Annotated in this window: 200 protein-coding genes, 1 tRNA gene and 1 pseudogene (1 of these 202 cut by a window edge); 72 read left to right on the top strand and 130 right to left on the bottom strand. The window is 39.9% G+C overall.

The features are described 5' to 3' along the window. From ACED20_RS02810 to ACED20_RS02790, 5 genes are all read right to left on the bottom strand, one after another. A protein-coding gene (locus tag ACED20_RS02810; RefSeq protein WP_378103415.1) for a PD-(D/E)XK nuclease family protein crosses the window boundary here: on the bottom strand, nt 1-324 show its 5' end (the start). 2,373 nt of this gene lie to the left of the window's left edge; the window shows 324 of its 2,697 coding nt (coding positions 1-324); its start codon is at nt 322-324; the stop codon falls past the left edge of the window. After that, a complete protein-coding gene (locus tag ACED20_RS02805) occupies nt 321-857 on the bottom strand; it encodes a DUF922 domain-containing protein (RefSeq protein ID WP_294233320.1) in 537 nt (178 codons plus the stop codon). The genes ACED20_RS02810 and ACED20_RS02805 overlap by 4 nt, the downstream gene beginning before the upstream one ends. Nucleotides 858-861: 4 nt before the next feature. Continuing rightward, nucleotides 862-1,269 (bottom strand): hypothetical protein, encoded by a 408-nt coding sequence (locus ACED20_RS02800; RefSeq protein WP_378103412.1) that lies wholly within the window; start codon nt 1,267-1,269, stop codon nt 862-864. 131 nt (nt 1,270-1,400) lie between these two features. Beyond that, entirely contained in the window at nt 1,401-2,036 is a 636-nt protein-coding gene (gene rsmG / locus ACED20_RS02795) for a 16S rRNA (guanine(527)-N(7))-methyltransferase RsmG (protein ID WP_294200306.1), read from the bottom strand. Between the two features lie 279 nt (nt 2,037-2,315). Continuing rightward, entirely contained in the window at nt 2,316-3,137 is an 822-nt protein-coding gene (locus tag ACED20_RS02790) for a GLPGLI family protein (protein ID WP_294314528.1), read from the bottom strand. A gap of 132 nt (nt 3,138-3,269) precedes the next feature. On the opposite strand from ACED20_RS02790, the gene ACED20_RS02785 reads away from it, so the two are divergent. From ACED20_RS02785 to ACED20_RS02775, 3 genes are all read left to right on the top strand, one after another. After that, complete coding sequence (locus ACED20_RS02785) at nt 3,270-4,463, top strand: pyridoxal phosphate-dependent aminotransferase (RefSeq protein WP_378103409.1); 1,194 nt, start codon at nt 3,270-3,272, stop codon at nt 4,461-4,463. A gap of 64 nt (nt 4,464-4,527) precedes the next feature. Beyond that, nucleotides 4,528-7,467 (top strand): insulinase family protein, encoded by a 2,940-nt coding sequence (locus ACED20_RS02780; RefSeq protein WP_378103407.1) that lies wholly within the window; start codon nt 4,528-4,530, stop codon nt 7,465-7,467. 178 nt (nt 7,468-7,645) lie between these two features. Continuing rightward, nucleotides 7,646-8,074, top strand: coding sequence for a helix-turn-helix transcriptional regulator (locus ACED20_RS02775; RefSeq protein ID WP_294200300.1), 429 nt, complete (start codon nt 7,646-7,648; stop codon nt 8,072-8,074). 30 nt (nt 8,075-8,104) lie between these two features. Here the strand turns inward: ACED20_RS02775 and ACED20_RS02770 are convergent, their stop codons facing one another. Together ACED20_RS02770 and ACED20_RS02765 are read right to left on the bottom strand one after the other, a co-directional pair. Further along, entirely contained in the window at nt 8,105-8,926 is an 822-nt protein-coding gene (locus tag ACED20_RS02770) for a GLPGLI family protein (protein WP_294292737.1), read from the bottom strand. Nucleotides 8,927-8,986: 60 nt separating this feature from the next. Next, a complete protein-coding gene (locus tag ACED20_RS02765) occupies nt 8,987-9,184 on the bottom strand; it encodes a hypothetical protein (protein ID WP_294223945.1) in 198 nt (65 codons plus the stop codon). A gap of 146 nt (nt 9,185-9,330) precedes the next feature. Between ACED20_RS02765 and ACED20_RS02760 the strand changes: the two genes are divergently transcribed. Beyond that, nucleotides 9,331-9,699 carry a helix-turn-helix domain-containing protein gene (locus ACED20_RS02760; RefSeq protein ID WP_294223942.1) on the top strand — a complete coding sequence of 123 codons (369 nt, stop codon included), beginning with the start codon at nt 9,331-9,333 and terminating at the stop codon, nt 9,697-9,699. Between the two features lie 23 nt (nt 9,700-9,722). On the opposite strand, the gene ACED20_RS02755 is transcribed toward ACED20_RS02760, so the two are convergent. Continuing rightward, nucleotides 9,723-10,529: a GLPGLI family protein gene (locus tag ACED20_RS02755; protein ID WP_378103404.1), complete on the bottom strand. Its 807-nt coding sequence runs from the start codon at nt 10,527-10,529 to the stop codon at nt 9,723-9,725. A 210-nt stretch (nt 10,530-10,739) separates the two neighbouring features. Between ACED20_RS02755 and ACED20_RS02750 the strand changes: the two genes are divergently transcribed. The 3 genes from ACED20_RS02750 to ACED20_RS02740 all read left to right on the top strand — a co-directional run bounded on the left by ACED20_RS02750 (nt 10,740) and on the right by ACED20_RS02740 (nt 12,044). Continuing rightward, on the top strand, nt 10,740-11,372 hold the full coding sequence (locus ACED20_RS02750; RefSeq protein WP_294331065.1) for a peroxiredoxin: 633 nt from the start codon (nt 10,740-10,742) through the stop codon (nt 11,370-11,372). A gap of 115 nt (nt 11,373-11,487) precedes the next feature. Then, nucleotides 11,488-11,793, top strand: a complete 306-nt coding sequence (locus tag ACED20_RS02745) for a co-chaperone YbbN (RefSeq protein ID WP_294197612.1) — start codon at nt 11,488-11,490, stop codon at nt 11,791-11,793. Between the two features lie 2 nt (nt 11,794-11,795). Beyond that, nucleotides 11,796-12,044: a DUF6952 family protein gene (locus ACED20_RS02740; RefSeq protein WP_294197614.1), complete on the top strand. Its 249-nt coding sequence runs from the start codon at nt 11,796-11,798 to the stop codon at nt 12,042-12,044. Between the two features lie 146 nt (nt 12,045-12,190). Here the strand turns inward: ACED20_RS02740 and ACED20_RS02735 are convergent, their stop codons facing one another. The 6 genes from ACED20_RS02735 to ACED20_RS02710 all read right to left on the bottom strand — a co-directional run bounded on the left by ACED20_RS02735 (nt 12,191) and on the right by ACED20_RS02710 (nt 15,948). Beyond that, complete coding sequence (locus ACED20_RS02735; protein ID WP_294229042.1) at nt 12,191-12,877, bottom strand: Bax inhibitor-1 family protein; 687 nt, start codon at nt 12,875-12,877, stop codon at nt 12,191-12,193. Between the two features lie 37 nt (nt 12,878-12,914). Further along, complete coding sequence (locus ACED20_RS02730) at nt 12,915-13,223, bottom strand: hypothetical protein (protein ID WP_294263030.1); 309 nt, start codon at nt 13,221-13,223, stop codon at nt 12,915-12,917. Nucleotides 13,224-13,226: 3 nt separating this feature from the next. Continuing rightward, nucleotides 13,227-13,706: a hypothetical protein gene (locus tag ACED20_RS02725; RefSeq protein ID WP_294229035.1), complete on the bottom strand. Its 480-nt coding sequence runs from the start codon at nt 13,704-13,706 to the stop codon at nt 13,227-13,229. 198 nt (nt 13,707-13,904) lie between these two features. After that, complete coding sequence (locus ACED20_RS02720) at nt 13,905-14,372, bottom strand: peptidylprolyl isomerase (protein WP_294197619.1); 468 nt, start codon at nt 14,370-14,372, stop codon at nt 13,905-13,907. Between the two features lie 59 nt (nt 14,373-14,431). Next, on the bottom strand, nt 14,432-14,878 hold the full coding sequence (locus ACED20_RS02715; protein ID WP_378103402.1) for a peptidylprolyl isomerase: 447 nt from the start codon (nt 14,876-14,878) through the stop codon (nt 14,432-14,434). A 35-nt stretch (nt 14,879-14,913) separates the two neighbouring features. Further along, nucleotides 14,914-15,948: an acyl-CoA reductase gene (locus ACED20_RS02710; RefSeq protein ID WP_378103400.1), complete on the bottom strand. Its 1,035-nt coding sequence runs from the start codon at nt 15,946-15,948 to the stop codon at nt 14,914-14,916. A gap of 59 nt (nt 15,949-16,007) precedes the next feature. On the opposite strand from ACED20_RS02710, the gene ACED20_RS02705 reads away from it, so the two are divergent. From ACED20_RS02705 to ACED20_RS02680, 6 genes are all read left to right on the top strand, one after another. Continuing rightward, the gene (locus ACED20_RS02705; RefSeq protein WP_294200743.1) at nt 16,008-16,358 is read left to right on the top strand and encodes a 4Fe-4S binding protein; all 351 of its coding nucleotides are present in this window, start codon (nt 16,008-16,010) and stop codon (nt 16,356-16,358) included. A 120-nt stretch (nt 16,359-16,478) separates the two neighbouring features. Next, nucleotides 16,479-17,543: a 3-phosphoserine/phosphohydroxythreonine transaminase gene (gene serC / locus ACED20_RS02700; RefSeq protein WP_294200744.1), complete on the top strand. Its 1,065-nt coding sequence runs from the start codon at nt 16,479-16,481 to the stop codon at nt 17,541-17,543. A gap of 122 nt (nt 17,544-17,665) precedes the next feature. Continuing rightward, nucleotides 17,666-18,628, top strand: coding sequence for a D-2-hydroxyacid dehydrogenase (locus ACED20_RS02695; protein WP_294200746.1), 963 nt, complete (start codon nt 17,666-17,668; stop codon nt 18,626-18,628). Between the two features lie 3 nt (nt 18,629-18,631). Further along, nucleotides 18,632-19,876: a DUF1015 domain-containing protein gene (locus ACED20_RS02690; protein WP_294200748.1), complete on the top strand. Its 1,245-nt coding sequence runs from the start codon at nt 18,632-18,634 to the stop codon at nt 19,874-19,876. A 54-nt stretch (nt 19,877-19,930) separates the two neighbouring features. Further along, the gene (locus ACED20_RS02685; RefSeq protein ID WP_294263014.1) at nt 19,931-21,337 is read left to right on the top strand and encodes a M20/M25/M40 family metallo-hydrolase; all 1,407 of its coding nucleotides are present in this window, start codon (nt 19,931-19,933) and stop codon (nt 21,335-21,337) included. 522 nt (nt 21,338-21,859) lie between these two features. After that, nucleotides 21,860-23,212 (top strand): M28 family peptidase, encoded by a 1,353-nt coding sequence (locus ACED20_RS02680; protein ID WP_294323208.1) that lies wholly within the window; start codon nt 21,860-21,862, stop codon nt 23,210-23,212. Nucleotides 23,213-23,551: 339 nt separating this feature from the next. Here the strand turns inward: ACED20_RS02680 and ACED20_RS02675 are convergent, their stop codons facing one another. The 7 genes from ACED20_RS02675 to ACED20_RS02645 form a co-directional block, all read right to left on the bottom strand. Continuing rightward, complete coding sequence (locus ACED20_RS02675) at nt 23,552-24,703, bottom strand: hypothetical protein (RefSeq protein ID WP_378103398.1); 1,152 nt, start codon at nt 24,701-24,703, stop codon at nt 23,552-23,554. Nucleotides 24,704-25,202: 499 nt separating this feature from the next. Further along, a complete protein-coding gene (locus tag ACED20_RS02670) occupies nt 25,203-26,366 on the bottom strand; it encodes an aspartyl protease family protein (protein WP_378103397.1) in 1,164 nt (387 codons plus the stop codon). An 89-nt stretch (nt 26,367-26,455) separates the two neighbouring features. Continuing rightward, nucleotides 26,456-27,034: a hypothetical protein gene (locus ACED20_RS02665; RefSeq protein WP_378103396.1), complete on the bottom strand. Its 579-nt coding sequence runs from the start codon at nt 27,032-27,034 to the stop codon at nt 26,456-26,458. Between the two features lie 24 nt (nt 27,035-27,058). Then, nucleotides 27,059-28,462 carry a T9SS type A sorting domain-containing protein gene (locus ACED20_RS02660; protein ID WP_378103395.1) on the bottom strand — a complete coding sequence of 468 codons (1,404 nt, stop codon included), beginning with the start codon at nt 28,460-28,462 and terminating at the stop codon, nt 27,059-27,061. 69 nt (nt 28,463-28,531) lie between these two features. Next, nucleotides 28,532-29,569: a peptidylprolyl isomerase gene (locus tag ACED20_RS02655; RefSeq protein WP_294238779.1), complete on the bottom strand. Its 1,038-nt coding sequence runs from the start codon at nt 29,567-29,569 to the stop codon at nt 28,532-28,534. Between the two features lie 81 nt (nt 29,570-29,650). Further along, nucleotides 29,651-30,160 (bottom strand): FKBP-type peptidyl-prolyl cis-trans isomerase, encoded by a 510-nt coding sequence (locus tag ACED20_RS02650; protein ID WP_294238739.1) that lies wholly within the window; start codon nt 30,158-30,160, stop codon nt 29,651-29,653. Between the two features lie 140 nt (nt 30,161-30,300). Next, nucleotides 30,301-31,371: a branched-chain amino acid aminotransferase gene (locus ACED20_RS02645; protein ID WP_294201434.1), complete on the bottom strand. Its 1,071-nt coding sequence runs from the start codon at nt 31,369-31,371 to the stop codon at nt 30,301-30,303. An 84-nt stretch (nt 31,372-31,455) separates the two neighbouring features. On the opposite strand from ACED20_RS02645, the gene mnmD reads away from it, so the two are divergent. Further along, nucleotides 31,456-32,130 carry a tRNA (5-methylaminomethyl-2-thiouridine)(34)-methyltransferase MnmD gene (gene mnmD, locus ACED20_RS02640; protein ID WP_294238732.1) on the top strand — a complete coding sequence of 225 codons (675 nt, stop codon included), beginning with the start codon at nt 31,456-31,458 and terminating at the stop codon, nt 32,128-32,130. Between the two features lie 369 nt (nt 32,131-32,499). Here mnmD and ACED20_RS02635 read toward each other — a convergent pair whose 3' ends face one another. After that, on the bottom strand, nt 32,500-32,991 hold the full coding sequence (locus ACED20_RS02635; protein WP_378103392.1) for a hypothetical protein: 492 nt from the start codon (nt 32,989-32,991) through the stop codon (nt 32,500-32,502). Nucleotides 32,992-33,310: 319 nt separating this feature from the next. On the opposite strand from ACED20_RS02635, the gene ACED20_RS02630 reads away from it, so the two are divergent. Beyond that, a complete protein-coding gene (locus tag ACED20_RS02630; RefSeq protein WP_294238729.1) occupies nt 33,311-33,727 on the top strand; it encodes an NUDIX domain-containing protein in 417 nt (138 codons plus the stop codon). Between the two features lie 38 nt (nt 33,728-33,765). Here ACED20_RS02630 and ACED20_RS02625 read toward each other — a convergent pair whose 3' ends face one another. Then, nucleotides 33,766-34,470, bottom strand: a complete 705-nt coding sequence (locus tag ACED20_RS02625) for a DUF4294 domain-containing protein (RefSeq protein ID WP_294201430.1) — start codon at nt 34,468-34,470, stop codon at nt 33,766-33,768. A 51-nt stretch (nt 34,471-34,521) separates the two neighbouring features. Here ACED20_RS02625 and ACED20_RS02620 point away from each other — a divergent pair, with 51 nt between their 5' ends. Together ACED20_RS02620 and rpe are read left to right on the top strand one after the other, a co-directional pair. Next, nucleotides 34,522-35,595, top strand: coding sequence for a M28 family peptidase (locus ACED20_RS02620; RefSeq protein ID WP_294201429.1), 1,074 nt, complete (start codon nt 34,522-34,524; stop codon nt 35,593-35,595). A gap of 72 nt (nt 35,596-35,667) precedes the next feature. Continuing rightward, the gene (rpe, locus tag ACED20_RS02615; RefSeq protein ID WP_294201428.1) at nt 35,668-36,318 is read left to right on the top strand and encodes a ribulose-phosphate 3-epimerase; all 651 of its coding nucleotides are present in this window, start codon (nt 35,668-35,670) and stop codon (nt 36,316-36,318) included. Between the two features lie 351 nt (nt 36,319-36,669). On the opposite strand, the gene ACED20_RS02610 is transcribed toward rpe, so the two are convergent. The 8 genes from ACED20_RS02610 to ACED20_RS02575 all read right to left on the bottom strand — a co-directional run bounded on the left by ACED20_RS02610 (nt 36,670) and on the right by ACED20_RS02575 (nt 45,646). Next, entirely contained in the window at nt 36,670-37,086 is a 417-nt protein-coding gene (locus ACED20_RS02610; RefSeq protein WP_294201426.1) for a nucleoside-diphosphate kinase, read from the bottom strand. Between the two features lie 452 nt (nt 37,087-37,538). Continuing rightward, on the bottom strand, nt 37,539-38,465 hold the full coding sequence (gene rsgA / locus ACED20_RS02605; protein ID WP_294238726.1) for a ribosome small subunit-dependent GTPase A: 927 nt from the start codon (nt 38,463-38,465) through the stop codon (nt 37,539-37,541). A gap of 782 nt (nt 38,466-39,247) precedes the next feature. Continuing rightward, nucleotides 39,248-40,327: a chorismate mutase gene (locus ACED20_RS02600; RefSeq protein ID WP_294224072.1), complete on the bottom strand. Its 1,080-nt coding sequence runs from the start codon at nt 40,325-40,327 to the stop codon at nt 39,248-39,250. Between the two features lie 635 nt (nt 40,328-40,962). Next, nucleotides 40,963-41,283 (bottom strand): hypothetical protein, encoded by a 321-nt coding sequence (locus tag ACED20_RS02595; protein ID WP_294224075.1) that lies wholly within the window; start codon nt 41,281-41,283, stop codon nt 40,963-40,965. Nucleotides 41,284-41,579: 296 nt separating this feature from the next. Beyond that, nucleotides 41,580-42,665, bottom strand: a complete 1,086-nt coding sequence (gene dnaX / locus ACED20_RS02590) for a DNA polymerase III subunit gamma/tau (RefSeq protein ID WP_294201569.1) — start codon at nt 42,663-42,665, stop codon at nt 41,580-41,582. Nucleotides 42,666-42,762: 97 nt separating this feature from the next. Beyond that, entirely contained in the window at nt 42,763-43,392 is a 630-nt protein-coding gene (locus ACED20_RS02585) for a TetR/AcrR family transcriptional regulator (RefSeq protein ID WP_294201567.1), read from the bottom strand. A gap of 7 nt (nt 43,393-43,399) precedes the next feature. After that, nucleotides 43,400-44,659, bottom strand: coding sequence for an aminotransferase class I/II-fold pyridoxal phosphate-dependent enzyme (locus ACED20_RS02580; RefSeq protein ID WP_378103389.1), 1,260 nt, complete (start codon nt 44,657-44,659; stop codon nt 43,400-43,402). A 231-nt stretch (nt 44,660-44,890) separates the two neighbouring features. After that, complete coding sequence (locus tag ACED20_RS02575) at nt 44,891-45,646, bottom strand: response regulator transcription factor (protein WP_294315121.1); 756 nt, start codon at nt 45,644-45,646, stop codon at nt 44,891-44,893. 95 nt (nt 45,647-45,741) lie between these two features. On the opposite strand from ACED20_RS02575, the gene ACED20_RS02570 reads away from it, so the two are divergent. Both ACED20_RS02570 and ACED20_RS02565 read left to right on the top strand, forming a co-directional pair. Beyond that, nucleotides 45,742-46,389, top strand: coding sequence for a DUF1349 domain-containing protein (locus tag ACED20_RS02570; RefSeq protein ID WP_294263000.1), 648 nt, complete (start codon nt 45,742-45,744; stop codon nt 46,387-46,389). Nucleotides 46,390-46,822: 433 nt separating this feature from the next. After that, complete coding sequence (locus ACED20_RS02565; protein ID WP_294201562.1) at nt 46,823-47,152, top strand: hypothetical protein; 330 nt, start codon at nt 46,823-46,825, stop codon at nt 47,150-47,152. Here the strand turns inward: ACED20_RS02565 and ACED20_RS02560 are convergent. Then, nucleotides 47,138-48,721 carry a Na+/H+ antiporter gene (locus ACED20_RS02560; protein ID WP_294262994.1) on the bottom strand — a complete coding sequence of 528 codons (1,584 nt, stop codon included), beginning with the start codon at nt 48,719-48,721 and terminating at the stop codon, nt 47,138-47,140. The two genes, ACED20_RS02565 and ACED20_RS02560, sit on opposite strands and share 15 nt — an antisense overlap. Nucleotides 48,722-49,162: 441 nt before the next feature. Between ACED20_RS02560 and ACED20_RS02555 the strand changes: the two genes are divergently transcribed. Continuing rightward, complete coding sequence (locus ACED20_RS02555) at nt 49,163-50,356, top strand: MFS transporter (RefSeq protein ID WP_294331092.1); 1,194 nt, start codon at nt 49,163-49,165, stop codon at nt 50,354-50,356. 238 nt (nt 50,357-50,594) lie between these two features. Continuing rightward, nucleotides 50,595-51,014 (top strand): hypothetical protein, encoded by a 420-nt coding sequence (locus ACED20_RS02550; RefSeq protein WP_294223035.1) that lies wholly within the window; start codon nt 50,595-50,597, stop codon nt 51,012-51,014. Nucleotides 51,015-51,188: 174 nt separating this feature from the next. On the opposite strand, the gene ACED20_RS02545 is transcribed toward ACED20_RS02550, so the two are convergent. From ACED20_RS02545 to ACED20_RS02535, 3 genes are all read right to left on the bottom strand, one after another. Continuing rightward, nucleotides 51,189-51,605, bottom strand: a complete 417-nt coding sequence (locus tag ACED20_RS02545; protein ID WP_294223023.1) for a hypothetical protein — start codon at nt 51,603-51,605, stop codon at nt 51,189-51,191. Between the two features lie 7 nt (nt 51,606-51,612). Beyond that, nucleotides 51,613-52,326, bottom strand: a complete 714-nt coding sequence (locus tag ACED20_RS02540; protein WP_294201554.1) for a glycohydrolase toxin TNT-related protein — start codon at nt 52,324-52,326, stop codon at nt 51,613-51,615. A 118-nt stretch (nt 52,327-52,444) separates the two neighbouring features. After that, nucleotides 52,445-53,245 (bottom strand): HAD family hydrolase, encoded by an 801-nt coding sequence (locus ACED20_RS02535; RefSeq protein ID WP_294223017.1) that lies wholly within the window; start codon nt 53,243-53,245, stop codon nt 52,445-52,447. Nucleotides 53,246-53,718: 473 nt separating this feature from the next. Between ACED20_RS02535 and ACED20_RS02530 the strand changes: the two genes are divergently transcribed. From ACED20_RS02530 to ACED20_RS02510, 5 genes are all read left to right on the top strand, one after another. Continuing rightward, the gene (locus ACED20_RS02530; RefSeq protein ID WP_378103386.1) at nt 53,719-54,159 is read left to right on the top strand and encodes a hypothetical protein; all 441 of its coding nucleotides are present in this window, start codon (nt 53,719-53,721) and stop codon (nt 54,157-54,159) included. A gap of 420 nt (nt 54,160-54,579) precedes the next feature. Further along, nucleotides 54,580-55,023 carry a hypothetical protein gene (locus ACED20_RS02525; protein ID WP_294201550.1) on the top strand — a complete coding sequence of 148 codons (444 nt, stop codon included), beginning with the start codon at nt 54,580-54,582 and terminating at the stop codon, nt 55,021-55,023. Further along, nucleotides 55,020-57,083, top strand: coding sequence for a GMC oxidoreductase (locus ACED20_RS02520; RefSeq protein ID WP_294237769.1), 2,064 nt, complete (start codon nt 55,020-55,022; stop codon nt 57,081-57,083). The genes ACED20_RS02525 and ACED20_RS02520 overlap by 4 nt, the downstream gene beginning before the upstream one ends. A gap of 5 nt (nt 57,084-57,088) precedes the next feature. Then, complete coding sequence (locus ACED20_RS02515; protein ID WP_378103384.1) at nt 57,089-58,585, top strand: ferritin-like protein; 1,497 nt, start codon at nt 57,089-57,091, stop codon at nt 58,583-58,585. A 15-nt stretch (nt 58,586-58,600) separates the two neighbouring features. Further along, nucleotides 58,601-60,145 (top strand): peroxidase, FMP-type, encoded by a 1,545-nt coding sequence (locus ACED20_RS02510; RefSeq protein ID WP_378103383.1) that lies wholly within the window; start codon nt 58,601-58,603, stop codon nt 60,143-60,145. Nucleotides 60,146-60,576: 431 nt separating this feature from the next. Here ACED20_RS02510 and ACED20_RS02505 read toward each other — a convergent pair whose 3' ends face one another. After that, the gene (locus ACED20_RS02505; RefSeq protein ID WP_294201545.1) at nt 60,577-61,038 is read right to left on the bottom strand and encodes an Lrp/AsnC family transcriptional regulator; all 462 of its coding nucleotides are present in this window, start codon (nt 61,036-61,038) and stop codon (nt 60,577-60,579) included. 511 nt (nt 61,039-61,549) lie between these two features. Then, complete coding sequence (locus ACED20_RS02500; protein WP_294201544.1) at nt 61,550-62,608, bottom strand: cytochrome-c peroxidase; 1,059 nt, start codon at nt 62,606-62,608, stop codon at nt 61,550-61,552. A gap of 613 nt (nt 62,609-63,221) precedes the next feature. On the opposite strand from ACED20_RS02500, the gene ACED20_RS02495 reads away from it, so the two are divergent. The 5 genes from ACED20_RS02495 (at nt 63,222) to ACED20_RS02475 (ending at nt 70,784) form a co-directional block, all read left to right on the top strand. Further along, nucleotides 63,222-65,558 (top strand): TonB-dependent receptor domain-containing protein, encoded by a 2,337-nt coding sequence (locus ACED20_RS02495; protein ID WP_294220428.1) that lies wholly within the window; start codon nt 63,222-63,224, stop codon nt 65,556-65,558. A gap of 3 nt (nt 65,559-65,561) precedes the next feature. Continuing rightward, nucleotides 65,562-66,359 (top strand): DUF4249 domain-containing protein, encoded by a 798-nt coding sequence (locus ACED20_RS02490; protein WP_294220426.1) that lies wholly within the window; start codon nt 65,562-65,564, stop codon nt 66,357-66,359. Between the two features lie 160 nt (nt 66,360-66,519). Continuing rightward, nucleotides 66,520-68,682 (top strand): outer membrane beta-barrel protein, encoded by a 2,163-nt coding sequence (locus tag ACED20_RS02485; protein ID WP_294237763.1) that lies wholly within the window; start codon nt 66,520-66,522, stop codon nt 68,680-68,682. Between the two features lie 177 nt (nt 68,683-68,859). Then, nucleotides 68,860-69,867, top strand: coding sequence for an aldo/keto reductase (locus tag ACED20_RS02480; RefSeq protein ID WP_294237760.1), 1,008 nt, complete (start codon nt 68,860-68,862; stop codon nt 69,865-69,867). Nucleotides 69,868-69,881: 14 nt separating this feature from the next. After that, nucleotides 69,882-70,784, top strand: coding sequence for an AraC family transcriptional regulator (locus ACED20_RS02475; RefSeq protein WP_294237756.1), 903 nt, complete (start codon nt 69,882-69,884; stop codon nt 70,782-70,784). Nucleotides 70,785-70,886: 102 nt separating this feature from the next. Here ACED20_RS02475 and ACED20_RS02470 read toward each other — a convergent pair whose 3' ends face one another. Further along, nucleotides 70,887-72,113 carry a PQQ-dependent sugar dehydrogenase gene (locus ACED20_RS02470; RefSeq protein WP_378103382.1) on the bottom strand — a complete coding sequence of 409 codons (1,227 nt, stop codon included), beginning with the start codon at nt 72,111-72,113 and terminating at the stop codon, nt 70,887-70,889. Nucleotides 72,114-72,375: 262 nt separating this feature from the next. On the opposite strand from ACED20_RS02470, the gene ACED20_RS02465 reads away from it, so the two are divergent. Then, entirely contained in the window at nt 72,376-72,714 is a 339-nt protein-coding gene (locus ACED20_RS02465; protein ID WP_294237748.1) for a hypothetical protein, read from the top strand. 76 nt (nt 72,715-72,790) lie between these two features. Here the strand turns inward: ACED20_RS02465 and ACED20_RS02460 are convergent, their stop codons facing one another. The 9 genes from ACED20_RS02460 to ACED20_RS02420 all read right to left on the bottom strand — a co-directional run bounded on the left by ACED20_RS02460 (nt 72,791) and on the right by ACED20_RS02420 (nt 82,747). Continuing rightward, complete coding sequence (locus ACED20_RS02460; protein WP_294198989.1) at nt 72,791-73,153, bottom strand: response regulator; 363 nt, start codon at nt 73,151-73,153, stop codon at nt 72,791-72,793. 48 nt (nt 73,154-73,201) lie between these two features. After that, nucleotides 73,202-73,768 carry a chemotaxis protein CheB gene (locus tag ACED20_RS02455; protein ID WP_294220083.1) on the bottom strand — a complete coding sequence of 189 codons (567 nt, stop codon included), beginning with the start codon at nt 73,766-73,768 and terminating at the stop codon, nt 73,202-73,204. Between the two features lie 17 nt (nt 73,769-73,785). Continuing rightward, nucleotides 73,786-74,616 (bottom strand): protein-glutamate O-methyltransferase CheR, encoded by an 831-nt coding sequence (locus tag ACED20_RS02450; RefSeq protein WP_294199342.1) that lies wholly within the window; start codon nt 74,614-74,616, stop codon nt 73,786-73,788. Continuing rightward, entirely contained in the window at nt 74,617-74,982 is a 366-nt protein-coding gene (locus tag ACED20_RS02445) for a response regulator (protein WP_378103381.1), read from the bottom strand. It lies immediately after the preceding gene. A 15-nt stretch (nt 74,983-74,997) separates the two neighbouring features. Then, nucleotides 74,998-78,609, bottom strand: a complete 3,612-nt coding sequence (locus ACED20_RS02440; protein WP_378103380.1) for a response regulator — start codon at nt 78,607-78,609, stop codon at nt 74,998-75,000. Nucleotides 78,610-78,614: 5 nt separating this feature from the next. Further along, on the bottom strand, nt 78,615-80,090 hold the full coding sequence (locus ACED20_RS02435) for a response regulator (RefSeq protein ID WP_294293518.1): 1,476 nt from the start codon (nt 80,088-80,090) through the stop codon (nt 78,615-78,617). Nucleotides 80,091-80,884: 794 nt separating this feature from the next. Then, the gene (locus tag ACED20_RS02430; protein ID WP_378103378.1) at nt 80,885-81,247 is read right to left on the bottom strand and encodes a helix-turn-helix domain-containing protein; all 363 of its coding nucleotides are present in this window, start codon (nt 81,245-81,247) and stop codon (nt 80,885-80,887) included. Nucleotides 81,248-81,251: 4 nt separating this feature from the next. After that, a complete protein-coding gene (locus ACED20_RS02425) occupies nt 81,252-81,677 on the bottom strand; it encodes a transposase (protein WP_294234165.1) in 426 nt (141 codons plus the stop codon). A gap of 56 nt (nt 81,678-81,733) precedes the next feature. Then, nucleotides 81,734-82,747, bottom strand: coding sequence for a hypothetical protein (locus tag ACED20_RS02420; protein WP_294219945.1), 1,014 nt, complete (start codon nt 82,745-82,747; stop codon nt 81,734-81,736). A gap of 315 nt (nt 82,748-83,062) precedes the next feature. On the opposite strand from ACED20_RS02420, the gene ACED20_RS02415 reads away from it, so the two are divergent. The 3 genes and pseudogenes from ACED20_RS02415 to xth all read left to right on the top strand — a co-directional run bounded on the left by ACED20_RS02415 (nt 83,063) and on the right by xth (nt 85,596). Further along, complete coding sequence (locus ACED20_RS02415; RefSeq protein ID WP_378103376.1) at nt 83,063-84,292, top strand: phage integrase SAM-like domain-containing protein; 1,230 nt, start codon at nt 83,063-83,065, stop codon at nt 84,290-84,292. 90 nt (nt 84,293-84,382) lie between these two features. After that, complete coding sequence (locus ACED20_RS02410) at nt 84,383-84,811, top strand: hypothetical protein (RefSeq protein WP_294201113.1); 429 nt, start codon at nt 84,383-84,385, stop codon at nt 84,809-84,811. A 6-nt stretch (nt 84,812-84,817) separates the two neighbouring features. Next, nucleotides 84,818-85,596 (top strand): annotated as a pseudogene (gene xth, locus ACED20_RS02405) (exodeoxyribonuclease III). A gap of 247 nt (nt 85,597-85,843) precedes the next feature. Here the strand turns inward: xth and ACED20_RS02400 are convergent. The 7 genes from ACED20_RS02400 to ACED20_RS02370 form a co-directional block, all read right to left on the bottom strand. Continuing rightward, nucleotides 85,844-86,467 (bottom strand): DUF4142 domain-containing protein, encoded by a 624-nt coding sequence (locus tag ACED20_RS02400; protein WP_294237728.1) that lies wholly within the window; start codon nt 86,465-86,467, stop codon nt 85,844-85,846. 176 nt (nt 86,468-86,643) lie between these two features. Further along, nucleotides 86,644-86,805, bottom strand: a complete 162-nt coding sequence (locus ACED20_RS02395) for a hypothetical protein (RefSeq protein WP_294201109.1) — start codon at nt 86,803-86,805, stop codon at nt 86,644-86,646. Nucleotides 86,806-86,943: 138 nt separating this feature from the next. Further along, on the bottom strand, nt 86,944-87,651 hold the full coding sequence (locus tag ACED20_RS02390) for a lycopene cyclase domain-containing protein (RefSeq protein WP_294237725.1): 708 nt from the start codon (nt 87,649-87,651) through the stop codon (nt 86,944-86,946). A 3-nt stretch (nt 87,652-87,654) separates the two neighbouring features. Beyond that, the gene (locus ACED20_RS02385; RefSeq protein WP_294201106.1) at nt 87,655-88,110 is read right to left on the bottom strand and encodes a sterol desaturase family protein; all 456 of its coding nucleotides are present in this window, start codon (nt 88,108-88,110) and stop codon (nt 87,655-87,657) included. Between the two features lie 27 nt (nt 88,111-88,137). Beyond that, the gene (locus ACED20_RS02380) at nt 88,138-88,974 is read right to left on the bottom strand and encodes a phytoene/squalene synthase family protein (RefSeq protein ID WP_294201105.1); all 837 of its coding nucleotides are present in this window, start codon (nt 88,972-88,974) and stop codon (nt 88,138-88,140) included. Nucleotides 88,975-88,979: 5 nt separating this feature from the next. Further along, nucleotides 88,980-90,449 carry an NAD(P)/FAD-dependent oxidoreductase gene (locus ACED20_RS02375; protein WP_294237722.1) on the bottom strand — a complete coding sequence of 490 codons (1,470 nt, stop codon included), beginning with the start codon at nt 90,447-90,449 and terminating at the stop codon, nt 88,980-88,982. A gap of 2 nt (nt 90,450-90,451) precedes the next feature. Beyond that, complete coding sequence (locus tag ACED20_RS02370) at nt 90,452-91,120, bottom strand: MarR family winged helix-turn-helix transcriptional regulator (protein ID WP_294201101.1); 669 nt, start codon at nt 91,118-91,120, stop codon at nt 90,452-90,454. A 162-nt stretch (nt 91,121-91,282) separates the two neighbouring features. On the opposite strand from ACED20_RS02370, the gene ACED20_RS02365 reads away from it, so the two are divergent. Next, nucleotides 91,283-91,735, top strand: a complete 453-nt coding sequence (locus ACED20_RS02365; protein WP_378103374.1) for a PA2169 family four-helix-bundle protein — start codon at nt 91,283-91,285, stop codon at nt 91,733-91,735. A gap of 74 nt (nt 91,736-91,809) precedes the next feature. Here the strand turns inward: ACED20_RS02365 and ACED20_RS02360 are convergent, their stop codons facing one another. From ACED20_RS02360 to ACED20_RS02330, 7 genes are all read right to left on the bottom strand, one after another. Next, nucleotides 91,810-94,563 (bottom strand): hypothetical protein, encoded by a 2,754-nt coding sequence (locus tag ACED20_RS02360; protein WP_294237720.1) that lies wholly within the window; start codon nt 94,561-94,563, stop codon nt 91,810-91,812. A 46-nt stretch (nt 94,564-94,609) separates the two neighbouring features. Further along, nucleotides 94,610-95,647: a hypothetical protein gene (locus ACED20_RS02355; protein ID WP_294201094.1), complete on the bottom strand. Its 1,038-nt coding sequence runs from the start codon at nt 95,645-95,647 to the stop codon at nt 94,610-94,612. Beyond that, on the bottom strand, nt 95,637-96,443 hold the full coding sequence (locus tag ACED20_RS02350; protein ID WP_294201092.1) for a molecular chaperone: 807 nt from the start codon (nt 96,441-96,443) through the stop codon (nt 95,637-95,639). Before ACED20_RS02350 ends, ACED20_RS02355 begins: the two co-directional genes overlap by 11 nt. A gap of 94 nt (nt 96,444-96,537) precedes the next feature. Further along, a complete protein-coding gene (locus tag ACED20_RS02345; protein WP_294201090.1) occupies nt 96,538-97,062 on the bottom strand; it encodes a hypothetical protein in 525 nt (174 codons plus the stop codon). Between the two features lie 324 nt (nt 97,063-97,386). Beyond that, nucleotides 97,387-97,761, bottom strand: coding sequence for a hypothetical protein (locus ACED20_RS02340; RefSeq protein ID WP_294201088.1), 375 nt, complete (start codon nt 97,759-97,761; stop codon nt 97,387-97,389). 55 nt (nt 97,762-97,816) lie between these two features. After that, the gene (locus ACED20_RS02335; protein ID WP_294201087.1) at nt 97,817-98,521 is read right to left on the bottom strand and encodes an AraC family transcriptional regulator; all 705 of its coding nucleotides are present in this window, start codon (nt 98,519-98,521) and stop codon (nt 97,817-97,819) included. Between the two features lie 709 nt (nt 98,522-99,230). Then, the gene (locus tag ACED20_RS02330; RefSeq protein ID WP_294201086.1) at nt 99,231-100,103 is read right to left on the bottom strand and encodes an AraC family transcriptional regulator; all 873 of its coding nucleotides are present in this window, start codon (nt 100,101-100,103) and stop codon (nt 99,231-99,233) included. Between the two features lie 154 nt (nt 100,104-100,257). Between ACED20_RS02330 and ACED20_RS02325 the strand changes: the two genes are divergently transcribed. Continuing rightward, entirely contained in the window at nt 100,258-100,854 is a 597-nt protein-coding gene (locus ACED20_RS02325) for a hypothetical protein (protein ID WP_294315929.1), read from the top strand. 414 nt (nt 100,855-101,268) lie between these two features. Here the strand turns inward: ACED20_RS02325 and pgl are convergent, their stop codons facing one another. From pgl to gndA, 3 genes are read right to left on the bottom strand one after another with little or no spacing between them, the layout of a single operon-like run. Next, the gene (gene pgl / locus ACED20_RS02320) at nt 101,269-101,979 is read right to left on the bottom strand and encodes a 6-phosphogluconolactonase (protein ID WP_294222954.1); all 711 of its coding nucleotides are present in this window, start codon (nt 101,977-101,979) and stop codon (nt 101,269-101,271) included. 23 nt (nt 101,980-102,002) lie between these two features. Further along, nucleotides 102,003-103,484, bottom strand: a complete 1,482-nt coding sequence (gene zwf / locus ACED20_RS02315; protein WP_294233808.1) for a glucose-6-phosphate dehydrogenase — start codon at nt 103,482-103,484, stop codon at nt 102,003-102,005. A 15-nt stretch (nt 103,485-103,499) separates the two neighbouring features. Further along, on the bottom strand, nt 103,500-104,918 hold the full coding sequence (gene gndA / locus ACED20_RS02310; protein WP_294223161.1) for an NADP-dependent phosphogluconate dehydrogenase: 1,419 nt from the start codon (nt 104,916-104,918) through the stop codon (nt 103,500-103,502). Nucleotides 104,919-105,204: 286 nt separating this feature from the next. Between gndA and ACED20_RS02305 the strand changes: the two genes are divergently transcribed. Beyond that, a complete protein-coding gene (locus tag ACED20_RS02305) occupies nt 105,205-105,819 on the top strand; it encodes a DNA-3-methyladenine glycosylase (RefSeq protein ID WP_294223158.1) in 615 nt (204 codons plus the stop codon). A gap of 100 nt (nt 105,820-105,919) precedes the next feature. Here the strand turns inward: ACED20_RS02305 and ACED20_RS02300 are convergent, their stop codons facing one another. The 5 genes from ACED20_RS02300 to ACED20_RS02280 all read right to left on the bottom strand — a co-directional run bounded on the left by ACED20_RS02300 (nt 105,920) and on the right by ACED20_RS02280 (nt 112,222). Then, nucleotides 105,920-106,615 (bottom strand): ABC transporter ATP-binding protein, encoded by a 696-nt coding sequence (locus ACED20_RS02300; RefSeq protein ID WP_294233806.1) that lies wholly within the window; start codon nt 106,613-106,615, stop codon nt 105,920-105,922. After that, nucleotides 106,609-107,955 (bottom strand): DUF3526 domain-containing protein, encoded by a 1,347-nt coding sequence (locus ACED20_RS02295; protein WP_294233802.1) that lies wholly within the window; start codon nt 107,953-107,955, stop codon nt 106,609-106,611. The genes ACED20_RS02300 and ACED20_RS02295 overlap by 7 nt, the downstream gene beginning before the upstream one ends. Next, nucleotides 107,956-109,401: an ABC transporter permease gene (locus ACED20_RS02290; RefSeq protein ID WP_378103370.1), complete on the bottom strand. Its 1,446-nt coding sequence runs from the start codon at nt 109,399-109,401 to the stop codon at nt 107,956-107,958. A 2-nt stretch (nt 109,402-109,403) separates the two neighbouring features. Beyond that, complete coding sequence (locus ACED20_RS02285; protein ID WP_378103369.1) at nt 109,404-111,722, bottom strand: TonB-dependent siderophore receptor; 2,319 nt, start codon at nt 111,720-111,722, stop codon at nt 109,404-109,406. 146 nt (nt 111,723-111,868) lie between these two features. Continuing rightward, nucleotides 111,869-112,222 carry a hypothetical protein gene (locus ACED20_RS02280; RefSeq protein ID WP_378103368.1) on the bottom strand — a complete coding sequence of 118 codons (354 nt, stop codon included), beginning with the start codon at nt 112,220-112,222 and terminating at the stop codon, nt 111,869-111,871. A 296-nt stretch (nt 112,223-112,518) separates the two neighbouring features. On the opposite strand from ACED20_RS02280, the gene ACED20_RS02275 reads away from it, so the two are divergent. Together ACED20_RS02275 and ACED20_RS02270 are read left to right on the top strand one after the other, a co-directional pair. Beyond that, nucleotides 112,519-112,662: a hypothetical protein gene (locus ACED20_RS02275; protein WP_294199212.1), complete on the top strand. Its 144-nt coding sequence runs from the start codon at nt 112,519-112,521 to the stop codon at nt 112,660-112,662. A gap of 27 nt (nt 112,663-112,689) precedes the next feature. Further along, entirely contained in the window at nt 112,690-112,836 is a 147-nt protein-coding gene (locus ACED20_RS02270; protein ID WP_294199213.1) for a hypothetical protein, read from the top strand. Between the two features lie 117 nt (nt 112,837-112,953). Here ACED20_RS02270 and ACED20_RS02265 read toward each other — a convergent pair whose 3' ends face one another. From ACED20_RS02265 to ACED20_RS02250, 4 genes are all read right to left on the bottom strand, one after another. Continuing rightward, complete coding sequence (locus ACED20_RS02265) at nt 112,954-114,639, bottom strand: tetratricopeptide repeat protein (RefSeq protein WP_378103367.1); 1,686 nt, start codon at nt 114,637-114,639, stop codon at nt 112,954-112,956. Between the two features lie 105 nt (nt 114,640-114,744). After that, nucleotides 114,745-115,251 carry a hypothetical protein gene (locus ACED20_RS02260; protein ID WP_378103366.1) on the bottom strand — a complete coding sequence of 169 codons (507 nt, stop codon included), beginning with the start codon at nt 115,249-115,251 and terminating at the stop codon, nt 114,745-114,747. Further along, nucleotides 115,229-115,702 carry a hypothetical protein gene (locus tag ACED20_RS02255; protein WP_378103365.1) on the bottom strand — a complete coding sequence of 158 codons (474 nt, stop codon included), beginning with the start codon at nt 115,700-115,702 and terminating at the stop codon, nt 115,229-115,231. The genes ACED20_RS02260 and ACED20_RS02255 overlap by 23 nt, the downstream gene beginning before the upstream one ends. Nucleotide 115,703: 1 nt before the next feature. Then, complete coding sequence (locus ACED20_RS02250) at nt 115,704-116,192, bottom strand: hypothetical protein (protein WP_378103364.1); 489 nt, start codon at nt 116,190-116,192, stop codon at nt 115,704-115,706. Nucleotides 116,193-116,464: 272 nt separating this feature from the next. On the opposite strand from ACED20_RS02250, the gene ACED20_RS02245 reads away from it, so the two are divergent. The 6 genes from ACED20_RS02245 (at nt 116,465) to ACED20_RS02220 (ending at nt 122,375) form a co-directional block, all read left to right on the top strand. After that, the gene (locus tag ACED20_RS02245) at nt 116,465-118,153 is read left to right on the top strand and encodes a sensor histidine kinase (protein WP_378103363.1); all 1,689 of its coding nucleotides are present in this window, start codon (nt 116,465-116,467) and stop codon (nt 118,151-118,153) included. A gap of 48 nt (nt 118,154-118,201) precedes the next feature. Next, nucleotides 118,202-118,405, top strand: a complete 204-nt coding sequence (locus ACED20_RS02240; RefSeq protein WP_378103362.1) for a hypothetical protein — start codon at nt 118,202-118,204, stop codon at nt 118,403-118,405. Between the two features lie 5 nt (nt 118,406-118,410). Then, nucleotides 118,411-119,154, top strand: coding sequence for a LytR/AlgR family response regulator transcription factor (locus ACED20_RS02235; protein ID WP_378103361.1), 744 nt, complete (start codon nt 118,411-118,413; stop codon nt 119,152-119,154). A gap of 116 nt (nt 119,155-119,270) precedes the next feature. Continuing rightward, nucleotides 119,271-119,603, top strand: coding sequence for a DUF4870 domain-containing protein (locus tag ACED20_RS02230; RefSeq protein WP_294309444.1), 333 nt, complete (start codon nt 119,271-119,273; stop codon nt 119,601-119,603). Between the two features lie 51 nt (nt 119,604-119,654). Further along, nucleotides 119,655-121,019, top strand: coding sequence for a hypothetical protein (locus ACED20_RS02225; protein WP_294309442.1), 1,365 nt, complete (start codon nt 119,655-119,657; stop codon nt 121,017-121,019). After that, nucleotides 121,020-122,375 (top strand): hypothetical protein, encoded by a 1,356-nt coding sequence (locus ACED20_RS02220; protein WP_294237685.1) that lies wholly within the window; start codon nt 121,020-121,022, stop codon nt 122,373-122,375. 591 nt (nt 122,376-122,966) lie between these two features. Here ACED20_RS02220 and ACED20_RS02215 read toward each other — a convergent pair. After that, nucleotides 122,967-123,656 carry a LytR/AlgR family response regulator transcription factor gene (locus tag ACED20_RS02215; protein WP_378103360.1) on the bottom strand — a complete coding sequence of 230 codons (690 nt, stop codon included), beginning with the start codon at nt 123,654-123,656 and terminating at the stop codon, nt 122,967-122,969. After that, nucleotides 123,649-124,707 (bottom strand): sensor histidine kinase, encoded by a 1,059-nt coding sequence (locus tag ACED20_RS02210; protein WP_378103359.1) that lies wholly within the window; start codon nt 124,705-124,707, stop codon nt 123,649-123,651. Before ACED20_RS02210 ends, ACED20_RS02215 begins: the two co-directional genes overlap by 8 nt. Nucleotides 124,708-124,893: 186 nt before the next feature. Here ACED20_RS02210 and ACED20_RS02205 point away from each other — a divergent pair, with 186 nt between their 5' ends. The 7 genes from ACED20_RS02205 to ACED20_RS02175 all read left to right on the top strand — a co-directional run bounded on the left by ACED20_RS02205 (nt 124,894) and on the right by ACED20_RS02175 (nt 130,391). Then, on the top strand, nt 124,894-126,030 hold the full coding sequence (locus tag ACED20_RS02205) for an acyltransferase family protein (RefSeq protein ID WP_378103358.1): 1,137 nt from the start codon (nt 124,894-124,896) through the stop codon (nt 126,028-126,030). Between the two features lie 248 nt (nt 126,031-126,278). After that, the gene (locus ACED20_RS02200) at nt 126,279-126,662 is read left to right on the top strand and encodes a hypothetical protein (protein WP_294237675.1); all 384 of its coding nucleotides are present in this window, start codon (nt 126,279-126,281) and stop codon (nt 126,660-126,662) included. A 111-nt stretch (nt 126,663-126,773) separates the two neighbouring features. Beyond that, complete coding sequence (locus ACED20_RS02195; protein WP_378103357.1) at nt 126,774-127,229, top strand: hypothetical protein; 456 nt, start codon at nt 126,774-126,776, stop codon at nt 127,227-127,229. Next, nucleotides 127,226-127,426 carry a helix-turn-helix transcriptional regulator gene (locus ACED20_RS02190; RefSeq protein WP_294220584.1) on the top strand — a complete coding sequence of 67 codons (201 nt, stop codon included), beginning with the start codon at nt 127,226-127,228 and terminating at the stop codon, nt 127,424-127,426. The genes ACED20_RS02195 and ACED20_RS02190 overlap by 4 nt, the downstream gene beginning before the upstream one ends. Nucleotides 127,427-127,750: 324 nt before the next feature. Beyond that, nucleotides 127,751-128,644 carry a cation diffusion facilitator family transporter gene (locus ACED20_RS02185; protein WP_378103356.1) on the top strand — a complete coding sequence of 298 codons (894 nt, stop codon included), beginning with the start codon at nt 127,751-127,753 and terminating at the stop codon, nt 128,642-128,644. Between the two features lie 199 nt (nt 128,645-128,843). After that, nucleotides 128,844-128,931, top strand: a tRNA-Ser gene (locus ACED20_RS02180). Nucleotides 128,932-129,182: 251 nt separating this feature from the next. Then, nucleotides 129,183-130,391 (top strand): site-specific integrase, encoded by a 1,209-nt coding sequence (locus tag ACED20_RS02175; protein WP_378103355.1) that lies wholly within the window; start codon nt 129,183-129,185, stop codon nt 130,389-130,391. A 108-nt stretch (nt 130,392-130,499) separates the two neighbouring features. Here ACED20_RS02175 and ACED20_RS02170 read toward each other — a convergent pair whose 3' ends face one another. The 13 genes from ACED20_RS02170 to ACED20_RS02110 form a co-directional block, all read right to left on the bottom strand. Next, on the bottom strand, nt 130,500-130,898 hold the full coding sequence (locus ACED20_RS02170) for a hypothetical protein (RefSeq protein ID WP_378103354.1): 399 nt from the start codon (nt 130,896-130,898) through the stop codon (nt 130,500-130,502). A 12-nt stretch (nt 130,899-130,910) separates the two neighbouring features. Next, on the bottom strand, nt 130,911-133,952 hold the full coding sequence (locus ACED20_RS02165; RefSeq protein ID WP_378103353.1) for a DEAD/DEAH box helicase family protein: 3,042 nt from the start codon (nt 133,950-133,952) through the stop codon (nt 130,911-130,913). Then, nucleotides 133,945-135,936: a hypothetical protein gene (locus ACED20_RS02160; RefSeq protein WP_378103352.1), complete on the bottom strand. Its 1,992-nt coding sequence runs from the start codon at nt 135,934-135,936 to the stop codon at nt 133,945-133,947. Before ACED20_RS02160 ends, ACED20_RS02165 begins: the two co-directional genes overlap by 8 nt. Nucleotide 135,937: 1 nt before the next feature. Further along, complete coding sequence (locus ACED20_RS02155) at nt 135,938-137,065, bottom strand: hypothetical protein (protein WP_378103351.1); 1,128 nt, start codon at nt 137,063-137,065, stop codon at nt 135,938-135,940. A gap of 33 nt (nt 137,066-137,098) precedes the next feature. Further along, the gene (locus ACED20_RS02150; protein ID WP_378103350.1) at nt 137,099-141,955 is read right to left on the bottom strand and encodes an AAA domain-containing protein; all 4,857 of its coding nucleotides are present in this window, start codon (nt 141,953-141,955) and stop codon (nt 137,099-137,101) included. 12 nt (nt 141,956-141,967) lie between these two features. Beyond that, nucleotides 141,968-142,729: a hypothetical protein gene (locus ACED20_RS02145; protein ID WP_343662350.1), complete on the bottom strand. Its 762-nt coding sequence runs from the start codon at nt 142,727-142,729 to the stop codon at nt 141,968-141,970. Further along, nucleotides 142,726-143,430, bottom strand: coding sequence for an OmpA family protein (locus ACED20_RS02140; protein WP_343662352.1), 705 nt, complete (start codon nt 143,428-143,430; stop codon nt 142,726-142,728). Before ACED20_RS02140 ends, ACED20_RS02145 begins: the two co-directional genes overlap by 4 nt. Continuing rightward, on the bottom strand, nt 143,423-144,583 hold the full coding sequence (locus ACED20_RS02135; RefSeq protein WP_343662354.1) for a MotA/TolQ/ExbB proton channel family protein: 1,161 nt from the start codon (nt 144,581-144,583) through the stop codon (nt 143,423-143,425). The genes ACED20_RS02140 and ACED20_RS02135 overlap by 8 nt, the downstream gene beginning before the upstream one ends. A 95-nt stretch (nt 144,584-144,678) precedes the next feature. Continuing rightward, entirely contained in the window at nt 144,679-147,942 is a 3,264-nt protein-coding gene (locus ACED20_RS02130) for a DEAD/DEAH box helicase (RefSeq protein ID WP_378103349.1), read from the bottom strand. 622 nt (nt 147,943-148,564) lie between these two features. Then, complete coding sequence (locus ACED20_RS02125) at nt 148,565-148,741, bottom strand: DUF3606 domain-containing protein (RefSeq protein WP_378103348.1); 177 nt, start codon at nt 148,739-148,741, stop codon at nt 148,565-148,567. 134 nt (nt 148,742-148,875) lie between these two features. After that, nucleotides 148,876-149,061: a hypothetical protein gene (locus ACED20_RS02120; RefSeq protein WP_378103347.1), complete on the bottom strand. Its 186-nt coding sequence runs from the start codon at nt 149,059-149,061 to the stop codon at nt 148,876-148,878. Next, a complete protein-coding gene (locus tag ACED20_RS02115; protein ID WP_068942926.1) occupies nt 149,058-149,585 on the bottom strand; it encodes a hypothetical protein in 528 nt (175 codons plus the stop codon). The genes ACED20_RS02120 and ACED20_RS02115 overlap by 4 nt, the downstream gene beginning before the upstream one ends. A gap of 132 nt (nt 149,586-149,717) precedes the next feature. Further along, nucleotides 149,718-150,005, bottom strand: a complete 288-nt coding sequence (locus tag ACED20_RS02110) for a helix-turn-helix domain-containing protein (RefSeq protein WP_343662360.1) — start codon at nt 150,003-150,005, stop codon at nt 149,718-149,720. Between the two features lie 619 nt (nt 150,006-150,624). Here ACED20_RS02110 and ACED20_RS02105 point away from each other — a divergent pair. The 6 genes from ACED20_RS02105 to ACED20_RS02080 all read left to right on the top strand — a co-directional run bounded on the left by ACED20_RS02105 (nt 150,625) and on the right by ACED20_RS02080 (nt 154,081). Then, on the top strand, nt 150,625-151,038 hold the full coding sequence (locus ACED20_RS02105; RefSeq protein WP_378103346.1) for a hypothetical protein: 414 nt from the start codon (nt 150,625-150,627) through the stop codon (nt 151,036-151,038). 145 nt (nt 151,039-151,183) lie between these two features. Continuing rightward, nucleotides 151,184-151,558 carry a TlpA family protein disulfide reductase gene (locus tag ACED20_RS02100; protein ID WP_378103345.1) on the top strand — a complete coding sequence of 125 codons (375 nt, stop codon included), beginning with the start codon at nt 151,184-151,186 and terminating at the stop codon, nt 151,556-151,558. Next, nucleotides 151,497-151,886, top strand: a complete 390-nt coding sequence (locus ACED20_RS02095; RefSeq protein WP_378103344.1) for a hypothetical protein — start codon at nt 151,497-151,499, stop codon at nt 151,884-151,886. The genes ACED20_RS02100 and ACED20_RS02095 overlap by 62 nt, the downstream gene beginning before the upstream one ends. Beyond that, nucleotides 151,886-152,467 carry a hypothetical protein gene (locus tag ACED20_RS02090; protein WP_378103343.1) on the top strand — a complete coding sequence of 194 codons (582 nt, stop codon included), beginning with the start codon at nt 151,886-151,888 and terminating at the stop codon, nt 152,465-152,467. The genes ACED20_RS02095 and ACED20_RS02090 overlap by 1 nt, the downstream gene beginning before the upstream one ends. A 38-nt stretch (nt 152,468-152,505) precedes the next feature. Then, nucleotides 152,506-153,222: a restriction endonuclease subunit S gene (locus tag ACED20_RS02085; RefSeq protein WP_378103342.1), complete on the top strand. Its 717-nt coding sequence runs from the start codon at nt 152,506-152,508 to the stop codon at nt 153,220-153,222. A 688-nt stretch (nt 153,223-153,910) separates the two neighbouring features. Next, complete coding sequence (locus tag ACED20_RS02080) at nt 153,911-154,081, top strand: DUF4236 domain-containing protein (RefSeq protein ID WP_294224283.1); 171 nt, start codon at nt 153,911-153,913, stop codon at nt 154,079-154,081. 103 nt (nt 154,082-154,184) lie between these two features. On the opposite strand, the gene ACED20_RS02075 is transcribed toward ACED20_RS02080, so the two are convergent. Then, complete coding sequence (locus ACED20_RS02075; protein ID WP_294311692.1) at nt 154,185-155,984, bottom strand: hypothetical protein; 1,800 nt, start codon at nt 155,982-155,984, stop codon at nt 154,185-154,187. A 355-nt stretch (nt 155,985-156,339) separates the two neighbouring features. On the opposite strand from ACED20_RS02075, the gene ACED20_RS02070 reads away from it, so the two are divergent. Then, nucleotides 156,340-157,398: a 3-oxoacyl-ACP synthase III family protein gene (locus ACED20_RS02070; RefSeq protein ID WP_378103341.1), complete on the top strand. Its 1,059-nt coding sequence runs from the start codon at nt 156,340-156,342 to the stop codon at nt 157,396-157,398. A 187-nt stretch (nt 157,399-157,585) separates the two neighbouring features. Here ACED20_RS02070 and ACED20_RS02065 read toward each other — a convergent pair whose 3' ends face one another. The 6 genes from ACED20_RS02065 to ACED20_RS02040 all read right to left on the bottom strand — a co-directional run bounded on the left by ACED20_RS02065 (nt 157,586) and on the right by ACED20_RS02040 (nt 169,017). After that, complete coding sequence (locus ACED20_RS02065) at nt 157,586-158,590, bottom strand: SDR family oxidoreductase (protein WP_294222470.1); 1,005 nt, start codon at nt 158,588-158,590, stop codon at nt 157,586-157,588. A 650-nt stretch (nt 158,591-159,240) separates the two neighbouring features. Continuing rightward, entirely contained in the window at nt 159,241-160,662 is a 1,422-nt protein-coding gene (locus tag ACED20_RS02060; protein ID WP_378103340.1) for a sugar MFS transporter, read from the bottom strand. A 242-nt stretch (nt 160,663-160,904) separates the two neighbouring features. Beyond that, the gene (locus tag ACED20_RS02055; RefSeq protein WP_378103339.1) at nt 160,905-163,361 is read right to left on the bottom strand and encodes a glycoside hydrolase family 3 N-terminal domain-containing protein; all 2,457 of its coding nucleotides are present in this window, start codon (nt 163,359-163,361) and stop codon (nt 160,905-160,907) included. A gap of 9 nt (nt 163,362-163,370) precedes the next feature. Continuing rightward, the gene (locus ACED20_RS02050; RefSeq protein ID WP_294225648.1) at nt 163,371-164,246 is read right to left on the bottom strand and encodes an alpha/beta hydrolase; all 876 of its coding nucleotides are present in this window, start codon (nt 164,244-164,246) and stop codon (nt 163,371-163,373) included. A 202-nt stretch (nt 164,247-164,448) separates the two neighbouring features. Then, nucleotides 164,449-166,740, bottom strand: coding sequence for a glycoside hydrolase family 3 protein (locus ACED20_RS02045; protein WP_378103338.1), 2,292 nt, complete (start codon nt 166,738-166,740; stop codon nt 164,449-164,451). Nucleotides 166,741-166,749: 9 nt separating this feature from the next. After that, nucleotides 166,750-169,017: a TonB-dependent receptor gene (locus ACED20_RS02040; protein ID WP_294225654.1), complete on the bottom strand. Its 2,268-nt coding sequence runs from the start codon at nt 169,015-169,017 to the stop codon at nt 166,750-166,752. Nucleotides 169,018-169,582: 565 nt separating this feature from the next. On the opposite strand from ACED20_RS02040, the gene ACED20_RS02035 reads away from it, so the two are divergent. Further along, entirely contained in the window at nt 169,583-170,332 is a 750-nt protein-coding gene (locus ACED20_RS02035) for an NUDIX domain-containing protein (RefSeq protein WP_294262843.1), read from the top strand. Nucleotides 170,333-170,336: 4 nt separating this feature from the next. Then, nucleotides 170,337-170,798, top strand: a complete 462-nt coding sequence (locus ACED20_RS02030) for an NUDIX domain-containing protein (protein ID WP_294199186.1) — start codon at nt 170,337-170,339, stop codon at nt 170,796-170,798. A 61-nt stretch (nt 170,799-170,859) separates the two neighbouring features. Here ACED20_RS02030 and ACED20_RS02025 read toward each other — a convergent pair whose 3' ends face one another. Continuing rightward, nucleotides 170,860-171,093, bottom strand: coding sequence for a hypothetical protein (locus tag ACED20_RS02025; protein ID WP_294199185.1), 234 nt, complete (start codon nt 171,091-171,093; stop codon nt 170,860-170,862). A gap of 151 nt (nt 171,094-171,244) precedes the next feature. Here ACED20_RS02025 and ACED20_RS02020 point away from each other — a divergent pair, with 151 nt between their 5' ends. The 4 genes from ACED20_RS02020 to ACED20_RS02005 all read left to right on the top strand — a co-directional run bounded on the left by ACED20_RS02020 (nt 171,245) and on the right by ACED20_RS02005 (nt 175,892). Then, nucleotides 171,245-174,136, top strand: a complete 2,892-nt coding sequence (locus ACED20_RS02020; RefSeq protein WP_378103337.1) for an AsmA-like C-terminal region-containing protein — start codon at nt 171,245-171,247, stop codon at nt 174,134-174,136. 12 nt (nt 174,137-174,148) lie between these two features. Beyond that, nucleotides 174,149-174,775 (top strand): alpha-ketoglutarate-dependent dioxygenase AlkB, encoded by a 627-nt coding sequence (locus tag ACED20_RS02015; RefSeq protein WP_294230706.1) that lies wholly within the window; start codon nt 174,149-174,151, stop codon nt 174,773-174,775. Nucleotides 174,776-174,880: 105 nt separating this feature from the next. After that, a complete protein-coding gene (locus ACED20_RS02010; RefSeq protein ID WP_294199182.1) occupies nt 174,881-175,099 on the top strand; it encodes a hypothetical protein in 219 nt (72 codons plus the stop codon). Nucleotides 175,100-175,664: 565 nt separating this feature from the next. Further along, nucleotides 175,665-175,892: a glutathione synthase gene (locus ACED20_RS02005; protein WP_294230590.1), complete on the top strand. Its 228-nt coding sequence runs from the start codon at nt 175,665-175,667 to the stop codon at nt 175,890-175,892. 50 nt (nt 175,893-175,942) lie between these two features. Here ACED20_RS02005 and ACED20_RS02000 read toward each other — a convergent pair whose 3' ends face one another. Both ACED20_RS02000 and ACED20_RS01995 read right to left on the bottom strand, forming a co-directional pair. Further along, nucleotides 175,943-176,731: an SDR family oxidoreductase gene (locus ACED20_RS02000; protein ID WP_294230593.1), complete on the bottom strand. Its 789-nt coding sequence runs from the start codon at nt 176,729-176,731 to the stop codon at nt 175,943-175,945. 970 nt (nt 176,732-177,701) lie between these two features. Further along, nucleotides 177,702-178,706 (bottom strand): SDR family oxidoreductase, encoded by a 1,005-nt coding sequence (locus tag ACED20_RS01995; protein ID WP_294230596.1) that lies wholly within the window; start codon nt 178,704-178,706, stop codon nt 177,702-177,704. Between the two features lie 516 nt (nt 178,707-179,222). Between ACED20_RS01995 and ACED20_RS01990 the strand changes: the two genes are divergently transcribed. Beyond that, entirely contained in the window at nt 179,223-179,540 is a 318-nt protein-coding gene (locus ACED20_RS01990; RefSeq protein WP_378103336.1) for a hypothetical protein, read from the top strand. A gap of 285 nt (nt 179,541-179,825) precedes the next feature. Here ACED20_RS01990 and ACED20_RS01985 read toward each other — a convergent pair whose 3' ends face one another. Next, a complete protein-coding gene (locus ACED20_RS01985; protein WP_378103335.1) occupies nt 179,826-181,859 on the bottom strand; it encodes an ATP-binding protein in 2,034 nt (677 codons plus the stop codon). 220 nt (nt 181,860-182,079) lie between these two features. On the opposite strand from ACED20_RS01985, the gene ACED20_RS01980 reads away from it, so the two are divergent. After that, nucleotides 182,080-182,484 (top strand): VOC family protein, encoded by a 405-nt coding sequence (locus tag ACED20_RS01980; RefSeq protein WP_294333824.1) that lies wholly within the window; start codon nt 182,080-182,082, stop codon nt 182,482-182,484. A 363-nt stretch (nt 182,485-182,847) separates the two neighbouring features. On the opposite strand, the gene ACED20_RS01975 is transcribed toward ACED20_RS01980, so the two are convergent. The 12 genes from ACED20_RS01975 to ACED20_RS01920 all read right to left on the bottom strand — a co-directional run bounded on the left by ACED20_RS01975 (nt 182,848) and on the right by ACED20_RS01920 (nt 199,828). Then, nucleotides 182,848-183,912, bottom strand: coding sequence for a UDP-glucose--hexose-1-phosphate uridylyltransferase (locus ACED20_RS01975; protein WP_378103334.1), 1,065 nt, complete (start codon nt 183,910-183,912; stop codon nt 182,848-182,850). After that, nucleotides 183,881-185,068, bottom strand: coding sequence for a galactokinase (gene galK, locus ACED20_RS01970; protein WP_378103333.1), 1,188 nt, complete (start codon nt 185,066-185,068; stop codon nt 183,881-183,883). Before galK ends, ACED20_RS01975 begins: the two co-directional genes overlap by 32 nt. 82 nt (nt 185,069-185,150) lie before the next feature. Further along, nucleotides 185,151-186,134 (bottom strand): Gfo/Idh/MocA family protein, encoded by a 984-nt coding sequence (locus ACED20_RS01965; RefSeq protein ID WP_378103332.1) that lies wholly within the window; start codon nt 186,132-186,134, stop codon nt 185,151-185,153. Between the two features lie 50 nt (nt 186,135-186,184). Next, on the bottom strand, nt 186,185-187,138 hold the full coding sequence (locus tag ACED20_RS01960; RefSeq protein WP_294198643.1) for a transketolase family protein: 954 nt from the start codon (nt 187,136-187,138) through the stop codon (nt 186,185-186,187). A 611-nt stretch (nt 187,139-187,749) separates the two neighbouring features. Beyond that, nucleotides 187,750-188,595, bottom strand: coding sequence for a transketolase (locus tag ACED20_RS01955; RefSeq protein WP_378103331.1), 846 nt, complete (start codon nt 188,593-188,595; stop codon nt 187,750-187,752). 4 nt (nt 188,596-188,599) lie between these two features. Then, nucleotides 188,600-189,253 (bottom strand): fructose-6-phosphate aldolase, encoded by a 654-nt coding sequence (gene fsa / locus ACED20_RS01950; protein ID WP_378103330.1) that lies wholly within the window; start codon nt 189,251-189,253, stop codon nt 188,600-188,602. A 245-nt stretch (nt 189,254-189,498) separates the two neighbouring features. Continuing rightward, complete coding sequence (locus tag ACED20_RS01945) at nt 189,499-191,496, bottom strand: alpha-glucuronidase (RefSeq protein WP_378103329.1); 1,998 nt, start codon at nt 191,494-191,496, stop codon at nt 189,499-189,501. A 195-nt stretch (nt 191,497-191,691) separates the two neighbouring features. Beyond that, complete coding sequence (locus tag ACED20_RS01940) at nt 191,692-192,666, bottom strand: glycoside hydrolase family 43 protein (protein ID WP_378103328.1); 975 nt, start codon at nt 192,664-192,666, stop codon at nt 191,692-191,694. Nucleotides 192,667-192,778: 112 nt separating this feature from the next. Further along, nucleotides 192,779-193,900 (bottom strand): endo-1,4-beta-xylanase, encoded by a 1,122-nt coding sequence (locus ACED20_RS01935; RefSeq protein WP_294198650.1) that lies wholly within the window; start codon nt 193,898-193,900, stop codon nt 192,779-192,781. A gap of 125 nt (nt 193,901-194,025) precedes the next feature. After that, a complete protein-coding gene (locus tag ACED20_RS01930; protein WP_294198651.1) occupies nt 194,026-195,480 on the bottom strand; it encodes an MFS transporter in 1,455 nt (484 codons plus the stop codon). Between the two features lie 21 nt (nt 195,481-195,501). After that, nucleotides 195,502-197,466: a sialate O-acetylesterase gene (locus ACED20_RS01925; protein ID WP_378103327.1), complete on the bottom strand. Its 1,965-nt coding sequence runs from the start codon at nt 197,464-197,466 to the stop codon at nt 195,502-195,504. Next, nucleotides 197,447-199,828, bottom strand: coding sequence for a beta-L-arabinofuranosidase domain-containing protein (locus ACED20_RS01920; RefSeq protein ID WP_378103326.1), 2,382 nt, complete (start codon nt 199,826-199,828; stop codon nt 197,447-197,449). Before ACED20_RS01920 ends, ACED20_RS01925 begins: the two co-directional genes overlap by 20 nt. A 541-nt stretch (nt 199,829-200,369) precedes the next feature. On the opposite strand from ACED20_RS01920, the gene ACED20_RS01915 reads away from it, so the two are divergent. Beyond that, entirely contained in the window at nt 200,370-201,056 is a 687-nt protein-coding gene (locus ACED20_RS01915; protein ID WP_294198654.1) for an NUDIX domain-containing protein, read from the top strand. 57 nt (nt 201,057-201,113) lie between these two features. Here the strand turns inward: ACED20_RS01915 and ACED20_RS01910 are convergent, their stop codons facing one another. Beyond that, complete coding sequence (locus ACED20_RS01910) at nt 201,114-201,839, bottom strand: hypothetical protein (RefSeq protein ID WP_378103325.1); 726 nt, start codon at nt 201,837-201,839, stop codon at nt 201,114-201,116. A 258-nt stretch (nt 201,840-202,097) separates the two neighbouring features. Here ACED20_RS01910 and ACED20_RS01905 point away from each other — a divergent pair, with 258 nt between their 5' ends. Next, nucleotides 202,098-202,229: a hypothetical protein gene (locus ACED20_RS01905; protein WP_378103324.1), complete on the top strand. Its 132-nt coding sequence runs from the start codon at nt 202,098-202,100 to the stop codon at nt 202,227-202,229. A 101-nt stretch (nt 202,230-202,330) separates the two neighbouring features. Here ACED20_RS01905 and ACED20_RS01900 read toward each other — a convergent pair whose 3' ends face one another. From ACED20_RS01900 to ACED20_RS01835, 14 genes are all read right to left on the bottom strand, one after another. After that, the gene (locus ACED20_RS01900) at nt 202,331-204,238 is read right to left on the bottom strand and encodes a DUF294 nucleotidyltransferase-like domain-containing protein (RefSeq protein WP_378103323.1); all 1,908 of its coding nucleotides are present in this window, start codon (nt 204,236-204,238) and stop codon (nt 202,331-202,333) included. A 4-nt stretch (nt 204,239-204,242) separates the two neighbouring features. After that, nucleotides 204,243-204,887: a 3'-5' exonuclease gene (locus ACED20_RS01895; RefSeq protein ID WP_294230643.1), complete on the bottom strand. Its 645-nt coding sequence runs from the start codon at nt 204,885-204,887 to the stop codon at nt 204,243-204,245. Between the two features lie 256 nt (nt 204,888-205,143). Further along, nucleotides 205,144-206,601 carry a hypothetical protein gene (locus ACED20_RS01890; protein ID WP_378103322.1) on the bottom strand — a complete coding sequence of 486 codons (1,458 nt, stop codon included), beginning with the start codon at nt 206,599-206,601 and terminating at the stop codon, nt 205,144-205,146. Nucleotides 206,602-206,698: 97 nt separating this feature from the next. Further along, nucleotides 206,699-208,255 carry an AraC family transcriptional regulator gene (locus ACED20_RS01885; RefSeq protein WP_378103321.1) on the bottom strand — a complete coding sequence of 519 codons (1,557 nt, stop codon included), beginning with the start codon at nt 208,253-208,255 and terminating at the stop codon, nt 206,699-206,701. A 148-nt stretch (nt 208,256-208,403) separates the two neighbouring features. Beyond that, nucleotides 208,404-208,760, bottom strand: a complete 357-nt coding sequence (locus ACED20_RS01880; RefSeq protein WP_294213129.1) for a DUF4260 domain-containing protein — start codon at nt 208,758-208,760, stop codon at nt 208,404-208,406. Nucleotides 208,761-208,831: 71 nt separating this feature from the next. Then, nucleotides 208,832-209,410, bottom strand: a complete 579-nt coding sequence (locus tag ACED20_RS01875; protein ID WP_294213130.1) for a Crp/Fnr family transcriptional regulator — start codon at nt 209,408-209,410, stop codon at nt 208,832-208,834. A 55-nt stretch (nt 209,411-209,465) separates the two neighbouring features. Beyond that, on the bottom strand, nt 209,466-209,762 hold the full coding sequence (locus ACED20_RS01870; RefSeq protein ID WP_294213134.1) for a DUF2695 domain-containing protein: 297 nt from the start codon (nt 209,760-209,762) through the stop codon (nt 209,466-209,468). A 359-nt stretch (nt 209,763-210,121) separates the two neighbouring features. Continuing rightward, nucleotides 210,122-211,849: a sodium/solute symporter gene (locus ACED20_RS01865; protein ID WP_294221257.1), complete on the bottom strand. Its 1,728-nt coding sequence runs from the start codon at nt 211,847-211,849 to the stop codon at nt 210,122-210,124. A gap of 2 nt (nt 211,850-211,851) precedes the next feature. After that, nucleotides 211,852-213,012, bottom strand: a complete 1,161-nt coding sequence (locus ACED20_RS01860) for an aldose epimerase family protein (RefSeq protein ID WP_345765487.1) — start codon at nt 213,010-213,012, stop codon at nt 211,852-211,854. A 23-nt stretch (nt 213,013-213,035) separates the two neighbouring features. After that, entirely contained in the window at nt 213,036-214,532 is a 1,497-nt protein-coding gene (gene araA, locus ACED20_RS01855) for an L-arabinose isomerase (RefSeq protein ID WP_345765486.1), read from the bottom strand. Nucleotides 214,533-214,741: 209 nt separating this feature from the next. After that, nucleotides 214,742-215,440: an L-ribulose-5-phosphate 4-epimerase gene (locus tag ACED20_RS01850; protein ID WP_294274398.1), complete on the bottom strand. Its 699-nt coding sequence runs from the start codon at nt 215,438-215,440 to the stop codon at nt 214,742-214,744. 21 nt (nt 215,441-215,461) lie between these two features. Then, entirely contained in the window at nt 215,462-217,162 is a 1,701-nt protein-coding gene (locus ACED20_RS01845; RefSeq protein WP_378103320.1) for a ribulokinase, read from the bottom strand. A 287-nt stretch (nt 217,163-217,449) separates the two neighbouring features. Continuing rightward, nucleotides 217,450-219,429 (bottom strand): alpha-L-arabinofuranosidase C-terminal domain-containing protein, encoded by a 1,980-nt coding sequence (locus ACED20_RS01840; protein ID WP_378103319.1) that lies wholly within the window; start codon nt 219,427-219,429, stop codon nt 217,450-217,452. A 68-nt stretch (nt 219,430-219,497) separates the two neighbouring features. Continuing rightward, nucleotides 219,498-222,134: a glycoside hydrolase family 3 C-terminal domain-containing protein gene (locus tag ACED20_RS01835; protein ID WP_378103318.1), complete on the bottom strand. Its 2,637-nt coding sequence runs from the start codon at nt 222,132-222,134 to the stop codon at nt 219,498-219,500. A 567-nt stretch (nt 222,135-222,701) separates the two neighbouring features. Here ACED20_RS01835 and ACED20_RS01830 point away from each other — a divergent pair. Continuing rightward, complete coding sequence (locus ACED20_RS01830) at nt 222,702-224,420, top strand: S41 family peptidase (RefSeq protein WP_378103317.1); 1,719 nt, start codon at nt 222,702-222,704, stop codon at nt 224,418-224,420. 172 nt (nt 224,421-224,592) lie between these two features. Here the strand turns inward: ACED20_RS01830 and ACED20_RS01825 are convergent, their stop codons facing one another. The 4 genes from ACED20_RS01825 to ACED20_RS01810 form a co-directional block, all read right to left on the bottom strand. Continuing rightward, nucleotides 224,593-227,316, bottom strand: a complete 2,724-nt coding sequence (locus ACED20_RS01825) for a T9SS type A sorting domain-containing protein (RefSeq protein ID WP_378103316.1) — start codon at nt 227,314-227,316, stop codon at nt 224,593-224,595. Nucleotides 227,317-228,169: 853 nt separating this feature from the next. Continuing rightward, on the bottom strand, nt 228,170-228,556 hold the full coding sequence (locus tag ACED20_RS01820) for a VOC family protein (RefSeq protein WP_378103315.1): 387 nt from the start codon (nt 228,554-228,556) through the stop codon (nt 228,170-228,172). Between the two features lie 30 nt (nt 228,557-228,586). After that, nucleotides 228,587-229,354, bottom strand: coding sequence for a helix-turn-helix domain-containing protein (locus ACED20_RS01815; protein WP_378103314.1), 768 nt, complete (start codon nt 229,352-229,354; stop codon nt 228,587-228,589). Nucleotides 229,355-229,417: 63 nt separating this feature from the next. Continuing rightward, nucleotides 229,418-229,555, bottom strand: a complete 138-nt coding sequence (locus ACED20_RS01810) for a hypothetical protein (protein ID WP_294203659.1) — start codon at nt 229,553-229,555, stop codon at nt 229,418-229,420. A 598-nt stretch (nt 229,556-230,153) separates the two neighbouring features. Here ACED20_RS01810 and ACED20_RS01805 point away from each other — a divergent pair. After that, complete coding sequence (locus tag ACED20_RS01805; protein ID WP_345765476.1) at nt 230,154-230,576, top strand: endonuclease domain-containing protein; 423 nt, start codon at nt 230,154-230,156, stop codon at nt 230,574-230,576. Nucleotides 230,577-230,686 lie beyond the last annotated feature (110 nt).

Raw genomic sequence — 230,686 nt, 5'->3', positions numbered from 1 at the left:
CAGCATATCGTCCCAGTCTTTCTGCAGGGTCGGAAACCACTTGAGGAATTCGGCAAAATCATCATTCGGAATTAGATTTAGACCTTTATATACATCAAAAGCAAAAAGCCAGAGCGCAATACCCTGGATTTCCTGCAGATCTGCAATTTTATTAATCAGTTCTTCAATCGTAAAAAAAGTCGGGAGAAACCCTGAATACTTACGGTCTTCCAAGATCCGCCTGATGAAAACGACCGGACGCTTTCCGGGAAGCACAATATTAAACTCGGATAAATCCGCGTTTTGCTCTAAGAGTTCATGGATGACTTTATTGAGGAATTTCAAGATGTTTTAAAGCTTTTATAATTTTCTAATTCTTCAGCAATCATACGATTATATTCCGATTGTTTTTCTTCTATCATTCCGTTCTTTGTTTCACCGTCATAAGCCCTCTGGAAATCCTGATATTCTTTTAAGATACTGTTATAGATGGATTTGAAATATTTATCGAAATCCGCACCCGTTTTTATTTTTTCTGAAGTTTCTTTTCTGAGTTTGCGAGCAAAGACTTCGGCCACATCAAAGTGTTTCTGTTCGTGAAGCAGTACATAATCATTGATCCGTTTATCGTCTTTCCAGGATTTGTCTTCGTTGAAGATCGTTTCAATGTTTATTTTTACAGGAGCTTTGGGATTGGAGGACTTCACATACGAATAAGACCAGCCGCAGTTGGTGTAGGCCACCACGTTGGCTCCCCGCTGGTTGTTGACCCGGCTCTTAAAGTTGTTCCAGTTCAGTTTTTTTCCTTCTGCCCAATATATTTTCTGGGCAAAGATTGTATTGGAAATCAGGAAACAGGCTAAGAAAATTCTCTTCATGTATTTATTCAACAACTATTGTTTTGGTAATCCAGCTGTTGTCTCCGTTCCAGAACTTAAAGGTATAGATCCCCTTCTGCTGCGGACTGAAATTGATCTGGCTGGCTGCGGTGTAGCTACTTTGCGTGCACGGCCCGTCCGTAATGTATTTATAAGCGGTTACATTTCTGGTGAGATTATCGCCGTGAATATAATCATAGCCATAAAACCCCTGGCAATGAGACGGATACGTAGAATATGTTTTGATACTCTGCACCGTAAAGACATCCATCGTATCGTTAATGATCCTTACGCTGTCGATTTTTATACGGTCTACAGATTCAACCGTATTATAATTGTCATCGTTGTTGCAGGAAGTCAGAAATAATCCTAAAACCATTGCAGAAAACCCAATAGAGAAAGACTTTTTCATAGCTAAAAATTTGATTATTAAAAAATTAAACAAAAATTATTCCTCAGTGACGTTGGTTTGAACTTGCTTACTGTTTTATTAATTACAATAGATAATTATAAGATTAGATAATAAAGTTATGGTTAAAATTATTAGGAATTAAAATTCCCTTTTGACAGATACACTACTTTCTTAGTATCATAAAACTCTTCATCAAAATAAGTTTTAAGATTGAAGATTTCACATTTCAGACCGGCAAGTTCCTCTGCCAGGTCTCCGCCTTTCAGATAAAGAATTCCATTATGCTTGGGATTGAACTGTTCCTTTTCAAATTTACCTTTCAGCCATCTCAGGAACTCCGGCATCTGGGTAACCGCACGGCTCACCACAAAATGAAATTTCTCCTTCAGCTTTTCGGCTCTTCCGTGGATGGCCGTTACATTCTTCAGTCCCACTCCTTCTGCGACAGCATTTACCACCGTAATCTTTTTCCCGATGGAATCGATCAGCGTGAATTCGACTTCAGGAAAAAGAATGGCCAAGGGAATCCCCGGAAATCCGCCGCCGGTTCCGATATCCAGTACTTTCGTCCCGGGAGCGAATGCCATGACTTTAGCAATTCCCAAAGAGTGTAAGATATGCTTTTCATAGAGTGATTCCATATCTTTTCTTGAAATCACATTGATTTTTTCGTTCCATTCATGGTACAGGCTTTCGAGTTTGCTGAACTGATCGATCTGCGTTTCTGTAAGATCCGGAAAGTATTTTAATAGTAACGTTGTAGACATCTGAAATATTATAAAAGGCAAAAATAAGTTTTTTTAGCCGCTTTATTCAAAAATTAGAGATTTCAAAACATGAGATTCGCAAATAAAGTACCATCACCTGCTATCATTTGCTGAATGCAATGTGCCATGCTGAGCCTGCCGAAGTACTTTTACGACCGAAAGATCAACGGCTGGAATATAAACAATCCTCTGCGTTGACAGCTGAAGTTTCCCATACCCTTAGTTTTTCATAATTAAAGTAAACTTCCGGCATCTATCTTCCAGTCCTTTAGCCGGAAACTAATTTCTTTCAATAGAATTATCGGTTCTTTTCAACCGCTTGGTAATTGCTTCGTCGAGTTTCCGGACTTTTTTCATTTCATCTGCTCCGAATCTGGCGACATAACCATCCTTCAGGCGGATGGATACTTTATTATCCTGTTTGCTTACGTCCATGCCTTCAATATCTTCATTGGTAAACGAATAATTGGCCATGGCTTGTTTATACTCCGCACGGGTAATATGCTTCGGGGATTTTGGTAAAACCACAGACAAAGCATTGATTTTTTTAATCTGAATTAAATTAAAAACATGGTCACTTTCAGCATCTTCCAGCCTGATAATCAGTCCGGGTAAACCGCTGAATTTATAAGGGCCGTCGTTTACCGGATATTCTTTGCTAAACCAGGCTTCCCAGGTTCTCCCTTTGTAATCCGCTGTTGCTTTCTGGCAGTTCATCCCGTTGATTTTCTTAAACTCTTTTTCGATTTTCCATTTCGGGCTTTCGGTTTCAGGGATCAGGATGTTCACCGTCTTGAAGTTGTCGTAAAAATCCATTTTCCCGGTGGCGTAATCCTTTTGGATAATATAGCTCAGGTTCTGGTCGTATGATTTAGCCTGAAAAAGATCTTTGAAGTCCTTCGTTACGGCGTAGGCTGAATCCCGCTCATGCTTTGCCGAATTATAGAAATACGATTTTTTACCGTCCGTATCCAGGTTCATATAATCGACAATCACCGAATCCTTTTTAGCCGTGTCGGGCTTCATTTTGTATTCATAGACGAATCGGTAGCTTTGTGCTGAAACCAAGGACATCATCAGAAGAAAAAAGAGTTTATACATTTTTATTTTATTTAAAGCGAATTAATAACTACAAATATAGTGATAAACCACTGCACCTTATCATCGAAGTCGGTTTTATTTATTTTTCGAGAAATACTTTTTTATATATTTGTTAAAATTTGAAATCGATATATGGAGAAACTTTCAGAAAGAGTAAACAGACTTGGTTACTCGCAGACTTTCGTGATGTCCAACAAGGCCAGAGAAATGAAAGCCAACGGAATAGATGTAATCAGCCTTACCTTAGGCGAACCCGATTTTGATGTTCCGAACAATATTAAACAGGCTGCCTTCGATGCCATCAACGAGAACTACAGCCACTACTCTCCTGTTCCGGGATTCCTGGAGCTTCGCCAGGCCATTGTCCACAAACTGAAAAGAGACAACAATTTAGAATACAATCCTTCGCAGATCTGTGTTTCCAACGGTGCCAAGCAGGCGATTATTAATGTCCTCGCAGCACTGCTGAACGACGGTGACGAAGTGATCCTTCCGAATCCTTATTGGGTAAGCTACGACGAAATGGTAAAAATGATGGGCGGTTTTTCCGTTATGCTTCCGACTTCTTATGTTACCGATTTTAAGATCACTGCCGAACAGCTGGAAGAAGCCATTACCGATAAAACCAAAGCCGTTCTCTTCAGTTCGCCGTGTAATCCTTCAGGCGGATATTATACGTATGACGAACTGAAATCTCTTGCAAAAGTTATTGCAAAATATCCTCATGTTACCGTTATTTCAGATGAAATTTACGAGTACATCAATTATGAGACGAAAACAACTTCCATCGCACAGTTTCCTGAAGTATACGAGCAGACTGCCGTTATCAACGGGATGTCCAAAGCCTTCGCAATGACGGGATGGAGAATCGGCTATTCCGCATGCCCGGAATGGCTGGCCAAAGCCTGTGAAAAAGTTCAGGGCCAGATGACCAGCGGTGCCAATACCGTAGCCCAGAGAGCTTCGATTACGGCTTTAAAAGCTGATCCTTCAGAATATAAATACATGATTGATGCTTTTAAAGCACGTAGAGATCTTGTTTATGATTTAATGAAAAAAATCCCGGGATTCAAAGTATTGCTGCCCAAAGCAGCCTTCTATTTTTTCCCGGATGTTTCCCATTATATCGGGAAAACACTGAACGGTACGGAAATCAAGGATTCCGATGATTTCGCGATGTTTATCCTTGAAAATGCCCATGTCGGATGTGTGGGCGGTGTTTCATTCGGAAGCCCGGAATGTATCCGGTTTTCGTATGCCGCTTCTGAAGAAGATCTAAAGGAAGCGATGAGAAGAATCAAAACCCTTCTGGATCAGTTTAATTAAACTAAATGATCAAACCCCGTTAAACTTTAAATCTGAAACTTAAATTTTAATTCCAAATTCAACAATGAACATCTTAAAAAAACTAACCATTGCCACCAGCATTGCTGCCGCCAGCTACTGCGGATATGCTTACGGGCAGGATTTCCAGTGGAAAGAAGCACAATCGAACGGCTACACGTACAGATACGTAACGAATGACCCGACGGCAGCAAGATACTATACTTTAAAAAACGGATTGACCGTTATATTAAGTCCGACCAAAAAAGATCCTAGAATCCAGACCTATATCGCAACCAAGGCAGGAAGCAAAACCGATCCTTCCGACCACACCGGCCTGGCGCATTATCTTGAGCACATGCTTTTCAAAGGAACGGATTCTTTCGGTTCCAAAGACTGGTCGAAAGAGAAACCGCTGCTGGACCAGATTGATGCCCTTTATGAAAAATACAATTCAACGAAGGACGAAGCCCAACGAAAGGAGATTTATAAAGAAATCGATAAAGTTTCCGGAGAGGCAGCCAAATATGCCATTGCCAACGAATACGACAAGATGATGGCGGGAATGGGTGCCGACGGTACCAATGCTTTCACTTCCTACGAACAGACCGTTTACACGGAAGATATCCCTGCCAATGTAACGGATAAGTTTCTGGCGGTCCAGGCAGAACGTTTCAGGCAGCCTATTTTAAGGCTTTTCCATACCGAACTGGAAGCCGTGTACGAGGAAAAGAACCGTGGGCTGGACAACGACGGAAGAAAAGTATACGAAGCGATGTTTGCGGCGATGTTCCCGAATAACAATTACGGAAAGCAGACCACCATCGGAACGATTGAGCATTTAAAGAACCCTTCTTTAAAAGCCATCCGGGATTATTACAACAATTATTATGTTCCCAACAATATGGGAATCATCATGTCCGGAGATTTTAATCCGGATGAAATGATTGCCAAGATCGATAAGGCTTTTTCTTATATGAAAAACAAGCCGGTTCCGGTTTATAATCCAGGTCAGGAAAGCCCGATTGCCGCGCCTATCACCAGAGAAGTGTGGGGCCCGAATCCTGAAAACATCATGATCGGTTTCCGTTTTCCGGGAGCTACGACAAAAGACGCACGGATGCTGAATTTTATCGGCAGCATGCTGACCAACGGACAGGCCGGCCTTATCGACCTTGACCTTGTGAAAAAGCAGAAACTACTGAGTGCATACGCTTTTCCTTATGTCCTGAAAGATTATTCCGCATTACTTTTACAGGGGAACCCGACGGAAGGCCAGTCACTGGACGAGGTGAAAAACCTTTTGCTTCAGGAAATCGACAAATTAAGAAAAGGCGAATTCTCCCAGGATCTGATGCAGTCCATCGTGAACAACGAGAAGAAAAACATGATCCAGAAATACGAAAAATATACATCCAGAGCAGAATCGCTGATGGATGAATTCACCTCGGAAGTGGATCACAAAACCCAGCTGGAATATATCGAGGAGATTTCCAGGCTGACGAAAAAAGACATCATGGATTTCGCTGGAAAATACCTTAAAGACGACAATTATGTAGCCGTCTACAAAAGAAAAGGCGAAGACAAAAATATCGTAAAAGTAGATAAGCCTACGATTACCCCGGTTTCCGTAAATCGGGAAGACCAGTCGCCGTTCCTTAAAAAGATCGATGAAATGCCGGAATCGCCTATCGCTCCGGTATGGCTGAATTTCGACAAGGATATTGCTAAAAGCAAGGTAAAATCGGTAGACGTTTTGTCTGTGAAAAATACGGACAACGATCTTTTCAGGTTATATTATCATTTCGATGCCGGAAAATGGAACAATAAAATCCTTCCGATCGCAGCAGAATATCTTCAGTATCTGGGAACGAAAAACAAATCTTCGGAAGACATCAGCAAAGAGTTTTACAAGCTGGCTTCAAGCTTTAATGTAAGCGCCGGCAACGAAGAAACTTATGTCACTCTGGAAGGCCTGAATGAAAATTTCGATAAAACCGCCGCCTTATTTGAGGATCTTATTAAAAATTGTGTGGCCGATCAGAAAGCCCTGGATTCCTACAAAGCAAGACTGAAAAAATCAAGAGCCAACGCCAAGCAGAATAAAAATGCCATCATGAGCGGATTGAGAAGTTACGCCCAGTACGGACCTCAGAACCCTTTCAATAATGTGCTGAGCGATGCAGAACTGGATGCTTTAAAAGCGGAAGACCTGGTGAATATGCTGCACGGATTGTTTAATTTCAAACATAAAATCCTTCATTACGGACCAAAATCCGCCAACGAAGTCGCTTCTTCCCTTACACTGATCCACAAAGTGCCGAATGCGCTGAAGGAAATGCCTAAATCCAAGACCTTCACGCAGGTTCCGACGGATAAGAACAAAGTATTGTTTGCCCATTACGATATGGTTCAGGCTGAAATTTTCTGGGTCCGCAACAGCGATCCGTACAATGTAAGCATTACACCGACGGTTAATCTGTTCAACAATTATTTCGGTGGTGGAATGGGTTCTGTCGTATTCCAGACCATCCGGGAATCCAAAGCCCTGGCATACTCTACTTATTCCTACTTCTCTCTTCCGGGGAAAAAGCAGGACAAAGATATGATCATGGCGTACGTAGGAACACAGGCAGATAAATTCAACGAATCGACCACCGCAATGAACGAACTGCTGACGACCCTGCCGAAATCCGACCAGCTTTTTGAAACAGCAAAAAATGGCCTGAAAAAGTCGATTGCTGCAGAAAGAATAACCCAGGACGGCATTATTTTTACGTATCTGAGAGCACAGAAGCTCGGAAATAATTCAGACATCCGTAAAAATGTCTACGAACAGGCTCCGAAACTGACGTTTGCCGATATCAACAATTTCCACGATAAGGAAATGAAAGACAAAAGCTATACCTACTGCCTGGTCGCTTCGCAGGATAAAGTAAGCGAAGCCGACATGCAGAAACTCGGTGAAGTAAAAAAACTGACCCTGACTGAAATATTTGGTTATTAAATAAGAAAGAGGCTGTCGCAGGACAGTCTCTTTCAGTTTTAAATCAATTATTCTTTCAAGTAAAACAACCTAACCAACCTATACTTTCCACAAATAAATTACTCGTCTAACTTCTCCCTTGCCAAATCCCTCAATATTTTCTAAATTTACCCTTTACTAATCAAAAAAAACACCGGTCATGGAACAAAAAGTACATCAGGGGCGCAACGTAAAAAGATTCAGGGAGATGCTGGGCATCAAGCAGGAAGCATTGGCTTTCGACCTGGGCGAAGACTGGAACCAGAAAAAAATATCGCTGCTCGAGCAGAAGGATGTAATCGACGATTACTTACTGCAACAAATTTCAGAAGTCTTAAAGATTCCTGCAGAAGCATTTCGCAATTTCGATGAGGAGCAGGCGGTCCAGATTATATCGAATACTTTTAATGATCAATCCAATGGATATAATTATTACCCGACGATTCACATAAACCCTTTTGAAAAATGGTTGGAAACCTTAGAGGAAATTAAAAGGCTTAATGACGAGAAAGCGGCTTTGTACGAACGTATCCTTAGAGAAAAAAATCAGACCATTGAAATGCTTGAGAAGCTTATACCGAATAAATAATATAGAGACCTGCCTCAAAGCAGGTTTTTTTTATTTATACTCGACTCTATGATTAAGCTCTACCGGATTATTATTTTCCCTTATTATTTTCTTCAGTCTTTCAGATTCTTCTCTTATATTCATAGAAACAGCATTGCCTGCTCCGTCATCTTTTTTTATGGGAACTCCCATGGATTTCATACGTGCAAAGGGATCTGAATAATAATTCATCGCTAATTTCTGAAATTGTTCCCAGGTCAATTCAAGACCTTTATTTCTATAATAGATCCTTTCATTTCCGTTTTTTATTTCAGTTAAAGTGAAATGGTAATTATTGTTATCATCTGAAATTTTCACAATCAAGCCGGGCAAGCCATAGAAAACATAGGGTCCATCCTGAACGGGAATTTCAGTAGTGAACCACGCGGTCCAGTTTCTACCGCCATACGTCAATTTGCCTTTCTGAACTTCAAAATTGCCTATTCTACTTTTCTCCGGTAAGATCTCCCAATTAAGTTTTTCATCAATTCTTATGAAAAAGATTTCACTGAATACGGTCTGAATACTTTTAAAAACTTCTTTATTAGATAGATTTTTTTTGGTGTAAAACTGATCTTCAAACCTCATTTTTCTGCCCAAACCTAAACCCGTAAGAGCTATAAGTGAATCCGACTTTTTTTCGTTTTCAGTTCTGAAAATTGATATATGATCTTTAACCTCCAAAATGGTTTTTTCTGAAACAATACTATCTTTTAACAGATCTGGCTTATATTCCAGGTCATATTTAAAAATTTTACTTTGACCATATACATAAATAATACAATGAAAAACGAAAAAGAATGATAATCTTGTAAATACTATATTTCCTTTCATATGATAAATTTATTTAAAAATAATGAGACGTATCAATTATACGTCCCATTATATCTTACACTATAAACATCTATTACACCAATTCCCGTTCTTGTCCTGATAAAAGCCACATGTTAATCCATATTGCGCACAAGTATCACCCGAACCTCCAGTAGGAGTACACATATCAGCGCAGCCCCCGGCTCCACCACCATGATAAATTTTACCACCTTGCAAATTTTTCAATTCATTTCTCGAAAGTTTTTTTAAATTTTTCATAATTTAAATGTTTTAAAAATTAAAATTAATTTGTTACACTACAATTTTTTCCGGATCAATTGCTTGTTACGAATATGAAAAATTCTTTATACCTTTACCAAACAGGAAATTAATTATTTCAATTAGAAAATTAATTAAATCTAAACATGAACATCGGAACTAAAATCAAAAATTTAAGAGAAGAAAAACATATTTCCCAGAATGATCTGGCTTTTCAACTTGGCGTTTCCCAAGGAACTTTACATAATATCGAAAGCGGAAATTCTAAAAAGGTAGACTTTTTATTAATGGATAAAATCTGTAAATTTTTTGATAAGGATTTTGAATATTTTTTAGACTCAAACATTATAAACAAAGTCAAGAAAAATTCTGGATTGGTTGGACTAAATAATGTAGATACAATAAATAATAATTTCCCAGAAAATTTCCTTGAAGAATTCAAAAAACTGGTAGAGAAAAACCTGGTTAATGAAAAAATAATTCAAGACCTGAAAAATCAGCTCAATAGCCATTAGCAAAATTATAAAATCCCGAAATCTCAATCATAATTTACTCTGTGATTCAATTCGATTGGGTTGTTATTTTCTTTGATCTGTTTTTTAAGCTGTTTTGTTATTTTATTAAGATCTGTAGGAATGAGATTTCCTTTTTCGTCTCCGGCCTGCACTTTCATATTCCTCGCTTTAATTTCTGCAAAAGGATCGGTATAATAATCCGACTGAATTTTCTGAAAGACTTCCCATTTGACAGCCTTCGCCTTTTTGACTGCAAATAAATTATCTTTCTCGAATTCCTTCATTTTTATTAAATTAAAACTATAATCTGACTTATTATCTGAAATATTTACGATCATTCCCGGCAAACCATTAAAAACATACGGACCTTCCGGGACCGGAATGCTCTGGGTAAACCATGCCGTCCAGCTTCGGCCTCCATAACTTACCGTTGCCTTCTGACAGTCCAGACCCGCCACCTTTTGTTTATCCGGCAGAATTTTCCATTCCAATTTTTCATCAATGGTAATGGAATACTTATCATTAAAAAAGTTTGTGAAAATAATTTTCTGAATATCCCTGGTCTTCAGATTTTTCAGAGTATACAGCTGAGAGTTAAAAACCGGGTTTCTGCCCAGTCCGAGCCCGGTTCTTTGGATCAGAGAATCAGAAGCACGCTCGCGCTCCGACCGAAAAGCCGATTCTTCGCCTAAAACATCCAGATAATAATTTTCCGAACTAAAAGCGGGTTTATCCGGATTCGCTTTATACGTAAGCTCATAAATGAGGGTAATTTGCTGCGCCCGGTACAAAACCGTTGTAAGACTCAGAAGCAGAAATATTTTTTTCATAATGGTCATTCAATTTTCAGCAATCTAGTGAGATTCATGGTTATAAATTCCCTCAAATTTCTGCAGCAAACTATCCTTATTTCCGGGAGTTTTCCCTTAAACCAGCATCAAAAACCATCATAGATTTTATTTATCGGAAGACCTTTGACTGATAGACGAAGTATAACTATCTTTGCACCAGAAAATTTAATTATAAAAATATAACAAATTATGTCTTTAGTAGGAAAAAAATTCCCTAATGTAACAGTAGATGCAATGTCTGAAATGGGGGATGATCTTAGAATCAACATCTTTGAAGAAGCTACATCCAATCAGCAGAAAGTTCTTTTGTTCTGGTATCCGAAAGATTTCACTTTTGTATGCCCTACTGAACTTCATGCATTTCAGGAAGCTTTGCCTGAATTCGAAAAAAGAAACACAAAAGTAATCGGTGCTTCTTGCGACACGAACGAAGTACACTTCGCATGGCTGAACGTTTCCAAAGACGACGGCGGAATCGAAGGGGTAACATATCCTCTTTTGGCTGATACCCACAGACAACTGGCCAACATCCTTGGCATCGTAGACCAGGATTTCGAATATAATGAAGAAGGAGAAGAAGTTTTCACCGGTTCAAACGTAACATACAGAGCAACGTATCTTATTGATGAAACCGGAAAAATTTTCCACGAATCGGTAAACGATATGCCACTTGGAAGAAATGTAAAAGAATACATCAGACTGATCGATGCTTACACACACGTTCAGAAGCACGGTGAAGTTTGCCCTGCCAACTGGGAGGAAGGAAAAGAAGCAATGAAAGCAGACAGAACGTCTACTGCTGAGTATTTAGCTAAAAATTAATATAACAATGTAACAAATCTAGCAGTGTAACAATAATGCAGCAGGAAATTAATATTGGTAAACTGTTGCATTGCTAGATTGGTACATTGTTAAATTTTATTCTAAAATTTAACTTATGTATACCGAATTAACAGAAGATACGCTTCAGAATATCGTAAGCGAAAATGAAAAAGTAGTGGTACAATACGGCGCAACATGGTGCGGGAACTGCAGAATCATGAAGCCGAAGTTTAAAAAACTAGCTTCTGAGAACGACAGCATCCCTTTTCTGTACATAGATGCTGAAAAGCTTCCGGAAAGCAGAAAACTGGCTAAAGTGGATAATTTACCAACCTTTGCCATTTTCAGAAACGGCGAACTGGTAAACCAGGTGCAGTCTAACCAGGCAGAAAGTTTAATCAACTTATTTAACGAATTGTAATTATGAAGTTACCGATCATCAGACAGTTTTATCAGAATCAGACTCCTGAAAATCTTGAAAAAACGCTGGAAGTGCTGGAAAGCTTCACAGAATTCAGAGGAACATCCGAAGAAGATATGAATGTTGCCGGCGAGCTTATTACCAACATCTGCGGCGCTTTGGAAGTTCATGCCAGCGTACAAAGCGGAATGAGTGAAAAGGATGCTTTAAACTCGTTTGCCCAAAAAGTATTAGGTTCTATAGACAAATAATTTTAAACAAATTTCACGAATAACACAAATCATAAAACCCTGTCATTGTGCCAACATGAGTTCTATTTGTTTAAACCACTAAAAAACAAAATCCCGATGCCGAGACATCAGGATTTTTTGGGTTTACAACATTTCTTTTATTTTCATTAATTCCTTCTGCTCATCAGAATGCTCAGGATATACCAGAACAGCAGCATAATGGAAGCAAACAACTGCAAAGAAGCGCCTACGTACTGATTCGTGCTGTACGCATTTTTAAGAATACTCGTCTGATACAGGATCGTTGCAGAAGCCAGGATCACCATTCCTACTGAGAACCAAAGTCCGAGATCGAATCCGAAAAGCATTCCTCCTACAATTAGTCCCAGTGAAATAAATCCTCCGATAATAATGATATTTCTCAGGAACGAAAAATCCCTTTTGGAAGTAAAAGCGACAAGCGAAATTCCTGCAAACATCGCTAAGGTAAGCATGGCTGCCTGAAAAATGACGTTCGGCCCGGCATATAGTGTCGCGATTTTAATTAACGGCAGGAAAATAACGGCTTCCAGCAGGACATAAAATCCAAGCCCGAAATACTGAGTCGACTGGCTCTGTGAAAGCGACCACTTGGTTGCCAGCACTGAAGCCAGCCAGAATACCCCGATGATCAGCAGCCAGATATACCTTTGGGCAAACATGGCAAAGATCACCTGATCCGGAACCATTTTCAACAATACACTTTCTACCCCGATAAAAGCAAGGATCGATAAGGCTACATGAATATAGGTTTTCCTGTAAAACGCTGCTTTATCAACGTCATTGGCGTGCGCCACTAAAACATCTGTCATCATAGTTTTATTTTTTTATTTAATGTAAATTTAATCGTTTTTAATTCAATTGTTTCATAGGCTTTATTCCTAAAATATTTCCATTCTCATCAAAAAGGACAGATATTACTTCCTTAGGAGGAGAAATGTCATCCGTATATTTAAATTGAACCATCGGATGCTGATTCCCATCATCAGTGATCTGAAAGCCCGTCATGAAAATTTCAATATTCTTATCCAAATGAATGCTCCCGGCTAATGTTTTTAAAACATCATCTGTTGCGGAAACCTTTATACTTTCGACCAGAATATTTCTTGCTCCGGCGAAATCAGAAATTTTAAGCTTTTCAAGAAACTTCAGGAATTCCATCCGTTATAAACCTATCTTCTCTTTGCTTAAAGCATTACCGGCATCCTCCTCTTCTCTCTCATTCATTACATATAGTCTTATCTTATGAGTAGGAACAGTAGCCATCATTCCCTGCCTTTCATAATGCTCTGACAGGTCTATATTGGCTGAGATACTTATACTGTCATTAATCTTCCACTCATCACTTCGGTGAAGACCTTCGCTGGAATTGAGAAGATCGAGATTATCCAGATTCCCTTCCCGAATGCTTTTGCCATATTTTTTCGAAACTTCGCCGATAAGCTCAAGATATTTCTTGATCATGGCTTTATTAAAGGCGATAGCTTTCTTTACATTTTCACCTTTGTCAAAATTATGGACGTCCCACTCATAGAGAATTTCAGCAATGGCTGAATCTTTTTTATAGCCGTAATAAAATACCAGAAGGTTGGGAATATCTTTTTCTTTCCGTTCAAAAATAACCGGTTTAAAAACAGGTTTCACGGAAACATAATTTTCATCCGTTTTGAATAGTTTATTTTCCAGACGATTTTCCAATTGAATGAAATCGTTTAATTTTTTTCCCTGAATCTCAGTTTGAATGATGTTCTGAGAAAAGCATAACGGACTGAGTAAAAATAAACTTAAAACCTTTATTTTCATTATGTTTAAAAGGAGTATATGGTTTTATTTATTAATTTTTTATTTCACCGTCTTATACGGCTTGATACCCATTATTTTCCCATCCTTGTCAAATACGGCGGTAATAACCTTCGCTGGTTCAGCCGCTTTATCATCAGCATATTTGTATTGGATCATCGGCAACCTGCTTCCGTCGATAAAAGGCTTGTCACCGCTTTTGATAATTTCAAATGTCTTGCCGGTATCAATATCGGCAGCCAGCTTTTGAAAAACCACATCCGTGACCATTTTTTTCGCTCTCTCGGAAAGCAGGGCTTCCATTCCTTTACGATCCGAAGCCTTCAGCGCATTGATGAATTTCAGGAAGTTTCCGTTATAAAGGGCGATTTCTTCTTTCGTTAACTGCAGTGCAGGTTTTGTATCACTGCTGATGCTCTCCTTTTTGGTTTCCGGTTTAGGTGCTGCTTTTTTCTGGGAGAAAAAGAACGGCGCGGGTAAGACGGAAAGGATTAAAAATATTTTTCTCATGCTTAATTATGGCTTATAGTAAACAGAATTATACTTTACTTATTGCCTGCTGTTACCATTTATTTACTGTATTCCGGCTTCACACCCAGAATCTTCCCGTCATTCTCAAAAATAACGGTAATAATATCTCTTGGCGGATCGGACGGATCATCAGCATATTTATACTGGATGGCCGGATAGGTTTCGTTATCCAGCAGTTTCTGGTAACCCGATTTGTACACCTCGGTCTTCCGCTCAAAGCTGATGCCGCCGGATAGCTTCCGGATCACATCATCGGATACAATATCTTTTACCTTGTCGGAAATCAGACCATTAACGGCCTGCTTGTCCGAATTTTTCAATGCCGTCACAAACTTCGTAAAATACTGATTGTAAATGGCAATCTGGTCCTTGCTCAATTCGGACGTCAGTTCAATTTTTTTGCTTTCAACAATTTTGATCTGGCTCGCCTGGGAAAATCCCAGCTGAAATGCCAGTACGGTAAGAACCGCTATTATTTTTTTCATACGGATCAGGATTGGTAACGGCAAGATACGAAGAATTATATTACCGATAAAAATTTCATGGTGTCCACATTATCTGCATACGTATCCAGTCCAGGGTTCTGGGCTTCTCCTGGCTTTACGGAATTCAGGCCAAGCTCTTCTCCGGCAACAATGCATTGGATGTTTTCTTCATTCTCAGCAATAAAGCTCTTCACTTCATCCAGAGAAGAATAGCGGCTGAAATTAATAACGGAAAGCGGACTGAAAAGTTTTTCATCCTCCTTCAGCATCACGAAATTGTTGTCCCAGAATTTTTCCTGGTTTAATAAGTAAATGGCCCGGTTGTAATCGTAATTGTTGGCGTATTTATTATGGTTGATGATGTCCTGGAAGTCCAGGAAACTTTCAAAAAGCCTGTCGATGACAAAATCCTGAGGAATAAACAGCCGTGTCACGTTCCTGCATCCCAATCCGAAATAACGGAAAATATCCTCTGCCAAAAGTTTCAGGTCCTCTTCTGTTTCATCACCCTTTAAAACAGCGATTGATGTCCTGTTTTTCCGGATAATATGCAGATGGTTTTTAAAATAATATTCCAGGTACCGCGCTGTATTGTTGCTTCCGGTAGCGATCACCGCATCAAAATTCTCAAGCTTTTCCACAAATTCAAAAGGAACGCTGCCTTCTGAAAATTCATTCCACTTTTTTAATAAAAACGGAATCATATACTTATCTTTTGAAGAAAGCTTGATGACGGGAATATGATTGCTCAGCACAACGGAAATTACATCGTGGAATCCTACCAGAGGAATATTTCCGGCCAGGATAAGCCCTACCCTTTTTGATATTCCTGAGACCCGGTATTTATTCAGCCAGCTGCCGATGTTTTTCTCCGTCAGCAAATCTGCCCACTGCTGCATGGCAAATTTTTGATTTTCAATGGTAAACCACGGGTTTTCGATTTTGGATCTTTCTAACAACGATTCAAAACCGGCATCATCTTCGCTGTACGCTTCCTGATTTTTGGCTAAAAAGTCTTTTATGTATCGGCTAAGCCTTGTAAGTCCTAAAACTTGATTTTCGGTATTCATAATTACTGTAAAATTGGGGAATATTTTGTAATTTTGTGCAAATTTAAAAAAAATTAGCGATGGCTATTAAAATAACTGATGAATGCATTAACTGCGGAGCCTGCGAACCGGAATGCCCGAACAATGCAATTTATGAAGGAGCAGTAGACTGGAAAGCTTCTGAAGGTACCGAACTGAAAGGTACCGTAACCCTGACTTCAGGACTTACGGTGGATGCCGATGCGCCACAGGAGCCTGTAAGTGATGATGTATACTTCATTGTAACCGATAAATGTACGGAATGCAAAGGCTTCCACGAAGAACCGCAATGTGCTGCCGTGTGCCCGGTAGACTGCTGTGTACCGGATGAGGACCATATAGAATCTGAAGAAGCACTGCTTAATAAAAAAGCATTCTTACACGGAGAATAATAACTGCCGTCTCATTCATCATGAGACGGTTTTTTATATGCCCAAACCCTGATTTTTAATAAGAAACTATAAATGAAACGGTAAAGGAAACTTTACAGAAAATCCAAAAAAATAAATGATATGAGCAAAAAGCACAACTTCAGCGCAGGACCATGCATCTTACCTCAGGAGGTTTTCGAAAAATCGGCACAGGCGATTCTGGATTTCAACGGAATCGGCCTTTCCCTTCTTGAAATTTCGCACCGGAGCAAGGATTTCGTGGCGGTAATGGATGAAGCACGCGCCATCGTAAAAAGACTGATGAATCTGGGTGATGATTACGAAGTTTTATACCTGGGCGGAGGTGCCAGCCTGCAGTTTGCGATGGTTCCGTACAACCTGATGAAAGTAGGCGGAAAAGCAGCGTACCTGGATACGGGAACATGGGCTGCCGGCGCCATTAAAGAAGCTAAAAAAGTAGGAACTGTGGATGTGGTGGGTTCTTCCAAAGAAGAAAACTATTCTTTTATTCCTAAAGATTATACCGTAGGTGCGGAATACGATTATTTCCATTGCACTTCCAACAATACCATTTACGGAACCCAGATGAAATCCTTCCCGGAAGTAAATACACTGATGGTTTGTGATATGAGTTCCGATATTTTCTCAAGACAGCTGGATTTTTCGAAATTTGACCTGATCTATGCCGGAGCCCAGAAAAATATGGGGCCTGCGGGAGTTACGCTGGTGGTCATCAAAAAAGAAATTTTAGGAAAGACAGGAAGAGAAAATATGTTCTCCATCCTGGATTATTCACAGCATATCGCTAAAGAATCCATGTATAACACGCCGCCGGTTTTCCCTGTCTATGCTTCCCTGCTTACGTTGCAGCACTTGGAAAACAACGGGGGAATTGCAGCTGCCGAAGCCAGAAACGAAGCCAAAGCAAAATTATTATATGATGAAATCGACAGCAACCCTCTGTTTGAAACCTTCTGCGTAAAAGAAGACCGTTCTTTGATGAATGTTTCTTTCAAGATTACCGACGAGAGCAAAAAAGAGGAATTTGATGCCGCATGGAAAGCTTCAGGCATCAGCGGACTGAACGGGCACAGGAGCTTGGGCGGATACAGAGCAAGTTTGTACAACGCCATGCCAATCGAAAGCGTACAGGTTCTGGTGGACGTCATGAAATCTGTTAATTAATATAAAATACTAAAATTCAATCATTTAAACAATAACAGGTTTTATTTTAAATTTTCTTAATTTGCGCCACTGTTAAATTATTTAATAATTCACTTATTTAAATAATTAAAGAATATAAAAACATGAGAGTTTTAGCCAACGACGGAATTTCAAAAGCAGGTGAACAGGCATTGAAAAATGCAGGGATCGAGGTGCTGGACCACAGGGTTGCACAGGATCACGTCATCAGTTTCATCAACGAAAACAACGTAGACGTTCTTTTGGTAAGAAGTGCCACCAAAGTAAGAGAAGATCTTATCGATGCCTGTCCGGGACTTAAGATTATCGGAAGAGGTGGCATCGGGATGGACAACATTGATGTTGAATACGCGATTGAAAAAGGAAAATATGTGATCAATACCCCGACGGCATCCTCAAAATCCGTAGCGGAGCTGGTATTCGGACACTTCTTTTCGCTGGCACGTTTTCTCCATGAATCCAACAGGCTGATGCCGCTGGAAGGAGAAACGCATTTCAATGCCATGAAAAAGTCGTTTGCCAATGCATATGAGCTTTCAGGGAAAACCCTCGGTGTAATCGGTTTCGGAAGCATCGGCCAGGAAGTACTGAAGATGGGGATTTCACTCGGAATGAAAGTTAAAGTTCTTACGAGAAAGCCCATAACCAAATTCCTTACGCTGGAATTTTTCGACGGCCAGTCGGTGAACTTTGAGATCACTTCCACCAATGATACAGATGCTTTTCTGAAAGATGCGGATTTCATCAGCATCAATACGCCTAAAACGAACGAATATATCATAGACACGCCTCAGTTTGAGAAAATGAAAGACGGTGTTTACATCGTAAATACGGCAAGAGGTGGTGTGATGAATGAAGTTGCCCTGATCGATTTTATCGAATCCGGAAAAGTAGCGGGTGCTGCGCTGGACGTTTTTGAAAAAGAACCGAGCCCGGAAGTTCTTCTTCTGATGAACCCTGCCTTATCGCTTTCCCCGCACGTCGGAGGAAATACGGTGGATGCCCAGGAAAAAATTGGTGTCGAACTTGCAGAACAGATTATTAAGATTAAAGAAACTATATTATAAAGTATGCCTATTTTTAAACCTTTTCGTGGAATAAGACCTCATAAAGACTACGAGAGCACTTTCCCCACTCATCCTCTGGACAATTTCACCCAGGAAGAGATCGCGGAAAAAGCTCAGGTAGAAAATACTTACATCCATATGATAAAACCCTATGTTGTAAGTAAATCCAAAGATATCGACAGGAATTTACGAAAGATCCGGTCGACTTTTGAAGACCTGATGGAAGAGAAAAAACTCGTTCAGGACAATTCTTCCTATTACCTTTATGAGCAGATTTATCCCAACAAACAGGTTTTCAGAGGGCTCCTTGGTCTGGCGAGCATCGAGGATTTCTGGAACGGTAAAATCAAAAGGCATGAGAGTACCATCCCTCAGAAAAAGGAAAAGCTGGCGCACTACCTGGAAAAGGTAAATCTTCAGGCAGAACCAGTATTGCTGACCTATCCTGCCAATTCAAAGATCGAATTGCTGATGAACCATGAGGAAAAAAATGTTCCGATCTTCAATCACGTGGATACGAAAGGAATCCGGCATAAAATCTGGAGAATCGACAACCGCCTGAAACTGCAGCAGTTTAAGGAAGTTATTGATCAGATCGATGCATTCTACATTGCGGACGGGCACCACCGGATCGGTTCTACGGCTTTGAACGCCAAGCACCAGAAAGACAAAAACAAAAGGCATAACGGGACGGAACTTTATAATTTCGTCTACAGTTTTATTGTTTCCAACCAATCCATCAAAATTCACGATTATAACCGTATTTTATCGGATATCAACGGATTGTCGGACGAAGAATTTTTAAAGGAGCTGGAAAAGTATTTCCTGATTCATGAGAAAGGAGAAACCGCCTATTATCCTTCACAGAAGTTCCACATTTCGATGTATCTGGGTGGTAAATTTTATTCCCTTCACGTAAGGCATGACCTTCGTTCGCAGGAAATGTCTCTGGATAACCTGGATCATCATTTGCTGGACAAATATATTTTCAAGGATATTTTAAAAATCGAAGATCCGGACAGTTCTGAAAAGATTTCTTATATAAAGGGGACTTCCAATATTGAAGGCATCACTCATTTAAAGGAAAAAGTTGACAGCGGTGAAGCTAAGGCCGGATTCGGAATATATCCTGTAAGTTTCAATGATATGATCAGGATTTCAGACCTGAAGCTGAGCATGCCTCCGAAATGTACATTTATTGAACCTAAATTGGTTACCGCTTTGTTAATGTACGATATGAAACAATAAACTATTAGTGATTTTTCCTTACTTTTAGCATCGGAAAAGAAAGGTAAATAAAAAATGAAAAAAGCATTCATTATCATTCCACTCTTTTTGGGTGGATTTTTATTTTCTCAGAAAAAGCCCTTCAAAAGACCGGCAAAGAAAACATCGACGACCGTAAAATTAAACTATCCTGAAGAGTTTAAAAAGATCTCCGATGAAATTATGACCAACGGGACAGCCTATGAAAACCTGGGACAGCTTACCAAAGGCATCGGTCCACGTTTCAGCGGAACGCCCGGATACATGAAAGCGGTAGACTGGGCCGAAAAAAAATTGAAAGAAATCGGCATCGATATGGTGTGGAGAATGGAGGCCAAAGCCCCGGTATGGATCCGGGGAAGAGAATCCCTGCAGATCAAAGCAGGAAACGGTGACTGGAAAAACATCAGGATGCTTTCTTTCGGGAACTCTGAAGGAACCGAAGGCAAAGATCTTACCGGGGAAATCGTACAGATCAGCTCTACTTCCGAGCTTAACGCCATGGCGGTGGGACAGCTGAAGGGCAAAATCGCCTTCGTTAATCTGCCGATGGACCCGAAGATCATCAATACCAGCGATTCTTACCTGCTGACTGCCAAATCCAAACTGATTTCAGCTTCAGTGATTGCCAAGACCGGAGCGAAAGCTTTAATCATAAGATCTTTAACCACCGCTTCCGACGATACGCCGCACGCCAAGATGGTGTATTATGAAGAAGATGACAAAATAAGAATCCCCGCCCTTTCCATCGGTGTGAAATCTGCAGACGAGCTCGAAAAACTAGTAAAAACCCAGAAAGTTACCGCCAAGCTGAACATGACCGCCCAGTCCAAAGGCGACACTACAAACCCGAACATCATTGCTGAAATTCAGGGTAAAAAAGATTCAAAAGTGATCGTTTTGGGTGCCCAGCTGGATTCATGGGATTTCGGGGAAGGGGCGATCGATGACGGTACAGGAGTCGCCCAGTGCATGGAAGTATTAAGAACCTTTAAAGCATTGGGTATCGAAAATAACCATACGATACGGGTGGTATTTTATGCCAATAGCGAAAATGGAGGTCAGGGCCGCGAAATGTATGCTGCGTATGTGAAAAAGAAAGACGAAAAGCATGTCTTCGCTTTAGGAACGGATGCCGGAGGATATTCACCGAGAGGATTTTCCCTGGATATGCCGCCCCAGAGAAGAAAGCTGATCTTTGAATGGAAAAATTATTTCCTTCCGTACGGCGTTTATGATTTCGACCAGACCGATGCGATCCAGGATATTTCCCCGCTGAAAAAGCTGGATATTCCATTGGCTGAGCTTGTGGTGGATACCCAGCGGTATTTCGATTACCATCATTCCGAACAGGATACTTTTGATAAAGTGAATAAAAGAGAACTTCTTTTAGGAGCGGTCGCGATGACGCAACTGGTATTTATGATTGATAAAAACTGGTAAATGATTTATTAAGCTGAATGGACATTTAGGAAATTTGCAAACATATTTCAACAGATTTTAAAAAGAAAACTTGAAGAAAATCGATATTTTAATGTAGAAGAATATTTGCGGAATTTTTTTGATTATTATGAAAAATACAATGCTCATAAATTCTTTAATAATGAAGAGATCATTCTTGACTCCCTGCATTTTCATTTGTATCGAAATACAATTCATGTTGAACGAATTATAAAAACCGAAGGTATTGACGAAGATTTTCAATTGAAATTTACCTTATTTCTGGAATCAATAGTCCAAAGCCAAAACAGTATATTTTACGATATTGAACGGGATTTGTATGGTAAATTTTTTTAATTCTGATATAGGATATTTCTATTTTTCAGATTTTAAAGAGGATGTTTTAAATTCATATGAAATTAGTAATCTACTGCCCATCTTGCCACAAGATACTGCCTTGGAAATAAATATTGATCTCTGAAAAGTCATACCATCTAAATTACACGTATTTCTTATCGTAGCATTATGAAAAAAATTCTCACCTGCTCCATTATATTTTTAAGTCTGAATATATTTTCGCAGACCAAAGAAGACTCTGTACAATTTGCCAAAATTTCCAGGGAAATACTGAATAACGGAAAAGCATACACCGAATTACGGGACCTGACCAAAAATATAGGCCACCGTCTCAGCGGCTCCGAATCATATGAAAAGGCCGTTCAATGGGCAGCGCAGGAACTCCGTAACGCGGGAGCCGATAAAGTATGGCTGCAGGAAGTGATGGTTCCGGTCTGGGTAAGAGGAAAAGAGTCTTTGCAGATCAAAAGCGCCGGAAAATGGACAAGCCTGAAAATGCTTTCATTGGGGAACTCCGAAGGAACCGGTGGAAAAGATGTGACGGGAGAAATCATCATGGTGAAATCTATGGAAGAATATGATAAGCTTACGCCGGAGCAGGTGAAAGATAAAATTGTCTTTTTCAACTACCCTTTCAGCCAATCCTTTGTGGAAACTTTCAAAGGTTACAGTGATGCTTCTAAATACAGGACGACGGCAGCTTCGTTAACGGCGAAAAAAGGCGGTAAATTTGCCATCATCCGTTCGCTTTCTTCAGCATTTGATGATGTTCCGCACACCGGTGCGATGCGGTACAGTGGCGATCAGAAAATTCCTGCGGTTGCAATCGGAAGCACCACTGCCAATGAGCTGGCCCGACTTTTACAATCCGGAAAGGTAACTGCAAAACTCAACTCCAACTGCGGCATGAAAGGGGAAAAGCTTTCCCATTCGGTTATCGGGGAAATTACAGGCAAAAAAGACAGTCAGGTCATTGTTGTGGGCGGACACCTGGATTCCTGGGACGTTGGCGAAGGTGCCCACGACGACGGAGCCGGAATCGTGCAGAGTATCGAAGTGATCCGGACTTTTAAAAAGCTGGAAATCCGGAACAGCCATACGATCCGGGTAGTTTGCTTTGCCAATGAGGAAAACGGCGTAAAAGGCGGCATCCAGTATGGAAAAGCAGCAAAGGAAAACAACGAGAAACATATTTTTGCCATAGAGACCGATGCCGGAGGATTCAGCCCGAGAGGAATTTCCCTGAATATGGAAGAGGTCCAAAGGAAAAAGATCCAAAGCTGGTCGGAACTGTTTTTACCTTACGGAATTTACGATTTTACAGGGAATTTTTCCGGTACGGATCTTTATCCTCTTCACGATATGGGTGTTCCCACAGCCGAACTTGTACCGGACTCCCAGCGGTATTTCGATATCCATCACACGGAAGAAGATACGTTTGAAAAAGTGAACCGGAGAGAGCTGTTGCTTGGAGCCAGTGCTTTGACGCAAATTCTGTATATGGTGGACAAGAATTGGTGATAATGCCTGACAGTGGAAGTTTTAGAAGTTATACAATCCCCTAAATTATTGGCATCTAGAACATTAATGAATGTCGTTTTTTAATCATAATGCTTACATCAGCATTCATTTGTCATTTCCGCAGGAATGTCAGCCACTGAAAATAAAATGATTTAGGCCCGTGCCGGAATTAGCAAACAAACCGTTGAAAACCAAATCATCACTAATTGCAGATATTCATAAAAAAAGTTTATTGAGACGGATCTCAATAAACCTTCTGTTTAATTGATCGTGATCTTTAATAGAAGCATTTTACCAACTATTTCTGACCATTATGTTTTTACTGCTTTAATAAACCTTTTAGAATTTATAGGCTACAAAACGATCGATGGCCAGTCCACCCGGAATCGACTGATACGGCGGGTTTTCTGCCGTACCGCCCCAACGCTGAAGTTTGGTTGCTATAGCTCCGTTATTGGCAGGCTGTCCTGCGATCGGCTTAATGGTTAAGAACAGATCCTGAGGGCCTGTAGTTACGATAAAAAAGGTATTATTAACGGTAAATCCTCCCATTCCCGAAGTTACGGAGTTATACAGACTGTTCCAGGTACCCGGTACCGCACCTATTGCATTCGCCAGATTGGTTTCATTATTAATAGCTCCACGGGTAATCAGATATTCTACCTGCCCCGGGATTGAGACTGCATTATCAAAACCGAAATCTGCGTTCAGGAACACCAGATACGTTCCTGCTGCCGGAAGAGAAAGCCTGGCAACCGAACTGTAACGGCCTGTCGGAATAGAATTATTCGTTGATGCCTGGACATTATTTATCAGCCAGGTTCCTTCTACATTGCTTGAAAAAGCCATTGACCTCCATGTGCCCACTCCGTTTGCATCACTCGTCAGTACTTTCCCTTCTCCCTGTGTACCATCCACAATCTTTACGGCTCCCGGAGTGCTTCCGTTATTAACCTCCAGTCTGGCAGCAGGACTGCTGGTACCAATACCTACTCTGTCATTAACGGCATCAACATTAAAAGTCGCATTGTCTACGGTAAAATGACTGGTCCCGCTGGTTGCAGAAGACGTGAAAGCCATGGTATTGGTTCCCTGGGAGACTGTACGGTTGGAAGTAAGCGTACCGTTGTTTTTGTACAGATCACTTCCTGCCCCTACTTTCTGCCAGAGGCTTCCGTCGAAGAAGTAATAGCCTACTGCTGTAATATTTACCCTTTGTGAATTTACATCTCCACCGGTAACATCTGTAATATAAATAATAGCTCCCGTGTGGTCTGTTCCGTACAGACTATTGCCTTTAGCCGTAAGTTCTGCTCTGGTAAGGCGCGGGGCCTGAAGGCCGTCCGCATCGGTACTTCCTAGTTTTGCAGCAATATCAAGCGTTGTTTTGGGCGATGATGTGTTGATACCTACTCTCCCCTGCTGTGCTGATGCATTTGCAGAAAAAAATATCAGGGAAAGCGTAATCCCTAAGACAAATCTGTTTTTCATTCCTACTGTTTAATCTGAGTTGTTGATTTTAAAGTGGCAAATATAATTTAATTTAAATATTTTTCACTTATAATTAATTATTATTTAACCAAAACTTATTAAACCCCTCAAAATACAAACATTACATAATTAATAAACACATTATTAATATTCATTCAAAATAAAATTATACAAATTGTTTTTTCTCAAAAAGCTTGAAAACGCAAAATACTACGATACTGAGGATTGCTAAGGATGCTTATAAATTAAAAGCTGAAAATCTGCAGATTGCCTTATCAAAGATTTAGGTGAAAAATTAACATCTGAATGACTTGCCTATTTAAAAAATATGAACTACCGGAATGAACTGCACTCCATTTCTGAAATAGCCGGTAAATATCAACATGGCAGGTCATTGATCATAAAAAAGACGGCAAATGAATATGTCGTCTTTTTTAAATATTAAATTAAATAGAATCGGGGAAATCGATGGATGATCAGCCTGATTTTTAATTAAAAATCAATTAAGATAAGCTTTTCTTTCCAGCTTAAAATCAAGTATATTGCCATCGCGGTTTATTTTCACCAGGATTGCCTTCTGATCCCTTTCCACACGGTTCATAAAATAATGACATGCCGTCGCTTCGTCCAGATGATCCAGCATAACACCGTTGATACTGATAATGGAATCTCCAATTTTTAAAGGAAAATTTTCATCCTTAAAGATAAAGGCAACCACAGGTTTTCTTTCTACAAAACGGTATGTAAAGCCGAAAGATTCCAGCCTGGCAGGATTATGGCGGACCGGTTTCATATAAATTCTATTATTTTTCCAATCCAGGATAAAAGAAAAATCCCTGAGAAATTCATTCCCGATAAGGTTTGAAGTACCCGTAGAGATAATCTCATCGGTGAAAATCTTATTTCCCAATGTGAGAGAATCCAGCCGGAAAACAGCGCCGGCCACCGGCACTGCCGCACCGAACGCCCCCGTTGAATGGGTGCCGAAAGTTTCTATTTTACGCACGGCCTTGGCAGGATCGAAATCCTTTTCAGTGATTTCAAATCTACCGGAAAAACCGGTATCAAATGTAAGCTCGATATTCTTATCCCGGAATGGGGTCTTTATGACTGGCGTTTTCTGAGCTCTCTGCTCAAAAGGCACTATAACGGGGTAGTCTTTCAGATCAAAAAAAGAAAGGTCAGAGGTGGCTTCTAAAGCATTCTCAGCATAATTGACTCTCCAGAAAAGGTTGGCCATCTGGTTGGCCCCAATGATTCCATCTACTTTCAGGCAGCTCAGCTCAGCTGAATCAAGATCCAGCACGATCGCACCGATGTTTTTGAAAATCAGCTGGTCAATAACCATTTCAGGAAGTTCGGTAAAGATCTGCTGCTTTTTGCTGTTGTTGGAATCCCCGACAAATCTTTTATACTTTTTCTTCAGTTTCAGTTCATCATAAATGGCACTGGAAATAACCGTTGGTGCCCCGGAATCAAACAGGAAATTGTAGGTTTTTCCTTTGATACTCACCTTTACAAACGGAAGGTTGTTATCAAATCTTAGATTTACTTTCTCTACAGGATGTTTAAGCTGTACCTCTCCTTTTGCAAAAAATTTCTTGGTCTGCGCATTCATTGTCATGATTGAACATAAAAAGAGTGAATACAGAATCTTTTTCATGAACTTATTTTAGACGAAATTAAGGTTTTTTGCGGGGATAGGGAAATTTTCAAACTTTCAGATGGATTTATGCAATTAAATAGTAAGCTTTAAATCTTATCCAGAATCTTCTTCGGCAACACTTTCACCAGCTGAGATTTATACTCCTTCTCAAGAATGACGAACTTCCAGCTTTTTCTATCCTGGGAAACGGCACAGGCTCTCATATTCGCATGGACAAGATAAGTGCTTTCATTGGCTAAATATTTTACATTATTTTTACCGTATTTTTGAGTAAAGGCCGCACCGATTTTCTTTTTCATATCGTCATTTATTGAACTGACATTGCATCTCAGCGAAAAAAAATAAGGCGCAAGGGCGAAATATTCATTGCCTATCTTTTCCGGTTTTTCAATATTTCCGAATCTGAGATTGCTCATATCGATCTTCATGAATGGATTGTTGTAGGTCATCGTAAGGATCTGGACCATCTGCTCTTTCGGAATAATGGTAAAGAATTTCGGATAGATATGGTTTACGCCCTGCTCGATCTTTTTTTTCTTAATGCTGTTTACAAAGCCGGTAAGCGATTTTTTAATCGCAGCATCGTCAGGATTGGACTGGGCTTTAGAAAAGGTTACAAAAGAAAGCAATACAAAGAGGAATAGGAATGATCTGGTTTTCATCATGATCGGATTATTAAAATTTCTGCGTTATTTTTTAATAAAAGAAGTCATGACGCGCCCGTTGTTCTTTACGGTATGCAGTCCTAGAATGTACTTTCCGGCTGATAAATTCCTTACATCGATCTCACTGCCGGACAGAATTCCTGAAGCGATCATTCTTCCGGATACATCGTAAAGCTCGTACCTGCTAACCAGGACCTCTCCTTTTATTCTGATAAAATCAGTCGCTGGATTGGGATAAATTGTTACACCATAAGCCTTTTCCGTTTCATCTACAGACAGAACTGCGCTGGTATTGTATAAAATATCCAGCCCTACATTATAATCGGCGATAACAACATCTTTTTTCCCGTCGCTGTTGATGTCGCCTACCGCAAGCCCGTCTTCATTATAACTGGTAGCATAGGCTACCGGAAAAAGCTGATACCCGTTAACATAATTTCCGGAGACGTTCTGGGAATACACCGTTACCCTGCTCCAGCCCCCATGAACAGCCACGATTTCATTTTTACCGTCGTTGTTGAGATCTGCCACCCTTAAAGCATCCGGCAGCTCATAAGCAGGCATTTCCCCCTGATCCGCATACACTGAACTTCCCGTTACCTGATGCAGAATCCTGACCTTTGAAGTTCCGTTCGGTCCTCTGCATAAAAGAAGGTCCTGCTTTCCGTCATTATTTACGTCACCGAGCGTCATGCCGTCGTAGGTCTGTCCGGTATCTAAAACGACAGGACTTGGATTTATAGTATTTCCGGTTGAAAAATACGTATATACTTTTTTAAGATTTGGAATATGGATTACGAGATCATTGCTGCTGTCATTGTTCATATCGGCAATTTCCATCATCGGAGCAGGATAATAGTAGGCATTGGCAGGTTTGGGAATGCTTATTCCCTGAAAAGTGCCGGCTGTGTTCTGTTGGTAAAGAACCTGAATATTCTGCCAGTTGGAAAGAATAATATCGTTTCTTCCATCGCGGTTCATATCGGCAATTCTCACCCTTTCAATAGTTTCGGTAATCGGAGTGGAAACGATGGGATCCAGTGTTCCGGATGCGTTCTGATAAAATATCCCGTAAAAGGAAGACGGCGACTTTATTCCGACAATAATATCATTTTTCCCGTCCTGATTAAGATCCCCGATGTCAATGGAACCGATGATTTTATAATCGGTAGCATAAGGATATCTTACAGGTGCATCCAGTGTTCCGTTTGCATTTTGCAGATATACCAGAATGGAATGGTTATTTACGCTGGAACCGTAGGCCTGAAGCCCGAGAACAAAATCATTTCGTCCATCGTTGTTTACGTCTCCTATTTTTACTACTTCCGGCCAGGATCCGGTCCATTTATTTTCATACGGCAAAAAGCTGATCTGGCTAAAAGCTTGAAAAGAAATTAGCAGCAGGAATAAAAAATATTTGTTTTTCATGGTTTATTGATTTTAGGATAATGCTAAAAAAGCCATCCTTACGGACGGCTTTTTTATATGAAAATTCGCTTATTTCACTTTTACCAGCTCTACATCGAAAACCAGCCATGCGTTTGGCGGGATTACGCCTCCTGCACCTCTCTCTCCGTAGCCCATTGCCGGCGGGATCAGTAAGGTAGCAGTCTCCCCTTCTTTCAATAATAAGATTCCTTCATCCCATCCTTTGATTACTCTACCCATTCCGATTGGAATTTCGATCGGCTCATTTCTTTTGAATGAAGAATCGAACTCCGTTCCGTCAACCAACTTCCCCGCATAGTGTACGGAAACATTGTCACCTGCTTTCGGTGCTTTTCCTTCCGTTGTTTTGGTGATTTTATAATAAAGACCGGATTCGGTTTTCTGCATTCCCGCTTTCAGGTTTTCAACCATTTTTTCCTGGTTTGCCTTGAATTCTTCTTCCTTTTTCTTCTTGTCAGCTTCTTCTTTTGCAGCCGCTGCTTTGTTATTTTCTGCGATCTTTGCCTTGCCTTCAGTAAAAGTTTTTGCAGGATCGTAGTTTTTGTACTCATCTCCTTTGCTGAATACAGAAACCTTTTCTAAAACGATATCGGTTTTAGGCTTGTCCTGAGGGCCTTTCTCTACATTTGCAATTGCATCGATCACTTCTTCTCCTTTTACTACCTTCCCAAAGATCGTGTGTCTCCCGTCCAGCCAAGGAGTAGCAACCTCGGTGATGAAGAATTGGGAACCGTTGGTATTCGGTCCTGAATTGGCCATAGAAAGGATTCCTTTTCCGGTATGTTTCAGATCATTTCTTTCATCCTCGAATTTATATCCGGGATCTCCCATCCCTGTTCCCTGAGGATCACCTCCCTGGATCATGAAATCCTTGATCACCCTGTGGAAAATAGTTCCGTCATAATAAGGAACTCCTTTCGCTTTTGCTTTGTTATCGATTTTCCCTTCTGCAAGTCCGATAAAGTTAGCTACCGTTACAGGGGCTTTTTTGTCTTCAAACTTTACAATCATATTGCCTTTTGTGGTCTGAAGATTTGCGTAAAGTCCGTCATGAAGACCTTCGTAAGTTTCTTTGTCTACGTTCATTTTTTTATAAATTGGTGTACAACTCATCAGCGATACACTTGCCGCTGCCAGAATTATATTTTTGTTAAACAATTTCATGGATTATAATGCTTTTAATTTTATAATTAAAGGAATATCATTATCGATCTTCTTTTCGTCGCCATACGTTCCGTAAGCCAGTGCAGAAGGAACCAGCAGGGTAACTTCCTCCCCATCGTGGATAAAACGCAAAGCATCCTCCACCGCCTTTAGCTCATCAAAGTGTCCGAATTTGGCATCCTTCCTTTCGACCGGCTGATCATAGATTTTGGTCTGGTCAAAATCGTACAGGTCATAGGAATAAGAGATCAGGCTGTTATCCTGCCTTCTCTGTCTCTGGTCGAAGCCTTGGGCATCAGTCCAATAATTAAGCTGGGTAGGATAAAACTTTATAGGCTGCCCGCCGATCCAGTCCTGGATCTGCGTTCTTTCCAGGGTGTTCAGGTTTTTCATCCTGTTCCGTGAAACCTCAAGATCGTTCTTGCTGAGAACACCGCCTACAGGAGGATGGGTCTGCGCATTTTTGCTGCAGCTGACGATCCCCAATATCGATATGAAGAGTATTTTTTTCATAAACTTTTGCGAAAATACACATTTCGGGAATCATTAACAAAACTTGGAACCAAAGTTTAATGATTTTCACTGTCGCTCAAGAAAAAACAAAAAAGCCGGAAAGAATTTCCCGGCCCTTTGTTTGTTATGTAATGATAAAATTAAGCGGTTTCCAAAACATGGTCAACCTTTACTCTCCATCCGAAAGGATCATCGGAAAGGTTGGTCTGAAGATTTACCAGATCATTTTTAAGAATTACGGCGAAGCTTTCTTCATCCGATAATCTCGGCAATTCAAGTTTCTCCCCGTTGTATCCTAAAGCCTGGAATACGGTAGTTACGACTGCGGTTCCAACACCCCATACCTCTTTCAAAGTACCGTTTTTCTGAGCATCAACCACATCTTTCACTTTGATCGGCTCCACTTTCACATCAATTCCTCTCTGTTTAGCCAAGTTGATAAAACTGTCTCTGGTTACACCGTCAAGGATCTTCTCAGACGTAGGAGGCGTATAGATCGTATCGTTGATTCTTACAAATACGTTCATCGTTCCGCTTTCCTCGAAATATTCGTGGGTAGCATCATCCGTCCAGATAATCTGCTCATAGCCTTCTTCAATCGCCAATTGCGTAGGATAGAAAGAAGCGGCATAGTTTCCAGCTGCTTTTGCAGAACCTACCCCACCGTTGGCCGCTCTGGAATAGTGGTCTGAAATTTTCACCGAAACAGGTTCCGTATAATACATTTTGGCAGGGGTTGCCACGATGGCGAACATATATTTATTGGCTACTCTCGCTTTCAGAGCTTCTTCAGTAGCGAAAATCAACGGTCTTATATATAAAGACATCCCTTCTCCTTCAGGGATCCAGTTTCTGTCGATATCCACCAAAGCTTTCAGCCCGTCTATAAACATTTCTTTAGTTACTTCAGGCATCGCCAGACGCTTTGCCGATTTATTGATACGTTCAAAATTCTTTTCAGGCCTGAAAAGGAAAACCTGTCCGTCTTTGTCTTTATAGGCTTTCATGCCTTCAAAACAAGCTTGTCCATAGTTTACTCCCATCATAGCGGGTGTAAAGGCTAAAGGACCATAAGGAACCAATTTTACATCACCCCACTTTCCATTCTCGTACTCACAGATGATCATGTGATCGATAAATGTGTTTCCGAATGAAAAGTTGTTTGGGTCGAATGTAGAAATTCGGGAGTTTTCAGTTTTTTGAATTATCATTTCTAAAATTTTTTATGAGGTTCTACAAATTTAATATAATTTTCTAAATATAAAAATTTTAGAGTAAATTTGTAAAAAAATAGCTTGAAAAGAGAAATCAAGACCACAAACGACGGCAGCAAAACATTGTTTATCAATGAATTGAACGAAAATTATCATTCACACCATGGTGCATTACAGGAGGCAGAACATGTGTTTATCAAAAACGGATTAAATCTTATAAATCATTATGAAATTAATATTTTAGAACTCGGTTTTGGAACAGGTTTGAATGTTTTGGTAACAATTAATGAATATTTAAAAACTGACAAAAGTCATGTCATCAACTACTTCACGCTCGAAAAGTATCCCGTAAATGAAGCTGAAATAAATGATTTGGCCTATTTTGACCTCTTCGATAACCCTGAATTCAAAAATATTTATCAAAAAATTCATCTTGCAGACTGGGAAAAATCAACTGAAATTATTAAAGGCTTCAACCTAAAAAAGATTCAATGTGATTTTTTCGATCTGAAAAATATTGATTTACCGGCCATTAACCTTGTTTACTACGATTGCTTCGGCGCAAGGGTCCAACCGGATCTCTGGGAAAAGCCTCTTTTTGAAATGGTGTCGGATAAAATGGCGGTAAACGGTTTATTAACAACTTATTCTTCCAAAGGCAATGTCAGAAGGATTCTTCGGGATCTGAATTTTCAGGTGGAAAAGAAGCAGGGTCCTCCGGGGAAAAGAGAGATGATCAATGCGGTGAAGCTGTAAATTTTCGGTTCACATTGACTTCGATGCGTACTATTACTACAGAGCATTTTATATAACGAATTAGTTTTACGTATGGATAATTAACAAATAGAGTAAATTGGCTTCAGGATCTTTATATCAGAATACGGGAAAAATAGCAGTTCCTAATTTATTTTATGGATAAAAATTCAAGAGAGATTTTTCTTAAAAATGAAAAAAAAGGATAATACACCTGTTAAAATTATCTTAGATTGAGGTAAAAATTATAACAGAGCGAAGTTCGTAAATATTCACATACTAAAAAAAATAAAGCAGGAATACTTCTGCTTTATTTTTTAATACGTGTCATGAATCCTTTATACCGATCCCCAATCTTTTACCATTCGTAAATCAATTGACTACCGCATCTATATTGATACTGTATTCATTGTTCCCGACTTTTGTAATCGTGTAAGATCCGGCGATGAGTACTATATTGCTTGCGTTACCGGAAACAGGTAATATATAATTACTAGTTATGTCAAAAACACTTCCTGCATCATAACCATCATTGACAATAACATTCATATTTACTTTGGTATCAGTTATTGGTGTAACTTTCACCTTGAAAGTATTGTTATCAATCTGCATAGTGCTGTACTGACTAAAACTTTCCTCCATTAGCTTTGAACTTGGGCAGAATCCGATACCACTATTACAGGCTGGCTTAAATCTTCTCATTTTTATTCCTGCATAATAGGATACAGTATACTCTTTGGCTGCTAAAATACTTTTTGAGATGACCTCATTATTGTACTGAGCTGAATTTTCTTCTTCCTGACAGGAAGTTGTAGAAGTTAACATTGCTAGAATCAGCAAACTACATGAAATTAGTTTTTTCATAATAAAAATGGTTATTGGTTTGTAAATGCAATATACAAAATAGAACTCAACAAATAGTGATTTTTTATCGATTTCTTAATAAATTGTTTTTAAGTATTTTACATGCTATTTTTTATCACTTATTTATCTCAGTATACTGAATACAAATTGTATAAACAACACAAAGTAATTTTCACAAAGCAATTACCTTCTTGAGCAACAGTAACTGCTTTGCTTAAGAGCTGAATCCCGTTGATGGATTTTCAAATTAACCACCAGTAATGCGAAAGAATTGATTCTTCATCCAAAATTCCTAAATTAGCCATACAAATTATTAGATATGATAGACAAGATCAACATTAGGGTGTATGCCTGTGCCGTAAAGAACAGGAAAGTTCTTGCTTTGTTTGAAGAATACGCCGGCGAGCCATTAATGAAGTTTCCGGGTGGCGGACTAGAATTCGGGGAAGGATTAATAGAGTGCTTACACCGTGAATTTGATGAAGAACTAAACGTAAAAATAGAGATTACAGAACATTTTTATACCCAGGAAGATTTCATGGTATCACGCTTCAGAGAAAACGAACAGCTGCTTACCATTTATTATCTTGTAAACATCATCAACGAAGAAGACTTTCTGATCCTCGATCCGTGTATTGAAAGAACAGATTGGGTGAGTATAGACCAGCCGGGCAACCCGTTTCCGCTACCGGTAGACCAGATTGTCTTTGATAAATTGAAAGAAAAATTCCTGTAAGTTCGCTTACAGGAATTTTTTATATTTACTTGATTTATTTACCGGGATACCCTAAAAGTACCGGCACCCGGATAAGGCTGCAGATAGCCGGAGTTCCAGTTCGATTGCAAAAGAGATTCAAGGTATTCATCGGTGCGGTTTCGGTGCGGATTGTACTGATCCTTCAGATCGATGTCTGCCATCTTACCTTTTACATTCCACCAGAACGCGCTCCAACCGCCTCTTAATTCCTTGATGATTTCATAAACGTTTTTGCCTGTTGCGCGGTTCATCAGCTTGGCAAACACCTGACCTTCGGTAGTGGTTAGATCCCTTAGTTGCTTTTCATACTGGTCTGCCAGGATATTCTGACGGTCGCGGATGTATTTTCTCCTGGATTTATCATCCATGTTCGTCATTTCACCCTGGATGTCGCGGTACTGCTGTAAAGCCGTTAAAAAAAGAGGGTATACGCGGTACAGCTTTTTATTAAGGAAGTAATAGTAATTTCTATCCAGCTGGTTGTTGAATTTCGGTTTATTAAGCAGAACCAGTTCATCCATTACCACTACGGTTTCCCCATTGATCTCATAAATCTTGGCCTTCTGCCGTTCATCATAAAAATATTTATTTCCGAATTCGTCTGTTTTCAGCAGTTCCTGAGGGTATTGGCTTAACGGTTTCGCAATCACAGAATCTTTCTGACCGAAAATGCTGATCCCAAAAAAGAAAAGGAAAAGACAGATAATCTTACTAAATTTCATTATTTTTACACTTATTAGAACAAAAATTGAACGCAAAAATCATTCCTTTTTATGAAATTTGAAAAGAAATCTTTGAAATTTTTAGAAAAATATTTAAACACCTCATCTCCAACAGGATATGAGCATGAAGGCCAGAAAATCTGGATGGATTACATCCGTCCTTACGTTGATAAAGTAGAAGTGGATCATTATGGCACCTGCTACGGAATCATCAACCCGGAAGCCGAATTCAAGGTGGTGATCGAGGCGCATGCCGATGAGATTTCATGGTATGTGAATTATATTACGGATGACGGGCTGATTTACGTAATCAGAAACGGAGGTTCCGATCAGACGATCGCCCCGTCTAAAGTCGTTCATATCCATGGTGAGAAGGGAATTGTAAAAGGCGTTTTCGGATGGCCGGCGATTCACACCCGAAGCAACCAGAACGAGCCGACTCCGAAAATTGAAAATATCTTTATCGATTGTGGCGCGACCACCAAGCAGGAAGTTGAAGAAATGGGAATCTATGTAGGATGCATGATCACTTATCCTGATGAATTCTTCGAAATGAATAACCGCTATTTTGTCTGCCGCGCATTGGATAATAGAATCGGAGGATTTATGATCGCGGAAGTGGCAAGACTTTTAAAGGAAAACAAAAAAACGATTCCATTCGGATTATACATTACCAATTCCGTCCAGGAAGAAGTCGGGTTGTACGGCGCGGATATGATCGCTGATACGATAAAACCAAACATCGCTATCGTTACCGATGTTACCCACGACACCACTACCCCGATGATCGAGAAGAAAAAGGAGGGCGACCAGAAATGCGGCGCAGGACCTGTGGTTTTCTTTGCTCCGAGTGTTCATCATACGATCCGGGAACTGATCATTCAGACGGCGAAAGCTAAAAAAATACCTTTCCAGAGAGCAGCAGCCAGCCGCGCTACCGGAACGGATACCGATGCCTTCGCACATTCAAACGGCGGCGTACCAAGCGCATTGATTTCTTTACCTTTACGGTATATGCACACGACTGTGGAAATGGTAGCCAAAGAAGATGTCGGAAATGTTATCCGGCTAATTTACGAAACCATTCTGGAGATCAAACCGGAAATGAAGCTGAAATACCACTGAAATATAATTGATGACTGATAGGGATGTATCGAATATCAGTTTTTTAAATCTAATTTGAAGTAAACGATAAAAATGAAAACGAAGCTTATTGCTCCCTCCCTTCTAGCCGCAGACTTCGGGAATCTGCAGAGAGATATCGAGATGTTGAATCATTCACAGGCCGACTGGATCCATGTGGACGTCATGGACGGAAGATTCGTCCCGAATATTTCTTTCGGGTTTCCGATGATGAAGACCGTTCAGCAGCACACCACGAAATTTGTAGATGTGCACCTGATGATCGTGGAACCTGAAAAATATGTAGAGGAATTTATAAATCAGGGAGCCGATCTGGTTTCCGTACATTATGAAGCCTGCACCCATCTGCACAGAACCATACATCACATACAGGATCTTGGAGCTAAGGCGGGAGTTGTCTTAAATCCTTCCACACCGGTTCTGATGCTGGAAGACATTATTGCCGACGTTGATCTCGTTCTTCTGATGAGTGTGAATCCCGGTTTCGGCGGTCAGAAATTCATTGAGAATACCTATAAAAAAATTGCAGAAACCAAAGATCTTATCCTGAGCAACAATTCTACGGCTTTAATTGAAGTGGACGGCGGGGTAAATATCGATAATGCAGCGAAACTTTTTGAGGCAGGAGCCGATGTATTGGTTGCCGGAAATGCAGTATTTTCTGCGGAAAATCCGGAACGCACCATTGAGCTGATGAAGATTTAATATCTTTCCACACAATCACATACACAAAAAGGCAGTTCTCTCTTGAACTGCCTTCTTCTTTCTGAAAATTTGAGCCTGTAATGGTTATTAGTTTTTAGAAAACTTTAATGCTTAAATTTTCCTTTTGTTCTAATGCTGACGTAAAGATGAGAATAAATAACCGTAAATACATCCGTAAAAACACGTAAAATAAGTTTACGTATTTATACGGATTGCGATAACCGAATAAAATTTATAACCTTCATTACTTACTTAATAAACAGGGATAAGTAAAAAGAAAATTTGAAAATCTTACAAAAATAAAAATCCGGAGACCATGATCTCCGGATTTTTTATGATAAAGCAATTTCCTTAGAAAATTTCTCTTCCTGAAAAATGGAACTGTGCTTCGATAAGTGCATTCTCGTCAGAATCTGAACCGTGAACCGCATTCTCTCCGATGCTTCTGGCAAACATTTTTCTGATGGTACCTTCTGCCGCTTCAGCAGGATTAGTAGAACCGATCAATGTTCTGAAGTCTTCAACGGCATTTTCTTTTTCAAGAACAGCAGCTACAATTGGGCCTGAACTCATGAAATCAACCAATTCTCCGTAGAATGGCCTTTCAGCGTGTACTTCATAGAATTTTTTTGCATCAGCTACGGTAAGCTGTGTCAACTTCATCGCTTTGATTTTGAAACCTCCTTCTGCGATTTTCCCTAATATAGCACCGATATGTCCGTCCGCAACTGCATCAGGCTTAATCATAGTGAATGTAATGTTAGACATAAAATGGATATTTTTTTAATGGCGCAAAAATACAAAAAAATCTCGTCTTTTTGATTTTAAAATATTTTTAACATAAAAATAACATTCGTTAAGAAATTAGCCATAAAACTTTGGCACAGGATTTGTTTATATCATTACGATTCTCATGTTTAATTTGAGTTTTCATGGTTATTAGTTTTTACCCAGCTTCGGCTGGGTTTTTTATTATCTGGAATTCCCAAAAATGTATCCCAGCACTAACATTTACGTATAATTAAACAAATGCTTAATAAAAACGCCGCTATTTTAAGGCTGTTAATATATAACAAAAGTTATCCTGATGAACAAGTAATAATATCAGGACATTGTAATAAACAGCAATCCATACCAATAAGTCATTATGGCAGCACAGATTGTATTGCGTAAAAAATCTAAAGACTGTCCGGACAATGATCCGTGAGATAAAAGAGGCACTACTTCTGGGAGTTTTCCTCCGCTTCTTCCATCAGCTTAATATAGGTGGCATATCGGGAATGCTGAATTTCTCCTGTTTCCAGCGCTTCGATAACGGCACATTTCGGCTCATTAATATGAAGGCAGTTATGGTATTTGCATTCTTCCCTTTTCCTGAAGATTTCCGGAAAATAATGCTGTACTTCTTCCTTTTCAATGTCGATCATCGCAAATTCCCGTACGCCGGGCGTATCGATTACATTGCCGCCGAAGTCCCAGAAATGCATCTGTGCAAAAGTAGTGGTATGCTTGCCTTTCAGATGGGTATCGGAAATTTCTGAAGTTTTAAGATTAAGACCGGGCTGTAAAGCATTCACCAACGTAGATTTTCCACATCCCGAATGTCCGAAAAATACTGACGTTTTATCCTGAAGCAATTCTTTCAGCTGATCAAGATGTAATCCTGAATAGGACGAAATTTCCAATGAGCTGTAACCGATTTCACCATATAGGAATTCTATATCTTTTACAATTTCCGTTTCCTCTTCTTGCAGCACATCCATTTTATTGAACAGGATTAAAGGAGAAATATTGTAGGCTTCGCAGCACGCCAGGAATCTGTCAAGAAAACCAAGTGATGTTTCGGGATGTTTTAAGGTAAAAATAAAGCATGCCAGATCAATATTTGAGGCAATGATATGCGCTTCTTTGGAAAGGTTCACAGATTTCCGGATCAGGTAGTTTGTGCGCGGTTCAATTTTCGTGATCCAGGCAATATCGTCCTGCTCCAGCTGAAATTCCACAAAATCACCCACAGCAAGCGGATTGGTAAGACGGGTTTTAATGAGCTTAAACTTTCCGCGGATTCTCGCCTCGAAAATTTTCCCGGTTTCCATTTCGAGTACCTGATACCAGCTTCCTGTAGATTTAATGATTTTTCCTTTCATATAGTAAGATGGTGCAAATATAAGGAATTAGGTTTTAGGTTTGGAGTCGGAATGTCCGAGAGTTAGAGAATATTGATTTCCTATTATTGCAAAGCTGGAATAGAGAAGACTGATGATAAAGGTTTTTCCTGTCAATATCTAATTAACGTAAACTCGAAATAGAAAATAGCAAAAGGCTGGAAGAAGGAAGCCGGATCCTGGAAGTTTCTTCTGTTAAAATATTGCTAGCGGTCTTACAAATTAAATGATCTTATTTGTTGTATTATATTAAGAAGAGAATTCTGGTGATATTTTTTTCATTTTTCTCTTTTTTATTTATTAAATCGTTGAAAATAAATTAAATACCATCAAGTTTACGTTAATTGAGGATATCACATTAAGCATAGAATAAAGGATTAGCAAAATGAATCTTCTCCAGAGGAGAGTCATGATCATACTATTGCGTGAAACCCGATGTTAACAAAAGCGGGCGGCTGCCCCACCGTTTATAAAAAGGAATATAATGCCGCAAGCTCATCCAAACAACGTCCTGTGTTTAATGATTACTTTCCCGCAGGCTTGAGTTTACCCTTTAAACAAATAACCCCGGACATTACCCGGGGCTATTTGATACCGCCCTTTCAGGGCTGGATGAATTATTTATCGGGCTTAAAAGACTAAAATCATTTAAAAGACCATCGGATCCATATAAGTTTACGTTAGTATAAAACTTCCAAAGTTAAATCCACAAACCCTCATACTCTCTAACTTTAAATTCTTCACTATTTAACCCCTAAACCCGTTTACCTGTTAATCATAATACTGTTCTGCACCTCAATGGATTCTTCATGAATGGCTTTGAACACCTTTTCGATAAATTCCTGCGACATACCGGTTTCTACAGCCTTCTGATTAGCATATTCGGTAATGACCTTCCACCGGTCGGGCTGAAAGATGGCAATATCATTTTCCTTTTTCAGCTTTCCGATTTTTTCAGAGATCTTCATCCTTTGCGATAAGAGTTCGATCAGCTGGAAATCAATATCTGAAATCAGGGTTCTGTGTCTTCCCATATCCCCTTCGAAACCACCAAGGCCTGAGTTTCTCATTTTCAGGTTTCCGATGAGATCCGCCAGAACTTCAGGGGTAATCTGCTGGGCGGCATCGCTCCATGCTTCATCCGGATTACAGTGGGTTTCGATAATGGCACCCTGATAGCCTACATTCAGAGCCTCCTGCGTAACATCCGCCAGGCCGGTCCTGTTTCCACAGATATGTGAAGGATCGATCAGCATCGGAATATTGGGAAACTGACTTTTGAAATCCAGGGCAATCTGCCAGTTGGGATTATTCCGGTATTTGGTTTTCTGGTAGGTCGAAAAACCTCTGTGAATAACACCTAAATTTTTAATATCCTGTCCGAGCAGCCTTTCCAGTGCGCCAATCCATAAAGCAAGATCCGGATTTACGGGGTTTTTTACCAAAACCGGCTTATCGGTTCCTCTTAATGCCATAGCGATTTCCTGTACGGTAAACGGATTGACGGTAGAACGTGCTCCGATCCACAGAATGTCTACATCCGCTTCGAGAGCGGCAAAAACATGGTGGGCATTAGCCACTTCCGTTGCTGTTTTAAAACCGTATTCCTCCTTCACTTTTTTCAGCCAGTTAAGGCCGATAACGCCTACTCCTTCAAAACCATTGGGTTTTGTACGCGGCTTCCAGATCCCCGCCCGGAAAATCGGAACATGGGCCTGGGTTTCACGTATTCTTCTTGCCGTTTCCAGCATTTGTGCTTCACTTTCCGCACTGCATGGCCCGGCGATCATGATGGGTTGCGAAAACTCATCTGTCCAGCTGCTTTTTAATTCTTTTAAATCCATTATTCTTACTTATTTTTTGTTTTTATATTGAGTACATAGCAGAAAAGCATCATAAAATAACTTTATAACTCTTTTCAAAAAACTGCCGTTAAAATCTTTATTAAAGGAAATAGGGATTGAAGAAATCAATATCCCGTTTATTTTTTGGAAAGAAATTCAGTTAGCAATACCAATAATAAAATCGATAATCGTTTCTGAAATTTCTAAAATAGGTAAACAAAACACCGAAATCGCCGCTAAAAAAATGATTAGCAGATGCGAAAAAAGACTGATATGGATGATTTAATTTTTCCATGTGAACGTCCGTTCCGGGCTTTTGTTTTAAAATGTACAGATCTGAAAAAACAATTTTCCTGATCGAATATCTGACAAATATATAAAATTTATTTAAATATTGTTTTTTTGATCAGATATTTTTGTTGCAACCTGTGAAAAATCAGTTTTAAGAACCAGCTTCAAAAATAAATAAAGAAATTGTTTAGTGGAAATTTTGAATCAGTTATAAAGGTCGGAGATAAAATCTTAGAGGCTATCGACACAAATGCAATGGATAAAACCTGACAGGCTAGAAACCTTTCAGGTTTATTTAGTTAGATTTCATAACCTCCCAGCTTCAGATTGATTTTTTGATGCTGTTACGTAAGATCAAACCGCATCAGGTCATCAAGATCTTTCAGCAACGGGTTTTTCTCGGCAAATTTTTCAAAGATTTTCCTTTTGGTCATCACCTCGATCTTAAGGTTTTCGGTATCTCTTTTGTAAAGAATCTCAATGGAAAAATTATGGACCTTTGTTTTAAAATGATTAAAAAATTCACGGCTTACCTTATCGAATTCCACTTTTGCGGAATCCGAAGGGAACAATACCGTAATCTGATTTTCACCGGATTTCAGGAGCTTAAAGGTTTTAATGGCGTTGAAAACAAAAGGATCTTTCCGCTGAAGCTGCTTCAGCATAAGGTTCCATTCTGCCTGGAGATCGGTTTCGGTAAAATGATTCTGGGGAAGGTTTTCCGTTTTTACGGTAACCGCTTCTTCCTCAACAACATCATCTTCTTTATTTAAGAATGCAGTGATGCTGAATCCTGAGGAGATAACCTGCTTTGTAAGAGGTTTTGTGGTTTTCCTGATTTCAGCTTCCTGAGGTTTTGTAATTTTTGAATATTTTGCAGGTTCCGTTTTTATTTCTTTTGTTTCACGGACTTCAGGAGATTTTACGTCTGTATTTCCTTCTTTAGGAAACGGAGGAAGTATTAAGAACTTTTTTTTTTAGCAACGCCTGAATCAGCCGTTAAAGAAGCGAGCTGCATCAGAGCAATTTCTACGGTAAGCCTCGGATTTTTAGAATTTTTATAATTGATATCCGCATGGTTGCAGATTTCAATTGCATCGATCAGCTGCTGAGGGTTCCACTTTCGGGCCTGCTCAACAAATTTTGCCTTAGTCTGTTCGCCGACTTCAATAAGTTCGATGGTGGAAGCGTTCTGTGCCATCATCAGATCTCTGAAATGATTCCCCAGCCCCGCAATAAAGATATGCGGATCAAATCCTCTTTTAACAATTTCGTTGAACGCAAAAAGAACTTCCGGAATTTTATTTTCTTTAGCTAAATCTACAATTTTTAGATATTGGTCGTAATCCAGAATATTCAAAACTTCTGCAGCTTTGGCTACTGTAATGTTCTTTTGGGAAAAGGTGGAAAGCCTGTCGAAAATAGAAAGGGCATCTCTTAATGCACCGTCTGCTTTCTGAGCAATTAAATATAAAGCATCATCTTCATACCGAATCGTTTCTTTCTGAGCAATCGTTCTGAGATGACCCTGAATATCTTCAATGACGATTCTTTTGAAATCGTAGATCTGACATCTGGATAAAATGGTCGGAATAATCTTATGCTTTTCGGTGGTGGCCAGAATAAAAATGGCATGCGCCGGCGGCTCCTCAAGGGTTTTAAGGAAAGCGTTGAATGCCGCAGAGGACAGCATATGAACCTCATCGATGATATATACCTTATACTTCCCTGTCTGAGGTGCATAACGTACCTGATCGATAAGTTCCCTGATATCATCTACGGAATTATTAGAAGCTGCATCCAGTTCATAAATGTTGTAAGCAAAGCCGTCTTCCGAAACAGAACCGTCCTTTTCATTGATCTTCCTGGCCAGGATCCGGGCGCAGGTTGTTTTTCCTACTCCTCTGGGCCCGCAGAACAACAGGGCCTGAGCAAGCTGGTTTTCAGCGATTGCGTGTTCTAAAGTATCCGTAATGTGGGATTGCCCGACAACGGTGTCAAACTCCTGTGGGCGATATTTCCGTGCAGATACGATAAAATTTTCCATTGGCCAAAAATAAGAAATATAGTTCTAATTCAAAAATGAAAAGCTTTCAAATTATTATAAATACTTAATTCGGTCAATGGGAAATTTTCTCTCATCATTATTTTGATTCATATGCAAAGTCTATGATCTCGGCAATCGCTTTTTCGATTTCCTTTCTTCCATCTTCAGATTTCAAATCGATTCCGCAGAACATCTGTGCATTGTATGCTGTATAGAGATTGAGATAATAGGCTCCTGAAACCAATAAGGCAGCGATGGCGCGGTATCTTACGGATTTGTCCCCAAAATGAGGATCTACAATATTCTTGAAAAGCATCTCTCCCATCTCTTCCCTGTCGTCAGCAACTTTTTTAAGGATTGGTTTACTCTCAGAAAGCCCCCAAAGAATGATCTTCTGAAGTTCCTTATTTTTCTTGATGTGTTCGAACTGATTGAGAATGGCAACTTTGGATAATTCTTTCCCGCCATCGGAAATATCTACCTGTATATTATCCTGGTTCATCCGGCTCCAGTAATCCTGCGAGCGTATATACTCATCGATCAGCTTTTCGGTACTTCCGAAATACTCATAGATCAGCTTTTTGTCGAACCCGGCTACAGCGGCAATTTTGCTCACTTTCAGCCCTGAATATCCTTTGGTTCTTAAAATTTTCCCAACTGCAGCCAGCAGTTTTTGTTTAGTTTTTTCTTTATCCCTGATAGGGCCCTGTACCACTTTTCTAGGCATGTTATTATTATTTTTTTGCAATATGCAATTTTTTATTGATATCTTCAAATGCATTGAGCGTTTTATCAAGATGTTCCCTTTCATGGGTTGCCGTCATACTCATCCTGATTCTGGCATCTTTTCTGGCTACTGCAGGGTACATTATGGGATTAGTATATACCCCGCGGTCCAGAAGCATTTTTCCGACATCCATTGTTGTTCGCGGGTCTCCGATTTTTACCGGGATTACTGCAGAACAGGTAGTTCCGATTTCCAGTCCCAACGCATCCAACCCTTTCTTAAAATAGTTGATGTTATCCCACAATTTGGCTCTCAGCCGGGGCTCTTCATTAATAAGATCTATGGCTTTAACAATTCCCGCCGCTGTTCCGGGCGGTGTTGTAGCAGAAAAAATCTGCTGCCTGGACTGAAACCTGATGAAATTCGTTAACTTCTTATTCGCGATCACATATCCACCGATATTTCCGAAAGTCTTGCTGAATGTTCCCGTAATAATGTCGATTTTATCTAGCAAACCCGTATCTTCAATCGTCCCTCTTCCGGTTTTTCCTAAAATCCCTACCCCATGCACATCATCGATCATAAGATAGGCGTTGTATTTTTTTACTAATTTATAAATTTCTTCGATAGGTGCTGTATCTCCATCCTGCGAATAGACACCATCTATTACTACCAGTTTCGTACGGAACTGGTGTTCCGACGTTTTGAGGGTATGCTCCAATGCCTCGAGATTATTGTGAGGGAATGTTTTTCTGTTTGTAAGGATACACCCTTCATATACACTTGCATGCACCGCCATATCGATGATCGCAATATCTTCTTTCTGTAACAGAATCTGCAAAGTCGCACTATTAGCCGTGTATCCCGTGGTAAACGTTACGGCCTCTTCCTGGCTGCGCCCGAAAAATCCGGCTATTTTGGTTTCAAGTTCATTGTGATAGGAATAATATCCACCGATAAGAGGGGTCGCTGCCGAACCGGTTCCAAATTCCTCAATCCCCTTTATGGCGGCTTCTTTTACTTTGGGATGCTGGGTAAGTCCCAAATAATCACTCGTTACAAAGCTTATAATCTCCCTTGTCACATTATTTTCCCCGATATTCATCACAGAACTGCAACCTGTATTGTTCTGCAGCCTGTACCGGTGCCCGTTCGTTTTCATGTATTCCAGAAAATCATAATAGATATCTGCCCGCTGCATCATATCGAAACCCGGAATATTTTCAAAGTCTTTAAAAGTAGCTGTAGTAAAGTCGATTTTCATCATTATTAATATATTTTGTTAGCTGTTTGTATAACAAATATAAAACTATTTTTAAAGCAAATTAAAAGATTTTACCGATAAAATTTAATATGCATAGAATATTTTTATTAAAAAATCATAAACACTATGAACATTCATAATTAACAGGAAAAATTAACAAAAAAAATCCAATTGGCAAACTCATGATAAGCAATTAATAATTAAACGATTAATTAATACAGCTGAGACAATAATTCACTTCCCCAGACTGTTTGTAATAGCTTTCACGGAATTTTTCACTTTCAGCTTCTCAAGAATATTCTGGCGGTGACGGCTTACGGTATTAATGCTTATGCACAACATCTCTGCTATTTCCTTACTGGTAAAGCCCTCCCCTACATATTTCAGGATCTCCATCTCTCTGGAGGAAAGCACATTCTGATACGTCAATTTGTCTTCAGCAACAATCTCCCCATTTACAGAATTAACAATTAAAAATTCTGAAGCCCCGGGCTGGAATCTTTTTAAAGCCATATCATACAGGCAAAGCGCAAAGCGCAGCTTCCCATTGTCCGGAGAATAGAAATAAAACATGCGGTGCCGGACAAAACGGTAGCAGTCATCTTTATCCTTTATCCTTATATTAGATAATACGATAAACCCAGACCTCTCTAAAAAGCCTACCTCTTCCAGCATTTTAAAAAAACGCAGCTCGTGAATATATTTTTTAAGCTTATCATCCGGATGAATTTTTTTCAGGATATCTTCCTCCCAGATCGAATCGATTACCTTCGGATTTTCAGATGAATTCAGCCCCAGCTCATCAGCCGTTCTGGAAAAATAAACATAACTTTTATCTGCCTGCATATCGCTCAGTACGGCAATAGAATTTTCCACCTGAGCATAAGACCATGCCATATTCTTATATATTTCGATATCCATTTTGCAGCTTTTATCCTTTTCGCGGTTCCCTATGAGCAGGGTCTTGTTCAGCGTATCGACGATTTCCATAAAAATGGTTATTTATAAGTATTGATGTAGATCTTCATTCGTTTTACCTTTGCTAAAGTAATGATTATTTAGACGAATAAAGATTGTTGAAAAGAATGAAGAAAATATTTTTAAGTTTTTGCACCTTATGTATGATCAATAAAAGCCTTTCCCAGACCCTGGAAAAAATGACCTGGTTCAATGAGCCCGAGAAATGGGAAATTAAAAACAGCAGCCTGTCGATGTTTGTTACGCCGCAAAGTGATTACTGGAGAATTTCTCATTACGGCTTTACGGTGGATGATGCGCCGTTTCTCTATACTACATACGGCGGAGAGTTTGAAGCAAAGGTTAAAATCAGGGGAAATTATAAAGCCCGGTTCGACCAGATGGGTTTGATGCTGAGGATTGACAAGGAAAACTACATTAAGGCGGGAATAGAATTCGTAGACGGAAAATATAATCTGAGTACGGTGGTAACACACAAAACAAGTGACTGGAGCGTCATTGTTTTGGACAAAATCCCATCCGAGATCTGGATTAAAGCAGTACGAAGGCTTGATGCCGTTGAAGTATTTTATTCTTTTGACGACAAAAATTACATCCTGATGCGAAATGCCCATCTTCAGGACAACAGCCCGGTAATGGTCGGTTTAATGGCAGCCTGTCCCGATGGCAACGGCTTCAATGCGGTTTTTGAGAATTTCAAAGTAAAACACCTGCCGGACGAACGCCGACTGCAATGGCTCCAGAATCATAAATAAACTAATACTACTTTCAATATACAGTCATTTTTTAACCTCCTTTTTACAGGAGGTTTTTTCATTGACAAATTCTTTATAGAGCTTAATAATCGCTTTATTCAAATATCGTTTAATTAAAAAATAAATACAAGATACCACAAAATCAATAAACATTTCAGGTATTTTTAATCATAAATTACAATTTACATCTGTTTTATTACAAATTTTCAATATATTTAATAAAATTTATTTTTTTGGTGAGATATTTGAATTAGAAAAATCACTTTCACCCTACACCAACCACTTAAAACAGCAATATGTCAATTCACATTATTTCCCCGAAAGAAAGCCTGATCAGGTTCCTGAAGAGGTCTTTCCCGATTCCCGTCAATGGATAATCATTCATCACCAGCGTTTTGACTTTGTTTTAATTCCATAAAAACCTTTTACGATCATGATTTTTGAAGACAACCATTCTGTTTTGCAGGATAGCCACAACCTTTCGTTTGTGAAAAATGCAGTAAATTTTCACGGGGACAAATCTTTTATTCTGAATTCATTACAGAAAATAAAAAACAATACCCTCTGCCGGATAAAGAGGAAGATGATCAATAAACTCATCAGGGAATATACACGGCATCTTAATTATATTGAAAACGAAGACCTGAATTCCAAACCGGAAAACTACGAGCTTTCGCCTGTCTATGCAAGACAGTCTTACAATAAAGTAGTTAAGGAAAACGAATATCTGGAAAAAGTATTACTCCTCTTAATGAACCAGTAATAGCCTCTCTTCTTCGAGGTCGATCTGCATCAGATGTTTCCTGATCAGATCCTCATCAAGATGCCGCTGCTCATTCTTGTTCTGCTCGATCAGCCATGCCCGCTGCCTGTCCAGGACATCAAGATAGGCCTCGCGAATTTCTGAAGAAATTTTTACATCCGGTTCTTTTTCCATTTTATCCTGCCATTTTTTGCTGATCTGCTGGAGAAAAGAACTCTTCTCAAGCAATTCCCGATAATTTGTATCCAAATGATCCAGTGTGAGTTTTGACATTTCGCGCCGAATCATTTCTTCCGCTTCGTCGTTTGGAAGATAATCATTGTAATCAGGCAGATCGACCTTGCGGATGATAAGCGGCAGCGTGAGCCCCTGAACCAGCAAGGTGGTAAGGATGACGATAAAAGTGATAAATAAAATAAGATTCCGATGCGGAAAATCCGGACCGTTTTGAGAAAGTTTTACGGGAATCGACAGGGCTGCAGCAAGTGAAACCACGCCGCGCATTCCGGTCCAGCCGAGAATAGCAGGCACTTTAAAACCGGGATGTCTCGAATCGGCTACATCAATGAAATTTCTGGCAATTAATGTAATAAAAACAGCCCCGTACGCAGATAAGATACGGACCGCTACCAAAACAAGCGTAATCATCAGGCCATATCCTATGGCCGTAGAAACACTTACGCCGTCCAGTCCTGAGATAATTTCAGGAAGATCCAGTCCGATCAGGATAAATACGAGTCCGTTTAGAACAAATGCCAGGCTACCCCAGACACTTATTCCCCGAAGCCTCGATGAAGTAGTCAGAAAACTGTGCCTGTGGTTAGACAGGAGCAACCCGCCGCTTACTACTGCAAGAACCCCGGAACTGTGGATTTCTTCTGCCGCAATATACATCAGGTACGGTGTAACGAGTGTAAGAACCGTATCCATATTGGCGTCGGTCGGAAGCATTTTATGAGCTTTCATAAAAAGCCAGCCGATCAGCAGTCCCGTACCGATTCCTCCGACGAGCATCCATGAAAAACTGAGTACTGCTTCGTGCCATACAAACTGCCCGGTAGCCACCGCAATCATCGCAAAACGGAAAATGATAAGCGAGGAAGCATCATTAAGAAGGCTTTCCCCTTCCAGGATCGATGACATCCTTTTCGGAACCTTTACAAATTTTAAGATAGCACCCGCACTTACCGCATCCGGCGGAGAAACAATCCCTCCCAGCAGAAAACCGAGCGCCAGAGAAAATCCCGGAATGAAATGATTGGCTACAAAAGCAACGATGGTAGCCGTAAGAAAAACGACAACAAAAGCAAAGCTTCCGATAATCCGTCTCCACTTCCAAAGTTCTTTCCAGGAAATTGTCCATGCCGCTTCATACAATAAAGGCGGAAGAAAAATAATCAGAATCAGTTCAGGATCTATTCTTATCATCGGAATATCCGGAATGATACTGATCAGAAGTCCTGCCACTACCAGCAAAACCGGATAAGCCACCCTGATTTTATTGGCGATCATGATCAGTAGAACAATAACGATAATAAGGGATAAGTAAAAGGGGAAATTTTGTATCATTCCGTTTACGGGTTTTCCATATAAATATACGCAAAACATTTATCTTCAAATTCCCGGTGCAAATTTTAATTTTTCAAAACATCAGACACCAGATTAAGAGCCTGTTTAAATTTTAATTCAGCAAACTTTCCGTCATTTCTCTTAATTTTCTGAATTAAATAAACTTTGTTTATTCTTCCCTTTAATACGATGATTTCAATTGATTTAATTGAATATTGCCGGGCAACCGACATATTGATTTTTTAAGCTAAAATGCCTTAAATTCTTAATGTTAAAAGATAAAAGATAAATTTAAACAGGCTCTAAGAAATGGGTTTATTTTGATTTTTAACATTAACACGTAGAAAAGATAAATATCATCTTGTGAACATGCCGGATCTTAAAAATTTTGATGAACTTTACGGCCATTGAATTGATCCATTGCAGAAGCCAGAATTTCAAATGCATACAGAAGAAAAAGCAGAAAAAAACAGCAGGCGGTTTAAAATTATCCGGTTGTGTATTTTTTTGTCCGGCCTTTCGGTATTTGCACAACTGTACCTTTTCCAGCCTTTGCTTCCTTTGGTTGCTGGACATTTTAAAACCAGTGTCGGCGACAGTTCGCTGTTGGTTTCTTCCACAACCATCGGGATGGCATTGGGACTGTTTTTTTTCGCATTCCGGGCAGACAGTTTCCCAAGAAAAAACCTCATGGTTTTTTCCCTCATTTCCTCAGCATTGCTTACGATAACTTCGGCTTGGATCCCAAGCCTTCCTCTTTTGATTGCCATCGGTTTTTCAAAAGGCTTTATCATCTCCGGAGTGTCAGCCGTTGCCTTGGCATACCTTACGGAAGAAGTACAACTTTCAGCAGTTGCTTTGGCCATCAGCACCTACCTCAGCGGAAATACAATCGGTGGAATGAGCGGAAGGATTTCAGCCACCATCTTAGCGGGTGAATTCGGCTGGCGAAATGCTCTTTTGATGATCGGCATTGAGAGTCTTATTCTGGGTATGATATTCTGGAAGTTTTTTCCGGAATCAAAATTTTTCAATCCTCAAAAAACGGATTATCATCTTAAAGTAAAGCAAATGAAGCGGCTTCTGAGTGATTCCTACATGCTGCGCCTTTACTGTACGGCATTTCTCCTGATGGGATCTTTCGTGAGCATTTACAATTATCTTACTTTCAGGCTGGAGGCAGCTCCTTTTTCTCTAAGCCATTTTTTTATCGCTTTTATTTTTCTCATGTATATTTTCGGGGTTTTCGGAACAATGATCACCAGCAGGCTCGCAATGAGATTTGAAAGAAAGGATATTCTGAAAAGTTCAGTAGCACTGATGCTGGCAGGACTCCTGCTGCTGATGTCTGGAAATATTTATATCATAATTTTCGGACTCGGATTATTTACGCTCTGCTTCTTTGCCGCACATACGATGGCGAGCCAGATGACCGCACTTTGTGCGAAAGATGGAAAATCTTCAGCAACTTCCATCTATTGGCTTTTTTATTATTTCGGTTCAAGTTTTTTGGGAAGCGGAACGGGATATCTTCTTCACGCAACCTCATGGTCTGTTTTTATCATCACCCTTTCATTCATAATTATCCTCTGTCTGATCCTGACAAGCCAGAATAAATCACTAAAAATTGAGTAAGCAGTACCTTCCTGCAATCCATCCATACCACACACATACCACAAATTTAACATTTCGGAAGAGTTTTACTTTTTATGAACCTTTCATATTTACTGTATTGAAGAGCATTCTGGAGATTCCTTTCGATATAGATTAACATTTAATTCAAATATTATTCTAAACATAAGGCATGGTATTTGCAAACACCACCATACGATATAATCGCTTACAAAAAATAACTTAACACACACAAAATAGTATGAACGTTGCAGATTTAAAAATCAAGAACTTAGTGGAATATAAAAATCAGATTTATAATATTACTGAAATATTCCAGGATAATGATGGAAAAAATTATTTTGTTAAAATTGAGAATGATATTCACAGTTTTTCTGTTCCGGCAGAATCCATAAAGCCGATTCAGATTACTGAGGAATGGCTTGAAAAATTTGGATTTTCAAGAACATACAGTTCCGAACAGCGAATCAGATATGAAAGACCGGAAACATTCATTAAATACGATATTGATCTGAATTCAAAAAAAATCGTGGACGGATTAAAAATCTACGGAAATTCGATCAGATGCAAGTATATCCATGAGTTTCAGAATATTTTTTCATGCCTGTTCGGGAAAGAGCCCGCTTCCATAACGTACGGATTAGTCGGCACCGAATCTTAATAATAATATATTTTTCAGGAACAGCCACAACTTTTCAGTTGTGGCTGTTTTGTTTTACAGTAAGATTTAAAAATCAGGTTAATTAGTTGGAAAAGGATTCCGTATGCTGAAAGTTTTTACAGTTAATATACTTCTTATTAATCTTAAATATTTTTGAGTTCAAAGCGATGTTACTTATACGGTTGTGTAATTCCATATTCCTGATACGCTCAATACTTCCAACCCCGGCTGTTTTTCACCATAACTGAATACGCCGATGTATTTTGAATCACAGAATGGGCAACCGGTCCCAAAATACAAAGTAGGCCTATTATTTACGGTAATTTCGCCAAGATGAAGCATGTGAGATGAAGTTTCTTCAGCCATTCCATTGTTCAGAAGCTCATGTTTAGACAAGACTTTATTTTCATGATAGAGCTGAAAAACAGGAAAACCTGACTCATAAGGCCTTATGCTCACAGAATTCTTATGCCCGCACTCACTGCAGGTAAATTTTACTTCAGCCGACAAACCGATCTCTTCATTGATAAAGGAATCTTTTTCCAGCATCGCTTTTTTACCAATAATAATTTTTTCCGTAATAGGATACATGGCCATATTATTTTTGGATGACGGTTCCTGACAGGTTATTGTATTTTCCGCTCGGGCTTTTGATGATGGTTACTTTAATATAACCTTCCTGCGCCAGTTTATTCCATGTTTTCTGATAGCCGGTCATCGGATCAATCGGGATTTTCCACATCATCTGGGTCCCGCCGCCTACCTGACCAAACCATGGAATCACATCGGCAAGCTGCCCTGTAAAGGGAAGCAGGTTATTCATAACATCAATCTCATAATAAAAGTCATAGGATTTCTCCGGCATATTGAGGGCCCGCTGGCTGAAAGTATACCGGTATCCATCAACAATCGGACTTGTAAAACTTCCTCCCAGGATCGGAGTTCCGGTTCCGCTGTAACTTCCGACAGCACCGCTGTAACGGTCGAATTTTTGTCCGGCAGAAAACGGAATATTATCTATGATATTGTATCCTCCGTTGGCAGGGGGCCAGCCACCGTTGAGGTTATTGTTTTTAAATAAAGCTTCCAGCGAGGTCCAGTTTCCCTGTTTGTAAAGATCAAAAATCTCATTTCTTAGCGATGGGCTTACTTTTCCGGAGGGATCATAGGTTTTCGCCAGCGCATCCGCATTCTGGTAAAACAACGTCATTACCGGAGGAATCCGGCTTTCTGAAACATCATCATCGGAAGAACATCCTGCCGATAAAAAGGGGATGCTGAAAAGTAAAATGTACTTTAATAGGTTTTTCATGGTTAAAATTTTAATGTCCGTAAATTTAAAGGAGATATTCCATTCATACAATATACAACGGCACAAAAAAACCTTCAGATATAATAACCGAAGGCAGGAAATATAAAGAGTAAAGTATTTAATTGATATTCAGATAATCTTTGATGATTTTCAGGACCCCGAAGTTATCATTGGAGCAGGCTTCAAAGCTGGCTGCCTTTTTTACGGAAGGATGGGCGTTTTTCATGGCGTACGAATATTTTGAGTTTTCCAGCATCTGAATATCATTCATATAATCACCGAATGCCATGGTCTGCTGCGGAGTAATATCCAGGGCTTTCTGAAGCTTTTCCAGCGCAGCACCCTTGTTAATGTCCTTGTTCATGATATCCAGCCAGTATTGCCCGGAAACGACAATATCCAGATCGTACTTTTCAAACTCTTTCAGCTCGGGATAAACATTCAGCTCCGAACCGCCGGAATGGTAAACGGCAATTTTAAAGATACTGTCATGCACTTCCTCCGTAAGATCTTTCCTTCTCTCGCTATCGGCGTAAAATTGTGAAATGTAATCGATAAATTCCTGATTATCCGTATCAAAATACGCTTTCTTCTTTCCAGAAAGAACAGCCGTGGCACCGGGTACGGTACGGATTTTTGTAATGATCTCAGCAATGTATTTCGGATCAAGCTCATCGGCAAACAGCTCTTCATTTTTATAAATAACATATCCTCCGTTTTCTGCTATAAAGGCCATTTCGCTTTCCGTATCGCCGAAGTATTTGGTAATCCCAAGCATCTGTCTTCCGCTTGCCGGAACAAACAGAATATTTCTTTTCTTAAGCTCTTCGTAAATTTGAGGGAATTCAGGGCTTACTTCATGTAAAGAATTCAGAAAAGTCCCGTCCATATCCGTTACGATCATCCTTATATCATCCATAAAAATATTCTTCAGTAATTGAATTTAACGGCAAATATATTATATAAAAATTTAACCGCCTCGTTAGCAATGCAAACAGCCTGCCTTTATTTTGTCCCAATGTTTTTCAGCAAAATATATTATCTATTTATTTTCATATTACAGTTTTAATATCCACAAATCATTGCATTTACAACAAATAATTTGACTGATAATAATAAGATTCATAAATTTACATGGTTAGTTACCATTAAAAAACCAATAGCCCCTGAACACGTGCAAATTGTAAAAAAAAGCCAGCTAATTATATTTTGTCTTCTGTTTTTCTATGTAAACGCTTTTGCGCAGTCGGAAAAAAACATTTCCGGCCTTAAAAAAAAGTCACCGAAAACTCCAGGCTGTTAGAGGTTAACATCAATAAGGCTTACCTTGATCTGAACAGACTCATTAAAGAATCCAGAAAACTGAAGGATTCGCTTTCCGAAATGACTTTAATGGAAAGAAAATGCAGGTATTTTTATAGCAAAAACCAGATCGACAGCCTTGTCATCGCATCAGAACAGCTGCAGAAAGTTTCCGGCGATTACAGTAACGAATATTATGAAGCCATGGCCGATGTATACCTTGCAGAAACCTATTCCGTAAATAAACTATATAACAAAGCGATTCTCCATCTTAATAATGCCTATAATACGCTGCTGAAAGACAAATCTGAAAGCAAAAAGATATTCTATGCAAAAGCAAATGTCCTGAGCAGCTTTGCGAATGTATATATGGGTAAGAACGAACCCGAAAATGCGGTACGGAAACTACGGGAAGAGATCAGAAGCGGTTCCGAAATCAAAAACAAAAATAAGTTTGCCTCTTTTCAATATCATAATTATGCCAATATTTCAAATGCTTACACACAAATCTTTCAGCGAAGAAACTCATAAAAAACAGGTAATATCATCATCATTGATAAGTAGTATATTAGGAAAGCCTGGGGTAATTTCATTTGAAATGCTCAGTTTTTTTTGTTTAAAAGTGACATAGAGGATCGTCTGATTTAAATCAGCAGGAAAGTTTAAATCAATGCGGATCCGATATTTAACAGAGAATTCATCTTTTCTCTATTCCGAGTTCATATGGAACTATTTTTTTAGACCATTGTTAAAACACATCTATTATAAACGATATTTTTTACTAAAAATTCATATTTTAACATTTAATTTTGAAAGATTCCAAATAAATACCATTTATTAAAATCCATATGAAAAATAGTTACATTTACATAAGAATAATCAAAAGCATCATTACATGAGTCTATAAATATTATTCTTTAAAAACTAAATCTAACCATTAAAATTCAACGAATGATTATTGAGAAAATCCTCAACGTCGACGATTACTATTACGACGTGTTCATGGCGATCTCAGAATCCCTTACCGGATTCTCCGTGAACGAACTGCAGGCTACCGGTTTAGCCGAGATTTATTACCGACATATTCTCACCCACATCGAAGCGGCAACCTTTATTGAATTTCTGAATATTTCCAAAAATATTCTTGAAAATTCCTATAGCCGGGATCAGCTTAAAAACGCAATCACCGCTGAAATCTTTTCCGATCCCGCCACGCAGGCGATTGCCCAAAATGTTATTACCCTCTGGTACATGGGAACTTGGGAAGGAGCCTACATCAACGATCTTTCCTACAAAGAAGGTCTGGTCTGGACCGTGATGCATGCCCATCCACCGGGAGCCAAACAGCCCGGCTTTAAATCCTGGAATATCAAACCCGTAAACAGCAACTCATGAACCAGACAGAAAGAGCACAGCCTAAAAAAGATGTGATTATTGTAGGAACCGGAATCGCAGGATCCCTGATCGCCAAGCTTTTAACAGACCACGTTTTTGATACCGAAGCAAAAAAGATGATCCACCGTGCCGAAATGAGCGACGCGAAAACATACCGGGAACTGTCCATTCTCATGTACGAAGCCGGACTGGAGGCCGGACTGGAACTGGATTCCGCATCTTCTATGACGAATTACAACGGGTATATCCGTAAATTTTACATGGAAGAAGCCAAAGTGCCCAACTCCCCTTATCCGGACCTGAAACAGGCACCTTCACCGAATGTGCTGGATATGCAGCCGATTGTTCCTCCGTTTCCCGATAAAAAGGGCTACCTGGTACAGTTTGGTCCGATGCCTTTTGCGAGTGATGCAATCAGGGTCGGCGGTGGGACCACGCTTCACTGGTTGGGAACAACTCCACGGATGCTTCCCAATGACTTCAGGCTGAAGAAAAAGTACGGCAGGGCCATGGACTGGCCTGTAGATTACCATACGCTAAAGCCTTACTATGAAATGGCCGAGTTTGAAATCGGGGTTTCGGGCAATGTAGCCGCGCAGGAATACCCGATAAAAGAAAGCATGGAGGAATATTACGGGAAGGATTACGTATTCCCGATGGATGAGATCCCTCAAAGCTATATGGACCAGCAGATCATCAAAGGACTGAAAGGAACTTCCGTCCAGCTGAATTTCGAGGATATTCCGCTGACGCTCGTTCCGTCGCCGCAGGGACGTAATTCCACGCCTAATACCGCTTACGGTAAAGCAAAATTAATTAAAGCAACACCGTCAGATTCAGGATATACTTTGTCTTTAGCCAATATTGAACATGAAGAATACAAAGCGTTAGGTGCTATCTGGAACCCCTACCAGGGAGAGCGCTGTGAAGGAAATGCGTCCTGCGTACCAATCTGTCCGGTCCAGGCAAAATACAACGCTCTGAAAACTTTAAAGAAAGCTTTATATAAAGTTAACAAAAATGAAAACCTCCAGCGAAATCCTCACATTCAGGTACAGGCACAAAGTGTGGTCTACAAACTGAGTGTTGACCCCGCAAACCGGGATAAAATTTCAAAAGTGCACCTGAGAAAATATTTTTCACAGGAAAAAACGGATTTTGCGGAAGAGGTAATCGAAACGAACGACTCTATTGTCATCCTGGCTGCTAACGCCTTTGAAAATCCCAAAATCCTTCTGAACTCAAAATATACTGTTGTTGAAAACGGACAGAAAGTTGAAAAAACGGTTGCCAACAGGAGCGATCAGGTCGGAAGAAACCTGATGGACCATATGGTCATGCTGACCTGGGGGCTGTTTCCTGATCCGATCTACTCTTACAGGGGACCGGGTTCCACCACCAACATTTCATCCTTCCGGGACGGAAATTTCAGAAGTGAATTTTCCGCGTGGATTTCCCCGCTTGATAACTGGGGATGGGCATGGCCGGCATTTTCTCCGGGCTCCGATCTTTCAGAATTTTTAAATGCAGGGCTCTTCGGTCAGGATCTGAAAGAAGCGTTGGCGCACAGGCTTTCGAGACAGGTCCTGTTTCATTTTGAGATTGAACAGCTTCCGAATCCAAATAACAGGGTAACCATCAATGATCAGTATCTGGATGTTTTGGGAATTCCCCGGCCTGTCATTAATTACGAATTAACGGAATATGAAATGCGGGCAATGGAACAGGCAAAAATGGCTTCCGACCAGATGTTTGAAAGATTGGGCATTGAAGATTTCACCAAATACAATGCAACAGACAATAATACCTTTGTATACCATAATGTAAGGTATTCTTACAACGGAGCAGGGCATATTGTAGGAACCCACAGAATGGGTGACAATCCGGATGATTCTGTGACCGACAGTTACTGTAAAGCGTGGGATCATCCGAATTTATACATCGTTGGGGCCGGTAACATGACGACCCTGGGAACTTCCAACCCTACCCTTACCCTGGCGGCCTTTACCATCCGATCGGTAGAATCCATTTTGAAAGACCTTGAAAACATTTTAAAATAAAAAAAATGAGACAAAGACTAATCCATAAAACGGAAATTCATGAACAGCCGGAAGCAAATACTTTTGCCAGAGGCTCTTTTATCCAAAATACAATTGTTGAAGAAACCATTTCCTTACATTCGTTATTGTTTCATTCAGATATCAGTAAAAACGACTGGATCGAAGGACTGAAGTACCACAGCAAAATGCTGACGAATTTGTTGTTAAACAACCAGACTGAAGAATTTAACCGTTATCTCAGCTCTCAATTGAACCAGGATATATCTGAAGAATTAAAGACTGAAGAAATTCCAAACATCTCTTTGGGAACAAAGAAGGGCTTGCTGAAAATGGACTACCGCCCGGTATTGCAGGACCTGCTGCAGACGGCCGTACTGATCGAACACTCAACCATTCCTCCATATCTCACCGCCTTATATTCCATAAAAGACGGAACCAATATCCTGGCTTCACAGATTATAAGAAGTGTGGCAGTGGAAGAAATGCTTCACATGATCATGGTCTGCAATGTGATGAATGCCGTAAGTATACAACCGTCGGTCAACCGCCCTCAGAACTACCCTACCTATCCGATGAAATTACCCATGAATGTTGATTTCTTCGTAGGCCTGGAAACATTTTCTTCAAACAGTATCGCCACTTTTATTGCCATCGAAAGCCCAAGCAATCCGCTGGTGAAAGCACCGGAATACAATCCTGAAATAGAAACCGCCGGCCTGATGTCCAGAAATACCGTTCAGGAAAACAATTTCTGGACGCTGGAAAATATGAAAGACTTCATCATGAAGAATGTACACACCATCGGCGAATATTACGATGTACTATTCTTCTATATTGTTATTTTCCAGATCATTGCTTATTATGAAGAATACGGCAGGGTGCCTCAAAGCTTTGAAGAATTAAATACGGGCGGTATTTTTACCGGAGATCCGGCAAAACAGATCCGCCCGGAACAATATTACGGCAGCGGCGGTAAACTGCATCCTGTTGAATCACTGGAAGGGGTTATTCTGGTTTTCCAGGAAATAAAAGGCCAGGGCGAAGGAGCGGACGACTCTATTTTCGATGTCGATCCGTCTCAGTTTGAGGAAGGCGCGGAACTGGCACATTATTTCAGGTTTAAGGAAGTTTTTCACGAGCATTTCTATCAGGGCGGAGATTACAGGTCGTTTACCGACGAAAACGGAATGATGCCCGTAACGACTCCACCTGTCGGGAAGCCGCTTCCTGTAGACTGGAGTGCAGCCTATCCGATGATGCCGAACCCGAAAATGGCCGATTATCAGTCCAACCCGGGATTATTTGAACAGGGGAAGGCTTTTAATGCTACCTATAAAAAATTGCTGGATGCCATTCAGGCTGCTGTAGAAGGCAATCCGGAAGAAATCTCGAGATCCGTTATGTACATGTACGCCCTGAAAGAACAGGCCATAGGACTGATGAGCCAACCACTGAATGCACAGTATAACGCAGGACCTACCTTTGAATATCCTACCAACTAATAAAAAACTAAAACCATGTTAAAAAGAAACCAAAACAGCGCAGGACATGAAAACCTGATGGCAAGAACTTCCGCAGAAAACACAAAAGGGTATCTTGAAACCCTGATGGACGGTTATTCCAAACTCCTGATCGATGATCCGGTAAGACCGTTCAGGGAAGATAAATTACAGGAAATCGTCAATGATGTCGATTACGGAATTCTGGCAGCACTGGACGGAACCTGGGTAAGCTATAATGCCAATTATAATAAAAATATAGAAAGACCTTCGCTGGCCAGCGGAGTACATACTACGATTATGCCTTCCCCGGGTACTAATCCCGGAACCATCCCAGGAAAATTCAGCTTCGACAGTGAGGAATATATTGAGAAACTGACCTTTGCCTTAGTGCCGGGCGGGGTACGTAACCGCGGCGGTGCTGCCGAACTGTTTTGCGGTGCACTGAAATACGAACAGAGCATTAAAAGCGTCACCAGAGCTGAAGGACAGACTGTTTTACAGTACACCCCGATCCACGAAGAAAACGGAATGTATCTTTGGCTGAGTGATGTATATAATTATGCAGCTAACAAAGAAACCATCAAAAGAGACCGCGGCATCCACGCTTTCAGTACAGAGGATTTCGAAAAATACGGTTATAAAGGAGAATACCGGGACGAACCGCTGGTACAGGTAAAAGATGAAAACGGAAATGCGTCATATATCCTTCTGAGCCAACTGAAAGAAGGCCAGGAATATTATGAAATTATTCCGGCGCAGGAAATAAAACCGGGAGACGGCATATCAGGACCTTATTTCATTCCTGACTATTCCATTTCCAGAAGCGGCGTTATTCCTCACGGGAGTACCATTACCCTTATCGGCGATATCGCACCGAGCAACAACAATTATCTCATCAAAGGCGCTCCGCAGTTTCCGCAGGGTGACGCGGCATGGCAGCCTGAACATCTGGCTATTTCCCCGACCATGGGAGGAGCAGGAGCAAGCGTTACCCATCCCATCAATCTCGATCGGCCGGCTCCGGCTTGGGTTCACGAAATCCTGAATGATGAAAACGATCCGGGTTCCAATAAAATCTACACTCAGCGGATTCTTGCTGATGATCTGTACCCCTATTCCGTACGTCCGGACCTTAGACTGAGGGATACACTGAGCGGACAACAGGTTAAAAATTACGTACAGCTCCAGCTTTCTTCAAAGAATAAAACCGGCGCACAGGGCGGCATCCTGAACGTTCCTTTTGTAACCCGCTATGTTCCTACGGTTGAAGTGAGCTTTACCATGTGGATTGAAACCGTAATGGAAGAAGGAAAAGAAATCCTGCAGCTTCAGTACGAACAGATTATTCTGTTTGAATTCGATTTCGGAAATGACGGCGGTACGACCAGCTGGCCGCATATCCAGACAAATACCCTCCGTAAGCTCGAAGATATACCTGAAGATCAGAGGAAGATTATTGAAGAACAGTTCTATGACAGACCCGTTATCAATACGCCCCTTTCGGAAGCAGCAGGTTTGGCAGTAAATCCGCCGTCGGGATGCCCTATTCATAAAGGATAAGCTTTTATCAGCAATAACCCTGCAGTCTTTTTAACAGTTGACTGCAGGTTTTTTTATATAATAACCAAAAATCCCGCTGTTCAGTACAACCTGAGGACAATTCATTCAATTTCAACAGATTGCTGATGCAAAAATTCAATAACATGGTCAGTGATTCAGATTTAAAAAATCTTTCATACCTCATGAAAACCATTGAATCTTTAGGGTATCCGAATGCGACAATATTAAGATAAAATAAATTCACCGATATTATTTCCGGTCATTAAAAAATGATAAGGAATTTTATAATGGGGCCCTCATTAAAGAAGTGAAAATAAGATCATTTGATATTTGAGACTGTTATTGATATACTAACAAAAAAACCGTGCAGGATCCAGGTTTCTTCTTCCATTCCATTAACCTAATTTCTGATTAGGGTTCGTATTGTCTGTTCAAATCATTAATCCATGGGTATTTTTTACCTGTGCCATCACAAAAGTACTGTGGGTACTCCCGATCGAAGGTACGGCTCCCAAAATATTGAACACAAAATTCTGGTACTGTTTCATATCCCGTACATGAACCTTGAGGAGAAAATCGAAATCTCCGGAAATACTGTAACACTCCGCCACTTCTTCAATTTCCAGGATCTCGCGTTCGAATTCTACAGCCAGGTAGCTGTCGTTGCTTTTCAGTTTCAGCTGACAGTATACGGTGAAACCGAGGTTAAGCTTTTCTGCATCCAGAATGGCCGCATACTTTTTTACGTACCCTTCCTGTTCAAGCCTTTTTACCCTTTCAAAAACGGGTGATGGTGAGAGATTAACTTCTTTTGCAAGTTCTTTTACCGTTAATTTTGCATCATTCTGAAGCAGTCTCAGCAGCTGCATATCCTTACTGTCAAGATGTTCCATAGAATATTATTCTTTAAGAGGTTATTAATTACACAAATATACAGAATATTATTCTATTTAGTAAATAAAAAATAGTTTAATTCACCAATTTTTGCAATATTTATCAAAAATATATTCTTTATATGTAATTTTACTCAAAACAAAATACCAGATTATGGTAGACGGTTTTGAGTAAAATATAAGGGAATATTTTATATCGAGATCACTCTAATTGGGGAGTGGTCTCTTTTTAAAAATTAAAGATAAAATAAAAAAGTTCATTTAAAGTACATATAAGTTATACTTAAATTAATCTTAGGGAGAGCAGCATTATGTAAGTAAAGCTGCTTTTTGTTTTTAATAGAAATTAGCAGAACGGCCTTTATTCTTAATCTGATCAACGTAATTAGGCAAAACAGTGATGGATAAAACAAAAGAGTATATTCCGGAAAAAAGAATCTTGAGCTAACTGTATGGTATGGAAATATACCGTAATAATAAGTTTGAAAGCCGTCGGAGTTTACGCATTATTTTACTCTGGCAGTTCGGGAACTGTAATATCCTGAGGTTCTGATTTTAGCGTCCTTAAAAATGCTTCCATCTGGTAAATTTCTTCATCCGAAAGTTCCAGCATCCTTACCATACCCGATTTTTCCGACCGTAACGCGATACCGTTATGTAAGGTAGCCCGTTTCTGGGAATGTTCGGGATTTCCCCTGCTGTAAAAACGGATCACTTCTGTTAAGGTCTTCATCGAACCGTTATGCATCCATGGCCCTGTACGGGATATTTCGCGCAGACCCGGCACCCTGAACCTTCCCGCATCTTCCGGATTCTTCGTAACCAGATACCGTCCAAGGTCCTCTCCTTTTTCGCCCATCAGCGATGTTCCTATGTTTTCAAACCGATTATTGGAAAAATACCCGGAATTATGACAGTTTATGCATTGCGCTTTTGTCCTGAAAAGATGCAGCCCCATTAATTCGTCATTCGTATACGCATCGGATTTTCCATCTATGAAAAGGTCAAATTTGCCGGGCGTACTTTTTACAGTTCTTTCAAAAACAGCAATGGCTTTGGAAATCCGGTCTTTGGTAACCGATTTATCGCCAAAAGCCTTATGGAACAACATTTCATAGCCTTTTATTTTGGAAATTTTTCCGGCGGCTACATCGATATGCTCTCCCATTTCCTTTTCGTCCTGGATCGGCATTTGCGACTGCTCTTCCAGTGTACGGGAGCGGCCGTCCCAGAATAGTGAACGTGCATAAGCTACATTCAGAATGCTCATGGCGTTGCGGGTTCCAAGCTGTCTGTTGTGGCCGAAGGAGAAAGTCCGGCTGTCGCACCAGCCCAATTCCGGATCATGACATGAAGCGCAGGCAATCTGATTGGATTTTGAAAGCCTGGGATCAAAGAAAAGTGTTCTTCCCAGCAGTTCCTTTTCTGCCGAATACGGATTATCTTCAGGAAAGGGAGTTTCCGGCAAATGACCGATCTCCGCAAAAGACGGAATAGATTCCGGATCCAGCACGGGTTTTGGCCACTGTGAAGCATCCCCTGAAGAATACAGTTTTCTCAGGTGATCCATAAAAGCATTTTTCCGGTTGATTTCTTTTTGTACAGAATTGCTCAAACAATTATGCAAAAGCGAAACAATAAGAAACAGAACCAGGGTCCAACTTAAAGCATTCTTCATGAAGATCCGTAGTTTCCGCAAAAGTATGATATTTTTATATTGAATTAAGGAAATTAATTTTGACAAAGCAGAAATTACATCAACCGGCTGTAAGAGGGATGCGGGATGCTGGAAGTTTTTCTTTTCCGTCGTATTATGACTTACGGAAGCAAATCGGACAAGATGCAGCCGTGTTTATGACCGCAAGGAAAAACAAACAATCAAATACATCCCGCCGGATATCAGGTTAGACAAAGACGTTTCACTTAATAAAATTATACAAGGAGATTAATTTTATATTTCATTAATATGAAGTGGCTTCGTCTACCTTACATTCAGCAGAGTGTACAATAAAACGTTTGTCTATCCCTGCGGTTTAAATTCTTTGATTCTATCAGTAGGTGTGAACAGTATTATACAACCCAAAGCTTCTGTAGTTACTTCATAAAAATTCACCAAATGTTTATATAATTGAAGAGTAATAAGCTTATCTTTAGACTTTCATTCAAATAATAAACAAACTTACATGCAGATATTATCCTTGAAAACCGCTACTTCTGCAGCTGCGATCTGCTTCAGCACAGTTGTTTTTGCCCAGCAGAATTATTCGGTGAGCGGCACGCTAAAAGATAAGAAAAACGGTGAGCTGCTCATCGGCGTCACGGTGAAAGTGGCTGAAGACCCTAATATTTCCGTTGTATCAAACGATTATGGTTTTTATTCCTTATCATTACCGAAAGGAACATACCATCTTATTATTTCCAATCCGGGCTTTAAAGATTTTCAGCAAATGATTTCGCTGGAAGATAATACCAAGCAGGATCTGCTGCTCGATTCAGGAGAAGGAGAAGACCGGACGGCAACGATTGATGAGGTCGTTGTTTCAGGTATTAAAAAAGACAAAAACCTGACCTCCGCCCAGATGGGCACGGAAACGATCAGCATCAAAAACATTGAAAAACTTCCGGTTTTGTTCGGAGAAAGGGACGTTATGAAAACCATCCAGCTTTTACCGGGAATCAAAAGCAATGGCGAAGGAAACAGCGGGTTCAGCGTACGAGGTGGTGCCACCGACCAGAATCTTATCCTGCTGGATGAAGCAACCGTCTACAACGCTTCCCATTTATTGGGATTCTTCAGCACTTTTAACAGCGATGCTTTAAAAGATGCAAGCATTATCAAAGGAAACAGCCCGGCACAGTATGGCGGAAGACTTTCTTCGGTACTGGATGTAAAAATGAAAGACGGGAACAACAAGGCCTACAATGTAAACGGAGGAATCGGGATCATCAGCAGCAGACTAAGTGTAGAAGGGCCTATCCAAAAGGAAAAATCGTCGTTCATCGTTTCGGGAAGAAGAACATACGCAGACCTTTTCCTAAAAGCTACGGATGATTATAAAGACAATAAACTGTATTTCTATGATCTGAATTTAAAAGCCAATTACCAGGTGAATGAAAATAACCGGCTTTATTTATCCGGTTATTTCGGACGCGATGTTTTGGGATTAGGAGATACCTTTGATTCAAACTGGGGAAACACCACCGCTACCCTGCGCTGGAACAGCATTATCAGCAGCAAACTGTTCTCCAATACCTCGCTGATTTACAGCAATTACAATTATGATTTCAGCTTAAGCAGCAACAACAATACTTTCGGCCTTTCATCCAAGATTGAAGACTGGAACCTGAAGCAGGACTTCACCTGGTTTGCCGGTAATAAGCATTCGGTAAAATTCGGGCTGCAGTCTATTTATCACACAATTACTCCCAGCAGCGCATCGGGAACCAGTGTAAGCAGCTATCCGAGAAATCCGAGATACTCCTGGGAAAATGCGTTTTACATCAATGACGATTTCAAAGCGACCGAAAAACTGACCATCAATTACGGACTTAGGTTTTCGCTGTACAGTGTTCTGGGAGGAGATACTTATAATATCTATGAAAAAGGAGTACTTACCGGTTCGGAATTTCTTGAAAAAGGGAGATTCGGGAAAACGTATACGAATGCCGAACCGAGAGTGACTGCCAACTACCGGCTGAATGAAACCAGCAGCATCAAAGGAGGCTATGCACGCAATACGCAGAACCTGCATCTTCTGAGCAACAGCGGAAGCGGAAATCCTACGGACCAGTGGATCGGAACCAGCTATACCGTAAAGCCGGAAATTGCGGACCAGGTAAGCCTCGGATACAGCCGTAATTTCAGCAATAACAATTATGAAGTGAATGCGGAGGTATATTATAAATCCATGCAGAACCAGATCGACTACAAAAACGGGGCACAAATAGCCTTTGACACGGCCGCCGATGTGGAAAGCGAACTGCTTTTCGGGAAAGGAAGGGCCTACGGACTGGAGCTGATTGCCAAAAAGAAAAGCGGGAAACTGACCGGCTGGATTTCATACACCCTATCCAAAACCGAAAGAAAGATAGAAGGAATCAACAATAACGAATGGTACAATGCAAGGATAGATAAAACACACGATCTTGCGATAGTTGCTACTTATCAGTTTAATACAAAATGGTCCTTTTCAGGATTGTTTGTGTACAGCACCGGAAATGCCGTGACTTTCCCTACGGGGAAATATGTACTGAACGACCAGTCGATCCTTCAGTACAGCAGCAGGAATGCCGATCGGATGCCCGCTTATCATAGAATGGATCTGAACGCCACGTATGAGCCGGACGGCAACAAACGTTTCAGAGGCTCCTGGTCGTTCGGGGTGTATAATATTTACGGACGGGAAAATGCTTACTCCATTGCCTTTAAAGACAACCCTGACAATCCGGGAACTTACCGCGCGGTACAGACCTCACTATTCCGCTGGGTTCCGAACATTACGTACAATTTTAAATTCTAACCGATGAAAAACCTTTTTTTAAGTATATTATCTCTCTTCTGCCTGTGCTCATGTGAAAAGGATATCGATCTTGACCTGGAAGACCAAAGCGGAAAAATCGTTATCGAAGGAAATATTACAGATGATACCGGACCCTATCTTGTTAAAATCACCAAGTCGGTAGCATATACATCAGATGCCTATTATACGGCTATCGATAACGCACAGGTTATCGTAAGCGATAATACCGGGCAAGCCGAGACTTTGACTTATATGGGAGGCGGATATTATAAAACCACAAATTTTGCAGCACAACCGGGAAGAACATACACGCTGAAAGTAACTGCCGAAGGCCAACAGTATTCTGCACAGAGCACAATGCCGCAGCCGGTATCTTTTGACGGGCTGGACCAGGATTCTTTTATGGTAGCCGGGGAAAAAAGCTATACGCTGCTTCCTGTTTTTACGGATCCGGCCATGCTGGGTAACCGTTATCTTTTTATATTTTCAGTAAACAATACCTCTCAAAAGTTTTTCGCTGAATTTTCCGATAATGTAAATAACGGCCTGCCCAATCAAAGGCCTCTACTGATGCCTAACGATAAAGACGGTATTAAAGTAAAAGCAGGAGATACCATTCATGTACAAATGCAGTGTATCGACCAGAATATATTTACTTATTATTCCGCCCTGCTCCAGATTTTAGACGGGGGTGCCGGTTCCGGTGTAACGCCTGCAAATCCGCCAAGTAACATCAGCAACGGTGCATTGGGTTACTTTTCTGCACATACGGTAAAGATGCAGAGTAAAGTAATCGAATAAATCAAATTCAACCAGAACCTGCCCGGAGTTTTTCGGGCAGGTTTTAATTTATAAATACCTGATGATATTCAAAGTATTATACCTTTTTTTTAAAAAATCAGTCTGCATGATGTAACAATAGCCCCCCTTTGGGTGTCTTATAGGCAGAAACCTGATTTACATGAAAAATATTTCGATACCTATCGCCTTTTTTGCAGGCATTCTTACTTTTGCCCAATCGGAGAAGGACACCTTGAAATCCAAAGAAAAAGCCATTGAAGGCGTCACCGTAACGGTGAGAAAGCCCACCATAGAATCCAAAGTTGACAGAACGGTATTTAATGTGGCCAACAGTTCCATACTTGCGGGAAATACGACCTGGGACGTCCTGAGAATGACTCCGCTGGTGAGCATCGATAATAATGATGCCATTAAAGCAGAAGGCGAAAGCGTTACCGTCTATATCAACGACAGAAAATCCGTTTTTACCGGAAAAGAACTGAAAGAATATTTAAAAACGATTCCTGCCGACAATTTAATGAAGGTAGAAGTGATTACCAGTCCATCATCCCGTTACGAAGCTACCGGATCTGTCATCAATATTGTGTTGAAAAAACGCGACGACGAAGGAATAAAAGGAAGCGTCACTTTCAATAACAGACAGAATACCAAAAACTCACAATACACCAACCTGAATTTAAATTACCATAAGAAAAATTTTACGCAGACCCTCATCGGAAGTTACGGCGACTACACCAGCGTTCAGAGCAATTCCAGTATCCAGACGTTTTATACGGATAATTCCACCACATTCAGAAATTCAAAGACCATTTCCAGATCCAGAAACCCTTCCCTTTCTTCCACCTCGGAATTTGAGCTGAACAGCAAAAATACAATAGGTGTCATTCTGGAATATTACCAGAGCAATTCACTTTCAACATCTGATGCCGACGGTCTCAAAAACGTCAAAGGAGATTTTAACAATTCTTATACGCAAAACCAGAACTCGGACGGGCTGAACCGTAATTTCGGAACCAATCTTTTTTATAAATGGTACGATAAGGAAAAGAATAAGATCCTGGACATCAACCTCGGCAGCAATTATTACGGTGAATCAAACAATAGCTATTTTCTAAAAAACATGATTAACGCCACAACACCGAATCTTATTGAGGCCCAGGAAATAGGTGTGCTTACCGATACCGAAAACCGCAATTATTACGTCAAAGTAGATTATACCCAACCCCTCGGAAAATCAGGCGGAAATTTTGAAGTCGGCGGAAAAATGGATTTTAATAATAATGTAATCCCGAACAGCCTGTATGGCAATATGCTCTCCGGACTCAGCAGTCGGGATGTTTTCCATTATGAGGACAACATCAACTCAATTTACGCCAATTACAGCAAGACTTTTTTCAAAAAGCTGGAAACACGGGTCGGGCTTCGGTATGAATATATCGATTATAAGATCCGTCAGGATGTAGCAGGTTCTTCCCGGAAGGATTCCTATGGCAAACTGCTGCCAAATATTCTGCTTAAATATTCTTTTTCGGATAAATATGACCTGAGTCTAACCTACAATAAAAACATCTGGCGCCCATGGTATGCGGAATTCAATCCTTTTATGATTCCGAACAGCGACGGATTCTACACCCGCGGAAACATCAGCCTGGACCCGAACCCAAGCGACAGGCTATATATGAAGCTCGGAATTCTGAAAAAATATTTTATCTCTGCAAGGTATATGTTTACCGATCAGGATTACTGGACCGACTATATTACCGAAGGAAACAAAACAATTTCCCAGGAATCCAACTTTTTCGGGAAAGTGCATAAATATTATGTATTTGCCAATACCAATCAGACTTTTTTTAAAAATAAATTTACGGTGAATCTCGGGGTGGGATGGTACTATATCGACAACAGCGATTTCAACCGCAGAAACCACTTAGGAACAGACAACAGTTACGTCAATTACCTGAGTGCATCTACCAATCTTTCATACACGAATCTCTTTAACAAAAACATCAACCTGAGCGCGTGGCTGGAGGTTTCCAACCAGAACAACGGGAATTCCATTACCAATAAACCCAATATTTTCCATAATATTTCGGCGACGAAGATATTCCCAAAAACCCAGATGGAAGTCAGCCTGCAGCTGATGAATATTTTCAAGCGGCCGAATTATGATGCGACAACCTATGTACAGAGCGGAACTTTCAGAAACAGTTCAAAATGGGACTGGTACGGTTTCTCGATTTCATTCGTGAAACGTTTCGGAAACCAAAAGGTAAAGGAAAATACCAAAACGGATGTTGAGAAAAATGGCGGTGGCGGGAAATAATTGGTATCAATCAATTAAGCTTCTTATCTAACTCAAGTACATCTGTTACAAACGGGCCATGATTCAAGTTCAGGGCCCTTTATTTTTCCAGATCCGTAATTTACATACAAACTCCGTTGTTTTGCATACATCCGCTTCATGATTTCTGCGGAACTTTGTTCCTATAAAAATCGAAATATGAAATTAAGACACATTAAATTAGGAAACCAGGGTTTTGAAGTACCTATGATCGGATTGGGATGTATGGGAATGACAGGCTTTGAAGAAGCAGATACTTATGGAAAATCTGACGAAAAAGAGGCGATTGCCACTATTCACCGTTCGTTTGAACTGGGGGGAAATTTTCTGGATACTGCCGATCTTTACGGCCCGCTGAAAAACGAGCAGCTGATCGCCAAAGCCGTTGGAAACCAACGCGACAGGTATATCATTGCTACAAAATTCGGCTGGGAAATCGATGATCAGAATAAAATTACCTGGGCCATCAACGGGACAAAAGAATATGTAAAAAAAGCCGTGGAAAGATCCCTGAAAAACTTAAAGACCGATTATATCGATCTGTATTACATGCACCGGCTGGATAAAAATACGCCGGTTGAGGAAACCGTTGGCGCCATGAGTGAGCTGGTGCAGGAAGGAAAGGTAAAATTTATCGGGTTGTCGGAAGTTTCTTCCGAAACGGTGAAAAAGGCCCATCAGATTCATCCCATCACTGCTGTACAAAGCGAATTTTCCCTTTTTGAAAGAACTGTGGAAGAAAAAGGAGTCCTGAAACCATTGCGCGAACTGGGAATCGGTTTTGTAGCTTACTCACCGTTGGGAAGAGGTTTCCTGTCGGGACACATCAGGACCGTTAAGGACTTGCCGGAAAATGATTTCCGCAGGGGAATCCCTCGTTTCCAAGGCGAATATTTCATAAAGAATATAGAGCTGGTGGAAGCCATAGAAAAAATGGCGCAAGAAAAAACCATTACCGCTTCCCAGCTTGCTCTGGCCTGGATTATGAGCAAAGGCATTGTTCCGATCCCGGGAACCAAACGCAGAAAATACCTTGAAGAGAATATTGCATCTGCTGCAGTAGAATTAAGCGAAAATGATATTTTGAAACTGGAAAGTATCGTACCTTTAGGAACCGATACAGGGGCACCGTATGACGAATTCAGTATGGGACTTCTGGATTATTAATTTATATTTAGATCATGAATACCATTCAGTCTCTTTCCGCTTTCCACCGCCTGCTTTCTCTTCCCGAACCGAAACATCCGCTGGTAAGCGTCATTGATTTATCCGATGCCGTCTTTGCTGAAAACGACGTCTGGAAAGGTTTTGTCAACAGGTTTTATTGTATTGCTTTAAAAAGGGAAGCTACCGGCAAGATGCGGTACGGGCAGCAGCATTATGATTACGATAAGGGTGTGCTGAGCTTTACTGCTCCGAACCAGATTCAGTATCTTGACATTTATTCGATGGATTGCCACGGAAAAGGATATCTCCTTGTCTTTCACGAAGATTTCCTGCTGAAACATCCGCTTGCCCAGGCAATTTCCGATTACGGCTTTTTCTCTTATACCGTTAACGAAGCCCTGCATTTGTCGGAGGACGAAGAAAACGACTTGGTAGAAATATTTTATAAAATAGATAAGGAATGCAGCCATATCGACCGTCATACCCAGGAAATTATTCTTTCCCAAATTGATCTGCTGTTGAAATATTCAACCCGTTTTTATGAAAGGCAGTTTATCACGAGGAAAAGCGGTAATCATGATATTCTTACAAAGTTTGAGCAATATCTTAATGATTATTACAGAGAAGATATTTGTCAGCAGGGAATTTTAACGGTGCAGCACGCAGCTGAAGCAATGAATCTATCCCCAAATTATCTGAGCGATCTTCTGCGCATCCATACCGGAAAGAATACTCAGCAGCATATTCATGAAAAGCTGATTGCCAAAGCGAAAGAAAAACTGTCCGCGACCCAGCTCTCGGTAAGTGAAATTGCTTATGCTCTGGGATTTGAGCACTCACAATCTTTCAGCACCTTATTCAGAAAGAAGACAAATATGGCTCCTCTGGAATTCAGAACAAAATTCAGGTTTAATTAAATTAAAAGGCTGAAAAAAGGATGATGAATGTCCGAAGTTATATTCTTAAAAACTTCCGAACGCTTTTTCCCAACTTTCAGCCTTTAATACAGTTTAAACTGACTATTGCCTACGGATTCGGTATAATTTTCCGCCATCCGTTACGGTATACAGGTTATTGTCCAGTCCCTGTGTAATATCCCTAAAACGCTGGTTATCACCAGCAAGAAGCCTTTCTTCACCGGTTACTTTATTGTTTTCGATAACCAGCCTTGCAATATGCATTCCGCTTAGGGAAGCTACAAAAAGATTATTCTGCCATTCCGGAATGTTGTTTCCTTTGTAGAAAGTAATGCCGCTTGGTGAAATCACAGGATCCCAGTAATAGACAGGCTGTTCCATTCCCGACTGCTGCTGGATGCCGTTTCCTATGGTGGCCCCACTGTATTCGATACCGTAGGTGATGGTAGGCCATCCGTAATTTTTACCGGCCTGTACCCTGTTGATTTCATCACCCCCTCTCGGGCCATGTTCACTCTGCCACAATTCCCCGGTTACCGGATGGATAGCGATCCCCTGTGGATTTCTATGCCCGATGCTATACAGTTCCGGCAAAGCACCCGATTGGGTAAAAGAAGGGTTCCCCGGTGCTGGCTGACCGTTGGTAGTGATTCTAAGAATCTTTCCCAAAGCTGCTGTTACTGATTGTGCCAAAGGTCTCGTCGAAAGATCCGAACGTTCTCCTGTGCTTACAAATAAATTCCCTGTACTGTCGAACAGGATTCTTCCCCCATAATGCAGATTTCCTACATTTGCTGATGGGTTAGCCCTGTAAATTACGACCGGATTTTCGATCATAGCTTCTGAATTGGAAAGTCTTCCTTTCGCTACGGAAGTTACGTTGCCACCCGAAACATTTTCAGAGAATACCCAGTACACCATTCTGTTGGATGCAAACTGCGGATCTGCACAAACACCAAGCAATCCACCCTGCCCTCCCGAATTTACGGCAGGAAGTCCGGTAATGGCACTGCTTACTGTTCCCGTAGTACTTACGATTCTCATAGTTCCTGCTTTTTCAGTAACCAGCAGCCTTCCATCGGGTAAACCGGTGATTCCCCAGGGTGAGGATAAGGAAGAGGTAAGTACTTCACCAACATACGCCGTAGAAGTCCTCACACCGTTCGTCCGGGTTTGTCCAGGAAATGCAGGCTGATAATTGGTATTGGCGGCATTGTTTTCTACCGGTGGCAGTACCGGTCCGTTGTTTCCGGTATCTTCAATGGTCTCTGAGCAGCCGGTCAACAGCAGGGCTGCTGCAACCAGAATTTTGTACGTTGTTATTTTCATATCTGAAATTTTGGTGATTTGGTAATAATTTCAGTTTTTATGTAACAATTTTTTTGCCGCAAATCATTTTTGGACAACTTTTTGATAAGTATAATCAATCGGTTTCAAAAAATCAATATATAAAACTATATATGAACAATATTTAACCTGGTTTGCCGGAAGATATTGTATAAAATCAAAAAAAGTAAATCTTCAGAAAGGTTCCAAAAAGGAATTACAGGAGATCTTCCCAATGGGATCAGGTGTAATAAATAACAATGGCATGAATATTACAATAATACATGAAACACCCTACGAGATGGAAAACTTATCAGAAAATAAAGAATTAATTAATACTTATTTAAATTTAATTATTCAGCAGCAGTTTAATATGGAGATTGATCTTACTGATGAATATACTTTCATAGAAAACCTGGTTTCCAGAAAACCGATTATAGCAACTACCTTTTCAGATAAAATATTATCGGATCCCGAGATCAAAATGTTTCTTACTTCAATAATTACAGAAATAAATACCGGAAGCTGTACGATCCAATCAATCAAAACAAAGCTCAGAAATTATCCTGAATCCGGCTGGAGTTCACTGAGAAGAATTATATGAATTACATTCAGAAAAATTTATAAAATAAAAGTCCCTGCATCATCTGCAGGGACTTTTATCTTTCAGATTACCTTCTTTACTGCAGGTATTGCGCTACTTTGTCTTCAAGGTCTTCCAGGTTGAATGGTTTTGCTACATAATCGTCGGCCTGTGCCTGTTTGGCCAGTGCTACGATGTCGTTATTGGCCGTTACGTAGATCACAGGGATATTTTTAAACTCCTCATGACTTTTCAGAAGCCTGGTAGCCTCCACTCCACCTATTTTAGGAATCCAGTTATCCATCAGGATAACATCCGGTTGATACCTCGCGACCTTTTCCAAGATATCGTGCGAAGTTTCTGAGATTTCCACATGATAACCGTTTTCTTCAAAGATGATCGTAATTACTTCAAGGATTGTTTTATCATCATCGAAAATCAGGATTTTCTTTTTACTCATACTAATTTTATATTTTTAATGTCGTTAGGGATTTTCTTTTTTATTTCTTTACAGGTTATTAATATGATCTGCTAAGTTACCTGAATTAATAATTAAATCATAATCAATTTCTTCCACCGCCTGTTTCGGCATATAATTTACCTCCGCCGTCTCAGGATCCTGGATCCATACTTTACCACCGTTTTTTTTGATATAGGACAGACCTTCCACTCCATCCGCATTGGCTCCTGAGAGCAGGATGCCGACCAGGTTTTCACCGTAAATCTCCGCTGCCGACCTGAACGTGACATCAATCGAAGGACGCGAATAATTCATCTTCTCAGAGCTGTCCAGCGACATGATTTTTTTGTCTTCAAACAGCAGGTGGTAATCTGCCGGTGCAATGTATATTTTATTTTGTTGGATATCGGTTTTATCCTCAATTTCAATAACATCAACGGAAGAAAACTGCTGAAGGAGGGTCTGCAATATATTGGCTGCCTGTGCTTTTCTGTGTACCACAAGCAGAATAGGAAAGTGCAGGTCATCATCCAGTTTTTTTATCATTTCCAGGATAACCTGCAGGCTTCCTGCAGAGCCTCCTATCACAACCAATTCAATATTTGTGCTGTTCATTTGCATGGTGTAAAAGTTTATTGATGATCTACCTTTTTCCAGATTTTCTGATCGCCGACCTGGTGATAATTCTTATCCAATTTAGAAAACCTTATTGTTTCTTTTGCACCTAATGCCAAAAAGCCCAGATTTTCCAGGCTGTTGTCGAATAGCCGAAACACTCTTTCCTGTAAGCCACGGTCGAAATAAATAAGGACGTTGCGGCAGACAATCAGCTGAAAGCTGTTAAAAGAGCTGTCAGACACCAGATTATGGGTAGATAGGATCAGCTTTTCCTGAAGGCTTTTATCGAATTTCACACTGTCATAATTGGCAGTATAATAATCGGAAAAATCTTTTTTCCCGCCAGACTGGATATAGTTCTCAGAATACAGCTTCATCTGCTGCAACGGAAAAACTCCTGCCCTTGCGGTTTCCAGCACCGACGGATTAAGATCGGTCCCGTATATCAGCGACTTATGGTAAAGATTGGCCTCCTTCAGCAAAATCGCCATGGAATAGGCTTCTTCTCCCGTAGAGCATCCTGCCAGCCAGATCCTGATCAGAGGATACGTACCCAGCTGCGGCAAAATCTTTTCCCGTATATCTTTAAAAAACTGGGGATCCCGGAACATTTCAGTGACATTTACCGTAATTTCCTCGATAAAACGTTTCAGGTATTCGGGATCGTTCAGAATGGTATATCTTAATTCTGCAAAGCTGGTAAACCGGTCGATCAGACATATACGGTTCACCCGACGCTTAAACGAAGCGCGGCTGTACTCCGAGAAATCGTAACCGTACATATCATAGACATCCTTAATCAGATGTTCTACTTCGTCATCTTTTATAATACTCGGTTCCAGCATCTAGGTCAGTTTTTCAATGGCTGTTATCAGTTTATCCACATCAATTGGCTTGGAGATGTAATCCTGTGCTCCGGCATCCATGCATTTCTGCCGGTCTTCCGGCATGGCCTGAGCTGTAACGGCAATAATGGGAATATGGCTTAAATACGGCATGTCCCTGATGATTTTTATGGCCTGGTAGCCATCCATTTCCGGCATCATCATATCCATCAATACGGCTTGGAAATTATTATCTTTTTCTAAAACAGATATGGCTTCCTGAGCCATAGTACAGCTTTCAATCTGATAGCCCCGCGCTTTCAGCGTGAGTTTCATGGCAAATATATTACGCGGATCATCGTCCACAATGAGAATTTTCTTATTCATCAGAATTCTGGCTGTTTAACTTTCATATAACCAAACACGAAGCAGGGAAAGGAGCTGATCGATATCCACCGGTTTCGATATATAATCCGAAGCTCCAGCAGTAATGCATTTTTCACGATCCCCAATCATGGATTTTGCCGTAATGGCAATAATCGGCAGCCGGGCGAATTTCGGTATCTTCCTGATTTCCTTTATGGTTTCGTATCCGTCTAGTTCCGGCATCATCATATCCATCAGGATAACATCCACGTCCGGGTTTTCTTTGATCTGCTGAAGGGCGTGTTTTCCATCCATTGCCACTACAGCTTCCACTTTATATTTTTCCAGTGATTTCGTTAAGGAGAAAATATTACGGACATCGTCATCGGTAATGAGTATTTTTTTACCGCTCAAAACCTCTGTTAGAGATCCTAATGCTTTATTGCGCACGGTTTCGATAGAATTATTCTTTTCTTCCACCAGATGTAAAAACAGGCCTACCTCATCCAGGATCCTCTGGTAAGAATGTGCCGTTTTAACCACGATGGAATCAGCATATTGCTTTATTTTCAGCTCTTCGGATTTAGACAGGTTTCTTTCGGTAAAAATAATGATCGGCAGGTTTTCCAGTCCGTCATAACTTTTAATGGATTCTACGATCTCGTATTCATCCCCTTTTGAAGCTCCGATGTCCAGGATTACACAATCTACACGGTCGGAAGTCAGGGCTTTTACACTGTCTTCCACATTATTTTCCACGGAAAGCGAAATATTGAAATTGCTTAAGAAATAGGATAATGCACTGGCATGTTTCGCATTTTCTTCAACGATCAAAACTTTCTGTGGTCCTTTTTTCAGGGCTTCCTCAATTTTTCTGAATACTTCCGTCATCTGATCCAGTGCTACCGGTTTGCTGATAAAATCAATTGCCCCTTTCATCAGACTTTCCTTTTTCACGTGCAATGAAGACATCATATGAACAGGAATATGCTTGGTATCCGGGTTTGATTTTAAATCGTCCATGACCTGCCATCCGTCTTTTACCGGAAGCTGAACGTCCAGCAAAATGGCATGAGGCTTAAACTGCAGGGCAGCTTCAAGACCACGGTCTCCCCTTACTTCAATCACCGCCTTATAATTCTGCAAATGGGCATATTTCAGCAGGGCTTTTGCAAAATTCGTATCGTCTTCGATAATAAGAATGACCTTATCGTCTTTTTTAATCTGGTTACGGTCATCATCTACATTTTCCGGAATCGCCAGGGTATTGACTTCTTTTTTCACTTCCTCTTCCCCTTCATCCAGAATATGCTGAATTTCCTCCACATCTTCCCGGATGGTCTTTACCAGGTTCTGATCATTTTCTGCCGGCTTGATTTCCGTAGCTTCTTTTACCGGAATAATGAGACTGAATTCGCTTCCCTCATCCACTTTGCTCTTTAATATAAGCTCGCCTCCGAGCAGCCTTGCAATTTCGCGGCTGATAGACAACCCAAGCCCTGTCCCTCCAAATTTTCTTTTGGTAGAGCCGTCTGCCTGCTGAAAGGCTTCAAAAATAATTTTCTGTTTATCTTCCGCGATTCCGATTCCCGTATCTTTTACAGAAAAAACAATAAAGTCTTTTTTTACCGGATCTTTCTTAATATTCAAATCGATGCTTCCTATTTTAGTAAATTTAAGGGCATTCGATAATAAGTTTCTTAAAACCTGATCTACTCTTAACCGATCGGTCTGGATATTTTTCTGAACATCCGCTTCAATATCAATATTAAACTCAAGTCTCTTTTCCTGAAATACCGGGTTGAATAGGCTCTTCAGATCTTTCACAACATCTTCAATAACCACATCCTGATATTCAAGGGTCATTTTTCCGGATTCAATTTTGGCCAGATCAAGAATTTCATCGATCAGGGTTAAAAGACTGCTTCCGGAACTCTGGATCACTTTTGCCGATTCGACCTGGTCTTCATTCAGGTTTTCGTCCGGATTTTCCGCCATCAGCCTGGAAAGGAGAAGAATGGAATTCAGCGGCGTTCTTAATTCATGGGACATATTGGCCAGGAATTCCGATTTGTATTTGGTACTTAACGCCAATTCCTCTACCTTCTTCTGAATCTCATTATTTCGTTCGGCAATCAGGTGGTTTTTCTCCTCCAGCAGCCTTGAACGTTCTTCCAGTTCCGCATTTGCCTGCATCAACTCTTCCTGCTGTACTTTAAGTTCCTCTTCGGAAGCCTGTAATTTCTGCGTCTGCGCTTCAAGTTCTGTATTTAAGTTTTCCAGCTCAGAATGCTGTACCTGCAGCTCTTCAGACTGGGCCTGCGTTTCTTCCAGCAACTGCTGTTCTTTTTCACGGCCTCTGGCTGCACTCAGGGCAATTCCTATATTCCTGCTGCAATCGACGAAATAATCGATTCTGTCCTGCTCATAATTAGACGTTGAACCCAGCTCCATTACACCGATAATACCTCCGTCTGCAAAAATCGGGATCAGCATAATTCCGTAGATCTGGATGGTACTGCTGGCAAATGTTACCACAAAATCATCTTCATGCAGGTTGTTGTAAACCTGTGTTTTTTCACTGATGAAAGCCTGGCCGATCATTCCTTCTCCCGGCTCAAAAGCTTTTTTCATATTGTTTTCCAGTCCGAATGCGGTAATCAGTCTCAACAGGCCGTCGTCATACATATAGACGGAACCGTTGATGCATTTTCCGTAATCGATAAGCTGATGTAATGCGGCTGTAGCCACTTCTTTTACCGTTTTATTTCCCACCAGCGATTCATTCAGGATGGCAAGGCCTTTTTGTCGCCAGTCACTTTTATTAATGGTATCAAAAGAAAATTTCAGGGATTCCGTCATATGGTTTAGCGATTCCACCAGATCTCCTAGATCGTCTTCGGCATTATCTACCACTTTCTGGCTGTAATCTCCATTGGCTACACGGTTCGCAATCTTCTGGATAGCACTTACCCTTCTGGTGATTTCAAGGTCTTTCGCCTTGAGCATATTTTCCAGCTTTTCCCTACGGATAAGATCAGACCTTAGCTTAAGATAGAATATGGTAGTCACTATAATGGCTGCAATGGCAGAAAATATAATGAACATTACCGTCGTGTTCGACGAACGGTTAAGATCCCTGTTTTTTATGGCCAGCTGGTTTTCTTCGTACTGCGAAAATTCCTTCACAATCTGTCTGCTTCTGTCCATATACGCTTTACTTTCCTGGATCTGCTCTTTCGTCATCATCATTCCTTTCCTGCGGTTCTGCACAAAAAGTTTTAGACTTGCCAGATTATGCTCTACATTTTTCTCCAGCTCGTCCAGAAGTTTTTTCTGATGAGGATCCGTAATTTCCAGGCTTCTGGCATACTGAAAGGTTTTTGAATATTCCGCAAGACTGCGGTTGAAGGGCTCGAGGAAACTTTCCTGGCCCGTAAGCTGATAGCCTCTGTTACCGGTTTCGGCATCCAGAAGGGACAGCATGACATCCTTTACAGCGGTGACCGCCCTTCTGCTTTTCCCGACACTTTCCCGATGGTTCATCTGGTTCTGAATGCTGAAATAAGATGCTACGGAGCTCGCCATTAAGATAATAAGGGAAAAACCTACTCCAAACTGAAGATTTCGTATGATTTTTTTCGGCATGGAAACTAATTTAAAGGTAAAGTGAAATAAAATGTTGAACCTTCATCAACTTTGCTGGAAACCCCAATATTGCCATGGTGCTGTTTGATGATTTCGGCACATATGAAAAGTCCGATTCCCATTCCCTGGAACTGAAGTGAAGATTCTTCGACACGGTAAAATTTATGAAAGACGGCTTCCTGCTTATAATCGGGAATCCCGATTCCGAAATCGGTGACATTTACTTTTACTTCCTGTTCTTCTACATCCAGAAAAGTCGTCACAATCACCTGATTATTGTTGGGGGAATATTTTATAGCGTTGGTAAGAAAATTAATTAAAACCTGCTCGATGCGGATTTCATCAATGGGGATTAAAATTTCGGGCAGAATGCCGTCACGTTTTATTTTCACCCTGTTTTCATCGTGGGTCTGCAGGATCGTATCAATTGCATTATTGATAACGGTTGCCAGATTGGTAGGTTTCCTGGTGATCTTGAGTTTACCGTTTTCAATCCTGGAAACATCCAGCAGGTCGGTAATCAGGGTGTTCAGTTTTTCGATCTGGTCCTGAACTTTCGCGACAAATCCTGCTTCGGTACTTTCTTTATTCAGTTTCAGCTTTCTCTCCAGAAGCTGTACATAAGCTTTAATACTCGTTAAAGGTGTTTTCAGTTCGTGGCTGGCAATACTCAGGAATTCGTCCTTTTCCTTTTCCACTTTTTTCTGATCGTCAATATCTGTAAAAGTTCCTACCCAGTTTTTAATGCTGTTTTCCTCATGTACGGGTGTAATCCGGAGCAGATGGTAGCGGTAATTCCCGGTTTCCCTGTTTTTGATCCTGACTTCCATTTCGAGGGCTTTTTCTTTTTTCCTACAACGTTCCAGCTCTTCCGTGATGTTAAAGTCATCCGGATGGGTCTCCGGAAAATGTTTTTCGGAATCCGAATACTCATACCATTTTACATTCACGAAATCCACAATTCCATTTTCATTCAGAGTAAAGGCAATCTGCGGTAAAGATTCCAGCATCAGATGGAAGTGGTCGATCTGGGATTTCAAGGTAACCTGGGATTCTCTCCTGCCCTTTACTTCAAGTTCCAGGCTCTGCTGCGTTTTTTTCATCGCAATATTCTGTTCCTGGAGATTATAGAAGGTTTTTACCTTGAGAAGAAGAATTTCGGGATCCACCGGTTTGGTCACATAGTCTTTTCCTCCTGAAGCATATCCTTTGGTGATAAATTTTTTTTCCGTATTTACTGCCGACAGGAAAATAATCGGCACTTCTTTTGTTTTGCTGTATCCGGCCAGCGTTTCGGCAACTTCAAAACCATCCATATCAGGCATCTGCACATCCAGGATAATCAGGGCGTAGTCGTTTTTAAGAGCTTTACCAAGTGCCTGTTCACCCGAATCTGCTGTATCTACCTGAAAATCTTTGGATTCAAGTAATTTTTTAAGTGAATAAAGATTACTTTGGTTATCATCAACAATTAAGATCATAGAAGCTAAAATCAATAATTAATTATTTTTAGAACAGTTTCAAAAATATCTACAATATTTTGCGAAAAAGTCATTCTGTATCTTGCAGCAATACATGTACCAGAATGTTAAAATTTATAAAAATTCCACAAAAAAGATTAATTAAAAAAGTAGAAATATTTTTTATTACATGATTTTATGATATTTGGTAAATTATTTAACCCAATTCCCCATTTTTCAATAGAATTTTCTTTTTCCAGAATTATTCACGGCACAGTGTTTGAACATAAAACAGTAACACTTTTTCACTTAAATATATTTTTCAAATTTAACCCCTGTTTATGCAGGGGTTTGCTTTTTTGTTTATATATTTGCAGCGAATTTCTCATGTTTAATTTGAGTTTTCATGGTTATTAGTTTTTATCCCTGGCGCAAGTCAGGGATTTTTTATTTTACCCATAGAATTATCTCTGTTATTACAACTTTGCTGCAGTTCGTTAAAAGATTAATGCCAATATTTCTTAGTAAAAACCGTAGGAACTGTTATCTCAGCACTATAAATAATTCATCCCGCTTTTCATACAAATTCTTTAAAAAACTCTTTTCACTGATAAAAAAAGCGGACCGAGGTCCGCTTCAGCCAAGCATTTATAGTGTCATTACCAATTATCCGATTCATGGCATAACCATTTTACCTCGTAAAATACAGATCATGTAAATCCTTCCCAGGCTGCTGATCAATTTATATGGAGGAAAGCATAGGTAAGCCCTCAGAATCATACCCTTATAGAAAAACCGGGAAGGTATCTCAATGGCTAAAAATTCAAGGTGCTTCCAGTTTCAGTCTTCTGAAGACAGCTGGCTTGTGAAAAATGCTTTTTCCATTTGGTAACCGTATTCCTGCTGAGCTGGAAATACCGTGCCAGCTCGGAATTATTCATACCGTGTTTCTGCTGATGATCAAGGATCTTAAGAATTGTTATTTTATTATAGGACCTGAGCTTCTGATTATCACCCATCCTTTCCTTATTACGGTCGGTGATAATAGTATTCATACGGATAATATCAAGGAACTCAAGATCGTCCTTCTTTAAGATATCGCTACATTGGGCATGCTTTTCGGGATATTTGATGCGGATCATATCCGTGTAGATTCTTTTATAATCGGGTGTATTCATAGGTTTACGATGCTTCGGCATATTTGGTGATCCATTTGTAAAGCGTAGTCTTCGGGATTCGGTATTCTTCTATTACGTCGATTTTGGTTTTAGCTCCACTGCTTATAAGCTCAAGGATAAAATCAATGATCTCACGGGTATAAATATTTTTCCGGAACCGGGGAAGCGCCGTTTTCTTTTTGGATGCTTCAGTATGCGCAGAAGGCGGGGCGTAGAGGATGATATGCTGTGTATAGATCCTGAAAAAATCATAGTCCAGTAGCTTACTCCACCTAAGAAGGACTCCCGTACTGATTTCTTCAGCCAGGTAAGTTGCGTAAATTTCCTCTTCGGAACATCTCATAAAAGCGCAGAGGCGGGAGGTTGGCATCCCGCTTTCTGACACTCTTTGTTTAATGAGACTTCCGATGTGAATGTTCTTAAAGTCCATGGGTATATAATTGCATTTGTGTTTTATCCGTTTCTAAATATTTGGGAACTTCTCGTTTATTTGAGTAAGGTAAGTGTAAAACTGTTTTGAGCAAAATCATTTCTCGTTACATTAGAAGTACATCCTCCACTGTATCTTACAAGCATATAATAAGTACCAGCAGTGAGATAAGCAATATTTGATGTGTAAATAAAATCGTACTCCCCCGGACCTGCTGCCATGTGTACATCTTGCGCGAAAAAAGCCTCATTAAGATTCGTAGTGGAACTTTTACTTAAATTATATGCAATATACTGGCTGCATCCTGAGGTATTCTTATCAGTAATAAGTCTTGGAGAAATAATGTAATATCCCGGCGTGTTCACTATTGCACTGGCTCCTACATATTTCATTGAAACATCAAGCTGAGTACTTGCACCTGCTGTTGAATTAATTATAGTGGCACTTCCTGTAGTATCTTTCCACGTTCCTACTCCATTCGCATCCGAAACTAAAAATTTGCCTGCTCCTTGCGTGCCGTCAACAATCTTTATCGCTCCTGCGGTATTTCCGTTATTGATTTCCAACTTGGTTGATGGAGACGACGTTCCAATACCTACCATTCCGGAAGCATCAAACACGGTAGTTGAAGACGATCCGGCAATCTGAAGTACTTTGCCATTATTTGTTATTGTACTCGACTGTAAAAGATTACCTCCCAATACAATATTGTTAGCGGCCACCGAAAGACCATTGTCAGCTGTATATACTTCTCCCAATTTCTTCCAGAGACTTCCGTCAAAGTAATAATATCCTTCCGATGTAATATTAGCCGTCTTTGTACTTGGCGAATTTACGGCAACAGTAGCATAAATGACGGCACCTTTTTGACTGGAACCGTATTGTGCATCGGCAGATTTGATCTGATCTCCGGTAAGACGCGGGGCGATGAGTCCTTCAGGTTTACTTCCATCGGTTGTTTTGGCAGCAATGTCCATTGTTGCTTTTGGAGTACTGTTGTTAATTCCCACCTGAGCAAACAGGGTGGCTGAAAAGAAAAGTGCAGCCACAGCAGATAAGTTTTTTTTCATACGTTTACATGTTTATATTATTCATATTAGTCTTTTGAAGACTAATGTGAATTTTTATATCATTATAAATAAATATGTTAAGAAAAAGCAAAATCCTGAAAACAGTATTTTATTCCATCATGCGCTATAAACAACGATTTAATCCATGCGCATTTGTATTGCATAATAATTCAATAAAATATTAAATTGCAATATTTTACACATTTATATTTGGACAATTAAAAATAATTATTACCTTTGTATTATTAGTCTTCAAAAGACTAATTATTTGGACTATTTTTGAATTATATTTAGTATACATTTAATTTTAAGTCCATGATTTTTTCTTTCTATTTGTCCAGAAAAAGCTCCGGTTCAGAATGCCAGATTTATTTTTCTTTTACTTCCTGCAGTTCCCAAAAAGCGAATCACAACATCCGTCTTCCACTTTTTATTTCCAGAGGTGACTGGGATGATGAAAAGCAGAGGCCATTGAATATTTACGGTAAGAAATACAAAAAACTGAACCACATCCTCAATCTTATTAAGATAAAGGCTACAGAGCTCATTGAGGAAAAGCCGGAGGTTTCCACTAAAACGGCTTCTGCAATCCTCAGAAAAATATGCCTGGAAGAAACGCCTCAATTTGCCGAAGGAACCTTCCTTTCGCTAATGAATGATTATCTGGAATTGAAAAATAACTCCGTATGCCTTTCCACCTATCGCCGTTACCAGGTTTTTATGCGGCTGATGGAAAAATTTGAAGGCTTTTTGTGCAAATGCATGTATACTGAAGAGATTGACAACCATTTCATTAAACAATTCTACGAATTCGGCAGGAAGGAGCAGTACACGGAAAGCACGATCCAGAGAAGCGCGGAATTCATCAAAACGATCCTGAATTTCGCGGAACTGAAAGGCATCAGGACCCATGTACGGCAGATAACAATTCCAAAGTCCAAAGTTCAGAGGAAAGTCATGACCCTGGACGAAAAGGAAATCAACAAGATCAGGCAGTCCAGAGTTCCCAAGAAGCTGCAACAGGCGAAGGACTGGCTGGTGATCAGTTGCTATACCGGGCAGCGGATATCCGATTTTATGAAATTCAGCAACACTCAGCTAACGAATATCGACGGAAAAAAGTGCATTTCTTTTGTTCAGCAGAAAACAGGAAAGGAAATTGTGCTTCCGCTTCATCCGATTGTCCTCAAAATCATGGCCCGTTACGGAAATACCTTTCCGCAACCTCTGGATCCATATATCTATAATGAACAGATCAAAAAAGTGGCAGCCCTGGCCCGAATCAACACGCCCGTAAAGATCAGGAAAAGAATCGGATTCCGTTGCAAAGAACTGGATATGGAGAAATGGCAGAATATTACCAGCCACATTGGAAGGCGAAGCTTTGCCTCGAACTTTTACGGAAAGATCCCGACGCCTTTATTAATGCAGGCGACCGGCCACAGCACCGAGCAGATGTTTTTAAATTACATCAATCCCGTAAACCATGCAAGAGTCATCAGCCTGGGCAATTATTTTGAGAAAATTTATGCGGAGGGAGCGTAATGGTAATTAATAATTCAATTTCATTAAAATCATACCCGGTATGGCACAACTTGTGATATAGCAGGAGTACACCATTAATATCATAACGCTATGTCGATTAAAATACAAGTCGCTGTCTGCACACATTGCAAAGGCTATTTTTCAGCTGCACCATTTGAACAAAAGAACGCAAATCACCCGGATATTATCGATCACTTTTTCTATCATGGTGAGCCTTGGTTTACCCTTGACTGCAAGACCTTTGAAAAGTCCAAAAACCTTGAAAATACACGGATTGTGATCACCGACCTGGAAGAACATGTAAAAGACGATCATCGTTATTGCCATTGTAAAAAGAAAGAAATTCCTGTCCGGTCACCCTATTCTTATGAATCCTCGCAAGCAGAAAAATACACTCCTTATCTTGAAAAAAACGAACTGGAGACAGAAATTTACTTCAAAGACCTTTATTATACCTATAACAATTTCCACAGTATCGCCGCTTCCGGCCATCACAGAAATTCGGCAAACAAATTCTAAGTTGCTATGAAGATTGCAACATATAACGTAAATGGCGTAAACGGTCGGCTTCCTATCCTCATCAGATGGTTACAGGAAGCCGATCCTCATATTGTATGTCTGCAGGAACTTAAGGCACCACAGGAGAAATTTCCCGAAAAAGCCATCTTAGATACCGGCTATCGTGCGATATGGAAAGGACAAAAAAGCTGGAACGGCGTGGCATCCTTGCCCGAAAAAACCTGGAGATTACCGAAGTACAGAGGGAACTGCCCGGTAGTGAAAACGATGACCAAAGCCGGTACATTGAAGCCATCATCGATCAGATGGTAATATGCTGCCTGTATCTTCCTAACTGGAATCCTTATCCCGGCCCTAAATTCGAATATAAACTGGAATGGCTTAAACAATTTAAGAAACGTACAGGAGAATTTATTAAAATGGATCTTCCGGCCATTCTGATCGGAGATTTCAATATCATCCCTACTCCACTTGATGTTCATAAACCCGAACGCTGGCAAGATGATGCCTTATTCCGGACGGAAGTGAGGAAGGCTTTTGCTGCATTGATAAAAAAAGGCTGGACCGATTCTATCCGCACTTTGTTTCCTGAAGAAAAAATCTATACATTCTGGGATTATCTTTATAGAGCTTATGAACGTGATGCAGGAATCAGACTGGACCATATGCTGCTTAGCCCTTACCTCAAATCAAGGCTGAAATCCGGCGGTGTGGACAAATGCGTCCGCGGTTGGGAAAAGAGCAGTGATCATGCCCCGGTGTGGATCGAGCTTACAGATAGATAAAAATAAAAAATACAGGAATTAAAATCCTAAGAAATATTACTACATTAACTATAAATATCTGATATTCAAAATTTTAACATTTTATTTAATAAAGAAACGTTAAGCATTCAGTTTCCTTTTTACGGTTTATTTCATGCTTATTTTCGTCGATAAGAAACTATCAATCAATAGATCATAAAAAGACTGCCTTTTCGGGGCAGTCTTCTTTTAATTTTTGGGTAATTTTTACAATTGTTTTCTATACCGGTTATTTCACGGCAGCTTTCGCTTTTTCAGACTCCATTAAATGATGTTCCAATGTAGGAAGCGTCTTGCTGGCAAAAGATTTTACAGAAGCATCCATACCTCCAGAAGCTTCTTTCTTGAATTCTGCAATATCCATTTTATGGTCGCTTACCATAAGGTCCGTATATGCACGGTCGAAATCCGCGCCTTTTTTAGCTTTCAGCTCATCGTATTTTTTTTGCTGATCGGCATCAAGGCTGGACGGCAAAGTGTATTTAGCCATGGAAGCCCATGACTTCAGTTCTTCGTTGGCTTTACCGTGATCTGTTACCATCATGGCACCTAAAGATTTTACAGCAGTATTCTGTGCATTGGTCTTGGCCAGCTCGCCCATCATAACTTCCATCATACCTCCTTTGGCGGCAGCGTCAACAAATTTCTTGTCCTGATCGCTTAAATTGGTGGACGCAGCTGCATTGTTCTGGTTCATCGCTGAAGCAGAGTCGCTACCTGTTGTGGCCATTCCTGTATCTGCAGGTGCAGACATTGACGTGCTGTCAGCAGAATCGTTCGCAGTTGTAGTTTCGTTTTTCTTACAAGCCACCATCGTTCCAACGGCTAGTAGGGCTAAAATTGTCTTTTTCATAATATTAATAAATGGTTGATAAATGTTTAGTGTGTAATGCTAATAAACTTAACGATAATAAGGATCGCAAGTTTATGCGCAGAATCATAATCTATAAGAATTTTTGTGTATTGAAACCTGCATGATCATAAAATAAAAGAAGCAACTTCATCCTGAAACAGCTTCTTTTATGTAGTTCATACAAAATTATTGTACTTAATGTTACCGGTAGCTCCCATAGGAAGATAGACTACCTTTCTTTTTATCATCTTTGCTTTTTCCAGTGCCTTAAGGGCTTTCTGACGCTCGATCTCTCTGTTTAGGGATACCGAATTATCCCATTCGTTAGAATTTTTCATACTGTAATATTTAAATGATTGGTGTTTATGTATCAATGCTTTGCAGCTAATATTGTCTTTACATAAAACAGGCCATTTTTTATATTTTATGAAAAAAATTAATCTTTTTTTTAATTAAAGTTAAAATTATTACATTGTTTATCCAAGACTTGTTTCCGCGAGATCATTTCTCTTAAATTTCTGAAAGAAAAATATATTCCATAAAATAAGCTCATATCCATATACGGTATCTTCAATGGGTATCGTAAGAATCCTGATGCCTATAAAATCTTTAGGATTATAATTCACAATCGGAGACTCCAGGCCGGTTCCTGTTAAAATACCGTTGACCATTAAAAATCCCGGCATCAGTATCAGGTAAATGAACGAAGCCTTTCCAATCCATCGTACCTTCAATACAAAATATAAAACGGTAAGGCTGCATGCAGTGGTAATAAACGTTAGGCTGGTATAAATTTTATCGATGAAATAAACTCCAATCATCAGCGCCAGAAAAATGCAGCTTATCACAAAAGCTTTTTCCCAAAACGGTTTCCAGTCGAGCTTAAAAAATTTGTTCAGACAGAAATAGGTAAAAATGCAGGCAAAAGGGATACAGAAAAAGAACATGATTTCTTCAATCGGCAGTTTGAGGAACCGGATGCCAATAAGATACCTGTCGTTAAACCACCAAACCCCTATTTTCGTAAACCAGGCATCCCAGATAATAAAGACAACCGCTACAATAAATGAAGCCGTAAAAAATGCTCCGAAATGCCGGTTAAATTTAATCTTGGGATGAAAAGAAAAAATAAAACAAATAATGACGGTGAAAAAATTGATAAGTAAGTATGTATATGGCAGCATCTTTTATTTGTTTTTATTAAAGTACATCTTAAAGTATTTTACCGGAACCCAAAGAAAGCCGAAACATTCGCCTTCTTCTTTTCCGGTGTGCTTATGATGCTGCTTGTGTGCCCTTCTTATGGCAAGAAGGTATGGATTTTCCGTATCGCGAAGTACTTTAAGACGCTGGTGTATAAATATGTCGTGTACGAAAAAATAAGCCATCCCATACAAAGCAATTCCTACGGCAATATAGAACCAGTAGTTGAAACCCTGTATGGTTCCGTAATACATCAGCATAATAGTCGGCAGGGCAAAGATGACGAAAAAGTAGTCATTTTTCTCCATGGGGCCATCACTGCTGTGATCGTGATGATCTTTATGCAGTGCCCAGAGAAATCCATGCATCACGTATTTGTGAGTAAGCCAGGTAATACCTTCCATAATGAAAAAGGTAGCTGCCACGGTGAGAAAGTTCATATCGATAGTTTAAGTAATAATTTTATATTATAAGAAAGAGGTTTTGTATTGTACATAGCAACTCATCATCAGGGAAATTTTTGCCCCGTTTGAAATCCTTATCCTTTCGCTCAGGATTTTTTCCGCTGATTTTCTTTTAATTTTTTTAAATAAGCATACATAATATTTATATGCTAGATATACGCCGAACCGCGAAGATGCCGGAAGTTTTTTAATTCCGATTAAAGCCAGCCTGAATTCCTCCTCTATTTCTTTTTCAATGGTAAGTTTAACGTTATTATCAAATAACGACATATCCAGATCCGGAAAATAGCTTCTTCCCAACGTATAGTAATCATCCTTCATATCTCTCAGGAAATTCACTTTCTGGAAAGCCGAACCTAATATCATCGCAGAAGGCCTCAACGCTTCATATTGTTCCTTATCACCATTTACGAAAATCTGCAGGCACATCAGACCTACCACTTCTGCCGAACCCAGGATGTATTCTTTATAAAGATCCGAATTGTAATCGATTTTCTGAAGGTCCATTTCCATGCTTTTCAGAAACTGGATGATCAGCTGTCGGTCGATATCGTATTTGTGAACCGTTTCCTGAAACGACTGCAAAATCGGGTTCAGGGAAATGCGGTCTTCAAGCGCCTGAAATGTTTCTTCTTTGAATTTTGATAAAAGTTTCTCTTTATTGTAATCGTGAAAGCTGTCTACAATTTCGTCGGCAAGGCGTACATACCCGTAAATGGCATAAATAGGATTTCTTATTGTTGATGAAAGGGCAAGAATCCCTAATGAAAAGCTGGTGCTGTATTGCTGAGTGGTTTGCTTACTTACTTTATAGGAAAGTTCGTCAAATAGTTTTTTCATACGTATCAATTTTTAGTAGCTTCTGTGGCGGCAATTTTTCCTGATATAATGGAAGGCGGAACTCCCGGTCCCGGAACCGTAAGCTGGCCTGTATAAAATAGATTCTTTACTTTTTTATTCTTAAGCGAGGGCTTCAGTACGGCAGTCTGCGACAGCGTATTGGCAAGGCCGTAGGCATTACCCTGGTAAGCGTTGTAATCTTCTTTAAAATCTTTCACACAATAACTCCTCTTGTAATCTATTTTTAACAAGAGATCTGATGCACCGGTGTGTTTTTCCAGGCGCATCACCATTTCCATGAAATACTGCTCGCGGATTTCTTCCGAATCTTCAATCCCCGGCGCAACCGGCATCAGAAGAAAAACGTTTTCACTGTTTTCCGGTGCTACGGAAGAATCTGTTTTGGAAGGACAACATGCATAAAACAACGGTTTCGTGGGCCATTTTTTATCCTTGTAAATTTCTTCGGTATGTAATCCCAAATCGTTTTCGAAAAACAAAGTATGATGTTTGAGATTGGGAATTTTTTCTTTAAAACCTAAATAAAATATCAGGCAGGAAGGTGCAAAAACTCTTTTTTCCCAATAATTTTCATCGTAATTCCTCAATTCTTCAGGAAGAAGACGGGATTCGGTATGGTGATAATCGGAGGATGCGATTATAGCATCAAATTCAATATCTTTATTATCAACCGTTAATGATGAAACTTTTTTATCTTTTACGTTGATTCTCTCCACATTTGAATTTACATAAAGATGGGTTCCCTGTGTTTCAGCTATGCTTTTCATTGCATCAATAATTTTAGAAAAACCGCCCATCGGATACCAGGTCCCTAACTTGTATCCTCCGTAATTCATTAAACTGTATAACGCAGGAATATCCTTTGGCGCTGCTCCTAAAAAGATTACAGGAAACTCCATCAATACAATCAACTTAGGGTCCTTAAAATATTTTCTCACAAAACGCTGGAAGTTGGTAAGAAGATCCAGCTTCAGGGCACTTTTTGCAATTTTCGGTGAAACGAATTCAAACCAGGAATGGCAGGGCTTGTTTACGAAATCCTGCATGCCCACTTCATATTTGTAGCGGGCATCTTCCATGAATTCGTCAAGCTTCTTTCCGGCACCGTATTCCGTTCTTTCAAAGAGCTCTTTCATCTCTTCATAATTCTGCGGGATATTCATTTTTTCGTCGGAAAAAACCATTTCAAACTGCGGATCCAGCGGAACAAGGTGGTAAAAATCGGAGGACTTTTTACCGAAATCATTGAAAAAAGATTCAATAATATCCGGCATCCAGTACCAGCTAGGTCCCATATCAAAGGTATAACCATTATCGGTTTTAAAATGCCTTGCCCTTCCGCCAATATCATTGTTTTTCTCAAACAGGTGTACTTCGTGGCCTGCTTTGGAAGCGTAAGCTGCCGCAGATAATCCTGAAAACCCTGATCCTATGATCGCAATCTTTTTCTTCATGGTTAGTTTTTAAATGAATATTCTTCGTATATTGTTTTAATAAGATCTTTGCTGTCTATATTTCTGGAAAAAATCGGATAATGGAAACGGTCAAGCTTGTTGAGAATTCTGATGAGTTCCATTTTTTCATTATAATTCAGGTTTCCTGCAACGATTTCTGTAGCGACCCTTATTTTATCCATATGTTTTTCAAGAGCGTCGACACCTTCTTTTGTTATATTGATAAGCTTATTTCTACGGTCTGCATCAGATTCGGTCTGTTCAATCCATCCCTGCTTCAGCAGCCGGGCAATAATGAGCATACCTACCGGTTTATCATGTATATTTTTTTTGATGAGTTCCATTTTGGTCATTCTCCCGAAAGCCCTGAGATTGATCAGATAAATAAAATCCTCCTGTGTAGCGAAATCTGAGTCTGAAATTGCAGATTTAGAATATGTCTTCGCATACCTGTTAAGGTGTACAAGTAATGTACTGATGGCACTCTCAACCGTTCTTCCGTTTTCCTTTCCTTCCCAGTAAGGTTCATTGCTTCCGGCACATTCATTTAATTCTCTATCGCAGATCCATGATTTAAACCCCTGAACGGTTTCAGGGTAATATCGGTTAGCATTTTCTCTTCCGAACTGTTCTAAAAGATCGATAACCTCTTTGGTCACTTTGTAATTCATGACGAATTTAATATATAAATAAACTATGCTATCAATATATAGTTTATAAATAAACTTAAAAGCATTTTTTATGCCAAAAAATAATATTTTAAAAATTTAAAACATGGGCAAACAAGGCATGCTTATTGTAAAGTATCTTGCACACCAATTAAAAATTTTAATATGAACAACGAAAAAACAGTATCAACATTAAACGATTTACTGAACATCACCAACGACAGAATTGAAGGATTTTCAAAAGTAGAAGACAAAGTATGGGAAAACCATTCCGGCCTGAAAACCGATTATGACCAGATGGTTTCACAATCCCGGGAGATGAAATCTGATCTTATCAGAATGATTAATGAGCATGGAGGCGATGCGGATAATACGACGAGTACAGCAGGAGCTTTGCACAGAGCATGGATTGATGTAAAAAATACGTTTTCCGGAGATAAAAGCGAGTCCACACTGGAAAATGTGGTTTTCGGTGAAAAGGCGGCTATCGATGCTTATCAGGACGTCCTGGACAGCGAAGACTTAGATCCCGAATGCGCCAGAACGATTTCAGACCATTTGCATCATTTAAAATCTTCTTATGCTAAATTCGAAAGTCTGGAAGAATCAAGATCATAATCTTCTTCATTAAAAATCATGTTAAGAGAGCTTTTTTACAGAGCTCTCTTATTTTTTTGCAAACCTGAAGCTTATCAGGTTCCGAATTTTTTTACCCGGATCTTTTTTTCTTTTACTTTGATTACAAACGGTTCCATTGTCACGATCTTTCCGGCTTCCACATCCACTTCAGCATCGGTACGTTCGACAAAAGTATTGGCAGGCAGTGAATTTTCATTCAGCTCTATTCTGTATTTTCCGGATTCCAGGAAAAAGACGAATTCGCCGTTATCATCGGTAACCATCCTTTGCAAAAGCTGTTCGTTTCTGTAAATATTAAATATAATGCCTCCCAATTTCGGTTCAAACTCCATTGCTGTCTTGGCATTAAAATCATAATTAATATTTCCTTTTACAGTCCCGTTCTGATGCAATGGAATCTGCAGTACATAATTGTGCCTGTTCAGGTCTATTTCCGCCTCGTCATAGTACCAGCCTTTCTGTATAATCTGCTTCAGGGCATATTTTCCAAAAGGAAGCGATCTGTAATTCAGGTTTCCTTTGCTGTCAGTCTTAAATGATACGGTGTTGAGCATCACCAGATATCCTTCCGCAGCCTTGTCCCCTGCATCATAGATACCATTGGTGTTGTTATCGTAATATACAAAGGCCATGATGTTTCCTTTTTTGCCCGGATCCGGATTATTGGTTTTAAGGTTAAGAGTAACCCCTGCTTCCACAGTAAGAAGGCTGTTGTTACTGCTTCTGGAAGAATAATAAAACCATGACGTATTAAGGAAGATCCCATACATTTTTCCGGAATATTTCAGGTTGACAAAAGCAGATGGCGATTTCCCGTAAAAAATATCATCGGTATAGTTTGCACCTGAAGACATAGATAATTTCTGATCAAAGAAATTTTCGTTAACAAATGCCGACAGAGAAATTTTTTTATACGTAGTATTTTCACTGAATACTTTGGAAAATGCATATTCAGATAGAAAATAGCTTCCGTACTGATACATCATATTAAAATTAAACCATTTATAATTGTAATTACCCAGGATTTTCATCTGATATCCCGAATTATTACTATCGGGATATTCTACCCGGCCGGCTTCGAGACCGAGGACCGTAGAATGTTTTGCATTCGGACTGGACCAGGTCATATAATCCGTGATTCGCTGCGCTCTCAATATTTTTTTTTCCTGGCTGAGGGCCGTATTAAAGAAATTATTATAAGCGTTGGATTCTTCATCCTGATACTGGAAACCGACGGTAGATCCGACATTCCAGATTTTAGGCAAACTGATTCCTGTGTCGAATCGAAAAGAATCAGAAATTAAATTATTCTCAAAAAAGTAAAACTTCGGGGAGAAATTAGACACCAGGATATTTCCGTAAATGCTGTAATTTTTATTGATATTGGTGGAAATATTTTGCTGGATCTGCAGCATACCGCGCCTGTTTCCCGGGTAATAATCCGTACTGTAAAAATAATTTCCATTCAGATTGATCTTATGGTAATTTCCCGAATACTGAGATTCCACAGCCAGGGAAGGTTTTGTAACATTGATCTCATCGTAAACACTTAGTCCGGAATATACTTTTGCTGACATATTCCAATCTTTGTTGAAGGTATACTGTACATCCGTCCCGACAAGATTATGCCTCGCTTTTTCGTAAGGGTCGTTCCTGAAAGAATAGGTTGCCGAAAAGCTCTTTGCTGCATCTTTCATCATTGTTCCCCTGGCATAAAAACCGTAGCCGTATTGCAAAAAAGCATGCTTCTCTATAAGACTGAAGGTCTGGTCCACAAAACCTACTTCCACCTTTTTATCTTTAGCAGAAGAATTCCATGCATATTCCGCACCCCGCCCGAACATGGACATTTCCATCATCTTACTGATATTTCCTACCGTGTACTCGTTATTTACGTTACGGTAAGTAACATAAGTATTGGTTATTACAGGCTCTCCCTGCCCGTTTAGTGTATATATATTTCCTCTTACCGACATATATCCGGAAGGGAGATTAAAACTTCCGGCTCCCCTAATCTGATACATATTGAGATTTTCACCCACTCTCCTGTAAGAAGCTGTGACGCTGTTTTTTTTATATTCCGAAAGTACCATACTCTGCGGATCCTGGTACCGCTGGGATGAAGCAACATTCTGAACCGATACGGAAGTATTTCCAAATATCTCTTTCTCAGGATCCCGGAATCCGGCAATGGTTATACTGAACTGGGAAGTCTTGGCTAAAGGCCCCGATGGCATAAACCGGAAAATAAAAACCGAATCTTTCTGTACGGAAACATTTCCTTTTTTTTCCACGAAGATATTCTCCTGCGTAATTTCGGGGATTTTAAATACTACTGTAACATGCTGTTTTACATTTCCGAGATTGGAAACCCTCGCCCTTACTTCCACAGAATCCTTCATATTATTGATATACAGTATAGGATTTTCGGCAATGATTCTTAGAGCCGTATCTTGTGCTACTTTAAATGTAGCGGATTTTTCGGATACTGCTTTACTCTGACGGTCGGCAAGGCTGAATACTAATGTTTTATCTCCCGCCACCGCATTATTGCTGATGATTATTTTTACAGGTAAAAAGACTGTTTCTCCGGGATCAAGCTCCGTCTCAATTCCATTGGCAGCGGCTATCCTGATACCTTCCGGTGTCTGGATATTGATCTTCCCCCTGAATGGCATTTGCCCTTTATTTTTCAGGACCAATGTAAAATCCATTATATTATGGCCTTCGGTACCGGATTCACTCCTGATCTCCATATCTATACCGGGAATCTGCTGGGCAGAAATCGTTATAGTAAACAGAATCAAAAAAACAAATGTTATTTTTCTGAGCAGGAAGTGAAACATTATAAATTTATTGTGGGGTTATCTCAAACTGTAACGTTGTCGTATAATCTGCGGGTTTTGCATCGATAAACCGCTGGTCGTTCGCATTGGTAGAATAATTCATATCATAATATACATTGGACCCCTGTGTATATGCTCCTTTTGCTACAAGTTGCGACCAGGAAGCCAACGAAATGGGATATACCGTTGCATTGTTTCCGTTAATAGGAGCCAGTGCAAATTTTACAGCATCCAGAGGAAGGGTATTTCCTGCAGCAGAAACAAAATTATTCTGTAAAGACCTTATTTTAATCTGATAGTTGGTATTACTACGTACTGCGAGGGCACCCGGATAAGAAGTGCTTACCCCGTTGGCATAATCGTTCCTGCTTTTAAATTCCAGTAATCCGTTCATGGCATCTGCCGAGAATTTCAATGACATTTCAGGGGTATCCGGTGGATTTCCTGAAAGCGTCCCGATCTGGAACTGGAAGACATGATCTATTCTTCCGATTACGTTATTATACCGGTCATAAGCCGTAAACTGCATGGGTGCCGAAAAGGTTGTCCATGCCGGATAATTTCCCAGGTAGGCCCCACCTGCAAGACTAAGGCTGTATTTGAGCTGAAGGTTATAATAATATCCGAAAAACAAGAAAGGAGAATTATAAAAAGCAGCATTGGACTGAGGTACCAAAAAGACTTCCTGCCCTTCCTGCATGACCACATTCAGTGGCATACCGATCTGCGAAATGGTAGGTACGGCATACGGAAAGGCATTTCCGGAGGACGATACGGGACTGAAAGAGATTTTGTTGGCAGGCAGTGTATAGTTACCGTCTGTGGAAGTTACAGGCTGTTTAAGCCTTACCGACAATCTCCAGTATGGGACATTCAGATAGCCATTTCCCGAAAAACTTGCAGTATAGGCATCAGGAATCGTATTACCTCCGTAAGAACTTACGGACATATACCCGTTGACCCACGAGTTATATGAAATCTGGGCCGGGCCATATAACCAGCACAGAAGAAATATGATAAATGATATTTTTTTTTTAGTAATCATACGTGAAGTTTAATTCTCCTAATTCGAGATTATCCCGGTCACCGTAGTCTATAATAACAGAAGCTGTATATTTTCCTTTTTCCAGACCGGAGGGAAGCGGAATACTAACTTCTCTTTTATTTCCTGGCATTGTATAAAAAACAATGTTTTCCAGTGTGGTTTTCTTACCGTTCTGTGTGTTAACAAGATCAGTAGATATTTTACCGTCTGCCCATACATCTCCCAGATTATCAAAAGTGAGATCAAGCGTCTGTTTCGGCTTTCCGTATGCTAAATTCTGTATTTCAAGTTTTTTGTTCTTGCCTGCAGGGAGCTTATGAAAAATTTTGATTCCCGACCGGATGCTTACCTTAATATTGGCACCCTTACTGTCTACATCATCCACTGGATTCATCTGGCTTACATAGAGCACTGCGGTGTGCGTAAAGAGCTTATCCTGTAATGTACCCGGAACGGTAACCGTAACCTCTATATCTTTTTTCTGGCCCGGAGCAAGAGTAAAGTAATTGTCATCTTTTTTTACGGAAACCCATCCGGCACAGGAAGCAGGAAGCGTATTGGCCGCAGACATTATATTTTCTCCTTTTTCATTATACTCCCAATCACCAAGGCTTATGGCAAGATCGAGAGAATTTTTGGAGCTCACGTTCGTTACCGTTACAGTCTGGGTGCTGCTGTTTCCGAGACCAGACTCAAAATAAAGTCGTGGCGGAGATACGGAGACCCCCGTTTGGGCATACAGATGGCAGGAAAAACAAAGAAATAAATACAAAAAAATAAAACAGAGTCTTTTCATTACTTAGATTTAATACTAAAATACATAAAAAGTGTTACAAATAATGTTGTAACACCTTAATATATTATAATATTTCAGTAAGTTTTCTTTTATATTATTGGGAAATAATAGTATAAGTAAGTTCTGTAGTATATATTGCCGGATTCTGTCCTGCTACGTAGTTATCAAGATATGCATTGGCTCCTGAACCTTTGTATTCTACACTAATTTTTTTATCTACACCTCCTGCAGTAGAAGTTACCAACGTTGTCTCAGTGGCAGAAAGAGGTGCTGTAGCAGAATATTGTGCTCCGTTTACAGGGTCGGATCCTGCGCTCGCTTTAACCTGGATTGTATTGGCCTGGATGGTTTTAGTACCATTTAGCAAAGCTGCGCCTGCAGTTTTAACTTTTACCTGGAATCCTCCTGTACTGTAAATCGTTAAATGATCTGCATTGGTAGAAGTAACTCCGTTTGCATAATCATCTTTGGTGTTATAGTCAAGATTAACGGTTTTTTGTGCTGTATTTACAACAAGAGTCTGGATTGGTTTTAATCTTACATTTAAAGTAACCGTGTTCTGAGCGTTTACTGTAGCGAATCCAATTAAGGAAAACGCAGCAAAAATGAATTTTTTCATGATGGGGAGGGGAATGATGTTTTTTATTATTTGGTTGATTAATTAATTTCTGGGTACAAAGTTAAATACATCATTAAAAAGCCCATTTGTAAAAAAATGCGCAAAATTTGCAAATATGGTTTTTGGTAAAATAATAGAAAATTTATTGCATAATCTTAAAAAAGACAAAAAGTAGAATTACATAATTAATAAAAATTACAAATATTGTAAATAAATTAAATTTATGTTAACAATAAATTAATTTTATAAGGTCATTTAACACAGAAAAATGACATTTTTTTTATATTTAGGACATAATTAATGACCTGTTTTTACATAGAAAATTCATTGAGAAATTAGAGTTAAGACTAAATCTGCAGAGTTTAGGGATGCATTATCAGCTTTTTTCTGATTTACGTTTTTATCGTAATCAACAGCAATATGCTTATGCACTGCTCCCTTTGTAGTATTAATAACATTCGTACGAACGAATTCACTGACCCTACGGTGCACACTTACATCAAATCCTGTCGTACTAGAAACAGTAATATATCTCTGATCTCCAGCATTCACGGATTTTCCGCCACTTTCGATACTGTTTTCAATAGAAAGTATCTGTACCGGATGCAACCGCATCATAAGATGAACACCATCAATTTGTCCTGAAAGCCTGAAAAAAGCACAAAACAGAATACCTAATAAAAAAAATCTGCCCCCCATAGCAATTTATTTTCACCGAGTGGTTACTTAGGTAAATGTACAATTTTTTTCTGAATTATTTCATCTCAGATGGATTTTTTCCGGTATGTTTTTTCACAAAATTGCTGAAATTTCCTTCATCACTGAAACCCAGATCGTAAGAAATCTCCGAAATGGTGAAATTCGTAAAGTTCAGAGCCTTTTTAAATTCGCTGATTACTTTTTCGATTATAATGCTTTTGGCTGTCTTTCCCAGCACGTACTCTGTCATCTCCGAAAGTCTCCTGGCTGTTATGTTGAGTTCGCTGGCGTAATGCGCAACTTTTTTCTCCTTCTTATAATCCCGCTGCAGAAGGATCTTAAAACGGTTTACATAATGAAGGTAATCGAATTTTACATCTTTTCTGATTTCATCGCTCGGAACATAAAGAAGGGCATCAAGGATGAGCCTCTCAATTGCATTATGTGCCGCAGATACATATAAGTTTTCATCTTTAAGCCTGAAAGTTTCCATATGCTGCATGAAGATGACCCGCATGTGCTCGGTATTTGTAAAAGGTGCTATAAAAAAATCGGTATGGTAATTGAAAAACAGCTGGGAATTCAGGAAAAGGCTGTCCTTTGAAGACCTTTCGTAAAAACAGGACGAAAATGAAATGCAAAGCACATTTGCACCACCCTCCTCACTGAAAACGATCTGTTTCTGAGGACCCAGAAAGGCAATATGCCCGGATGTTATGGAATAGGGGATATTTTCCACCTCAACATCCATATCTTCCATAAATATATATATACAATAAAATTCGAGGGTGCTGAATTGTCTGCTAAAATTATTTCTCTTGATTAACTCATTGATACGGGTCACACTGAACCCTATGTTCCTTAACTGGTCTGTTATGACGTACATAATACAATAATAAAATTTTCACACATCTGGTTTATTAAGATCAAATATTTAATTACAAATCTTAATACATAGTAATTTTTAAATGATAAAGTTTGAAAAACAAACATTTATTGTACCACAAATGTATGCCATACATAGACTCAAAAAAAGAGATGTGACAGAAAAAATGCGAGAAAATACATTTTCAATACAGCGGTAAAGTACCACATTTTTTAGTAAATTGAAAATCAATAGTTTATCACCAGACTAATTTATATTTATCGGTAAAATATTATATTAAATTTCTGTAATTATATCTGAAAATTTTGCTATACGATATAAATTTTAATTCGAAAAGTTTTGAAATAGCCCACAAACTCTTCTGATCATCCTGACTTTCTTTAAGATCAATAACAAAAAACCTAATTATATAACCGAAGAAATGAAAAGTCAGGCAAATCGTAACAGATGTTAATAATAAACGCAGCTGCGTTCTGAAAAAGACAGAATCAAAACTCGACAAAGTCCAGGAAAATGGTGACCCACCAAGTTATCCTGCTTCATATTATTGGCCAAAGTATATCCCCTCAGTAATTCAATTATTCTATTCCATAAAATAATTGAATTCTTTCCTGTATTGCGAAGGGCTTTTCTTAATGTATTCCTTAAAAGTCTTGTTAAAGTAGCTGAAGTTGTTGAAACCCGACTCAAAACAAACTTCTGTAATACTCAAAGGATGTTCTGCCAGGAGTTTGAGGGCATGGGTAATCCGGTACTCATTAACGAAATGGGTAAATGTCTTATTGGTTATTTTTTTAAAGTAACGGCAGAAAGAAGGAACCTTCATATTCGCCAGATCAGCCACTTCTTCCAGTGTAATCTGTTCCCGAAAATGATCTTTCACATAATTAAAGATAATATTGATCCTCTCATTATCCTCCACCTGAGTCTGGAGATAATATTTCCCGGCATTCAGTATTCTGTAATCCTGTGTGGTGGCAAGCTCTTCGAGGATATCCAGAAAACAGATCAGCCTCCTGAATGATACAGCCTCATGCATCGCCACAATTTTTTCACCGATTTCCTTTTTTACTTTTTCACCGAATACAATTCCGGCCTTAGACTTTTCCAAAAGTCCTGATATTTTCTGCATCTCAGGAATTTCCCATATGGTTTCCCCCAAAAAGTCAGGCTTGAACTGAAGCACCATTTCATAATCGTTATTGGTATTTTCATTGGTCATTCCGCAATGGGGAAGGTTACTGCCGATAAGCACCAGATCACCATCGGAAAAATATGAGATATTGCTTCCGATCTGCCTTTTCCCAGAGCCTTTACATACGAAAATAAGTTCGACTTCAGGATGGTAATGCCAGACATGGGACTTAAGATTCTCATTTCTTAAAAACTTTAAACTGGTGAAGCTGCTCCCGATATTAGGCTTTACCGCTTCAAATGCAGGACTGGAATGTTTCATATTTTATCTTTTACCTGTACAAAATTAACAATTAATATTTAATTAACATTAAATACATGTTAAAATAGAACATATATATGAAAATTATGGAGTAGAATGCAATTATAAACTGCTGTAGATTTGCAGTATAAATATTAGAAACAAAAACTTATCTATGACTACACTATTAAAATCCGGTTTACTTGCAGGTTTTTTACTGATCTCCGCAAGTCTGATGAGTAAAGACAGAGACTTTTCTATTTCGGTAGGAAATGTTACGGCAAAAACGGTAAATTTCGAAATTGCCAACGCAAAAAATGTTTCTCTTTTTGTATACAATGATATCGAAGGCGAGCTCTTTTCTGAGAAACTTGATACGGAAAATGCAGTGATGAAGTCATACAATCTTGAGGATCTTGCTTCGGGAACTTATTACCTGGTTGCCGAGTCTGAGACAAAGGTAGAAAAATACAGAATAAGCATCAACAGCAATAATGCAATGGAAGTTGAGAAAACACCTGTAAGTTCAGTAAATAAACCTGAATACAGTATTTCCGGGAACATGGTGAGACTTCACATGACCGATATAAAAAATTCTGTAAATATTTCAGTTTATGATTTTTCAAACAATCTTTTTTATACAGCCAATAAAAATGGTGAAAACGGCGAGCTGAACATGACTTTTGATCTTGATCCTAAAACCTCATCCAATTACATCATCAGGGTTGAAGAAAACGGGAATGTTTTCAATAAGATTATTCCACTCAGATAAATCAGGATATATTTTTCACATATATACTATTTTATATAGACGTTCCGGATGATACCGGGATAAATTTTACGTACAGTTATTTTTTTGAGGCAATTCTTTTTTGTAATCACGGGAAAAGAGTTGTCTCATTTTTTTGCTTAATCGTTTCAGATCTTAAATACAGGCTACAATCTTAAAATGCGGCTCTCCGGGACAGATTCTCACCTTGCTATTTATTCTATATTTAATCGGATATCATTCTTCATCCTTTTAATTAAATAGATGTCACGTTTCTTTTTGTCTCCGTCAAAAAACTGTTCTTGACTTCCAAATAGATTATCTTTAGTTTCCATCGGAACCTGGATCTGCATAAAAAAAACAGCACCATCTATCCGACGCTGCTGTTATCATTTAACTTTAATTTTTAAAATTTAATTATCCCATCGCTTTTTCATCCGTGAAAAACATAAAGCCTTTTTTCGGACGGATAAGCTGTAGCGGATAAAGCTGCGGATTATATTCTCCATTCACCACTTCATGCAGCGCATGCTTTTTGGATTCACCAAAGGCAACCACGAGAATATGTTCTGCTTTGTTGATCATCGGAGCCGTAAGGGTAATTCTGAACATTTCCTGAGGTTTCAGATAGTAGGCATCCACCCACTTTTCTTTTTCCTCAAGGATTTTTTCACCCGGAAACAAGGAAGCCGTATGACCGTCGTCGCCCATTCCCAAAAGAATAAAATCAAATACACCTTCTTCTCCAAGCACTTTCCTGATCTGCTGCTCGTATTCTATCGCATACGTTTCGGGTTTTACCCCATCTTTATACATCGGAAAAATCTGGTCTCCGTTTACGGGAACCCTATGAAGAAGTGTTTCAAAGGTCATTCTGGCATTGCTTTTTTCATCTTCCAGGGGAACCCAACGTTCGTCAACCCAGAAAAAATACACCCTGCCCCACTCTATTTTCTGCGAATACTCTTCGGTAGCCAGCAGGCTGAAGATAGCCTTTGGAGAAGATCCTCCGCTTAATGCCACCGTAAAAAAACCTTTTCCGGCAATTGATTGAGCGGCAAGCTCAACAAAAGTATCCGCCGCTTTTTTATATAAAGTATCTAAATCATTAAATACGGTAATATCCATTTCTTGTCTGTTTAAATCGTTATTTATACCCAGGTATGCCCCTGTCTTTCAACAAGGGTAAAGCTGTCCTTAGGCCCCCAGCTTCCGGCTTCATAGTTCGGGAAAAATACATCTTTGCTGTTTTCCCATGCTTCCTGTATGGTTTTTACCACATCCCACGCCTCTTCTACCTGGTCGGAACGCATAAACAATGTAAGGTCACCCATCAGCGCATCCAGCAACAACGTTTCGTAAGCTTCCGGCGTATCTTCCTGGCATGCAAAATTATCGAAGATCATTTCCACAGGCTTCAGCAATAAGGAAAGCCCCGGTTTCTTAGCCATAAACTGCAGCCTGATATCCATTAACGGCTGAATATTGATGATCAGACGGTTGGCAGACAAATGCTGCTCGCTGTCCGAAAATGTAGAATGCGGCAGCGGTTTGAACTGAACGGTAATATAGGAATGTTTTTCCTTCATCTTTTTACCGGTCCGTACGTAAAACGGAACGCCCTGCCACCTCTCATTATCCAGATAAAATTTTACCGCGGCAAATGTTTCCGTATTGGAATTAGGTGCAATACCTTCTTCCTGGCGGTAGCCTTTTACTTCTACCCCGTTTACGGTACCTTTTCCGTATTGTCCTCTTACGGCATAATGATCTACTTTATCCGGAGAAATTCTGCGAATGGATTTGAGGACGTCTACCTTCCGGTCCCTGATCTCACCTGCTTCCAGAGAAACCGGCGGCTCCATTGCCACCATACAGAGGATCTGCAGCAGATGATTCTGGATCATATCCCGTAAAGCCCCTGTCTGCTCGTAAAAGCTTCCTCTGGTTTCCACTCCTACCTCTTCAGCAACGGTAATCTGTACCGATTCTATGTATTTATAATCCCACAGCGGTTCGAAAATAGAATTCCCGAATCTGAAGGCCAGAATATTCTGTACCGTCTCTTTTCCCAGGTAGTGGTCGATACGGTAGATCTGCTCTTCTTCAAAAGTTTCTGCCAGAAGGCTGTTGAGTTCTATGGCCGACTGCTTATTGTGTCCGAAAGGCTTTTCGATGATGATCCGGTCTTTCTCAGGATCCGAAGCCAGCGATGAATTTTTAATATGGTTCGAAATCGTAGCCACGAAATTCGGGCCAATGGAAAGGTAAAACAGCCTGTTTCCTCTCATGCCGTATATTTCATCAAGACTGTTCAGCTTCTGCTGGAGCTTCTCATAAGAACCTTCCTGATCCAGCTGGTGCTGGAAATAGGTAATATGTGCCTGGAAACCCGCCCAATCCTGCGAAGTTATTTTTTTTCTTGAAAAGTTCTCAAGGTTTTCTTTGATATAACTTTTAAAATTTTCGTCGGTGTTTTCCGATCTTCCCAGAGCTACGATATTGAAGCCTTTAGGCATTCTTCCGTCGATATATAAATTATAAAACGCAGGAAAAAGTTTTCTTTTTGCCAAGTCCCCGGTAGCACCGAAAATAATGATGGTGGTTGGCTGCAAGGTTTTATTGTCGTTCATTTCTATTACCTGAATTTAATTATTTACACTTTCCCACGAGGTGTGGAAAATACCTTCACGGTCGATTCTTTGATAGGTGTGCGCTCCGAAATAATCACGCTGTGCCTGGATCAGGTTTACCGGAAGAGATTCAGTTGTATAGGCGTCAAAGTATCCTAAAGCGGTTTGAAGCCCAAGGCTTGAAACCCCATTGGAGACTGCATAAGCAGCCGTACTTCTTAATGCCTTGATTTTTGATTTTACAATCCGGGAAATTGCTTCATCCAACAGAATATTGCTTAAGCTGTCATTTTCAGTATAGGCAGAATAGAACTTTTCCAACAGTACGGAACGGATAATACAACCGCCTCTCCAGATTTTCACGACATCCTTCAAAGGAATTTCAAAGCTGTACTCTTCGGAAGCTTTTACCAGCAGCGCAAGGCCCTGGGCATAACTTATCAGGGTAGCAAGATACAATGCGTCGCCTACTTCTCTGATGAACAGTTCCTTATTTTCCGGAACCGTAATTTCTTTTTCCGTATACAGTTGGGAAGCTTTGATTCTTTCTTCTTTATAGGCCGATAAAATTCTTGAAGTAACAGCAATATCTATTGTCGGGATCGAAACACCGATTTCCATAGCCTGTTCGGAAGTCCATTTTCCGGTTCCTTTCGCTCCGGCTTTGTCCAGGATGTGATCTACCAGATAACCATCTGCCAAATCGTCTTTCTGCTGAAAAATATCACGGGTAATCTCGATCAGGAAAGAATTCATTTCGCCGTTGTTCCAGTCTCTGAAAACTTCATAAAGTTCATCATTGTTCAGGCCGGCTCCTCTTTTCAGAAGGTCATATGCTTCGCTGATGAGCTGCATGATAGCATACTCAATACCATTATGAACCATTTTCACATAATTTCCGGCAGAGCTTTTACCCATATAAGCCGTACAGGCTTCACCATCAACTTTTGCGGCAATTGCTTCCAGCATGGGTTTCAGGAGTTTAAAAGCTTCAGGATCACCTCCGGGCATAATGCTGGGACCCTTTCGCGCTCCTTTTTCACCTCCGGAGACACCCATTCCCATAAAATGGAGATTTTTGGCAGCCAGATCGGCAATGCGCCTTTCAGTATCCCTGAAATAAGAATTGCCCGCATCGATTACAATATCACCTTCGCTAAGCAGCGGTGTAATATTTTCAAGGACGGCATCTACCGGCTTTCCTGCGGGAACCATTAAAATGATTTTTCTTGGGGTTTCAAGTGCTGCTGTGAAATCTTTCAGGGAACCGATTCCTTTAATATCCATTTCCGGCGTTGCTCCTTCGTGAAGTTCCCGTACTTTTTCTGTATCCAGATCGAATCCGGCAATCGAAAAACCGTTCTCTGCGATGTTGTACAGAAGGTTCCTTCCCATCACTCCGAGTCCGATCATCCCGTAATTATATCTTTCCATTGTCTTGTTATTAATATGAATTCTATTATACGGAGTATAAAATTACGCAAATGCTTTTTAGTAAAAAAATAAAAAGGTCTAAAAATTATTCACCACCTACCTTTACGCCTCATTTATAATACAATACATTATTCCTACACATCTGCCTTATCATATTTTACAGAGTTAAAAATACATCGTTTTACGGAATGTTTTCCGTTGGATTATCTTATTACGAATGGGATAAATACGATAAGCGGATAGAGAAATTTTTTAATACCTTTAAAAATTCTTTTAATTGAAATCAATGAACCGAAAACTGAAACCTTCCTATTACCGGAATCCCGATGCTGAATTTCTGGCAAAAGACCTTTTGGGTAAAGTTTTATACACCAAGAAAGAAGGGAACATTACTGCAGGAATCATCACAGAAACGGAGGTTTATTTCGGGATCGATGACAAAGGGTCGCACGTTTACGGAAACCGCAGGACAGGCAGAACGGAAATCATCTATGGAGAAGGTGGTTTTACCTATGTTTATCTCTGCTACGGAATTCATCACCTGCTGAATATCGTTGTTTCGGAAATTGATGATCCGAAATGTGTTTTGATAAGATCCATTGAGCCGTTTGCAGGACCGGAAATTATAGAGCAGCGAAGAAAAATACCCGTTAGGAATAGTGCGGTTTCTTCAGGTCCGGGTTCCCTTACAAAAGCCCTGGGTATCGATGGCGCATTCAACAAAAAAGACGTAACCGGGGATGAAATCTGGATCGAAGATATCGGAAACCGATATGCTCCGGAAGAAATTGCTGCTGTTCCCCGGATTGGAATTGCCTATGCAGAGGAACATGCGCTTCTGCCGTTGCGGTTTTATATCAAGAGTAATCCTTATGTGAGTAAAAAGGTTAAATCCGTATAACTATCATTTTATAGCTATCAACATCTTCGGACCGCATGTATTTCCTAAGATGAAACAAAAAATCCTGATACGGAATCAGGATTTCGATATATACTTTACTTTAAATCGTCTTTAGGTACAGCCCCTGGAGTTCCGATGCTGAGAAATCTTTGGAGGGAAGATACTGAACGAGTTCGCCCTGCTTCATGATCCCTATATTGGTGGCAACACTCACTGCATTGAAAATATCGTGGGTAGCCATAAAAACCGTACGCCCTTCCTGGCCCAGTTGGCGTACAATTTCTGTAAATTCTGCCGTAGCGATAGGATCGAGTCCGCTGGTAGGCTCATCCAGCAAAAGCACTTTGGCATCTTTGGCAAGGGCAATAGCAATCCCTACTTTCTGGCGCATCCCTTTAGAATATCCTCCAAGAGCTTTATGATGAGCTGTTTCCTGTAATCCTGTCCGCTTCAGAAAGTTGGCCAGCTCCTCCTCCGTATATGAAAAACCGGCTATCTGAGAGAAAAAATCCAGGTTTTCGATCCCGGTAAGATTGGGGTACAGCAATACGGTTTCAGGAATATAGGCCAGATGCTTTTTTATGTCCTGAGGATGGTCCTTTACGGAAATATTATTGATGAATGCATCTCCGGAAGTGGCTTTAATAAGTCCCAAAAGAATATTAATCGTCGTGCTCTTTCCTGCTCCGTTCTGCCCGAGCAGTGCAAAGATCTCCCCCTTTCCCACTTCAAGGTTAAGGGATCGCAGTGCAGTAAAATCATTGTATTTTTTATGAAGGTTGATGATTTTTAGCATAATTTTCTGAATTTATTTTGTGAAAGAATAAGAAGTATAATAATTATTAGCAGATAAGGAAAAAATAAAACGGCCGGATCCAAAGGTTCGGCACCATGGAACGTCTTTACCGTCTGCGAATTCCAGTTTACCGCATCCGGTGTCTTGCCTGAAAATATCAGCGGATAAAAGAACAGGCGTTTTTCTTCGTGGAATTTCCGTAATGCATCCCCGAAAGCCAGGTGATTCTCCATTCCCGTTTCTGCAAGCCGGCTGCCCTCTAGCTGCGTATGAATATTCGGAAGAAAATATCCTAATATTTTTGCTGCTTCATTACGTTTTGCCATTTTTTCATTGTACTGCTGCGAAGAAAAGGAAGCTTCCAGATCGCCCATGTGCTGCATCGCATAATACCAGGTCCATGAGAAGCTATCGTCTTCCTTTACTGTAAACTTTGCAAACTGAGGATAAGCTGTATAAAATTTCTGCATCGTCGGCTGTTTCGGTTCATCCCATTTATTATGATACCCCTCACGCTGCTGCATCACGGCCTTCAGAGACTCCTGAACAGGATAAAATTTCTGGATCAGGATATTGCTGCTCATCGGAATGATAAAATTCATGCTTACCCATACGATAAGTAAGATCAGGGCATTCTGAGCAGACGATTTCCTGAACGAAATAATCCACCGGCAGAGCATAAACCAAAAAATAAGATAAAGCCATCCGGTAATAATAAATGCAAGAAAAAAACTGTTGAAAGGAATGGAAATCCAGACAGCCGCAACAAAAACCAGCAAAAAATAGACGATACTTACTGCAGAGAAACGGATGAACAATTTTACATCCAGCAGCTTTCCCAGATGACGGCTCTGCACCGAAAGCAGTTTCCAACGGCCGCTTTCCTCTTCTTCTGAAATCAGGTTGTAGCAGAAAGCCACAATAATCAGCGGGAAAAGGAAAACGAGGACAAAGCTGAAATCGAAATTTCCTGCCGCCGCACTGGCCGGATTATAAAAATCTGCATTATACCGTTGTTCTTCCAGATTCCGTATCGTTACGCCCTGAACGGATGGGTTCACGTCCCGCATTCCGATATTCAGGGCCGCGAGTTCCGGCGTTTCATTAATCAGATTAAATTTTACATAATACAAGATGAGCCCCAGGTCGTCTTTATGGTAATTTGCATTTTTCCTGATGCTTTCTTTCTGAAACTGTTTGCTTTTGCCGATAATATCCTGATTTCTTTCCAGAAACTTTTTCCCGGTATATATTGACATCATTCCTGCCGCAAAAAGGAAAATCAGTGCCGCAACATAAGCTTTATTCCGGTAAAACAGTTTATATAAATAATTTTTCATTTAGATTAATTTTAAATTCCGTCCTATTGTTTCGATCATTCCCACACAGACTGCCAGCCAAAAAACCAGTGCAGCCACAGAGATCCACTGCTCCGTAATACTTTCCCGAAAAGATGCCTGCTGATATTTGAAATCAGGGAATTTTTTCCAGTTTCCGGCATCCACAATAGCGGGACGTCCGCCCTTTTCAGGTTTTATGTTACTGATCTTTTCAATCTGCAGTTCGTTAAGCTTCTGCGCCATGCGGTAACGGTATTCTTCAGCCTGTTTCTGAAATCCGGTATATGAGAAATAATCGGTTCCCGAAGCAGCCATGGAAAGATTTTTAACGGCCATCATCGGATCGAAGAATGCACTTATTTCTGAAAAGCGCTGTTGCTTCCGGAAAGTTTCTTCCAATGCTTTCTGATGCCGGATGTAAATCTGAGAACTTATCTTTTCCCCTTCTTTCATCACAAAACCACTGTAATTGAACGGCAGTTCGCTGGTCGCATTTACTTTGTAACGGGCGAGCAGGGAATCTTTTATTTTTTTAAAATGCGGGTCGTCCGGATTATGGCTGTCCCCTGCTTTCAGAATATCCTTTTCCAGTGCGGTTTCAAAGGCTATTCTAGAAGGTACAGGATACAGGTTCTGTGCGGCAAACTGAATTCCTTTCGGCAAAAAAATTACCAGAAGGAGCCAACTCCCGATCAGGCCTACCAATGCCAGCGAAGAACTCCTGCTGACTGCTGAAACCAGGACCGTTACAGTAGAGATAAAGAAATAATAGATGAGGTATCCCGGTAAAATAGTAAGCAGCCGGACTGAAACATCTGCAATCCCACTCATTCCGGACATTAGGGCTGCTACCAGAACAACAGGCAAAACAGGCAGCAGGAACAAGAGGGAAAACTGCCAGAGCCCCAGGATTTTCCCTTTTACAATCGTTGTCCCGGATGCACCCTGTGTGCTCAGGATCTTTAAGGTGGCATCTTCACGTTCCCGCGCAATCAGGCCGAATCCCAAAAACAGAAGGATCAGCGGTACAATGCACTGTAAGATGAACGCACTGCTGAATGTTCCGAAACGTACCAGGATCCCTGAACTGCCCGCCTCCGAAAGATTGGCTGAATTTTGTTTGTGGGCCTCGAGGAAGATCACATTCCCAAGGTAATCGTCCAGCCCGTTATCGAAAATGCTCAGCGGATGTGCCATCCTGAAAACAAGATATCCGTAATGGGCCATCCGGTGCGGATGCTTGGCGGGCCTGTGCTCCCACTGGTCGCGCACCTGCCGGCGGTATTCCTGCACCTGCGCATTGGTTTCCGTATATTTTGTAAATCCGATCCCGATGCTAAGCATACAGAACAGAATAATGGTGAAGGAAATCAGCAGGTTTTGTTTCCCTCTCATCAGGTCCTGCCGCGTTTTCCTGATGATCAGCTTTAATGTTGATGTTGTCATAATTAAAATTTATAGGCTGCAGTTAGTAAAAAATTTCTCGGTGCCCCCGGAAACAGGCGCAGGTAATTCTGTGCACCGATCCAGTATGCCTTATCTGTGATGTTATTGATATTCAAAGCCAGTTGAAGTTTCGATTTAAAAAGTGAGTAATACAATGCGGCATCAAGAGTTGCATATGCAGGAAGCTCAAAACTCCGGGTAAACCATGGAACTTTTGAGCTCTGATACAGCATTCCTATCCCTATTCCCAGATCTTTCAGAAAGGAAACTTTTGAAAAGTTGTAACAGCTCCAGAGATTCACCGAATTTTTCGAGGTATTTTCTTTCCGCTGTCCGATTAGAACCGGATTCGCATCATTCATAATTTTCGCATCGATGTAGCTGTAACCGCCGTAGATATGCCAGTTCGGAAGGATATATCCGGTAAATTCCGTTTCAAAACCCCGGCTGCGGTCGGCACCCCGCTGTACAAGCTCATCCGGTTCTGCAGGGTTATTGGCATTGATGAGGATATTTCTCTGATTGATTTCGTAAACCGCCAGGCTCAGGGAGAATTTTTTAAAAAGGCGGCCTTTTATCCCGAACTCTTTAAGATCGGAAGTTAAAGGCCTGAATTTCGCGGCGGATACCGAGCCTGTAAAATTCCCCGTATTGGGCATCAGTGAAACGGTATTGGATTGGGGCTGATAACCTGTAAGATATGTCCCGTAGATGTTAATGTCATCCGTCAGGCTGTAGGTTAACCCGATCCTGTAAAGCAGTTTTGAATTATCGAACGAGGTCTGGTTATCGTTTTTAAAATTGGTAATATCCCGGAACCATTCCTGGCGTAATCCTGCCAGCAATTTGAATTTTTTCCATGTTAAAAGATGCTGGAGATAAGCAGCGTGGGTACTGGTAAGTGCAGGCGGCAGAGGATTGATGACATTTACAACGTATGCTCCTGTTTCCCGATGATTCTGAGCACCAGGGCTGAGATCAAAAGGATAAACATTGGGTTTCGGCAATACGATTCCGTTGTATTCCATGGTCTGATAAAGATCTGCATTAGCAGGATTATAAGAAGAAGCTACCGTTCCGTCCTTGAGCATAAACCCTCTGGCTGCATCCTGCCGGCCACCATCCTGTTTTTCCCAGATCTGGCTGTCGTAACCGACCAGTGTCTGGTGGAAAAATGCCCGTGTCTTATAAGTAAAATTAAAATACACATTTACATTATCTACTTCCCAACGCTGTTTCCGCTGAACAAACTGCATCATGGCCAGACTGGAAACGGGATTATTGCTGATGTCTGGGACAAAAGTATTTGTGGTGCGGTGTTCCTGAAGGTTTTCCTGCCAGAACTGTTTCATGTAGGATGCATTAAAACTGATGTTTTTCGTAAAATAATGTGACAGGGAACCCATGATGATAAGCTCTCTGGTTTTAAAGAAATCGCCCGGGGCACCGAGATTTAAACTTCTAGGCGTACTGTTAAGATCTGTTTTTCCCGCTACCGCACCGAAAATAGGCTGTCCGCGGTCCAGATTGCCATGGAGGTCGCTGTAAATGAGCTCAACATTAACGGAAGTTTTTTCATCAGGGATAAAAGTGATCGAGGGGGAAAGCAACATTCCGCTATTGTTTACATTTTCCCTGAAAGAACCTGCATCCTGATAAGCACCATTGAATCGGTACAGGAGTGTTCTGCTTTTGTTAAGCGGGCCGGTAAGATCTGCAGTTGTGCGGTAAGTATTGAAACTTCCCGTGGAAAAGCTGATCTCACGACGCGGATTCGGCAGCGGCTTTTTGGTCACCATATTAATGGTTCCGCCAGGATCTGCACTCGACATGATAATACTCGCAGGGCCTTTAAATACTTCCACCCGCTCTATATTGGACGTCATGGGCTGAAGGAAATAATTCTGGCGGGTCCTCATTCCGTTGATGATCTGCCCTTCCTCATTCTGGCTGATTCCACGGATGCTGTACTGGTTGTAATAGCTGGAAGGGGAAACACCACTTACGTTTTTCATGACATCTCCCAGCTGAAAAGCCTGCCTGTCATTCATCAGTTCTTTGGTTACGGTATTCAGCGTTAAAGGAAGATCCATATTCTTCATCGCAATCTTGGTAGCCGCAAAAGAATAATCTGAAACATAATCTCGGGATTTACGCCCGATTACCTCAACAGTCCGGATGGTCACCGAGACCGAATCGGCCTGTTTCTGCTGTGCGGTAAAAAAGACAGATGAAAAGCAGAATAGAGCTGCCGAAAGCGTATGCTTTCTGCCGGGAATACATTTTTGCAGTTCCCTGTTATAATACAAATTGGTTTTCATTTAAAATAAGAATGATTCTGACATCAGCGTGTCAGATATTATTGAAATACCCTCTGCATCAGTAAACTGATCCAAAAGGTCACAGATATTGCCCTGCAGACCGGAAGATCTGCATTAGATTGCGGAATAATAATTTATGATTTAAACTATGCTACCGCTAAAAAAGAATGCGGCGGAGCCCTCGAACTGAAATAATCGAGTAAGCAGTAATAGGCAATGGCTTTTGTATGGGCCATCTCTCCTGAAAAGGTATCGCAGTGCGGCAGATCAATAACCATAGGTTCCGGAAGCAATACATGATTCATTTGCATATGAATAGCACACTGGCATTCATCATCCTGAGAAATGGAGGTGCCTTTTCCTGTTTTCTGATCCTTCAGTTTTGCAGCAAAATTTTTAGCATGCCTTGCGTGTTCAATGCATACACTGATCCCGCTGACATTATATAAAAATACTGTCAGCAAAGAGAAAACAAAGAAAGTTTTGAGAATTTTCTGCATACCGGAAGCACAAAATTACAATATATTTTTTTTATGGAGCGCTCCGATGCTGCGATATGGAGTAAATATTAACGTAAATATCTCATCATAAAACAAAAAAATTAAAAGAAAGACCGCTACTTTATCCGGAAATAAGCTAAAAAAATTACAAATACAATGTACGTAAATCGTATTCAAACAGCAACATCATGAGGATCGGCGATAAAATGATCCTGCCAATACAAAATATTTCCCGGCATAGTGTATTCCAATTGAGAGAAATTTATTATCTTCGAGAAGAACCAAATCTTATGTTTATGAAAAATTTAAAAAAGATCAACAGACAGGAAATGAAGACCATTACAGGCGGAATTACATGTCCGGGCGGTCAGTTATGTTTTATCGGCGGTAAATGGCAGTGCCGGCCTTATGACGGATGCGGCGGCGGAAACCAGCCTTAATTTGATAGTCAACCCAAACTTTTTATTATGAAAAATTATAAAAAAATCTCAAGGGACCAGCTGAAAGGAATCAACGGCGGTGCTTCAGGCTGTTCCGAAGAATGCTGCCCTCCTCCGGGAATCAAACGATGCCCGTGGGTAATCTGTATCGTTGCCTGCCCTGTAACGAGTTAACATCTACAAATTTTATTTTAGGTAAAACAAAACCTGCAGAACGAATAATTCCTGCAGGTTTTGTTTTACATTTCCATTTATAACCTTTGCGTGTTGCTGATCACCGGGGAACAATACCTATATTCCCAACAGGTTTCTGAAAAAGCCTCCCTTTTTTCCGGCGTATTCGCGGGTAATTTTCAGGTTGTTCTGTGTATGTGGTAAGGGATTCAGTTGTAAATATTTTTCAAGGTTCGTCAGAGCATCCTCATAACGCTCCCGGTCGATCTGTGCAGCGCCGATATGCCCGTAGATTTCCGCTATTACATCATCAGTCACATTTTCCTGTTCAGGCAATACCGAAAGAGCTTCCGATCCGTAACATATCGTTTTCTCATTCTCCTCCAGGAAATAGGCGCAGCGGACGGCCCAGTAGAAACACCAGAAATCTCTGTTTCCATGACGGATGCTCTGCTCAAAGCTGTCAAATGCCATGGCTCTGTCATGCAAATGCACCTCCTGAATATATCCTTTGTTATACAGAGCGACCTGTACCGATCTTTCACGATTTTGCTGCAGTCCGAAATGGATTGCCTGTTCATAGCATTCTATGGCTTTTTCCCACTGCCCTTCCTGTACAAAACTGTCTGCCCTGCTGATCATCAGACTGGGATTATCCGGCATGGCTTCCAGTAGCTGATCGGCCTGCCGGGAATCGCCGGCAGGATCTGCCTCCAGCCCCAACGCCGTGACTGTCTTCGATTTTTGGATGAAAAAGTTGGTGATGCATCGGGTCATATCTTCATGCTGCATTACAGGGTCTGTCGGGTCTAGTTGATAATAAACTTCCAGACCGTAATCTGCCCATTCCATTGCTTCATCATATTGTTTAAGCTCTATGCAGCTGGTGCAGATGCTGTCGGCAACACTCATGTCAGTAAAAATATCCATCTGCTCCATGTATTTATCAAAAAGCATGATTCCGTCCGCTTTGGCTTCTGCAGGCATTCCGGCGTGTACATAGCCGTTCATTCGGTTCAGGAGAATGTACATGAAAGAACTGTATGCCATTCCTTCGGTAGTCACTTCAATGGCTCTGTGGTAATCACCCTGAAAATTAAATTCGCGGGCCAGATTGTTGCAGCACATGGCAAAAGTATGCGGATCATTGTTCAGTACATCTCCGTCTCCCGTCAGGACAGCACTTTTATACAATTGATAGGCTCGCTCATACATCTGTATTTTTACATGGGTCAGCCGTTGATGCTCAGACGAGGGCATTCCGGGATATGCTTCCAAAATCCGGTTGATTTCTACTCCGGCATTATATGCTTCCATAGCGGAATGGGTACTCCATGAGATATTCAGTTCTGAAAAATCGGGCTGCGCTTCACCCTGATGCCGGATGTTGAAAATACGGATCTGCAGAACCGGTGAAGGATATATGGCATCACTCCTGAGGTAATACTGCAATGCTCCTTTTGTATCGTTAAGCCAATAAAGAGCGGAACCGGCGTTCCTGCTGCAGGTATAATGCTGAGGATCTTTTTCCAGCCCGCGGATGCTCCAGTCGATGCATTTTATCAATGCTTGTTCCCGGTCGTATTCAAAAATTTCGTTGTGATCCAGCGCAATCAGTCCCAGAATGGCACAAAGATCAGGATGGAGCGATTTTTCATTTAATTCATTAACGGTTTGAAATACTTTTTCCAGTTCCGTTTCATCGTCCGGAAGGCCATATCCCCGGACCCAGTATTTTGCAGCTGTGCCATAATCATGTTCCTCGAATGCTTTCCAGGCTAAAGAATTAAGATCCTGTTTCATAATCCACGAATTTTATTTAAAATTTTGATATTAGCCCCTGTTTATTTCAGTAAATGGGATGAAATCTATTTCTGAATTGACGTTAAAAAAGATTTAAGCCATCATCTATCCATTCTTCTCCAGAATTTCCGCTATTTTTTTGAGCACCGCATTTTCATAATCGGTTTCTGCGGAAGTTTTCTCAGAACGTTGGGTAAAATCCTCACTGATCCGGTAATTGGTAACGAGGTACTTCTTTTTTGCGCCGATTGCATAAAACCACGATCTGTTGAAGCTCCGGATAAACACAGTTACCTCTTCAAAACGCATCAGTTCTTTTACCTGGATAAACGGGAATTTCAGATATACCATCCGGGCCTGCCTGTCAAACAGATAAGTGATTCGCGGACGAATAAAAATATCGTAAAGGCTGTGCAGGAAAAGATAAGGGACAAGAACGAAAAACAATACCTGCCATCCCTGGCCGACTTCTTTAAAAAATACAGCAAACAGTACGGCAAGAATAATGACGATGCAAAGAACAATTACCGAAAGCCTGACGCCGGGACGATAAGGCATAAAGCCGAAAACCCTCCCATTATCGTTAATATTATATTTGGTCTCTGCGGACATACGGCAACGTGATTTCTTCAATATCATTCAGGATACTCTGCATCGCACGTGCTGAAAAACCCTGTGCAATAGTAGCATACGCTTCTTTTCCTGATGAAACATACCGGACATTGAGCGAGGTATTTACAGGAACAAATATATAGATCACTCTTCCCAACTCGTAATCGGCAATATCGGCAAAAGGAATATGGCTGGCGGGTTTCAGGCCTCTTTTGATAAACATCGTCTGCGAATCCGTATCGATGATCATTTTTTCGGTAAAAACCGACAACATGCAGAGTACGGCAAGAATTCCAAAGATCCACATCATGGCTTTATTTCCCGATTGATAGCCAAACCAGGTCATCACCAACAAACCGATGACAATAACCACTGCGAAGCCGTATTGCCTTTTCAATACGTAGCGGTTTCCTTCTCTTCTGAAATTTTTAATAGCGGTTTCCATTTTCATTTTATTTAAGTTTTACACCATTCACTGTGATTTCCTTGCACCATAGATAAATGAATGCATGTGTATCTTCAGCAGAGGACTGACCGGAAAAATTGTCCAGGGAAGCTCCTGAAAATTCAATTTTCTGTATGAGTCGGTTGTCTTTTCCTGAGGTAACTTTTAATTCTCCGGAAAGTTCCTTAGCATAATCGGTAAGCAGTGCTAAAAGGACATTGTCCATGGTTTCAAAATCAATGGCGATGAAATATTTTTTGACTTTGGAAGGATCATCCGATGGCGGGAAACCTGCCGATATTCCTTTGTCAGGATTGCTGAACGCCAGGGAAACGGAACGCGCTATATAGCCTGAAATCCCCTCCCTGCTTTTCATCGACAGTTCGATTTTATTTTCAGGCTTCTTCACTTCCTGTCCGAAACCGTTAAAAGACATAACTAAGAGCACAGCCATGATCAGCTTCGATGCACTTTTGATATAACCGGAATAATTCATATTTAAACTTGATTTGGTGAAATTTTTAAGACCAATATTACCGCTAAAATTTATTCCGGCAAGTCTGTAAACAGTATTTGGATACGTTCGGTTTCTATTCTGCAGGCCCCGTTGGTTATCCGGCATTATTCACTTTCATTTGAATCATTTTTCAAGAAAATTGTTACCTGAAAGCTACCACATTTCATTACATTTGTAGCGGATTTGAATTATGTATGAAGAATATTCACCTTTTTCGGATAAGCCTTTCTTTATTGACAATTATCCTGTGTATGGGTTTTTCCGCATCTATAAAAGCACAGGGGTCGCAGGCAGAGAAAATGGCAGAGCTTGGGCATTCTTACAGGTTTACGGATACGGTAAAAAGTAAAAAGCTTCTGGCAGAAGCCTTACTCCTGGCAAAAGCCAGTAAATCCAAAAGGGATGAGGTGATCTGCCTCACTTTATCAGCTTTTACGTACAGAAGATTGCACCAGATTAAAAAATTCAGCGATTATGCAGAAGAAGCTTATAAAATCTCTATTCAAACCGAAGACGAAAAAGCAAAAGCATATGGCTTTATGGCTATCGGGAGTTCTAAGGCTTATTTCGACAATAAAGAAGAATCATTAAAGTACCGCCTGAGGGCCTATACTTTGTTCGAAAAACTCAGGATTTACACCCAATGCGCACAGGTAGGTTCCGAAATTTCTTATCTTTTTTCCTATGGCTCAAATTCGAAAACAAAAGAATATGCATATGAAGCTTTACGCTATGCGGAAAAATCGCACGACCCGGAAAGTATTCTTCATGCCCGGCTTGCCGTCGGCTCTTATCTTATGACAACAGCTGAGAAAAACAGGAACAATATTAAGCTCTGGAAAAGCATAATACGTTTTTTTAAACATACAGGCGCATTTATTGATGCCAATTCTACTAAAATATCCAGTAAAAGTAATATTGCCATATTTCACATTAACCTTGCCGCTTTATGTATGTTGCATGCCAGGTTGATGGATGAAAAACTGTTTTTGAGAGAACTTGAGGCAGCGGCAGAAATTTCAAAAAAATACGGAATAATATATATATATGGAAACAGTCTGGGAATGCGGGCAGAACATTTTATGCTGAATGGAGAATATGAAAAAGCAAAGGAAATGTTTCTTCAAGGAATTGCTTATCAGAACAGTCTTCCTCGAGTTGATAACGAAGTGCTGGCCAACTTTTACCTGTCGCTGAAGGAAATAGCGGCAGCTCAGAAAGATTATGCTTCTTACTACAGTTACGACCAGAAATTTGGTAAATACAACCGTCTAGCCTATGATAAAAACCTGCAGAACAATCTGCAGAATGCCGAAATTAAATTTGAATCCGAAAAGAATATGCTCAGGATCCGGCAGCTGGAAAACGAAACAAAGCTTCAGAAAAAGAACGAGCAGCTCGGCTATATAATTGCTGCAGTCCTTTTCCTAATCACGGTTTTTATTTATATCTCCTTTTATTACCGGAAGAGATATTACCGGAAACAGGCAGAAAATCTCAGGCAGCAGCAAATCAACAATAAACTCAAATTGGATCTGCTTGAAAAAGACAGCCTGGAGCACCTGCTGGAAAAGCTGTCGCTGGAAAGAAGATTTTTACGGTCGCAGATGGATCCTCATTTTATATTTAATGCCCTTGGGAATATTCAAAGTGTTATTCTGCAGGGTGATAAGGCCAAAGCCATAAATTATCTGAGTAAATTTGCAAAGCTTACCCGCGATATTCTCGATCATTCCAGGAGAGAATCCGTTACGCTGAAGGAAGAAACTGTAACCCTGAAAAACTACATTGAACTTCAGCAGCTCCGGCTTCACGATTCATTCGATTACGAATTCATATTCGGCGGAAAAATTACCATGCAGGAACGGATTCCCCCTTTATTGCTGCAGCCGCTCATTGAGAATGCCATAGAACACGGATTGAAGCCTCTTGAAAACTGAAAGGGAAAACTTGTCCTGACATTTGAAAAGGATCTATCCAAGACTACCATGACCTGCATCATAAAAGACAACGGCATCGGTGTGGAAGCTTCCAAAAACAATAAAAAGACGAAAAGCCACATCCCTCTGGCTACCCGGATTACTGATGAAAGGCTCGCACTCTATTCTGGAAAAGATCCGGCCCTTTCCTATTTTAAAACGGAAAGCTCTGAAAACGGCTGTACCGTAACCCTTCACATCCCATTATTATAAAAAATATGTACAAAGCTGTTATTATTGAAGACGAATACCATCTGAGAGAAGCCCTTTCCCTGCTGCTGGAAATGGCTGTTCCTGAAAAAGTACAGATTGTGGGTTATGCCGAAGGTCTGCCCGATGCCGTTACCCTGATCGACCGGCTAAAACCCGATATGGTGTTTATGGACATCGAGCTGAAAAACGGGACCGGCTTTGAAGTGCTCGATCTGATCAAATACAAGGACTTTCATCTTATTTTCACTACCGCATATGAAGAATATGCAGTCCGGGCATTCAAATTCAATGCGATCGATTACGTGCTGAAGCCTATTGATCCGGAAGAGCTGAAAAGCACGATTGAGCGCATCGAAAACAACAGGAAAAATCAGATGCATTTCAATACCTTGCTGCCTCTTCCGGCAGAACCGGGAAGCATCCCGGAACGAATCATCCTTCCTACGCAGGAAGCCATGCATGTGGTTAAATTAAAAGACATTATCCGATGTGAAACTTCCGGTTCCTACACCACATTTTTTCTCGAAAATAATAAAAAAATCATTGTATCCAAACCGCTCAAGCATTATGAAGAGATCCTGACCCCTCCCTTCTTTATGAGGGTTCATCAATCACACCTGATCAATGTCAGTTTCATTATAAGTTACTCAAAGGACGGCATTATTACTTTGCAGGACAGAAGTACGGTTCCCTTATCGAGGGCCAACCGGGAATGCTTCTTCAAGCTGCTGAAAAATGAACAGGAGTAAGAATCCCCCAAATAAAAATCCATACCCGACAAATACAAAGCAATACATCCGGAAAGCCAAGTTCCGATCACCTTTATAGAGCTCTTCTGCTACTTTTGTATAAAATTTAATGGATTATGAGTAATAAAACATTGGCGATTTTATCCTACATTACCATCATAGGATGGCTGGTAGCCTATTTCAACTGCAAAGATCAAAAAACCAAAAGCGATGTCGTGACTTATCATCTTGAACAAGGGCTGGGATTTTTTATTGTCTCGATCGTTTTAAATATCGCTTTATCGGTAATCACTTCCCTGATTCCATCACTCTATTTTATTAATCTTATAGGCATCTTATTGCTGATTATCTGGATTATTGGCATCGTAAATGCTGCAAATGAAGAAAAAAAACCGCTTCTGCTGATTGGAAAAATGTTTGAAGGAAAATTCGGATTTCTTCACCAGTAATATTCTTTACTATTCTTTCCTTCACACACGACAAACTGTTATTTCTATACAATGAAAAAATTTTTTACCATAGCGATCGTTGTTTTGCCTACGATTGCTTTTTCTCAGGTAGGTATCAATACAACCAATCCACTGGGAATCCTTCACATCGACGGTGCAAAAGATAATCCTGCTTCCGGAAGTCCAACCATCATCCAGCAGGCGAATGATATTGTCACTACGGCAGAAGGCAGGCTTGGTCTCGGAACCATCACTCCCACCACACGGCTGGAGCTGAGCAACGGAAACATAAACGGAGCGATAAAGATTACCGACGGAACGCAGGGCACTGGAAAAGTGCTGACTTCCGATGCCAACGGGCTGGGAACATGGCAGAACATTCCCGCATGGGCAACCACCGGAAACAGCGGCACGGATGCGACTGCGATCAATGCGCCGGGAACAAAATTCATCGGAACCACCGATGCCCATTCTTTTGTCATTAAAACCAATAATAATTTAGCCGGTTATATCGGGACCGCTGCATCAGATAATCTGACTTTCGGGATTGGTGCCGGAAAATCCACAACCACCGGAAACCTGAACGTTTTCGTGGGCAACAATGCCGGGTTTGCCAATACCCTGGGAAGCTCCAACGTTTTTGTAGGTCCCTATTCCGGAACGGCAAACACAACAGGGAACTCGAATGTTTTTATGGGCTACAATTCAGGCAGCAGCAGTACAACCGGCGATGCGAATGCCTTCTTGGGAACATGGGCAGGAAATCTTAACACGACCGGAGGATATAATGCTTTTATGGGCTACCAGGCAGGAAACAGCAATACGACAGGAAATGAGAATACTTTTCTGGGCTACAGCACGGGGAGGAACAATACCACCGGAAACAACAACGTTTCTATAGGAGCATCGGCAGGACAGACCATTACGACAGGTGGTAATAATACTTTTATAGGTACCGGCGCAGATGCTGACGCGAATAATCTTACCAATGCGACGGCTATCGGGTACGGAGCTAAAGTAAGCACCAGCAACAGCCTTGTTTTAGGAGGAACGGGAGGATCTGCGGTAAATGTAGGAATCGGAACCACATCTCCTGCATCCAGGCTCGAAGTAGACGGTGCGGCGACCAACAAATCCGCTTACAATGCAGGAGCTTCTGCCACCATCGATTTTTCTAAAAGCAACCTCGCCTACACGACGGCAAGCGCAACAGCTTTCACCCTGAATAACATCAAAGACGGCGGAACCTATACCCTGAGTGTAAGAGGGACGGTGAGTGGAACTTCTACATTTACGGCATCCGGTTTCACGTTTAGATACGTAAATAATAACCCAAGTATTGCCAATACCCACACCTTATATACTTTCGTTGTTATAGGAACTGTAGCGTATGTATATTGTTTAAGAGGATTATAAATGAGAAATATAACAATGTATAATGTAACAGTTACTGCTCTACTCATTTTGTGCTGGATCCAGCCAAAGGCACAGGTAGCCGGTACCCCCGTAATATCACTCAAAGAAAACAGGAATGTATTGGGCGGGACCTTTAATGATGCAGCCTTATCTGCTGCATATACTGCAGATGGTGGATATGCCGTAGCCGGACTTAGCAATTCCAATGATGGCGATGTGTCCGGAAATCATGGGTCTTCTGATTTATGGGTAATAAAACTCAGCAGTACAGGAGCTTTGCAATGGCAGAAATCATTAGGCGGATCGGGCCCGGAAAGTGCACAATCCATAATTCGGACTACCGACGAAGGATATGCCGTAGCCGGATATACCCGTTCTAACGATGGAGATGTATCCGGAAATAACGGGAAAGCCGATTTCTGGGTTGTTAAACTCAGCAGCACAGGAACATTGCAATGGCAGAAGGCTTTAGGCGGAACAGAAGATGAAATAGCCTATTCAATTGTCCAGACTACAGATGGAGGATATGCAGTTGCAGGTTATTCTAATTCCAATAACGGAGATGTATCAGGAAATCATGGGGGGTACGACTGGTGGGTGGTTAAGCTCAGCAGTACAGGAACTTTACAGTGGCAGAAAACTTTAGGAGGAACGGGTACGGAAAGTGCGCAATCCATCATTCAGACTACAGATGGAGGCTATGCCATAACCGGATACAGCGATTCAAACGATGGCAACGTGTCAGGAAACCATGGTCAGCAGGATATTGTGGTTATGAAATTAGATAGTTCGGGAAATCTGCAGTGGCAGAAAGCTGTCGGCGGTACAAATACAGATTTAGGCAATTCTATTGTCCAGTCTGCTGACGGAGGATATGCCATAGGAGGATACACACGGTCAAACGATGGAGACGTCACTGGAAACCATGGTGATTATGATTTCTGGGTAATAAAACTCAGCAATACAGGTGCTTTAGAGTGGCAGAAAACTTTAGGAGGAACCGGCTATGAGAAATTACTTTCTCTTAATAAAAGCACAGATGGAGGATTTGTAACGGCTGGAGAATCCAGTTCTAATGATGGAGATGTATCCGGAAACTATGGTGGTACCGACATGTGGATAGTAAAGGTGAGTAATACGGGAAATCTGGTATGGCAAAAAACGGCGGGTGGAACGGGTTATGATTCTGCAAACATTGTGCTCCCTATTGAGAATGGTTATGTAACAGCAGGGATAAGCAATTCAAACAACGGAGATATATCTGGTCCATTACAGGGTGGGAATGATGCATTCATCATAAAACTTGATACCAATGGTAAGGTTAACTATTTTTTTGATGACACTATGCAGCAGTAAAATCTTCATTTGTACTTGGAATTTATTTAAAAGAAGAAATGATAAATTTGAGAACATCCCATAAAATTCTCCCTGAAAAAATGACTTGGAGTATCTGCTTTCAGATATGTAAACAACAATGGAAATATATCCAATGATCGTCATAGAATTTTCAGCAGAGAACTATTCAATTCCGGCAATCAGGCAGGAACCGATAAACAAGGAGGAGTCGATTTTGGGGTCATTGAAACGGATAAGAACGGCAACGTCGGTATTTTGAGGTAATACCTATTGTCTTCGATCATGCAGAAGAATGATTTATACCCAAATCATATTCCTATAAGGCTGTCCATGGACAGCTTTTTTTATTATGTATTTTTAAGTTAGATAGAAGTCAAACATAAAGATTAATTGTTGTTATCACTGATTTTATGAAGTAAAGACATATCAATTTGCTGTGCGTCGCTGGAACCTAAAATCTCCATGCTGATTAATTTTTCTTAAGAATCGCTTTCATCGAATATTGTGTAAAATGAATGCAGAAAAGACACAGATCAAATCATGTTCGGAAACTTTGATCTCATTTTATTGCCATGATTTTTTATAGACGGATTAATTCCCTAAAAACTTCCGGGCGAAATCTTCAAATTCTTTTTTATAACTCCGGCCAACCGGAATGGAAATATTTCCCATCAGAATTTCCTGGCTGCTGATCGACGTAATATGGGATGTATTGACCAAAAATGACCGGTGGATCCTAACAAACCCTTTATCATATAAAAGGCCGGCAAGTTCGGAAACGGTACTTTTGGAAACCGTAATGGATGTACCCTGAAAATAGACCTTAAGGTCATTCCCAAAGCTCTCAAAATAAAGAATCTCTCTGATCAAAATCTTATGGTTAAATCCGCCCGATTTGAAAATCAGGAAATCAGGCTCCGGAAAAATGTTGCTTTTTCTCATTATCCGCTGAACCGAACGGAAAAAACGTTCAAAGGTAATCGGCTTCAAAAGATAATCGACGGCTTCCAGCTCAAAGCCCTCAACAGCGTAATCTCGGTGGGCAGTCGTGAAAATAACCGATGGCTTTCTATCGAGTGATTTAAAAAATTCAATTCCGTTCAGATCAGGCATCTGAATATCGAGAAACATCAGGTCTACCTGCTGACCCCGCAGAATCCTGTAAGCTTCCAGAGCATTGTTACAAGTTGCCACGATCTTCAGTTCTCCCATTTTAGAAATATGATTTTCCAGCAGGCTGATGGCCAACGGTTCGTCATCTACAAGAATACATTTAATCATTTTGCAAAGGAGTTTTAATGGTTATGAGAAAACGGTCTTTTCTCTTTTCGAGATCGAATGAATATCGGCCTGCATAATACAGCTCAAGCTGCTGCCTTACATTCTGAAGACCTATTCCAAGCCCCTCCTCCGTTTTATTTCCGGAACAGCTGTTTTCAGCGTGAAATACAGCTGATTCAGGACCGGAAACAAGTGAAATAAAAATCTCAACCTTTCCCCCGGTCTTCTCCGCCCCGTGCTTAAAAGCATTCTCTACCAGCGAAAGATACAACAGTGGCGGAAAGGAAGCCGGAAATGGAACTTTTTCCAATACCCCAACGGTCAGGCGTTCATCATACCGCAGTTTTTCAAGTCCGATATAATCCCTTATAATTTTCATTTCTTCGGATACGCTTACCATTTTATGCTGGCCTTTTCCGAGTACATAATCCAGGATATCGGACAGGCGGCCGACGGACGGAGCCGTGGCTTCCGAATCGGACAGTGCCAATGAATAGATATTATTTAACGTATTGAATAAAAAATGAGGATTCAACTGGGATTTCAGCACTTTGAGCTCCAGTTCGGCCTTTTCCTTCTGCAGTTGAAGCCGGCTGTGCTTCTCATTTTTATACCGCAGCATAAACATGATGGAAGTAAAAATAAAAGCTCCGGAAATAATGGGAAGGATATAACAGAACAACAGGTATTGAATGTCGGTAAAGATATCGGCCAGGCTGTCTTGAGGATAATCCGCAAATAAAGGTTCTGCAAGATACACGATGAAGATGCGGTTCATGACACCCAGGATATACAGGCTCATTAAAAGAAAGACGGTACAATCAAAGTGTCTTCCCGAATCAAAATATTTCCTGACGAGTATAAAATAAATGAAATTCGCGCCTATTACCTGAAATATCCAGTGGCAGAAGTCGTAGTAAAAAAGTTCTCTGAAATCCGGATAATCGTGTTCACCGTAATTCCTCGCCACCCCAAACAGCAGCAAGGCGATCCAGAAGGGGATCTGGTATCCGGCTGCTTTGCTAAATTTTGATCGTAAGGCTATATCCATGAATTTCAAAATTACGGATTTAAAATTCTTTATCTCCATAAAGTATTTCAAAGCCCTTTATATTCATGCGGACTGCTATTTTAAGCATTTAAAAGCAAAACCCTGTTTCCTGTCATCACAATTTTGCTGTTGGCAGGAAGTCGTGAAATCGTATGGATAAATAAAGGAATTTTGCAAAAAGTAATTATGCAGGATACCATAAAATTTTACGGACTTGACCACCTTCGCGCCCTTGCCATTATCCTTGTCTTCATCTATCACTACAGGATGTTTCATCACCCGGAATGGATTGATACGGTTGGCTGGATCGGATGGACGGGCGTTGACTTATTTTTTGTGATCAGCGGATTTTTAATTTCCGTTCAGCTGTTCCGGGAAATCCGGGAACGCAGGACAATCGGGCTGAAGATTTTTTTTACCAAAAGGTTTTTCCGCATTATTCCGCCATACCTTTTTACACTGGCCCTGTATTTTTGCTTTCCTTTATTCCGGGAACGGGAATCGCTCCCACCTCTTTGGAAATTTATTTCCTTTACTCAGAATTTTGGGCTGGACGTGATTCATGAGGGAACTTTTTCACATGCCTGGTCTCTGTGCATCGAAGAACAGTTCTACCTGATCCTTCCTCTGATTCTTATGGTATTGTTTACACAAAAATTAATCCGGTGGATCGTCCCCGGGACCGTTTTTCTGATGACCGGATCACTCTTTTTCCGGTATTACGCCTGGACGGAAAATGTTGTACCCTATATTGACGGTCCGGATTTCTGGAAAGTCTGGTACATGAATATTTATTATCCTACATACACGCGGCTTGAAGGGCTTGCTACAGGCGTACTGATTGGATATTTATTTCAATATTACGAAAAGTTCAGGACATTTATTCATACTAAAGGGAATTTTCTCTTTATAATCGGTTTTATGGTACTGGTTGTATCATTAATTTTCTGCCGGGACCAATATTCTGAGCAAGCTTCGGTTTTCGGGTTTACAATGATAGCGGTAAGCTATGGATTAGTACTGATGGGGGCAATCTCGACATCTTCTTTTATCAGCAGGAAAAGTAATTTTCTAACTTCCCGGCTGGCAACTCTTTCTTATGCGATTTATCTTTTCCACAAAGGCATTATTCATCTTATACAGTTGTTTTTAGCTAAATCCGAAATCCGGATCTCTGAAAACATAGTGCTGCTGATTTGTTGCGCAGGCTGTGTATCTGCCGGGTTACTTTTCAGATATGGCATTGAGAAACCATCGGCAGTTGTTAAGGATAAAGTTTTGAATAAAATTTCAGGAAAAAATGCTAATAATTCCGGAGGATAATCAGCACGGATCTTTAAAAAGTGGAAAAATCAAAGATTTCTATAAACTGTATTCTCCTTTTTCCAATGCTTTTATGCGGCAAATGACTACGATAGAACATAACGGCTTTTACACAAGTAACATCATGCAATGCCTGGAATCAAAGTTACATCGATTAATTTTATATATGAAAACCATTAGTATTACAATCTTCATGCTGTTCTCTCATTTCGCAACGGCTCAGCATTTTAGCAAAGAAAAAACTGAAATTGCACAAAAAAGATTCGGCAACTTTTCACCGCCTGTTTCATGAAAATCCGGTGGTCTGGGTCGGGGTAATTAAAAACGGATCCCAAAGGAAGAGGCTGGAAAAAGATCCCGGGAATACCAAAAATTATTTCAGCGATACCTATAAAAATTTCTTCCGCTATATCATGGAACAAGGCAGTAAAAAGGAAAAATTTGAAAACATCAGGATCATCAATGACGATGTAGTAGCCAGTATTACATTTAATTATTCCTTTCTGGAAAAAAACACCGTAAATAATTGGGGCATTGAATATTGGTACCTTATAAAAGCAGAGGGGAAATGGGAAATCGTAAGTGTTATTTACTCTTATGAAAATGCAGTGTATTTTCCAAAACCTAAATGAAAACGGCCAAATTATTTACCGGTTAAATCGGAATCATTTCACAAAATGTAAACTTTATTTTACTTTTTGTAAAAAATACATTACTTTTGAAACATTAAAAAATTTCAGATTATGAATAAATTACCATTGTTTCCAAATTCATTAAAAAGAATCGGATGGATTATTTTCATTCCATCGCTGATCGCCGGACTGGTTTTAATTTCAGGAAAACTCCATTTTAATGAAATAACACTTCCTGTATTTTATAATTCGGGATTTCCGTTCGACGGTAGTGAAAAAGGGGTTTTCCGGACAGCTGAAGTGGATATATTCTCAAACCTCATCGGATGTCTGATCATTGTCAGCGGTATTATGGTCGGGTTTTCAAAAGAAACCTTGGAAGATGAATATATTTCCAGCTTACGATTAAAATCCGTTTTCTGGAGTCTTGCGGCAACATACAGCATTGTTTTAATATTATTCCTTACCGTATTCGGAGCTGTATTCTTCACGGTGATGGTTTTAATTATTTTTATGCCTTTAATTTTGTACATTTTCAGATTCAATTACTTATTACTGAGAAAATGAAGAATACGATTAAGGTAGAAAGAGCCATCAAGAACGTTACTCAGGAGGATCTCGCCAAACATATAGGCGTTTCCAGGCAGACCATCAATGCTATGGAGAAGGGCAAATATGTCCCTTCTACTGTTTTAGCTCTTAAAATTGCCAGGTATTTCAGCAAAACCGTAGAAAATATTTTTAAGCTGGAAGATGAGGATTAATACAGATTAAATCTCTGAAGCGGTAGGTTTTTCCTTAAAAAGTAACATGCCGAAAGAAACAGGGAGTAAATCAGTAAGCTTATTTTGATAAAAGCTTAATTGTTAGCTTCCCGCACAGATTTCTCTGTTTTTATTTCCAATAAATTTGTCTTTTCTGAGAGAAGAAAATGTAGAAATACTTTTTTAGGTGAGAAAAAATTAAACATAAATAAAAAAATTCATTTTACAGAATTCTGATCTTGGATTGTGGTTTGCATTCAAACTTCAGAATAATCTTAACCGTATTATGATTACTAAATAAATCTTTCCTATTCGTTATACCAAATGGCAAACAATCGCAAATCAATCTACGGTGCCCTCGCTGCCAATCTGCTGATCGCGATCACCAAGTTTGTAGCAGGAAGCTTCACCAACAGTTCTTCCATGATCTCGGAAGGGATCCACTCCACTGTTGATACCACCAACCAGTTTCTGCTTTTGTATGGAATCAAAAGAAGCAAAAAAGCGCCTGACGAATCGCATCCTTTCGGGTATGGCAAGGAACTGTATTTCTGGTCTTTTGTGGTTTCCATCCTGATATTCGGCCTTGGCGGTGCGCTTTCCATTTACCAGGGAATCCTTCACATCATCAAGCCCGAAGTGATGAAAGATCCGTTCTGGAATTATATTGTTCTGATCCTTTCACTGATTTTTGAGGGAACCTCGCTGATTATTTCCGTTAAAGAATTCAACAAGACCCGCAACGGCGTAAGATGGTGGGATGCCATCATAAAAAGCAAGGACCCGTCCAGCTTTCTGGTTGTTTTTGAAGACGGCGCGGCGGTGGCCGGTCTTACGGTTGTGATGATCCTGATGGGAATCAGCCATTCCTTCGGGATTCCGGAACTGGACGGCGTGGCATCGATCATCGTAGGGCTGATCCTTGTTTTTGTATCGCTGATCCTGGCGCGGGAAAGCAGGAGCCTGCTGATGGGTGAAGGCATAGCACCCGAAACCCGGGAAAAGATCAGCAAACTGGCAGAGCGGGATGATGCGGTGGTGAGGACAAAAAATATACTGTCTACCTATCAGTCACCCGAAGAGATCGTGCTGGTGCTGATCATCGACTTCAAAGACCACCTCGATACGGAAGAAATCACGGAAGCCGTCCAGCGTATTCGCAGAACGGTAAAGACTGCCTTTCCGCTTGTCCGGTATGTCATTATTCAGCCGGAATAACCATAAAAACGGTATAAACTTTATTTTTAAGCCTTCAGGGCTTAATTCATAAACAAAACTCGTTAAAGCGGTTGAATTTTATCTGTTGAAACATAGAACCATAGCCGCATGACAAAGCTTTTTCAAAAATATGTTTTGCCGGTATTAAAAATAATCCTATATTTGCACCACTGAAAACGACGATAATATCGGAGTTCAGGGAGAGTTGGCAGAGTGGTCGATTGCGGCAGTCTTGAAAACTGTTGACTGTAACAGGTCCGGGGGTTCGAATCCCTCACTCTCCGCCAGTTGGGAAACCAAAATAAGCTAAAACGCTGTAAACATTGATGTTTACAGCGTTTTTTGTTTTAGCGCAGTATCAAAAAAAACCAAAGTAGGTCACGATTTATATGTCCTATTTCGTGTCCCATTCAAAAAAACACAAAAATGGGTCACGAAAAATCAGGGAAAACCCGACCAATAGGCAGTCTAACGATTGTACATCTTGCAAAAAGTGGTAACAAAAAGTAAATTATTAAACCATTAAAGTTATCACACAATGAACAAAACATTCAACCTGTTATTCTTTATCAAAAAGAATAAAATCAGAACAAACGGAACCGCTCCCATCTACTTACGAATCACGATAGACGGCAAGGCAGCAGACATTGCTGCTAAAAGGTATATCGATCCGAAGAAATGGGATGTTAAAGCACACAAGGCATTAGGTAATTCGCAAGAAGCCAAAACACTGAATCTCTATCTTAAAACTTTGGAACAGAAAGTTTACGATTTCCACTACCTGATGCTGAGAGAAGAAAACTTTGTAACAGCAGAAAGTTTAAAATCTAAACTGCTTGGAACTGACATTGAGCAAAGAATGCTCATCCCCATCTTTCAGGAGCATAATGACAAAGTGGAAGCCCTAGTCGGTCAGGATTTTGCTCCAGGTACATTAGAACGTTACAAAACATCTTTAAAACATACCCAGGAATTCATCACTTGGAAATATAAAGTTTCTGATATTGATATCACGCAAATAGATCACGGTTTTATCAGTGATTATGACTTCTGGCTGCGCAGTGTGCGTAAATGTGGAAACAATACCGCTGTGAAATACCTCAAGAATTTCAAAAAAATCATCCGATTATGTATGGCGCACGGCTGGATCACCAAAGATCCTTTTCTAGGCTACAAAGCAAAAATAAAAGCTGTTGAACGTCCTTATCTAACCAAAGAAGAAATGCAGATGATCTATGAAAAGGAATTTGCATCCGACCGATTGAACCAAGTTCGGGATATTTTTCTATTTAGCTGCTATACCGGCTTGGCATATGGGGATGTAAAGCAATTGTCAAAATCCAACATCAATATTGGGATTGATGGCGATCAATGGATTTTTACCCATCGTCAGAAGACCGATACCTCAACCAGAGTTCCGTTATTACCTGTGGCTCAGGAGCTAGTTTTAAAATATGAGAATTACCCGCAGTGTATAAATTCGGATGTCCTGTTTCCTGTTCTAAGCAATCAGAAAATGAATTCATACCTCAAAGAAATTGCGAGTGTCTGTGGAATCAATAAGGATTTAACCTTCCATATTGCAAGGCATACTTTCGCTACAACTGTTACCTTGTCCAATGGTGTTCCTATTGAAAGTGTAAGTAAAATGCTTGGACATACCAATATTAAGACTACTCAGCACTATGCTAAAATTTTGGATAAGAAAGTGAGTGAGGATATGGCGGTTTTAAGGGGTCGGCTTTAAACTAAACAATAAATTGTGAATTAGTCAATATTAATCTTTTAAGTTATTCTTCTGATCATAACTGTTAGAAATATTGACTAATTTATTTGCTAACAAAAACTTTATATATTATTGCACTTTCTTTTTTTGAATATTCCAAATAGGCTTAAAATGATTTATCAATTCCTCTTCCAGCATATTTCTGTACGATTCTGGCTCAGTAATTATATACTTTATTTTAATTTCATTTCCATTTAATCTTTCTTGAATAATAAGATCTAATTTTGCACCAGTATGTTCATTTTTACTTACAAAATGATTTTTAATTCTAGTTTTAAATAAGTGTCCCTTAGATTTGCCAATATAAACCAACTTTGGAATTTGTTTTTCATTTACAATATAAATAAAATAAACAAAACCACTATTCTTGATATTTGTTATAGTATCAAAAGTTAAAAGATTATTTATATCAGAAATATAAGTTATACATTCATCAATTTGTTCCGAAATTATATTTTTAACTACCATATGATTTTCTTATTAAGTAATAAACTCTTTCACATCATAAATTGAATGTAATCTATCTTTTATAGGTTCTGGGATTTCATTACTTCCAATTTCTTTATTGACATCTATTTTGCTTTCATAATAATTATCAATACTAATTGTATTAAAGGTTTGTATAAACTTATTTAAATTTAAGAACAATTGAACAACTTGATTTACTTCTACTGAATGCTTTAAGTAGGGATAAAAAACTTGAATTTTATTTTGAAAATCTAATTCTTGTGATTTATTTAATTTCCTATAGCTTAAAGAATTAATTCTGTCAATCCTACCAGTTCTTTGCTCCATATCACTTGGATTCCAAGCGATACCATAATGATAAATATTCTGGCAAAATGTATGTAAATCTTCTCCTTCTCTAAAAATATCTGTGGTAACTAATACATATGGCATTCCAGGCATTCTAAATTGAGAAGCTATAATTCCTCTATTTCGTTTATCTTGTCCGCTTGTACCAATTACAGGAACAAGATTCCTTAATACCGATTCTATTCTTTTTTCATCTTTTGTATCAAAATTTGATGAAACTATTAAATCGAATTCATTGATAATTGTTTTTATTTCTTCTAAAACAAAATGGAACGGAGCATCTTTAGTTATCAAATTGAATAAAATTTCTTCAAATTCTTCGTTTTGAGAATCGGCTAAGAATCCTGCAAGCAAGCCAGAACCATTTCTAAATATATTTTTTAAAATTACATTTAGTACTTTTAAATCTAAAAGAAATATCTCAGTTTGAGTATTAAATCTTTTATTAATCCAATTGCGAAATTCATTATCACAATGTTCTATTAAAAACCTTGTTAAAAAAGTAGTATTTTTAAGTTCCCCTGTGTTTATTACGTTGCTTTTTTTTGTATAAGATTTATTCAGAATTCCTTCTTTAGAAAAGTAATCGTAGACTGTTTCAGTTTCTTTTTTGAAACTTTGGTTCTTACGTGCTTCAGGAGTAATTTTTTCTAGATAGTTTGAATTTAAATCTTCGATATCATAATCAATGAAATTAAAATGATTATTTAAAATGATAGGATTCAACTCAAACCAATTTTCTCTATACATCTTAGTTCTGTATGGGAAACCTGGATTATTTTTTTTGAAATAGTCTAAAAAGAAATAACCACTGTGTTCATTCTCATCAACCCCTTCACTTCCCTCAGTATTTTGATAAAGGAATTCTTGGAAGGAATTGCCGATTGCAAGAATCGTTTTCGATTTTAATTCAGAAGAAATATTTCTAAGATTTTTAATAATAAAGTCATCAATAATCTTTTTAAAACTTGAATTCTTTTTATCGTAGTATGCAAATTCAAGGAATGCTAGCCCTTGCTCGATGTAATTACTCTCATCAATAAAATTATGTTGTAAGAGATTTGATTTTATCTCTTTTTTTAATAATAAAACAGTTAAAAGATCATTTAATCGGGCTTTTATTTTTTGTGTATTATATAAGTCAATAACACTATCTATTATCTGTTTATTTTTATTAAAACTTTTTTGTGCTTTTTTTAATTGTTGATTAATTACGATTTCTCTCTCATACTTTTCAATGATCCTTTTTTCAAGCTCCATTGCTGAAGCTATCCTTCTTACAAAAATTAAAGATTTATCTTGATAATGTAATTGATTAATAATTTCATTTTCTAATTTTGTCTGTTTTGGATGAGGAGGAAATTGTTTAAAAGTCTCATTATATGAGTTAATGATATTTCTAACAATATTTAAATCTTGGCTATCTTTAATATTACGACTTTCTGTTTGTTCGTACTCTTTTGTATAGTCTTCAGAATATTCAAAACCGTTTTCATTTCTGTTTAAGGTTTCCTTCTTTCTATCAAGATCAACATTATAAGTTTCAAAGCCAGCAAGCATTCCGATTTCAAATGAAGCATTGTTTTTTTGATTTAAATGCTTAATAGATTTATATTGAATAAGTTGCCAAAAAACACTTTCGAATGTATCATCCATTGTCAGATGTTCTGCCTCTTCTGATTTGTTTACATTCCCCTTACGATGTTCTTCTCTGCATTGATTTCTTGAAACGGTATCGTCTTTTAATAAGTATTCTAGGTTACCTCTAATTAAAAATTTCTTTAATAGCGCCTCTATTTCTATATTATTTTTTGCAGTATTAAGTAGATGTTTTTGTGTAAAGCAGGATATTTGATTTTTAATCTCATAAAGATTTCTATCTTTAGGAGTTGCAGATAAGCATATGATTTTCTTAGCTAAAGGGAATTTAACTTGTTTTTTTAATTCTGGAAAATCCTCGAAAATCTGTTTATCCTTAATTGCTCCCAAAAAACGTGAAGTAATTTCATTTCTTATAGATTCTTCTCTTGTTTCATCTCCTGGTCCATATTTATAATTATGTGCTTCATCTACGATTAAACAATTGATTTTAGGAGATAATGCATTCATTAAGTAAGCAATAAGATTACGTAACTTTCTTAAATTTGAAGCTATAAAATAATCCTTATCATAAGCTTTTTCTAAAATATCTTGTGCGTACAAATCATTTTTAAAAACTTCTCGTATAAAATATTCTTGTAAGTTTCTTCGACCATTGCTTGCTATGACTAAGCTACTAAATGACGTCATTCTAAAAATTGTAACAGGATCTTCTGTCTCAATTGCTTTGATTCTGTCTTTTATGCAATTTTCAAATGTATAGGACTCTTTTACATTGGTATTATCTAAAAGATAATTTTTAGAAACAAAATTTCCTAGTTCTTTCTTCCACTTATCCTGTAAGTTCTTTTTAGGAACAATTATAAGATCCTTGTGTAAATTTTTATTTTTTGAAAAATGCCTAAAAAGTAAAATTATTCCTGCAGCAATATAAGTTTTGCCTAATCCTACTTCATCAGCTATGTATAAGACATTGTTATCAGGATTATTTAAAAATTGATAACCTTTAGTAATTACAGCAAGTTGTCTATCAGCAAGCTCTTTACCAATAGATTCATTTGTTCGTAGATTAAGGATTAATTCAATGTCGGTTTCGATATTATTCATATTCGGCTACTATTTGTTCGACAATCCATTTCTCTTTCTGTTTTAAGTCCGGGATGTTATTTGCGAGATCTTCTGTTATTCTTGTAAATTGATTTCTTTTACTTTTTATATCTTTAATAAATTGCTTCCGTATTTTTTCATCAACAAACCTTTTTGCTGAGCACTTTTCTGCTTTTGCATACATCATTTGATCCACAATTTTTAAGATCATCCAATAAAAACTTTTTTGAATTTTATCTTCTTTAAATTGATTAGCAATATCATTCAAATAAAAAGAAAGTGTATCAATGTTTTCGGTTAATAAATAATACTGGATATTTTTAAATTGTTCTCTCTGTTCAGTTTGATTAAGGTTTTTTGAAGGGAATAAATATTTTTCCATCCTTATTAATCCATTAAAATGAGTAGCCATTTCATTTAACAATAATCTAGTTTCAACTTTGGAAATATCGATTACACCAGATTCATCAGTAATTTTTTCAGCTATACTTCGTGTAATACTTTCTTTAGAAAACTCATCATCAAAGAACTGCCAATATCTTAGAATAGTATAAGCATCTAAATTAAATCCTAAAGGCTTTGTATTTATATAATCCTGATTTGCATAATAACTATATACAACCGATTTTGAACTTTCAATGCTTACTACCTGAATTAGTGAATTTTTTGCCAACTTTTTACAATCCAAAGTGTCAATAGAAACCTTTGATTTACCATTTTTTATCTGCTGACCTTTGAATAACTCAAAAAAAATACAATTCTGATTTTTAATATTTGCCTTAATACAAAGTTCCCTATTTTTCCAATCAATTGTAAAATCGATATCGGGTGCATTCCTATTAAATGAATTAGCAGAAATAGGATTCTCTAAATCAACTTTACCTGAAATAAAAATCAACTCATCAATATTTAAAGAATTAGGTCTTCTTAAGAGTTTTATACCATTATTTTTTTCACAATAAAGAACTGCTGATTCAATATTCGAAGAATTATTTTTATCTGAAAAAATAGCCCAAGCAGGATTAGTAAAATTAACAGAACCTACAATAGTGTAAGAGTTCTCAGCACTATAAAACTTATATATTTTCGAATGTTGATTTCTTACCTCAGTATTTAGATTTGAATCATTCCAATGACACCAATCTAATCCCGCTTTTTCTAAATCTGCAAAATGTTTCTTTTCTAATTGAACTTCATTATTCCTTAATGAAGGAATTAAACATTTGATTTTTTTTATATTTTTGGACTTAAGCCATTCGAGCAAACTATTATCAGGACTGAAATATGGTGAGACAATTTCAACTTCTTCTATCGTTTCTTTTTCAAAGATGTTTTTTTGTAAAAAGTCTTCAAATTTATTAGAATAGTTATTGAAAAATTGAAAATCTATATCAACGTATTTTAAAAAGTTATTAATTAGATTTTCAGATTCTAGTAGTTTTGGAATATGACCTAATTTATTGGTGCTATTTATATAATCTTGAACGGAATTAGTAGAAGATCTATTTGGTTGTAATTTACTTCTACTAATTTCTTTGTAGGAAAAACATTCAAAATTATCGCACCAACCACTAGCGGTCATATTACCAGAACCAGTTATGAACAATAGTTTTTGTACTCCATTATCCTCCAATAGAATCATAGTTTGTTTCGGATGAAAATTTGCTATTTTTCCTTTTGGGGATGGCACTTTTAAACAATTAATATCATATCCTAATGATGGAGCATTGGTTTGATCTTTCGCATAATAATCACAATAAACTGATATTGGTGGTATTTGGTTTTCTTTTGCTAGCTGTCTCCATAAAATTTTATTATGAATTTCTTGGTCATTGAAATTTTTACCAGTACTAGATATTAATAAGGGCATTATGTAATTTTCAAAAAACTTTGGATCAAAATTAAAAGTATAAAATATAGCTGCAATAACTTTTTTAGCACCTATCAATTCCCCAATCTTTTCTTTTAGTATTAGTTTTTCCACATTAATTTAATTGATTAAAGAGATTGAGATAGCTCCAAAAAAAATAATTGTTATCATTATTTTTTTCTGGATTATAATCATTATAAAACGAAGCGCCTTCAAAATGATTTATTTCATAACCATTTTCTGTGATTTCCATCCAAGGAGAAGAATTTCTCAGTTGACAAATGGTTTTATTACGTTCTATCAAACCTTTTACGAGATCATTACTATTATTGTTATGAAGTATGGCTAAAGCATTTAATGTTTCATCAAAACCTTCTGTAATTAGCCCTTTGATTTTACATTTCGAAATGAATTCGCTTTTCTCAATCTCTTCATTTGTCCAGAATGATTTTGTTTGCAAATACCTGAAAATTCTGTTTAAAGGGCATATTGTTTTTTCAACTTGAACAATATATTCTAAAATTGAAATAAAATTTGGATTTGAACTTTTAGATACTAAGAAATTTAGAAGGTCATAAAAATTTAGACCTATCCAACCTTGATTATTGTGCAAAATTGACAGTAATTCTTGGTTGCAATTATCTTGTAAAATCCTTTCAATAAATAGTTTTTTTTCTTCCTCGTTTGGTTTTTCGATTACGGACATATATTTTTCTAATACATCATATTTCAATTTGCTATCACTATTAATAATTGTTTGAACCTGTTTTCTTAAAGATAAATTTGATTTTAATTTATCTGAAAATAATTTATGAAAGTCATTGGAGAGATCAAATCTCATTTCACTAAAAGGTCTGTTGTATTTACCCCAAATTCCATATGCTTTTTGATTTGATAAGATTTGATTATTTACAGAAATCTTCAATTCTTCATTTGAAGCTATTGTTTTTCTGACCTTATCAACTCCATTAAAACCTTCAGATTTATCTTTGTAATGTCTTGTGTAAGCCATAATTTGTTCAAACCTTATAAAAAAAGATTCAAAATTTGCATCTGCTATTTTAAATTCTTTTTTAATTGTATGTGCTAAACATAAAATCTGGAAATCAATTAGATTATTAGAAACTGTGGAAAGATTTGGAATTAGTTTTCTTCCTGCTGCCTGCCAAATAACTTGAAATCCTAAAGGATCTCTTGAACCCTTTATATTGTAATCTGGATCTTTTTCTGTAATGAAATACATTTCTACTTTAGATTTGTTGTTCAAAAAAATAATCTATACTACTTGTAATATTTCAATAAATCGATCAATTCCCTCGATTCTGGCTGTTTCTCCCTCAGACTTACTAAGTACTGCTTTGCCGATAGGACTTTGAATGGAAAGTGGGAGAACATCATCAGATATGTAAGTGCTTTTCATTTCCTCATTTACAACTCTAAATTTTTGAATGGTTTTGTCATTCAAAAATTTCACCTTTATTTCTGAACCTAATAAAATTTTAGAGATTTTTTTTGTTGGCGCTTCAATTGGAGTATCATCTGTCAAATCTAATATAACTTGTTCTTCTTCGTTTTCTTCATCAATCGATAGATTTAAAATCTCAAGTCCTTGTTGATTATCGGTAGGTATTATTAGTTCGTCAGTTGTAATTAATTGTTCGGTCAATGATATATCAAAGATATTACCCACTTTTGGACTTTTTACATTTTCAATGAATGATAATAGCTTTTCCAGTTCTGAGTCTGGATCACGCCACCAATTTGTTCCCCAAATACGATGAAAAACAAAGCCTTGCGCTTCTAAAATACGTTGTCTATGTAAATCGTAAAGATAAGCTTCATTACTTGAGTGATACTTGGCACCATCACATTCAAGTGCAATTTTTGGAATGCCTGGTGTTAGAAAATCAATTACCATATCAATTCTGAAACCACCAACTTTGTATTGAGTTTTAATGAATGTTTTATCCATCCATTTACTCAATCGCTCATAAACCTCTTCTTCAAAAGGAGATTCAAGTCGGGGCGTAACGTCACTGTCAATATTAGCTTCATTAATGTAATTAGCCTTAAGAGCTTCTAAAACAGCTAGACGTAAATCATCATTACCATCACTTACTGCTTTTGAATAAGCTAAGTATGCATAAAGAACTGCTTTTTTATTATTGCTTTTCTGCGTAACTAAATACGATTTGAAATTTAGTATCCTTTCTTCCGGAATTGAAGTGACAATGAAGTTTTTATATTTGGCTCTGGTTACGATTACATTCAGTAATTTATATCCTTTCTCAAAATTCAAAGGACCAAATCTTTCAGCAAAAGAACCATCAACATTATTTCCATAAGTCGTAGACAAAATAATAATATCTCTTTCATCACCCTGAATATTCTCTAAGTTTTTTACAAATAATCCTTCTTTTTCTAACTCGAGAATTTTGTTGTTGAAATCATTATATTTCTCTTGTTTCTGCCGCTCTACAATTTTATTTTTAATGAGATCTCGCTGTGTGATGTTAAAAGTAGCAATACCAACTGACGGATATTTGTTCTTAGAATCTTTCTTAATATTATTTTCTAAAATAGATAAAACCATATCTGCTTCAAGTTCATTTACCCTATTTTCAAAAACACCTCCTACATTTATGTAAGAAATAGCTTTGTAATCCAAAACTTGCGGTAAAGCCTTTAACTTTTGTTTATAGAAAGCGTGATTCGAAAATTCTATTAGATCAGGGTGTTTTGATCTGTAATGGAAATCCAAGGATTTTGAACTAAAGTTCATTTCGGTACCGAATTCCAGAAGTGATAAGCAAGACAAGGCTAATGAATCTAAAGATGATTTATCTTTAATTATGTTTGAGTCATCTTCTATTATTTCGTCTTCACTCTCTACGTCGCCATCTAAGATTTTTGAGAAATAATTTGAAGGAGGCATCTGATGTTCATCACCCGCAATTACAATCTGCTTACCTTTTAGCATTGCTGGCAAATTATCTTCTAATCTCAGCTGACTAGCCTCGTCAAAAAGAACTATGTCAAAATATTTATTGTTTTGATTAAATAAATTACTGGCAACGTCTGGAGTGGTTAGGATTACAGGAAAGAAAGAAGTAAATAAATCAATATCTCGCTCTACAATAGATCTAAGCGAATATCTTCGATGTCCAGCAGAACCTTTAAAATTAAATAAGTTTTTAACTTTCAAAGCAGCATTATTTCTGTCAAATGTTTCTGTCTTGTTGTATTGTTCATTGAACCAAATATTATTAACAAAATTTATTTGATTGGTCTTAATATTATGTTCCGCTTCAAATAAGTCATCAATACTATGCTGATCAATAGGTAAATTGTCAGTCGCATTTTCTCTTAGCAAGCGATTAAAATAGTTAACATAAAAATCAGTTAGCCAATTAGGAGAATCTAGTAATGCGTTTACTATAAATAAATTATTCTCTGTAAGACTATTGATGAAATTATGCCAATCATATTCTTTTCTGAAAGCGTTAGGATCTGCATCTATTGTAGATTTTTTTTGCTCAATCAACGATTGAACAGATGCAATATATGCATTGAGATTTTTTGATTGTGAAATATTATTAATTAGGCGATCCGATTCAATTTTTTCATTCAGTTTTTCTAGTAAAGTACTTAAATCTTGGAAATTTTTCAGATGTGAGAACTTATCTTTATTTTCGAAAATGTCTGCATTTAGAAATTCAAAATCTATTGCACTATCAATTAAAGAATTTACCTGATCTATTCTCTTTAAAATTTTATTAGTTTGACTTGAATTTTTTACATCTGATGTTGAGAATGAATATTCATCTTTGAAATCAGGAGATTCATTTATCACTGCCTGTAAATCCGCATAGACTTGCTTTTGATAGTCAAAATGTTCAACAATAAATAATGAAAGGTCATTTAAAATTTCTTTCTCATTCGCAGAAATATTCGGTCTAGATTTCAAAAGATCTATATGCTCTTGCAACTTTGATTTATTTTCTAATTTAAATAGATAATTAAGGTCAAGTCCTAAAAATTTATCTTCGATATTTAAATTTAGTTGTCTTTTAATTTTTTCAGACTCAGAATAGAAATTTTGAAAACCTTCCAATTTAGATTGCATTGTTGTTTTGTATTGGATAGGAGAAAAAAATAAGGAATTTTGAACTATTTTATTTAACTCATCTATACTACTATTGAAAATATGAAAATCTGCTATTTTTTGCTTTTTGACTTTTGAAAGTAATGATGTTATTTTATAAGAAAATCCTAGTAATTTTTCTTCGTTTCTAAATTCAAGATCTCCATTATATTTATCATAAAGCTTTTTTAACGAATCTTCTTTATGGGAAAATTTTTGAAAATCTACGGAAAAATCTTTTTGTTCCAAATCACAAAATTTTTGTTTCAAAAGATTTATTTGATTCTCTAAATTAAAATTTAAGTTATTTATTTTATCAAGAGCAGTTTTAATTTTATTGACCTGATTTTGTATGGAATTTTTACGATCTATGTAATATTCATTGTAAAGTGCATCCTTTGTAGCAACTATTTTAATGATTGATTCTTCGTATATTGAAAATGCCTCATTAATCCTGTCTTCCAATTCATAAAAACTTTTTGATTTAAAAGCATCAGAAGGTAAAAAAGATGACGGGTAATTTTCCTCTTTCAATTTAAAGAATCTCTCACCTTCAGTAATGAGACTTGTTAAATAGGCAAATTCATCGTAGTTAAATTCGAATTTTATTTGAGAGGAGAAAGAGATAGGTTTATTGCTTTTTACGCTGAGATTTTTTAGATAGAGACCAACAACATCAGTCCAGTTCCAATTAGCTAACAATGGATCTTTTAGTAATGAGTGCTTTGAATTTATTTTTGAAATAAGTTCATTAATTTTTTTTAATTGAGTATCATACGTAAACTTAGAATTAACAAATTGACTTCTTAAAACACTTAAATCATCAAGTCTGTTTCTGACTGATGTTACAACTTTCTTTCGGTCACTTGAAATGTCATGAATAAGTATTGCATGTTGACTAAGCCCAATTTTTTGCAGGGAAGTTTGTAGAATTTCGAGAGCTGTATTCTTTTCGCAAACAACAATTGTTTTTTTTCTATTCTCTAAGGCATTGACAAGAATTCCTGTCAAAGTTTGACTTTTACCAGTTCCTGGAGGTCCCTGAATTACTAAATCTTTGATAGCACGCAAAGAATTTAAGGCGCTTTGCTGCGTAGGGTCGGTGGGGATGGAAGTGATGGACTGAAAATCATTGTTTTCTAAGATACCTTGACTTATTTCTTCTCCAGCTAATTTTAATAACTCATCATAATCTTTAATGATATTATGCTTATGAATTTCAAAGTAAGAAAACAGTCCGGAAAATTGGATAAGAGAATTTACATCATTTAGTGCTAAATTTTTAAACTTTTCTTCAGATCCAATCGGTAAGATATTGGTGAAAACATTCTCTAGATTTGTTTTTAATTTTTCTTTGGTAGCAATATTTGTTCTTTCTAAAACATTCAGACAAATATCAAATAGTTCGTTTTTGGAAATGAGACCATTTTCTAATGTTTCTGAAGATATTTGCTGAAGATCTACATTTGAATCGGATTTTAAATGATTAATAAGCACTTCATTGATATATATTGGAGAATCTTCATTTTTTTTAATTACCCAAGTGTCATTCTTCTTAGATCTGATAAGTTCTAGTTGCCAAATTATTAAAGGAGCGACGGTTAATTTTTTGTCAATTCTATCTCTTCTAATTAAGAGTGGAAATCCAAAACCAAAAGTTTCAATCCCTTTTTCTGATTTAATTACTTCAACCTGGTTAAGTAGATATTCAAAGGATTTACCTAACGATATGAATTTTTTATGCTCTTTTTCATCAAGATTAAATAAATCTATATCAATGTCTTTCCAGGAAATTTCAAATGAAAAATTATTCTTTGAGAGTAATGTATTTAAAAAATCATTTGGCAAATTTTCATCTATAGCAGAAAGGGTTGAAATATCTAACTTATATGCTGATTTTTTTGGAATAGCATTTAAATGCACCCCCTTACGATTACCAACTTTCAGCCTTTTTTGCAGTTCGATTAGTAGTGATTTTGAAAGTTCCATTTTATATAGAAATTATTGAGTGTTTTTTGATTGGTTATTTTTTTTCTCTTTGAATGTAAGGAAATCATTTAGGGGTTTTAATCCCTCAAAAGAAAATTTTTCTTTATGGTACTCATCAACATTAGAATGGCATTCGACACAAAGGCATTCTAGATTTAATCTGCTATTATTTTTTTTATCACGATCTCTGTGATGTGTATGTAAAAATTTTTTTTCCGAGTTGTTTGTAGCTTTAAAACTACATTTTTCACAAGTAAAATTTTTTGTTTCTCGAAAGCAGTATGAGACTTGCTTCCAATTGAGTATATATCCTTTATTATCAGTGATTGTCTGTCTTTTTTCACTTTCCTCTAAGGCTAGCACAAAATTATTAAAAGTGTTAGTTCCTAAATTAAGATTATATCTTTTTCTTAGATTTCGTGCACATTTTTTACAAATCTCAAGATTGGCGTTAATTAGCTTTTTCTGATCTTTCGAATAATAAGTATTTTTGGACGAATTAGATACCTTCATTCTGCGTGATAAATCTTCTGTAGTGTCGCAATTGTAGATATGTAGGGAGGGATCTTGATTATACTTTTCATTTCTATACTCTGGTAAAAAAATACCTAATCTTTCAAATCCGTTTTTCTTACCTCTTTTAATAAAACCAATTTCATCAAATTCTAACTCTTCTTGGCTTAATTCATATTCCTCCAAATCGTAGTCGTAATCTACATGTAGTAATGAAGATATGTAGATTGCGGACTTTCCTTTTCTAAAATCGTAAATCATTTTGTTGACAAACTTGTTTGTAATTTTTCATTAGAAGTGTTAATTCTAAATTCTACACGACGGGATTTATTAAGATCTATTGATTTATCCTTACTTAAACTAGAAACCTCACCCTTTTTATTTAATGCCCTTGAATATGACATGCCGTTCGCTGTAAGTAGAAAATCAAGCCTTTCTTTTTTAGTTGCATCCAATTTTTTATACGAATCTAATGTTCTTATATACTCTAGAACGGATTGCGCTCTGGCAGATGAAAGATTTAAATTATAAAGATAGCTTTCTCTTTGATCTTTTTTAGGCGCAATGGTATCAGTATGTCCTTCAATTCTAATCTCACTTATATATGGTAAATTTTTTTTGTCACAAATAATAGACTGATATTTGGGCCAGATGTCAGCTACTTTTTGTCTAAAGGATGGTGTCATTTCAGCAGAACCGATTTCAAAGAGTTCATCATTTTTATTGATTGAATCTTGTAAAAACTTTAATGACATATCGCTTTCCAGTTGTACATTTTTACTTTTAAAATCCTTCTTCAAATCTTCTCCAATAGCATTGTAAATGTCATCCTTAATTATTTTGTCAGACAAACCCTCTAAAATATATGCTACAGCAATAAAAAGAAAGATGATAGCTAGGCAAGTCATGATGTCTGAATAGGCAATAAAGTTATGATCTGATCTGGTGCGACTTCTAGCCATTAGATATCGACTTTAAATTGTTCTGAATCAATTTAGGAATTGCCTCATAATGCCTTTTAAACATTTCATCCATTGATGCCATAGTTTCTTTTATACCTTGCATGTAAAGTCTCTCCTCATCAATATCGATATTTCTTAAGTTAGATAATTGGTCATTCAGCAATTCAATATTAACTCTCAGATTTGTAATGCCCTCCAACTGTTTTTTAGTATTTTGAAGATCACTACTGAATTGATTTAATGATTCCTTGATATTCGACGAAGCATTATTTAGATTCGATGTAATTTCACGGAACTTGGTGTCTTGAACCATTACAGAATTAAGTGATTCTATGATATTATGTAGTTTACCATTTTGTGACAATAGATTTGTGTTAGTAGTTACAATCTTTTCAAGATTTGTATTCATATCTTCTGTGTATTGAACGATCTTTTCATAACGTCTGGCAAAATCTTCTATATAAGCTTTATTTTCTTTCTGCCAATTATTTAGACTATCGATGGAATTTGTTAATTCAGAAAAATTCTGTTTAACTAATAGACCTAATGTATCTCTAAATCCAGAATTTAAATCCTCAATTACTTCCTTAAGGGCTTCAAGTAGTGCGTCATGATTAGATGTAGCTAGGTTTTCACCAAATTTAGAGAGATTATCTGCTAATTTTTTATTTGATTCCTGAATCTTTGTGATTAATTCTTCAGAAAATGCTCTGTTAAGGTTGCCAATACCTCTATTTAAATCACGAAGCAATATATTTGTCTGCCTCATTTCTATAAATTCAGGTGATTCAGGTGGCTGAATATCTCCATATTTGTTCAAAATATCATTTACTCTTCTTTTGTAGATTAACGAGAAAAATAGCCCTAGAATTGTTACAATAAATGCAAGTCGTAAACCGGATAACAACTCTTTCACGCTGTCTTTAATTCTTGCAGCGTCTGTGTCAAAATTGAATAATCCTAATACAATACCTAGACATGTACCAAGCAACCCGATGGTAACGAAGGTACTGGGCATATTTTCTAATTGATAGTAGTTTACAAACTTTCTTGTAGCGTCATTTTTAGCTTTGCTAATGATGGTTTCATAATAAATTGCGAATACTATTATGGCAAGCATCGCCAATACTATAATATATATTTCGTTCGACATAAGTTTTTTTAAGCAATTAAAATTCTATTTTATTCAATCATTAATATTTTTAACAACAATAAGTTTGAAAGTAATAATAATTTGATTATAATTTTTTATTCATTTACAATAATTTTTAAATCAATATCGGCAACCTCTTTTAGATAGTTTGAAGTCACTCCCAATAAAGTTAATATTGATTCGGATGTATTTTGTTTAGAAAGGCTTGGCTGTACAATAAATATTTCAAAATTCATCGGTTTTCTATTTTTTGCTATAATTAACAATCGTTCTAAGTCTTCGTTTGTGCCTTTTTCAAGACGACTACGTTGATTTCCATTTTTAACCTTTAGTTTTCTTCTCAGCAGATGTTGAAAGAATTCAATTCCACTTTTGTGTTTCCAATGTATCGATTTTTGAGCTTGACCACAGACTTCATAAAAATTGTCAATCCTTGTATTTACCAATCCGTCCTTAGCAAATTTTAAATGGTAAAATTGAACATTGATTTCACTATCAGATTCTTTTATTGTAATAACATCTGCTATTTCTCCCGAATAATCGTCATCATAGATGATGTCAAAATCATTATTTTTTAGTTCTTGAATAACTTTATATTGAATAGATTCTGTCTTTAGAGGTAAAACTCCTTGAGCTTCATTACCTAAATCAACACCTTCCCATTTCCAATCGATTAACATTTCTTTAGGATAAGGATTTATAATCTGCTTAAGCTCTACTAATTCATTTCCTTGTAATGCAGAGCCGTCGGCAAACCATACAATGGGAGGGTAAGAATTTAAATAATCGATTAATGTAAATGTTCTAGAGGCCACTTTTATTTCAGCTACTACAGTGTCAATTTGCACTATTCTAAAATTAGCAAATTGATTTCCGTCAGTATCAGAATCAATAAATAATTCTTTTTGAAATTTTGCAGAACCATTGGGTGTTGTAATTTCAAATTTGATGATTCCATTATGAATATCATTTAAGATATTAATCGAACAATATGCATAATTAAAGATTCCATTTATGCTGATTTCAATTTTAGATTCAGGGAAATCATAAAAATTATCATCCCAATCAATATGAGTAGGATAAACTTCCGGAATTTTGGTAACGATCTCAGGTATTAAAGTATCACGTAAAACTTGATTAGGATCAATATCCTCATTAATTAACTTCCTACCAATGTTGTCACACCAACCAATAAATCCTTTTAAGTCATTTTTTAGATAGCTCCAAATCCTACCTTTGTATGAGCATCCCAATGTGATTTTCTCTCCATCTTCATAACCTGAACCAAAAACAAATGCTTTTTCGCCCCTTTGTTGCTCCGCTAAAGAAAGTGCATCTTGAATATCAGTACCGACCCTCATAGTAAAACGAATTTTTCTATTCAAAAATTCTTTTAAACCTACATTTTGTAGTGACACACGGTTAACATCATAAAAACTTCTATAGACTAACAGCTTTTCAATTAGCTCCGCTCTATTATCTAAAACCACATTTGCCAAATCACTATACAAACTAGATTTATCGGAACTATGAATAAATAAAAGATTCTGATCTTCATTATAATACAAAATCGTTAACGTCCAATTTAAACCAAAAACCTCTTTGTAATTTACCCACTCAATTTCTGACTTTGATGCCGTAATAACTACTAATGTATTTTCATTGGGATTATAATCGTCAAATTTATATTCTAATTCTTCATAATCTTTGAAACCATCTTTAAAATTTAATAAATCAAAAGAGTTGTCTGAATTCAAATTTTTGTAAACTACAGTACTCGCAGCAAATTTTATATTTTGAAAAGGAATTTTAGAGTTTTCAAGATGCTGAAATCCTTGAATAAATTCAGCAAAGTCAATTTGCTCTTCTATTTGTTCTGAGCTTAAAGTTGAAAGTAAAATATTCCAATCAGAGTCCTGAGCATATAATTCGCTTAGTTCATTTTCCGTATCGGAGTCGGCTATATTTGCTATAAATGTTGCGTTTCCTAGATGATTATCAAACGATGTTCTTGTGAATCTACCAGCAAATTGTAAAGTGATTGGTAAGCTTTTTCTAATATCATGGAAAGCTGCGATTTTCAATTGGGGTAAATCAAAACCTTCTCCTAACATATTTACTGCTACGATAATTTTATGCTCTCCATCAACAATTTTTTTGAGAATATCATTTTTGCCATTTACTGAGGAATGAATTAAAATAGGATTTAAATCTTCGTATTCTTTATAGTAATTGAATATTTCTTCTGCTCTTACCTTATTAACGCATCGAGCCATAAGTATATGATTGTATCCGTTTTGTAAATCCTCAAGTAATCTCTCAACTGCTTTTTCAGCTATTAATTTGTCACCTTTTTTTAAATCATATTCTCTGATAGGTAGAAAATTTATAGGTTTAAAATAACCTTGTTGTTGTGCTCTTTTTAAACTGAAGTTAAAAATTACTTTTCCTTCAATTCTTTTCTGATCATTTCTAAAAGGTGTTGCTGTGAATTGTAGAATTTTATGATTGTCAAATGCCATTCTAACACGTTTCCAAGAATTAGCTTCGACATGGTGGGCTTCATCAATAAAAACATTTGTTATCCTTTCATTTAAAATTGATAATGTACTCGTTGAAAAATTTGATAAAATCTTCATTGTTGTAACAATGACATTTGATTTTTCTATAAATTCTAATAAATCGTCGTTACTACCAAAATTCTCATAAACAATTCCAACTTTAGGATTAATGACAGCCTCATTTATAATACCAAATTGCTTTAGCAATCCTAACTTCAGAAATTTATTGGAAATTTGTGTGCGTAACGCATCTGAAGGTACGGTTACTATAATTTTATCTAGGTTGCCGGCAATTAAAGTAGACAGCATGGTTTCTGTTTTACCTGTACCTGTGGGCATGACAACAGTTCCGATATTTTCAGAAATTTTTAAATGACTTAATATTGAATACAAAGCCGCAATTTGTGGCTCCCTTAGACCCTGACTTTGTATTTGAATATTTTCTTCAACAAAATTAAAATTGTTGAGCCAAGAAGTTTTTATTTCGACAGTATTGAATTCTCTCTTTAATGGATGTTTAATCCAACTTTTTAATATTATTTCTCGATTAGCTAATGACCTTTCTGTAGGCTTTTTATTTGACAATAAAATGTAATCATAAAATTCAAGTTCTAAGTTTTTATTTGATGTAATACAATAAGAAATACCATCGATAAGTATCACAACATAACTCCTGGAGCTTTGATGAAAAAAATAATCTGCAGTAATTTCATTTGTAATAACTTGTTCAACCTTGTTTTTCGAACCAGTTCTGTTAAAATATGTTAGTTTAAGCTCAGGTAATAAGATTCTTGACATATTTAATTTTGTTTTCTTTTTTTGTTTAATATTTTATTTAAAAAGCGAATAATTATCAATGAATCTTTTACTTAAAATTGATTAAATCTTTTTGATAATAATGGAAAAATGAAGGCTTCACACTTAATATGAAGATTTTTACTAGCTGAGATTAATATAATTTTTGTAGAAAATTTTAATATAATTTCTATTATTAGTAATTCTATTAGCTAGTCTTTTAATATAATTTATTTAAACTAGTGGTTATTTATTGAATTATCATGTTTTTTAGTTTTATTTCAAAAATACTAAAATTTAAATTAATTTTAATATTTTTCAATATAATCTAAAAATTAGAGAATATTAATTAATTATCTATATCCTTTTTATAATATTTTAGTGTTGTTACTCTTTATATTTATATTCTTTAATTTGTTTTGATCCTGTATTTATTTATCGTTGTTTTTTGTGAAAAATAAAGATTCTCTAAAAACAAATTTAAAAACCGTTTTAAAACTGTTATTCAGTATTTCCACTGAATATCCAAACATTCAAGAAAATTTTATAAACTCTTAAAACAATAAATCCTAACTTTCGTTAGGATTTATTCCTGTAACAAAATTTATCCTATTGATAACTTTTGTTATTTCCCAAGATAGTTCTGTACCGCAGCAGCAGAAGTTCCAACAGCCTTAACTGCTTCTTTCAACTTCTCTTTGGTTATACCGAACTTTTTTGACCAGTATTCCAGTTCCCAAGTTTCGTTCACATTTACTTTAGTTGCATCTTGAGGTCCTTTTTTACTTAGATCGTCGCTCATAATAAATAATTTTTGGTTAGTAAAGTAAATTTAAAAAGGTTATATATTATATCATTACGGTTTTCCGTAAAAACAAAAAAATCCCAACTTTTGTCAGGATTAACTTTAATCTTTTAATAAAATGAAATAGAAAATTATTCCAAATCATTCTGTATTTTTCTGATGATGTCCATTAATTCACCTTTTTCAAATCTATCATTTGGAAAAGAAGGAATATCATTTTCAGAATTCTCAATTCTATCTGTTGGAAATTGTGGAATTTCTGGCTCACTTGACGGTTCTGGAGCTGTATCCTGAGGGTTATTATCTTCGTCGCTCATAATAAACTGTTTTTAAAAATTAATATTATATAATTAAGTAATGTAGTTGCAATAGTGAAAAGAATCATCGTTTTTGCAATATAGAGGTCGTAACTTCTTTTATCATTTATTGTACAATGATTCTCAGCAATATCTACAAATTTATCAATAATTTTCGTTTCAAAATCAATATTTTTTTTAGGATCGTTAATTCTTCCATTATAATCTATAACTTTATTTTGGTATTCTCTTAGTTCTTTGTAATTTCCTATATTCCTGTATTTGAAACCTTTATAAAAATTATTATATGATTTGGTTAAGTAAGCTGTTGTGAGAATAATTAATAGAAAAAATATCAACATTAAAAAATGCCTGAAATTAATATTGCAAAAACTTTGAATAGGAAATAAATCTTTTGCAATATAAGTATTACCAGTTATCAAAATGCCAATTATTGTTAACGGCAAATTAATTGAAGCATCTAAGTCTTTTCTTCTGTTTAATTCTCTATCATATAAAGATTTATAAAAGTTATAATTATCCATAATTTTGCTTGATTTCAAAGGTATATATGCATCATTATAAATTTCTGTGAAACAGAAATTCTGACTATTTTAATATTCTTAGAAATTATTTAGGTCCTCTACGTTTTAAGAATAATAAAATTTGTAGTATTACTATGTTTTCCTTTTTTTAGTTACCGTAAGTATATTATTTTCTTTCATATAACCATCAAAATCAAATTTTAGTGAAAAAAGTTGTTGCGGCTCTATTCCAGCAGCTAAAGAAATGCGTACTAATGTTGATAATTTTGGAACGTTTTCTTTATTTAACAATCTATAAACTTGCCTTCTATCTAAATTAGCGGCGGCGGCTAAATCAGCAATATCAATTTTTTTATCTTCAAGTATTGATTTAATGTGATCAGCAAGCGCGATAAAGTATTTATCATCAATATATTTCATTAAATAAAAGTGACATATTTGTCAAAAATATCATTGACATATTTGTCACATACTGGGAATTTTATTATATTTGTAAAATAAGTTACCGAAACGTAACTTTGCGATACTTCAGAAAAACATTAGAAGCTATTCGCTTAGAATCTCGTATCAGAAAACTGCCAATTTTCATTTTACCACGAGAGGATAAGTAGAAGGCTCACGCTTTGGCGTGGGCTCTCTTATTCGTGGTAAAAGGTATGGCAGTACCTCTGATACAGTAAGTAGAGTTCCACGCCGTTTTATTTTCCTATGCAGTCCGCTATCTCTACAATTCTCTAAGCTGCTTTTACAAAATACAGTATCAGATTAAGACAGATACAATGGCAGCGCAACCATTGCGGCTTTACAGCTTTCACGGGACACATTTTCATTCATATTAATTTTGGCTTGTATAGGCAGGGAGCTTTGTATGAAAGATTTCCAAGGTTTCCCCCTATGCCGTCACTAAACAAAACAAAAACGATTGAAAAATAAAAGGATAGACTTTGAAGCCAGGTTTTGGTCTGGCAGTAGGAAACATTCCGGGATAAAGCTTATTGAATCATTCTTCCATTTTAATGACCTGGTTACTGCCAAACAAATGCTCAACAAAATTATGATCTATGCCGGCAAAAAGAAAACGACGATTAATGAGGATTCTTCGGTAATCTTCCACTTTCATCAGGCCTTGCGGTCCTTTGTACGGGCGTGTTATGCAATCAGGTTGAAGGAAACGACCTGGGAAATGAATAGTAGTACAGAGAATCGTTCTCCATTGATGCAGGCTTCCCTTTCGGATGAGGAATATCTAAACCCAACCCTAATATTTAGAAAGGCTTTTGCCGAATACAGCATTAAGGACTTTGATTACTATATAGCCATTGCAGTCTATTTCTCAATGGGTATATTTAAAAATGCTGAGGAAAGCAGCCTTATCAGCCCTTATATCCACCTTACCAAAATGCTGGATGCGGCACATCTTATCCTCGAAAGAAGAATCCAAAAGAATCAATAACCATTAAAAGTAAAAAGCAGAGAATGGAAAACAGTACTTAAAAACATCCCCAATAAAATAAGAAAGCCCTTTCCGAACAAGTTTGGCGACCAAACGGAAAGAGCATAATCAGTGATTAATAATTATTAAAAACCTATTCAAAAGTATGAAAAATATCTTTTGCAGGGGAATCCTATGCCTTATTGTAGTGGTTTATGGATATACCTCTGCACAGAATAATCCCCTGAAAAAAGGCAGCATCGTTCCGGAAAGTTTCTGGACAAAACGATTTGAGACTGTTAACACCCCACGGAATTCCATCAGCTTTTCGAAAGACAGAAATAAACTCATCCTCATCGACTTCTGGGCGACCTGGTGCAGCAGCTGCCTGGCCAATTTCCCGAAGATGGAAGCCCTGCAACAGCAGTTCGCCGACCGGATCTCCATTATGGCCGTTACCGACCAGAACCGTGCTGTGCTTGAAAAGTTCTTTTCCTGCCAATGGAAAGCGCTACGCCGGGATGCCTTCTGTAACAGGTGATCAATTCCTCCACCAGCTTTTCCCACATAAAGGCGTGCCTTATATTGTATGGATCAAGGATGGCAAGGTAATCAATACCACCGATGCCGAGCAGGTGACGGACAAGACCATCAGCGAGATTTTAGGAAATCAACGATCATCTCTTCAGACCGTCGTCCAGATCGATAAGACCCGTCGCTTTCTGAAAGCTATGATGCAGAAAAGAACACGGAATTATCAGCCTATTCTTTTTTATCAAAAGGCAGAATCCGGTCTCTGGATTATGGTACCTGGTTTCACAGGGACAAAGGTAAGACCTACGGCAGGCAGTTTACCAATCTTTCCCTGATGGAAATTTACAATGCCCTGGCCGATGAACTTTTTGAACTTCGGGGAGAACATTTCAGTGCCAAAAGGATCATCAACAGGATTCGAAAACCTGAAGAGATCGATTTCAAGACCACAGTTCCCGGAACAGAAACAGATTCCAAATTATATAATATCGACTTTATAGACCCCAAGACAGAGGCCGATTCCCTGTATGACAGAATGCTCAGGTTCATCAATGATAATACCGCTTACAGCGCATCCCTTGAAACGAGAATGACCAGATGCCTTGTACTCAAACGGATTTCCGACACCGACACAATGGAGAGTAAAGGCGGAGCATTCCGGGATAACTTTTTCGGACAGCCTTCAGAGCTGAACAATGCCCCTTTGGAATATCTGATCTCCGCCCTTAATGCCAATAGCGATCTAACACCGCTTCCAGTGATCGATGAGACCGGCTATAAGGGAAAAGTGCACCTTAGGTTTTCCAAGATAGATGACTTCACCGGTTTTCAAAAAGAACTGGCAGGATATGGTCTGGCACTGGAAGAATCGGAACTTTCCCTCCTGATGATTATCATCAAAGACAAACAACCTTAAGTATAAAATGTTATGAAGAAAACTTTAATTTAGAACGTATGGCAAAGACGCTGTACGACTACTGGTTTGTGCAGTTTGATTTTCCTGACGAAAACGGAAAGCCTTATAAATCAAGCGGTGGCAAGATGATTTGGAATGAAATTTTAAAAAGAGAAATTCCGGAAGGTTGGGGATTTCAAATAATTGAAGAGTTAGGAACAATTGTAGGAGGAAGTACACCCTCAAAAACTAGCGAAGAAAATTTTTCTAAAAATGATATTCCGTGGATAACACCGAAAGATTTATCTCAAAATATAGGAAATAAATTTATTGCAAGAGGTGAATTTGATGTCACAGAAAAAGGTTTTAAAGAGGCATCTTTAAATATTCTACCAGCAAATTCTGTTTTGATGTCATCAAGAGCTCCAATAGGTTATTTAGCTATTAACAGATTTGACCGTACTACTAATCAAGGTTTTAAGTCTATTGTTTGTAATAAAGAATATCCTTTTGAATATGTTTTTTATGTGCTTAAACAGAATATGCTGTCAATTGAAGCAAACGCATCTGGTTCTACATTTAAAGAAATCTCCACATCTGTTTTAAAAACAATCAAAATTTTAAAGCCTCAAAAACGATTAGTTAATCAATTTAAAAATAGTGCCTCAGTAATTTTCCAACGGCAAAACAATTTAGAGCAACAAAACCAACAACTTAGCTCTCTCCGCGACTGGCTTTTACCTATGCTGATGAACGGGCAGGTAAAAGTTGAGTAAAATAGTAAGATAAATTATCATTTATTTTAACAGGTATTCACCAAAAAATAAAAATAGAAGCCAAAGATAATTTGCTCCCTAATCCAACTGCTAAATTCTGTCAAGGTCAAGCCCTCCGGATTTTCAGAAAAAGTTTTACGTATGAAAATATACGCAAAAACTTTTTCCAAAAAACCTTGACAGAATGCCACGCTCATTTTCAAAAGGCTTTCTTTTTTTTCTTTTTTTGGTTTTTTCTTCCTTTTCTTTTAGAAATATTTCAACGGAGAAAATTCAGGCGCTAAGAGAAGGATTAAATTCTTGCTTTGAACACTCAAAAAACTTGTTCAAATTTTGGTCTTTTTACTTGCAGATTTGAGCAGAAATTTTTAGCTTTACTATGTAAAATTTAAATTAGGATTTTACCGCTTTTTTGCAAATGTCCTATTTGAGGCCATTCACGGAGATGCTACAGCGAAAATCTTATCTATAAAGCGATGAGAAATGGGTACAAAATCCCTCACTCTCAACCAAAACAAGCTAAAACGCTTTAAAAATCAATATTTTTTACGTTTTTTGTTTTAGCCAAATAATCACAAATCCAAAAAGTCCATAATTTATCTTATCTACGGAAAACCGTAAACACTTCTCCTTGCCTATCCGTACTTTTAATAAAATAAAAATTATTAACCGTAAACACAACTATCTTATGGGATGGAGTTACAGAAAAAGAGTGAAGCTGATGCCGGGTGTTCATCTGAATATCAGCCGGAAAGGCGTCAATACCACGATCGGTAAACGGAACGCCGGGGTAAATTTCAGTTCGAGAGGAGCCCGGATCAACAACAGCTGGATCAGTATTTTCAAAAAACTGTTTTAATTTTAATTTGATTTGGAAAAGGCCGTTTCAGATCCGATAACGGCCTTTTTAATAATTTCTGAATTGAAAGAAGACTTATTTCGATCCTGGCAGGTCATCGATTTTAACTTTCCGGAATTTCAATTTCCGACAGGATGAGCCTGTTCTCTTTTAACTGTACGTTACTATTCAGATCAGACCTGAAAAATTCTGTTTTCAGGAAAAGTTCTTCATAATACCCAATGCCTTTCAGCAGGTTTTCTTTAAAAGTTTTCCATTTTTTAATTTGAGAATTCGTCAATATTCCGGTAAAATCGGTTATCTCTCTTTTAAGATGGTTAATATACATTTTAAGTTCACTGACAAACATATTCGGCCGGTCTGAAACATGCAGAATATTACCGTTACCATAGATGTGACGCACCATTTCCAGAAGGGAAACTTCTTTGTTAAAATACGCCAGATTAGGTCCCGGGCAGATCACCACACCCTGTTTTTCCCCTTTGATTTCCAGATTATTTTCGATGTATGCAGCATTTACCAGCCCCACACAAAGACAGGCTTTCTCAGTAATAAAATCTTTCTTTTTCTCATACAGTTCCGGAGAGATTTCATTTTTTTCCTCTTCAAGTTCTGCAAATTGTATATCCTGGTATTTTTTGGAGGCCGTGCAGATTCCCTCTTCCGAATATTCTCTATGCAGAGCCAGCAGCTTCTTCGGACAAGAGCTTCCGAAGCGGTTCTTTCTTTGCTTTTCCCGTCGGATCAGTTCATTGGAAGTTCCCTTTACCGTATTGAATGGCACGCCCAATGGTGAAAGGTTGCTCAGGTAAAAATCATTTTCTTTCGAGACAGCCAACAGTTGCCTTGTTTCATTATCCACGGAGGTCGCTTCCGGTACCAGCAGAAACGGCGATCCCCACCCGACACTGTCGACACCGTATTGTTTCAGAAGAAAATCATGTTCCTCTGATGTCCCTACCCCACCCTGGACGGTAATATGTATCGGCAGCGGTTGTGCAACAGACTTTTTCCCTTTCTCCTCCAAAGCTTTTGTCATCAGCGAATGGGCAGATGCCGTAAGTTCTGTTTTTCTCAGCTTAAATTCTTCCATAATCGGCCCCAGCAAGAGACCTTCCGTTGCAAAAGCATGGCCACCGCAGTTCAGTCCGGATTCCACCCTGTATTCCGAAACCCAGAGTCCTTTTTTGGCCAGAAAATTTCCCTGAATAATCGCCGAACGGAAATCACTTACTTTGAGGATGATCTTTTTCTTCAGGATTCCGTTTTCATCCGGGAAAAAATCATCGAATTCTTCAAGATAGCTGTACAGCCGCGGATTCATCCCTGCCGAAAGCACAACGGACGACGACAATTTACTGTTGGCAAACCCCCGTAACGAAGCGTGAGCATCGTTATACATTACCGGAAGCGGCTTATGGTCGCGAAAATTTTCCTTATCTACCTTCGTCATAATATTAACATCAATGCTTCCCCTGATGAAGTGTTCATCAATAAAATGTTTGAAGGATGAAGAAATACCGCTCTTGGAGTTGAGGATTTGCTGCAGCCCCTCCTTCAGGGCAGAAGTATTGGGAAGCATGTCCATAAAGCTTCTTAAAGCCGCACTGTTTCTGGAAATTTCTTCTTTGAACGCTTCAAATTTTTCCTGTACGATGTCTTCCATCATATTAAGGTATTCAGTGATGCGTCTCGCTCGGTAATCCTCCGTTTTCGTTGAAATACGCGGATAATTCAGGCTGAATTTTTTACTGTAAAAATTCTTCATTTTTTCTACAATCTCGTCATCGATTATAGAAACTACGGATGAAATACCGTATTGTGCCACACGGATAGGGCTGTCTATCGTGTAAGCCAATCCCATTACGGGAATATGGAAATTGTGCAAAGGTTTATTGTTCATTGTAACATGAATTAAATTATGACCTCTAAATTCCCATCAACTGATTCACTGCTGCAAAAATACCGGTTTAAAACCAATTATGCAGCAAATAACAAATATTTCTTTTAAAGCAGGGGCAAAATCATTATGCCAGAATCGAATTTTGGATTTCTTCCGCTTTTATAAGTATGAAAAAAAAACTGACAACTCTTAAAATTCCCATGTAGTAAAGTGTTTTCGAAAGCAGATCGCTGTAAAATAATCATTATGCAAATCCTTATTAATTTTCTGTAAAATTTATTAAAAAATATAATTTACATTTTATTATCATTACATTTACGTTTTATTCAACCGATCAGTGCAAAAAGACACCTTTATGACAAGTAAAATTACCGGTACAGGCAACTATATTCCCTCCGAAACCATAACCAATCTGTTTTTCGATAAGCATATTTTTATGAGTGAAGACGGCTCGCTCCTTAAGGAAGATAATGCTTCTATTACCAGCAAACTGCAAAAGATCACGGGTATTGAAGAAAGAAGATATGCAGCCGGTAATCAGGTAACCTCCGATCTGGGATTAATTGCCGCACAGGCTGCCATAGAGGATTCCGGAATAGACCCTGAGACCCTGGACTATATTATTTTTGCGCATAATTTCGGAGATGTACGGTCTGGAACCGTGCAGTCGGATACGGTTCCCAGCCTTGCCGCCAGGGTAAAGCACCTGTTGAAAATTAAAAATAATTTCTGTGTGGCCTACGATGTCCTGTTCGGCTGTCCGGGATGGATCGAGGGTGTTATTCAGGCGCATGCCTTCATCAGATCAGGAATAGCCAGAAAGTGTCTGGTAATCGGCGCGGAAACCCTTTCCCGTGTGGTTGATATCCACGACAGGGATAGCATGATCTACGCCGACGGGGCCGGAGCGGTCGTTCTGGAAAGCAGTGAGGACGGAGCGGGAATCTTATCGCATTTATCCGCTTCCCATACCTTCAAAGAAAAAGATTATCTGTATTTCGGAAAATCGTATAACAATGAAAGCTGCCCGGATACCCGGTACATTAAAATGGACGGCAGGAAGATTTATGAATTTGCCCTGGTACATGTGCCTGAAGCGATGAAGCAATGCCTGGACAAAAGCGGATATTCAATCGATAAGCTCAACAAAATCATCATTCATCAGGCTAATGAAAAGATGGATGAAGCTATCGTACAGCGTTTTTATCAATTGTATGGGATTTCAGCACCTGCTGACATCATGCCAATGGTCATCAATAAGCTCGGGAACAGCAGTGTAGCGACCATCCCTTCCCTGCTTACCATGATTCTGAAAAATGAGCTTGAAAGCCACTCCATTAAAAAAAATGATATTGTTCTTTTTGCATCGGTCGGCGCAGGAATGAATATCAATGCCGTAGTCTATAAATTTTAAAAATAAAACCCGGAATAATCAGTCCTGATTCCGGGTTTATGCTTTATTTCCTGATATGAAATCATTATGATTTTTGATTTTAAACTTTGAGATCTTAAGCATAAGTAGGTTGTAAACTTAAAATTTATATCTTTTAATTGAATTCAATAGAATTTAAGTCTATAGTTAAAATCAGATAAAAATTTCTTTAGCTAACCTGACTTTTACCTGAATATTTTGTCTTCAAAAACATATAGGTAAGCCCTAATCCAAGACCGGTAAGCAAAGCGATTTTCGTTTTTCTGGAAGGAACCGGAAGAATGGTTTCCCCATATATGCGATGTGGAGAAGCCGACGGCTGCAAGACGTTTCCGGAATCTGAAGGGGCATTTTTTAATTTCATCATCAGCCTCATTCCGGCAGAAGCGGTATTGATCACCGGCTTAGGAAAGAATTTATACATTCCGGTAAGTAATCTCGACATCACATCCGGGAACATCTCTTTCCGTGGATTCTTAGCCAGTTCTACCATTTTTGCTGCAGTATCTCTCGGATCAGCTGCAAACGGAGGGATTTTAAAATCAAGTCCCGAATATTTTGCCGAATGCATATTCCCGGTAGACCGCTGGATCTGAGGATACATATTGCAGATATATACTTCCGGAAAATCTGAAATTTCACCGTGAAGGCATTCCATCATCCCGCGGATCCCGAATTTCGTCGCTGAATATACCGCACTGTAAGGGGCCGGCATAAACCCGCCGATGGAAATGTTGTTGATTAAAATTCCGTCATTCTGCTTTTTAAAAACCGGCAGCACGCTGTAGGCACCGTGCATATAACCGAAAAGATTGGTTTTAATCACCTGTTCGTTCAGATCCATAGGGATGTCTTCAAATTTCCCGCTGGCCATAACACCGGCGTTGTTAATCCAGATATCGATTCGTCCGTTGAACTGAAGGGCTTTGTTGGCAAGGTTCTGAACTTCGCTGGCAATTGAAACATCCGTAGGAACAGCCATAGCGGAAACACCAAGATCATGGCACAACGCTACGGTTTCATCCAGGGCTTCTTTTCCCCTTGCTGCCACTACAATATTACAGCCTTCAAGAGCAAAAGCTTCGGCAGCAGCTCTTCCTACTCCACTGCTTCCACCGGTAATGACAACGGTTTTTCCTCTTAGGCTATGCTCTGATTGATATTCTGATTTCATTTTATGATTGGTTTTTTGATTAATTACCTAATAGCCACCTATTTTTATGCCAACAAAGGGCTTTCACGATTATATTTTCTCCTACGGATTTCCAGTAATGTGGCTTCGACTTTGTTCAGCCACCGGAAGGAATACCTGCCAGAAGATTTATTAACCACTGATTCACTCAGATTTTCATAGATGATGATGTAAAAGGCTGAATGATGGTGATGGATGCCGGAAGTCAGTGAGCCTGTATTTATTAACTACGGATTCACTCAGATTTTCTCAGATGATGGCGAATGGTTCTGCTCAGCCATCGGAATTGTTGTTATTTAGTGATAAAAATCAAAGATTTTTTAAAACTTTTTTGTGCCTACATCAGTATTTGAATGTTAAACTTTATGATGCATCAGCCATATCTTTTGGCCCTTTTGTGGTTTAATAATCAAAATGGCTTTGGCATAAGGCACCTTAGTCACCTCAAAAGAATCAGGTTGAACGAAAAAAATCTTCGGTTTTTTAATCTGATGTGCTCTAAAATATGCGCAATAAATTCCTCTTTAATCTGAAGTGACTCATGTGTTTAATTATTCACTTATAAAACTCACTTATAAAAAAAGCTGTTTCATTTAAGAAACAGCTTTATATACTTGATTGTAAATTAAGTTCTAGTGTCCGGATTTGGCATCCGCATCCTGTTTTACATGTCCAAGATATTTTGTGCAGTAGGCACCAAAAATCAGAATCACCACATAACAGAAAACCGGAATGATAAAAGAATGCTGTACCCCGAAGTGATCAGCCAGGAAACCCTGGAAGATCGGAACGATTGCACCGCCCAGTATAGCCATGACCACAAGGGATGAACCCTGGCTGGTATATTTACCCAACCCTGAAATGGCCAAAGTATAAATATTGGAGAACATAATGGAGTTGAAAATCCCGATTCCCAAGATGCTGTACATCGCCAACGCTCCCTGATTCAGCATGGCCGAGATCAACAATAATACGTTGACCGCGGCAAAAATAGAAAGGGTTCTTGCCGGAGCCGATTTCCCGATGAAAAATGCGATAAAATTTAAAACGATAAACACAAGGAAAAAGCTGATCTGGGAAAAGGTAAGATCCACAATACTGAAAATCACCAGGAAAACCGCTGCTGCGGCACCCAGCATATACAAAGCTTTTTTAGCCTGGCTAATGGAATGATTCAAAGAAATTGCTCCCAGGAAACGCCCGATCATCGCCCCGCCCCAATACAGGGAAAGATAATTTTTGCTTACCACTTCAGAAAAATTCATGACCTGAGGCTGCTCCAGGAAACTGATGATAAAGCTTCCTACTGCCACTTCCCCGCCTACATAGCAAAACATGGCCAGCACCCCGAATTTAAGGTGATTATGCTGCAAAGCGCCGAAACCCTTTACCACTTCTTCCCCCGCTACTTTAAAATCCGGCAGTTTTACCCTTGATATGATTAAAGCGACCAACAACAGAATTCCGGCAAAGATCAGATAAGGAATTTTAGTAGCTGCGGCTGAGAAAGAACCATCCGGCGCAGAAAACAGCTCAAAAATCAGATGTCCGCCCAGCACCGGTGCAATGGTAGTCCCGAAAGCATTGAAAGCCTGCGTCATATTCAGTCTGCTCGATGCGGAATCTTCCGGACCCAGCAGCGAAACGTAAGCATTAGCCGTAATCTGCAATACCGTAAATCCAAGCCCTAAAATAAATAAGGCTCCCAAAAATAAAGGATACGAAGTCAGGCTGGCTGCAGGATAAAACAGCACGCAGCCTAAAGCCGCCAGAAAAATCCCGAAAAGAATTCCTTTTTTATACCCAACCTTATCGATCGGGTCTCCGCTGGTGGTGGAAATTAAAAAATAGATCAGGGAACCGATAAAATATGCCCCGAAGAAACAGAACTGCACCAGCATCGACTCAAAGAATGTCAGGCTGAACAGCTGTTTGAGGTAAGGAATGAGGATGTCATTCATACACGTGATGAATCCCCACATAAAAAATAAAAGCGTAATGGTAATCAGCGGAACGGTATAGCTCCGGCCTTTGGTCTTCACTTCATTGATCATAACAGTTATTTTTTTAAAGGCGTTAAAGATAGTCTGTTTTACCGATAAAAACTCAATTTGAGATATTAAATTTCGTCAGGCTTATCATATTTTTTAAGTAAATAAAACTTTCAAAACTGATTGTCTCAAAACAAGCATCTCTACAAACTAAAATGTCTTCATTAAAAACAAGCCCCGCAGGTTTCACAGATTAGCAGACTTTATGATCAATCTGCAAAATATCTATCCTGCAGAGCATGAATTTAAGGTTTCAGATCTTCAAATTTCTCATCTGCCGGAAGTATAGGCCGTACTTTTTCTGCGGTTAGCTCTTTAGGTACGGAAAATCCTGCAGTCTGTCTGATGTCCAGCGAAGAAGCACCGACCAGGATTTTATAATTTCCCGCTTCCGCTACCCACGCCGACTTTGCCGTTTCAAATGAAGCCAGATCTTTCGGGGATAAGGTCATGGTAATGGTTTCAGTCTCTCCCGGCTTCAGTTCTTTGGTTTTAGCATACGCTTTCAGTTCGGAGACGGGTTTATCCAACGTTTTTCCCGGTGCGGAAAGATACAATTCCACGACTTCTTTGCCGGAAACGTTTCCTGTGTTTTTAACATCTACCTTCACTTCCAATGCATTGCTAAAGGTATTCGAATTTGTTTTGATATTTGAATAGGTAAAATCCGTATACGACTTGCCATAACCGAATTCAAAAGAAGGCTTTACCTTAAAAGTACTGAAATAACGATATCCTACATACACGCCTTCTTGATAGGTAACGTCTTTCGGGTTGTCTGCCGGAACTCCCGGAAAGTTCTTGGCCGAAGCATGATCCGAATAATTCACAGGGAATGTCATTGTCAGTTTTCCAGAAGGATTTATCTTTCCCGAGATCACATCCGCCACGGAATGGCCGCCCTCCTGCCCCGGCTGCCAGGCCAGCAGAATAGCATCTGCTTGGTCTTTCCAGGAAGCCGTTTCAATAACACCGCCGATGTTGAGGATAACCACCACCTTTTTTCCTTTAGCATGGAAGGCCTTGGAAATTTTATCCAGCATCTCGATTTCTTCGGTGGCTAAATTAAAATCGTTTTCCACCACACGGTCACCGCCTTCTCCTGAGTTCCTTCCTAATGTCACAAAGGCAATGGCTGAAGTTTCGGCTTTTTCAGCAATAAAAGCATCATCCATCTTCATTTCGGGAAGCCTTTCCGGCAGTGCCAGAATCCCTCTTTTCTTCCGTTTCTCCTTTTCGACAGCCGCTTCTTTTTCCGCGTAAGGCTTATAGAGATCAACCATTTCTTTATCGAGCTGATAGCCTGCGGAGGTAAGGCCTTCCAGCAGGGAAACGGTATGCTTGTTGTTGACACTGCCGCTTCCTGTTCCGCCCGTAATCCAGGCATAAGACGTCACTCCGAATAAAGAAACTTTCTTTTGTTTTTCGGCAAAAGGCAAAGCATTTTTTTCATTTTTAAGCAAAATCATTCCTTCGGCGGCGACATTTCGCGTAATTTCCGCATTCCGACTCAGAAGCGGATTGTTGCTGTATTGATACTGGGCAAATGTGGGGGTTTTAAAAATATATTCAAGGATTCTTTTCACATTGAGATCAGCCGTTTCCCGCGATACCTTTCCTGAATTAAGCGCTTCCAGCAAAACCTTTTTCTGGGCCGGAATTCCGGGCATCAGAAGATCGTTGCCGGCATTCATCTGTTTTACAACATCGGAAATTCCTCCTGTCCTGATGGATTCAAATCCCGGGAAACCACCGAACCAGTCTGTCATCACGATTCCTTTAAAGCCCCATTCATTTCTTAATACCTCGGTCAGCAAATCTTTGGAATCGGAAGTATAAACACCATTTACCTTGTTGTAAGAAGACATCACTGTCCACGGCTGGGATTCCTTTACGGCAATTTCGAAATTTCTGAGATACAGCTCCCGCATCGCCCTTTCAGAGACGTGGGCGTTGATGGTAAGACGGTTGGTTTCCTCGTTATTGGCCGCAAAATGCTTGATGGATGTTCCGACTCCCTGAGACTGGATTCCGTTCACTATGGCAGCGGCTGTTTTTCCAGAGATCAGCGGATCTTCGGAATAATACTCGAAATTCCTTCCGTTGAGCGGGTTTCTCTGGATGTTTAAGGCAGGGGCAAGAAGGACGTCGACGCCATACTCCTTTACTTCATTCCCCATCGCCTTTCCAACTTCTTTCAGTAGTGCCGTGTTCCATGTGGAAGCCAGTGCCGTTCCTACAGGAAATGCGGTAGCGTAATAGGTTTTAGAATCATTCGTACGAGTCGGGGCAATCCTCAGTCCGGCCGGTCCGTCCGCCACGACCGTAGCAGGAATTCCGAATCTTTCCAGAGAAGCGGTTCCGCCGGCTGCTCCGGGAACCAGACCTTGTTTGGAATCCCCTACCGGACCGGTAAGCACTTCAATTCCCGGCATCCCGGTTCCGATCAGAAGCTCCGCTTTTTCAGCATTGGTCATCTGCCGGATGATCGCATCGATTCGTTTATCCACTGCAAGCCGGGTATCTTCCCAGACATCCAGCTTACCGTTTTTATTAAGATCTTTAAATATTTTTCCGTCAACGGTAACCGTAGGATTATTCTGTGCCTTTACAAAAGGTGATGCTGCCACCAAAGCAAGGAACAACCCCGAATATTTCGCTTTCCGGGAAAACTGCAATAAGGTTGATCTATTCTTCTTCATGTCGTTCTGCTATAAAAATTTATGGAATCTCAGCCAGTCCAGATATACATCAGACCATTGGTCTACAGGAAGATTCTGTTTACCCATTCCGAAACCGTGGCCTCCTTTTTCATAAAGATGAAGCTCTGCGGGCTGTCCGGCTTCCTGCCACTTGCTGTAGAGCAAAACCGATTTCGGCGCCAGCTTCAGCTGGTCATCGCTTGCTGCACAGATAAACATCGGAAGCGGGGATTTTGGAATGGCCGTATCCAGGATTTCACGACTTGGACCTCCGTAAATGGATGCTGCAAAATTGGGGATCGTGGAAGCATCCTTGCTGTGAAAAATACTTTCCAGAATAACACTGGCTCCGGCCGAAAAACCGATCACGCCCAGTTTCTCAGGATTGATCTTAAGCTCTCCGGCGTGATTTCTAATATAGGAAATCGCCATTCTGATATCATTTCCTGCCATTTCTTTGATGGGCGCTGTCCGGGTATCAAAATCAACCCTGTTCTTTATGTTGTCCATCATCTCTTTTGCCGGGTCGTTGGATTTGGTTTCCAACAGCCTGTATTTCAAAACCACAGCCGTAATTCCGTTTGCAGCCAGCTTTTTGGCCATCTCGATTCCTTCGCGGTTGATGGATAAACTCTGGAATCCGCCGCCGGGAGCAATCACGATCACGGTTCCGTTGGCTTTGGATTTATCAGCCTCAAAAAGAAGCATGGACGGTTGCGTAACATTATAAACAACTTCGGTTTTAAAAAGCTGACTGAACTGCTGCGCTTCTTTCTGCGTCCAGTTTTCTGTTCCGGGTGCCTTTCCCTGGTACAACGGAATGGTCTTCTGGGCATGCACGGCCAGACCGGCAAAAAATAATCCTGCTATGATGAATTTTTTCATTTTTAAATATTTTGTTTTACGTTCTGATTTTTTTTAATATTAAATTATTTAACTCTAATTATAACCAACCGATTGGTTCATTGTTAAAAGTCACAAAAGATGTCGGGATTAATGCTCACGATAAAATTGACTTTTGTGACTTTCATAATTAAATTTAAACAAGTTTAGTCAAGCTCCTCTTAAATGCATAATCTACAGAAGACTACTTTTTGTACTTTTCCGTCCTGCCATCTTTAATGACACCGGACCAGTTCATTCCGTATCCGAAATCATACGAATGGCCTTCGGAGTCTTTATGCACTTCCATGTCGTAAGGTACATCTTCTTTCTGTTTTTCCACGGTAGGCATATTGGCCGGCATCTGAAGCGGAAGCAGTCCTGAAGGTTCATACTTCCCTGTAACGATGTCTACTACGGCCTGATTAGAAACATTGAAGTTCATGAGAATCGCATCGGCATGTTTTTCAAATTCATTGAAAATCATCGGTTTTGAAGCGGTAACAGAAACAACCACAGGTTTTCCGTTCATGGCTTTATAAGTATTTTCAATCGTCAGAAGGTCCGTAAAGTTGGCAGCTGTAGACGTTTTATTTTTAAATGAACGGTCATGCACATTTGGTGCTACCACCGGGTCTCCTGCTGCAATACTTTTTTCCCTGGCTTCGGTGGCCGTGTAGGTTTTATACTGAAGGGAAATCGGAAGATAGCCGTTTCCGCCTTCTGCTGCATCAATATCGCTGTAACCGCCCTCTTCGCTGTGCGGACTTTTCACAAAAACCAATGCAAAATCTGCTTTGGAAGGATCTTCCGTTACGTTATAATGTTTCCTGATTTTTTCGATGTCAACGGGATATTCCAGTGACGGAGCCGTGTAAACACCCCACCAGTTGAATGTTGCCGGAGAATATCTTTTGGGGATGTAAACCGTTTTCCGCTCTTTTACAGGAAGTATTCCTCCTTTATTCTTAAGCATTACAATCGATTTTACCTGGGCTTCGTAACCGGCTTTCATGAACTCCGGATTGCCTACGGTCTTTATCGTTTCTTCCACATTTACATACGGATTTTCAAATAGTCCTGTTCTGAAAAAATTTCTCAGCAAACGGACCGCCGACTGCTCAAAACGTTTTCTCATATACGGTTCTCCGTGCTCTTTTACTCCCATTTTGTAAGCTTCCAGCACAGGGCCTTTATCATTGTTCCCTCCAAATTGGTCCACCCCGGCTTCCAGCACTTTGTAGTGGCGTTCCGCAATGGATAACTTTTCAGCTCCCCAGGGTTTTCCGGCAAAGCCTCCCGGTGTTTTCGGTTCATCTGTCGTAATCAGCCAGTCGGTACAGACTACGCCGTCGTATTTATATTTTCCACGGAGCAGATCGGTGATCAGGTATTTGCTGTAACCGTTTCCTACGTTTTCACCGTTTTTCGTATCCTGGTTAAAACTGATCGTATAATAAGGCATCACAGCCGCTGCTTCTTTGGTTCCTCCGCCTAATCTGAAAGCGCCTTCCGTGAAAGGTTTTACATGATTCTGAAAATTATTCCCCGGATATACGGCAAATTTACCCATCGCCCAGTGGCCGTCGCGCCCCCCTTCTTCCGGGCCTCCGCCAGGCCAGTGTTTGACCATCGCATTTACACTTTTATTTCCCCAGCCGTTTTTGTTTCCGGATGTCGTCTGGAAACCATCGATATAGCCTCTAGCCATATCTGCCGTAAGATCAGGGCTTTCGCTGAAAACATAGGCAATTCTGTACCAACGGGGTTCGGTACCCAGATCGATCTGCGGCGATAAAGCGGTTGAAATTCCCAATGCCCTGTATTCCTGAGCGGCAATATGCCCGAACTTTTTCACCAGTTCCGGATCAAAAGTGGCACCCATCGCAAGCCCGTCCGGCCAAAGAGAGATCTGCCCTCCTGCCCCTTCGTTGAACTCTGCGGTCACTGTTGCGGAATGTCTGGGATCCGTACTGTTATTCGCAGGAATTCCCAATCCGAGACCTTCGATATAAGCCTGGATATTGTTGCTCCATCTGGCGGCAACCTCGGGAGATTCTACCGTAGTTACCAAAACGTGGCGAAGATGGTCTTCCTTTAAAAACTTCTTCTGCTGATCCGTTAAATCATACGCTTTGGCACCGCTTTCCTTATACAGCATTCCGTTGTATTTTCCTGCCCTGATACCCTCTGCAGCGGCAGGAATAGACTGGTGTCCGCTGTACAGCATGAGCCCGGCAATTTGTTCTACCGACATTTTTGATGCCAGGTCTTTTGCCCGTTCATCCACCGGAAGCCTCCAGTCTTCATATTTATCCAGTTTGCCGTTTCGGTTTAAATCCTTGAATTTATTTCTGCCAATATTCAGGATTTTCACCCCTGAATCTGCTGAGTATCCTAAGACCGGACCTTTAGAATTGGTTACGGTCTGAATGTTCTGTGAGAATGCTGTTACCCCTAAAAATAAGGCGGCCATATTTAAAACTGATTTTTTCATTTTAAATTTTTAGAAATTAAAGCTTATGGAAAACTGACCTGTTAGTGGCATAATGTACGTTCCCGTCAACAGTTTGCCGTAGTAGGGGCTTGCATCGGTAATGAGTTCTGCACCGTTAATGGTTCCACTGGCTCCCCTTTGATTAAGGAAGTTGATGACCGTTGCGCCAATGTTGATATTTTTATTAACCGCATAACTCACGCCACCGAAAGTTTCCCATCTCGGAGCGAAATAAAGTGCATTCGTAAGGTTTGCATATTGCTTGGAGAAGTATCTGAAACTTGCCCAGAATCTCCATTTATTAACGGTATAGCTTGGATCGATTTCCATCAGCACTTTAGCAACTCCTAGCACATTATTATCACTGTAATCGTAATCTTTTCCGAAAGCATTGAAATTAAATTTCTTATAAACCGGATTTTGGAAGGTCACCAGATAATGTAAATTGAATCCTTTGAAAGGTTTTACTACGAAATCGGTTGTCCAGCCTAATGTCTGAATATCATAATAAACGGTTGCAACTTGTGCTTGGGAGCTATTGGCAGGATTTACAAGGTTGTATCTGTTCAGGTTATTATTTTTTTTCAGATACGTCGCCTGTGAAATCAGTTGGATCCAGTTGGTGTTCCAGAAAACGCCGAACGCGCCGAGCGGACTTTTGATTTTATTGGTATTCGGTTCAAAAGCCTGGGAATAACTTTCAAGCCTTCTGTTTTCTTCGGTGTACAGGAAGTTCGCTAAAACCCCGAAATTCTTCGTAATGTTGTACGTTGCATTCAGACTTCCGGCAATCTGGAAGAAGCTTTTATTGATCTGATCAAACTGATTGGCATCGGTAAAGCTGAAACCGATGGTTCTCGGCGTCAGGGAATATTCGCCGTCAAGGATGTGGTTTCTTAAATGCAGGCCGTAGCTCAAATTGAAATTGTCCGTTACTTTCCATTCATCGGTACCGTAAACCGAAAGCTTGTTTTCTGTTCCGCTATGATATTCTCCGCCTGCATTGTAATTGTAGAAACCGTCTGCATCCGTGTTCGGCCCAATTAATCGCTGCGGCTGCGGCTCCACACTCTGGAAGAAGAAAGCACGGTTGGATGTGAATTGGTTTACGTGGTAAAACTGTTCCAACACACCGAATGTTACGTTATGGTTTCCCAGCTGCTTGTTTAGAGAAAAACGTCCTGCCACACTGGTAATCGGGGTTTCCGGTGTATACATCCCAAGAATTGTACCCACCGGTCCGGAGTAAGCCTGACCGTTGGAAGCCAAAGCATATCCTGCCGCAGCATCTGCATTAAAGATGCTTAAAGGAATCATATTGGACATTTTTGCCCTGGCAAAATGAGCTCTTGTTGAAAACTTAAAATTCCAGCCGTTGTTGAGAAGATAATTACCGAAAACATCAATGTTGTGCGAGGTGGTCCTGTTATCATTTCCGTTCATCGATCTCCACGAATATTCACCTGTCATAATATCTTTGACTCTCATTTGTCCGTCTCTCACCACGTAAGAATCCCGTCCGATTTTAAAATTGCCAAGCTCTGTAACTTTCCCTTCAGGCCCATACTGGAAAACGGCATAATTGGTGATGCTGTACGAATCCGCGTATTTGTATAAAATCGAAATTTTACCTTTGTCATTATTAAAATATTTGGTCACGCCTGCACGGAATATCTTGGTTTCATCGGCATTTCTTGCAAAGCCTAATTTATAGGTACTCGGATCAAAATTGGCAAAAGCACCTACCGTGTAGGTCCACCCGTTTTTTGAAACCGGTCCCGAAGCATTGACATCGCCCTGCAGCCAGCCGAAAGTACTCGTCGTCAGTTTACCTTTCAGCTTAAAATCTTTGGTACCCGTTTGCGAATAGGAATTCACGGCAAAACCGAGGTCGCCCATGGTGTTGGCCAGCTGGTCCATTTTCAATAATCCCGTTTTCTCCAGTCCGACACTTTGTCTCCACGTTTTATTCGGAAGCTCGGGCCAGAAGAAATAAACGGCCGGAAGATCGTTTTCCAGAATGGTAATTCCGCCTACGGTTGAAGGTAAACCGATGTTCACATCCCGCGGGCTGGTATTGTTAGCCGCGTTCAGCATGACGTTTCTGTTGTTATCTTCTTTTGAAGACGTGGTTACGGTTTTAACACCCTCTTCCTGCTTAGTTACGGCATTAACTGCATTTTTAACAGCCAGTGTATCGGTCTTTTCCTGCCCGAAAGCCAGAGCAAAGGAAAACATCATTCCCAGTGCTGAAATTCTTAAAGTTGATTTTCTCATCGTACAGTTCGTATAATTTCTTCTTATATTTAATAGATCTTTTCCATTTAATCACGTTACCGGCCTTTGTTAAAAAGCACAGCGGTTCCTGCATCCGGAAATAGCCGGATGGTTCTATACTTACATGGCCGAATCATTTCCCAATGACCGGTGTACCGTCAACATTCAGTTTATTCCGGTATCGTAAGATCTCTAAATACGATGCCCTTAAAGGTTAGGAAACTGCTGTTCCCTACCGGATGTATGCCCCTGGAAAGAGCATTTTTTCAGAAATAATTTTTAATTACCGCGTGTTTTATTTCATTGCTTCTATATGAAACATTACAATACTACATTCTTTCACTCGAATTACCAAAGAAAATATTAATTAAATTTAATATTCATTATAAATAACTGAATTTCAAATATTTATTTTTAATTCAATAAAATAAAATTCATTGATTCACTTAGAAACAATGATATTTCTCACCTTAAAATTTCCCCAAAAACAGTGGCTAACTACAATTTTCACCTGTATTTCGGATTTTTTATCTGTACATTTGTTTATCCAAGATTTACCCTTTAGATGGATTCCAAACAACACATCATCAATAAATCGGAGGAGGCAAAAGATATCTTTCTCCCTCATCTTTCGGCAGACGCCGTTATTTTCGGTTTCGACCAGAATGAACTTAAAGTACTGCTGTTAAAAATGAATTACCGCAAGCAGTGGCTTCTGCCCGGTGGTTATGTGCGGAAAGATGAGGATCTGGATGAAGCAATAGTAAGAATTCTGAAAGACCGTGTGGGAGTGACAGGAGTTTACCTTCAGGATTTCGGGGTTTTCGGTAAAAAAAACAGGAGCGAGCTGTATTTTCAAGATTTTGATGAGACACTTTTCCATAAGCAGCGATTTGTATCAGTAGGATATTATGCCCTGTACAATCCGGATAAAGTAAGTCTTATTCCCGACGAGTTCAGTGAGACCTGCGAATGGATCTACCTCAGTAAGCTCCCTGAAATCGAACTTGCCATGGACCACCGTGAAATCATTGAAAAAGCATTGCTTACTTTAAGAGAAACGATCTCCCATAAACCGATAGGATATAATCTTTTACCTGAAAAGTTTACGCTTTCGGAACTTCAAAAACTATATGAAATCATTTTGGGAAAAGAGCTTAACCGGGGAAATTTTTACCGGAAGATGAAAAATCTTGGTATTCTTACAAAACTGGATGAAAGGAGAAAAGGCGGTGCCCATAAAGCACCCGATTTGTACTCTTTTGATGAGAAAAATTATCTGCAGGCATTGGAAAACGGGCTCAACAACTGGTAAAAATATGAAAACAAGTGCCGGAATTTTACTGTTTAAAAGGGAAAAAAGAAATTTTTTTTACTTCCTCGTGCATCCGGGCGGTCCGTTCTGGAAAAACAAAGATCTGGGAGCATGGTCGATTCCGAAAGGAGAAGCTTTTGAGAACGAAAGCCTTATCGAACGTGCGGTTACCGAATTTCGTGAAGAAACAGGAAAGGAAATCAGCGGAGAATTTATTGAGCTGAAGCCTGTAAAACAGAAAGCCGGAAAAACAGTGTTCGCATGGGCTTTGGAAAGCGATCTGGAAACGGACGGACTGTATAGCAACACGATCAATATCTGCTGGCCTCCAAAATCCGGCAAAACCCTTGAAATCCCGGAGATAGACCGGTGGGAATGGTTTGAATCTGAGGAAGCCAAAAGGAAAATCAATCCCGCGCAGTGTGATTTTATCATCCAGTTGGAAGAAATGCTAAATCCTGAATAGGTTAATAATATGAAAATGAACTTCTACGTTCAGTATATTCCTGCTTCGGTGTTATTCGGATTTAATGGTCGTCATTTTCCTTTTTAAAACTTACCACTTCATACTCATCATCGGAACAGTATTTTTTGCAGCTTTCATCATCGAAGGATTCGGGGGATTTTAGAAAGTCTTCAATAAATTTTGCGCTTTCATCCGTATTGGCCGGTGTAATGACGATGTGGAAAAGGTCGGCTACGGATGCATCTGCATTTTTCTCGGACTCTTTTTTGTGTTTCAGGGCTTCGGTGTAATTCATCTTTTTAATTTCTAGATTTATCAGCCGTAATGAATAAATTATGCCATCAGGTTATTTTTGCGGCACCTGTGGTATCCGTATTCCTTTCTCATCACTGCCATGGCTTGATTTTAGATGGCTGTTGTATACTTATCTTAAAAATTACAGGGCCATGGAACGGTTTAAAAGAACAGCTTTGAAAATTCTGAAATGGATAGGGATTTCAATAGCTTCTGTCTTATTTCTGATGTTTATCATTCCGGTTTTATTTCCCGGAACCGTTTCCGAACAGGTAAAAATATTTGCCAATAAACATCTGGCCGGAAAACTCGATTACAGAAAAACCCATCTTACTTTTTTCATGCACTTCCCTTCCCTAACAGTATCCGTTGATGATTTTTTACTGAAAGGATCAAAACCTTTTGAGAACGATACATTGCTTGCCGCGAGAGAAGTTTCGGTAGGTATCAACCTGAAAAACCTGATCTTTGACCGGCAAGTAAAAATCGACGAAATCTACGTAACCGATGCGTATGGAAATGTTTTTGTAAACAGTAAAGGAGAGGCAAATTATAACGTTTATGTTTCAAAACCTTCCGGAAAACCGAAAGATACCACAGGAACCGGAGCTTCCATAAAACTGGATCTTATTAAACTTAAAAACTGGAACATCACCTACCGCGACCATTCGGCAAGAGTGCTTGTAGATGCCAAAGGACTGAACTATACCGGAAAAGGCGGTTTGAGCGAAGATATTTTCGACCTGGAAACGGATCTTGATATCGATAAACTGGATTTCAGCTTAAACAGAATTTATTACGCTAAACAAAAAACCCTTCATGCAAATCTGATTACGAGAATCAACACCAATGCCCTGACTTTCGTATTGAGGAAAAACGAATTGAGGATTAATGATCTACCCTTAAAATTCAACGGTTTTATAAGTATTTTGAAAGACGGCTATAATCTGGACATTAATGCCGCTTCTGAAAAGACCACCATCCGCGACATGATTTCAGTGTTGCCGCCGCAATACCTGAACTGGGCAAAAGATACGAAGATCGAAGGCAACAGCGATCTTTTCTTCAGCCTGAAAGGAAAATTCAGCGAACCGAGAAACCTGAAGCCCAGATTACAGGCAAGACTTCTGGTGAGCGACGGTTTCATATCTAACGGCAAAGCACCTGTTCCTATGGATCATTTGAACATGGACCTGAACGTCGACCTTCCCGATCTTAATACGGATCAGCTGGGAATCAATCTTAAAACACTGGGGTTTGATCTGGGCCCGAACAATAATTTCAAAGCCGTTGTACGGACGAAAGGTCTGGAGGAAATGCAGATCAACGCCGATGTAAGAGGAGCCGTGGATCTCCGTACGCTGAATCAGGCACTGGGACTGAAAGATATCGATGTCCGCGGACTGCTGAACACGAATATAAAAGCAAATGGCATCTTCAGCTTAGATAAAAAACTGTTCCCGAAAACGAACGGCACCCTGAATCTGAAAAACGGCTGGCTGAAAACCAAATACTACCCGAATCCGATTAAAAACATCGGCATTGCCGCAAACATTATCGATACCGACGGAACCTTTAAGAGCCTGGGCATAAAGCTCAATCCTTTCCGGTTCGATTTTGAAGGCAATCCTGTCTTTGTAAAGGCCGACCTGCAGAATTTTGAAGATATCCTGTACAAAGTGAGGGCAAAAGGCGTCCTGAATATAGGAAGGATTTACCGGGTTTTTGCGAAAAAAGGACTGGACGTAAGCGGACTGATCATGGCGGACCTTTCTCTGAACGGCAGGCAGAGCTATGCCACAACCGGGCAGTACAGTAAGCTGGATAACAAGGGAAATTTAATTTTAAAGAACATAAAAGCTACCACGGATTTTCTTCCCAAATCATTTTACATAAAAGAAGGAAATTTCAGGTTTGAGAATGAAAAGATGTGGTTTGAGAAATTTTTTGCCACTTATGGAAAATCGGATTTTGCACTGAACGGTTATCTTCTGAACACCATCAATTATTTTATCGAACGTAGAGGAACTCTCCACGGGAAGTTTGGACTCAACTCAAATTACATCCTGATCGATGAATTTATGGCTTTAAAAAACGGAGACAATCTAGACAAATCCATCGAGGTGGAATATACCAAAGTTGAGAATCCGAAAAGCAGCGGCGTCGTCATGATCCCGAAAAATCTGGATATAGCATTGGGAGTAAACGTCAGAAAAGCAGAATTTAAAGGTCTGGCATTAAATCATGTAAAAGGAACCGCTTCGGTTGAAAAAGGACAGGTATATCTTAAAAATACGTCTTTTGATGTCGTAGGCAGCAGGATGAGCATCGATGCCCGCTACCAGAACGAATCTCCGTTGACGGCAAACTATGACATCGCGATGAAAGTCCTGGATTTTGATGTGCAGCGTGCTTATAAAGAAATCGATATGGTTCGGGAAATGGCAACAGCGGCCAAAAATGTAAAAGGAATCGTCTCCCTGGATTATAAGCTGAAAGGAGACCTGGATGAGAATATGAAACCCATTTATCCTTCTCTGGAAGGCGGAGGAATCGTAAATTTGCGGGATGTGGAAGTCAAGAACCTGAAAATGCTTTCGGCCGTAGGCGACAATATCGGGGCCAGGGCATTCAACGATCCGGATATGAAAGGGGTGAATATCGAAACGTACATTAAAAATAATCTGATCCACGTAGATAAATTTACGTTTAAAGTTTCTATCTTGAGGCCCACGATCAGCGGTACGACGAGCTTTAACGGCCTGCTTGACCTGAGGATCCGGGTGGGCATCCTTCCCGGTGGCATTATCGGTTTCCCGGTGGTGGTTACCGGTACCCATGAGAAGCCGAAGGTGAAAATCTTCAGTAAAAAAGGTCAGGGTATTATTGATGCACTGTACAATAAGAAAACCAATAAAGTGATCCGCCAGGAGCGGCGCGCAGAGAAAAAAACGAAACGCCAGCAACGGAAGGAGAAAAGAGCACAGGAACAAAGAGCGAAAGAAGCGGAACAACAAATTAATAAGGATCTTAAAGAAAAATAATTCAGGCAAACAGTGAGTCAGTTAAGTTTATTTGATGCGGATGAATACTACCGGTTTCCGGAAGAGTTGCTGGAATATACAGGAAATTTTCTGTCGGATACGGCAGCTTCCAGGCTTGAAGAAAAGCTGCTGAATGAAACCCCATGGAAACAGAACACCCAGAAAATATATCACAAAACCGTTATTACTCCGCGCCTTACGGCCTGGTATGGTGATGAGAGCAAAAATTACCATTTGGGAGGGAATGAATTCAGTGTCAACCAATGGTCGCCGGAACTGCTGAACCTGAAGCTTAAAATTGAGAAATTTTCCGGATATAAATTCAATTCCGTGCTGCTGAACCTGTACCGGGATGGCAATGATTCCGTAGCCTGGCATCGCGATAAGGACAGTGAGCTGGGTGAAAGACCGGTGATTGCATCCGTAAGCCTGGGACAAGTCAGAAATTTCGATTTCCGTAATGTGGAAAACCATCAGCAAAAACACAGCCTGGCGCTGAAACACGGCTCATTGCTTATCATGAAAGGCGACCTGCAAAAGCATTGGGAACACCGAATCGCAAAATCCACAAAGCCGATGAAGCCCAGAATCAACCTTACTTTCCGTTTGATTCGTGAGTTATCATCTTTATCCTTATAAACCTTTATATTAAATTTTATCATAATTAAAAAATAATATCTTTTTTAACAAAATTTGGCAAAGAAATTGTCTGTATATTTTTGAAACGATTAAAAAACAGCAGCTATGAATATTTCATATTACGATTTTAAAAATATGCCGAACCAGGAGCAGTGCAGTTTTGTAATGAATGAAGGACGTGTAATGAACGAAAGGATGGTAAATACCACCAAATATATCCTTTACGAAGTTTCACACTTTTCTGTTGAAGTCATCTACAATACGGTCAACAATAAGATTGAGGGCATTAATGTATATCAGAACAGAGGCGCCTACGCTATATAGTCAGTCACTACTTTTCGTTATAAATAGAGGAACGGTTTTTTATATGCCGTTCCTTTTTTATTTCTCCAATTGCTTTGATGTAGAAAACCGTCAGATTTATTATTCACTCATTTACTCGATTCTGAGAGCAACCGCCTTTTTGCGTTTAACACAAATCTCGAAGGCAAAGCAGGAAATCAAATTAAGTTAGTAAATAGAGGTCTATCGAAAATTCAGAAGCTTAAATTGTTGCAACATGGTTTATAAAGATCAATAATTAGAATCTGCTGTAAGACAAACCCCCATCAGGTTTATAATCCAATATTATTGAATCATCAAACCGATCCGGATTCCTATTTTGCATAATCTATTTATAAAATAAAAATCCTCAGAGAGAATCTGAGGATAAAAACTAATAACCATGAAAACTCAAATTAAACATGAGTTACTTAACTATATTAAAATATTATGCCATTTGTTTTTTAGAAAGTAAATTTTAAGGTTATTTAAGATTTTTTAAGAAAAAATAATAAAATTTGATTGGCACGGTTTATTCTATACCCTTTATAGCAATAAAAAATATATTATGGCCCATAGAATTTTTAGAAAAGAAGATTTCAGACAGGATGAAACCGGAATATATATCCTTGAAGTACCCAAGGAAATTGTAGGCATCGGCGCCAGTCTGATTATTGAAAGACAGACGGCCGACGGGGAATATGAGATCGTACAGGCCGACATCCACAGGCACAACGACGACGTCCTGATCAAATGGAGCGAACCGTTTGACGGAAGACTGCTCTACGATGAATAAACAATAAAAGACTGCCTTTTCTGAGACAGTCTTTTTATTTGTTTAAAAACCTAATAAGTATTATTTAAACCGCCATCGAGCGGAATGCTGGCTCCGGTAAGATAAGCCGCATAATCCGAAGCCAGAAAGGCAGCCAGATGACCGTATTCTTCAGGCTTCCCAAGCCTTTTCATAGGGATTTTCTCTTCTTTCTTTTTTCTGATTTCTTCTACGGAAATGCCTGATTCCTTCGCTTCATGCTGCATGAGTTGATTTACCCGCTGTGTATCGAAAGAACCGGTAAGAATATTGTTGATGGTGATGTTATGTTTCGCCACCTCGGAAGACAGTGTTTTCGACCATGCAATTACTGCAGAACGAATGGAATTGGAAAGCGCCAAATGAGGAATCGGCTCCTTTACCGATGAGGAAGAGACATTGATGATGCGTCCGCTCCCTTTTTCGATCATATAGGGAAGAGCCAGGTTTGTGGTTTCGCAAACCGTCTTAAAAAGCAGGTCAAACGCCGACTGATAATCTTCCGTATTCTTTTGCGAAGCTAATCCGGGTTTTGGGCCATTGGTATTATTGACAAGAATATCAATATGGTGATTGCGGAAATAATCTGCTATGATGTTCCTGAAACTCCCGAAATCGGAAAAATCGGCAACGAGGTACCGGTGTTTCTGCTCTTCACTGACAATGGGAAGCGAACTGACGAAATCCTTTAATTTATCTTCATTGCGGGCCATTACGGTAACATTGGCACCGCATTTGGCAAGCTGAATGGCAATCCCTGCTCCTATTCCTTGTGTAGCGGCGCCGACGAGGGCATTTTTTGAATGTAGTTGGATAGTCATGAATTTGGTATTTATTGATGATGTAAATTTATAGTTTTATATAGCTTGTTGAATGAAGCATATTGAATTTTCTAATTCCTAACGTTGAAGTTCACGACGCTTAATTAACACAAAGTGCACAATTTTTTTTAAACTACTAAACGTTTTCAGGTTTCACAATGCCGTTTCACTTATAAAAGCTCGCAAAGTTTTTAATAAACATTAAACTGTAGATTTAACACAAAGCGTACAAAGATTTTATGAATACTAAATGTTTTCAAGTTTCACAATGCCGTTTCACTTATAAAAGCTTGCAAAGTTTTTAATAAACATTAAACTGTAGATTTAATACAAAGCGTACAAAGATTTTATGAATACTAAATGTTTTCAAGTTTCACAATGCCGTTTCACTTATAAAAGCTTGCAAAGTTTTTAATAAACATTAAACTGTAGATTTAAGAAAAAGCGTAAAAAGATTTTAGGAAGACTAAATGTTTTCAAGTTTCACAATGCCGTTTCACTGATAAAAGCTTGCAAAGTTTTTAATAAACATTAAACTGTAGATCTAATACAAAGCGTACAAAGATTTTATGAATACTAAATGTTTTCCAGTTTCACAATGCCGTTTCACTTATAAAAGCTTGCAAAGTTTTTAATACACATTGAATTGTGGATTTAACACAAAGCATACAAAGATTTTATGACTACTAAATGTTTTTAAGTTTCACAATGCCGTTTCACTTATAAAAGCTTGCAAAGTTTTTAATACACATTGAATTGTGGATGTAACACAAAGCATACAAAGATTTTATGACCACCAAATGTTTTTCAGTTTCACAATGCCGTTTCACTTATAAAAGCTTGCAAAAATTTTTAATAGACATTGAATTGTGGATTTAACACAAAGCGTACAAAGATTTATCAAAAACAAAGAACAGCCTACCATAAAAAAAAGCTGCCCGGTCAGCAGCTTAATTTTGGTTGATTTATGTTATGGTTGTCCGCTTCCTCCGGCTGCCCCGTAAATATGTCCGGTGGTGAAGCTCGCATTGTTGTCGGCAAGTTGTACGAATATCGAGGCAAGTTCGGCAGGTTGCCCCGGCCTTCCCAATGGTGTTTCCTCACCGAATTTTTCGATGTTTTCCTGCGTTTGTCCGCCGCTGACTTCAAGAGCTGTCCAAACAGGCCCCGGTGCTACACCGTTTACCCTGATTCCTTTCGGGCCTAGCTGTTTAGCCAGCGATTTTACATAGCTTGTCGTAGCTGCTTTTGTCTGGGCATAATCATACAGGTTTTCCGACGGGTCATAAGCCTGCACGGAAGATAAGCCGATGATCGATGAGCCCGGTTTGAGATGTGGCAAAGCAGCTTTTGTGATCCAGAACGGTGCGTAGATATTGGTTTTCATCGTTCTCTCAAATTCTTCGGTGCTGATATCGAGGATCGATTCATGGGTTTTCTGATGACCTGCGTTATTTACGAGAATGTCCAGCCCTCCCAGTTCCTGAACCGCCTGGGCAACTAATTTTTTACAGAAGTCTTCCGTACGGATGTCTCCTGGAATGGCTACTGCTTTTCGTCCTGCCTGACGGATCAGCGCAACGACTTCTTTTGCATCCGGCTCTTCTTCAGGCAGATAGTTGATGGCAACATCCGCTCCTTCCCTTGCATAAGCAATGGCCGCCGCACGTCCGATCCCGGAATCCCCTCCTGTAATCAGCGCTTTTCTGCCCATTAGCCTTCCTGAACCTACGTATGTTTTTTCACCGTGATCCGGCACGGGATCCATTTTGCCGGCTAATCCCGGAAACGGCTGAAACTGTCTTTTAAAAGGCGGTCTCGGATATTTTGTCGTTGGATCCGTAAGATCCGGCCCTATGGTGTTATTTGCTTTTTTGTTTTGGGATTGTGCAAAGGCGCCCGGTGCTACGGCAGCTACCGCGATGGTCGTTGCAATTTTTCCAAGTGCATTTCTTCTTGTGATTTGCTTTTCCATTATATTATATTTTGGTGTGAATTGGTTTTAAAGGATACATTTCTTTCCGATGGCAGGAATAACGGTGATATTTCTGCAACTATAAGACCACGGACGGAAAAAATCCTGATTATTATGAAAATGTGGTATCAAAATTTTTGAATTCAATCTTTTGTCATAAGCCTATGCTTAGAACCTTTTTTAATTTGATATGATAATTTTTTATAGACTTTTACTTCATGTAACTATATCTAACGAAGTTTATTCTTAATATCAACAGTGAGAGATCTTTAGATTCAACATATTCAAATTCAATATATTAAAAATTTACAGAGGCTCTAAATTGTAATTTAACACGGAAAATTAGTCTGATAAATGTATTGATATTAGAAATTTTCCATTTAACCAATAATAATACAGGAAAAACTTCCTACACTTGACTTTCCTTTTACGGCCTATTATTCAAAAGCATACCACACCGGTATCAACAGGTCTCCGTTGGCAGATTATTTGTTCTGATGAATGAAAATTGTTGTTATGAATAGTAAAATAAAAATTGCCCTGAGCTTAATAGCAGGCGGATCCTTAATTTATTTCGGGATGAAAAAGAAAAACGCTAAAGTAAAAACATTTACGGCACCAGACGGCAATACGTATGGCGAAGATCAGCTTTACCGTACTTTCGATAACAAAACCTATAAAAACGGAAAGGAGGTTCATTTCAATATTCCGGAAACGGAAGGCAGCAATAAATCTTCCCATCATTACGAAATGAATGAAAAGCTCACAAAAAATTATCATGCGGAAAATCATCAGAACGTCAATTATCATCAGAAGGGCGTCAGACATCATTGATCCGTTTTAAAATAAAAAATCTCCGTTGTACAAATGTTATCAACGGAGATTTTTTTGACAAACAGATTTTAGTGATTCAACAATAATTTAATCCCATTGTATTCAAATTTTTCACAGTAATTTAAATAAAAACCCTGAATAACCTGGATTTTAAATCTAGTTTTTCTTATCAGCATGCAAACAGGATCATCTAATAGGTAAACCAGGAGCAATATGCCGACAGAAAAAACTACCTTCTTCCAGACTTTTTATCTACTTCCTCAAGTTTAAGCTAATAATAGAAACTTAAACTGTAACAGCCGGAATTTTACCTGGTTTTTTCTTCGGAAGCGTAAACCAGAACGTACTTCCTTCGCCGATCTTACTGTTGACACCAATTTTCCCGGAATGTTTTTTAATGATTTCCGAACAGATGTATAGTCCCAATCCGAGTCCGGAATAAGACTTTCCGGCGTGCTCCGCCCGGTAATACCGATCAAAAAGATGAGGAATAACGGCTTCGGAAATTCCCTGTCCGAAATCGCGTACCGATACTTTCACAAACTCAGGATCAACTTCCGTGAAAATATGTATTTCCTTTGAGCCTTTGGCATATTTTACGGCATTATTGACGAGGTTGATGACCACCTGTTCAATTCGGTGTTCGTCGGCGTGGATTTCCAGGGATTCATCGCCTTGTAGAATAAGCTGGTGTTTTCCTTCCAGTCTTACATGATGACAGCTTTTGCCAAGCATTTCATGCAGATTGAACGTTTTGTATTCCAGCATCAGTTGATCCTGACCCAATCGGCTCATATTCAAAAGATCGTCAATCAGCATGCACATTTTTTCAATGCCCTTGTCTGATTGTTCGATGAGCCTTATGTGTGTTTGGGAATAGGGTTTTTCTTTAATCCGGTTGAGAAGCTGTATGGATGCCCTTACAGCGGTAAGCGGCGTTTTCAGCTCATGGCTGGCCACACTTAAAAAATCGTCTTTGCGCTGCTCGGCGAGCTTTTTATCGGTAATATCGGCATTCATTCCTACCATCCGGTCGGCAATCCCATCCTTATTATATCGTGGCCTTCCGTGAGCCAGGATCCAGTGGACGGAACCATCTTTCCATTTTACCGGGTATTCTGCTTTATAAATCCCGTTGGTTTTAATGGATTCCTTTACCAAGTCTTTGATTTTCCTTCGGTATTCCGGCAAAATAGACTGATATAAATCCAGATAGCTGAATTCTTCTTCCGCGCGGTAACCATAATTATATTTAAACTGATTGGTACTATCCATAGTACCGGTAGAAAGGTTGATTTCCGTGGAACCGAGGCGGCTGGCGTCCAGAGCGATCTCCAGACGATTTTTAATATCAAGTACGGATTCCCGCGCCTGTACCTGTTCGGTTACGTCAGTCGCTACTACCAGAATGGATACCGTTCTGTTTTCTTCATCAAAAATAGGCTGATAAACGAAATTAAGATAACATTCATTCAATGCTCCTTCTTTTCCCATCATGGCTTTCAGCTCCTTGCCATAATAAGGATTTCCGGTAGTGTACACTTCTTTGAGAATATCAAGGAACGGCTGGTCTTTCAGCTCAGGAAGCGCTTCAGACAAAGGCATTCCAACTACCGATCGGTCTTTGTTCCAGATATGCAGTACCCTATCGTTGACAATATCCACCTCGAAATTTTCGCCCCGCAGAGAAGCCATAGCAACCGGTGATTTTTCGACCAATATTTTGAAACGTTTTTCATTTTCCGCCAGCGTATGGTTGGCTGTGAGCAATTCTTTTTTAATTTTTAACAATTCGCTGTTGGCTGTAAAAAGTTCTTCGTGTTTGGAAATAAGATCCTCGTTTGTGGCGAGATACTCTTCATTTAATGCAGAAAGATCGTCGATCAGCTTCTGCTCCGATCTGGATTTTTCTTCCACCATTTTCAGTGCCCTCTTCCGTTCGGTCACTTCGGATGCGGTATGCAGAATATACTGGGTTTTTCCATCAGGTCCCGGCATCGCTTTATATTCAAAGTCAAAATAAAATTTTTCCGGATAACCGTTAGTGAGGAGTACCGCAGGATAATCTTTTGCAATGAAAGTTTCTCCTGAGAGCCATACATTTCTCAGAATTTCAAAAAAAGGCTGCTCATGAAGTTCAGGTAATGCTGAACAGAAGTCTTTTCCGATAACTTCCCGGTCTTTTCCCCAGAATTTCAACATGGCTTTATTGGCGCTTACAATCTTTACATCTTCATCTTTGTATATTGCGGTTGCGTTGGGAGAGTGAAACAGTACGGATAACAGCTCTTCTGCCTGGATCTGATCGGGGGAATTCATAAGTATTAAATTATTCAAATATAGCTATAAAAATATTATACCACATTTCAAATAAAACATAAAAAGTAAGATAAGATTTATCAGGTTTTCAAATATGATCAGGGTTCATGCAGGAAGACTTAATATTAAACCGTTAGAACTATATTTAAATCTGAAAACCTGCTGACAACTCCCTGTCACAATATCGGCTTATTTTTGTGCACGAATTTAAAAATAAAGCATGAATTTAGTTTCCTTACGCATCATTACGGATGATGCACAAAAACTTACCGACTTTTATGAAAAGATAACAGGTATTAAGGCCGTACGTTATACACCGGATTTTGCAGAAATAAAAACACCTGCTGCGACCCTTGCAATCGGCAGTACCCGTACCCTGCATCTTTTTGGTGGTGACCATATTGCCCGACCGGCTGAAAACCGTACCGCCATCATTGAATTTTTGACAGATGACGTCGACCGGGAATTTGAACGCCTGAAAAAATACCTTCCTTTAGATCTTATCCAGGAGCCTACCGTAATGCCGTGGGGAAATAAGTCCCTGCTGTTCCGGGACCCGGACGGTAACCTGGTGAATTTCTTTACGCCTGTTTCAAAAGAAGCTGTAGAAAAATTCAGAGCGTAATTTTAGAAGTAGAAACCAGACGGTTAGGTTGGAAGAAGAAAGCAGGATGCCGAAATTTTTCATTCACAGCATATAGCCTTAAAATACTGATATACAATCTATTTTCAGAGATTTTAAAACCATTAAGAACTGATAAGGTATTTAGAAAAATGAAAATGAACTTTGCTTTAAGCTTCATACTATACAAAAATTTTTGATTTTTCTTAATCAAATCTTAATTCTTTCCTATCTCTTAATGGTTCATACTGCATTATCACCTAGCTTACTTTTAACTTGATGAAATAAATTCAAAATGATCCGATACATATTAATTGGTCTGACATTAAAAAGGCTGCTTATCATCTGATAACAGCCCTTTTATTTTTATTTGCTTTTGTAATGTACGAGCGAAAGACCTTTCAGTACTTCAGCACTCTGTTCCGGAGTGATGTCACGCTGCGGTTCCGCAAGCATTTCATAACCGACCATGAATTTTTTCACTTCGGCATTCCGGAGCAGTGGCGGATAAAAGTGCATGTGGAAATGCCATTCCGGATGAGGCTCACCGTCGGTCGGCGATTGATGAATCCCGGCTGAATAGGGAAACGGGATTTCAAAGAGATTATCGTATTTCGTCGTCAGATCTTTGATGATGGATGCTAAGGAAAGCTTCTCCGCTTCAGAAAACTGCAGCAGATTCTCAATCTTGCGCTTGCTCACGATCATGGTTTCATAAGGCCATACAGCCCAGAAAGGAACGAGTGCCACAAAATTTTCGTTTTCCAGAATGATTCTTTCATCAGCTTCTACTTCCTGCTTCACGTAATCTTCCAACAGAGATCTTCCGTTTTTATCAGCATATTTTTTCAGGTTGTCCTGCGTTTTTGACACGATGGATGGAATGGAAGACTGCGCCCAGATCTGCCCGTGCGGATGCGGATTGCTGCAGCCCATCATCTGGCCTTTGTTTTCAAAGATCTGGACATGGTTAATGTAATCCAGGTTTCCCAGCTCTTCATATTGCTGCTGCCAGACATCGATGACTTTCTTAATATCGCCGGTTTCCATTTCCGGCAACGTCAGGCTGTGATTTTCCGAAAAACAGATCACCCGGTTAATGCCTCGTTCGGGATGTAAAGAAAAAAATCCGGAAGATATCCCGGAAGATTTAACCTCTTCTTTCATCAGAGATCCGAAATCGTTATTGAAGACGTAAACCCCTTTATACTCAGGATTTCTGTCGCCGTTGACGCGTAGATTTCCGGAACATAAATAGCAGTTTTCATCATGTTCGGGAAGTGTTTTCTCTTCTCTTTTTTCGGTCTGTCCCTGCCAAGGCCGGTTGGCCCGCTGCGGAGATACCAGGATCCACTCGTCCAAAAGCGGATTGTATCTTCTGTGCGGATGTTTTTTTTGATCAAATGAGGATTTCATTTCTTGTGTATTCATTTATTCCGTCTGAGATTTTTACCCGGTAGACTTTCATTTCGATATCGAAAGCAGCTTTATATCTGGCAGCTACCGCTGCAATAACGTCTTCTACATTTTCATTTTTAATCAGGTTGATGCTGCATCCTCCGAAGCCGCCGCCCATCATTCTTGCCCCCAGGACGCCATTTTCCTTCCGGGTTTCTTCCACCATAAAATCGAGTTCATTACAGCTGACTTCAAATTCGGTGGAAAGTCCTGAATGGGTTTCATTTAAAAGCTTTCCAAGGTATTCTGCATTGCCTTCCGATAAAGCTTTGGCAGCTTCCTCTACTCTTTTGATTTCCTTTAGAAGATACATGCATCTTTTGTAGGAAATCTCCCCTATTTCGGATCGTACTTCATCAAGCATTTCAAAGCTGAAGTCCCGGAATTTCTGTACATCGGGAAATCTTTCCCACAATACTTTTTTGCCGTTGTCTACGTCTCTTCTCCGGTCGTTGTAACCGGAAGTGAGGTGTGTATGCTTCACACAGCTATCGAAAAGAACAAAACTATATCCATCCACATTGGCTTCAAAATACTGATGATCCAGCGAATTGCAATCAAGCATGATCACCTGATGTTCCTTTCCGAAAACGGATGAAAACTGATCCATAATTCCGCATTTAACACCTACGAAAGTATGTTCGGCTTTCTGCCCGATAACTGCCAGTTCTTTTTTGTTGAACCCCAAATTAAAAAGTTCATTAAGAATATAAGCAAACCCGCATTCCAGTGCCGCAGATGAAGACAGGCCCGAACCCATCGGAATGGTACTGCCGAAAGCGATTTGCAAACCTCCTATACTCTTTCCGGATTCCTGCACGGCATTGAATACGCCCAGTACATAATTAACCCACATCTGTGCAACCGGAACCTGTTTTTCATTGACTTTAAAGCTGAAAGAATCATTAAAATCTTTAGCATAAAAAGTACAGATGTCTGAATCCACAGTCTTTTTTACAGCAAAACAGATATACTTGTCAATAGCCGCCGGTAATACAAAACCATCGCTGTAGTCCACATGTTCACCAATGATGTTGATTCTTCCCGGGGCGAGGAAAATCCGTTCCGGCTCTGAATGAAATACCGACCGGAATGCTTGCGAAGTATCGCTGATTAATTGTTCCTGCATAGATCTGCAAATATATTTTGGATAAAAAAGTTAAGTTTTGAAATGATGGATAAAGTTAACCATTTCCGGACGATTGAGAGCATTACTCATTTGGAAAAACGATTCCTGCAAGATTCCGGATCCGGTCTAAAGTCTGCATCAATAAAATACTGTAAGCATGAGGAACTATCGTACTTTCGGTAATTCCCTTCAAAAGACAAGCAGTTGCATGCCGGGCTTCATACTGATACCCTGAACCCTCTTCTTTTTCTGTTTGGACAACGGTCTTTTTTCCACCCGCCTCATGTTCCAGAAAAGACGTTGCATCGTAGAAAGGCGATGTTAACGTCAATCGGCCCAGCGTTCCGCAGATCTCGACCTCCGTTTCCAGATTCGCCGAGATCGAAGAAAACAGACTGGCCATTGCCCCATTGTAATATTTAAAAACAACAGCACATTGCTCGTCTATTCCCTGGTCGGTAGGATTAATGCTGACGCTGATCTCATGAGGCCTTCCTAAAATATCCAAAGTGGTGAATACATTGTAAATCCCGATATCCATCAACGAGCCGCCGCCCAATTCAGGATTTAACAGGCGGGAATGTGGTTCGGCATTGGATCGGAAACCAAAATTCGCCCGAACTGTTTTGATCTCTCCTAACTCTCCGTTTTTAACCAGTTCGATCATTTTCTGATAATGAGGAAGAAATTTGGTCCACAAAGCATCCATCAGAAATAAATTTTTCCGTCGGGCCAGCTCAATCATTTCCGAAGACTGTCTTGTATTGAGGGAAAACGGTTTTTCACAAAGTACCGCTTTACCATGGTTCAGGCAAAGTAAAGTATTGGGATGATGAAGGTTATTAGGCGTTGTAATATAAACAATATCGATTTCGTTACATGCTGCCAGTTCTTCATAGCTTCCAAAACGTAATGGAATATCAAATTCTTCACAAAAAACTTCCGCATTTCGAAGCGAACGGGAGCCCACGGCAACCAGTTCGGCATATTCCACCCATTTCAGGTCCGATGCAAACCTATGGGCAATGGTTCCCGTTCCCAGAATTCCCCAACGTATTTTTTTCATCTTTTTTGATGAACATTTAATTCATCAGGATTTAAAATTATACTTAAAGCTTATTTCCTTTTCATTACTTTTTTAGCCGCTTCTACAATATCGTTGGCTGTTAATCCGTATTTTTCCATCAGCTGTTCCGGGGTACCGCTTTCTCCGAAGCTGTCGTTTACCGCAACATATTCCTGAGGAGCAAGATGTTCTGTAATGAGCAGCTGTGCTACACTGTCGCCCAGTCCTCCTAAACGGTTGTGTTCTTCAGCTGTTACCACACAGCCTGTCTTTTTAACGGAGTTTAGGATTGCTTCCTTATCCAGCGGCTTGATGGTGTGGATGTTAATGATTTCCGCATCGATTCCCTGCTCTTCCAGGATTTCGCCGGCTTTGATGGCTTCCCAGACCAAATGTCCCGTTGCCACAATAGTTACATCTTTTCCTTCGTTCACCATCCAGGCTTTCCCGATTTCAAAGGTTTGATTTTCATCGGTAAAAACAGGAATCACAGGACGACCGAAACGCAGATAAACCGGACCGTCGTAATCCGCAATCGCAATGGTAGCCGCTTTGGTCTGGTTGTAATCGCAGGTATTGATCACCGCCATTCCCGGCAGCATCTTCATCAGCCCGATGTCTTCCAGGATCTGGTGGGTCGCACCGTCTTCTCCCAAGGTAAGCCCGGCGTGGGAAGCACAAATTTTCACATTTTTCCCGGAATATGCCACCGACTGGCGAATCTGGTCGTAAACCCTTCCGGTCGAAAAGTTGGCAAATGTTCCGGTGAACGGAATCTTCCCTTCGATAGCCAAACCGGCTGCTATTCCGATCATGTTGGCTTCAGCAATTCCGACCTGGAAAAAACGTTCCGGTGCTTTTTCAATAAACTTTTCCATTTTCAGGGAGCCGATAAGGTCGGCGCAAAGGGCCACGACTTCAGGGTTTTTATCAGCCAGTTCTGCAAGGCCTGCCCCGAAACCGCTCCGGGTATCTTTTTTTTCTGTATAGGTATATTTTTTCATTTTTGAATCTGTTGGTTGTTGTTGGTTTTTAACGCAAAGCCCGCAAAGATTTTTTTTCTTATTGAGAATCTTTTTCGTTCGCAAAGGCGCTTCGCTCAGCTAATAAAGTGCATTTCTCAAGGGAATTTTATTCGATGTTTGACAAAATATTTCTTTTTTAATGTATACTAAAAAACTGTACAGGTCACCTCTACGAGGTTTTGTGATGCTGAATTCTCTAAATCTATTATCAGTTTGCTCCTATGGAGCATTTATTATTATTCTAAGCCTGTTAAATTAAAGCCACAGCGTGGCGAACTGTTAATAGAAAATTGATTCCAGAGCATCAAGCTCCGTAGGAGCGACCTGTAATAAGTAAACATCAGAGCAAATTCACTTGTCCTTCGAGAAAAAATATTTATCTTCTGATTTTTATTATAATTAATTTGTTTGGACCGGCAAATCTATCTCTTCTGAGTTATTCTTTTATTTGAATCGATGAATCTCCTTGCCTGATTTCTCGCAGCCCGGCTTGAGTGAACTCTTCGACAAGCTCAGAGTGACAAAGCGGGAGGCCTTCGACAAGCCAGGATTAATTCCAAACGGATTAAGCTGCCCAAATCCTTATTCAATTAATAATCGCCCAAAGTTTCTTCCAGTTGGTCCAATGCTTTTGCCAATTGCTCATCGTTTGGGGCTTTTCCGTGCCAGGCATGGCTTCCCATCATGTAATCGACTCCGTAGCCCATTCCGGTTTTCAGGAGAATACAGATCGGCTGGCCTTTTCCTTTCAAAGATTTGGCTTCGTCCAAGACGTTCAGAATATCCTGCATATCATTTCCTTTTTCCACTTCCAGAACTTTCCAGTCGAAAGCTTCAAATTTAGCTTTAAGATCGCCTAAAGAAAGTACTTTGGAGGTCGGCCCGTCAATCTGCTGTCCGTTATAGTCTACCGTAGCGATCAGGTTATCTACCTTATTGTGAGAGGCGTACATGATGGCTTCCCAGTTCTGCCCTTCCTGCAATTCGCCGTCGCCATGAAGGCTGAAAACCAGATGCTGGTCTTTGTTTAATTTCTTTCCGACCGCATGGCCGATTGCCACCGACATGCCCTGCCCCAGCGAACCGGAAGCGATACGGACCCCCGGAAGATTTTCATGCGTGGTAGGATGGCCCTGCAGCCTGGAATTCAGTTTCCGGAAAGTAGCCAGTTCGGATTTGTCGAAATAGCCTGCATGCGCCAGAACGCTGTAAAAAACCGGTGAAATATGGCCGTTGGAAAGATAGAAGACATCTTCGCCTTTTCCCGTCATATCAAAACCTTCTTTTCTCTTCATCGCATCGAAATAAAGAGCGACCAGAAAATCGGTACAGCCGAGTGAACCACCGGGATGTCCCGACTGGCAGGCGTGAACCATTCTTACAATATCCCTGCGGACCTGTGAAGCGATGCTTTTTAATTTTGAAATATCATGCATACTGTTATTGCATTTTTTGTGAATCTTTGACGAACTGTTCCAAACCTGAATCTGTCAATGGATGTTTCAGTAATGAAATTATCGGCTGAATCGGGCAAGTCACAACATCAGCACCGATTTTGGCGCAGTTGATGATGTGCATTGAATGACGAACCGATGCCGCAAGAATTTCAGTTTCATAGCCATAATTATCAAAAATGGTTCTGATTTCCTGAATTAAATGTAAGCTGTCCGTAGAAATATCATCGAGTCTTCCCAGGAACGGCGAAACATAGGTTGCTCCGGCTTTTGCGGCTAAGAGTGCCTGTCCGGCAGAGAAAATCAGGGTACAGTTTGTTTTGATCCCTTTGTCAGAAAAATATTTTAAAGCTTTGATGCCGTCTTTGATCATTGGGATTTTCACCACAATATTCGGATGGATCTGGGCTAAAATATCGCCTTCTGCAATCATTTCTTCATAGGTTGTCGAAAGAACTTCTGCCGAAATGTCGCCGTCTACGATGTCGCAGATGTCTTTGTAATGTTTCAGAATCGCTTCTTTCCCGCTGATGCCTTCTTTTGCCATCAGTGACGGATTGGTAGTTACGCCATCCAGAATTCCCAGGTCATTGGCTTCTTTAATCTGATCTAAATTGGCAGTGTCGATAAAAAATTTCATTATAGATTTTTATTGTTGTTAATTATTTATTTAAATAGTAAGAGTTAACGACCAGCTTTTATTATTTCAATATTATAGCGCTCTGAATATCATTCCGGTTTCTATGACAAAAGTGCTGTTGAAATTTTATTATAACTAGCCAAACAACTTTTATTTTATTTAAGTGTTAAATTTACACTTAATTCATTAAGCAAACAACTTCCTGTCTTAAAAAAAGATTCAGAAAGTTCTCGCTTAGGTTTTAATTAATTATGGTGTCCCATATTAAGTTTGATTTTCTTCAGGTCTTCCAGTTCGTTCACCGGACGTTCGATGTCATACGGAATCGGCCTTTTGGAAAAAGTCTGGAAATACAGCAGGCAGGCATCTTTCCACCAAACCGCATCTTTCGCCTGGATTTTTAACTTAGACTGAACCTCAGAGAATCGCTGCTCATCGATATACGGCTGCATCCGGTCCCAGGTTTTCTGATATTCCCTTACCTGATGAACACCCGAATCGTATTTGTAGCACAATTCGTCCCAAAGGGTTTTGCCGTCTTTCATTTGATAATCCCAAGGTACATGATGGAACCAAAGGATCAGGTTTTCCGGGCAGGTTTTAGTGTTTCCGTAGATTTCGTTTAACGGCGGAAAATATTCGGACACGGCGTTGCTTCCGGTTTTGGTTCTGTCGAAACCGATTCCTTTTGCGTCGGCCTGATGGTAATACACCGGTGACCAGTCAGGTCTTCCGCCTTTGTAATCGCCCCACGGTTCGGGACCGTAATGGTGGTTTCCGGCAAAAATGTGGTGAAGACCCAGAGGCATCATGTAATCCACCACTGTTTCACGGGAAGTGAGCATCATCTGTTTTACCGGACTTACAAACTCCGGCTTGTCGGTAAAAGTCATTTTAATCCATTCATCGGCAATCTGATCTGAGGTAAGTTCATGGTTCCATGCCAGTCTTCCAAAGGCATACCAGTTGGCCTGTGCAAACTGATGGCCGGTCCAGTTGGTGTCTTCTCCAATATTGGCAACCGCTGAAATCGCGGTTAACTTTGCCGGTCTTAACGTACCGTCCGTAATTTTTGCAATGGTAGATCCTTTGCCGTCCGAATAGGTATCGCTTTCCAGCGTTTCTTTAAATAAAGGGGAAAGAAATGCCAAATGATTGGCCTGTCCCAGGTATTCCTGCGTAATCTGGAATTCCACCATTTCCGATGTTTTTCTCAAAGCTCCGAATAAAGGGTTGAAAGCTTCTCTCGGCTGGAAGTCGATAGGACCGTTTTTGATCTGAATAATCACATTATCCCTGAATTTCCCATCCAACGGAACGAATTCCAGATAGGCCTGCTTGGCGCGGTCTTCCTTACTTGGGCTGTACACGAATGCTCTCCACATCACGATTCCTCCGTAAGATTTCAGGACATCAGCCATCATATTCGCACCGTCAGCGTGGGTTCTTCCGTAATCCTGCGGGCCGGGCTGGCCTTCGGAATTGGCTTTTACCAAAAATCCACCGAAGTCAGGAATCAGCTTATAGATTTCAGCAGCTTTGTCTTTCCACCATTTCTGAACGTCTTTATTTAGTGGGTCAGAGTCTTTTGTATTTCCTAAAACTTTTGGCGAGGAAAAATTAACCGAAAGGTAAACTTTGATGCCATAAGGTCGGAAAATATCAGCCAAAATTTTGACTTTCTTTAGATAATCTTCCCGAAGCATATTCGGAGAAGCATTTACGTTGTTGAGAACGGTAGCGTTAATCCCGATTGAAGCATTTGCTCTTGCGTATTCTTCGTATCTCGGTGAAACGGTATTGGGCAGATCTTCCCATTTCCACAGTGAATGGCCGGCGTAACCGCGTTCAATCGTTCCATCCAGATTGTCCCAGTGGTTCAGGATCCTTACATCAAAAGAAGGTTTTTCGGTGATATTGAGATGATCCGTTGAAGCATTGGTTTGTTGCAGCCTCAGGATATGATACACACCGTACAACAGTCCGATTTCTTTTCCGGCAGCGATCACGATTTTATTCTGAACGGATTTTATGGTGTAGCCGTCCTTCAGGTTTTTCAGCGATCTTTCGGTACGGAGTTCAATTTCCCTGCCCTGCCAATGATTCATGAGTTCTTTTTTGGCAATGGCCAGCGTAGGACTGTTTTCGCGGGAAACGATCTTCTCTGACGAAATGCCGTTCTTCGCCGGAAACCTCAGCCAGAGCTGACTGCCGTCTTCCGCAAAAACCGTTAATGGGATCATGAGTAAGAGGACAAGATAAATTCGGAAATGCTGCATTGGGATTTGCTTTAAATTTGATTTTCCGTAGGTTTTTATCTACGGCTGGTATTTTTTATAGGTTTCACCTATGGCTATTGTTGTTGAACCGTACGGGTTTCGATGATGGGTGCTTAAAACCATGTCCGAGCTTTAAACCCTGACATGGTTGATCCAGGATTACTGATTTTCTTCCAGCCCTTCGATGGTTTTTATTTTTCCGTCGTTATCATATTCGATTTCCACGACTTTCATGCTTCTCAGCCATGTTCTGCCGCCGCTTGGAACGGAATCATGGAAAAACAGGTACCACTTTCCTTCAAATTCCACGATGCTGTGGTGGGTGGTCCAGCCGACAACCGGTGTCAGAATTTCGCCCTGAAACGTAAATGGTCCGTAAGGATTATCACCGGTCGCATAGCAAATCAGATGCGTATCGCCTGTTGAATAGGAGAAATAATACTTTCCGTTGTATTTGTGCATCCATGAAGCTTCAAAAAAACGGTGTTTGTCGCCATGCAATAAAGCATTTCCGTTTTCATCAAGAATAAGAAGGTCTTTCGGCTCTTCACCGAATTCCAGCATATCGTCACTCAGCCTTACTACTTTTGACGGGATAGCCGGTTCGTCATCATTCGGAATAACGGCACATTCCAAAGCCTTGTTGTTTCGGTATCTCTGTAATTGTCCGCCCCAGATTCCTCCGAAATACATATAATGTTTCCCTTCGTCTTCAAACAGACAAGGATCGATGCTGTAGCTTCCCATCATCGGATGCTTTTCCGGAACGAAAGGCCCGTAAGGCTTATCGCTCACCGCTACTCCGATTCTGAAAATGTCGTTTTTGTCCTTTAATGGGAAATACATATAGTATTTTCCGCCTTTATAAGCTACGTCACAATCCCACAACTGTCTCCCCGACCATGGAATATCCTTTACCGAAAGTACCACCCCGTGGTCCGTGATCTCTCCGCTCTCTACATTATCCAGAGAAAATACATGGTAATCATTCATATCGAAATGGTCACCGTTGTCATTTTCTTCGATGCCACTCTCACGGTCGTGGGACGGATAGATATAGAGTTTGCCTTCAAAAACATGCACGGAAGGATCAGCCATATAGTCTTTCGGGAAAAGGTATTTTGCTTTGTTCATTTTTTATAGTTTAGACTTTTAGATAAATTGATATTTTAAATCTTGAAGGTTTGTTTTGTATTTGCTAAACCTCATAGGTTTTTAAAACCTATGAGGTTTGATTAACAGATGATTACTTTTCTTTTGTTAAATCAATAATTTTTTGAACGACAGGTTTTGCCTGGTCATTACGGTCGAAAAGAAGCGGGTAATCGGTTCTGCCTTTCACCGGGAAATCGTTTTTCCAGGACTGGTTGTCGGTAACGCCCCAAAGGGTGACTCTCCTGATTTTATCCTGATGCTTAATAAATAATCTGAAAAAATCCAGGTACCTGTTTTCCCATTCTTTCTGCACATTCTCCGGAAGTCCTTTGGTGTAAGGATTCATTTTCGCTTCATATTCCACTTTATCGGAAACGTTGGCCGAAGTCCCCCATGGTGACGGAAGGGCACTGATTTCCATTTCGGTAACATTCACTTTTACTCCGGCGGCGGCGTAATCGGTGATGGCTTTTTCATATTCATCCAGTTTCGGGTTGTCCAGTCCGACGTGGGTTTGCATTCCGACACCATCGATCCGAATTCCCCTGGATTTTAAATTATTAACGATTTTGGTTACGGTTTTTACTTTTTCCGGGAACCATTCATTGTAATCGTTGTAATAGAGTTCTGCATTCGGATCGGCTTCCTGTGCATATTGGAAAGCTAACGGAATAAATTCTTCACCCAGAATTTCGTAAAATTTAGATTTTCTGTAGGTTCCGTCTTCCATAATGGCTTCATTAACTACATCCCAGCCTTTTACCCGGCCTTTGTACCTGCCCACCAAAGTGGAAATATGGCTTTTCATCCGCTGTTTCAGGATTTCCGGTGAAACGTCTTTTCCGTCTTTGTCTACGAAAAACCATTTCGGCAACTGGGAATGCCAGATCAGGGTATGCCCAATGATGAACATCTTGTTTTTCTCTCCGAAAGCCACGAATTTATCGGCATCACCGAAGAAGAATTTACCTTCCTGCGGCTGAATGAACATGGATTTCATACAGTTTTCGGCCACGATGGAACTGAACTGTTTTCTGATGATGTCATCCGATTGTACATCGGTTCCGTCAATTTGCGGAAGGCTCATTGCCGTTCCGATGTAGAATTTATTTTTAAAAGCATTTTTCAGGGAATCGCCGGAAGATGCGCTCTGTGCTGTTTTACACGAGGCCGTAATGGCTAAAATTCCTAATAATGCAATGGCTTTCTTCATAATTAATTTTTTATAATTTATCCCGATGTCTATTAACAGGCCGCCCCTACGAGGCTTGATGGGTTGTCTGATATCATTGCTATTAACAGATTGCTCCCAGGGAGCTAAAATCAAAGAGATCAGTATCAATTCTCTTTTTTCCTTCTTTCTTTAAGATCCTGTTCGATCTGAACTTCCATTTTCTTATTGATTTTATAGAAAAACAGCAGGCCACAGGACAGGAAGAACGGAATGGCCGGGAAAATACTCACCAGCATTTTGGCACCACTGGCTACGGTTTCAGGCTGGATCACGTTTTCCGTACCTTGGGAAGAAATGTATCCGTAATGCCCGATGATGGAAGAAACCAGCGAACTTCCGATGCTTAACCCAACTTTTAACCCAACCATCATGGCTGAAAAGATAATTGCTGTCGCACGTCTGTTGTTTTTCCATTCGGAATAATCGGCTACATCGGCAATCATAGCCCAAAGCAGTGGTGTGCTGATCCCGTAAAAGAATCCGTGAAGAATCTGAGACAGGAACATCAATCCTACTGACTTTGGCGGATAGAATATGAAAGCGACAATGAATAAGGTAGAGATAAATAAAGAAGCAATAAATGCATCTCTTTTACCGTATTTATCGGCAAATCTTTTGGAGAAAGTAATTCCGACAATCATCATGATGATCCCCCCGGCATTGAATAAACCGAATCCTGCCGATCTCGGGTCTTCCCCGAAGAAATTCATCCCGATGGAATTGAAAAAGTTGGTGATCGGTGAAATGAAAGAGGCCAGAGCCGTTTCATCTACGTAATTGTTGAAATAATAAACGTACGAACCTCCTTTCATCGCCAGGGTAATGAAGATCAATGCCGTTACAGTAAGCATAATGATCCACGGCTTATTTTTGGAAAGGTCTTTCAGGTCTTCTTTCAGGCTGGATTTCTGATCGGAAGTCGGAATAATCCTTTCTTTCGTCGTAAAAAAAGTAATCAGCAACATCACCGAGCCGATGATCGCAAGCCAGGTCATTACCGTTTCGATACCGGCTGCTTTGTCGCCATGCCCTGCGGACAGGATGATCGGAAGCATGAATACCTGCACGAAGAACTGGGCGAACATTACCGCTACGAAACGGTAGGAAGAAATACTGTTACGCTCTCCCATGTCTCCTGTAATTACTCCGCTTAATGCTGCGTACGGCAGGTTGTTGGCCGCATATAATAACAATAACAAAGAATATGTAATGGCTGCGTAGATCATTTTTCCTTTGTAGGAAAAGCCGGGTGTGCTGAATGCCAGAAGCGCAGCAATTCCCAACGGAACGGCTGTAAATAAGATCCACGGACGAAATTTCCCCCATTTGGTTTTGGTACGGTCTGCCAATGCCCCGATCACCGGGTTGAATCCGAATCCTGCAATAAGGCCTACGATAAGGGTAATAATGGAAGCATCTTCCGGCTTCAGTCCGTAAATATCGGTATAAAAGTAAGCGAGGTAGGTAACCAGGGTCTGAAAAACAAGATTGGCCGCAAGGTCACCTAAGCTATAGCCTATTTTTTCGGATACTGATATTTTCTGTGAATGATTAGTCATTTTTAAAATATGGAAATTAAATTAATTTTTTTCTGTTGTAAACGGTGAAGCGGGAAGCCCAGTTTTGTTTTTCAGATTGCCATCGGGATTATCTGCCCAATCGTAGCGTACAGCTACCGGATTTTTAACGGCATCGTTCCAGACAATGACTTTCTTACCTTCCGTTTTTGCTTTCGCCCAGGCCCAGCTTCCGTCTGAATTTTTGATAGCAAAGCCTTTCAGTTCGGCAACCGGTGCAAGATCATCTGTTCCGGTTTTGAAAGAAATTGCGATTTTGTTTCCTTCCGTATTCATCGACTGATACACTGGTCCGTCTGCTATGATATTCTTCTTATCCGCTATTTTCAGTGCCTGGAAAGCAAGGCGGTCACCGACTGCTTTTTTATTCAGCGGATGGATGTCATTCCACTCTCCTACGTCGATGGTTACGGCAAGTCCGGTATTAGGAACGGTCTGGGAAACCATGCGCTGCTGGTCCCTCAGCTCGGCCCAGTTGCTTTCTATGGGCTGGCTTTTCGTTTCCATGAAGTTGGCGAGCTGCACAATCAGGAACGGTGCATTTTGTTCATGCCATTTGGTACGCCAGTCGGTGATCATCGTTGTGAGCAGATCGCCGTATTCTTTTGGTTTTCCGGTATTGCTTTCGCCCTGGTACCAGAGGAATCCTTTTACTTTATAATTGGTGAGCGGATTGATCATTGAGTTGTACAATCCGGTCGGTTTCCAGCGGATAAAGGTCTGTCCGGGAGCTACTCTCGGCATTTTTGCGCCCACTTTATACTTCCAGTTTCCGGTAAGGTCTATTTTCTGTCCTCCGACTTCCAGATAATACGGCTTGTCGGCGATGAACTGACCTCTTCCGCTTCCGTTGGTAATCCGTACGGTAATGATGTTTTTGCCGTCTTTCAGTACGCCAGCCGGGATATCATACCAGCGCGGCGGATATTCATACGTCACATTTCCGACTTTTACCCCATTGATATACGTTACATCGGCGTCTTTGATTCTTCCTAAATTTAAAAATGCTGGTTTCCCGCCTGATCCGGCCGGCACATTGATTTCTTTTCTTAACCAAACCGTTCCGTCAAACGATCCTTCCTGATCTTCCCACGATCCTGGAACCTTCATGGTTTTCCATCCGGAGTCATCGGTATCCGCTTTTTCCCAGTGCTGCGACAGTCCGGGATCATTCTGGTCAAGTTCGGTGTACCAGGTTTTGCTTGCTGCCTGCTCGCCGGATTCGGTAGATTTAATAAGATCATCGTTCTGCCATTTTTGGGCTTCATCGAGATATTCGGGATATTTTTTCAGGGAATTGGTATCCATCCAGGCCTGAACCGGAGATCCTCCGAGACTGGTGTGGATGATGCCTACCGGAACTTTATTTTCACCATTGATTTCTTTGGCAAAAAAGTAGGCCACGCCTGAAAAATCAAGAATGGTCTGCGGATCAGTGGATTGCCATTTACCGCCATCGAGTTCCGTCTGCGGTGCTTTGAAATTATATTTTTGCGGTACCGTAAAGAACCTTATGTTTTTATTGTTCGCCTTCTTGATCTCATCACCGTACAAAGGGGTCAGCCTGCGCATTGGAAGTTCCATATTGGATTGTCCGGAAGCTACCCATACATCACCGATCAGGATATCTTTCAGCGTAATTTCGTTGATGGTCATTATGTAAGGTCCGCCGGCTTTCAGTTCGGGAAGCATGATGTTCCAGTTCCCGCTTTTGTCCGCACTGGTGATATAGGTTTTATTTAAAAATTTAATGTTTACCTTTTCGCCTGCATCAGCAGAACCCCAGATCTTCAGCGGCATATTCCTTTGCAGGATCATCCCGTCCGAAACCAGGGCAGGAAGTTTTACTTTGGCTTCCATCATAGAAAAACTGAAGATGCTGACAATCAGAAAAGACGCTGTTTTAGACTTATGGATATTCATGGAATGATATGAACTGTTATTTAAATTACTTGATGGATTTTTCATAGTTTTGGGTGAGGAGGCGGACTTCAATAATTCTTGAGGTTGTGGCCTGATCTTCCGCAAAGAATTTAACGGTAAGATTTTCTTTGCTTTTCTCAGAATCCGGTACCGGTAAAAGCAGATACTGCGGCGCACTTCCGGCTTTCCCTTCAAGCTTCTTAGCAAAAACATTTTTACCGTTGATTTCGGCATTCAGCACCCGTCCGGCGTTATTATCGAAATAGAGTATATAGAGGAAAGCAGCATTTTTCGCAGGGTTCTTCATGCGGTAGCTAAACCAGCCTTTGGCATCACGGAAATGGCGGTCTTCCATATATCCGGTGTTGGAATCCTTGCTTTCAAAGAAATGATCGGATTCCGGCTGCTGTTCGCCCAGCTGGATTTTATCGGCGGTAATCAGGTCAAGCTTTCGTGTTTCGGCTTCTTCCTGCGCTCTTTGTTTTTGTACGGCCTGTATCTTATCCCGGTCTGCCTGCGGCCAGTAAAGGATATACCGTTTTTCCTGAATGGTATAAAACGGAACCAGCTGAAGCCCTTTGCCGAACTTATCGGAAGGATACAATCCGTTGATGCTGAACGAAAGGTTTGTACCGTTTACCGGCTGCACATGATTCAGCACTTCCGAAGCATTCCCTTCGATCACCGGAATTTCGTTTAAAGGAATCTGCGGACCGTGCGCGATATGTCCGCCACGGCTATCATCGGCAAAAAGTCCCTGCTGGTTTTCTTTGCCGTATTTCGCTGCCAGAACGATCGGTCCATACCGGAAAGCAAAATAATCCGATTTATCGGGAAGCTGCTCTGCGGAAAGGTGCATCGGCATTTTCATTTCTACAACATCTCCTTTTTTCCATTTTCTTTTGATATTGATATAGCCGTCGGAATCAACAGGTACATTTATATTTTTTGAATTAATAGAAACCGCTATCTGTGCAGCGTTTGTCCATTCCGGTGCTCTCAGTTTAATGTTGATTTCAGATTTCGGAGCTACTTCAAAAACCAATTTGGTGGAAGGATTCTGCGGGAAGTTGTTTTCCTGTCTGAGCACCATTTTTTTCTCCGACCATTTGAGAACGGACGGGATGAAAAGATTCACATACAGATCGTTATCGGTATGCGCATAAATCATTTCCCCATACTTGGCATGGTTTTCCATTCCTGACCCGACGCAGCACCAGAAGCTGGTTTCCGGCTGGGAATAGACCCTGTAATGGCCGGGACGCATCGGCGTAAAGTACACAAAACCGCCTTTATCGGGATCCTGTGTGGAAAGAATATGGTTATACAAAGCCCTCTCGTAATAATCCAGATACGATGATTCCGGATGGGTGGCGAAAAGTGCTTTGGTAAGCTTCAGCATATTGTAGGTATTGCAGGTTTCGGGACCTTCGATACTTTTGATCATGCCGCTGAAATCATTTACCGGATTGAAATGTTCGCTCACACTGTTTCCGCCGATGATCGAAGAACGTTTGTGCGTAACGTTGTTCCAGAAAAAATCGGCAGCACTGTTCCACTCCGGGTTATGCTCCAGATCGGCAATCCGTTTGAAACCGATCACTTTCGGAATCTGGGTATTGGCATGGATGCCCGTCAGCTTATCTTCGTGGCTCAGTAAAGGATTTAAAATCGCAAGATGCGAAAACCGGTGTGCAAGCTTCAGGTATTTTTTATCTTTCGTAATATCGTATACATCGGCAAAAACTTCGTTCAGTCCGCCATGTTCACTTCTAAGCATATCCTGGATCTGCTCATCGGAAAGTCCAGAAACTTCATTGGCCATCCAATCGGTCACTTTAATAAGCATTTTTTTAGCTTTCTCGTTTCCCGCATACCAATAAGCATCGCGCAGCCCGGAATAGGTTTTATGGATATTATATAAAGGAACCCAACGGTCGTTCAGCCCAAAAGCTGAGGAGCGGATGTTGCCTTCCGAAATTTCCTTCCAGATCTTTTTACCGTCCGGAACACCGGAAAAATAGCCGTTGCCGGAAAGATCCTGACAACGTTCCAGTTTATCGATCATATAATCAAGGCGCTGTTTTACCTTTACATCGCCGGTGGAAGCGTACATCAGTGCCAATGCGGAGAGATAATGTCCGCCAATATGGCCATCCAGGCCCGTATTTTCCCAGTTCGGGTAATTTTGCTTTTCAGGATTAAGACCGGCTTCTTTAAGGTAAGGGGCAAGCAAACGGTCGGGATCCAGGGACATGATATAATTCTTATCTGTCTGCATGGCTTTACTAAAAACACTTTCTGATAAAGCCACCTGATTCAACGGGAAATAACTGACGGTTTTATTCACCTGCCCGAAAGCGAGTGAGCCCAAACCCAAAATACATATCAGCGATTTTTTATTCATTAATAAATGTCCTTACAACATTTCTAAAAGTAAAAGAAAGAATCTATATGACAAAGAATTTTACAGAAACGGGCGGTAAAATTTATAGGTAACATGATCATGACCGAATAAAATACTTGTTTAAACACCCTTGCTTATCATAAAAAATAAGATTATTAAATAATGCGATTATCAGATAATTGTGCTGAAATTAATAGTATAAAAAATAGATAGCGTAAATTCATAAGGAATTCATTATATTTATTTCCGGTACTTATCGTATTTTTAACATTAAGCATAACGAATGAAAAGGATTTAAAAAAGTACATTGTCTGATTATATTTTAACATATTTTTAACATTAAGTTCATGTGATTTTAATGTCTTTTATGAGAATTTTCCATGGAATTGCTGTTTTTATTGTTCCCAAAACAAAGCTCAAGGACAAAATTTTCATAAATATCCTCTGAAATGATATAATAAAGTGTAAAAAATACATTTATATTTTTTTCAGGGTAATGAAAATCTTCGGGTAAAGGCTTACCTTTGTAAAAAAATAAAAGATGACGCAAGATTATTCTCAATTTCAGAGGCATCTGGTAGCAGTTGATTGCATTATTTTCGGGTTCGATGGCGAGCATCTGAAAATCCTTCTGGTGCAGAGAAATTTTGAGCCTAAAATGGGAGAATGGTCTCTGATGGGCGGATTCATCGGTGATGAAGAAACGTCTGATGAAGCGGCGCACCGGGTTTTAAATACCCTTACCGGACTGGAAAACATCTATCTGGAACAGCTTAATTCCTATACCCAGATCGACCGAGAACCGACTGCGAGGATTATGTCGATTTCCTATTATGCCCTGATTAATATTGAAAAGAATATCCAGATCAATGAAAAGTATAATGCGAAATGGTTTGACCTGAATGAACGTCCTGAACTTATCTTTGACCACAATGATATGGTAAAGGATGCCATTCTGAGGCTGAGGAGAAGAGCTACCACAAGGCCGATCGGATTTGAGCTCCTGCCGGAAAAATTCACGATGAAAGACCTGCAGACTCTGTACGAAGCCATCTTTAACGAACAATACGACAAGCGGAATTTCATCAGCAAAATCAATGCACTGGATATTCTGGTGAAAACCGAAGAAAAGGATATGACCTCATCCAAAAAAGGCTCTTTCCTATACCGCTTTGACGAAGGTAAATATCAGAAAAAGCTTGCGGAAGGGTTTATGTTCAAAATATAACAATCCTTGCCTGAAAATATAAAGCCTTTCAGCATGATACGCTGAAAGGCTTTACTTTTATATTCTTTCCATTTCCATTTTTCTCGGTCCCATGTCAATTTCCTGCTTCAGGACTTCACGGGTTTTCACATCAATATAATATGTGCTTTGTGCTTTCTTTTGTGAAATGTCGTCCGTTACGGAAACCATCCACACCGCTTTGTTTTTATAGGTACCTTTTTTTGTTCCGGTAACATAAGCTTTCATAATACCTTTTCCCAGATCCGGATTATAATCGAATATCGCCAGTTCCGTTGTATATCCTTCTTTCAGCGGGAGCCAGCGGATCAGCTGGGTGTATAAATTGCTGTCGAAGAATTTCCCGTCGGTAGCTTCACTGATTTCAGTCTTGTTATTTTTGGCTTTATCCAGATAGTATCCTGTTACGGTATTTTTCTTTCCGAAATCCAGCAGCATATCGCGCTGGGTATTGAACGAAGTGTGTTTTACTGGTGAGAAATCTGAAAATTCCGCGATGGTCTCGTCTTTCCAGTCGGGCATATTTTTCATCTTCACCGTTGAATTTACGGTAATGCGGTCTCTGGATTTCAGGATGCCGGTATCCACGGTACCGATTTCAATTTTTTCCGTACCTTTTATCATATACCAAACCATTGAATACGATTCATTTTTGATCAATGAACGGTCGACCTGATTATTTTCAGGGGTTTGAACGGATTGTTGGGCACTGGAAAAAGCAGGCTGGAACATTATAAGCAGTGGAAGAATTTTTAACAATTTCATGAGTTTATTTTTCATAATTAGTGAATAGACCTGGGAATATGTTACAGAATTTTGAAATTTAATATGGTAATATTTTAACACGAATCCGAAGGCAGAAACCGAGTTACAGGGCTGGAAGAAAGGAAGCTGGATGCTGGAAGTTTTTTCTGACAACTTTACATATCAAATGATATTTATTGCACCTCATAAAGTGCATCTCTATTTAAAAATTCTGATCATTTCCAGATTTATTCTTTTAAATCAATTGAAATAAAATAAATGGTATTTAAATTAATTCGGAAGAATGACGCCGTTCCGTTAATCGGGCTGCATCCGATGCTGATTTATACCGCCTTTTCAGGATTTGGTTTAATCATGACCGTTCTGATCATCGGGCTGTACCCGAGCTGATATAAGTCGTCCTTTCAGGACTTTATGCTGTATTTCTCTTTTTACTTCTATTCCTGTAGTAACACCCAGCAGAAAAAAAGTTAACCGTCAAAAAACGTAAATTAAGACAAGCTTCCTGTGAATTTCATCCGGATGCCCTGCTGGAAATTGCTGATTGTTTTGAAAATTTCAATCAGGGTGACACGCTCGATTTTGGTAAGGCGGCTGATCTCGATATAATTGTCCGGCATTTTCTTTTCGATGTTGATCTGGTAAACCTGGTTTTTCAGGCGCAACGCCATCAGATAATAATACGAATGATGCAGCTCCTGATATTGTTCTTTGCTGAACACACCTGTTTCCTGTAATTTTTTCATCCGTTCGCCGGTATTCTCACTGTCGATGTGATGCCTTAAAGCATACACACGAAGCAGATCGACAATCGGGCTCATGGCGGTTTTGATGTCGAAGACTTCCGCTTTTCCGATGGTTTGTGTTTTGATCCGTTTGAAGAATGTTAGAGGCGGTTCGTACTGCAATGCATTTTTAGCAATGAAAGTAAAAAATCTTTCGTTTGGCACCTGCAATTTCTCCTGGATAAAATCTTTCAGTTCGTTGATAATGGATTCTTCACCGTAAATATAACGGCAGTCGAAGAGGGTGGAAAATTTCATGGCATTTTCGGGAACGGTTTCATTGATCCATTCTTCGTAATTCCGTTTCCAATGCGATAAAGAGTGGGTCCATTTCGGATTGCTGGCCATAAATTCGCCTTTGCAATACACAAAACCAATGGTATTGAGATCATCGGAAACCCTATTGGCAAAGTCGAGAAAGTATTCACGCACTGTTTCGCGCTGTTCGTTGGCTTTATCTTCGTAAATGATGCCGTTGTCCTGATCGGTACTGAGCGTCTGCTCTTTCCGCCCTTCGCTTCCGGTGACCATAAACACGAATTTCGCCGGTGGTTTCCCGATCTGACGGATCACATTTTCGATCACTTTTACGGTAATGGTATCGGCAATTGTGGTAATGATCTGGCTGGCAATTTCCCCATGAACGCCGCGGCCCAGCAACTGATTGATCATATCCGGAACCTGAAGCCATTTTTTACGGAGCTCGATGGTGTTTCCGGCCTGCTTTACCGACTGGATAAAAACCAGCGGCGACTGTGCCTGCTCGCTCAACAACCGGTTCCGACTGAGGAATCCCGCCATATCACCGTCCTTCTCCACCAATAAATATCTTGTTTTGGTTTTAAACATCATCAAAACCGCTTCATAAAGGTAAGCATCGCTGGAAATGGAAACAATGGGATTATCCATGACTTCTGAAACGGCTTTCTGAGGATCGATACATTCTGCAATCACTTTATCCCGCAACGTAATATCCGTAACGTAACCGATAATTTTCTGATCGGTTTCCCGACGGATAAATAAACAGCTTACCTTGTTTTTCGACATGATGCGGGCCACTTCAAAAATCGGGGTGCTTTCGGTGCATGAAACAATATCTTTAAAAGCAATGCTTTCTATTTTCCGTGAGTACAACTGATCCGCCGCAAAATAACTTTCCTCAAAAGACGCCGGGGTTTTCACAAAGTGCGCAAATTCTTCATCCAGCATTTTCTTCCCGAAATCTGAAGTGAAATAATGAAAGAATTCTTCATACGCATTACAAAGCTCCGTAAATTCCTTTTTGGGCAGGGTGTATACCACCGTTCCTTTCTTCGCCATCACCGATTTCAAGGCCCGGACCCTGTTCAGCACAACGGAAATCCCTCCGAAACAATACGGTGAGTGATGAACTTCAATACAACGTTTATCCTGGGATGCATCGAAGAAAAAAGTTTCGTATTCGCCTTCCATAATGACATCCACGCCCTGCATCTCCGTCACTTCCTGACGATAGGCCAGGGTTTCTTTATAGAATGTTTTCTTCTGCATACTTTCGGATACTTCCTGTAATACGCTTTCCGGCAAAAGGCTGAAAGGCGGTGTTTTTTGTAAAAGCGGGATCAGATGTTCCATAAATTTATAAAGATTTTAAAACGGGAAAATGCAGTTTTTCAGTGATCAGTCGGTCTTTTTCATCCAGATCTTTTTGAGACAGTTGGTTCTGCCGGCGGATTTCAAAGAAGCAGCGGGCTGTTGTTGCTGCATCGATCATGGCATTGTGGGAAGGTTCTCCCGTTTCGTTCAGTAAGTACCGGCTGAGTTCCGGCAACCGCATGCAGGCGGCTGAACTTCCAGATCTATATTGGCTGCTTTTCAGCATAGTACAGTAAAAACGGCTGTTTTCAAAAGGATTCGGTAGCCCTGCCCTCAGAAAATCAGCAGCGAGGATGTGAAGGTCAAATTCGAGGAAATGTCCGATGATCAATGGCTTGTATTTTGAAATATCATCTGCGAGGATTTCCAGCACTTCCCTCCTGCTCCTCCCACGGGACCGCAAAAACTCTTCAGTGATCCCATGAACCCGGAAGGATTCTTCACTGATGGTGAGGTCTTCCTCAAAAATATACCTGTCTTCCCTTTTTATCTCCGTTCCGTCTTCCGAACAGACGATCCAGGATACCTGAACCGCAGAAGGCCAGTTTCCGGTATCGGAATACGGCAGATCCCAGCGTTTGGGAACGGCAGTGGTTTCTGTATCGATAAATAAGAGGTAAGGGTTCACAGGGAATGTTTAAGTACAAATGTAAGTATTAAAATACAGTTTGCCGCCCAGCTAAATCCTTAAAATACATCTTTCGTTGATTTCAGGTTCATTTTTTCCCTGACTGGCTATGATCATACCAATTGGTGTTAGTGAACAGGCAGAAAGCTGCACATTATTTTTTTAGCGATGATCATGTGGAAAAGCTGCTTAACATTTGTTAAGCAGCCTTCTTAAATCAAAAGAAAAAGAAAAGTTACCGGGACGTACGGGAGCTTTAGTGGACCACTTTCAGGATGTCTCCTGTACGGTACAATGCTCCTGCAGGCAATCCGGCTGCCGACGCCGCAGCATTATCCGCATACTCATTGCAGCCTGAAATAATGGCCGGGGTAAGATCTGAGGAACTTTTTACCACATGCAGTTTAGCTGCCGGTGCATTGGTTCCCAAGCCTACCCTGCCCTGGAAATAATTTTTTGTGTTTTCACCTTCCGAGTACAGGTTAAAGGCATTGGCTTCCGTATCCCCGGCAAACCGGAACGGTTTTATGTAAATCCCGTATGATTTCCCGATGGTATTCTGTGACTGTCCGCTCGTTCCGTCAATTAATAATCCGTACAAAGCATTGATATTGGCTGTAATATTATTGGTAGACGCGAAATTGATGTAGGATCTTAACGGTGCTGCATAATCTGATACATTGACAGTTCCGGAAGTCCCAGTCACTTCCATACCAGAGGTTGTCCCTGTCATATTAACGGTATTTACCGTCCCACCCCTAACATCTGCCTGAGCTACAGACTTACCGCCTGAAGCATTTCCTAAGGCATTCAGAACATATCCCGGCAGAGCCGTGAGGGTACTGTAACCACTGTACCCGTACTGGTCACCTGTTAAGCTTAAATTTCCCGTATTGGCACTCACCAGAGTAGTGGAGGTATTTCCTGATACCGTACCCGATTTCAGTTCTCCTCCCACAGCTGCTACGGAAACGAGTGAAGCAATTCCGGATATTGATTTGGATGAATTGTCTTTCTGCCCGGTAAGATAATAAGAGAAAGTGGCACTTTGCCCTCCCCTTGCGACCTTTGATACGTCGACAGCTGTATTATCCAGCCCGACTACACCTCCTGTTCCTGATTCAGAATTATCCAGCAGGTAGTTATACATGCCTGTTTTGGCTCCCTCTTTATTTGAAATAATCTTGTTCTGAATTCCGAAGGAACTCCCGGTTCCGCCTGAAGTGATATTTTCATTAACATAGAGGCTTGTATTGGGATTAGCTCCGGGATCCAGTCCTATCCCGATCTTTCCTTTCTGGTAAATATTCTGTGTATTCAAAGCGGCAGGCAGATTGGTTCCGGAAATATTCCATGGACCGGCACCTCCTATCTTTTTCCATATGTTACCATCGAAATAATAATATCCGATAGTGGTAACCTCTGCTGTCTTTGTGGTAACATCATCGGCAGTAGAACTTGTGGAGTTGGAAGCATCAAGGGCTTCAGTAACATACACCACCGCTCCTGTCTGATCTGTTGCATAAAGCTGATCTTTTGCTTTAAGCTCCGTACCTTTCAGCTTAGGCGCTATAATACCATCTGTTTTGGTAAGGTCTGCCGGGACAGACCGTACATCTAATGTTGCTTTCGGAGAATCTGTATTGATGCCCACCTGTGAAAGGAGCATGGAACTGAACAGAACTCCGGCTGTAAGTGTTAAATTTTTGATCATAATTCTATTTTACAGCAAATAACGACTTAACGGATCAGCAAAAAAAGAATCATAGCTCTGAAATACGTTATTTCATAGCTAAAATAAAAAATAATATCTATAAGCATCTAACAATCAAATATTTATCTTCATTAATCTGTTTAATGAATGCAGAGGGCGACATGCCTGTTATGGTCTTAAAAACAGAGGTAAATGAGCTGTACGGCAACCCGCACTCCTCTGCCAGATAGGTAATTTTGTAATTGCGGTAATTTGGTTCGGTATACAGTTTATTGACGATGTAAGTAATTTTCAGTTTGTTGATGTAGTGATTGAAATTAGCAGCCTTATGCCTGCTGATTATATTGGACAGATAAGTAACATTGGTTCCCAGCGACGCAGCGAGAGATGCAATCGTCAGTTTCTTATGGGTAATCCTCTCTGACTTCTCAAATTCTTCGAGTTTTTGCAGGATCTCCTGTTCTTTTTCTTCCGAAAGTGATACCACAGGGGAAGCAACCTCCCTTTTTTCCTGAACGGGACGAGTATCCTCAATGAAATGATGCACCAGCCGGTCAACGGCCCGCATGTATAGTTCCCTGTTTTTTTTAGCTTTCTTCCTGTACAGAAAAATAATCATGCCTGAGATGAGCAGTATCAGTAAGAGTAACCATCCCAGAATCACTTTTCCATCTTTCTGAACTGCGATTTCTTTTGTTAGTCCTTCCTTCGATTGTTTGAATGCCAGAGACACGGCATTGTTTTTTTCAGTAGTGTAATTGTTGTTAAGCGTTACATATATATTGTAGTTTTTTCTCGCATTGGCAACATCCCCTAACTCCCCATAAGATTTGGCCAGCACTTCATGCAGAGAACTTCTAAGCTTCGTATCTGGAAAATCCATCAATTGTACCACCTTTTCAGCATAATTCACCGCCCGCCTGTAGTCTTTTTTTTCATCATAAAGCTTGGCATAGCTTTCCATAAGGTAGGGAACAATAAACTTATTTTTGTATGCCGAAGCAATATTCTGGCTGATCTTAAAGCATATTTCGGAAGAATCATATTTTTTCATGAACAGATAAGACCCGCCCAGCAACAAATAATCCTGGGCTTCCTTCTCTGCCCTTCTGGCATCTTTCTTCAGGTTTTTCAGGATGGCAAGGGACTTTTTATAGTTCCCGGCGGCAGAGCGGTATTGATTTTCACCGTATCTGGCATTCCCGATCTCATAAAAGACAGATGCCTTTGTATGGAGGCTTTTATATGTTGCCGGAAGCTGATCGAGCATTACCAACGCCTTGCCGTAATTTTCCAGGGCTTCATGATTGAGGTCCAGGCGCCTGTAACATTCAGCGACCGAACATAAGGAAACTGCTGATGAATATGTATCATTAAGCTGGTCCGCAATTTCTTTTGCCTTGAAAGAGGAATGGAGCGATAATCTGTTTTTGCCCATGACAGAATAAGATCCGCTCATCAGCTGATATGCCCTCATTTTCTGCCGGGCAGTGGCTTCCGGGTTCGCAATAATTTTTCTGGCATCAGATATCGCTATTTCAGGATGATTGCACTGATGGTCTGAAAATCCTTTTTCCAGGATGCTGTCAACCTGAGTCTGGGCACAGGACAGCTGAAAAACAACCAGGGTAAGCAGTATGTAGAGTTTCATCATAAATCTTTAATGTTTTGCACAAATATAAAATAAAAGCCTTTATGTAAGCCTAAAATGCTTGTTATGATCATAGGCGGAAAACATTTTTGATGAGCTGATGATGATTTCAAAAAATTAACAAATTAAACTGATTCATTAGAGGGTACCATTAGTTTCTTTTACCGATCCATCCCAGGTGCGTATGCCTGAAATCATCAGTGAACTTCAGTCCGTAGCCGAAAATCCGATCCATGGAAGAATGCCCCAACAGGATAATTCCTACCAATTCTACAATCGGAAAATGAAGAATAAACCCGACAATCAGAACAATGACCGCTGTCATTTTATGATGGAAAATATTATACAGCCATGCTCCGGATTTAGGATTGAACAGATAGCCAATCATGGAAAAGTCGGGGAGCAGGATGCAAAGGGGAAAAAGCCACCAGGAAAATTCCAGCTGACTGAACAGAAAGACTGATAAACAGAATTGTGCAATTTCTTCAAGTATCAGGAGATTTTTCATTGGATTTGTGATATGTTGTTTTTGAATGATACAAATATCCGTCGCCCTGAAATTTTTTCGCTTGACAAAAGTCAAGATTTTTCTGCCTGCCGTTTCCTGATCCTGCTGAACGTTTCAGGCGTCATTCCCAATACGGAGGCAATATATTGGAAAGGGACCTGGGTAAAAAGCTCTTTTTGATGGTCAAAATACCTGTTATACCGCTCTTCTGCTGTCATTGACAGGTGAGAAAAAATCCGGTCCTCCATCATCATGAAGCATTTGATGATGAACTGTTTCTCGATTTCGTTCCACTTCGGAAATTCTTTACAAAGTTTCTGATAGTCCGTTTTCGTGATAGTCAGCAATTCCACTTCGGTAAAAGCCTGTATATTCCACCGGTTAGGCTGGTGGAAAAAGAAACCCACTACTTCCGTAATAAATGAATCAGGAACAGAAAGCCATTGGGTGATTTCCTTCTCCTCTGAAAGAGCATAGATGCGCAATATGCCGGATTTCACGATACTCAACCGGTTGCATCGCTGGCCTGTCTGGGTGAAGAATTCATTTTTACCAAGCTTTTCCTCCCGGAAATACATGCAGATGGTATTGAGGTCGTTGGCGCTGAGCGCCCCGAAATGTTGCTGGATCAGTGTGGTAAAGTCGGTCATTTAAACTTTTTAGGTATACAATACAATTTAGGTATACAATACAATTTAGAATTTTTTAATTTTCAAATTTTTCTTCAACATTTGCTAAGATTTCGCAGTCACAATATCCACCATTTTCAGCTAACCAATCCAGAACCATCTCAATGTTTTCTATTTTTTTATTTTTTAAAAATGTAGCTGTTAATATATTGGTATCATCACATCCGCTTTCTTCCAATTGATCATCCAGATAATCGAATAGATTTGCTAATATTTCCCTATCAATAGGTAAGCTTTGCTCAAATTCCTGTTGCTGTTTCTGACGTAATTCACTTAAAATCTGTTTTCTTCTGGCTTTTTCATCTTTATCCATAACTTTCCTCTTTTATCTTTTAACTAAATCTTTTTATGATTGATCAAATTTACAAATTACATCATAAAATAAATAGTCACTAACCTAATTGCAAATTCTGATCACTAAAATAAGATAGCACACCTACGGCGTGCTCAATGTATGCTTCTGATCATATGCTACACAGATAGTATTCCTACGGAATAATTTTTAAATAATGAAATGGTGATTTTAAATATCTTTTTCAGAAACAACCGATCTTTTAAATCGGCTAAACATCTTCAATTGATCAAAAGTATGTCAACCATTGTATAGTCAGAGAAATAAATAAAAACAGGACACCTTGAGGCATCCTGTTTCTATTTTTATGGTATTGAAAATTACCAGAATCTTACATAAATAGCCGTAAGTAGTAATAATGTAACTACAATCAGTATCATCGTTCTTGGATCTACCTTGAACATTTTGCTGTCGATGGCAAAAGCTTTCGGGTTGACTTTCGGGCCGGCTAAGCTGATCAGGACCATCACGACGATGGTGATAAAGAACGACCACCCCATGTTGATGAGGAACGGGATTTCGGTGATGGTATGCACCACGCCGTTTTCCAGTTTTTCATACGTGAATGCCGTATACAGCCATGTTTCTTTTCCAAAGATGCCGATGGCAAAGCTGTTGAAGAAGATCGCTAATACAAAACCTAAGATTACTCCTACCAAAGCAGCCGTTCCTGTTGTTCTCTTCCAGAACATTCCCAGTAAGAACATCGCAAAGACTCCCGGGCTGATAAATCCGGTGTATTTCTGGATGAAGGTAAACCCTCCTTCTCCTCCGATGCCTAAGACGTCCGTCCAGGTAAAGAGCAGGGCAATAGCCATGGCTGAAATAATCACCCATCTTCCGGTTCTTACCATCTGGATTTCAGTAGCATCTGTTTTCAGGTATTTTTTATAGATATCCAACGTAAAAATCGTGGAAATACTGTTTACTTTTCCGGCCAGGGAAGCTACGATCGCTGCGGTTAAAGCTGCAACGGCAAGTCCTTTCAGACCTTCAGGTAAAAATCCTAAGATTGCTGAATACGCACCATCTTTCACCCCGCTGAATCCCGGAAGCTGTCCTTTGGTATACAGCACATACGCTGCAATTCCCGGAAGCATTACGATGATCGGCATGAAAAGCTTTAAAAATCCGGCAAACAAAATACCGGTTCTGGCAGTTTTCAGATCTGCTCCGAGGGCACGCTGGGTAATGTACTGGTTGCAGCCCCAATAGTTCAGGTTTACGATCCACTGCCCCGCAAAATACATCGCCAGTCCCGGCAATACCACATACTTCTGAACGTCCAGGTTCTGAGGCATTCCTAAAGTAGTCGTGGTTGTCGTTGGCTTATTCAGCATCAGCTTGAAATGGCCCGGCGCTTCGTTCATCAGGGTATTGAATCCTGCAAAAGCATTTCCTACCGCAGCACCGTTGATCCTTTGGTCAACAATCTGCAATGCCATGTATACGGTGGCAAAACCTCCGATAATCAATACGGCTACCTGGATCACATCGGTGTATCCGATTACTTTCATTCCTCCCAGACCGATCAGCAAAGCCATCAGCAAAAGGACGATCATAATGATGTGAAGATGCTCACCTCCCAACAACGTATCGATGGCCAATGCACCAAGATAAAGAATAGACGTCAGGTTTACGATGACATATAAAAACAGCCAGAATACCGCCATGATCAGGGAAACCGATTTGTTGTAACGGGTTTCCAGAAACTGCGGCATTGTATAGATCTTGTTTTTAAGATAGATCGGAATAAACCATACGGCAATAATAATCAGGGCTACAGCAGCGATCCATTCGTAGGCGGCAACCGCTACCCCAACGAAGAACCCTTCGCCGCTCATTCCGATAAACTGTTCCGCCGAAATGTTGGAGGCAATCAAACTGGCACCGATGGCCCACCAGGTCAGTGAACCTTCGGCAAGGAAATAATCTTTACTTCCTGTGGATTCGGATTTTTTCTTTCTGTAAATCCAGATCCCGTAAGAGGCTACCACCACAAAATAAATAAGAAAGATGATGATATCAATGGTTGCTAGTTTTCCCATACTTATTTTTTAACAGAAAATTTATAAATGGTTTTGGTCTGATACTTTTGTCCCGGCTTCAGTTCTGTAGAAGGGAAAGCAGGCTGGTTCGGAGAATCAGGATAGTGTTGTGTTTCCAGGCAGAAGCCGCTTCTTTTCTCGTATTTCCCGCCGGTTTTGGTATCAAATTTTCCGTCCAGGAAGTTTCCTGAATAGAACTGAACACCCGGCTGATCGGTCATTACTTCCATCACCCTTCCGCTTGCCGGATGGTATACGGTTGCAATGGTTCTCATTCCGCTTCCGTTCAGGATCCAGTTGTGGTCGTAACCGCCTCCCAGTTTAAGCTGCTCGTCTTCCGCATTGATGTCTTTTCCGATAGCTTTAGCAGCGGTGAAATCAAAAGGAGTTCCTTTCACCTCTTTCTGCTGTCCTACAGGGATAAGCGTTTTGTTCACCGGTAAAAATTTATCGGCATTGATCTGCAATTCGTGATCGGTAATCAGGTTGGAAAAGTTTCCGGAAAGATTGAAATAAGAATGCTGAGTCAGGTTTACGACCGTTGCCTTATCCGTTTCCGCTTCGTAAGAAATTTCCAGGGCATTATCGTCGGTAAGCGTATACAGAACCGTTGTGGTAAGTTTTCCCGGATATCCTTCTTCACCGTCAGCACTTACATAAGTTAATTTCAACGTTGGAAGTTTGGCATCCCTTATAGATTCTACCGTCCATATTTTAGTATGGAATCCTTCTTTTCCTCCATGAAGGCTGTTCGGTCCGTCGTTTTTATCAATATCATACGTTTTGCCTTCCAGGGTGAACTTGGCGTTGGCAATCCGGTTTCCGTATCTTCCGATCAATGCACCGAAATAGTATGGATTACCGTTAAAGTAATCTTCAGGCTTCGTAAATCCAAGAACCACGTCCTGGTATTTCCCGTCTTTATCGGGAGCCGTAAGCGAAGTGATGATTCCACCGTAATTGATGACCTCCACTTTCATCCCGTTCTTGTTGCTTAACGTATATTTTTTGATGGAATCTCCTTTTGCGGTAACTCCGTAATCTGAAACCTGTACATTTTCCATGGTATCCGAGTTCGTTTTATTGTTGTTTTCCTTTTTATTGCAGCCGAAAATACATAAAACTGCCAATAAAATGAATAAACTGCCTCCTATTTTTTTCATAATACATGATATTTGTTGAAGAATTAACGGTAATAGATTTCATTCCAGCGAAGGGTATTCTTAAAATCACGGATTTTCGTGTTTTCATCGATCACCAGCGATTCGATGTTAGCCATTTCCGCAAAGTCTTCCAACTGTTCTGCGCTGATGTTTTCACTGTAGCACGTATGATGTGCACCACCGGCCAGGATCCATGCCTCTGCTGCGGTGTATAAATCCGGAAGTGGCTTCCAGAGTACTCTTGCCACCGGAAGTTTAGGTAGTTCTTCAGTGATCTCCAACGCTTTGGTTTTGTTGATTAATAATCTGAAATGATTTCCGAAATCCATTAAAGCAGCGTTCAGGGAATCAATATTTCCCCGGGAATTGAATACCAGACGAACCGGATCTGCTTTACCCCCGATTCCCAGCGGATGAATCTCACAAGACGGTTTATCAGCAGCCAGCATCGGATCGACTTCCAGCATGTGGGAACCTAAAACCGAAGGATTGGATGGATTCAAATGGTAGGTATAATCTTCCATGAATGCGTTTCCGCCCTGTAATCCCTGTCCCATGGTTTTCATGGCTCTTACCAGAGCTGCTGTTTTCCAGTCGCCTTCGCCGGCAAAACCGTATCCTTTTTCCATCAGCCTTTGTACGGCAATTCCCGGAAGCTGTTCCATCCCGTGAAGGTCTTCGAAAGTATCGGAAAATCCTTTGAAATTTCCGTCTTTCAGGAATTTTTCCAATCCTAGTTCAATCCGGGCAGCGGTTTCCAGTGATTTTCTATTGGCACCTCCTGAAAGCAGGGATTCTGCCATTCGGTATGATGCTTCGTATTCTTCGATCAGGGTTTTTACCTCGCCGTCTCCGATTCCGTTGATCACACTTACAAGATCCCCAATTCCCCAGGTATTGACGGAGAATCCGAATTTGGTTTCCGCTTCCACTTTATCACCGTCGGTTACGGCAACATATCGCATATTGTCTCCGAAACGTGCGAACTTGGCACCTTGCCAGTCATCCCAGCCTGCAGCCACGCGGCTCCAGTCACCGATCTGTTTCTGTACCCTTTCCTCTGCCCAGTGTCCTACCACGACTTTCCTGTTCTTACGGAGGCGGCTCACCATAAACCCGAATTCACGGTCGCCATGCGCCGCCTGGTTCAGATTCATAAAATCCATATCCATCGTCGACCATGGAATATCCTGGTTGAACTGGGTATGAAGATGCAGCAAAGGTTTCTGCAAAGCCGTCAGTCCACGGATCCACATTTTAGCCGGTGAAAAGGTATGCATCCAGGTTACCACCCCGATACATTGGGCGGTATGATTGGCGGCTACCAGGGTTTCAAAAATTTCTTCCGTTGTTTTTACGGTTGGTTTTAAAACCACCTTTACAGGAATCTGTGACGAAGCATTGAACGCTTCCACGATTTTTGCTGAGTGTTCGGCTACCTGCGCCAAGGTTTCAGGGCCGTATAAATGCTGGCTTCCGGTAATGAACCAGATTTCTTTCGTATTGAGAGGTATTAACATAGTTTATAAATGATGATTGATAATTGATGATTGATTTTTAATGCGGTTTCTCATGAAACCTAACGGGTTTCTAAAACCCGTTAGGTTTATATGATTATTTATATTGAATCTTTTGGATTCGTTTTTCATCAAACCTCATAGGTTTTAAAAATCTATGAGGTTTATATTTTAAAACAGCCATAAGCTAAAAGCCAATAGCCAGCAACCTGTTATTGTCCGTAATAAGCATCTTTGCCATGCTTTCTTTCGTAATGTTTTTTAATTAAAGAATCCTTTAACCGAAGCGCGTTCGGATTGATCTGTCTTGTGAGGTAAGCCATTTCCGCAATGGTTTCCAGGACTTTGCTGTTGTACACCGCTTTTTCTGCATTTTTCCCCCAAGTGAAGGGGCCGTGGTTTCCGATCAGGACCATTTCCACTTCCTGAGGAGAGAGGTTTTTCTCCCTGAAACAGTCGAGGATCTGGATGCCGGTGTTGTATTCGTAGTTGCCTTCGATCAGGCGGTCGTCCATCGGAGGTGCACACGGAATATCAGATGTCAGGTGATCCGCATGGGTGGTTCCGAAAATCGGGATGTCCATCTGCGCCTGAGCCCAGGCCACAGAATAAATGGCATGGGTATGGGAAATCCCACCGATGTTTTCCCAGTTTTTATACAGGTACGCATGGGTCTTGGTATCGGAAGACGGTCTCAGCTTTCCTTCGATGACATTCGCATCGTAATCCAGGATCACCATATCTTTCGGCTTTAAATCGGCATACGGAACGCCGCTCGGTTTGATGGCGAAAATGCCTTCGTTGCGGTCAACAGCGCTTACGTTTCCAAAGGTATAAACCACAAGCTTCAATGCATCGAGCTGCATATTGGCTTCGTAGCATTCCCGTTGAAGTTCTTTATATTTATTCATGTTGTTTGTTTTTTTGGTGGTTTAAGCCCTGTTAAGGTTGAGAACCTTAACAGGGCTCTTAATTACGCTTTCCGAAAAATCGGCAAGCTGCTGGTATTGCTCCATCAGTCGGGTGTACTCCTGCACGTGTTCAGGCTGCGGATGGTATTCCGCTTCGAAATCGGAACCCATGTGACGGCTGGCTTCCTGAACGTCCGGATAAATACCTGCGGCCACGGCGGCGTAGATGGCGGCACCCAACGCCGGAGCCTGGTCTGAAGCGGCAACGATGATTGGCATATTCAGCACATTGGCCAACGTCTGCATAATGAACGGCGATTTTCTGGCAACGCCTCCGATTCCGATCACTTTTTCGATTTTGATGCCTTCTTCCTCAAAACGGTCGACGATTTTTTTCGATCCGAAGCAGATGGCGTTGACCAAAGCTTTGAAAATATGCGGGGCTTTGGTTCCCAGGGAAAGATGGCTGATGGCCGCTTTCAGTTCCTGGTTGGCGTCCGGCGTCCTTCTTCCGTTAACCCAGTCAAGAGCTATCGGTAAAGCTTCATCGGCCGGAATTTTTTCCGCTTCATGGGTTAGATTTTTAATCAGGTTATTTTCAAATTCTTCTTTAAGCTGTGCCTTCTGTTCTGAAGAAATAATCTCGGAATGTTGCAGCATATTGTTTACCGGCCACATCAGAATGTCGCGGAACCAAGCGAGTACGTCTCCGAAAGCGGATTGTCCCGCCTCAAGTCCAACCATTCCCGGAATAACGGAACCGTCTACCTGACCGCAGATTCCTTTTACGGTTTTATCGCCGATAATCTCATTTTGGGCTACCATGATGTCGCAGGTGGAAGTTCCCATGATCCGGATTAGGGTATTCTCCTCCACTTTGGCGCCTACCGCACCGGAATGGGCATCAAAAGTTCCGACGGTAATTACGGTGGAAGTCGTTAAGCCTAACCGCTGCGCCCAGTCTTCATTAAGATGGCCGGCGATTTCGTCGGAGGTATAGGTTTTATCATATAACCGGTCCCTCAGTTCTCCCAAAGAAGGGTCGAGCCTGTTGAGGAAATCCTCGGAAGGAAGTCCGCCCCAGCTTTCATGCCACATGGCTTTATGTCCGGCTGCGCAACGGCTTCTCTTGAATGTTTTTAAATCTTTATGATCCGACAACAGGAAAGTAATGTAATCGCAGTGTTCCATCCAGCTGTGCGCTGCATTTTTTACGTCCTCATCTACCCTGTTGATTTGCAAAATTTTAGCCCAGAACCATTCGGAGGAGTAGATACCGCCTTCAAAACGGGTATAATCTTCGCCGCCCCAGGTTTTGGCAAGGGTATTGATTTCTTCCGCTTCACGAATGGAAGTATGGTCTTTCCACAACACCATCATGGCATTCGGGTTTTCTTCAAAGTCCGGCGTCAAGGAAAGAGCTATTCCCTCCTGAGTTACAGGCAACGGAGAAGATCCGGTGGTGTCGATACAGATGCTGACGATCTCTTCCGGGTGTACACCGCTTTGCTGAACCACTTCGGTGATGGTTTTTTCCAACCCTTCGATATGGTCTGAAGGATGCTGCCTGAACCTGTTCTTTTCAGGACTGCAGAAAAGGCCTTCTTTCCAACGTTGGTAGTAGCTTACGGAGGAAGCCAGTTCCGCTCCGTTTTCGGTATCGATGAGGACTGCCCGAACGGAATCGGTCCCGTAATCTAATCCTATAACATATTTTTTCATGAATGGGAATTCTTAATTTTTGATTATCTGTTTTAAATTCTGACTGAAATTCTATTTGATGTTAAATCGTTAAAAATTAATTAAGATAAGTACAAGGGTTATTCGTAGAAAACCGATTTACCTTCTCAACAGATTTTGTATTTACACCCGCCAGCTGTGAGCAATCATAATTTTTTACAATTCTTATCTGTTCATTTCAGAGATTCAAACAAATATAAGATTCTTTTTAATTAAATGTAATAATCACACTTAATTTTTATTAAAATCTGATTATCAATTATTTAAAATCAATTTATTTTTAAAATCACCAATGACTGTGCAGGAATTTCTATTGTGAGCTTCCCCTTTTTTACTACTGACATCTCTTCTTTGGGCTGAATAGGTTCATTTTCAAAGCTGTTCTCAGTAGAAAGCTGCGGTGCGGTTAACGTAATTTTGGTGAGTTTTTTGCCTAGACTGATGTTTTCCGGATTGATGGTTATGGATTTACTTTTGGCATCCGTATTCACGATCTTGATAATGGTTTCTTTGGTCTTTGCATCTTTTACGGCCGTAGCATACAGCTGATCCTGCCCCGTTACCGGTTTACGATGATCAGTAATTTTCAGGACTTCCGTTCCTTTGTTATTGGAAAAGAGTTTCTGAACGTAGTAATTCGGGGTCGCATAAGATTTCAGATTATTAAACCAGATTAAATCCGGCGTCCACTGCCATCCGTCTGCGTGGGCGAAAAGCGGTGCATAAGATGTCATGGTCACCACATCCGCATTACGTTCCAGTCCGGTCATAAAAGCGGCTTCCGAAAGTGCGGTAAGCCAGTTGTTTTTATTGTCCGGTTTTACGACACCCACCGATTGCGCCGCATATTCCCCGGCAAAAACTTTGGGTCCGGAACGGTCGTATTTATCATATCTTCCTGCATTTTTCATAAACCATTCCGGGGAGTTGTAGTAATGTTCGTCAACGATCTGGGCATTAAGCTGTTTAAGCTCTTTCCAGCCGTAATCAAAAAATTCGCCGTCGGGAGAAGGTCCGCTTCCGGAAACGATCTTAATATCCGGATATTTGGTATGGATAGCCTTTTCAAAAACTTTATAGCGTTCGATATAATCTGCTCCCCATTGTTCGTTTCCAACCCCGATGAATTTCATATTAAAAGGTTGCGGATGTCCCATTTGAGCACGAATCTTTCCCCATTTCGTCTGGGAATCCCCGTTGGCAAATTCAATCAGGTCCAAAGCGTCCTGAACATACGGATCCAGATCTTCTATTTTTACGAGTTCGGCAGTATTAAACTGACAAGCCATTCCACAGCTTAAAATCGGAAGCGGTTCGGCACCCAGGTCCTCTGCCAGCTGGAAATATTCAAAAAAGCCAAGACCGAAAGACTGCCAGTAATCAGGGGTAAGGCGATGCGCAAATCCGTTGTTCCATTTATTGATCAGGTTTTCCCTGTCTTCCACTTTACCAATTGTTTTTTTCCACTGGTACCGTTCTGCCAATGTTCTTCCTTCTACGATACAGCCCCCCGGAAAACGTAAAAATCCCGGCTGTAGATCATATAACTTCTGCACCAAATCTTTTCGTAAGCCTCCTTTTCTCCCTTTCCAGGTATCCTGGGGAAACAGGGAGATCATATCCATATTCACGACTCCATTTCCGGTAAATGTGATTTGGAGCTTTGCTTTTTCAATCGTTTTGGAAGGAGTGAAAACCGCATTGTATTTTTGCCAGCCACTACCTTTTATGATGTTGGAAACTGAAGAAACCACCGTTCCGTTTTCATCGACAAGACTGATGTTGATGGCAGAAATGTTTCCTGAGACGTTTTCTAAATTAAAATTTAAGTCATATTTACCCCCCTGATGCAGCCCGATTCCCCGGAAACCTTCATTTTCCAGCGAATAGTTTTTATCATTCAAGACGGTGATTCTTGCATAATTCTTATTAGGTTTAGACTTATCGGTTATGATGGTTAAAAACCCGGAATCCAAGTTTGGAGACAATGTTTTCGTGTTGGGTTGCTTCCATCCGGTCAACGGTTCGTCGAACTCGAAGCTGCGGTTTTTGATGAGTTCAGCGTACAATCCGCCGTCTGCGGCAAAGTTGATATCCTCAAAGAAAATCCCGTACATGGTTGGCTGGATTTTAATACCGGTGGAAGCTCCGTTCAGATCCAGCACATAGCTTGACTTCTGAGACTGAGCAGAAAAGAAAGTAACCGACAGGAAGATCGCAGCGGTTGAGATGATATTTTTTGTTTTCATGAAGTATGTTTATCAAACCTCATAGGTTTTAAAAACCTATGAGGTTTTGTGAGGTTTAAGTTTAATTATTATTTTACTTTCAAAGAAAGGCTTTTTAATCCCGAATCAGCCGAAGTTCCGCCGTAGAGAATTGTATAATCGCCGGGTTTGGAGACCAGGTCATCCGCTTTTTCGTCATAGAACATGAACGAATCCGGAGACAGGGTGAGCTGGACCGTTTTAGAGGTTTTGGACGGAACGGCTACCCTTTGGAATGCCCTGAGTGTTTTTACAGGAGCCAACGGATCATTATTCCGTTTGATGTAAACTTCAACGACTTCTTCCCCGTTTTTTCCGGAAGTATTCCTTACCGGAACTGAAAGGGTTACATTTTCATTCGTACCGATGCTGTTTTTGCTGAGGGTCGCATTTCCGTAAGAAAAGGTTGAATAACTTAATCCGTGACCGAATGGATATAACGGCGTTTCTTTCATATACCGGTAGGTCCTTCCCTGCATATCGTAGTTTTCAAATCCCTTATGTTTGCTGGTTTTAGACAGCCCGTTATCCAGTTGCTCAATACTTTTATAGAAGGTAACAGGCAGTTTTCCGGACGGATTGTAATCACCGGACAGGACATCTGCTACGGCTGTTCCACTGGACTGTCCGCCGTACCAGGCGTTCAACAGGGCATCATAATTTTTTTCATCCTGCTCCAATCCAAGGGCGCTTCCTGTACACAACACGAAAACAACAGGCTTTTCGGTTTTTTTTAATTCTGCCAACAGTTCGCGCTGCACTTTCGGAAGCTCGATATTGGTTTTGTCACCGCCTTTGAAACCTTCTGCATTCACCATCATTTCCTCTCCTTCCAGGCTTGGGGAAAGTCCGCCGGCAAAAATGATGACTTCCGCATCTTTCACTTTTTCCTTTACGACAGCGAAATTCACAGGATCTTTTCTGTACACATCAAATGTGATGCTCACATATTTGCCGATCTGCCTATGTTGAAGTTCGATGTTATATTCTTTTCCTTTTTCCATTTTCACAGGGAATTCCGAAGGATGCCTTGCATCAGGACCTTTTCGGGTAGCCACTTCTTTCCCATTTACAAAGAGTGTATACACATCCGAAGTGGATGCGGAAAAGATTACTTCACCGGTATAGGTACTTTTAAAAATTCCTGAAATTTTTGCGGAGGTATTTTCCCTGCCGACGTTCGGGGCAAGCTGGGTACCGCCGAAACTGTTGTAGCTGATTCCGGTTTTATTAACGGAAATATTGGCCGGTGATCCTTTGAATTCATTGTTGTTGAAAAACTCCACCTTCATACCTTTTTCACCGTTTTTCTGACTTAAAAAGTTCTGGTACAATGATGTTCTTGAAGACGGATCGGTCACCTCACTTCCTTTTTCGTAAATGATCTCCGCATTTGGGAATTTGGTTCTGATCCCTTCCAAAATGGTCACGATCGAAGAAGGCGTTCCATTGTAATTCCCGAGCTGCATCAGTCCGTCATCCGCATTTGGCCCTACGACGGCGATTTTTTTGATGTTTTTATTTAAAGGCAAAACATTCTTATCGTTTTTCATGAGAACGATTGACTTTTGAGCCATTTTAAGGGCCTGCTGCTTATGTTCTTCGGAATCGACTACTGTGTACAGGATGCTGTTCCAGTGAACGGAAGATTTCGGGTCGAGCATACCTAATTCAAACCAGCCTTTCAGGATTCTGCGCATGGAAGCATCGATATCTTTCTCAGTGATCAATCCGCTTGAAAGGGATTTATTAAGATTATTATAAGTATCCCCGCATTCGAGGTCGGTAGAATGTTTCAGTGCGTCGGCTGCCGTGGATTTTTCGTCCGGATGGGTACCGTGGTATTTTTTCTGGTAGAAATCGGCGAGTGCCCAACAGTCGGACACGACCATGCCGTCGTATTTCCATTTTCCGCGAAGGATGTCGCTCACCAGGAAATCATTGGCGCAACAGGGTTGTCCGTCGAAAGCATTGTAAGCACACATCACTTCCCTTACATTTCCTTCGATCACCAAAGCCTTAAAAGCCGGAAGATAGGTTTCGTAAAGGTCGCGGTGCGAAATCTCGGCGTTGTAGGAATGGCGGTTCCATTCCGGGCCGCTGTGGACGGCGAAGTGTTTGGCGCAGGCATGGGTTTTGAAATAGTCGGGGTCATTTCCCTGTAATCCTTTTACCGCTGCTACACCTAGGCTTGCCGTCAGGAACGGGTCTTCTCCGTAAGTTTCCTGGCCTCTTCCCCATCGCGGATCACGGAAGATATTGATGTTGGGCGTCCAGAACGTGAGTCCTTCGTAGCGTCCGGTTTTGCCGGCTTCATCGAATGAGCGGTTGTATTTGGCCCGGGCTTCATCGGAAATCATTTCAAAGGTTTTCAGGTGTTCCGGAACATCCCAGCTTGCTGCCAGCCCGATCGCCTGTGGAAAAACCGTAGCGGTTCCGGCCCTGGCCACGCCGTGCAGGGCCTCGTTCCACCAGCCATATGCGGGAATGCCGAGTCTTGGGACAGCTTTGGAATTGTCCATCATCATGCCTATTTTTTCATCTACGGTGAGCAGTCCGAGAAGGTTTTCAATCCGCTGGTCTACCGGAAGTTTGGTATTCCGGAACGGTTCCGTTTTAGCGGTCTGTGCCGATACTGCCGATGCGGAGCTGATGAGAAGGCTGATGCCTAAAGTGATCTTTTTCATATATGAATGTCAATGGTCAAACGTTGTGTAAGCTTTTCATCATTTAAAATTCATCAAGGGTTTGTGGTAATCTTTGTAAGAAGCACAAATATAGGATTCTCTTTTAAATAAATGTGTAATTAACACTTAATTTTTGAGAATATTGCCGATGGGCTAAGTTCAAACGTTAGTTTTCACTGATAAAAACTTTTGACATAGAAATTAAAACATAAAAACTTGTAATGATTCGGTATACAGTTGATTCAGGAAGTTTTTTTAACGCAAAGATTTTATTTTCCGTACGCTTAATTTAGGGAGCAAAGATTGATTAGCAGGCTGATCTGATGAAGCTGCTGCTTTATTTCTTGTACTTATTTGATTCAAATAAATTTACGGAGACTAAATAAAGAAGCAAACCGAGGCGAAAACATGTATGGTAATACCTGCAATCTGAGGGAACTATTTAACCTATATAATCTTCAATGACTTTATTTAAACTATAAATAGTTCTAATTTCACAAAATACAGTAAATTAAGGCCTTGAAAATTAGTATCACTTATTCACCAAAAGCAAAACCAAATCCGAATATGAAATCCATTATTCTCATCTCATTTTTGATTACCTCTACCCTTTCTGCGCAATTGAGTACTTTTTCCGACCGCGAATTGTACCAAATGGGAAAAGTCTGGGGATTGATGAAATATTATCACCCCGCCGTATCGCAGGGAAAAACCGATTGGGACGGTGTTCTGCTGGAAAGTTTCCGTTCCGGCCCAAAAGAAGGAGTCGACGGACTTGTCAAAAATTGGCTGAGCAAGGTAGACCAACAAAAGTTTGATAAGATCGCCGAAAAAGATAATGAATGTGACAGCATTACCCTCCGGAATTTTGATGTTTCGTGGATTGACAAATTAAAAATTTCGTCTGAAAATAAAACCCGCCTCACCAAACTGGTAAATCAACCGGCCGATGTCGGTTCATTTTATTCCAATACGGCTAAAAGCGGTATCTACTTCAGCAGTGCCAATGAAAAAGTTTACGATACCTTTTCAAAAGAGGTTAAAATGCTCGACCTGTTCAGGATCTGGAATGCCGTTGAGTATTTTTATCCTTATAAGTACCTGCTTGACCATCAATGGGATGAGGTTCTGAAAAAATACATTACCCTATTCAGAAAAATCAATAACGAAAAAGATTACGAATCTGCAGTGATGCAGCTTGCTGCTGAGCTTCAGGATACCCATGTCGGAATTGAAAAGACTTATCAATACAACGTAGTCGGGAAGCTTTCTTCTCCTTTTACTTTTCAGATCGTTGAAAATAAGGTGCTTATCACAGGAATAAAGGATGAGGCTAAGATGAAAAAAGCCAGTCTTGAAGTAGGCGACCTGATTACTAAAATTAACGGCAAATCTATTCTTAAAAATATAAAGGAAAAATCAAAGTATTTTGCCTTTTCCAATAAGTCCGTTGAACTGCGTGAGGCCTACAGTTACCTTTTTAGCGGGGATGAGGAAACCTTCGTAGTGGAAGTAGTTCACAAGAACGGGAAAAACTTCCGGACCACCGTGGAACGGATGAAGCGCATTTTTAACAATGAATGGGATAAAGACGGAATCCCGGATCTTCACCTTGTATACAAGGGAAAAACCTACAATTATTTAACGTACAATGAAAAAGAAAGCCGTCTAAACCCAAGTTTTCCCATAGATGATAAGGTGTATTTCGAATTTGCATCATTGAAGGGAGCGGAAATCCCAGCCCTGATGGAAAAATACAAAAATACCAAAGGGATGGTTTTTGACCTGCGTGGATACAATGACAATGGTTCCCTGCTTAAAGTGTTTGATTATTTACTGGCCAATCCCGTGATTTACGGAATAAAAACCCAGCCCAATTTCACTCAACCGGGTAGATTTTGTTTTGTAGACAATATCGTGAATAAAGAGTATAAGTTTGCAGGAAAAGAGAATCCTGATACGTACAAGGGACAGGTGGTCGTCCTTATCAATGAACATACCGTAAGTGCGGAGGAAATGTGGGCCATGGTTTTCAAGAAAGTCCCCAATGTTATTTTTGTAGGCAGCCAGACCGCAGGAGCCGACGGCAATAAAACGTCCATTAAACTGACTGACGGCAATAAGATCATTTTTTCTGGACTGGGTATTTATTATCCGGACGGAGGGGAAACCCAGCGTATCGGCATCAAACCGGATGTCGTGGTGCGCCCAACTGTAGAAAGCACCCGCAATAAAGAAGATCTTCTGCTCCTGAAAGCACTCGAACTGATTGATCAGAAGAAGTAATCAACATATCGTAGACAGACTCCGGATTGATTCTATTATCTCAGAAAAAAGCTTTACGCTAAAAAAAACTTACAGGTTTTCGAAAATCTGTGAGGTTTGAACGCCAAGAAACAAAGCCACCATTAACGGTGGCTTTGTCATATAAAATGGTTAAATAATCGTTCAGGAGTAGTTACTGCTTGATAAACTTTTTCTGAACGGATTTATTTCCGGATGGGGAAATTTCCACCAAGTACATTCCTGAAGGAAACTGTCCGATGTCGATGCGGTTTTTACCGGAACGTAATGGCTGGTCTTTCATAATGAGACTGCCTTTGGCATCAAATACGGAAGCGGTACCGGAAGATTTCAGTTCGATGAATACTTCCGATTTGGCAGGGCTTGGGTACAGGCTGATTTCATCTTTAGTCGCAAGAACATCTTTGGCAGCCAATGTAGTAAAGCTTAAAGGAAGTACCGATGCCGTGTAGGTATTTTCCTCAGTCAGATACGCTCTGAAAGGATTGATCATCGGTTCGCTTCCTGTAACCACTTTAGAGAATTGCGGAGTTCCGTTAACGGTCTGTAAAACATAGCTGTTGGCCGGCACTTTGATGGTGTTGTAGACGCCGTTCATCTGGTTGACGGTGATGGCTTTCGGCGTGGAAACATTTCCGGTTCCCTGGAAGGTAACGGTTCCTGTGGCATTTACCAGTACCGGTGTATTGGCCGGAACGGTTCCGTTGGTAATGGCTGTACAGCTGATTCCGGTAGCACCCGGTGTCAACTGATACACACTTACCCCGGAAGGAATATTTGCCGTGAAAGGCAAAAGCAGCATTTCAAATCCGTTGAACGTACGGGAATACGATGCAGCTGATGCACTGAAGGTAAACGGAACCTGAAAATCTTTCCCCTGGTCTGAAAGGACAAGATTAGCAGCACTGGTTCCGGAAATCACATTGTTGTTGGAGGAAGTTACCGAAGCCGGCACATAATAAATGCTATTGGAATTGGCACTCACGGGCTGCCAGTTGTTCGCAGAGCTTGTCCCGGTCGTATTCCTAAAATCTACGGAAGTATAATAGCCGTTTTCCAGGGCATCCATCAGGTTACTGTCACCATCAGAATATGTTCCGGCGAATTTGGAAGCGACTTCATTGCCGATGTTAAAGTACACATCGCCTAAATTCAGGGTAAGTATCGAGCCGTAATTGGAGTTTCGCAGTCCTAAAATGCCTTTGCATCCGTCCGTTAACACCTGTCTTGAAATATCCAGGGTAATATCAAAATTACCGCCCGTCGGGAAAGTGATCTTACCATAATTATAAGATTTCGTTACACCCTGGCTGTTGATGTAGTACAATGTGGTATTGTCCGAATAGCTTTGTCCTGCTGTGGTAAAGCTGTTTACATGAAGCACCATTTTATTATAGCGGTCATTCAGCTGTAAATAGCCGTTGGCCGCAGTGGTATTGGTGCTGATCAACGGACTGGCATTGGAGAATGTTGCCGTTGTATTGCTGATGTTAAACCCTGTTCCGAAAGCGGAATTGGTTGGTGTCATGGTTTCAATCTTGTTGTAACGGATGTCGCTTCCGGTCATCGTTGACACCGGGCGGTCCGCACTCTTATTGAATACGAAAGTCATTACGCTTGATGCGTTGATCGTCACGCCCGGACGGAAGGTCTGAGCCATCGTGATCGGCATAGTGGCCATGTTGTTCTGTGCATCGGTCAGCACTTTGGTTCCTGATGTGGAATAAAACGGAAGATCCACCTTCAGGTTATAGGCATTTGCCGAAGGATTGATCACCATCAGTACTACCTGATTTCCATCCAGGGAAATGTAGGAAGACCCCTGAAGCATTCCGGTCGTGTCGCCCCAGGTCGCGGCGATACGGGTTTTCCCGGTCGTATATTTGGCATAATGCGAAAGAATATAACCTCTTTTGGTCATCACCCCGGTGGTTGTTCCGTTGGTTCCGTCGCCCATCAGCGCATAATATCTTTTGGCTGAATAATGGATCCAGGCATTCACATTTCCAAGCATGGCATTGTTGATGCTGGAAGCAAAATTAAAGGCATCCAGGTTCCAGCTGAAATCGCGCGGCGTCCCGGTAGAAGGGTTCCAGTTGATCAGGTATTCCGTCTGCCAGATTTCTTTGTTGTAATTCTGAAACTGTTTGTAAGTGGACTGCATGAGTCCGTACTGGTGACCTCCGTAGACTTCAAAATTGTCCATGGTAGCCTGATTCAGCATGGCACTGGCGAAATTATCGGTAAGGCCTACGCTTTCAGGAGCAATCACTTTGCAGTTGATCAGCTGACCGTAATCGCGTACAAAATTGGCAATCTGGGTAGGTGTCCAGATGCATCCCTGGTACTGCGCCATTTCATCGGGCTCGTTCTGAATGGAAATATAATCCAGCGTTACCCCGTTATTTTGCAGATACGTTACGAAACTGTTCAGATACAGAGCATAATCCTGGTAATTGGCGGTTTTCAGGTAACCGATCTGCTGTACGCCGTTGGCATCGGTATAGACTGCATTCACACTGTTATTTGTTTTCCAGGCGGCAGGCATTGTCCACGGACTGGCGAAGATGGTGAGTCCCATGGATTTGGCCAACTGTGCCGTAGCTAGTACGGAACTCCAGTTGTTGCTGTCTTCCGGGATGTACAGCCTCATGATGTTGTATCCTCCCTGGCTGCCGGCTCCCCAAAGGGTCTGGATTTCCGAAGTCGTCATGTGGTTGTACCCGAACTGCGGACTGCAGACGAATCCGCCGAATCCGGTAATTTTCTGATAGGTCGTGTTTTTGTTGATTCTTACTGTGGTAAGCTGCCCGGAAATGCTGATGCCGGTAAAGATACAGACGGCAGCAAGGGCAATGCGCTGAGCAAGTTTTTTCATAGTCTTGTTGTTTTAGGTTAAGCTCCAGCAAGCCGCTGAAGCGTATTTATATCTGTTTCAGAATGATCGGTTTTGTCACTGAGAAACCTTCCTGGCTGTTATATAGTCAGGCTAAAATCGGTACATAAATTTGTTTGAAATGTTCCTTTTGTATTCTTGTAATCTGTTGAAACCATTTCAATACAAAAGGCAAAGCGGAACTATGTATTCATATTATTTTATAAATTGGGGTTGTATCGGCCTATTTTATTATTATTTACTCCCGGAAATGATTATCGAATGCAGCCCTTCATTATTGGATGCTCACTATGATTTTAAATCATCTGTGAAAAAACACATCCTTACCCAAAAAATTCAATAAATCTGAAATAATATTTCCTTATGAACAAAATTTCATATTCCGTTACAGACAAATATAACATTCTATTTTAAATAAATGTATAAATTACACTTTATTTTTTAAAACCTTTACATCCTGATATTGAACCTGTTAAGATTAAAATGTATATATCTGAAAATCAAAATTATAAATATCATAAATATAATGATTTAAATTTCATACATTCTTTTTTTGAAACCACATTACAGGTTATTTTCACCACCAAAAGGCTTATTTTAATGAAAAAAAATTAACCAAAAACAGGGTCTGCCACCATAAATCGGGCAAGACTTGAAATATGCTGTCGGATTAAGAATGGATGTACAGGATGAGCATTAAGCGGGATTATCCGTCCGGGATTTTCTTATTTACTTAATGACAAACAATCAAAAAAAACTTCCATCAAATGACTTTAATGGAAGCTCGTTTTAGTTAAACTTAAGATCTGCTGAAATTGGTAGTTACAGCTTAATTCTAAGCGGTCTTTTCCTGAAACGGATCGACGCTTATTTCAATCATCAATTGTTCAAAGTAAAAATAAAACCCGAATGTATTCCTGATTTTACTGGGTCCGGCTTCCAGTTTCAGACTTTCTTCCTCTTTGAGTTTGTTGTACAGTTCCCAAACCGCTTCTTCATCCGGCTGATAAAATCCGATATGGAAATTCTCCGGATATTCCGGCACTTCTTCTTTCTTGTTCAAGACCTGTCCCCAAATAACCAGGGCGAAGTTATGGTCGTTTTCCAGTACGGCCATTTTGCTGCTGCGGTTGACTATTAAGCTGAATCCTAAACCGTGGGTAAACAGATGCACGGCCTGATCTACCTCTTTCACGACCAGATTAATATGATTTAGATTCATGATTTCTTTTGTTTGATTAACAAGACAAAATTAGCCTTCAGGCATCATGCTCAATTGGATAAATCGGTCGTTTTCGTTTTTATTTAAAAAGGTAGGCTTTACACCTGAGAATTTCTTTACCTCCCGGATAAAATGCGACTGATCACCATAGTTCAGTTCCGGATAGAAATTACCGTTTTTGAGTTGTTTCATGGAATTTGAAAAACGGATCATGTTGAGGTATGATTTTAAGGAAACCCCCAGCCAATGATTGAAATACCGGTTGATCTGCCGGCTGCTCCATCCGGTCTGTTGTGCGAGTTCTTTTACCGTAACGGCTCCTTTTAAGGAATAAATCAGTTCAAACAGTTTGAGTTTGCGGGGATCTATTTCTTTTGTCAATTGCAATTCAATACGGTTGCACGCTTTTTTGTAAAAGTGTTTAAAATCCGAAAGATCTTCTGCACGGAATCCCCAGTAATCGCCGGGAAGTTTTTGCCTGTTGTTTTTTAAATCTGCAAAGGACCGTTGAAAAATATATTCAGCGGCTATCGGGTGAAAGCTCATTACCCCCATGGTCGATTTCGGAAACGGCGGCTTGATCACCGGACCGGTAAAGATGCCGGATATGAATATCTCAAAACTTCCGTCCTCCATGGCTAAGAATGCTACATCTATTTTTCCGTCCGGCACAATAATACTTCCTTCCTTTTCATCCGTATGATACTTCATCATCCAGATGCTTTCCACGAGGTCTTTCAGTACGCCATCAGGTTTCAGCGAGGTGTATTCCAGTTGATTTTTTGTTGAGTGTATCATAACATAATGCTTTTAAAGGACGATAAATAAATTTAATTTAACCCGTTTTGTTTTTGGCCCTAATTAATTGCTCTTTTTCGCTTTGTCTTTTAAAGACTGAAGGTGTTTTTCAGCTTCAAAATCTTTCGCGATCCCGCTGTCGATTCCCTTCTGAATTGCATCTTTGAGGATTTGAATTTTGTTTTCTGTATTTTGCTTCATTTTTGTCAAAAAATCAATAGATTAAAGTTATCGAATTTCCCTGTTTAATTGAAAAGTTTGTTTAAGCTCAATTGTAAAATCTATTTAAACAAATTTATTCTCTAAACCAACCCCGTCAAAAATTCTTTGAATTTTCGTCACCCCTCCTTGTCGGAGAGGAATGTTTGCCGTTCTTAATTTTTAGTTTATCCCATTGAGCTTTGTGAATCCCCAGAAATTTTTATTATAAATGTTCATTATTTCTATGTAATGAATTTAATAGCTTAAAATTAAATTTGCATTATAAAGTTGATTAATCCAAAATAAAAATTTACTTCAGAAACATATGAAATTTCCTAATTCTCACAATTCTTCCTGTTCTTAACCGCAATTCCCCTCTTCGGAGGGGTGGATCCGGCCAAAGGCCGGAGACGGGGTGGTTATTAAGTAAGAATAGGTTAAATCAAGGGAACATCCCGGAACCAACTTGTCAAAAATTCTTTGAAATCGTCACCTCTCTAGAGGAGGGGAATATTTGTATTACTAATATTTTTTAATCCGATTGGATTAGTGAATTTATTTAGAAATTTTTTATTTTTGAAAAAACACAAAACAGTAGATGATGAAAAGTATTTTAACCTATATCCATGGAATTCCCATCCGAATAAATTACATAAAAAACCTACCATACAATCCAAAACTAAAACAGTTTACTTCAGATAAACGAAAGGCTGGTTTTTTGGGTGAGGTATTGTTCTGGAAACAGGTACGTGCCAGAGAATTTCACAAGATCGATTTTGATCGACAAAAGATCATTGGAAATTACATTGTTGATTTTTATGTAAGGACTCTTGGGCTGGTCATCGAAATTGATGGCTGGAGCCATGACAATAATCAGGTTGCTGATGGATTGAGGCAAAAGTATCTTAAATCTTTGGGCCTGAAGGTTTTCAGGATCGCAGATTTTGATGTGAGGAATAACATTAGTGTAGTGATGAAAGACCTGGAGGATTTTATAGTTTTACATTATAAAGTTAATTAATCCAAAATAAAATTTACTCCAGAAACATATGAAATATTATTACTCTCACACTTTCCTGTTCTTAACCGCAATTCTCCTCGTCGGAGGGGTGGATTCCGGCCAAAGGCCGG

This window comes from Chryseobacterium sp. sg2396 (genome assembly GCF_042610505.1).
Lineage (GTDB): Bacteria > Bacteroidota > Bacteroidia > Flavobacteriales > Weeksellaceae > Chryseobacterium.
The sequence above is the reverse complement of the archived record's forward strand: the minus strand, read 5'-3'. Positions and strand labels throughout refer to the sequence as shown.

Excerpts from the sequence above, each read along its gene's own strand:
- ACED20_RS02805 (WP_294233320.1), bottom strand. The coding sequence starts at position 857 with ATGAAGAGAATTTTCTTAGCCTGTTTCCTGATTTCCAATACAATCTTT.
- ACED20_RS02800 (WP_378103412.1), bottom strand. The coding sequence starts at position 1,269 with ATGAAAAAGTCTTTCTCTATTGGGTTTTCTGCAATGGTTTTAGGATTA.
- rsmG (WP_294200306.1), bottom strand. The coding sequence starts at position 2,036 with ATGTCTACAACGTTACTATTAAAATACTTTCCGGATCTTACAGAAACG.
- ACED20_RS02790 (WP_294314528.1), bottom strand. The coding sequence starts at position 3,137 with ATGTATAAACTCTTTTTTCTTCTGATGATGTCCTTGGTTTCAGCACAA.
- ACED20_RS02785 (WP_378103409.1), top strand. The coding sequence starts at position 3,270 with ATGGAGAAACTTTCAGAAAGAGTAAACAGACTTGGTTACTCGCAGACT.
- ACED20_RS02780 (WP_378103407.1), top strand. The coding sequence starts at position 4,528 with ATGAACATCTTAAAAAAACTAACCATTGCCACCAGCATTGCTGCCGCC.
- ACED20_RS02775 (WP_294200300.1), top strand. The coding sequence starts at position 7,646 with ATGGAACAAAAAGTACATCAGGGGCGCAACGTAAAAAGATTCAGGGAG.
- ACED20_RS02770 (WP_294292737.1), bottom strand. The coding sequence starts at position 8,926 with ATGAAAGGAAATATAGTATTTACAAGATTATCATTCTTTTTCGTTTTT.
- ACED20_RS02765 (WP_294223945.1), bottom strand. The coding sequence starts at position 9,184 with ATGAAAAATTTAAAAAAACTTTCGAGAAATGAATTGAAAAATTTGCAA.
- ACED20_RS02760 (WP_294223942.1), top strand. The coding sequence starts at position 9,331 with ATGAACATCGGAACTAAAATCAAAAATTTAAGAGAAGAAAAACATATT.
- ACED20_RS02755 (WP_378103404.1), bottom strand. The coding sequence starts at position 10,529 with ATGAAAAAAATATTTCTGCTTCTGAGTCTTACAACGGTTTTGTACCGG.
- ACED20_RS02750 (WP_294331065.1), top strand. The coding sequence starts at position 10,740 with ATGTCTTTAGTAGGAAAAAAATTCCCTAATGTAACAGTAGATGCAATG.
- ACED20_RS02745 (WP_294197612.1), top strand. The coding sequence starts at position 11,488 with ATGTATACCGAATTAACAGAAGATACGCTTCAGAATATCGTAAGCGAA.
- ACED20_RS02740 (WP_294197614.1), top strand. The coding sequence starts at position 11,796 with ATGAAGTTACCGATCATCAGACAGTTTTATCAGAATCAGACTCCTGAA.
- ACED20_RS02735 (WP_294229042.1), bottom strand. The coding sequence starts at position 12,877 with ATGATGACAGATGTTTTAGTGGCGCACGCCAATGACGTTGATAAAGCA.
- ACED20_RS02730 (WP_294263030.1), bottom strand. The coding sequence starts at position 13,223 with ATGGAATTCCTGAAGTTTCTTGAAAAGCTTAAAATTTCTGATTTCGCC.
- ACED20_RS02720 (WP_294197619.1), bottom strand. The coding sequence starts at position 14,372 with ATGAGAAAAATATTTTTAATCCTTTCCGTCTTACCCGCGCCGTTCTTT.
- ACED20_RS02715 (WP_378103402.1), bottom strand. The coding sequence starts at position 14,878 with ATGAAAAAAATAATAGCGGTTCTTACCGTACTGGCATTTCAGCTGGGA.
- ACED20_RS02710 (WP_378103400.1), bottom strand. The coding sequence starts at position 15,948 with ATGAATACCGAAAATCAAGTTTTAGGACTTACAAGGCTTAGCCGATAC.
- ACED20_RS02705 (WP_294200743.1), top strand. The coding sequence starts at position 16,008 with ATGGCTATTAAAATAACTGATGAATGCATTAACTGCGGAGCCTGCGAA.
- serC (WP_294200744.1), top strand. The coding sequence starts at position 16,479 with ATGAGCAAAAAGCACAACTTCAGCGCAGGACCATGCATCTTACCTCAG.
- ACED20_RS02695 (WP_294200746.1), top strand. The coding sequence starts at position 17,666 with ATGAGAGTTTTAGCCAACGACGGAATTTCAAAAGCAGGTGAACAGGCA.
- ACED20_RS02690 (WP_294200748.1), top strand. The coding sequence starts at position 18,632 with ATGCCTATTTTTAAACCTTTTCGTGGAATAAGACCTCATAAAGACTAC.
- ACED20_RS02685 (WP_294263014.1), top strand. The coding sequence starts at position 19,931 with ATGAAAAAAGCATTCATTATCATTCCACTCTTTTTGGGTGGATTTTTA.
- ACED20_RS02680 (WP_294323208.1), top strand. The coding sequence starts at position 21,860 with ATGAAAAAAATTCTCACCTGCTCCATTATATTTTTAAGTCTGAATATA.
- ACED20_RS02675 (WP_378103398.1), bottom strand. The coding sequence starts at position 24,703 with ATGAAAAACAGATTTGTCTTAGGGATTACGCTTTCCCTGATATTTTTT.
- ACED20_RS02670 (WP_378103397.1), bottom strand. The coding sequence starts at position 26,366 with ATGAAAAAGATTCTGTATTCACTCTTTTTATGTTCAATCATGACAATG.
- ACED20_RS02665 (WP_378103396.1), bottom strand. The coding sequence starts at position 27,034 with ATGATGAAAACCAGATCATTCCTATTCCTCTTTGTATTGCTTTCTTTT.
- ACED20_RS02660 (WP_378103395.1), bottom strand. The coding sequence starts at position 28,462 with ATGAAAAACAAATATTTTTTATTCCTGCTGCTAATTTCTTTTCAAGCT.
- ACED20_RS02655 (WP_294238779.1), bottom strand. The coding sequence starts at position 29,569 with ATGAACGTAGACAAAGAAACTTACGAAGGTCTTCATGACGGACTTTAC.
- ACED20_RS02650 (WP_294238739.1), bottom strand. The coding sequence starts at position 30,160 with ATGAAAAAAATACTCTTCATATCGATATTGGGGATCGTCAGCTGCAGC.
- ACED20_RS02645 (WP_294201434.1), bottom strand. The coding sequence starts at position 31,371 with ATGATAATTCAAAAAACTGAAAACTCCCGAATTTCTACATTCGACCCA.
- ACED20_RS02635 (WP_378103392.1), bottom strand. The coding sequence starts at position 32,991 with ATGAAAAAACTAATTTCATGTAGTTTGCTGATTCTAGCAATGTTAACT.
- ACED20_RS02630 (WP_294238729.1), top strand. The coding sequence starts at position 33,311 with ATGATAGACAAGATCAACATTAGGGTGTATGCCTGTGCCGTAAAGAAC.
- ACED20_RS02625 (WP_294201430.1), bottom strand. The coding sequence starts at position 34,470 with ATGAAATTTAGTAAGATTATCTGTCTTTTCCTTTTCTTTTTTGGGATC.
- ACED20_RS02620 (WP_294201429.1), top strand. The coding sequence starts at position 34,522 with ATGAAATTTGAAAAGAAATCTTTGAAATTTTTAGAAAAATATTTAAAC.
- rpe (WP_294201428.1), top strand. The coding sequence starts at position 35,668 with ATGAAAACGAAGCTTATTGCTCCCTCCCTTCTAGCCGCAGACTTCGGG.
- ACED20_RS02610 (WP_294201426.1), bottom strand. The coding sequence starts at position 37,086 with ATGTCTAACATTACATTCACTATGATTAAGCCTGATGCAGTTGCGGAC.
- rsgA (WP_294238726.1), bottom strand. The coding sequence starts at position 38,465 with ATGAAAGGAAAAATCATTAAATCTACAGGAAGCTGGTATCAGGTACTC.
- ACED20_RS02600 (WP_294224072.1), bottom strand. The coding sequence starts at position 40,327 with ATGGATTTAAAAGAATTAAAAAGCAGCTGGACAGATGAGTTTTCGCAA.
- ACED20_RS02595 (WP_294224075.1), bottom strand. The coding sequence starts at position 41,283 with ATGCTGAAGCAGCTTCAGCGGAAAGATCCTTTTGTTTTCAACGCCATT.
- dnaX (WP_294201569.1), bottom strand. The coding sequence starts at position 42,665 with ATGGAAAATTTTATCGTATCTGCACGGAAATATCGCCCACAGGAGTTT.
- ACED20_RS02585 (WP_294201567.1), bottom strand. The coding sequence starts at position 43,392 with ATGCCTAGAAAAGTGGTACAGGGCCCTATCAGGGATAAAGAAAAAACT.
- ACED20_RS02580 (WP_378103389.1), bottom strand. The coding sequence starts at position 44,659 with ATGATGAAAATCGACTTTACTACAGCTACTTTTAAAGACTTTGAAAAT.
- ACED20_RS02575 (WP_294315121.1), bottom strand. The coding sequence starts at position 45,646 with ATGGAAATCGTCGATACGCTGAACAAGACCCTGCTCATAGGGAACCGC.
- ACED20_RS02570 (WP_294263000.1), top strand. The coding sequence starts at position 45,742 with ATGAAGAAAATATTTTTAAGTTTTTGCACCTTATGTATGATCAATAAA.
- ACED20_RS02565 (WP_294201562.1), top strand. The coding sequence starts at position 46,823 with ATGATTTTTGAAGACAACCATTCTGTTTTGCAGGATAGCCACAACCTT.
- ACED20_RS02560 (WP_294262994.1), bottom strand. The coding sequence starts at position 48,721 with ATGATACAAAATTTCCCCTTTTACTTATCCCTTATTATCGTTATTGTT.
- ACED20_RS02555 (WP_294331092.1), top strand. The coding sequence starts at position 49,163 with ATGCATACAGAAGAAAAAGCAGAAAAAAACAGCAGGCGGTTTAAAATT.
- ACED20_RS02550 (WP_294223035.1), top strand. The coding sequence starts at position 50,595 with ATGAACGTTGCAGATTTAAAAATCAAGAACTTAGTGGAATATAAAAAT.
- ACED20_RS02545 (WP_294223023.1), bottom strand. The coding sequence starts at position 51,605 with ATGTATCCTATTACGGAAAAAATTATTATTGGTAAAAAAGCGATGCTG.
- ACED20_RS02540 (WP_294201554.1), bottom strand. The coding sequence starts at position 52,326 with ATGAAAAACCTATTAAAGTACATTTTACTTTTCAGCATCCCCTTTTTA.
- ACED20_RS02535 (WP_294223017.1), bottom strand. The coding sequence starts at position 53,245 with ATGGATGATATAAGGATGATCGTAACGGATATGGACGGGACTTTTCTG.
- ACED20_RS02530 (WP_378103386.1), top strand. The coding sequence starts at position 53,719 with ATGGAAAGAAAATGCAGGTATTTTTATAGCAAAAACCAGATCGACAGC.
- ACED20_RS02525 (WP_294201550.1), top strand. The coding sequence starts at position 54,580 with ATGATTATTGAGAAAATCCTCAACGTCGACGATTACTATTACGACGTG.
- ACED20_RS02520 (WP_294237769.1), top strand. The coding sequence starts at position 55,020 with ATGAACCAGACAGAAAGAGCACAGCCTAAAAAAGATGTGATTATTGTA.
- ACED20_RS02515 (WP_378103384.1), top strand. The coding sequence starts at position 57,089 with ATGAGACAAAGACTAATCCATAAAACGGAAATTCATGAACAGCCGGAA.
- ACED20_RS02510 (WP_378103383.1), top strand. The coding sequence starts at position 58,601 with ATGTTAAAAAGAAACCAAAACAGCGCAGGACATGAAAACCTGATGGCA.
- ACED20_RS02505 (WP_294201545.1), bottom strand. The coding sequence starts at position 61,038 with ATGGAACATCTTGACAGTAAGGATATGCAGCTGCTGAGACTGCTTCAG.
- ACED20_RS02500 (WP_294201544.1), bottom strand. The coding sequence starts at position 62,608 with ATGGATCACCTGAGAAAACTGTATTCTTCAGGGGATGCTTCACAGTGG.
- ACED20_RS02495 (WP_294220428.1), top strand. The coding sequence starts at position 63,222 with ATGCAGATATTATCCTTGAAAACCGCTACTTCTGCAGCTGCGATCTGC.
- ACED20_RS02490 (WP_294220426.1), top strand. The coding sequence starts at position 65,562 with ATGAAAAACCTTTTTTTAAGTATATTATCTCTCTTCTGCCTGTGCTCA.
- ACED20_RS02485 (WP_294237763.1), top strand. The coding sequence starts at position 66,520 with ATGAAAAATATTTCGATACCTATCGCCTTTTTTGCAGGCATTCTTACT.
- ACED20_RS02480 (WP_294237760.1), top strand. The coding sequence starts at position 68,860 with ATGAAATTAAGACACATTAAATTAGGAAACCAGGGTTTTGAAGTACCT.
- ACED20_RS02475 (WP_294237756.1), top strand. The coding sequence starts at position 69,882 with ATGAATACCATTCAGTCTCTTTCCGCTTTCCACCGCCTGCTTTCTCTT.
- ACED20_RS02470 (WP_378103382.1), bottom strand. The coding sequence starts at position 72,113 with ATGAAAATAACAACGTACAAAATTCTGGTTGCAGCAGCCCTGCTGTTG.
- ACED20_RS02465 (WP_294237748.1), top strand. The coding sequence starts at position 72,376 with ATGAATATTACAATAATACATGAAACACCCTACGAGATGGAAAACTTA.
- ACED20_RS02460 (WP_294198989.1), bottom strand. The coding sequence starts at position 73,153 with ATGAGTAAAAAGAAAATCCTGATTTTCGATGATGATAAAACAATCCTT.
- ACED20_RS02455 (WP_294220083.1), bottom strand. The coding sequence starts at position 73,768 with ATGAACAGCACAAATATTGAATTGGTTGTGATAGGAGGCTCTGCAGGA.
- ACED20_RS02450 (WP_294199342.1), bottom strand. The coding sequence starts at position 74,616 with ATGCTGGAACCGAGTATTATAAAAGATGACGAAGTAGAACATCTGATT.
- ACED20_RS02445 (WP_378103381.1), bottom strand. The coding sequence starts at position 74,982 with ATGAATAAGAAAATTCTCATTGTGGACGATGATCCGCGTAATATATTT.
- ACED20_RS02440 (WP_378103380.1), bottom strand. The coding sequence starts at position 78,609 with ATGCCGAAAAAAATCATACGAAATCTTCAGTTTGGAGTAGGTTTTTCC.
- ACED20_RS02435 (WP_294293518.1), bottom strand. The coding sequence starts at position 80,090 with ATGATCTTAATTGTTGATGATAACCAAAGTAATCTTTATTCACTTAAA.
- ACED20_RS02430 (WP_378103378.1), bottom strand. The coding sequence starts at position 81,247 with ATGAATACACCCGATTATAAAAGAATCTACACGGATATGATCCGCATC.
- ACED20_RS02425 (WP_294234165.1), bottom strand. The coding sequence starts at position 81,677 with ATGGACTTTAAGAACATTCACATCGGAAGTCTCATTAAACAAAGAGTG.
- ACED20_RS02420 (WP_294219945.1), bottom strand. The coding sequence starts at position 82,747 with ATGAAAAAAAACTTATCTGCTGTGGCTGCACTTTTCTTTTCAGCCACC.
- ACED20_RS02415 (WP_378103376.1), top strand. The coding sequence starts at position 83,063 with ATGATTTTTTCTTTCTATTTGTCCAGAAAAAGCTCCGGTTCAGAATGC.
- ACED20_RS02410 (WP_294201113.1), top strand. The coding sequence starts at position 84,383 with ATGTCGATTAAAATACAAGTCGCTGTCTGCACACATTGCAAAGGCTAT.
- ACED20_RS02400 (WP_294237728.1), bottom strand. The coding sequence starts at position 86,467 with ATGAAAAAGACAATTTTAGCCCTACTAGCCGTTGGAACGATGGTGGCT.
- ACED20_RS02395 (WP_294201109.1), bottom strand. The coding sequence starts at position 86,805 with ATGAAAAATTCTAACGAATGGGATAATTCGGTATCCCTAAACAGAGAG.
- ACED20_RS02390 (WP_294237725.1), bottom strand. The coding sequence starts at position 87,651 with ATGCTGCCATATACATACTTACTTATCAATTTTTTCACCGTCATTATT.
- ACED20_RS02385 (WP_294201106.1), bottom strand. The coding sequence starts at position 88,110 with ATGAACTTTCTCACCGTGGCAGCTACCTTTTTCATTATGGAAGGTATT.
- ACED20_RS02380 (WP_294201105.1), bottom strand. The coding sequence starts at position 88,974 with ATGAAAAAACTATTTGACGAACTTTCCTATAAAGTAAGTAAGCAAACC.
- ACED20_RS02375 (WP_294237722.1), bottom strand. The coding sequence starts at position 90,449 with ATGAAGAAAAAGATTGCGATCATAGGATCAGGGTTTTCAGGATTATCT.
- ACED20_RS02370 (WP_294201101.1), bottom strand. The coding sequence starts at position 91,120 with ATGAATTACAAAGTGACCAAAGAGGTTATCGATCTTTTAGAACAGTTC.
- ACED20_RS02365 (WP_378103374.1), top strand. The coding sequence starts at position 91,283 with ATGAACAACGAAAAAACAGTATCAACATTAAACGATTTACTGAACATC.
- ACED20_RS02355 (WP_294201094.1), bottom strand. The coding sequence starts at position 95,647 with ATGATTACTAAAAAAAAAATATCATTTATCATATTTCTTCTGTGCTGG.
- ACED20_RS02350 (WP_294201092.1), bottom strand. The coding sequence starts at position 96,443 with ATGAAAAGACTCTGTTTTATTTTTTTGTATTTATTTCTTTGTTTTTCC.
- ACED20_RS02345 (WP_294201090.1), bottom strand. The coding sequence starts at position 97,062 with ATGAAAAAATTCATTTTTGCTGCGTTTTCCTTAATTGGATTCGCTACA.
- ACED20_RS02340 (WP_294201088.1), bottom strand. The coding sequence starts at position 97,761 with ATGGGGGGCAGATTTTTTTTATTAGGTATTCTGTTTTGTGCTTTTTTC.
- ACED20_RS02335 (WP_294201087.1), bottom strand. The coding sequence starts at position 98,521 with ATGGAAGATATGGATGTTGAGGTGGAAAATATCCCCTATTCCATAACA.
- ACED20_RS02330 (WP_294201086.1), bottom strand. The coding sequence starts at position 100,103 with ATGAAACATTCCAGTCCTGCATTTGAAGCGGTAAAGCCTAATATCGGG.
- ACED20_RS02325 (WP_294315929.1), top strand. The coding sequence starts at position 100,258 with ATGACTACACTATTAAAATCCGGTTTACTTGCAGGTTTTTTACTGATC.
- pgl (WP_294222954.1), bottom strand. The coding sequence starts at position 101,979 with ATGGATATTACCGTATTTAATGATTTAGATACTTTATATAAAAAAGCG.
- zwf (WP_294233808.1), bottom strand. The coding sequence starts at position 103,484 with ATGAACGACAATAAAACCTTGCAGCCAACCACCATCATTATTTTCGGT.
- gndA (WP_294223161.1), bottom strand. The coding sequence starts at position 104,918 with ATGGAAAGATATAATTACGGGATGATCGGACTCGGAGTGATGGGAAGG.
- ACED20_RS02305 (WP_294223158.1), top strand. The coding sequence starts at position 105,205 with ATGAACCGAAAACTGAAACCTTCCTATTACCGGAATCCCGATGCTGAA.
- ACED20_RS02300 (WP_294233806.1), bottom strand. The coding sequence starts at position 106,615 with ATGCTAAAAATCATCAACCTTCATAAAAAATACAATGATTTTACTGCA.
- ACED20_RS02295 (WP_294233802.1), bottom strand. The coding sequence starts at position 107,955 with ATGAAAAATTATTTATATAAACTGTTTTACCGGAATAAAGCTTATGTT.
- ACED20_RS02290 (WP_378103370.1), bottom strand. The coding sequence starts at position 109,401 with ATGACAACATCAACATTAAAGCTGATCATCAGGAAAACGCGGCAGGAC.
- ACED20_RS02285 (WP_378103369.1), bottom strand. The coding sequence starts at position 111,722 with ATGAAAACCAATTTGTATTATAACAGGGAACTGCAAAAATGTATTCCC.
- ACED20_RS02280 (WP_378103368.1), bottom strand. The coding sequence starts at position 112,222 with ATGCAGAAAATTCTCAAAACTTTCTTTGTTTTCTCTTTGCTGACAGTA.
- ACED20_RS02275 (WP_294199212.1), top strand. The coding sequence starts at position 112,519 with ATGAAAAATTTAAAAAAGATCAACAGACAGGAAATGAAGACCATTACA.
- ACED20_RS02270 (WP_294199213.1), top strand. The coding sequence starts at position 112,690 with ATGAAAAATTATAAAAAAATCTCAAGGGACCAGCTGAAAGGAATCAAC.
- ACED20_RS02265 (WP_378103367.1), bottom strand. The coding sequence starts at position 114,639 with ATGAAACAGGATCTTAATTCTTTAGCCTGGAAAGCATTCGAGGAACAT.
- ACED20_RS02260 (WP_378103366.1), bottom strand. The coding sequence starts at position 115,251 with ATGTCCGCAGAGACCAAATATAATATTAACGATAATGGGAGGGTTTTC.
- ACED20_RS02255 (WP_378103365.1), bottom strand. The coding sequence starts at position 115,702 with ATGAAAATGGAAACCGCTATTAAAAATTTCAGAAGAGAAGGAAACCGC.
- ACED20_RS02250 (WP_378103364.1), bottom strand. The coding sequence starts at position 116,192 with ATGAATTATTCCGGTTATATCAAAAGTGCATCGAAGCTGATCATGGCT.
- ACED20_RS02245 (WP_378103363.1), top strand. The coding sequence starts at position 116,465 with ATGGGTTTTTCCGCATCTATAAAAGCACAGGGGTCGCAGGCAGAGAAA.
- ACED20_RS02240 (WP_378103362.1), top strand. The coding sequence starts at position 118,202 with ATGACCTGCATCATAAAAGACAACGGCATCGGTGTGGAAGCTTCCAAA.
- ACED20_RS02235 (WP_378103361.1), top strand. The coding sequence starts at position 118,411 with ATGTACAAAGCTGTTATTATTGAAGACGAATACCATCTGAGAGAAGCC.
- ACED20_RS02230 (WP_294309444.1), top strand. The coding sequence starts at position 119,271 with ATGAGTAATAAAACATTGGCGATTTTATCCTACATTACCATCATAGGA.
- ACED20_RS02225 (WP_294309442.1), top strand. The coding sequence starts at position 119,655 with ATGAAAAAATTTTTTACCATAGCGATCGTTGTTTTGCCTACGATTGCT.
- ACED20_RS02220 (WP_294237685.1), top strand. The coding sequence starts at position 121,020 with ATGAGAAATATAACAATGTATAATGTAACAGTTACTGCTCTACTCATT.
- ACED20_RS02215 (WP_378103360.1), bottom strand. The coding sequence starts at position 123,656 with ATGATTAAATGTATTCTTGTAGATGACGAACCGTTGGCCATCAGCCTG.
- ACED20_RS02210 (WP_378103359.1), bottom strand. The coding sequence starts at position 124,707 with ATGGATATAGCCTTACGATCAAAATTTAGCAAAGCAGCCGGATACCAG.
- ACED20_RS02205 (WP_378103358.1), top strand. The coding sequence starts at position 124,894 with ATGCAGGATACCATAAAATTTTACGGACTTGACCACCTTCGCGCCCTT.
- ACED20_RS02195 (WP_378103357.1), top strand. The coding sequence starts at position 126,774 with ATGAATAAATTACCATTGTTTCCAAATTCATTAAAAAGAATCGGATGG.
- ACED20_RS02190 (WP_294220584.1), top strand. The coding sequence starts at position 127,226 with ATGAAGAATACGATTAAGGTAGAAAGAGCCATCAAGAACGTTACTCAG.
- ACED20_RS02185 (WP_378103356.1), top strand. The coding sequence starts at position 127,751 with ATGGCAAACAATCGCAAATCAATCTACGGTGCCCTCGCTGCCAATCTG.
- ACED20_RS02175 (WP_378103355.1), top strand. The coding sequence starts at position 129,183 with ATGAACAAAACATTCAACCTGTTATTCTTTATCAAAAAGAATAAAATC.
- ACED20_RS02170 (WP_378103354.1), bottom strand. The coding sequence starts at position 130,898 with ATGGTAGTTAAAAATATAATTTCGGAACAAATTGATGAATGTATAACT.
- ACED20_RS02165 (WP_378103353.1), bottom strand. The coding sequence starts at position 133,952 with ATGAATAATATCGAAACCGACATTGAATTAATCCTTAATCTACGAACA.
- ACED20_RS02155 (WP_378103351.1), bottom strand. The coding sequence starts at position 137,065 with ATGTATTTCATTACAGAAAAAGATCCAGATTACAATATAAAGGGTTCA.
- ACED20_RS02150 (WP_378103350.1), bottom strand. The coding sequence starts at position 141,955 with ATGGAACTTTCAAAATCACTACTAATCGAACTGCAAAAAAGGCTGAAA.
- ACED20_RS02145 (WP_343662350.1), bottom strand. The coding sequence starts at position 142,729 with ATGATTTACGATTTTAGAAAAGGAAAGTCCGCAATCTACATATCTTCA.
- ACED20_RS02140 (WP_343662352.1), bottom strand. The coding sequence starts at position 143,430 with ATGGCTAGAAGTCGCACCAGATCAGATCATAACTTTATTGCCTATTCA.
- ACED20_RS02135 (WP_343662354.1), bottom strand. The coding sequence starts at position 144,583 with ATGTCGAACGAAATATATATTATAGTATTGGCGATGCTTGCCATAATA.
- ACED20_RS02130 (WP_378103349.1), bottom strand. The coding sequence starts at position 147,942 with ATGTCAAGAATCTTATTACCTGAGCTTAAACTAACATATTTTAACAGA.
- ACED20_RS02125 (WP_378103348.1), bottom strand. The coding sequence starts at position 148,741 with ATGAGCGACGATCTAAGTAAAAAAGGACCTCAAGATGCAACTAAAGTA.
- ACED20_RS02120 (WP_378103347.1), bottom strand. The coding sequence starts at position 149,061 with ATGAGCGACGAAGATAATAACCCTCAGGATACAGCTCCAGAACCGTCA.
- ACED20_RS02115 (WP_068942926.1), bottom strand. The coding sequence starts at position 149,585 with ATGGATAATTATAACTTTTATAAATCTTTATATGATAGAGAATTAAAC.
- ACED20_RS02110 (WP_343662360.1), bottom strand. The coding sequence starts at position 150,005 with ATGAAATATATTGATGATAAATACTTTATCGCGCTTGCTGATCACATT.
- ACED20_RS02105 (WP_378103346.1), top strand. The coding sequence starts at position 150,625 with ATGCTCAACAAAATTATGATCTATGCCGGCAAAAAGAAAACGACGATT.
- ACED20_RS02100 (WP_378103345.1), top strand. The coding sequence starts at position 151,184 with ATGAAAAATATCTTTTGCAGGGGAATCCTATGCCTTATTGTAGTGGTT.
- ACED20_RS02090 (WP_378103343.1), top strand. The coding sequence starts at position 151,886 with ATGGAAATTTACAATGCCCTGGCCGATGAACTTTTTGAACTTCGGGGA.
- ACED20_RS02085 (WP_378103342.1), top strand. The coding sequence starts at position 152,506 with ATGGCAAAGACGCTGTACGACTACTGGTTTGTGCAGTTTGATTTTCCT.
- ACED20_RS02080 (WP_294224283.1), top strand. The coding sequence starts at position 153,911 with ATGGGATGGAGTTACAGAAAAAGAGTGAAGCTGATGCCGGGTGTTCAT.
- ACED20_RS02075 (WP_294311692.1), bottom strand. The coding sequence starts at position 155,984 with ATGAACAATAAACCTTTGCACAATTTCCATATTCCCGTAATGGGATTG.
- ACED20_RS02070 (WP_378103341.1), top strand. The coding sequence starts at position 156,340 with ATGACAAGTAAAATTACCGGTACAGGCAACTATATTCCCTCCGAAACC.
- ACED20_RS02065 (WP_294222470.1), bottom strand. The coding sequence starts at position 158,590 with ATGAAATCAGAATATCAATCAGAGCATAGCCTAAGAGGAAAAACCGTT.
- ACED20_RS02060 (WP_378103340.1), bottom strand. The coding sequence starts at position 160,662 with ATGATCAATGAAGTGAAGACCAAAGGCCGGAGCTATACCGTTCCGCTG.
- ACED20_RS02055 (WP_378103339.1), bottom strand. The coding sequence starts at position 163,361 with ATGAAGAAGAATAGATCAACCTTATTGCAGTTTTCCCGGAAAGCGAAA.
- ACED20_RS02050 (WP_294225648.1), bottom strand. The coding sequence starts at position 164,246 with ATGAAAAAATTCATCATAGCAGGATTATTTTTTGCCGGTCTGGCCGTG.
- ACED20_RS02045 (WP_378103338.1), bottom strand. The coding sequence starts at position 166,740 with ATGAAAAAATCAGTTTTAAATATGGCCGCCTTATTTTTAGGGGTAACA.
- ACED20_RS02040 (WP_294225654.1), bottom strand. The coding sequence starts at position 169,017 with ATGAGAAAATCAACTTTAAGAATTTCAGCACTGGGAATGATGTTTTCC.
- ACED20_RS02035 (WP_294262843.1), top strand. The coding sequence starts at position 169,583 with ATGGATTCCAAACAACACATCATCAATAAATCGGAGGAGGCAAAAGAT.
- ACED20_RS02030 (WP_294199186.1), top strand. The coding sequence starts at position 170,337 with ATGAAAACAAGTGCCGGAATTTTACTGTTTAAAAGGGAAAAAAGAAAT.
- ACED20_RS02025 (WP_294199185.1), bottom strand. The coding sequence starts at position 171,093 with ATGAATTACACCGAAGCCCTGAAACACAAAAAAGAGTCCGAGAAAAAT.
- ACED20_RS02020 (WP_378103337.1), top strand. The coding sequence starts at position 171,245 with ATGGAACGGTTTAAAAGAACAGCTTTGAAAATTCTGAAATGGATAGGG.
- ACED20_RS02010 (WP_294199182.1), top strand. The coding sequence starts at position 174,881 with ATGAATATTTCATATTACGATTTTAAAAATATGCCGAACCAGGAGCAG.
- ACED20_RS02005 (WP_294230590.1), top strand. The coding sequence starts at position 175,665 with ATGGCCCATAGAATTTTTAGAAAAGAAGATTTCAGACAGGATGAAACC.
- ACED20_RS02000 (WP_294230593.1), bottom strand. The coding sequence starts at position 176,731 with ATGACTATCCAACTACATTCAAAAAATGCCCTCGTCGGCGCCGCTACA.
- ACED20_RS01995 (WP_294230596.1), bottom strand. The coding sequence starts at position 178,706 with ATGGAAAAGCAAATCACAAGAAGAAATGCACTTGGAAAAATTGCAACG.
- ACED20_RS01990 (WP_378103336.1), top strand. The coding sequence starts at position 179,223 with ATGAATAGTAAAATAAAAATTGCCCTGAGCTTAATAGCAGGCGGATCC.
- ACED20_RS01985 (WP_378103335.1), bottom strand. The coding sequence starts at position 181,859 with ATGAATTCCCCCGATCAGATCCAGGCAGAAGAGCTGTTATCCGTACTG.
- ACED20_RS01980 (WP_294333824.1), top strand. The coding sequence starts at position 182,080 with ATGAATTTAGTTTCCTTACGCATCATTACGGATGATGCACAAAAACTT.
- ACED20_RS01975 (WP_378103334.1), bottom strand. The coding sequence starts at position 183,912 with ATGAATACACAAGAAATGAAATCCTCATTTGATCAAAAAAAACATCCG.
- galK (WP_378103333.1), bottom strand. The coding sequence starts at position 185,068 with ATGCAGGAACAATTAATCAGCGATACTTCGCAAGCATTCCGGTCGGTA.
- ACED20_RS01965 (WP_378103332.1), bottom strand. The coding sequence starts at position 186,134 with ATGAAAAAAATACGTTGGGGAATTCTGGGAACGGGAACCATTGCCCAT.
- ACED20_RS01960 (WP_294198643.1), bottom strand. The coding sequence starts at position 187,138 with ATGAAAAAATATACCTATACAGAAAAAAAAGATACCCGGAGCGGTTTC.
- ACED20_RS01955 (WP_378103331.1), bottom strand. The coding sequence starts at position 188,595 with ATGCATGATATTTCAAAATTAAAAAGCATCGCTTCACAGGTCCGCAGG.
- fsa (WP_378103330.1), bottom strand. The coding sequence starts at position 189,253 with ATGAAATTTTTTATCGACACTGCCAATTTAGATCAGATTAAAGAAGCC.
- ACED20_RS01945 (WP_378103329.1), bottom strand. The coding sequence starts at position 191,496 with ATGATCCCATTAACGGTTTTTGCGGAAGACGGCAGTCAGCTCTGGCTG.
- ACED20_RS01940 (WP_378103328.1), bottom strand. The coding sequence starts at position 192,666 with ATGAACAAAGCAAAATACCTTTTCCCGAAAGACTATATGGCTGATCCT.
- ACED20_RS01935 (WP_294198650.1), bottom strand. The coding sequence starts at position 193,900 with ATGAAGAAAGCCATTGCATTATTAGGAATTTTAGCCATTACGGCCTCG.
- ACED20_RS01930 (WP_294198651.1), bottom strand. The coding sequence starts at position 195,480 with ATGACTAATCATTCACAGAAAATATCAGTATCCGAAAAAATAGGCTAT.
- ACED20_RS01925 (WP_378103327.1), bottom strand. The coding sequence starts at position 197,466 with ATGAAAAATCCATCAAGTAATTTAAATAACAGTTCATATCATTCCATG.
- ACED20_RS01920 (WP_378103326.1), bottom strand. The coding sequence starts at position 199,828 with ATGAATAAAAAATCGCTGATATGTATTTTGGGTTTGGGCTCACTCGCT.
- ACED20_RS01915 (WP_294198654.1), top strand. The coding sequence starts at position 200,370 with ATGACGCAAGATTATTCTCAATTTCAGAGGCATCTGGTAGCAGTTGAT.
- ACED20_RS01910 (WP_378103325.1), bottom strand. The coding sequence starts at position 201,839 with ATGAAATTGTTAAAAATTCTTCCACTGCTTATAATGTTCCAGCCTGCT.
- ACED20_RS01905 (WP_378103324.1), top strand. The coding sequence starts at position 202,098 with ATGGTATTTAAATTAATTCGGAAGAATGACGCCGTTCCGTTAATCGGG.
- ACED20_RS01900 (WP_378103323.1), bottom strand. The coding sequence starts at position 204,238 with ATGGAACATCTGATCCCGCTTTTACAAAAAACACCGCCTTTCAGCCTT.
- ACED20_RS01890 (WP_378103322.1), bottom strand. The coding sequence starts at position 206,601 with ATGATCAAAAATTTAACACTTACAGCCGGAGTTCTGTTCAGTTCCATG.
- ACED20_RS01885 (WP_378103321.1), bottom strand. The coding sequence starts at position 208,255 with ATGATGAAACTCTACATACTGCTTACCCTGGTTGTTTTTCAGCTGTCC.
- ACED20_RS01880 (WP_294213129.1), bottom strand. The coding sequence starts at position 208,760 with ATGAAAAATCTCCTGATACTTGAAGAAATTGCACAATTCTGTTTATCA.
- ACED20_RS01875 (WP_294213130.1), bottom strand. The coding sequence starts at position 209,410 with ATGACCGACTTTACCACACTGATCCAGCAACATTTCGGGGCGCTCAGC.
- ACED20_RS01870 (WP_294213134.1), bottom strand. The coding sequence starts at position 209,762 with ATGGATAAAGATGAAAAAGCCAGAAGAAAACAGATTTTAAGTGAATTA.
- ACED20_RS01865 (WP_294221257.1), bottom strand. The coding sequence starts at position 211,849 with ATGGGAAAACTAGCAACCATTGATATCATCATCTTTCTTATTTATTTT.
- ACED20_RS01860 (WP_345765487.1), bottom strand. The coding sequence starts at position 213,012 with ATGAAAAAAATAGGAGGCAGTTTATTCATTTTATTGGCAGTTTTATGT.
- araA (WP_345765486.1), bottom strand. The coding sequence starts at position 214,532 with ATGTTAATACCTCTCAATACGAAAGAAATCTGGTTCATTACCGGAAGC.
- ACED20_RS01850 (WP_294274398.1), bottom strand. The coding sequence starts at position 215,440 with ATGAATAAATATAAAGAACTTCAACGGGAATGCTACGAAGCCAATATG.
- ACED20_RS01845 (WP_378103320.1), bottom strand. The coding sequence starts at position 217,162 with ATGAAAAAATATGTTATAGGATTAGATTACGGGACCGATTCCGTTCGG.
- ACED20_RS01840 (WP_378103319.1), bottom strand. The coding sequence starts at position 219,429 with ATGAAAACAAAAAATATCATCTCAACCGCTGCGATCTTCCTGTCGGTT.
- ACED20_RS01835 (WP_378103318.1), bottom strand. The coding sequence starts at position 222,134 with ATGAAAAAGATCACTTTAGGCATCAGCCTTCTCATCAGCTCCGCATCG.
- ACED20_RS01830 (WP_378103317.1), top strand. The coding sequence starts at position 222,702 with ATGAAATCCATTATTCTCATCTCATTTTTGATTACCTCTACCCTTTCT.
- ACED20_RS01825 (WP_378103316.1), bottom strand. The coding sequence starts at position 227,316 with ATGAAAAAACTTGCTCAGCGCATTGCCCTTGCTGCCGTCTGTATCTTT.
- ACED20_RS01820 (WP_378103315.1), bottom strand. The coding sequence starts at position 228,556 with ATGAATCTAAATCATATTAATCTGGTCGTGAAAGAGGTAGATCAGGCC.
- ACED20_RS01815 (WP_378103314.1), bottom strand. The coding sequence starts at position 229,354 with ATGATACACTCAACAAAAAATCAACTGGAATACACCTCGCTGAAACCT.
- ACED20_RS01810 (WP_294203659.1), bottom strand. The coding sequence starts at position 229,555 with ATGAAGCAAAATACAGAAAACAAAATTCAAATCCTCAAAGATGCAATT.
- ACED20_RS01805 (WP_345765476.1), top strand. The coding sequence starts at position 230,154 with ATGATGAAAAGTATTTTAACCTATATCCATGGAATTCCCATCCGAATA.